We start from the raw sequence: 230,686 nt of genomic DNA, 5'->3' as shown, positions 1-230,686 counted from the left end.
ATTGGCCGCAAACAGCAGCAGTCCCAGATTGGCACCGACCGAGTAGTTTTCGCCTTCATTATGAAGAACGAGCGCCTTATATTCTTTGGAAACAATACCGATCGCCTCACGCATCAGGGCGAGGATATCCGGATCCATGGCGTTCATCTTGCTGGTGTATTCGAGACAGACCACCCCATCTCCGATATCCCAGAGCGCCGCCGAGCCATTCTTCGCCAAGGGTTCGCTGCGCCGCTTGATATCCGACAGAAGCAGCACACCCTCAGGACGGACTACATCCTGATAGATACCGCTGGTATCCAGATACTGCAACTGGCCATCTTGTACCCGGTAGAAGCTCTGTTCAGCAGCGAGTTGAATCAACGGAGGCAGAGATAATCCTTCACTCTCCAACAACTGCCCGAATAGAGAACCACCCAGTCGATCGATCAGTTCAAACGGACCATATTTCCAGGCATATCCCAGCTTCATCGCCTCATCGACTGCCAGGATATTCTCTGCAATCTCGGGAATCAGACTGGCGGCATAACCGAGCACCTGGGCCAGCACCCGGCGGGCGTACTGCCCGCCCTTGTCAGGATGATTCACCAGGGCCTTCAGCCCCCCTTGCCGCGATGCTTGAAGTGAGTCCAGTTGTGCCTTGCGTGAGGGATTGTACTCACCAGACACCAGATCAATACTCTCCTTGACCTTGCCGCCTGCTGTCCGGTTGATCCGGTAGAAACCGCCCTTGCCTTTGCGCCCGGTATAGCCGTCAGCAATCATCCTGCTCACCAGCTCAGGTATAGTGCTCTTCGCCAGGAACGGATCATCTTTCGACAGGGTGCGCTGCATACTCTCCATCAGGTGCGGCATCAGATCGATACCGACCAGATCGGAGAGTCCGAACACGCCGGTCTTGGGAATGCCCAACGGGCGCCCCATCACCGCATCCGCCTCTTCCACACTGAGCCCCAGGGCCATGGCCTCCAGGATCGCCACTTGAATCCAGAAAATGCCGATACGGTTGGCGATAAACCCCGGGGTATCGTTGCAATCAACGACACCTTTACCAAGCGAGCGGTCACAGAAATCACGAATACCCATTACCGCATCCGCCCGGGTTTTTTCTCCCGCGGTAATCTCCAGCAGCCGCATATAGCGGGGGGGATTGAAAAAGTGGGTGATCATGAAATCGCCAACAAAGGCATCTGTCTGCTCCGCCACCAGGTCCCGCAACGGGATAGTCGAGGTATTGGAAGAGACGACAGATCCGGGCTTGCGTACCGAATCAATTTTGCGATAGAGATCCTGCTTGATATCCAGCCGCTCAATCACCGCCTCAATAATCCAGTCACACTCTGCCAGCAGTTCCATATGGTCTTCAATATTGCCGGTGGTGACTAGGCGGGCATTGCGCTTATGCATAAAGGGTGCGGGCTGGACCTTGAGCATTTTCTGTACCGCGCCTTCGGCTATTGCGTTACGGTTATCAACACCCTTGGGAACGATATCCAGCAATACTACGGGAATCCCGGCGTTGCTTATGTGGGCGGCAATACCCGCCCCCATCACGCCTGCACCAATGACGGCGACTTTCTTAATTTCCATCAGACCGCCTCCAGAATGGTCGCAATACCCTGACCGCCGCCGATACATTGGGTGGCCAACGCAAACTGTTTGTCCTCGCGCTTGAGCAGCGCAGCCGCCTTGCCGGTTATGCGCGCTCCCGTGGCGCCAAGTGGGTGCCCCAGGGCGATAGCGCCACCATCCAGATTGGTTTTTGCGAGATCCACCTCCAGGTCACGCACACAGGCCAGCGATTGAGAAGCAAACGCTTCATTGAGCTCGATAATGTCTATATCCGCCATGCTCAAGCCGGCACGCTTCAGCGCCTTGCGACTGGAGATGACCGGCCCGATGCCCATGATTTCCGGCGCACATCCGGAGATGGCAAAGCTGCGAATCCTGGCCAGGATATCCAGACCGTGGCTACGGGCGTACTCTTCGCTGCAGACCAGCACGGCCGACGCGCCGTCGGTCAAGGGTGAAGAGGTACCAGCAGTCACGCTGCCGCTCTCATCAAAGGCAAGTTTGAGACCCGCCAGACTCTCGGCCGTGGTTTCAGGCCGGATACAACCATCCTGCTCCACCCCGCTGACCGGTACAATTTCAGCACTCAGTTTTCCGGCGGCCTGGGCAGCCGCGGCTTTCTGATGGCTGGCAACGGCAAACGCCTCCTGTTCGGCGCGCGAAATATCATACTGCCGCGCCAGGTTCTCGGCCGTCTCTCCCATACTCACATAGGCCCCCGGCATGGCGGCGGCCAGTTGCGGATTGGGCATGGGGTTGAAACCGGCCATCGGCACCCGGGTCATGGACTCGACCCCGGCGCAGATATAGACCTCACCGGCACCCAGGGCGATCGCCCCGGCCGCCTGGTGAATGGCCTGCATGGAGGAACCACAGAAACGGTTGACCGTCACACCGCCAATCGATACAGGCAGACCGCTGAGAAACACTACCAGACGGGCCATGTTGAAACCCTGCTCCCCTTCCGGGAAGGCACATCCAAGAACCAGATCCTCGATATCGTCTACAGCGACCCCGGCCCGCTCGACAAGCCCACGCACAGCGGCCGCCGCCAGATCATCAGGGCGCACTTTAACCAGCGCGCCTTTATTGGATTGGGTAAACGGGGTGCGGGCATAGCCTGCGATCACGATATTCTTCATTACGTTCTCCGTCATTGTAGGTGCCAGTTATTACTTTAGATTGTTGCGCGCATGATGCGCTGAAATTTCACTATAGCGGCTACTCGGTGAAGCCGGTGGCGGCAGCTTTCTTCTTAATATTGGACAATGCCTGCTGCTCGATATCCCGCAGTTCAACAAGGGTCGCCACCAGATCTTCCTGCTGTTGTTCAAGGTCCTCGATACGACGACTAATCTTGGTTAGCAGCAGTTGCTGCTGCTCAATCTGTTCCGGGTCAACGTTATACAGGTTCAGATATTCCCGGATATCCGTCAGCGAGAAACCAAGGCGCTTGGCGCGCAGAATCAGCTTCAGTCGGGCGTGATCACGATAAGTGTAGACCCTGGTGGAGCCCACACGTTGCGGGCTGATCAGCCCTTTTGTCTCGTAAAACCGGATGGTCCTTGGTGTCACATCGAACGCTTCGGCCAATTCAGTAACTGTCAGCAACTTTTCCATTCTCTACTCCTCGGCAACACAATATAGAGAAGGTTTACGTATACGTCAATCTACTCACTATAAGGATAGTATAATAACTAATGCGTAATATGATACATCGGTGCTGCCCTTCCCCTGAGGCATGGTGTATCCTAGCGGCATTTTTTATAGGGGAATAACGCTTCCCAATGCTTTAACTGCAGGAGAATAAGCGCGTGGAAATGGCCTGTCTCGACCTCGAAGGGGTACTGATACCTGAAATCTGGATCAACTTTGCTGAACGAACCGGGATCGATGAACTCAAGGCAACCACGCGTGACATTCCCGATTACGATGTCCTGATGAGGCAGCGCCTGCGGATTCTCAAACAGCACAACCTTGGGCTGGCGGATATCCAGGCGGTGATCGATGGCATGTCACCACTGGAAGGGGCACGGGAATTTCTTGACTGGTTGCGGGAGCATTTCCAGGTAGTGATACTTTCCGACACCTTCTATGAGTTTGCCGCACCCATGATGCGGCAGCTTGGACACCCCACCCTGCTATGCCACAAACTTGCTGTCGATAAAAACGGCATGGTTGAGGATTACCATATCCGGCAAAAAGACCCGAAACGTCAAGCAGTTAAGGCATTCCACAACTTGAACTTCCGGGTTATTGCTGCTGGCGACTCCTACAATGACACAACCATGCTCGCAGAAGCCGACAAGGGAATTCTGTTCCGTCCTCCACAGAACGTCATTGACGAATTCCCCCAGTTCCCGGTAGTGACCGATTACGCCGCTTTCCGCGACGCCTTTAAGCAGGCCAGCAATCGCGCCCTTTAACCGCAAGGAAAAAATATCGCCGGGGAACATTCTCGTCTCGGCAATATGCCATCGACCGATGACCGAAAAAACTGTAGATAAAGGTCTGCAGAGATAGCTGAAGCTAAAGAATATGCATTTTCAGCCGTTACTGATTATAAGGATACCAACCGGCGCAAAAGATGTTGCAAGCGCCCAGTGATCCAATAGTCAAACAGGCTCATCCTTCGGCCATCCACAGACGGCCTGGTACACACTATTGCGGCAATCTGCTCAATTACAGCCAGATCAGCGCAGCCGGTCCGCTGCTCCGGTTTTCATGGAGACCTGCGAAGAACGGGGGAGCCATTTGGCCGGCATGGAACAGGCCAGGGTTCCGGCATTTTGTGACTACTGTTTTGCAGGGCGATGCCCAACCGATTCTGTAGCGATTATTCCGTGAAAATTAGTCAGGAATTTCGGAATAAATACACAACTATCTTTTTGTTTTTGAATAACCTAGTATGTTTTTACTTCATACTAACCATGAGTGAGAGGCATCCGCTTTGATCGCGGATTGAGGGCGGAATATAGCTCACTTTACCAACCGGATGCCTGAGGATTGGGTTATGCCAACCGTACTGATTCTTGATGACCAGACTATCAGTCTGATGATCCTTGAAGAGTTGATACACTCTATCGATGACAGCATCCATGTCGAGTGTTTCACTGATCCGGTAAAGGCGCTGGAGTGGGCGAAACACAACAACCATGATCTGGTCATCACAGATTATAAAATGCCCAATATGGATGGGGTCGAGTTTACCCACTGGTTTCGCAAGATCCCCTCCTGTACCGATATACCTCTGGTTATCATTACCTGTATCGACGATAAATCGATTCGCTACCAGGCCCTTGAGGCCGGTGCTACGGATTTCCTCTCCAAGCCTATCGATCATTACGAGTGTCGCGCTCGATGCCGCAATCTGCTGCAACTGAGAAAACAGCAGGTCATTATTAAAGATCGGGCGCGCTGGCTGGAGCAGGAGATTTCAAGAAAAACCGAAGAGCTGCAACTGCGTGAAAAGGAGACACTGCTGCGCCTGGCGAAAGCCGGGGAATTTCGTGATGAAGAGACGGGTGACCATGTCATACGCATGTCTGACTATGCCTGCCTGATTGCCCGGTCACTCAACCTGGATGACAACCTGTGCGAAGTCATCCGCCTGGCTGCCCCCATGCACGATATTGGTAAAATCGGCATACCGGATCATATTTTGCTTAAACCCGGAAAGCTGACCAGTCAGGAGTGGAGCATCATGCAGAGGCATACCCGTATTGGGTATGACATTCTACGTGACAGCACCTCCTGTTACATACAAGCCGGGGCAGTCATCGCCTACGGTCATCATGAGCGATTCGATGGCAAAGGCTACCCTCAGGGACTGGCCGGCGACAACATCCCTATTGAAGCACGCGTGGTCGCGGTCGCGGACGTGTTTGATGCTCTGCGGTCCGAACGGCCCTATAAAAGCGCCTGGTCACTGGATCGAACCCTCGGTTATCTGGAAGCACAAAGGGGTAGTCACTTCGACCCGGATTGCGTGGATGTATTTATGGAAAATCTGGACAAAATACTTGCTATTCACGATAGCTCTCCAGGCGGTCGCGAAAGTCTCAGCAAATAAACCGGTGCTATGGATAGCCAAAAAATCACATGTCGGCGAACTGCCATGAAAAATGAAGGCACAGAGCGTTACAGCATTATCGCGGGAGTCCTATGCCTTGACCTGTTCATGGTATTGGGAAAACTCCCACCAGGGATGCTGGTGCCTGCTATCGTGGTCAGCATTGTCATTATATACCGCGTAATAACTGTACAGATAAATGGCGGCAATCCAACGCATGTTTCCGAGCAGAAAAAGAGCACGGATAGCGAGGACAACGTCAAAAAATATAAAACAGCCTCCCCCGCAGAGATTCTTCAAGATAGACAGGAAACGTCCATACCTGACAAATTGGGTAACATTCGCCTACTACTGCTATCCGGAAGTAACAAGGCAAAACGGGAAATATCCGATCATCTCAATGGATGGGGCGTAAATTTTGTTGAAGCTGGTAGCAGCGCCCGGGCATTTGCCATGCTCATCGAATCAGCGGATACAGGCAAACCTTTTCAGACGGTACTTGTCGACCAGAGCAGCCTGGACATGGAAGAGTGCCAGTTCGCTACTGCCCTTCGGGCAGAGCCCTCATTACAGTCACTGTACCTGATTTATTATGGCGGCAGTACCCTACCACCGCGGACCGAGCAGTTATACATGGCGGGATACTCCGGAATGCTATCCGCGCCACTGGACAAGACCCTGCTCTTCAAGGCGCTTCATAACGCCCGTGAGACCGCCATACATCACCACAATGTGGTTCAGCTGCTTGATCATTATGAAACCGAAAAAAGACAGCAGCCGCTTGATATCCTAATTGCCGGCGGTAGCCATAATGAATGCAGAAAAATCCACAGAATTCTCGGCAACGCCGGGCATCAGGCATTTATTGTCAGCGACTCGACGGAGATCCTGGAGGCACTCGATAATCATCATTTCGATCTCGCTATTCTGGATGCTGACATGCCCGAGATATCTGGCATAGAAGCGATAAAGCTTTACCGCTTTGCACATCTTAATCAACCGTGGATACCTTTCATTCTGCTGCTTGATTCACCCAACTCCCAGACCATCCAGGCGTGTGAAGCTGCGGACATTGAGCACCTGATTGTTAAGCCGATTTCAACCCAGCGACTGTTGGAAACAGTCACCCAGGCAACCGACCTGACAAGCCAGGGCCATAATGATGAGATTTTTGACTATCCAACTATCTCCGGTTCAACCCATTATCATGACAACAGCCTGACTCTTGACACCCACCAGCTTAATGAACTGAAGCGACTTGGAAAAGAGAAAGACTTCCTGTTGCAACTGGTCAACCAGTTTGACAAGGAGACCGTTGCATTGATTAAGGGCCTTCAACTGGCAGCCACCAACCATAACATAAAATCAATTCAGGATTATGGCCATAAGCTGAAAGACACAGCAGGCAACCTGGGTGCGCTCAACCTTTATCGCATGGCAGTCCGACTTACCAAAATCAAGGATATGGAATTTGGCTTCGAACTGGATACTTTGGTAAACGAGATAGAAAATTGTCGCATTGCAACCATAGAAGCCTTGCACGACCACCTCTTTCACGGTAATAATTCAGCCTACAGAAAGGAATAAATTTCTTAGGGCTGAATCATGAATCCACTTAGTCGAAAGCTTCAAAAATCCGGCATACACCCATACGGCTCAAATGAACTGCGGCTCTACGAAGAGAGATTGACCCGATACTTCACGCAGGAATATCGACGCGAAGCGGACAAAAAACACACGCTTGCGGCATTTGGCATCACTACCGACCAGGGACCGACCTGGGAAGAAACCGACGAACTCATGTCGGTACACTACGACCAGCCCCTGGAGTTTTTCCAGTCCTTTCTCGATCATGACTACATGGCCTATTCCATGGCCTACTATGGCGAGACGTCCCACCAGGTCCTGCGAAGCAGCGCCACCCTGGAACAGGCACAGGAGGAGAAGTTCCGACTGATTTGCGAGCGGGCCCAGATCTGCGGGAATGAAAGGATACTCAACATCGGTTGTGGATTTGGCTCCTTCGAAGCCTATCTGTTCAAACACTTTCCGAATGTTGAGGTGGTGACCATTACCGCCAGCAAGACACAGGCGGACTATATACGCAGCAAGCAGCAGGATGGCGACCATCTTTTTAGCAAGGCAAATCTTACACTGATTGAAAACGACATCAGCAATATCCCGCCGGAAGAGCTGGGCCTTGCAGCCTACGACCTGGTGATCTCGATCGCGGTATTTGAGCAGGTGAACAATCTGGATGCCATTTTTAACCTCATGGCATCCCTGTTAAAACCGGGCGGCCGGGTGTTTCTGCACCTGATTGTCTCACAGCCGGTTTTTCCACAATATTTCAATGCCAGGGAAACCCCGGTGGGGGCCTACTTTCCCGGCGGACGAGTCTGGCCACATCAGGAAATGTTAAATCAGCATCGGCATCTCACGCCGGAACTCGGCGTATACATCAATGGCATGAACTACTGGCGCACCATCGACGAATGGCACCGTCGATTCTGGGAACAGATTGAACAGCTACATGAGTCACTTCTTTCAGAAGAGGATATCCGCTACTGGAACAACTACTTCAGCGTCTGCAAGGTTGTACTCTTTGCACCCCAGTCGGGAGAGTTCTTCGGTAATGGCCACTACCTGTATCGCAAGCAGTGAAAAGGTGAATACGTAGCGCCCCCTCCAGACCAAACAGCACGACACAGGTGCGGGGTGCCCTGTGCTGCTTACCTGCAAACCCAGCTTATACCGCTTGAAGCACTTGAACCGCGTTGAGCCCGCCAAACGCAAAAGAGTTTGAGATCGCCACGTGGATATCTTTCTCTCTTGCGGTATTCGGCACATAATCCAGATCGCAACCCTCACCTGGCCGGGTAAAATTGATAGTCGGGGGAATAACCCCTTCACAGAGTGCCAGTACGGTCGCGACAAACTCCAGACCACCCGAAGCGCCCAGCGCATGTCCGTGCATCGACTTGGTGGATGAAACCATCAGGGATTTTACATCCGAACCGAACACCCGATGCAGCGCCTCGGTTTCAGTACGATCATTAGCCATGGTACCGGTGCCATGCGCATTCACATAATCCACATCCTGACTGTTCAGTCCTGCATCCTTGAGTGCAGCCTGAATGGCACGTGCCGCCCCCTCGGCAGACGGGTCAGTAATATGGCCTGCATCCGCCGACATACCCGAGCCTGCGAGCCGCACAAGAATAGATGCGCCACGACCTTTTGCATGTCGCTCCGACTCAAGCACCACCATACCAGCCCCTTCTCCCAACACCAGACCACTACGGTCCGCCGAGAATGGCCGACAGTTGTCGCTGGAGACTACCCGCAACGCTTCCCAAGCCTTTAATAATCCATAGGTGAATGGTGCATCCGTGCCACCGGCTATGGCAACATCCACAACGCCGGCACGGATCAGCAGCGCAGCCTGGGCAATGGCATGATTGGCCGATGAACAGGCGCTGGAGACCGTAAATACCGGCCCGGCAATGGACAACTGCATGCTTACCTGGCTTGCCGCCGCGCTGGGCATCCCCTTGGGGATAGTAAATGGATGGGCGCGGGTTTTCTGTTGTCTGTAGAGATGATCATATGTGGCCTCATCCGTCTCTTTACCGCCACAACCGGTACCTATAACCGCGGCCGCACCGCCCAGGGAGGCCGCTGCCAAGCCGGCCTGATCAATAGCCTCCCGGCATGCCACGAGAGCAAACTGACTGTAGCGGTCGAGGAGAGGAACATCCTTGCTGAAAAAGTGGACAGTCGGATCAAATGCCCGAACCTGAGCCCCCAGGTTGATTTTCAGCCCTGCGTTATCAAATCCTGTTAATGGCAAAATGCCGCTCCGCCCCTCTTTTACAGAGGACCAGAACTGGTCTGTATTGAGACCCAGCGCTGACACCGATCCGAGACCGGTGATCACTACCCGATCATTCATGCCCCGGCTTTCTTATTCAATAGAGAATGAACGCCTGCAACAATATCCTGAACACTTCTGAGGCTCTCCAGCTCATCATTGGGCACTTCAATATCGCAAATCTCTTCCACCTCATAGACAATGGTGATCGCATCCAGTGAGGTAACGCCAAGATCCTGCAAAGACGTCTCCAATGCGATCGAGTCTACATCAATCATTTTTTGATTTGCGATCGCTGTTTTAACTATTGTTTCAATGTCCATGGCCATGAGATATGCTTCCGTTTAGATTTTTGAAATAGGCTGGATTTGCTGTCGGTGACACTTCAAGCCACTGTATCATCACCCAATTATGAATAGCAATCCCACATCCATCCATGGTGCGATAGAGACCGGATTTCGTAATCTCGCCCATAGATTGAACAGCCGGCCGGACAGTGAGCACGAGCAGGCCGCGGTACGGATTATTATCCAGGTCGTTCTGCTGGTCTATATCCTGGCCTCTGGCCCTTCCACTTCCGAGGCAGTACAAGACTGGTATTTTACACTCACTTTCATTTCACTTTTTATCATTCTCTCCTCCTCCCTGTTCATATCGATACTGGCCTGGCCGGACAAATCTCCGGTTCGCAGAATAATCGGAATTGTCGCGGATGTATCCGCCTTCAGCTTCGGACTTGCGATCACCGGTGAACTGGGCGCTCCCTGGTATGCCGTGTATCTCTGGGTTACGTTTGGTAATGGCTTTCGTTATGGTGAAAAATACCTCTATCTTTCCGGGGCACTGTCGGTTATCGGCTTCAGCATGGTTATCGCCTTCACGCCCTACTGGCGGGAAAATCTGCCCTTGGGGATTGGGTTACTTGTCTCATTGATTGTCCTGCCAGGCTATGCGGCAAAGTTGACCAAACGTATTCATCAGGAGCGTCGACGCGCAGAAGCCGCCAATCATGCCAAAAGTGAATTTCTTGCACGCATGAGCCATGAGATCAGAACACCGCTGAATGGAATTATCGGCACCGGCGAGCTGCTCAAGACATGTGACCTGAATCAGATGGAGCGGGAATATGTCGATACCATATATACCTCCGGACACACCTTGCTGCGCCTGATAGAAGACATTCTTGATATCTCCAAAATAGAAGCCGGAAAACTGGAAATTGAAAACACGGCATTCGATCTCTATGCCTTGATCAACAGTACAATTAAAATGCTCTCACCGCAGGTCAACACAAGAAAAGTACAACTGTACTCCCATATTGATCCGGCAATTCCGTTTCGTGTTACCGGAGATCCGCTTCATCTCCGCCAAGTATTGATTAACCTGATTGGAAATGCCATTAAATTTACCGATACCGGACATATCGAACTTCGCTGCACCAGGATACGGGAAGAAGGTACTGGAAAAGTTGTCCGTTTTGAGGTTATCGATACCGGGATCGGAATACCCGAGGAGATGCAGGAAAAAATCTTCGAGAAGTTCACACAAGCGGATGGCAGTACCACTCGTCGCTTTGGCGGGACAGGGTTGGGAACCACCATCGCCAAGCAACTGGTCGAGCTGATGGGCGGTAATATCGGCCTGAAAAGCGATCCTGGCAGAGGCAGCCTGTTCTGGTTCGAGCTCGAATTCCAGGCACAGAAAAAAATCGTAACAGACGATGAAATGCGGTCAATGCAGGCCTGCCGGGTGTTGCGCATTACAACCCTGGATGAGTCCATCGAAACCAGTGCCACACACAGTCTGCGCGGCTGGGGCGTACCGGTTGACCACAGCCCTGACATCAACGATGCAGTCGGCAAACTAAAAATCGCCGCCAAGGAGTCCCGCCCCTATCATTTATTGCTGTTTGAAGAGGCATCTTACGATCAGCATACGATCGATTGTATCGACCATATTTTGCACGGCCGGGAATATCACGGAACATCTATCCTGTTACTGCATAATGGCGACAGGCAGCAGCTGAACCTGATGCCATACGCAATCAAAAAACGCGTACAGATCCTGCAAAATCCTCTGGATAAAGTCCATCTGTTCAACATACTGCACGCAGCACAGGTAGCGGATTTCGAGGGCAATGACATTCACACTGTCGATTCCAGCGCTCCGGTCCATGCGCCGTCACAAACTGCCCTGGAAATACTGGTTGCAGAGGACAATGCCATCAACCGACTGGTACTGGGCCGCATGCTCCAGCAGGCGGGCCACCAATATCAACAGGTGGAAGACGGTCAGGAATTACTGGATGCGCTGGAAACCCGCCGTTATGACCTGGTAATCGTCGATATGCAGATGCCTCACCTGGGTGGACTTGATGCATTTAAGATGTTCCGTTTTGCCCATCCTGACAATACAACGCCATTTATTATACTCACTGCAAATGCCACTATCGAAAGTCGTAAACAGTGTGAGGAGGCGGGAATAAAATGGTTTCTTACCAAGCCTGTTTCAGCTCAACGTCTGTATCAGGTAATTCAGCTATCCGTGACGGACAGTCAGTCGCAACTACCCGTACAACCCGCGAATGAATTACCTAAAGCAGCGGATGCTGAATCCATACTGGACCTTGAAACCATTGAGGAACTCTATCTGCTTGCCCCGGACCAGGGCTTTCTGGAACGCCTGCTTAACAAGTTGAAACTGGACGGTGAGCAACTTATTAACACCATGTCAGAGGCAGCTGCCTCCAATAACCCAAAACAATTCAGTACATCCGCACACGCGCTCAAGGGCTCAGCAGCCAATCTTGGTCTCATCAGACTACAGGCACAGGCGCTCTGTGCAGAACAGCTTCCGGAAGATGAGCTACCCGGACAGGGACTGGTGCAGGTAGATTGCCTGCGGACGGCATTCCACCAGGGGGTCAGCGAATTCACACGACTGCTTGAGAATCCACCACCCCATCTCGGTCCACAACGTTAAACGGCCACGCCTGACAAACCTCTCCACAACACCCAATAAAAAGGCTGTGTCCCGGTTACAGGCTACCCCAGCAGGGAACACAATTGCAGGAGCGGCTTGATCCGCAAATTTTACGGCCGAAACCGCTCCTGCAGGATGATCCACTAGGAGTCTGTCGGGCTTGACCGATCGTAGCGAGGGAAAGCCGATTTGAGACATATTTTTTAATCTTTCGAGGCGAATAGTGGGCCTATTCAACGAGGAAGATCGGAAAATATGGCCAAATCCGGCTTTTCCGCAGTAGATCAGTGTTAAGTCCGACAGGCTCCTAGCCAGGTCAACATCCCCATATTACTGGGACGGGGTCATCGAAAACAATGCAGGCCACCTGCCAGGCTCATCCAAAATTCGCCTGTCTGAATTCGCGGGCTGACCTGCGCGGCGGTGTCCAGCGTTTGTTCTGAGCATTCACCAGATACTCCATTAAACGCAGATTTTTCTCCGACAGCTGCATGGCAGTCTCCACCCAGATATTGACCACATCCATCAACTCGTTGTAGGAGAGGGGGTTAAACTGCTCCACCACCCGTTCCAATCCCTCGAAACCGGTGCTGCGTACCTGCTGATGGCGAATGAATTCATGCACTGCCTCAACCCCCTTGCCATCACTCACTACCTTATCCACGACGCCTAATTCAAACAGCTCGTCGGCCGTATAGACCTTGCCACTGGCAATGATGCGCTTGGCGATAGCCGGAGCAATACGCCGCGCCAGGAAGCTGAACGCCCCCATTCCTGGAAACATGCCGAATACGGTTTCAGGAAAACCGAATTTTGCACTTTTTTCAGCAATCAGCACATTCGCTGCGAGTGCCGCCTCAAAACCGCCACCGAGCGTCTCCCCCTGAACCAGGGCAATGGTAGTAAACGGCAATCCATATCCACTAAACGAAGCGTAGAGAATATCAATACAATCCTTGGCATAGGCGGCAAGCCTGGCCCGGTCATTCTCCCGGATCAGCTGAATAAACAGCTCCAGATCGCCACCCAGACAGAATACTCCCGGAAGGCTCGAACTCAGTATCTGATATCGCAGTCTATTGGGATCATCGGACTCATAGCCTTTCCTGGCAATGGATGAGACCAGCGCCTGGACCTGTTGCAGGTCCCTGATGAGTCCGGTGCTGATACAGGGGCGGTCAGGAAAGTTTAACCTGGCCCAAACGGCATGGTAGGCCGGATCAAATTCCACTTCCACATGTGTCAATCCCCGGGGATTTGCCACTTTGATTTTTTGCTGTTTCATTTCTCCCTCTCCTCAATGTACAAAAGTTAAACAGGGGATTCTCACAGCACAACTTCACCCTCCTCCGGCATTGCTCTGACTGGCATATTGACCATCTGATAAGGTCGGCCTTACAAACAGAATCCCAATGCAAATCTACAATTCCTATGCCCAAGCATAGAGTTAATCCACTATGTCCCCGCAACAGGTGCCGTATTATTGAAAACCCGCTCAGCGACTGCTCCTACTTCAATCACATAACATATCTACTCCAATTCAGTTGTTACAGTAAATGGGCGGTGGATCACCAAACCCTTGTCACTCACATCATCAGGCCACAAACATGTGGTAAAGGCTATCCAACGGTTCAGTCCAACCAACATGCAATCATCATTGCGCTCTGTCCAGCCAAACAATCCTCAGTTATTCACTGGGTATTCAAGCCCAATCACAAAGATGGCGGCAGCAACCTGTGTCACAGAATTGTCATTGCCCCCCTGGAGATAGTTTTCAAGGGTCGTAAAGTTGGCCTGATTAACCACCGGACTCAGCCACGACCGGATACGGGCCACCGCCAAGGCGCCCCCGGCAGATTGGCTGCACTGATGAGGCATGTGCAATAACCAATCATTCGCTGCCATGCTGTATTCCATATGCGGCTGTGTGATGGGCAATCAGGAATATTGAATAGTAATCCGGGACTATGAACGGATATCAGGCCTTTTTTCCCGGCCTTACCCGTGCAGTGGGAGCGGCCGAATAGGGATCATCGGGCCAGTAGTGTTTTGGATAGCGCCCTTTCAGCTCTTTTTTTACTTCCGCGTAAGTCCGCTCCCAGAAGCCTGCCAGGTCCTGGGTCACCTGGATCGGGCGCTGCGCCGGCGACAACAGATGCAGCATGACATTGACCGCCCCCTGACATACCGTCGGTGTCTGCCGCAGGCCAAACAACTCCTGCAGCTTCACCGCCAGCACTGGCGGTTCCCCGACCTGATAGGTCAATTGGCGGCGACTCCCACTGGGCATGACCAGGCTGGCGGGGGCCAGTCTTTCCAGCTGCTGTTGTTGCTCCCAGGAGAGCCGACTGTTGAGAATGGTATCCAGTTCCAGCTGCTTGAGATGTTCTCTGCGACTGATACCGTTCAACCAGGGGGCCAGCCACTCCTCCAGCGTATCCAGCAGCGCCGCGTCCGACAAGTCTGGCCAGGTTGTCTCTTCAAGCCATAATTGCGTTGACATCACCCGTTGGCGCCACTGCCGCAGTTGGTCGCTCCAGGGTAACGCCGCCAACCCCATCTGTCTTATACCGGCAAGCATCGCCTGGCTACTCTCCTCCGGATCGACCTGGACCAGTGGACGTGTGGACAGCAGCAAATTCCCGAGCCGCTCCTCTTCCCGGGCCACCACTGTCTGGCTGGCAGCCTCCCACTCCACCCGGTGGGTGGTCTTGATGTGCCGCACCTGGAGGCTACGAATCTGATCAAGGGTTATCGGTGCCGCCAGATAGGCCCGGCCCTCCCGTCGCCCGGCATCCAGGGAAGCCACGACCAGATACTCATAGCGCGACAGCGGATCTCCCTCCGGCACCAGCAGGGCACGTCCGGAAGCCAACAGGTAGCGGCTGTCCGATCCGGGACGGCGTTGTACAATGCGGTCTGGAAAGGCAAGTGATAATAACCCCCCGACGCTCAGATGCTTTTTATTACAACCCTTTTCCGGACCGAGCAGCCGACGCCACTGTTTTACCGCCCGCTCAACCTGATGGCAGATGGACCGATCCAGGAGCCCTTCAGCATCGCCGTTCCGCCGTCCCTGGCGCCAGGCGGCCAGCCGCTGAAGACGCTCTTCGATATCAATAGAGTGACTAATCCCCTGACGGCGCTTCAGGATATCCCGCTCGCTCAGCAAACCGGCGAGATCCAGCGCCACCTCCTCCTGCCCGTCGGCATTCAACAACAGATGCGCGAGCCTCGGGTGCAGGGCGAGCCCAGCCATGCGCCGGCCGACCGCGGTAATCCGGCCTTGCGCGTCCAGGGCATCCAGGCGTTGCAACAGTTCGCGCGCCTGGGCACAGGCTCCGGCCGGAGGCTGGTCCAGCCAGCGTAATTCTTCCGGCGCTGTCACCCCCCAGAGCGCCAGTTCCAGGATCAGTGGAGCCAGATCCGCATCCAGCAGTTCCGGCACCTGATGCGGTACCAGGCGGGCCTGTTCGGCAACGGTCCACAATCGGTAACAGACACCCGGACCAAGCCGCCCCGCCCGTCCGGCGCGCTGATCGGCGGAGGCGGCCGAGACACGTACCGTCTGGAGACGGGATAACCCGCTGTTCGGGTCAAACCGGGGACGCCTTGACCAACCAGCGTCCACCACCGCCCCGATGCCCTCTATGGTCAGACTGGTCTCGGCAATGGAGGTCGCCAGCACTATCCGCCGGCCATTCGCCTGAGGCGTCAGGGCGGCATCCTGATCAGCCCGACTCAGATCGCCATAAAGTGGAAACAGGGCAACCCCGGCCGGCAACTGTTGCCTGAGGCTGGCCTCGGCCCGCCGGATCTCTGCGGTGCCGGGCAGGAAGACCAGGATATCTCCCGTTGTTTCTGCGCTCGCGCGCAGAACCCCCCGGACCACCGAGTGGTTGATATCGGCCGCCGCCGGACGCTCCAGATAGCGAAGCTCCACCGGATGGCTGCGCCCTTCACCGACAATCACCGGCGCCCCGTCAAGCAAATCAGCCACTGCACCGGTGTCCAGGGTGGCGGACATGACCAGCAGCCGCAGATCATCCCGCAGGTTTTCCATCACATCCAGACAGAGCGCCAGCGCCAGATCGGCGTGCAGACTGCGTTCATGAAACTCATCGAAGATGATCAGCCCGATCTCCTGAAGTTCCGGGTCCTGCTGCAGCCGCCGGGTCAGAATCCCCTCGGTGACCACCTCGATACGGGTATCGACGGAGATTTCCCTCTCAAAACGGACTTGGTATCCCACCTGTTGGCCCACCGGTTCACCGAGTAGTTGTGCCATGCGACGTGCCGCGGCGCGGGTAGCCAGCCGCCGAGGTTCCAGCATGAGAATTTTTTTGCCGGCAAGCCAGGGCTGTCTGATCAACTCCAGTGGAATCAGGGTGGTCTTGCCAGAGCCCGGCGGCGCGGCAACAACCGCACGACGGGATTCGGCGAGGGTCTCACAGAGTTCAGGCAGCAGTTGGGTAACCGGGAGTTGCGACATCGGATGAGTGGTCTGGGTCTGATCAGGACAATGCCGGCATTTCAGCACAGCTGACGATCTACTATCATAGCCCCAATCCGTAGACGAACAACAGTACACTCACCGTGACAAAGAACAAGACACCGGTTACAGCCGCTATCCGGCTGTTACGCCAACATCAGGTCAACTTTTCAGATCACCCCTATCGCTATGAGGCGGGCGGCGGTACCAGGATCTCTGCCCGGGAACTGGGAGTTGACGAGCATCAGGTGATCAAGACTTTGATCATGGAAGATGAAAACAGAAATCCACTGATTGTATTGATGCATGGGGATTGCGAGGTTTCCACCAAGGCCCTGGCGCGCTTGATCGGAGTGAAATCGATCACCCCTTGCACACCAGCCGTGGCTGATCGCCATTCCGGCTATCAAGTGGGCGGTACTTCCCCTTTCGGTACCCGGAAGCCCATGCCGGTCTACTGCGAGGAGGGCATCCTTGGGTTGGATCGCATCTACATCAACGGGGGCAAAAGAGGCTATCTGATCTCCATGTCACCGGATGATTTGCAGCGGGTACTCAATCCCACCCCGGTCTCTGCCATACAGTAGACGTGGTGACATGCTACCGGTTAGCGGGGATTGTTGGATTTACGACTGGTCAACACCACCAGTCCCAGGGCACCAAAGAAAGCGGCGACAATGGCATTGCCCTGGCTCAGACCAAACCCCAACGCCGTATAACCGGCAATGCCACCACCGATAGCACTGAAGGCAAGACTGCGCATAAAGCGGCACACCGCGCAGGACGGATTGCTACTGGGCATAATCTACGCCACCAGATCCGCGCGTGCCCGGTCACAGGCCAGGGAGAGATCAAACGCCTCTCCAGTCGGAAAATCCTGCGCCACAATCCAGATCTGGCTGAGCCGTTCATCCAGTTCTGGCAAGGCTCGCAGGGTATTCCGGGTCCGTTCCTGATCAAAGAAGGCGAAGGGCTCATCCAGGAAAATAAACTGTCGCCCCCCCTCGGTCCGCTGATTCAGCGCCTGGGCCAACGCCAGCCGCAGCGCCAGCATGATCTGACGCTGGGTACCGCTGGAGATCTCCTCCAGATCCATGAAGTCCCGTTTCTGGCTGGAGAATACCCGCACCGTGAGATCATCCTCGATCTGCAGATGCTGGTAGTTATTATCGGTGAAAATCGGCAATGTCCTGCTGACCGACTCCCCCAGATCACGATTGAAGCGCTGCGAGAGCGTCCTGGTGGCGCCGGTTAACAGTTCCAGGGCATACTCCCGGAGTTCGATACGTCTTTCATGGCCGGCACGTTGCTGCAGCAAATCCTGGCGGACGGATTCAATCTGTTCACCCTTTGTCAGGCGTCCCTGCTCTTTCTGCATCGCCATGCCAAGCCGGATACCCTGCTGCTGCAGTATCTCCCGCTGCTCCCGCATCGCATCAACTATCCGCTCCACCGCAGGCTCCAGCTCGCTGATGGAGATGGTCTCAGCCTGGATACGGGCCGGCAGGGTCTCATCGGCTGATGTTTCATCGCCCGCCGATAACTTGTCAGCCAAGCCATTCAGTGGGCTCAGCAAGGCGCTCTCCAGCGCCACCGACAGCCCTTCAGCCTCTTCACTGAGGCGATTAACTTTCATCTGTCGGGTGGCTACCCGTATCCACAGCAGTATAAACAGCAGGGCGAACAGCCCGGCCGCATAGAGCAGCCAGGGCAAGTGCTGCACGGAATCCCACTGAGGTATAGCCGCTTTCAGGGCAGATTCGATACCACCGCTGTAGGGGTGATCGGGCAGACGGGCCAGCATCCCCCAGCTGACGGCGCTCAGCAGGGCACCGATCAGGCAGATGAAACGAAAAAAACGTGCCCGCCCCCTCGCCCTGCGGGCGGAAAAGCGCTTCGGCAACATCGTCCGATAGCCGCTGAAGGCGGTTTCCAGGGTCTGGCCTTTCTCCTCTAGCAGGACCTGATTGGCCTGCAGGGCATGCTGCTCCGACTCCAGCTCACCAAACGCGGCAGGATCGAGATCCAACTCCCTCAGCGCCTCATCCTGCTGTTCTATCCGGGTCTGCAGACGGGCGATCTCGTCACGCTCCTGTTCGATCTCCTGCTCATGTTCATAGGCCACGTACTCCAGGGTGGAGAGGCCGGCCATACTCTTGACCGCCTGGCTGTGTGGTTGGGGTGCGATAATCTCCCGTTGGGCCAGATAGTAGGACTCGATAAATTCATCGTAGCCATAACCCAGTAGATCATAGACCGCCTCGTCAACCTCCGCATGGCCACGAGCGAGGGGACTCTCCTGCGTCTCCACCAGTGAGAGCCGGACTCCGTGATTGCCATCCCGATCCAGCATGCGGTTGATCTGGTAATGGGTCTGGTCATTCACCAGAAAGCGGATCGTGATGCTGCATGACGGTTCACCCCAACGGATCAGTTTCTGCAGATCATCCTGCCCCAGGGAGAAGGTTCGACCGAACAGCGCGAAACAGATCACCTCACCAATCGAACTCTTGCCGGATTCGTTGGCGCCTGCAATAGCAATCACGCCCTGTGCGGGCAGGTCACGCAACTCCAGACGTGCGTATTTGAGGAAATTCTCCGCGATGATATCGGTTAGAATCATGCGTAACCCTCCTCTTCCAGCTGACGGATTTTCCGCAAGGTCAGCTGCATCGCTTCATGATAAGTTGCCTCATCAAAGGGCTCATCACTATTTCGCCGGCGTTCAAATTCGGCATTGCAATAGGCGCTGAACGCCTCGGAGGGTCGCTGTACCCGGATGGGTCCGGTTTGGCTGATTTGTTCTTCTCCCGACATACTGGCTCTCCGACTTCGGCCTGATATTGTTATAATTTGTCGCCGCCTGAAACCATTCTGGATGTGACGTCACCTGGCAGCGAACGGACTTGGCATTCCAGTATAGGGAGTAGCAGTTAAAAATGCGAGATAGTGGGTTCGTACGAAGAAAAGCGACACCCACGCGAACCATCCGCCCGTTCGCGACTAACCGAGCGGGCGAAACCAGGCCGTCTGGTCCTCCACATCCACCTCCCGAACGGCAATGCGAATGCAGGAATCGAGTACAAGCTCCCGGCGCACCCTGAGTTTTGTCTCCATGGCGAATTCGGGAATCAGCAATGTCGCCTTGTTATTGTCTACTTCCACTACAACCGCCTCACCTTGCCAGGCCGGATTCCGCTTCAGATGGATCAGCTTCCAGTGGGTATTGGAGAGTCGCTCGGCACGACGAATCGCCCCGTTCAGCGGTTCTACCGCGGTAATACGCTCGCTGATCTGCTGCAATGACAACGGCTCCCGACCATCCAGATGGGCACGCAGCTGCTGATGAACCACCAGATCAAGATAGCGTCGAAGCGGGCTGGTGGTTCGGGTATAGCAGGCCAGCCCCAAACCTGAATGCGCCCCCTCCTGTGTTCTGGAGAGGGATGGTTTCATCTTGCGGCGATAGGCGTACATAGCCGCCAGCCCAATGGGGGTTTCCGCTTTATCGGGAGCCGGCTGAATGGCAAAAGGAACGGCAATATTCTGCTCAAGTGCGTAATTTGCGATGGCCTCACCGGCCATGACCATCGCCTCCGTCACCATATCGCGACTCTCCATGCGCACCAGCGGCCGGATACGCACCTCCCCGTCATGCACCCGGACACTGGCCTCCGGCAGGTCGATGGTGGCTGCACCGTTAGCCAGACGGCGTGCCCTGAACCGGTTCGTGATGGCCTTCATGACAGCAAACGGTGCATCATCCATCCGCTGATTTATTTCACCATAGGTGTGGCGGGTCACCCTGACCAGACTCTTGCAGATCACCACATCGGTAATCTGCGCCGCCTCATCCAATCGCATGCCGATGGACAGCGCCGGTGAAACGGGCTGCAGACCGAGGGCCAGTCGGTGCGTAATCTGCGGAGGCAGCATATGCACGATCTTTTCCGGCAGGTAGAGGTTGGCCGCGCGGCTACGCGCCTCCCGGTCAATAGCGGAATCTGCGGTGACCAGCGCAGCCACATCCGCCACGTGCACCCACAGGCGGTCGCCCTCCAGGGAGAGGGCATCGTCCGGGTCCTCGCTGCCCTCATCATCAATGGCGAACGCGGGCAGAGCGGTCAGATCCTCCCGCGTCTCTTGTGGCAATTCCGGCAGGTCCAGCAACGGGTCCTCGCAGGGCAACTGCTGGCGTCGCGGAAACGGGTTGTGGTCATCAGGCCAATAACCCACGCCCACCAGCATGCGATGGGCATTGACTGGCGTCTCCTGATGGCCCAACAGCTGCAGGATGCGACTGTTTTCGCTCAGACCCAGGGCCAGCTTCTCCACTTCCACCAACCGCTCCCGGTCTTGCGGTTCAATCGCCCGTCGCTCCAGCCGTGCCATAAAATCCGCCCACGCCTGTTCCGCAGCCGCCTTGGCCTCCTGGGCCTGTTGGTCCGCCGCCACCTGTGCCTGGCTTCTTACCCGGATCTGTTCCGGCGTCCCTTCGAAGTAGAGACCCTCCGCCACCAGTTCCCAGGTCGCCCAGGCGCTAGCCGGGGTGAAGTCACCATAGATCAGGGAAGAGAGCTCCTCCAGGTTGGTTTCCTCACCGCTCAGCAACTCCCAGGCTTCGGTCAGTTCGCCGTTCAATTCGACCAGATCCTCCAACCGGTTTAGCGGACCGGGATGGAGAATCACGATATCCTTGGGGCGGACTCGTTTGCCTTTACCATCACCCAGGTCAATGTCGATCTTGTCACTGACCTGGATGACCCGGGCCGGGCGGACCTTGTAGAGTGCCAGACTGCCTGATGCTGCTCTGAAAACTGACATGCGCTTCCTATCTGTATCTGTCGGCTGCTGAGTATAAACCCAGAAACTCCAATTGACCGCTACAGAGTGCAGACAATGATAAATCCATAGATCCAGAGTGGCGACCCGATGCAGTCGGTATGTTACTCTTTGATGCAGAAGATTCTGCTCAGCAGGATATAAACTAACCAGTTGACTCGTCCTCCGAATCGGTTTGCACGGCTGATTCGGTAGGCATATATTCACCCGAATGAAATACAGCTGCCCGATGGGTAAAACCGCCATAAGGGCATCCGAGGATCCAGCATCATGAATAGCCAGTGGAAACGCTTTCTTGAATCCCAATCAGCGCTAATATCAGCGGAAAATGAGGTTAGTTTCGTCTGCGATGACCCATTTCCCGCCTGCGCCCTGTTCGACTTGTCCCATCTGGGGCTGATCAGGGTATCGGGTGAAGATGCCCAAAGTTTTTTGCAGGGGCAGTTCACCAACGACACCCGCGAAGTGACCGAGCGCCACAGCCAGCTGAGCGCCTACTGTTCACCGAAGGGACGGATGCTGGCCAATTTCAGAATATTCCTGCACCAGGGCGACTACTTCCTGCAGATGCCGCGGGACACCTATGAAACCATCCTGAAACGCCTGCCGATGTTTGTATTGATGTCAAAAGTCAAAGTGACAGACGCCAGTGATGAGATTGTCTCCATCGGTGTTGCCGGCGAATGCGCCGAGTCCCTGTTGCAACAGCAGCTTAGCTCGATCCCCGGCAAGCCGGGCGAGGTGGTTCAGCACGGGGAGGTCACACTGATACGGATTCCCGGCGAACCTGCCCGTTTTCAGATCAGCGGCACGGCAGATGCGGTGTCTGCACTCTGGAGCCAACTATCCAAAGAGGCACAACCGGGCAACCGGGATTTCTGGTCACTGCTGGATATCCGTGCCGGTATACCCACCATCTATCGGGAGACCGCGGACGCCTTCGTACCTCAGATGACCAATATGCAGCAGATTGATGGCGTCAGCTTCACCAAGGGATGCTACACCGGACAGGAGGTGGTGGCCCGCATGAAATATCTGGGCAAGCTGAAGCGGCGCATGTACCTCGCTTCGGTGGAGACAGAAGCCAGACCGATGCCGGGCGATGAACTCTTTGCGCCCGGTAGCGACTCCGGACAGGGTGCAGGCAGGGTAGTGGATGCAAGGCCTTCGCCTGGAGGTGGTTTCGAGCTGTTGGCGGTGGCGGAGATTAAAAGTTTTGAAGAGAACAATCTACACCTGCAGGGTGATAACGGACCGAAACTGACGCCTGGTTCCCTGCCCTATGGATTTGATGAGACTTGATTGTGCCGGGAGCGGCTCAAGAATCAGCGGCGTAGTCCGATAAAGAGATAATAACAACGCCGGGTGCACCCCTCGGGCCTGACCGGATCTTGAACTATCCGGCGGGCCATATTCCGCATCCGCCTATTGGGACCGAATAACCGATATGATTGGCAAAGCTGCATTTTTTGAATCACTCCAGACAGCCATCAAAGAGAACAAAATCACCCTGCCGACGCTTCCGGAAGTCGCCCTGAAGGTACGGGATGCAGTCGAGCAGGAGAACGTCACAGCACATCAGATTGCCGACATGGTTGCTACCGACGCCGCGCTCTCCGCGCGACTGCTACAGGTGGCCAACAGCCCTCTCTATCGTGGTCGGGTACCGATCGAGAGCATTCAGATGGCCGTTACCCGGCTGGGCTACAAGCTGGTTCGCAGCCTGGTGGTCAGTCTGGCCATGAAACAGATCTTTCAGGCAACCAACGATACCCTGGATGTGCGGTTGCGCAGCATGTGGGAACAGAGCGTGGAGATTGCCGCCATCAGTCGCGTACTGTCGCAAAACCTGCGTCACCTGGACAAGGAGCAGGCGATGCTGGCCGGTCTGATCCACAACATTGGCTCCCTGCCTATACTCACCTGGGCGGAGTCCTATCCGGAACTGATGGAAGACGAAGCGGAACTGGATAAACTGGTGGCGGAACTAACCCCGGCGATCGGCACCCAGATACTGGAATTCTGGGGGTTTCCCGAGAGCCTGGTCAAGGTGGCGGCCGAGGCGCAAAACCTGAGCTATGACAGCGGCCCCCAGGCCGATTATGTAGACGTGGTCATTGTCGCCCGGCTCCAGGCCCTGCCCGCCGACAAAGTTGGCGACATGGCCAGCTGGATCAACGTACCGGCCTTCCTGAAGGTAGGTCTCGATCCGGAAGTGGAGATGATCGAAATCGAGGGTGTAGCCGAGGATATCGAATCGGTTCAGGCGTTTTTTCTCTAACCATTCGCCTCTTCCTTGCTCCTCGAATGTTCGTAGGGTCACCCTCGTTCACCCTCGTTCCCACGCTCCGCGTGGGAACGCATACGGTTGGTAGAATCCCAGCGCGATTTATGGACGCCACCCCACATTTCCACGCAGAGCGTGGGCACGAAGGGCAATTTGAATTTTAAACTTTGCGCTCTTGGCGTACTTTGCGGTTAATAAATAATCTCTAATCTCCAGACCCTTATTACTCCGCACGCATATGCGGGAACAACAATACATCCCGGATTGAGGGTGAGTCGGTAAACAGCATCACCAACCGGTCAATGCCGATGCCCTCACCGGCAGTAGGCGGCAGGCCGTGCTCCAGGGCACGCACGTAATCGGCGTCGAAATGCATCGCCTCATCATCCCCCGCCTCTTTCTCCTCCACCTGCATACGGAAGCGCTCGGCCTGATCCTCGGCATCATTGAGCTCGGAGAAACCGTTGGCAATTTCGCGCCCGCCGACGAAAAACTCGAAGCGATCGGTAACGAAGGGATCATTGTCGTTGCGGCGTGCCAGGGGTGACACCTCGGTCGGATAGGCGGTAATGAAGGTGGGGTTCATCAAGCGATGCTCCACCGTCTTCTCAAAGATCTCGATCTGCACCTTGCCGAGGCCATAGCCGGCCTTCAACGGGATGCCGAGGGACTCCGCCAGCGCTCGCGCCTGCTCCAGGTCATCCAGCTGCTCGGCGCGGATCTCGGGATTGAACTGGAGTATCGACTCCTTGACCGACAAGCGGACAAACGGCTGGCCGAAGTCATAGGACTCGCCCTGATATTGAATCACCGTGTCGCCCAGGGTCGCTTGGGCCAGGCCACGCAACATATCCTCGGTCAGGTCCATCAGGTCATTGTAATCGGCATAGGCCTGATAGAACTCCAGCATGGTGAATTCAGGATTATGGCGGGTGGATAGCCCCTCGTTACGGAAGTTGCGGTTGATCTCGTAAACCCGCTCAAAGCCCCCCACCACCAGCCTTTTCAGATACAGCTCCGGGGCGATACGCAGAAACAGCTGCATATCCAGGGCATTGTGATGCGTCATAAACGGCCTGGCAGTGGCACCGCCGGGTATGGCCTGCATCATGGGGGTCTCCACCTCCATGAAATCCTTCTGATTCAGATAGTCACGGATATACTGGATCATGCGGGTGCGCATGCGGAAGGTATCCCGCGAGGATTCGCTCATGATCAGATCCAGGTAGCGCTGGCGATAGCGCTGCTCCTGATCGGTCAGGCCGTGGAACTTCTCCGGCAGCGGACGCAGCGACTTGGTCAACAGGGTCAACTCGTCGCAGCGTACCGAGAGTTCGCCGGTCTTGGTCTTGAACAGCTGCCCCTCGGCGCCGATGATGTCACCCACGTCCCACTCTTTCTTGTAGGTGTCGTTATAGAAGCCTTCCGGCAGCGAATCGCGTTGAATAAACAGTTGGATTTTGCCGGACATATCCTGCAGATGGGAGAAGCTGGCCTTGCCCATTACCCGGCGACTCATCATGCGTCCGGCCACCCGCACCCGCACAGCCAGTTTTTCAAGCTGTTCCGCGCTCTTCTCGCCATATTCGGCATGCAGTTCACCGGCCACCACGTTACGACGGAAGTCGTTGGGAAAGGCGATGCCCCGCTCGCGAATCTGCGCCAGCTTTTCACGGCGCTGGGCAATCAGCTTGTTTTCGTCCTGGATCTGTTCACTCATGTTAAAAACTCGTTGGTTGTTGCGTCAGAGAAGGCTACAGGGAGTATCAGACCAAACGCGTGAAAAAATAATCGGTCAGAGGCCGCTTTTCAGGCTCGCCTCAAGGAAGAGATCCAGACCGCCATCCAGTACCGCCTGGGTATTGCCGGTTTCAACCCCGGTACGCAGATCCTTGATACGGGACTGGTCCAGTACGTAGGAGCGGATCTGGCTGCCCCAACCGATATCGGACTTGCTCTCTTCCAGCACCTGCTGATCGGCATTGCGCTTCTGGATCTCCAGCTCATACAGCTTGGCCTTGAGCTGTTTCATCGCCTGGTCCTTGTTCTTGTGCTGGGAGCGGTCGTTCTGACACTGCACCACGGTGCCGGTGGGGTTGTGGGTGATGCGCACGGCCGACTCGGTCCGGTTCACATGCTGTCCACCCGCCCCGCTGGCACGATAGACATCGATACGCAGGTCGGCAGGATTGATATCGATCTCGATAGAGTCGTCGATCTCCGGGGCCACGAATACAGCGGCAAAAGAGGTGTGGCGTCGGTTGCCGGAATCGAAGGGTGATTTCCGCACCAGCCGGTGTACGCCGATCTCGGTGCGCAACCAACCAAACGCGAACTCACCCTCGAAGTGGATCGTAGCCGACTTGATACCGGCCACCTCACCGGGCGATACCTCCATCAGGTCGGTCTTGAATCCCCTGTGTTCGCCCCAGCGCAGATACATGCGTAGCAGCATCTCCGCCCAGTCCTGTGCCTCGGTGCCACCGGAGCCGGCCTGGATATCCAGGAAGGCGTTGGAGGCATCCATCTCACCCGAGAACATACGCCGGAATTCCAGCTCAGCGACCTGTTGCTCATACGTCTGAAGGTCGGCCACGACCGAGTCCACGGTCTCGGCATCACCCTCCTCCACGGCCATATCCAGCAGGTCAGCGGCATCGTTCAAGCCATTGAACAGTTGATCCAGGGTGACCACGATCGTCTCCAGCGTGGCGCGTTCCTTGCCCAGCGACTGGGCATACTCGGGATCGCCCCAGATGCCGGGATCTTCCAGCTCGCGCAGGACCTCGGTCAGGCGCTCCTGCTTGCTGTCATAGTCAAAGATACCCCCTAAGGGACTCGGAGCGCCCTCGTAATTCACTGATTTTATTAGTGATGGGATTGAGATCCTGCATGGTCTACCTCGAACGAAACGGAGGGCGAATATTACACCAGAAAGGGGATCAACGGAAACCGTCGGCACTGCTCAATGCGCAATCATTCCACTTGCCCCAAGAGCGCGATTCTCGTAGTGTAAACTGCATTCCGATGAACCCTTTCTGGATAGCTTATGGATCTGGATCTCAATAAATTTCGCACGCTGATTCCGATTAATGCCCTCTATGAGGACAATCTGCTCTACCTGGCGGAACACGCCAGCGTCGAACGTTATCTGGTCGGCGAGCAAGTCTTCAATATTGGAGACAATGATCCGGATAACATCTTCCTGATGTCCGGGGAGGTCTGTCTCACCTCGGCCGAGGGTGAGGAGATTCTGGTTTCAGCCGGCTCCGACCGGGGACTGCATGCGTTGGCCAGCCGCAAACCACGACACTATCGTGGCGTGGTGGTATCACCGGCGGCAACCATCGTTCGTTTCGACTCGACACTGCTGGAACGGCTGCTGGCCTGGGGACACTTCTCCCCGGAGTTTACCGTTAACGACAAAACCGAGTCTGAAGAGGGTCCCAACGCCGAAGAGAGCGAATGGATGATGTCGATGATGCAGACAACCGCATTCACTCGCCTTCCCGCGGCAAATATCCAGAATCTGTTTTCCCACATGGAAGAGATCGAGGCCAAGGCGGGAGATCTGATCGTCAAGACCGGCGAACCCGGCGATTACTACTACGTGATCAAGCAGGGACGTTGTCGGGTCACCCTGCCTTCGGACACGGGCGAGGTGGTGTTGGCCGACCTCGGCCCGTGCAGCAGCTTCGGCGAGGAAGCGTTGATCACCGACTCGGTGCGCAATGCCGATGTATCGATGCTGACCAATGGAAAACTGATGCGCCTGGCCAAGGCGGATTTCCTGCAGCTGTTGGAAGCCCCCCTGCTGCAGTGGATCAACTACCCGACCCTTATCAAGATGGCCGCCGACGGAGCCGTCCGTATTGATGTGAGATTCCGCCGCGAGTTCGAGCACAACGGGCTCAGGGGTAGTATCAACATCCCCCAGAACCAGTTGCGGGCAGCGATTCCCGACCTGGACAAGGGCAAGAAATATATTGTCTATTGTGACTCGGGGCAGCGCAGCGCCACTTGTGCATTTCTGCTGAGTCAGCAGGGATTCGATGTCTATGTACTGGAAGGCGGGCTCTCCGCTATCCGCGCTTGATGTCCATAGGGCGGGCCGTGCCCGTCGTCGCTCCAATACGGCAACTCACGGCGCGCCCTATATCAAGAGTTGAAAAAGGCTAATAGACTTCCCGTTGATAAATAAGCCCGCTGGGACGACTAAACACACCGAAGGTGGCCTTGGCCGATGGGTTGTCCATCGCTGACCCGCTCCATATATATTTCAGCCAGGACGGAACCACTACCTCAACACCGGCACTGCCGGTATTGCCCTGCCCTGGCGGCTGTAGATTCAGATTGAATTCACCCGCCACCGGTGGCTGTACGAACAACAGTGAAGAGTCGCTGAGGTCATCCGCCGCGTATGCCCCTGCCACGGCAGCCGGCGCGTAGATCGCGGTATTGCGGCTGCCCCCGGCGATGACCACCTGGCCGACCGGGCTTTTTAATCCCGCAGTCAATCCCGCAGTGCAAAGATCAGCGCCATTGGCCACGAATCCATTGGCACTACCCGCGTAGTATTCCACCTGCAACGGCACGTGGAGTGGCAGCAGTTCAGATCCCTGGGCATTCTGCATCGCCATGCGGCCATAACGGACCTCCACGCCCGTCGGCGTGAAACTTTGCGGCATTCCAGCTGCCGTGACACCGTCATCATCCGTGATACTTTGCACCGACAGCACCAGGTCGCTGGTAAAGGGTGCCACCCGGTCGTTGGCGGTTCGGTCATAGGTAAAGGTGTCGCCCGAGAGCCCAAAATCCAGCGTACCGTTCCCGTTGTCGATCAGGCCGGGCATACCGATGCTCCAGTTCAAACCTACCTTGGTCACGCCATCCGCACCCAACTGAGTCCCATCACTGGTGATATTGGGCATGTTGATACCGCTCAGCGGGAGTTTATTGTAGGCGCCCGTGTAGTTCTGCGTGGTTACTCCACTGCTGTTTCTGGCGGTGATGATGGCCGCAGGCAGTTGCGGCGCAGCGTAGCCTATTGGGGTTCCCGCATAGCTGAAACCGCTCCCGGTACAGCTGTTGAGCAGTGCCCCGTGATCGGTGATCGCGAAGGAGAAATCGGCCGGTATGAAGCGCCCGATATAGGGGGAACAGAGCGGCACGCCCTCACCCAGGAAGGGGTTCAGGCTATTCTGCTGGAGTTGGATAATGCCCACCTCGCTGTAGCTGACACCGCCCTTATCAACACCGGTGGCGGCGACGGTAAAAGCGGCATCACCGCCTCCGTGCACCAGACTGCCGGGATTGCCACCAACGGGTTGCTGCAGATCGGCACCGGGCTGACCAATGTTCCAGGCCGGCACCCGGGCGTAGAGGCCGGGGTCCGTGAGAGTTGAACTGGCGCAGCTGTCCCACAAACCGTCATTGTCATTGTCCCGACCCGACGCCCAGCGCAGGCTCTTATAGCCCAGGGTAAACGCCTCGCCCGCACTCTTGAAGGGATTCCCGTCGGCATCCTGTGCCCGGGTATTGCCCGTCGCATCGGCGTACACCGCCAGGGGTCTGACCACGAAGCCGTTACTGGTATCGCTAACCGCAATCGTTGCGCCGGTCGGCACACCGTCCGGGTCGACTGCCGGTATCGCCATCTCCACCCGCAACTGGTAGCGACCCGCGTCCTGTGAGGTGAAGCTGAAGGGGGCAGTGCCGTTCCCATCGAAGGCGAGCTGGAGCATCTGACCGCTGCCAGCAGCGGTCAGGGTCGCGCTGCTCGCCGCGACAACCGAAAGGCTGTCGTCATTCAGTCCCTCAGCGGCAACCGGCAGCAGATAGCTGAACATGGCGTCAAGGGTCTGGTTGCCAACACCCGGAACACAGGCACCCGTCGCGTTATCGGTTCTTACCACCCGGACCCGCTGAGTCGTGGCGCCGTAACCGGTTTGCGAGGGCTTGCCGGCGATCTGGGTCGGCACCGCACTTTCGGGCGAGCCATCACCATCATCTCCATCCAGCAGAATGCCGGTTTCGGCAAATATCATTTCACAGGCATTCCCGCCACTACTGTTGATGCATTCCACGCTACTGGCCGTCACCGGTGAACTGGCTGTCGCGTCCAGCACGACACTTCCTGCCGTGGTGTGGCTCAGACTGACGCTTGAAGTACCACCGGTAAAGGTGACCGGGTCCGGGTTCCAGCCGCCGGCGGGAGAACTGAAATCGAGTGTTACCTGACCCATGTACAAATTGCTGCAGGTCGCATCGGCACAGGCGCTGACCGTGACGGCCTCCCCCATGCAGGTGAGCCCCTGCCCATCATGTTCGAGGCGGATATGATCAAGCCCGGTTGCGACACAAGGATGGATCTCATCCCTGACCGCCTGTATCTGACTCGGGCTGAGCGCCTCCGTGTAGACCCGTACTTCGTCCAGGCTGCCCTTGAATCGCCAGCGCGGAACCGCCTCCCCCCCGGCCGCATTGTTTTCCCCGCCGATACTGGCAGCCCCGGGGTCGCTGCCCCAGGTACCGGTGTAGACCGAACTGGTACCACCGGTATTGAGCATCACGGCAACCCCGTCGACATAGATCGTACGAGTCTTGGCCGTGACATCATGTACCGCCGCCACATGGTGCCAGGTACCTGCGGAAATCACCGGGTTCTGGGTATCAACGATTATGGGATTCACGCTGCGGGAGAAAAAGCGCAATTTTCCGTTGCCACCATCGCCCAGACTGAGGGCGAAGCCACCGTTGTTGGTCTGATCATCGGCAAAGATCCGCTGGTCGTTACCCAGATCGTCAGCCTTGATCCAGGCGGTAATGGTAAAGCTGTCGGTCAGATTGGGCAGCCCCGGCAGAGCCACATAGTCATCGCTGCCATCAAAGGTTCCATAATAATGGGTGCCAGTGCCACCAGGAATAACGGGGTCGGTGGCAGAAGTAGTCACACCATTAACCGCCATTCCACCATAACCATTGCCGGTCTCATCACTGACTTCATTGGCGGTATCATCCAATGAAGGCTCATCAAAAAGATAGCGCGCCAATGGATCAGGCACAGCTGGGGAAACCGTAACTGAATCCTTTAAATCATACTGCGCACTGCTTTGACTGCCACAATGATTATTGGCATATGCGACAAAGGACGCAGTATAGGTAGAGTCAGTAACCGGGGCAGTGATGCTCAAATCGATTGAATGGGTTCCCGCGCCATCAAAATTGGCGTGATCTACGCAAGTATAAAGGCCATCCCCAATTCTCCACTTAGTCGAGTACCAACGCCCGTGGGCACCATTGGTATTACCATCAATAAGTACTGACAGAGTTGCTGATATCGACTGATTAGGCTCTACTGTAGTGTTGCTCTGGCACCCCAGTACAACGCTCGTGATGGTCTGGTCAGCATATACAGCCATTGGAATAAAGAGCAGACTTAATTGCAGGTAATTCAAGAGTAGTCTGGCTTTTACCACTGAAAACATGAGCAGAGGGGTGCTTTTCTGACCATTATTATTCATTCGTATACTTCCTTTGGGAAACTGGCTTCAGAGATGATGTCGTGCGTACTGATCAATACATCGACTCTTAGTGCATACACATATACCTCAGAAATCAGTCCCCGCTCACCGTGGCACGCAGTCGTCGTGCAACGTAATCGGGCGTACCGAATACACCGCGACTGGCATTCACCTGAACATCGTAGAGCGTGTAACTGGATGCCCCTTCGGTCACCGGATAGGCAGTGCAGCCGGACAGCGTAATAATAAATCCATCGGTGCTGAAACTGCTGGGTACGCTGGGGCAGCTGTTATTGGTATTGATCTGATACACCGCCCATTCCAGCCCACTGGATGCCGCATACCAGGCGCGTACGGATTGCAATGACAGGGTGGTGGTGGTCTGCTGGGACATATTCAACCGCACCATGTAACTCCCCAGTGCCGCCAGCACCACCAGCATGAACAGGGTGCTGATCAGGGAGAATCCGTGCTGCCCTGGTGTTACCTTTACCACCCCGCCGACAGCTCCGTTCATGGCATATTCACCAGATGCGCCTGCTGCAGCAGGGTAATGGATTCACTCTGCTCCTGCACTGTGAGCTCCAGGGTCACCAGCCCATTGCGGGATGGGGTGCCCGGGGTATAAGTGAAATTGCAGGCGCTGACCTGATCCACCAGTAAGGCATGTTCTGCCGGATTGCTCTGAGCCAACAGTTCCGCATGACTGTCTACGGCATTCTGGGCAGCCTGCAGGTTGTAGCCCTGATAGCGTCGAATAGTCCCGCCGCCGGGATCACAGAGATAGGTGATAGGTGTATCGACAATATAGAACCGCTGGTCCGGTGAACTGGCCGGAAAGGCCGTCTGTAGACTGGAAAATCCGTTATTGAAAAAGTTCAGTGTGATTGGTGGACCGGCATTGACCGCACTGATGGTAGCCGCGTTATCCCGGTTGTAGGCGTTACTTCCCGACAGTCCGGTGTTGTAGATCACCAGACAGGAGGCGTTCATGCTAGCGCAGTCATTGACATTGCTCCCCGCCTGGACCAGTGCGCTGTCGGCGAGCAGCCCCATTACCTCAAATTGCATATCAGCATCCGCCGGGTTGAAACTGAGGCGCAGAGAATCCGCCTCGGGCGCGGCACGGTAAAGCCCCCCTGTCACTACGTGCAGAAACTCCAGGCAGGCACCGGAACAACCGATACGCACACTGTTGGGCAGGGCGTCCCGCAGCTCCCGGGTCATCCGCACCAGCGCCGTGTCCGCCCGATCCACCAGCCGTGCGCGGCTGGCCTGTGACTGATACATCTCCACCGGTCGCTGGATCAACTGGGAAGCGGCCACGGCAATAACACCGCTGATCACGATCACCACCACCAGTTCGATCAGGGTAAAGCCGCATTGGCCGCTGCCCCCGGCGTGTGAGTTGGGCCAGACAAGCCCCCTACTGCAGGCCGGGACACCAACCCGGCCCGACTCCGACACCTTGAATCTTGAAACAACCGCCTGTAGGAGCGGCGCCACGCCGCGATTCGGCCCGAGGGCGAGCCTCCTACCGGTCGCGCGGCAGACCGAAAGGGGGCCGCTCCGGGTCAATAGCTGATTTCCTGACTCTATAGTCATGTCAGTTCAGCCTGTAGGCCACGACAGGCACATTGATACCAGCCTGTCCATCGTGGGTCACGGTGATGGCAATGCGCAGCGCCGGACTGCCAGCCCCAGGTCCCAGCGTGGTCCCCGTTACGGACACCGCGATGTTGTAGCCCTCCAGACCGGACACCGTGGCACCATTCTGATCCAGGGCACCGGCACTGTTGTTAAGGCCGTGATAATCCCACACATCATCATAGGTGGCACGGATCTCACCGCCTTCAGGCCCGTTCGTCTCGACCCCGTCCGGGTCGGACAGCGGCTGGGTCAGTATCTCCTCCATGTAGGACTGGGCGATGGCGGTCGCCTGTTCACGAAGCATGGGATCGGCGCTGGAGAGAATGGTCTGGGTCATCACCATCAGAATACCTGTCGCCGCCACCGACAGAATCACAATAGAGACCACCAACTCGATCAGGGTGACACCGCGCTGTCTGGAGCGGGACATGCAAACCCGCACCGGAACCTGGTGTTCGCTGGGCGCTGATGCTTCCTGATCTGTTTTACGGCGGACACGGCCCGCCCAATGGGGGTGGATTTTCCACAGCTGGATGTCTGTTGGGCTCACCATAATCAGTGGACATACCCGGTCTGTGGTTCGACAGTGATGTTCCGGCTGCCAATGGTGATTGGGGTAGCGGTTGTCAGCAGAGTATTGGTCGCGCTGTTGCGTGGTCGCCCGAGCGTATCGAAATAGAGTGCAGTGGCACTCAGGGTGACCCCGCTCGGAGCTGTACCGCTATAGCCGGCACTGTCACTACCGGGCAGGCGGACCGCGGTAGTAAAGGCGCCGCTGTTGCAACTGGCACGCTGATTCAGCTGGTAGCCGGTGGAACTGATGGACACCTGGGTGTCGCAACCGGTGGCAATCGCCAGCTTCTGGCCGAAACGTAGCGCCTCCCCCAGTTCATCGCTGAAACCCCATTCCAGGAAGGTGAGTTGATTGAAGAAACGCGGCATACCCACCGCCATCAGCACCCCTACCAGCAGCAATACTACCACCAGTTCCACCAGGGTAAAGCCGGCCTGACCGGGTCGACCCCTTTCCAATAAGCAAAACGGGCACCTGGAAGGTGCCCGTTTCATTGTTGTGGTAGTGGGTAACATCGTAATCAGCAGATAGATAGGGGCAGGGCCAAGCCTGACTCCATCCCCCTATTGTTTAAGGTGTAGAATCGACAGTCACTGCCCCGCTACTTGCATCATATACAATGTTCATGGTGTTAATTGCCTGATATGTATAGGTACAAACTTGACCTGCACGCGAAGCGACATAGTCTGGATTGGTACCTGTAAGCGAAGGGGGGTTCTGCATAACGCCGGTCCAGACAGCTCTACAATCAGCTGCTCCTCCGATATTGGCGCCATCATCCGTACCGACAGGCCAACCGGCAGTGTTGGTATCGACAGTATCATCACCAAAACCAACCAGATCAGTTTCCGCACCTGTATGCCCATTGGCCACCCACTGGGCATGAGCCAAGGAAATTGCCGAACCCAATCCGCCACCGGCCCCCTTCACTGCGGCCACATGGGCGTCCTGCTGTACATTCATAAACCGGGGCAGCGCCGTCGCCGCCAGCACACTGAGAATCAGGATCACCACGACCAACTCAATGAGAGTAAAACCTGCCTGTTGTTTCATCTTCCGCTCCCGTTGTTGCACATATTTTTGTTACCAATCTTGTTGCGGGGACATGCCAGCAAACGTCTGATTGCAAACGCAGGCTTGATGGGCACGCCGTGCTTTGCCATCCTGCATATCCTGGGTCGGCACGGCGGTCAAATTAATAAAATGGAAACCGCTAAGTGCGCAAAGGTCGCGAAGTGAATATCTTTATAACTTTGCGTGCTTCGCGCACTTTGCGGTTAGACTCCTTCCAGAATTTGACCCCGACCCTCTGGCGCGCCTCATTTAATCCCACTACCCAAGTATTTCGCCCAAGCCATCGGAAACTTTAATATTTTTAATGGAATTTAATCCGGTTTCTTAACTGGAGGTTGCCGACGCCAGGGCAACGGGCAGTTCCAGGTGATTTTCAGATGGCGGAATATGGGGGCCTGCCCATCCGGTTCACAGCGGCAGACGCCGATAATCTCGGCGATCTCCCCGTCGACCTCCAGCAGTGGCACCCGTTCCCGCATCCAGGGGAGCACCCCGGCCTCCTGCAGCAGATGTTTGATTTTTTTATTGATTCCCCGCCCCAATGGCCGGCAGGTTTCACCGCCCTGACGGAAGCGAATCCGGTAACGTCCAGGCTCAGGCGAAACTCCCGCCACACCCTGGTTATCCTGAAATCGGAGCGTACCCAAGCCGGCCGGAAGCGACAGCTCGGACTCGCCGCGCCAGACCAGGGAATGGCAAGGATCGAACGACGGCAGCGGTGACATCAGGTAGAGACGGTCCCGGTACCGTCGTATTTCCGCGCCGCGCCAGCTTACCAGCGGATTGCCGTCCAGCCGCGACCCTAACACCTCGGTAATGATCCGTTCCAGGATTGCTGATCCGGGCAACGCGTACCCACTTCGCCCGATCCAGAGCCTCAGCAGTGCTGCCAATTGGCCCGCCGGAAGGGCGTTCAATAACGATACGCAAAGTGTGCCATCCGCAGGATCATGGATCTGTTCCAGTTCCCGGGAAAGCAGGGCTTCTATCAGCCGGTCCGCCTCGGCACAGTGGCCGGCACTGCGCGACAGGGTTCGGGACATGGCCGGCCAGCGTGCTTTCAGCAGCGGGACCACCTGATGTCTCAGGTAATTCCGGTCGAATTCAATGTCCTGGTTACTGGCATCCTCGATCCAGTGCAACCCGACATCGGTCGCATACCGGGTCAGTTCATTGCGCGTGCTATCCAGCAAGGGTCTGGCATGTATCCCCTTATCGAAGCGGGTCAGCTCCGGCATCGCCGCCAGACCGCTCAAACCGGCACCGCGCAACAGCTGCAGCAACAGGGTCTCTGCCTGATCATCCTGGTGATGCGCCGTCAGCAGCATCTCCCCCGGCCGGATCTCCCGGGCCAACACACCGTAGCGCGCCTCACGTGCCACAGCCTCCAGGCTCTCGCCCTTGATCGGCTTCAGTTGCAGGGAAAAGGTTTCCAGCGGGATATTCAGTTTCCGGCAGACCGACTGGCAGTGCCCAGCCCAGGTGGTCGACTGGGACTGCAGGCCATGGTCTACGTGGATCGCTCTGAGTGGGGCCGGCAGGCGCTCCCCCAAAACCACCATCGCATAAAGCAGGACATGTGAATCCATCCCGCCACTGAAGCCGATCAGATAGCCGGTTGGCAGAGAAAATTTTGACAGGGTATTCAGCAGATGATCGGGGCTGAATGACATGGCTGGATTGAACTCCGGAGGGGCATAGGAACGGTTTCAGCCGCGATGCACCAAAGTTTTATCGCAACTGAAGCTGATCCCAGGATGCATTGCAGTCATTTAACCCCGATGCGCACAAAATCAGAATAATCAGCTCTGGAAAGCGCCATATCCCATCAGTCGCTGATACCGCTCCTCCAGCAGTTGCTCCATGGGTTTCGCGTCGAGCAGTTGCAATGATTCCAGCAGCGCGCTTTTCAGGTATTTAGCCGCACCCTCCGGATCACGATGGGCACCACCCGATGGTTCCGGAATGATGGCATCAATCAGGTCCAGTTCCTTGAGCCGGTCTGAGGTGATCGCCATCGCCTCGGCTGCCAGCGGCGCCTTGTCGGCGCTCTTCCACAGGATCGAGGCACAACCTTCAGGTGAAATAACCGAATAGGTGCTGTATTCCAGCATCATCACCCGATCCCCCACGCCGATGGCCAGTGCGCCACCAGAGCCCCCTTCTCCCATGACGGTACAGATGATGGGCGTTTTCAGGCCGGCCATCACCAGCAGGTTTTTCGCGATTGCCTCGCTCTGGCCCCGCTCCTCCGCTCCTATGCCGGGATAGGCCCCTGGCGTATCGATAAAGGTCAGGACAGGCAGTTTAAAGCGCTCTGCCGTCTCCATCAGGCGCAATGCCTTGCGATACCCTTCGGGACGCGGCATGCCGAAGTTGCGGAACAGTTTTTCCTTGGTATCCCGCCCCTTCTGCTGACCGATCAGCATGACCGGACGACCATCGATGCGGGCGACACCGCCGACAATGGCATGGTCGTCAGCGAATGCACGATCGCCATGCATCTCATGGAAATCGTCAAAAATATACTCGATATAGTTGAGCATATAGGGGCGCAGCGGATGTCTGGCCACCTGGGCGACCTGCCACGGCTTCAGGTTCTGATAGAGCGATTCTGTAAGTGACCGGCTCTTGGTTTCCAGACGGGTAATCTCGTCCTGGATATTGATCTCGTTATCATTGCCGACCAGGCGCAACTCTTCGATCTTCGCCTCGAGTTCGGCAATCGGTTGTTCAAATTCAAGAAAGTTCATGTCCATGGGCGAAATATACCGGATTAGGTTGGGATAGAACAGATCATCGGGCCATCCAGGTGATCAGCAATAACGACAGTCGTTGGGGATGGGGGTCAGGCTCAACTTACAGGTTGGGATGAGCTTGGGAACCCCAACAAGTTTTCATCTTTGTGCTCCCTAATGTTGGGGTTCGGTCCTCAGTCCAACCCACGAACTGTTTTCTGTATCAGGCAGGCGTGACTGCTTCGGCCCGCTCCATGACTCGACCACGAGAGTAGATTACCTCGACCGACTCCATATTCAGCAGACGGGAGAGTTGCCGTAACAGCTCATCGGCCGGATGCACCCGCCAGCTCTCATCGCAGCGCAGCGCAGCAGCGGCGGTATCCCCCTGATAGCAAATTTGAAGATCACACCCCCCCCCCTGATACGGTGTCAGCACGCTACTCAGCTCTTCGGCAAAATCTTTAGCTGTCAATTGCCTCTGCGACAGCAGACGATGATTCCAGGTGAGTCGCAGGGCCGTGGCATTCAACTCCCGCGCCTGCTGGAACTCCATTACCTGATCAACCCGGATACTCAGCCCCCCCCGGTACTCGTCATAGTTCAGATTGCCCGCCACCAAAAGAATCCGGTCACTCACCAGCAGATCCTTGAACGCCTCGTACGCGTCGGAAAACAGCGTAATCTCGATCCTGCCGCTACGGTCATCCAGCACCACCGTACCCGTGCGGCCGCGCTGGGTCTGGCGATGACTTACAGAGAGCGCCAGCCCCGCCACCATGACCCGCTGCTTGGAACGCTTCTGGTACCCACCGCCATCCCCACCTACACCCCCATCCAGGGAAAGATTGCCGATCCGGGTCACACCCAATCCGCTCATCTCCGGCACATAGCGATCAATCGGATGACCGGTCAGATAGAGACCCAGGGTTTCCTTCTCACCCTGCAAGCGGATTTCATCCTCCCACTCCTCGCTATCATCCGGGATCATCTGCCCATCAATCGCCGCCTGCGGTTGAGGGGCGGCGATACCAAACAGATCCTCCTGCCCCGCTGCCAGGCTGGCATGATGCTGCTCGGCCATCTTCAATGCCAGGGGGAGTTGAGCCATCAGGCTGGCGCGATTGGCCCCCAGCTCATCCAGCGCCCCGGCCCTGAGCAGGGATTCGAGCACCCTTCGGTTAACCTTGCGCTGGTCGATGCGGCGACAGAATTCAAAGATATCCTTGAACCGGCCACCCGACTTCCGTGCCTCGATGATACTCTCGATGGCCGACTCACCCACCCCCTTGATGGCGCCCAGCCCATAGATCACCTCACTCCCGTCACCCACCGTGAACATATATTCGGAATGATTGACGTGGGGTGGATTGACCACCAGATTCATGCTGCGGCACTCATCGATCAACGTCACCACCTTATCGGTGGTATCCATATCCGCCGACAGCACCGCCGCCATGAATGCCGAGGGGTAGTGCGCCTTCAACCACATGGTCTGGTAGGAGACCAGGGCATAGGCGGCGGAGTGGGATTTGTTGAAGCCGTAACCGGCGAACTTCTCCATCAGGTCGAAAATATAGGTGGCCACTTCCTCATCCACACCGCGCGCCACGGCGCCTGCACGGAAGATCTCTCCCTGTTTTTTCATCTCCTCGGGCTTTTTCTTGCCCATGGCTCGCCGCAGCAGGTCGGCGCCCCCGAGGGAGTAGCCGGCCAGCACCTGGGCGATCTGCATCACCTGCTCCTGATACAGGATCACGCCATAGGTGGAGCGAAGGATCGGTTCCAGATCCGGGTGCGGGTAGACCACCTCCTGCCGTCCATGCTTACGGGCGATAAAGTCATCCACCATGCCCGACTGCAGCGGGCCGGGGCGGAACAGGGCCACCAGCGCGGTGATGTCATCGAAACAGTCCGGCTGCAGCTTCTTGATCAGCTCCTTCATGCCGCGGGATTCGAGCTGGAACACCGCCGTGGTCTCGCACTTTTTCAACAGGGCAAAGGCTTCGGTGTCATCCATCGGGATCAGGGTAATATCCACCGGTTCCTGACCCTGTTCCTGGCGCTTGCGGTTGACCGTCTTCAAGGCCCAGTCGACGATGGTGAGGGTCCGCAGACCCAGAAAGTCGAACTTCACCAGCCCCACCTGCTCCACATCATCCTTGTCGAACTGGGTAACCAGGTTGGCGCCTCCCGGTTCACAATAGAGCGGCGTGAAATCGGTCAGCAGGCCCGGCGCGATCACCACGCCGCCGGCATGCTTGCCGGCATTGCGCGCCACACCCTCGAGCTTTTTCGCCATTTCGATCAGCTGGGTCACCTCCTCCTCATCACGGAAGGCGGCCGCCAGATCCTCGCTCTCCTCCAGCGCCTTGTTCAGGGTCATACCGATCTCAAACGGGATCATCTTGGCAATGCGGTCTGTAAAGCCGTAGGGGTGACCCAGTACGCGCCCCACATCCCTGACTACCGCCTTGGCCGCCATCGAGCCATAGGTGATGATCTGGGAGACCGAGTCGCGGCCGTATTTACGCGCTACATAGTCGATCACCCGATCCCGGTTATCCATGCAGAAGTCGACATCGAAATCGGGCATGGAGACGCGCTCGGGATTGAGGAAGCGCTCGAACAGCAGTTCGTGCTCGATCGGATCGAGGTCGGTGATCTTCAGCGCGTAGGCGACAATGGAGCCGGCACCCGATCCACGTCCCGGTCCGACCGGAATGCCGTTATCCTTGGCCCACTGGATAAAATCAGCCACGATCAGGAAGTAGCCGGGGAAACCCATCTGGTTGATCACATCCAGTTCAACCTGCAGGCGATCATCGTAGACCTTGCGTTTCTCGGCGTACGCAGGATCGGTCCGGTCCAGGATAATCTCCAGCCGCTGCTCCAGTCCGCGCATCGACTCCCGGGAGAAAAACTCCTCAATGGTCATGCCTTCGGGAATGGGAAAATCGGGCAGGAAATTTTGTCCCAGAGTCAGCTCGATATTACAGCGTCGCGCGATCTCCACGCTGTTTTCCAGCGCTTCCGGAATATCCGCGAACAGCGCCACCATCTCCTCCGGCGTGCGCAGATACTGTTCCCGGCTGTAGTGTTTGGGTCTACGGGCGTCATCCAGGGTACGACCCTCATGAATACAGACCCGCACCTCATGGGCCTCAAAATCATCCGGGGTAAGAAAACGCACATCGTTGGTGGCCACCACCGGCACGTCCAGACGGGTGGCCAGGTCGATACTGGCATGGAGGCAACGCTCTTCACCTTCGCGCCCGGTGCGGTGCAGTTCCAGGTAGAAGCGATCACCAAACAGATCGAGCCAATGTCGCAGACGCTGTTCCGCCTGGGCCGGGTTCCCCGCCAGCAACGCCCGGCCAATATCTCCGGCACGGCCGCCGGAAAGGGCGATCAGCCCTTCGCAGCTCTCGCGCGAGAACCAGTCGCCTTCAAGCATCGCCTTGCCCAGGTGCTGACCTTCCCGGTAGCTTCTGGACACCAGGCAGGTGAGATTTCGATAGCCCCGGGAATTCTGCACCAGCAGCAGCAGTCGAAAGGGGTTGTTGGGATCTTCCGGATCCCGTACCCAGACATCCACACCGCTGACCGGCTTCACCCCGGCGGCAATGGATGCCTTGTAGAACTTTACCAGGGAGAACAGGTTTGACTGGTCCGTTACCGCCACTGCCGGCATGCCGAGTTCGGCTACCCGGGCAACCAGCGGCTTGATCCGCACCAACCCATCAACCAGGGAGTATTCGGAATGGACACGCAGATGGATGAAGGCTGGATGCATAGTGGCGATATTGTAACCCAGTCGTTAACGGATTTTCAGATTGAAATCATACCCGGCCCGACATTTCCTGTCCGTGGAATAGCACAGATCTCACACATAAAATGAGAAACCGCCAAGGGCGCAAAGTGTATACCTTTATGGCTTTGCGTACTTCGCACACTTTGCGGTTGTATTTCTTTCACCGGCACCCGACGACGCGCCAATGGAGCATCCTTAACTACCCGACAGGAGCCTTTTCACCGGACCGAAGGAGCGACGGTGGATCGGGCTGACGCCAAGCTCCTGCAGCGCCACCACATGGAGCTTGGTCGGATAGCCCTTGTGCTTCGCCAGGCCATAACCCGGATACTGCTGATCCAGCAACACCATCTCCCGGTCCCGTGACACCTTGGCTAGGATTGATGCGGCGCTGATTGCCGGTTCACTGCCGTCACCACCAACGACGGCCTCGGCGCTGCACGGGAGATCCGGACAGCGATTGCCATCGATCAGCGCATGGCCTGGCCGGGTAGTGAGTGCCTCAACCGCCCTTTTCATCGCCAGCAGACTGGCATGGAGTATGTTGAGCCGATCGATCTCTTCCACTTCCGCCCGCCCCAGCGCCCAGCAGAGGGCCTTATCCCTGATCTCGTGCGCAAGCTGCTCCCGACGCTTCTCGCTCAGTTTTTTCGAGTCGGCGAGTCCTGTAATGGGCCTATCCGGATGCAATATCACCGCAGCCGCCACCACGGGTCCGGCCAGGGGGCCCCTGCCGACCTCATCCACCCCGGCAATCCAGATCAGATCAGACATTATTCCGCACTCCTGTTTCGTCCTATCAGAGAAAGCACCGCCTCCGCCGCCTTGCGACTCGAGTCCTGCTGCAGAGTCTCGTGCAACTCCCCGTAACGCTGCTGGATATACCTTAGCCGCTCTGGAGACTCCAGCAATTCACTCAGGGCGTCCGCCAGCGCCTCGGGCGTGGCAGCATCCTGAATGAATTCCGGGGCCAGTGCCTCATTCGCAAGCAGGTTGGCCATCGCGACATAGGGTATCTTGACCAGATTGAAGCGATTGACGATCCAGTAAGTGAGTGGATTAAGCCGGTAGGCCACCACCATGGCGCGCCGCAGCAACATCGCCTCGAGGGTGGCGGTACCCGAGGCGGTGAGCACCACATCGGCTGCAATCATCACGGTTCTTGCCTGCCCGTCCACCAGGGTGACCGGCAGATCCGGCGCCTCACGATTGAGCACAGACTCGAATGCCGCTCGAGTGCGCTCATTGATCAGCGGCACCAGAAAATGGGCATCGGGATAACGCTCCGTGAGTTGCAGGGCCGCCCGGATAAAGGTTGCCGACAGCGACTCGATCTCCCCCACCCGGCTACCCGGGAGCATGGCAACCACATGGGGCCGGTCGGTCACGCCCAGCACCGCCCGGGCGGCTGGTCGATCGTTCTGCAGCGGGATTTCATCGGCCAGAGGATGTCCGACATACTGGACCGGCACCTTGTGTTGTTGAAGAAATTCCGCTTCAAAAGGAAAAATGCTCAGCATCAGGTCAACCGCTGCCCGGATTTTCTTGACCCGGCCGGGGCGCCAGGCCCAGACCGTCGGACTGACATAGTGAACCGTGGGAATTCCCGACTTTTTCAAGGCCGTTTCCAGGCCAAGATTAAAATCCGGCGCATCGATACCGATGAACACATCCGGTTGGGCCTGCAGGAAATGGCTGAGCAACTTTTTGCGTATCGACAGCAACTCAGGGAGATGTTTCAGCACCTCGATCAACCCCATGACCGACAGCCGATCCATGGAGAACAGGCTTCGGCAGCCCTCTCTTATCATTAGTGGACCGCCCACGCCCTCGAAGCGGGCGTCCGGATAGCGCTTTTTGATCTCCCGAATCACCCCGGCGCCCAACAGGTCGCCAGACGGTTCATTGGCAACAATTCCAACTTTCAGCATAGCCGGTTACTTAATCAAAGTTCGTAGGTTGGGGTGAGCTTGCGAACCCAAAGGGGATTTCATGTGTGTGCGCCATGATGTTGGGGTTCGTTCCTCACCCCTACCTACGGGTTGGTGCTTTGCAAATGGGGATGAAACCCTCTCATCACCCCACGTCTACCGCTGGCTGAGGAGTTCGAATTCAACCCCGCCGTTAATTCTCAAGACTGTCCGGCTCACCGGGCGATGCCGCGCTCACTCTGCTCCAGAAAGTCGATATAGAGCCTGATTTCCGGACAGTCCTGCTCGAGCAGACGCAGGCTTTCCAGAGCCGCTTCAATAGTGTGCTGCTGCTTGTAGATGATTTTGTAACCACGTTTGATTTGTTGAATCGTCTGGCTGGCAAAATTCCGCCGGCGTAAACCTTCCGAGTTAATACCGCAGGTCCTGGCCGGATGCCCGCTTACTGTGACATAGGGAGGGATATCTTTGTTAATGACCGACCCCATGGCGCAGAAGCTGTGTGCACCGATATGGGAAAACTGATGCGCCATGGTAAAACCGCCCAGAATCGCCCAGTCGCCAATGACTACATGCCCGCCGAGTGATGCGGCATTGGCCATGATAATGTGATCACCCAACTGGCAGTCATGCGCCACGTGGGTATAAGCCATCAACAGATTGTCATTACCGATACGGGTTGCCACCGCATCCTGCGCGGTACCCCGATTGATGGTGGTAAATTCACGGATCACATTGCGGTCGCCAATCTCCAGCCGAGTCTCCTCACCTGCATATTTCTTGTCCTGAGGGTCCTCACCAACCGAGGCAAACTGGTAGATTTGATTATCCTCACCAATAGTGGTTGGCCCCTTAATCACGGCGTGAGGCCCAATGCGCGTGCCCTTGCCGATACGGACACCGGCACCTATTACGCTAAAAGGTCCTACTGAAACCCCTTCACCCAGCTCGGCTGAGGGGTCAATGGCGGCTTTTGGATCAATCAAGGAGCAAAATCCCGGGCAGTACACATGATTTCCGCAGTAGCGGCGACCTGACCATCCACCTTGGCGGTACATGAGAATATACCAATACCGCGCTTGATTGAATTCTGGTTCACCTCGATCATCAACTGATCACCGGGTTCCACGGGACGCCTGAAACGCGCCTTGTCGATTCCCACGAACAGGTAGACCGTGGTATCGGTTACCGTTTCCGGGTTTGATTCCATCGCCAGCAGACCGGTTGCCTGTGCCATCGCCTCAACGATCAGGACACCGGGCATTACCGGCCGGATGGGAAAATGACCGTTGAAAAAGGGCTCGTTATAGGTAACATTTTTCAACGCCAGCAGCCTGGTGTCCTTCTCAAAATCAAGCACCCGATCTATCAGGAGAAACGGGTAGCGGTGCGGCAACAGGGTCAGCACCTTATTAATATCCATCGTACTCAAATGACTCCCCCTGCCGCTGCAGTAACACTGCCAGCGATCAAGACAAAACAGTTATCGAATCAACTTCATGACGACCGGCCTAAGCCTGATCATCACTATTGTTTTCAGACTTATCGGCCAAGACCTGCTTTTCCAGCGCGCTTAACCGCTGCATAACATTTTCCAGGCGCCTGATTCGGGCAATGGTTTTTCGCCATTCACCATTCGGAACCGCAGGCAGGTTCCCGCTGTAATATCCCGGCTCCTTAAATGAACGGGTAACCAGCGTCTGGCCGGAGAAATGCACATTATCCCCAATCTCCAGATGGCCTGAGAGACCGACCCCCCCGCCCAAGGTACAGTATCTACCAATCGAGGTGGAACCGGCCACGCCGGCACATCCAGCAATTGCCGTGTGTTCGCCAATGCGAACGTTATGGGCAATCTGGATCTGGTTATCCAATCTGACGCCATCGGCGATCACGGTATCCCGCAAGGAACCCCGATCAATCGTGGTATTGGCGCCAATCTCTACATCATCGCCAATCCTGGCAATACCGATCTGCGGCACTTTGACCCATGCACCTTGGTCATTGGCATTGCCAAATCCATCACTGCCGATGACCGCCCCGGGGTGTATCAGCACCCTTTTGCCGATTACCGTGCCGGAGCAGATGGTTACATTGGCAACCAGACGGCTGTTTTCACCAATGAAGCTATCGTCATCGACCACGCAACCCGGACCAATCCTGACACCCGACCGAATCTGCACATTTTCCCCAATGACGGCGCAGGGTCCCACCCAGGCGTCAGGATCAACATTCGCACTAGCGGAGATAACGGCCGATATGTGAACACCCCCCGCCAAATCCGACACGGGATAAAGCAGAGAGGCGACCCGGGCGTAGGTGAGATAGGGATTATCGGAGATCAGTCCGGCAGTCCGGGAGTATGCCGCATCTTCCCGGGACAGAATTACCGCGGATGCTTCTGTTTTCGATAAGTAGTGGCGATATTTGCTGTTAGCCAGAAAACAGATCGCACCTTTGGTTGCATCCTGTATGGTATCGGCATGGGTAATGCGTACCTCGCCGTCACCCAGTAACTCGGCCCCTGCATGTGCAGCCAGATCTGCCAGGCGAAACACCACTCCGTTCACCGGCCTACCCTAATTGGACGTTTTGTGGAGCTCTTCAAGGCGTTGTAAAACTTTAGTTGTAAGATCAACCCGTTTATTGAAATAGGCCACCCCGTCAGTCAGGATTACGTCAACCTTTTCCTCTTCGCCAATCTGACTGACCACTTCGCCAACCTTGCGCAACAGGCGATTGACCGCTTCATTCCGGCGCAGATTGGCATCTTCACGAAATTCCGCCCGGGATGTGGTCAGTTGACGCCGGCGTGAACGGATGTCGTTCTCAAGCCTTTTGGCCTCTTCCGCACTCATCACCGCAGCATCGCGGGCCAGCTTGTCCTCGAGCTGTTTCAGCTGTTTCGCCTTGGCAATCAGGTCCTGATCCCGCGCCTGAAACTCTTTTTTCAGCGAATTGCTGATTGCCTCGGCCTGCGGTGATTTCTCCATCACCTTATTCAGGTCAACTACGCCGACCTTAAAATCGGCTGCGTTCGCGACCGAAATCAGACTGAACAGTAAAATCGCAAGAATGCTTAAGGCTGACTTCTTCAATTTTATCTCCTGATGCTTAAAATGCGGTGCCGAAGGTGAACTGGAATATCTCAGTCTCATCACCCGGTTTTTCATTGAGTGGAACACCCAGGCTCACGCCCAGCGCACCCATGGGAGAGAGCCAGAAGGCCGAGGCCCCGGCAGAGTACCTCAGCTCACCCAGATCTATATCGTTCCCGCCATTGGTGGAAAATACATTACCCGCATCAAAAAACAGCCCCAGCCGGATAGTTTTCTCCATCAGCTTGAAGGGTGCCGGGAAGAACAGTTCGGCATTTCCGACAATCTTGACGTTGCCGCCAAGCGCGTCATTTTTGCTATCAACTGGTCCCAAGCTGTAATCCTTGTAGCCCCTGACCGTCTTGATGCCGCCGGCAAAGAAGTTCTCCCACAGGGGCAACTGTGAGGTGTCGCCATAGACGCCACCATAGGCGAGATCCCCGTTGAGTGCCAAGGTAAAGGCGCTGTTCAAAGGGAAATAGCGTTTATGTCGATAGGCAATTTTATAGTACTCCAGATCACTGCCCGGAATGGTGGCTGACGCGCTCAGGCTCTGCATCCCCCCTTTGGTGGGCATCAGGGAGGAGTCACGGGAATCCCGACTCCAGCTGGTACCGAGCTTGAAATCGAGGAAGGTATCGCCGTTCTCGGTCTCGAACGCAACTACTTCAGTCGATGCGTCATCCGCAGGCTTGTAGGTGGTGTGTATCAGATCCATGGTGAAATTCACCCGGTCTGTCTCGGTAATTGGTACACCGAACACCACGCCGGCCACGCCTGTATCGGTCAGGTATCTGGCCGTATCCACCTCGTCAAAGTCGGTTTTCTGATAACTCAGGTTAAACCCGCGGCTGATGCCATCCACGGTATAGTAGGGATTGACATAACCGATCCGGTAGTGGGTACTGGAATCACTGTTATCAAATGCCAGGGAGACCTGCTTGCCCGTTCCCAGAAAGTTCCTTTGGTTAAGGCTGGTGCTGAAAATAAAACCGTCGGACTGGGAGAAACCGATGCCCGCCATCAGATTGCCCATCGGCTTTTCCACCACTGTGAGATTCACATCCACCTGATCGGTGGAACCCGGTACGGCGGGAGTCTCTACGTTAACCTCGTCGAAAAATCCCAACCGCTGCAGACGTTCACGTGAACGGGTCACCTGCTCTGCCGAGTACCAGGCGGACTCAAGCTGGCGCATTTCACGACGCAAGACTTCATCACGGGTATCGCTGTTGCCCTTCATGTTGATACGGCGGACATAGACCCGCTTTCCGGGATCAACAAAGTAGGTGACAGCCACCTGTTTCTTCTCTTCGTCAATATCCGGGATGCTGTTTACATTGGCGAATGCATAGCCGTTATTACCCAGCAGGGTATTGATGCGCTCCGCGCTGCCAATCACCTGTTTTCTGGAGAACACTTCGCCCCGAACCAGATGAATCATGGGAAAAAAGGCTTCCTTGGGCAATACCAGATCGCCGGTCAGGAGGATATCGTTAATGGTGTATACATCACCCTCTTCGATATTGACCGTGACATAGATATCCTTTTTGTCCGGGGTAATGGAGACCTGTGTCGAGGTGATCTTGAAATTGATATAGCCGCGGTCCAGGTAGAACGAGCGCAGCTTCTCCAGATCGCCCGAGAGCTTCTGCCGGGAGTACTGGTCATCCTTGGTAAAGGAGGAAAGGAAGCCTGTCGTGTTCAGGGAGAACTCATCCAGCAGATCCTCTTCATCAAAGGCACTGTTGCCGATGATGTTGATTTTCTTGATTCTGGCCGTTCCACCTTCCGAAATATCAATATTGATCGCCACCCGGTTACGTTCAAGCGGCGTCACGGTAGATGAAAGCTTGACGGCATATTTACCAAGATTGAAATACTGCCGCTGCAATTCCTGCTCAATCTTATCCAATACCGAACGATTGAACACCCGGCCTTCCGCGAGACCAATGTCCTTCAGCGCCAGCAGCAGCGGTTCAGTCTCAAGTGATTTGTTTCCTTCAATCTCGATTTTGGCGATCGCGGGGCGTTCGGTCACAAAGACGATCAGCACATCCCCTTGCCGCTCCAGCTTTACATCCTTGAAAAACCCGGTCTTATAGAGCACACGGATGATCTCTCCCGTCTCATCGGACTCGATCTGCTGACCAATCTTTACCGGTAAATAGTTGAAGACCGTTCCCGGTGAGATACGCTGGAGTCCATCAACCCGAATATCCTTCACCACAAAGGTTTCACCAAGAAGCAATTGAGGAAGCAGCAGGATGACAAGGAGCAGCAAAAATCGAGACTGAGTAACCAGATTCATATTGTCTTTATAAGATTTTGTTATTTTAAGTCTGTCCATGACAACAGAGCCTCTCATCATACCGGAATCTGGATTAACCATTTCTGATCCTGTTAACTCCAGGGTAGATGGCGGCCGCGAAATATGATCTCTTTAAGACAAACCAAAAAGATGATCGTAAGGCACTGATAATAATAACCTTTACAAATTACACGCATCCAACTGGAGGACCCGCGAACAGGAAAAGTGCCCTAGTATAAATAATCTTTCCACCACGCCCAAGGGGCAGACCAAATTAATTACGAATTGAACAGGCGCGTGATATCCACATAGAACGCCAGGGTCATCAGGCCCAGCAGAATCGCCAACCCGATTCGCTGTCCGAAGGCCTGTGCGGCCTCGGAAACCGGACTCCCCTTGATCGCCTCTACCAGGAAGTAGAACAGGTGCCCGCCATCCAGTATCGGAACCGGCAGTAGATTAAGCACGCCCAGACTGATACTGACCAGAGCCAAAAACTTGAGGAACTGGGTAAGCCCGAAACTCGCCGTCCGACCTGCGGTCTGGGCTATCGAAATAGGCCCGCTGAGGTTTCTGACAGAGATCTCTCCAGTCAACATCCTGCCGAGCATTTTCAGCATAAACAGTGACATATCTCCGGTCTTGACTGCGGCCATGGCCACCGCATCCAGAGGGCCATACCGCACCTCCACCCGGTAGTCATCGAACAGCCCCTCAGGCACATGGGGTCCCGCACCTATCCGCCCGACAGTCTGGTCACCACGTGTCATCTGGCCGACAATGAGCTTGATTCGATGCTCCGCACCTGCGCGGGAAATCTCCATTTCAACCAGTGATGCCGGGTGTTTCTGGATGTAGTCGACCAGTTCGGACCAGGAGTTCACCTCCTGATTGTCGACCGAAATAACCCGATCACCGACTTCAATGCCGGCGGATTCGGCCGCCTCCCCCGCCACAACCTGGCCGATAACCGGCTCAATCACCGGTCGTTTTGGCGACAGGCCAATACGCTCCAGTAACCGGCCGTCCTCAGCCAATCCCAGCAGACGACCACCCGGCAATATGCGCAACTGCTCAAGACCGGCAACATCCCGCACCTTGACGACCACATCATCGCCCGAGGTGGCATCCGTCAGCAGCGTGTAAACGGCGGCTTCCCAGGTGGGGGTCAAGGTATCACCCACGGAAAGAATCTCATCATCGGCGCTGAATCCCGCCTCGGCGGCGATGGTCGCCTCGGTCACCTGACCGATCCAGGGGCGAGAACCGGTATCCCCATACACACCGATAAACCAGAAGGCCAGCAGGGCAAAGGCAAAATTGAACAGTGGCCCGGCCGCAACAATCGCCGAACGAACCGCAACTGATTGTCTGTTGAAGGCCTGGTTCAGATAACGCGGGGGGACATCCCCCTCACGCTCATCGAGCATTTTCACGTAGCCGCCCAAGGGTATCGCCGCCACCACATACTCGGTCCCCAGATCGGCCTCGGAGAGTCGAACACCTTCCGACGCGTCAGGTGATGACGCCCGCCCACGGAATGTCAGCAACGGTTTTCCGAATCCGATGGAAAACCGTAACACCTTGACACCCAGTTTTCTGGCGACCCAGAAGTGCCCGAACTCGTGAACCGCGATCAGGATTCCGAGGGCAACAACGAACGATGCAACTGTGAATAGAAATGAAGACATGGCGATTAGCTCAGACCCTGTTACGGATCAATTGTTCCGCCCGCCGGCGGGCCGACTCATCAATCGCAAGCAGGGTATCCAGATCGGCACCATGCTCTCCCGGCAGGGTATCGAGTACCGAACCAATCACCCCGGGGATATCGGTAAATCGCAGTTTTCCGGAAAGAAAAGCATCCACAGCCATCTCATTGGCCGCATTCAGGATAGCCGGGCTGGTGCCGCCCGCCTCGATCGCTTCATAGGCAAGCCGGAGACAGGCAAACCGCTCCAGACTGGGCGGCTCAAAATCGAGTCGAGCCACATCAAACAGATCCAGAGGGGCCACCCCGGATTCGATGCGCTCCGGCCACGCCAGAGCATGGGCGATCGGGGTACGCATATCGGGATTGCCCAGTTGCGCGAGCACCGAGCCATCCGTATAGGCAACCATGGAGTGAATAACGCTTTGCGGATGCAACACCACCTTGATCCGGTCCGGCGTCGTATGGAACAGCCAGCAGGCCTCAATCACCTCCAGACCCTTGTTCATCATGGTGGCGGAATCCACCGATATCTTGCGCCCCATATCCCAGTTGGGGTGGGCACAGGCCTGATCCGGTGTCACGTCCTGAAGCTGATCCAGCGAGAGTGTGCGAAAAGGCCCTCCGGATGCCGTCAACAGGATGCGGGAAACACCCACCTGGTCCAACCCGTGCGAGAAATCGGCCGGCATGCACTGAAATACCGCATTATGCTCGCTGTCGATCGGCAGGATTTCCGCCCCGCCCTGCTCAACGGCCTGCATGAACAGCTCACCAGCCACTACCAGCGCCTCTTTATTGGCCAGCAACACCCGCTTGCCCGCCCTGGCCGCCGCCAGTGTCGGCAACAGACCGGCAGCACCGACAATGGCCGCCATGACATAGTGGGCATCGGAAATAGAGGCGACATGTTCCAGTCCCTCCACGCCGGCCAGCACATTGATCGACGATCCCGCCTCCTTGAGCCGTTGCTCCAGGCTGAGCGCCGCATCTCGATGCGCCATGACTGCATAATCCGGCCGAAACTGCAGGCACTGCCGGTAGAGCCCATCCACATCCCGGTTGGCAGTCAGGGCAACGATACGATACCGGTCCGGGTGTCGCGCAACCACATCCAGCGTGCTGATACCGATAGAGCCGGTCGAGCCCAATACTGTCAAGCCGATCACCTGCCACCCCCAAGTAACAACAGTCCCAGGGTAAACACCGGCGCCACCGCTGTCAGACTGTCAATTCTATCCAGTATACCCCCATGACCGGGCAGTAGATTACCGCTGTCCTTAATACCGGCCTGTCGTTTCAGCAGACTTTCGAACAGATCGCCAACCACCGACACCAGGCAAACCAGCAGGCAGAGCGTTACAACCTGGGATACGGTACCCGTTTCCGGGCGCAACCAGATCAACAGCCCGCTCCACAACGCTACTGCAGCCAGGGCACCGTAGACACCCTCGCGGGTCTTTTTCGGGCTGATATGGGGGGACAGCTTGATCTTTCCCCACTGTCTGCCGGCAAAGTAGGCGCCGGTATCGGCCACCCAGGAGAGCGACAGGGCGAATAGCACCAGAGCAGGTCCCTGGGGACCATAGTTATGCAGATAGACCAGTGCCGCCCAGGTGGGCAACAGCACAAAATAACCGATCAGCAGCTTGACTGGTCGGCCTGGCTCAAGCGGTTTCTCCGGCCGATAACGGATAATTATCAAGCTGATCGCAAACCAGCCGAAGGCGGCGCCCGCAAACAATCCCAAACTCACCCACTGGTTAGGCAAGACAACGTAGAGTACTGCCATGGCCAGCGCCATGGTCAGCAGATAGAAAATTCGCTCAGGGAATTTCGTAAACTCAGCCAGCCGCGTCCATTCATCCGCCCCCAGGAGAATCACTGCGGCCAACAAAAGGGCGAAGCCCGTGGTCGGCAGGTAGAGCACCCCTCCAATCACCAGCGGCAAAAGAACCAGTGCGGTTAAAATCCGATGCAGTAGCATAATCAGTCTGTCGGATCAGGGGATGTGTGGGTTGGCACCTGCTCCCCGGTCATACCGAAACGCCGTTGGCGGCCGGCATAATAGTGAAGTGCGCTATCGAAAGCTCCAGCATCAAAATCCGGCCAGTAGTCATCGGTAAAATAGAGTTCGGTATAAGCGGATTGCCAAAGCATGAAATTGCTGATGCGCTGTTCACCCCCGGTCCTGATAAACAGATCCGGATCGGGCAAATCGGAAAAGGAGAGCGCGGAGGCTATGGCAGACTCGGTGATCTGATCCGCCGACAATTCACCAGACTCCACTCTTTTGGCCAGATGCCTGACCGCCTGAACGATATCCCAGCGACCACCATAATTGGCGGCAATTTGCAGCACCAGGCCATCGTTGCCGGCCGTATCAGCTTCGGCAGAAGCGATACGCTGCTGAAGTTTCCCGGAAAATGCACTGCGATCGCCGATGACCCGCAGCTGGACATTGTTGCGATTTAAACGCTTTACTTCACGCTGTAAGGCCACCATAAAAAGATCCATCAGCAGGGTGACCTCTTTTTGTGGCCGTTTCCAGTTTTCGCTGCTGAAGGCGAATAGTGTAAGCACCTCGATACCGTGCTTTACCGACTGCTCCACGCTGGTACGGACCGATTTGACACCCGCCTGATGTCCGGCATGGCGCGGCAGCTTTCGCTGCGCTGCCCACCGGCCGTTGCCATCCATTACTATGGCGACATGCCGTGGCAACCGGGTCACTCCATCAACCTCCATTAAACCCAGAATCCTCTGTCCGCTGCTGCATTGTGTAGATTGTCTGTTATCTAACTTTAAGGGGTCAGAGCCAGATTTGCACAACCTCCCCGGATTCCATTCCGGGAACTGATCGCAAATTCGACTTTGACCCCGGGTACCTCGTCGGCATAGTGCGCCCTGGATATAGAGCGGGCCATACCCGTCAGCAATCCGATGTATCAGGTCAGATCGACATCAGATCCTTCTCTTTGACCGCAAGATGCTCATCAATCTCTTTGATGTGCTGGTCGGTCAGTTTCTGAATTATCTCCTGGCCGCGCCGCTCGTCATCCTCAGAGATCAGCTTCTCTTTTACCAGGTTTTTCAGTTCACTGTTGGCATCACGCCGAATATTCCGCACCGCAACCCGGGCCTGTTCGGCTTCTCCACGCACAACCCGGATCAGATCTTTTCTGCGCTCTTCGGTCAGCGGCGGCAGCGGCACCCGGATAACCGTTCCGGCGGAATTCGGATTCAGACCGAGATCGGAATTCATGATCGCCTTCTCGATGGTTTGCACCATATTCTTTTCCCACGGGGTGATAGCCAGGGTACGGGCATCATCCACCGTGACATTGGCTACCTGGCTGAGCGGTACATCGGAACCATAGTATGAGACCGTGAGGTGGTCCAGCAGACTGGGGTGTGCCCGGCCCGTCCGCACCTTTGCCAGTTCATGATCCAGTGCATCTACACTTTTTCCCATGCGCGTAGTCGCGTCTTTTTTTATGTCATCGATCATTTCCACTCTCCACAAGGGAACCGATTTCTTCGCCTTTCACCAGACGCAGCAAGGCACCCGGGGTATTGATATTCATTATCCGCAATGGCATACCGTTATCGCGACACAATACGATTGCCGTCGCATCCATCACCTTCAGGTCATCAGCCAGCGCCTTATCATAGCTGATGCGGGGGTAAAATTCGGCCTTGGGATCTTTCATCGGGTCGGCCGAATATACCCCGTCGACCTTGGTTGCCTTGATCATCAGGTCGGCATCGATTTCGATTGCCCGCAGACTGGCAGCCGAATCGGTGGTAAAGTACGGATTGCCCGTACCGGCGGCAAACAGCACGACTACGCCATCTTCCAGGTATTCCACTGCCTTCCTGCGTACGTACGTCTCACACACCTGCTCCATGCTGATGGCGGACATGGTACGGGCAGCAACACCCAGCTTCAACAGTGAATTCTGCATGGCCAGGGCGTTCATCACCGTCGCCAGCATACCCATATGATCACCGGAAACCCGGTCCATACCGGCTTTGGCGAGCCCTTCACCACGAAAAATGTTCCCGCCGCCAATCACCAGGCCAACCTGAATGCCGGAGTCAACAAGTCCTTTGATATCTTCAGCCACCCTGGCAATCACTTCAGGGTCAATACCGAAAGCTCCCGCACCCATTAACGCTTCACCACTCAATTTGAGCAGGATGCGCCGGCAGATCAACTCAGACATACGGATTCTCTAAAATATTCTGTTCAAGGAAAGGTAAAGATAAAAACAGTCCCGGGAGACCGGGACTGTTTTCACTTCACTTATTCACCGCGGACCTGCGCCATTACCTCGTCGGCGAAGTTTTCCTGCTTCTTTTCGATTCCCTCGCCTACCTCAAACCGCTTGAAGCCGTTGACGGTGGCACCGACACCGGCGAGCAGTTTTTCCACAGTGGTATCCGGGTCCTTGATAAAAGCCTGACCCAACAGGGTGATCTCGGACAAGTACTTGCGCACCCGACCGTCAACGATCTTGTCCACGATATTTTCCGGCTTGCCGCTTTCCAGCGCCTGTACCTTGAAGATTTCGCGCTCTTTTTCCACCAGTTCAGCGGGCACCTGCTCCTCGGAGACGCAGGTTGGATTGCTCGCGGCCACGTGCATGGCAATGTCCTTCGCCAAATCATCGTCCCCGCCTTCGATATCCACCACCACGCCGATGCGCGAGCCGTGGCTGTAGCTGGCCAGGCGGCCATTGGCGGACTCGAAGCGCTCAAACCGGCGAACATTCATATTCTCGCCAATCTTTACGATGAGTGCTTCACGAGCGGTATTTACCGTGGTCTCTTCCCCATCGTGCAGCGGGGCATTCAGCAGCTCTTCAACGGTGGCCACTTCCGATGCCAGGGCACGCTGTGCCACGGCGTTGGCAAAAGAGGTGAAATTCTCATCCTTGGCAACAAAATCGGTTTCACAGTTGACTTCAACCATGACACCCTTTTTGTTGTTATCGGTCATCTGGATGACTATCAGGCCGTCAGCAGCGGTGCGCCCTGCCTTTTTGGCAGCCTTTGCCTGTCCTGATTTACGCATGTTTTCGATGGCCGCATCGATATCGCCATTGGTCTCGACCAATGCCTTCTTGCATTCCATCATGCCGGAACCGGTCCGTTCACGCAGTTCCTTTACCAGAGAGGCTGTAATCGCCATGATTCGTAATTCCTCGCTTATTTAAAGCTAGTAAGTAGATAGCGGCTTGAAACCCGAACAGTCGTGCAATGCTAAATCGGATGATGTGATATGCGCATCGCCGTGTCCGGATAGGCACCTCAGCGGTTTTGTTAAGCTAACGGAGTAGTCGCTATCAGTTAAAGTGGGCGGGCGCCTGATGAGCAGGGCCCGCCTGGTTTTCCGACAAAGCCGGCAGGCAGTTGTTATTCTGCTGCCTTGGCCTTCTCTTCAGGGACTTCGACGAACTCGTCAACGCTGCCCTCTTTGCCACCCAGATGGGCCGCACTGGCACGTCCTTCCAGAACTGCCGCCGCGGCGCCCTGCACATAGAGCTGAATCGCACGGATGGCGTCATCGTTGCCCGGGATCACGTAGTCAATGTTGTCGGGGTTGTTGTTGGTATCCACCACACCAACCACGGGAATACCCAACTTGCGGGCTTCAGCGACGGCAATATCCTCGTGTCCGGTATCGATCACGAACAGCACGTCCGGCAGGCTGTTCATCTCCTTGATGCCGCCCAGGCTGCGATCAAGCTTTTCCATTTCGCGACGCAGGCCAAGGGCCTCTTTCTTGTTGAAACGCTCAATGGTGCCGTCTTCAAACATCGCTTCAAGATCCTTCAAGCGCTTGATGCGCTGTTTGATGGTCTTGAAGTTGGTCAGCATGCCGCCCAGCCAGCGGTGGTTCACATAGGGCATGCCACAGCGTGTCGCCTCTTCCTTGATGGTTTCGCTGGCAGCGCGCTTGGTACCGACAAATAGAATCTTGCCGCCATTTGCAGCCAGCGAACCCATGAAATTCATGGCTTCTTTGTACAGTGGAAGGGTCTTGTCAAGATTCATAATATGAATCTTGTTGCGATGACCGAAGATGTAGGCCCCCATTTTGGGGTTCCAATAGCGGGTCTGATGACCGAAGTGCACGCCAGCCTCAAGCATCTGACGCATCGAGATGTTGCTCATGTATTGCTCCGAATTGTACGGGTTAGTCCTCCACGTACCCCAACTGGCGACCCGGTTTCCCGGGCACCCCGACAGCTGTGCCGGTACGTGTGTGAAGTAGTTCGGCGGATGCTATCCTGCCGTCCCTGGCCCTCCACAAGTTGCGGTTGACGGACCAAGGGCGCGTTTTATACCACAGAAGCCGCAGTGCGACAATCGGCATCGGCCGGAAAACAGCGCCTGACACACTCCGACATCACAGTCACGGAAATAAATTCAACCCCATGGCAAGCAGAGATGAATGTGGCAAAATTAACCTTTACAATAGGTATTTATAGCATTAAGCCTGAAAATTGAACCGATAGTCAGGTAACAGCGCCTTTCAGAAACCACAGGATACGCAACGAGTATGAGTGTAATCGTCAAAACCCCCGAAGAGATCGAAAAGATGCGGGTATCCGGCCGGCTGGCGGCCGAGGTGCTGGAGATGATTGCTCCTTATGTGCAACCCGGTATCACCACGGATGAACTGGATCAGCGGTGCCATGACTATATCATCAACGTACAGAACGCCATTCCCGCCCCGCTCAACTATCGCGGCTTTCCCAAGTCCATCTGCACCTCGGTAAATCATCAGGTCTGCCATGGAATACCAGGGAACAAAAAGCTTAAGAACGGTGATATTATCAATATTGATATCACCACCATCAAGGATGGCTTTCATGGCGATACCAGCAAGATGTTCCTGGTCGGTGACGCCTCAATTCTTGCCAGGAGACTGACCAAGGTGACCTACGAGGCACTCTGGCTCGGCATCAACCAGGTAAAACCGGGCGCCCACCTGGGAGATATCGGCCACATCATCCAGCAATATGCCGAATCCCATAACTACTCGGTGGTGCATGAATATTGCGGGCATGGGATCGGTCGCGGTTTTCATGAGGACCCCCAGGTGCTCCATTATGGATCACCAGGAACCGGTATCAAGCTGCTTCCCGGGATGTGCTTTACCATCGAACCCATGATCAATGCCGGCAAACGCCAGGTCAAGATGCTGCCGGATGGCTGGACAGTGGTCACCAAGGATCGCAGTCTGTCCGCCCAATGGGAACACACCATTCTGGTAACCGAAACGGGTTATGAGGTACTCACCCTGCGAGACGAGGAGCGGGAACAGCCTGCCCAGTCCATTGCCTGACTCCGGTTCCCGCCAATGACCTCCGAAATAAGTTTTGACCCTGGCCAGTTTGCCAGTCAGCTTGAAGGGGCAACCAACCCGCTTCCGATATTCCGTAACGCCATCAAACAGGTCTATCAGGTACTCAAGACCCGCTTTGAACAGGGTGACCCGATTACCGCATTGGTGCCGATGCGTGCCCAGATGATCGACAACCTGCTGCTCCAGGCCTGGAAGTTGAAAATGCCTGCCAATGCGGAAGCAGCCATGATTGCGGTCGGTGGTTATGGCCGCATGGAACTCCACCCCGGTTCCGACATCGACCTGATGATTCTACTGGATGAACAGAACCCGGATCGCTATTCCGAAACCCTGGCCGAACTGCTGACCTTCTTCTGGGATATCGGACTCGAGGTGGGCCACAGTGTCCGCACGGTTGCCGAGTGCGTCAGCGAGGCAAAACAGGACATTACCATCGCCACCAATATCATGGAGGCCCGACTGCTGGCCGGGCAGGAGGCCTTGTTCCAGCAGATGCAGGCTTCCACCGGTCCGGACAGTATCTGGCCGAGCGAGCGGTTTTTTACCGCCAAGTGGGAGGAGCAGAAACAGCGCTATCTCCGGTATGAGGAGACCATCAGCAACCTGGAGCCCAATATCAAGGAGAGTCCGGGTGGCCTGCGCGATATCCAGATGATTGGTTGGGTGGTTAAGCGCCACTATGGCGCCAAGACCATGCACGATCTGGTGGTGCACGGTTTCCTGACCGAAGAGGAGTACCTGGACCTGATGGACTGCCAGGACTATCTCTGGCGCATCCGCTTCGCGCTCCACCTCCTGACCGGGCGCCGGGAGGATCGCATTCTGTTTGACTATCAACGCACCCTGGCCTCCCAGTTCGGCTACGAAGACGATAAACAGGAGCTGGGAGTCGAGAAATTCATGCAGCAGTATTATCGTACCGCGTTGCGTCTGCGGCGGATGAACGAACTGCTGTTGCAGCTGTTCCAGGAGGTGATTCTGCTGAAATGCCACCTCGATGAGCCGAAGCCGATCAACCGTCGGTTCCAGTCCAGAAGCGGTTTTCTGGAGGTGGTGCACAAGGACATATTTACCCAGTATCCGCTGGCGCTTCTGGAACTGTTTCTGGTCATGGAACAGCATCCGGAACTGAACGGCGTCAGGGCGAGCACCATCCGGCTGATTCGCAAGCACCGGCACTTGATCGACGACGATTTCCGCGCCGACATCCGCGCGCGCAGCCTGTTCATGGAGATCCTCCGTCAACCCGTCGGCATCACCCACGAACTGCGGCGCATGAACCGCTATGGCATTCTGGCCCGCTACATTCCCGCCTTCCTGAATATCGTCGGCAGAATGCAGTACGACCTGTTCCATGTATTCACCGTGGACAAGCACACCCTGTTTGTCGTGCGTAATCTGCGGCGTCTGACGGTGCCGCAGTACCGTGGCGAATTCCCGCTCTGCAGCGATATCATGGAGAAACTGCCGAAACCCGAACTGATCTACATCGCCGCTATCTTCCACGATATCGCCAAGGGCCGCGGCGGCGACCACTCCGAACTGGGTGCCAAGGATGCCTGGGACTTCTGCAAACTGCACGGCCTGAGCGACTATGACAGTCGCCTGGTCTCCTGGCTGGTGGAAAAGCATCTGCTGATGTCCATCACCGCTCAACGCAAGGACACCAGTGATCCGGACGTGATCCGCGATTTTGCCCAGATGGTGAAAAACCCCGTGCATCTGGACTATCTCTACCTGCTCACCATGGCGGATATCCGCGCAACCGACCCAAAAAAGTGGAACAGCTGGAAAAACTCCCTGCTCCGGGAACTCTACATCGCCACCAAACAGGCGCTGCTGCGCGGCCTGCAGAACCCCCAGGAGCGGGATGAGATTGTGCAGAACAAGCAGGCCGGCGCCCTGCATCTGCTGAAATCGGAAGGGTTGGACCCGGACAGCGCGATTGCACACTGGACGACTCTCAGTCTCGATTACTTTCTCTACCATACCTGGGAGGAGATCGCCTGGCAGACCCGGATGATCCTCGCCAGCACACCGGAGCAGCTGCCGTTAGTGCTGTTACGTAAATCCAGCACCCGCGGCGGTAGCGAGATTTTCCTCTATGCAGCGGACCGGGATGACCTGTTCGCCATCATCACCAGCCTGCTCGATCAGCTGGGCCTGAACATTGTCAGCGCCCGTATCGAAACCACCCATACCAACCTTACGCTGAACAGTTTCCTGGTACTGGAACAGGACGGCAGCCCGGTCGAAGAGGCCGGCAGAAGAGACGAGATCTGCGACCTGCTGAGAGACACCCTGATCGATCCGGAATCTGCCAATCTCGTCGTATCCCGCCGTATCCCCAGGCGGCTGAAACACTTCTCCACCCCAACCCGCATCGACTTTGTGCAGGACTACGGCAATCAGCGCACCATCATGAAACTGCTGACCGATGATCGCCCCGGCCTGCTCTCTCAGGTCGGCTATGCCTTCGCAAAATGCAAAATAAAACTGATCAACGCCAAGATCGCCACCATCGGCGCCGAGGCGGAAGACACCTTTTTCATCACTGATAGAAATGACAAACCGCTCGCCAGCCGCGAGCAGTTCGAGGCGCTGGAGAAAGAGATACAGGAGCGCCTGCGCTGACAGCGCCGTGAATTCACCCGGCGTGTTGCCCGGTCAGCTACAGGAGTTGCAGGTATAATTCAGTTTAGGATTCTGTCCTGCCATACAGGTCTTCAAAGCGGACGATATCATCCTCACCCAGGTAACTGCCGGTCTGGACCTCCACCATCTCCAGCGGTATGACCCCCCGATTCTCCAGGCTGTGGGTGGTGCCGATCGGGATATAGGTGGACTGATTTTCGGTCAGCAGCAGCACCTCTTCACCCCGGGTGACACTGGCGGTGCCCTTGACCACGATCCAGTGCTCGGCCCGGTGGTGGTGCATCTGCAAAGACAGCTTGGCGCCCGGATTGACCACGATCCGTTTCGCCTGGTGCCGTTCCCCCAGATCGATGGAGTCGTAGTAGCCCCAGGGGCGATACACCTTGCGATGCAGTTCGCTCTCACTACGCCCGGCAACCCGCAACAGATCGACAATCTGCTTCACTTCCTGCACCCGGGACTTGGGCGATACCATCACCGCATCATCCGTCTCCACCACCACCATGTCGTCCAGGCCAACCACGGCCACCAGTTTGTTCTCGGACTGGATATAGGAGTTGTGGGTATCGACACTCAGCACGTCCCCCTTCAGTGAATTGCCCTGACCATCCTTGGTCGTCACTTCCCATAGCGCCGACCACGACCCCACATCATTCCACCCGGCATCCAGAGGCACCACGACTGCCCGGTCGGTCTTCTCCATCACGGCGTAATCTATGGAATCCGCCGGACAGGCGGTAAAGGCATCCTTGTCCAGTCGGACAAAATCAGGCGACCGCCTGCTGCTCGCATAGGCATGCTTGCAGGCGGCAAGCATCTCCGGGTGATGCCGTTCCAGTGCTTGCAGATATTGTGAGGCCTTGAACACGAACATGCCGCTGTTCCAGTAATAGTCGGAAGAACTGACATAGCCTCGAGCCGTTGCCAGATCCGGCTTTTCGACAAAGGAGTCAACGGTATAGATATCATCCCAAGCGCCCGCTTCTCCCCGCCGGATATATCCATAACCGGTCTCGGGTCCGGTCGGCACCACACCAAAGGTTACCAGCCTGTCTGCCGTCGCCGCCTCAGCCGCCCTGGCGATCGCCGCATGGAAAGCCGGCATGTCCACGATGACATGATCCGCGGCGAGCACCAGCAACAGTTCATCCGGTGATTCCGCCGCCAGGGCGGCCAGTGCCACCGCAGGCGCGGTATTGCGCCCTACCGGTTCCAGCAAGATGGCCTGGGCCGTGACACCCATCTCGCGCAACTGCTCAGCCACCATAAAGCGATGATCCTCATTACATACCACGATGGGTGCGGCGATCCCCTGCAGACCATCCAGGCGGATAAGGGTCTCCTGGAGCATGGTATTGTCCGTTACCAACGGCAGGAATTGCTTGGGATATTGACTGCGCGACAGAGGCCACAGCCGCGTGCCTGAACCACCCGAAAGAATCACCGGTATCATTTCAACTCCCCTGGATCACTGTTTCCATAAGTCTATAGCATTTTGCGCCGCGTTGACGACCAGGTGATGAGGCCACGACGCGCAAGCGGTACCTCCATGCGGACAAACAGTGAAATGTCACATGAAAACAACCGGGCAAAACGGTATGATGGCACGCCAGCAGAATCGACCCAGGACGTATTGGCGTGAGATCCGGAACAGATGCGGTAGATGGACAAGACAGCCAGCGGAGTGTCATAACGAAGCATCAATATAGCTCTGGCAGCCTGCTCTCCACTACTCCTTTATAATTCACCCGCCAATAACCGCCGATTGACATGGATAGCCTGCAGATTTTCCTACTCGCCATAGTTCAGGGACTGACCGAGTTCTTGCCGATTTCCAGTTCCGCCCATCTTATCCTTACGCCAATGCTTTTCGGCTATCAGGATCAGGGGCTGGCCTTTGATGTGGCGGTTCACCTGGGATCACTGCTGGCGGTTACCACCTTCTTCAGGCATGAACTGCTGGATATGGCTGGTGATTTTTTTCGCTCACTGATCCGGGGGGCACCCCAGACGCAAAACTCGCAAATGGTATGGCTGCTGATCCTGGCAACCCTGCCCATCATGATTGCCGGCGAGCTGTTTATCTCCCTGGTTGAACACGATCTGCGATCGATCTGGGTGATCGCCGCAACCACCATCCTGTTCGGCCTGCTGCTGTTCTGGTATGACAGGAAAGGCACCCAGTTGCGGGATGAATATTCAACCGACTGGCGTGACGCCCTGACTATCGGGCTGTTTCAGGTGCTGGCTCTGATACCCGGCACATCCCGATCGGGCATCACCATGACCGCCGGCATGATGTTGGGACTGACCAGAGAGGCCGCATCACGCTTCTCCTTTCTGCTCTCGATACCGACCATCCTGATGTCCGGCAGCTTGGTGACACTGGAACTGATTACTGCCCGGACAGCGGTCGACTGGTCGGCGATGCTTTTCGGCGCCCTGCTCTCCTTTGTCTCCGCCTACCTCTGCATTCACCTGTTTCTGCAGCTGATCGGGCGGATCGGTATGCTGCCGTTCGTCATTTACCGGCTGCTGCTGGGTGGCCTGTTGATCTGGATTGCGCTTTGAACATTAGCGATTGGCTGTAGATTGAATGCGGCCTTTGGCCCCTACAAATACACGCGGATCATATTGGGATCGGGATTAAGATGACTGATGGGCACGCCCCTCGCCTGGGCGTCACAAGTAGCTGTAGGTCGCGTTAGCCGAAGGCGTAACCCGACAAAGCCCGGATGCGGTGGATGCGCATCGCTGCACTCAGCACGCCCTGCATCCCCTGTTTACCGGAATAGCTGAATAGTCGCACACTATTTTCGTTTATTCGCGTTCACTCGCGGCTAAAGTTCGACGTTGGGGTTCGTTCCTCACCCCAACCTACCGACGCCAACCCCGATACGATTATGAACCTGTTACGGCCTAAAACTGTCCGGTTCAAACCGCAGGGTGGCAAACAGATCCTCCAGGGTCTCCTCCCGCCTGATCAGTTCGACCGTGCCGTCACAGCACAGCAGCAGCTCCTTCGGTCGCGCCTTGCCGTTGTAGTTAAAGCCCATGGCGTGGCCGTGGGCGCCCGTGTCGTGGATGCAGATGAGGTCACCGTCACTGATCTTCGGCAGGCTGCGCTGGATGGCGAACTTGTCATTGTTTTCACACAGGGAACCGGCCACATCCACCACCTCATCCCCGCCCGATCTGCCGGGCACGGTAATATGGTGGTAGGCCCCGTACATGCCGGGACGCATCAACGCCGACATGCAGGCGTCGACCCCGATATATGTGCGGTAGATCTCCTTGCGGTTGATCGCCTGTGTCACCAGCACTCCATGGGGACCGGTGATATAGCGGCCACTCTCCACATACATGCGCGGCGCATAGCCATGCCGTTGCTTGAAACCGTCAAACAGCGCGGTGATCTCGCGTGCCATCGCGGCGATATCCAGGGGCTGATCCTCGGGGCGGTAGGGAATACCCAGACCACCACCGATATTGACAAATTCAAACTGAATGCCCAGTTCACCGGAAATCCACTCCACGCTCTCCAGCAGCATCCGGGCGGTCTCCACCATATAGCTGTAGTTGAGCTCATTGGAGGCCAGCATGGTGTGCAGGCCAAAACGCTTTGCGCCGCGCGCCTGGGCCTTGCGGTAGGCATCCAGCAGTTGATCGTGGGACACCCCGTACTTGGCCTCCACCGGGGTGCCGATAATGCTGTTGCCGGTACGCCGCTCACCCGGGTTATAACGGAAGCAGATCAGTTCCGGCATCTCCGGCACCTTGTCCACCAGACTGATATCGTCCAGATTCAACACGCAGCCGCCTTCCGCTGCCGCCGCCTTGAAGTCGGTCTGGCTGGTGTTATTGGAGGTGAACATAATATCCTCACCCCGGGCGCCGGCAGCACGGCTCAGTTGCAGTTCCGCGGTCGAACTGCAGTCAAAACCGAAGCCGAGGGAGCGCATGATTTCCAGAATGCGGGGATTGGGCAGCGCCTTGACCGCATAGTACTCCCTGAATCCCTCAATACCGGCAAACAGCCGATTCAGCGTCTCACCCGTCTCGCGGATGCCCTGTTCGTCATAGAGATGGAACGGGGTGCCGAAGTGCCGTGCGATTTCTTCGATGTGGGGGTAGAGGCGCTGTTCAAAATCACTGGAAATGGGCATGGTCTGTTTCCGATCACTCGCTGCTGTCAATAACACGCCGACACCAGGTCGGGTGAATAACCCCGCCCATCGTGAAATGGTACGGGGCTATATATACTGGGTTAAGTTAAATATGGTCCGGTAAATCAGAGGATTTTGCTGATCCGCTCCATCGCCTCGGTGACATTCTCATAGCTGTTGAATGCACTGATACGTATATAGCCTTCCCCGCACTTGCCGAAACCCGCGCCGGGGGTGCAGACCACCGCCGCCTCATTCAGCAGGCGATCGAAAAACTCCCAGGAGTCACATTTGCTGTCAATCCAGATATAGGGGGAGTTGACGCCACCAATGCACTCATAGCCCAACGCCTCCATCTTTTCACGGATATATTTCGCATTGTTCAGATAGTAGGCGATCAGCTCCTTGATCTGCGCCTGGCCCTCCGCAGAATAGACCGCCTCGGCGGCACGCTGCACCGGGTAGGAGACACTGTTGAACTTGGTGGTATGGCGACGATTCCACAGCGAATGCACCGAAACCGCCTGACCCGCTTCGGTATAGGCCATACACTCCTTTGGGACGACCGTATAGGCGCAGCGGGTCCCGGTAAAGCCGGCGGTCTTGGAGAAACTGCGGAACTCAACTGCCACTTCCCGGGCACCCTCCACCTCGTAAATCGAACGAGGCAGATCCGCATCCTGCACAAACGCCTCGTAGGCGGCATCAAACAGGATCAGCGACTTATTGGCCTTGGCATAATCCACCCACTGTTTCAACTGCTCCCTGGTTGCGGTCGAACCGGCCGGATTATTGGGGAAACAGAGATAGATCAGGTCTACCGGTCGATCCGGCAGATCAGGAATGAATCCATTGTCCCGGTTACCATCCAAATAGACCAGATTTTCGTAACGACCCAGTTCAGCATCCCAGCTACCACTGCGCCCGGCCATGACATTGGTATCCACGTACACCGGGTAGACCGGGTCCGGGATGGCTACTGTGATATCGGTGGAGAAAATCTCCTGGAAATTGCCGCTGTCGCATTTGGCCCCGTCACTGACGAACACCTCATCCGCATCAACCTGTGCACCGCGTGCCTGGAAATCATTTTTGGCAATCGCTTCACGCAAGAAGTCATAACCCTGCTCCGGACCGTAGCCATGGAACGTGGCATCATTGGCCATCTCATCAACGGCCAGGTGGAACGCCTTGACACAGGCGTCAGGCAGCGCCCGGGTCACATCACCAATACCCAGTTTAATCAGCTTCTTGTCCTGATTGGATTGCTGAAATGCGTTGACGCGCTTGGCAATATTCGAAAAGAGATATGAAGCCTGTAGCTTCTGGTAGTTTTCATTAATCTTGATCATCTGGACACCTTGGGTCACCGCGCTTAACGCCTGGGGGGAATACAATTCACCAGCGGAATACTGGTCCGTACCATAGAGGCTTTCCAGCCCCTACTGTCCGGCTCAATCAGCATCCGCCAGTTGCAAACCGCGTAGTATAGGATATCCGCTTCATCCAGGCCATATCAGACGCGCCTCCGGGTGGGGGGGAGACGCCATTGTACTGACGATGGATCAGAAACGGGACACGCCAGGAGAACGTATGGCTGCGGACTGACGCTCAGTCAGACCCAACCTGCGGTTGCACCAAATCATGATAGGCGTGCCAACTGGCATGACCGATCAGTGGCATAAAGATAACCAGGCCGATAAACAGGGTGACCAGCCCGAGTCCCACAAACATGACAATCAGCGCCGCCCACAGCAGCAACGGTCTGGGATTGGTTGAAACACAGCGGATACTGGTGATCACTGCACTCATCACATCCGCATTCCTGTCCATGATCATGGGCACCGAAATCACGCTGATGCAGAAAACAGCGAAGGCAATAATACTGCCTGAGAGTATACCCGCAGCCATGAAGGCGGGGCTGTCTCCGGAGAAAAACAGCACATCAAGCGCGGATGCAAAATCGGGAGTTATCCCAAAAAAGAAAATGGCGAACACCATGTTGGCCAGCATCATCCAGACCAGGAACGCCAGCATCAGGATCAGCCCCATGGCCAGAAGACTGAAAGGCGCTCTCCGCCAGGACATCAGGCTACCCAGGAATGTCGGCTGGTCGCCCAGGGCGAGTGAGCGACTGACATCGTACAATCCGAAGGCAAGCAGTGGCGATATCAAAAAAAACCCGGCTGCCAATACAGGAATAAAAAAGATCATGCCGATTGAGATTAACAGCGTCACCAGCAGATAACTCGACGACAAGAAAACCGCGCCGTATGAAAGACTGATCCATGGTGCCGCCTTGAGATCACGCCATCCTGCCGCGATCCACTGCCATGGATGATCGAGAGTTATAACATTAACTTGCGGTAGACTGACCGGCAGATCCACATCGAGGGCCGTATTCTGATTGAGCGTCATTTCAACATCCTGCTGATTCTGAAACCGCATCGGTTAATGCGCCATGACCCACTTATAATCAGCCCAACATCAATCTTCAAGCCCAGAAACTGAATGGTAATCGTAGATACAGCGAATCAGTCCTGCGGCACCCGGACCCAACCGTGCCAACATCCCAATCCAAAACGATTCCCCAGCGATATTTCCATGCCATCCGTTCCAGGGTAGACATTGCGTTTCGGGAAGAATGGGCCATACTGACTTTAAGTATTTACGCTCTGTGGTTGAAAAACCGGCGGGTTCCCCTGAATCTCATGGGGTTGCCAGCAACTGATACAGACCGGATACTGAGGGCGTATCAATAATAAACCCAGGCATCAACAATAACCCGTGATTCCACCTGGTTAGATGCGTCTGCAACTATTTCAGAACTGAACCTGAACCCGGGGTTGCTTCCTGATTCAGAAAACCTTGGCTATTTCAAACCAACAATTACACGGATTCATAACGCATAAATTAATAACAGGATATGCAGCTTAATATCTGACCCGCAGTCATTCACACGTGATAAAGAGGGGAAGAGTAGTTATGTGCAGGAGATTCACCACTGTTAGCAGACTCCTTCTGCTAACCGCCGGGTTGGCGGGATTCCAATCGACCCAGGCAGAGTACGGCATTAACTTCCCTCCCCCGGCCGCGGATGTCGCACAGGAGATCTACGACATCCACATGCTGACCATGCGGATTGCGACCTTCCTGCTGCTTGTTGTTTTCTCCTTCATCATCTACTCACTCTACTTCCATAGAAAAAGCCGTGGCTATCAGGCCGACCAGAACTTTCACAACACCTGGTTCGGCAACTGGTCCTGGGTCATCGTGCCGGCCCTGGTGCTGGGAGTCGACCTGACCATCGCCAGTAATGCCGACACGGTACTGAAAAAAGTCTGGGATGTGCCGAAGGATGAAAAGCTCATGGACGTCAAGGTGACCGGGCACCAGTGGTGGTGGGAGTTCGACTATCTCGATCACGGCATCAAGGTGGAGAGCCGTTACATACCCGAGGAGAAGGCCGGCGACCTCTATCTCAGGGAGGTGGATAACCGGCTGGTCCTTCCGACCGACACCAAGATCCGCTTTCTGCATACCTCGGCCGATGTACTGCACGCCTTCTGGGTACCGGAACTGGCTTTCAAAAAGGACGCCATTCCCGGCTATGTCACCGAAACCTGGTCTGAAATAAACCGTGAAGGGGTGTTTCGCGGCCAGTGTGCCGAGCTGTGCGGCACCTGGCACTCACGCATGCCCCTGGTGGTGGAATCGGTTTCACCGGAAAAATTCCAGGAATGGGTGAACGAGCAACAGGCAATCAAGGTGGCGACGGCGGCCGAGGCGGCCTCGACAAAAACCTGGAGCAAGAACGAACTGATGACCAAAGGCAAGGCGCTCTATGAGACCAAATGCGCCGCCTGCCACCAGGTGACCGGTCTGGGTCTGCCACCCGCCTTTCCGCCCCTGAACGGTTCACCCATCGTCAACGGTCCGGTCGAAGGCCATCTCAACATGGTAATCAATGGCAAACCGGGTACCGCCATGCAGGCCTGGGGGTCGCTTAATGATCTTGAAATCGCCGCCATTGTCACTTACGAACGTAACACCTGGGACAACAAGGCCGGGGATACGGTACAGCCGACAGACGTCGCCCTGGCCCGCTGAAGGAGTTGAGGAACATGAGCTATACCAACGCCCTGCATGATGAAGCGCACCATCACGACAACCCGACCGGATGGCGACGCTGGCTGTTCAGCACCAATCATAAGGATATCGGCACCCTCTACCTGTTGTTCGCCCTGACCATGCTGTTCATGGGCGGCGCCAGTGCCATGCTGATCCGAGCCGAACTGTTTCAACCGGGCATCCAGTTGCTGGACCCCGACCTGTATAACAATCTGGTGACCAACCACGCCCTGCTGATGATCTTTGGTGCCGTGATGCCGGCGGCTGCCGGCCTGGCCAACTGGATGATTCCGCTGATGATCGGCGCACCGGACATGGCGTTGCCGCGCATGAACAATCTCAGCTTCTGGATTCTGCCCGCGGCCGGCACCATGCTGATACTCTCGTTCGTCGTCCCCTTCTTCCCCGGTGGCGGCAGCCAGATCAATACCGGCTGGACCCTCTATCCGCCCCTCTCGGTGCAGGTGGGTATGTCCATGGACTTCCTGATCTTCGCCATTCACCTGCTGGGCATCTCATCGGTACTGGCCTCCATCAATATTATTGTCACCCTGCTGAACATGCGCGCTCCCGGCATGACCCTGATGCAGATGCCGATCTTTTGCTGGACCTGGCTGGTGACCGCGTTCCTGCTGATCCTGGTGGTGCCGGTACTCGCCGGTGGCGTCACCATGTTGCTGTTCGATCGCCATTTCGGCACCAGTTTTTTTGATGCCGCCGGTGGTGGTGACCCGGTGCTGTTCCAGCACCTGTTCTGGTTCTTCGGTCATCCCGAAGTCTATGTACTGCTGCTGCCCTCCATCGGAGTGCTCTCCCACATCATACCCACCTTCGCGCGCAAACCGCTGTTCGGCTACAAATCCATGGTCGGTGCCATGATCGCCGTCGGCACCATCGGCATGGTGGTCTGGGCGCATCACCAGTACACCATTGGCATGTCACTGGGCGCAGTCAGTTATTTCATGATCGGCACCATCATCATCTCCATACCGGTCGGCCTGATGATTTTCAATTTCATCGCCACCATGTGGCGTGGCGCCATGACTTTTGAGACACCCATGCTGTTTGCGGTAGCCATTATCCTGATGTTCACGTTCGGCGGACTCAGCGGGGTGATGCTGGCGGTGGTGCCGGCAGACATGCAATACCACGACAGCATGTTCGTGGTGGCCCACTTCCACTATGTACTGATGCCGGGTGCGGTGTTCGGCCTGTTTGCCGGCGTGTTCTACTGGCTGCCGAAATGGACCGGTCACATGTATGACGAACGGTTGGGCAAGATATTTTTCTGGATCAACGTGACCGGCTTCAATCTCACCTTCTTCCCGCAACATTTTCTCGGCCTGGCCGGCATGCCACGCCGGATCATCGACTACAACGTCATGTTCACCGAGTTCAATGCCATCTCCAGTGTCGGGGCGATGATTTTCGGCTTCAGCCATCTGCTGCTGCTTTACATCATTATCAAAACCATACGCGGCGGCGAACCGGCCACCAACCGGGTCTGGGAGGGCGCCAAGGGCCTGGAGTGGGAAGTCGCCTCCCCACCACCCTTCCATACCTGGGAAACGCCACCGCTGATCCGGCAGGAGCAGACTTCATGAACCCACGTAACGATCAACTGAGACACAAAAACAGACGCTTGGCATGGATTCTGGGCGGCTTCGCCCTGCTGGTTCTGATCACCTCATTCCCCTTCTGGCAGAACATCTTCAAGGTGTTGGGAGAGGCGGTAAGATGAACTCTGAAGTACGGGTCCGAAACAAGCGCCGCACCATCTGGCTGCTGTCACTGCTGGTGCTGGGCATGTTCGGATTCGGCTTTGCCCTGGTGCCACTCTATGACGTGCTTTGCCAGATAACCGGCATCCAGTCCGTCAGCCTACGCAGTGCGGGAGAGATCGCCAACCCGGCTTCCGAACAGGAAGATTCACGACTGATCACCATCAAGTTCGACACCTCGGTTCATCCCAATCTGCCTTGGGATTTCAGTCCGGTCGAGCGCAATCTGCAGGTCCATCCTGGCAAGTTGTATCAGGTTGATTTTGCCGCCCGCAATCGCAGTAGCGAAACGGTCACCGGGCAGGCTATACCCAGCGTGGCACCCTGGCAGGCAACCGCCTTTCTGAACAAGCTGGAGTGCTTCTGCTTCAATCAGCAGACCCTGGCAGGTCGACAGTCTGTTGATATGCCGTTGCGTTTCATGATCTCTCCCGAGCTTCCGCAGGAGATCCGCTCATTAACGCTCTCCTACAGCCTGATGAAACTGGAAAACGCACCGCCTGAACCAAACAAACGAGAGAAGGGTTAGCCTCATACACCAACATCAGGATTGAGACCTATGTCATCGTCAGAGCAACGCACCGCTTACTTCATCCCTGAGCCCAGCCCCTGGCCAATCGTCGGCATGGTCTCGCTGCTGACCACGCTGATTGGTGCCGTCCTGGCGATGAACGGTGTCGTGGTCGGAAAGTTTATCGTCATGGGTGGACTGCTGCTTTTCGCCTACTTGTTGTTTGGTTGGTTCCGCGACGTGATATCCGAGAACCTCGCCGACCGCTACAACCAGCAGGTGGATCGTTCATTCCGCATGGGTATGTTCTGGTTCATTGCCTCGGAGGTGTTCTTTTTCCTCGCCTTCTTTGGCGCCCTGTTCTATATCCGCAACATTGCGCTCCCCTGGTTGGGCGGCGACGGCTATCTTGGTGCTACCCGCGAGATCCTCTACAGCCAGTTCGACCCGGCCTGGCCCAGTCATGGTCCGGGCGCACTGGGTGGTGATTTCAAAGCAATGGGCGCCTGGGGGATACCAGCAATCAACACCCTTCTGCTGCTCTCCAGTGGCGCTACCATTACCTGGGCGCACTGGGGTCTAAAACAGGATAATCAGAAAACCCTGGTACGGGGACTGATGGCCACCATCGGACTGGGCCTGCTGTTTGTGGGTTTTCAGGCATACGAATATATTCATGCCTACGGCGAGCTGAATCTGACCCTGCAGTCGGGAGTCTACGGCTCAACCTTCTACATGTTGACCGGCTTCCACGGTTTTCATGTCACCATGGGCGCCATCATGCTTATGGCGATCCTGGGCAGAAGTATGAAGGGCCATTTCAGCACCCATAATCACTTCGCCTTCGAGGCCGTAGCCTGGTACTGGCATTTTGTGGACGTGGTCTGGCTCGGTCTGTTTATTTTCGTTTACTGGTTTTAATCGCCCGGTATCAGATTCCGTGCGGCTGTAACAGACCGGTCAGATAACCCAGGATCAACAGTGAAAAGAGCACGAAAGAGAGCACAATACGAACGGTCAGCGCCTTGACCACCCGGGTCTTGTCGTTTTTTCCATCATCCTTGGCAAGGTAGTACATACCCTGAAAGAGTGAGACCAATATAAAAATGAGAACCAGAATGACCGGCAGTTTGATAAAAATATCCACGACGTCCTCCCTTCTCCCATGGGAATTAACCGGAGGCGAGAAACAACAGCGCATGCCCATGCACATACTATAGACCGCCATGCAGATCTCGACATTGCAGTTTCAACCGCGTCCGATTCCAACACTGTTTCTGCTGTTGATCCTGCTACCGCTGTTTCTCTCGCTCGGTTTCTGGCAACTGGATCGCGCCCAGCAGAAACGCACCACTGCCAACACCATGGAAACACGGCGCAAGCTCCCACCCCTGATCGTGTCGGAACAACCGCTAACGGCAGAAGAGATTGAGTTTCGCACGCTCTCGGTCAGCGGCCAATTTGTCCCGGCCGGGCAGTTGTTGATCACCAATCGCAAGCATCTCGGCAAGCCGGGTTATCATGTCATCACACCGCTGCGCCTCCAGGGCAGCAACCGGCATCTGCTGGTGAACCGGGGCTGGGTAGCCGCCGTGAACAACCACCCGCCCGCCATCGAGACACCTACCGGACCCATCACCCTGAGCGGCGAAACCAACATCCCTTCACCCCCGGCGATTGAGCTTGAGTTTGATCTGCATAACTCCATCCTCTGGCCCTTCCTGACCCTGGAAAACTACCGGGCATGGTCCGGACTCGATATCTTTCCCTTTGTTATCCTGCAGTCACCTGACTCCCCGCACGGCTTTGTGCGCGCCTGGGCCAGCGCCAGACCTGGCGAGGGGATGCATCTTGGCTACGCGATACAGTGGTTTGCCTTCGGATTGCTATCGCTGGCACTCTGGTTGAGACTTTCGCTGACGCGACTATCCTCTCTGGTAACAGCAAAGGAGAACCGCTGATGCAATCCATCACCAACGGCCGGTCCTACATACCACTTCTGGTGCTGATACTGTTGTTTGGCCTGCCACCTACAGCCGGCTGGCTCTACATCATGAATCCGCAATGGCTGCCGGACAAACATAAAAACAATGGGACTCTGGTATCCCCCCCCAGACCATTGCAGTCACTGCACCTGAAGGATGGCAATAACCGGAATTTTGACTGGAGTACCCTCTCCGGTCGCTGGCTTCTGATCTCCCGCAATCGCGGTGTCTGTGCTGACGACTGCCGGCAACAGTTACAGGCACTGCGACAGATAAGGCGAGCAGTCGGCGCGGAGCGGATACGGGTTGAGCAGCTGCTGATTCAGGAAGCGCCCGTGGCCGAACTCTTTACCGACACATCGGACACACACGCCGAAGACCTGAACATCCTTTACCTGGACCCGGATCAACTAACAGAGTTCGAGAGACTCTTTTCAGTTTCCGGCATCGATCCGGGCAGGGCTACTTACCTGGCGGATCCCAATGGCATGCTGATGATGGGTTACACCGCGAGCAGCCCGAAGAAAGACATCCTTAAAGATCTCGAGACGCTGCTCAAGGCGTCTCGCAACTGGACAACAGGAGTAAACAATGGCCACGACGGGTGAACTATCAATCCTGAACCAGGGCACCATCACCTGGCGCCGTTATTATGAGATGACCAAGCCCAAGGTGGTTCTGTTGATCGCCTTTACCGCCCTGGTGGGGATGCTCCTGTCAACCCCCGGTGCGGTGCCGCTGAAACTGCTGCTGTTCGGGCTGGCCGGAATTTCGCTGGCAGCCGCCTGCGGCGCGGTGATCAATCACATCCTCGACCAGCGTATCGATGCACTGATGGAGCGAACCAGTCGACGCCCCATCCCCAGTGGCCGGATGGATACGCGCCACGCAGTCGGTTTCGCGTTGCTGCTGGGGATAATTTCCATGCTGATGCTGGCCACCCAGGTAAATCTGCTGACCGCGGGACTTACCTTTCTGGCCCTGATCGGCTACGCCTTCATCTACACACTCTACCTGAAGCGGACCACCCCGCAAAATATCGTCTGGGGTGGCCTGGCCGGTGCCGCGCCGCCCCTGCTTGGCTGGTGCGCCATTACCAACAGCGTGCCGCTGGAGGCGTTTCTGCTACTGCTGATTGTATTTATCTGGACACCGCCCCACTTCTGGCCGCTCGCCATCCACCGCCGACAGGAGTATGCCCGCGCCAGTATTCCGATGCTGCCGGTGACCCACGGCGTCGACTTCACCAAACAACAGATACTGCTTTACAGCCTGATGCTGCTGGCCGTTTCACTGATGCCGTTCGTGATCCACATGAGTGGCTATCTCTATCTGGCGGGCGCCTTTGCACTGGGGGTGGGATTCGTTTATCACGCCTTTGTACTCTGGCGCAGCGATGACAATCAGCATGCCATGAAGACGTTCGGCTACTCCATTGTCTATCTGAGCCTGCTGTTCGTGCTGCTACTGGTAGATCATTATCTGCTCCTGCTGCTGCCGGGACTGGGCGCCTGATCATCCAGTGTCTGCACATCGGGACCTTCCCAGAAGGCGCGCAACATGATCCAGACAAACAGAATGCCACCAATAACTGCCAGCAATCCGCCGATACCCACAACGCCCATGGCCAGCTTGGCCTGGATACTCTCCAGCCCTTGCGCGGCACCCGCGGTTTTTCGCTGAACACCCAGAAACCCGGAGAATGCCAGACCACCGATATGCAGCATCTGCCCCACTCCATAGACAATCGGTTGAGCCGTGGCCAGCCGGCCTTCCACCCTGGCATAACCCAGGGCCGGCAGCAGCAGGTAGGCAAACCCCATCAGGGCCAGAGTCACACCCACAATGGAGCCGTGATAATGGGCCGGTATCACTGTATTCACGCCGCGAATCAGCATGGCCAGCAAACCGCCGGAGGCAAACAGCAGCAACGAGAACCAGAGCGCCAGACGCAACGGACTTTGCGCCGGAGCCGCCGCCTGGCGGTTTTTGAACAGCGCATACAGCACCAGCAGACCAACCGGGATGGCGGGAATGCCGCCGCCATACTGCATCAGGCGGGTGTGGGCGATGCGCATGCCGGCCGATACCGGCGCGTGATTCAGATAGATGACAAAGGTCCAGAGTATCGGCAACAGCCCCAGCAACAGCAGACCATTCAGCAGGCGCGGCGACAACGGGATACGCACGCCGCCAGCCGCCAGCAACAGCAGCCAGGCCAGCAGCAGCATCTGGGTATAGGCAAACTGCAGCACATGCCCCGCGCCCCAGAACAGATACTCGTAGTAGGCAACACCATCCAGCTCGGCAGGCAGATGCAACCAGGTGTAGAGCAGCACCCCTATCGCCATGGCACAGGCCACCGCGACGGTCAGGGCGACAACATTCACCAGACCGGTCTGATCAGCAGACAGGTCGGCCGGTCGAATCCGCAACAGCAGCAGTGCCAGGCGCAGAGCCACACCGATGCCCACCAGACCCAGGCTGATAAAGAACAGCGGCCGCTGCAGAACCGGGACATAGTTATTCATCAGCGGCATACCCTCACCAATGAAGGCAGAAAGCGCGATACCCAGGGTACCTGTCAGGGTCAGTCCCAACGCGAGACGCCTCAACCCGACTGGTCCCTGCGGCACACCGGCCAGGGACCAGATCACACCGGCCATGGCGAGGGACCAGATCAACACCGACTGATCCACATGCACCACCAGTGCGGTGCGAAAAAAATCGATCCAGGGGAAAAAGCGTTCCATACCGGGAGAACGGGAGAGCACCAGCAGAATGGCGAACAGCCCGGCAATGGCCAGTGCCAACACCCCCAGTTGCAGCCAGCGCCGCGCTTCATACTGCTGTGTCGGACTCAATGGTTCAAGCACTTGTATCCCACCTCTTTGATCTATATAAACAACTCATCAATAACCTTATCAGACCCCGGACAACAAGCATTGCGATGCAGAATATCTCACTGACACATGCCCGGTTTGCCCTGACCGTCACCCTGCTGGCACTGCTGGTTATCGTACTGGGGGCCTATGTCCGGCTCTCCGACGCGGGGCTCGGCTGCCCTGACTGGCCAGGCTGTTACGGCAATCTCATCGCCCCTACCAGTGAAGTGCAAATCGCCTCTGCCAACAGCGCCTACCCTGCACATCCGGTTGAGGTAGAGAAGGCCTGGAAAGAGATGGTACATCGCTATCTGGCCGGAGTGTTGGGATTGGCGACTTTGTTTCTGGCAGTGTTATCAATCCGTAATCGAAACCTGACCGGGCAACCCCATCTACTGATCTGGCTCCTGGTACTGGTCGTTGCCCTGCAGGCCGTGCTGGGCATGTGGACTGTCACTCTACTGGTTAAGCCGGCCATCGTCACCTCTCATCTGCTGGGTGGTTTTATCGTCGCGGCCCTGCTCTGGACTCTGACCCTGCGCCTGTACAGCCCAACACTCAATCGTTATGTTGTCAGCCGCGCCGGCCGGCTGCTGTGGTTTTCCAGGATCGGCCTGGTTGTCCTGCTGCTACAGATCCTCCTGGGTGGCTGGACCAGCACCAACTATGCCACCATCGGCTGTACCGAGTTCCCCACCTGCCACTCCGGCAGCTGGTGGCCGAACATGGATTTCAGCCAGGCGTTCACCCTCTGGCATGGGACCGGGATCAACTACGAATACGGGATTCTCAGCGCGGAGGCACGCACCGCCATTCACATGACTCACCGTATTGGTGCGTTGATAACGGCAGCTTACCTGTTGTTCCTCAGCATTTACCTCTGCCGCACCGGCAGGTCGGTTATCACCCGGCAACTCGCCTGGGCCGTGGGTATATTGCTGATATTGCAACTGGGGCTGGGTATTACCAATGCAGTGAGTCATCTACCACTACCGGTAGCGGCCGCGCATAATGGAATTGCCGTGCTGCTGCTGCTGACGCTACTGACACTGAACTGGCAATTGAAACGCGCCTACCGGATGGAATGAGGCAGAGTCCATGATGCAACAATCAACAGACCACAAACCCAGACGACGCTGGTTGATTCCAGTCGCCGTATTCATGATTGTTTTCGGCGTCAGTTTCAACCTAATACTCAGGCAGGCCAACGAGCCATTGGAAAGTACTCAATCCACCCCTCTGATCAGCGGTACGCTGATCCCTGATCCTCGCCCATTGACCCCCTTCCGCCTGACAGACCACAACGGTGGCGAGTTTTCCCAGGAATCGATCAAGGGCAGCTGGCATCTCCTTTCGTTTGGCTATACCCATTGTCCCGATATCTGTCCAACCACGCTGGCCATGTTGGCACGACTGGCTGACCGGATGCGACAGGAATCGCTCAACGCAGAAATTAAAACCGCCTTTATTACCATCGATCCGGAACGGGACACACAAACCGTACTCGCCAGCTATGTGCCCTATTTCGACAGCGCATTTCTCGGTGTTACCGGAGACAGGCAGGCGCTGGATAAACTCACCGGACAACTGGGTGTACTGTACGCCCGCGTGGATACTGAACAGAGCGGCATGGGCTATCTCATGGACCACTCCACCAGCGTTATCCTGACCAATCCAGCAGGTGAATTCCAGGCCTTGTTTGGTGCGCCACACGAAGTTGAGGCCATGGCTCAGGACCTGATTCGCCTCATCACCCGGTGATGTCACGCCTCCTGTCCGCCAGTAATCCTGATAAACACCCAACCAGACTGTTGTTTATTATTCAGCTATTCTCAACTATAGAGAATCATGAAAGCAATAGACTCAGGAGGAGTGAATCGTGCCTTATTCGCTCACTTTTCAGGAAAGGGATGGCTATCTTCGAGTAGAGGGGAGAGGAGACAGAACCACAGGTGATCCGGTCAAAAACGGCAGGGCTATTGTGGACAGAGTGGCCATGAAATGCAGGGAGGCCGGATACACCCGGATCATGCTGGTCTCCCACCTCACGGGAGCCTATCCACCTTTTGCAAACTTCCAGGTGGTAACTGCCCTGGAGCAGCTGGGGATTCCGAAGGAGTGGAAAATGGCCTACGTTAACCTGGACCCCAAGAGTCACAAGGCCGTGCTGTTCAGCGAAACCATGGCAGTCAAAAAAGGCTTTCAAGCCCGGGTATTTGACAATGAGCAGGAGGCTTGCAACTGGTTGAATAGCTGACAAGGATTAAGCTGTCACCTCTGCAATGGGTAGCCCGGACAGAGTCCCATTCAGTACGGTACAAAAAATGATACATTGATGGCCCCGAACTGTACGTTATCGTCCTGTCCCTTGAACTCCCGGCTGCGCCAGACATTGCTGATGGCAAAGCGGATATTCTGGATATGATAGGCGAAACCAAACTGCACATCGGCCACCAAAGGTTTTTTGTTCACACTGTGGCTTTCCCTGAATGTGTTGCCATCAAGGAAGATGTTTCGGGCCACGGCACGCCCCTCGACCCCGGCAAAAAAGTACCAGTTGGCCTTGTCAGACGGCCGGATGTAGGGAACCCCGGGGAAACCGGGTCGAATATTCGGCGGCGCGATATCGTTGCGCAGTCCCTTGCCCAGACGCAGCATCATGCCACCACCGGCATAGGTATAGACATTACCCAGGGTGCCCACCAGATGGGGTGAGGTTTCAAACTCCAGGCCGCCACCCACTGGGTGGAAATATTGCCAGCGGCGGGTGTAGGTCAGCAGAATCCCGAGTTCATCCTGGAGCTGATTGTCCCAACCGTTGGGTTTATCAACGCCGATCAGGTCATGAAATCCCCGCTGAATATCTTCTGCCTGGGAACTGGGTCCGACGATGCCCACGGTGATGCCCAGTATGTTACCCACCTGCAGATTGGGTTCATCCACATAGCGAGACATCAGGTTGGCACTACCGTACAGCCAGCCGGCGTATGGCCGGTCGTCGGTGATCAATGTACTGCGCTCGGTATCCTGCGGGGTGAAGATCTTCTGACCGACGGAATACTGCACGGCACTGACATCACCAGTGTGGAAGAAAGGCAGTCCCTGACCCAGCCGGGTCAACCAGCCCGGAGGACGCTTCAGGGAGAGATAGGAGATCTCGGTGCCATGACTGTAAAACCGGTCATCACCACTGCCCCAGAGATCATTCTCGAACTGGATACTCCAGAAACCGCCATCTTTCAGTTTTTCAAGAGGCGTGGCGGCTTCTGCGCCAGATGACACCAAACCGATAAATACCAGGGTCATCAGATAAATCAGTCGGAATACAATCCCGCTCCCGGATAGTCCAACAGGCATCTTTGGCACGTTTCTCACTGATTCCCCCTCTCCTTTCAATACCTATGAAACAGTAGCCCAGGCTGGTCGGTTTATCCATTCAAGCTGTTATTGCTTTGGCTCGGACAGTCACCGGTAGACCGCCATAAAATATATCAAAAGCCGCAGTGTAGCCTGGAAATCTGCAGATTTTGATTAGTCGGGATTAATTCCGGTCATCTATTATGCTCAGGAATCAACAGACAGTATGATGGCATGGAGATAATCAGGGGCGGCAACACTTCCGTTTACCACGCGGATAGGCGCAATTCACCGGCGATGAACGTCCCCGTCCATTTTGTAAAGAGGTGATGCGACAATGATTAAGCTCATGCACTACCATCGGGTCGGCCGAATTCACCCGGTGAAGCACCGGAGCCTGCTCCGGACCTTCATACTACTGCTATTCATTTTTACAGCCACCCCGGCAACGGCCATCGAGGTGGATGAACTGATCCGGCACATTGACCGGCTATGGCGTGGCGAGACCTCCCAGGCAACCATGTCCATGGCGGTCAGGACCGAGCGCTACGAGCGCACCATGACCATGGAGGCCTGGTCACGGGGGAAGGATTACTCGCTGGTGATCATCCGTGAACCGGTCAAGGACCGCGGCATCGCCACCCTGAAAGTGGAGGACAACATCTGGAACTACCTGCCGAAGATCAACCGGGTCACCAAGGTCCCCTCCAGCATGATGTCCGGCTCCTGGATGGGCAGCCACTTCACCAACGATGACCTGGTCAAGGAGAGCACCTTTGAAGACGATTACGATGCCAGCATCAGTTTCGAGGGCGAACGCGACGGGCAACAGATCTATGAGTTGACCTTCATACCCAAACCGGATGCCGCCGTGGTCTGGGGCAAGGTGATGATGATGATCGAGCAGACCTCCCTGGCCCCCTACAAGGCGCTCTACTATGACGAAGAGGGTCTGTTGATTCGCACCATGAGCATGGATCAGACACAATTGATCGATGGCCGCACCATTCCCATGCGTATGCGTCTGCAACCGGAAGACAAGCCGGAAGAATCGACGGTGATCGTCTACCAGGAGATTACCTTCGGTGTACCGCTGGAAACGTCCTTCTTCTCCCTGCAGACCCTCAAGCGACGCCGCTAGACGGCCACCATGAAGCATTCAGACCAACTGCACGCTGACGCCAGCCGCCTGCCCATGCTGCTGTTCATCGCCTGGCGCAATATCTGGCGCAGTCCGGTGCGCAGCATCCTGACCATTGGCGCACTGGCCGGCGGGCTGGTGATGGTGATCCTCTACGCCGCGATGATGGAGGGGATGATCCGCCAGATGGTACACCAGGCCACGGCGATCTCGATCGGCCATCTGCAGATACATCGCCAGGCCTATGTGGACGATCAGGACCTGTATGCCACCCTGCCCTGGTCCTACCTGGACACAATCGCCGGGGTGTTCCCCGAAATCAGCCTGGCGCCCCGCCTTTACGCCTCCGGCCTGGCCAGTACGGCGGAGACCTCCACCGGGGTGCTGATCAAGGCGGTCGATCCGGCGCGTGAACCGCAGGTCACCCGGATGCTGCAACAGGTACGCCAGGGTAAGATGGACCTGGGGCCCGCCGACGACAGCCAGGATGGCCTTCCCCGCAACAACCTGGTGATCGGTGCCCAGCTGGCGAAAAACATGAAGCTGCAACCGGGCAGCGAACTGGTGCTGGTCACCCAGGCCGCCGACGGCAGCATCGGCAACGCCCTGTACCGGGTGGCGGCGATACTCAAGCCACTGGAGCCGAACTTCGACCGCATGGGTGTACTGATGTCGATCGCGGCCTACCAGCAGTTGATGTATCTCACAGATGGTTTCCATGAACTGGTGATCCGGCTTGATGACGCCACTGATCTCGGGGTGATGCAGGCGGAACTGGATGCTGAACTGAAAAAGCTGGTCAGCGAGCAGCCGCTGGATGAGCTGGGCGGCACCCCCGTGGTGCGCAACTGGCGCCAGCTGACGCCGATGGTGGCCGACATGCTGGAGATCAGCAAGACCATCACCTTCTTTGTCGGATTCATTGTCATCGCCCTGGCCTCAATGGGCATGCTCAATACCATGCTGATGGCGGTGCATGAGCGGACCCACGAGTTCGGCATCCTGCTGGCGATCGGCATGAAACGGCGCTGGCTGCTGCTGATGGTGCTGCTGGAGTCGTTTTTCCTGGGTCTGGTTTCGGCGCTGACCGGCGTACTGCTGGGTATCGGCGTGATCGGGCTGTTCGGTGAACGCGGTATCGACTTCAGTGGCATGCTGCCCGACGGCTACGACTGGGGCGGCATCGTGTTTGAACCCTACATGAAACTCCACCTGGAACCGCTGGACCTGCTGCTGGCCTGTCTGCTGATGCTGGTGATCACCCTGCTCGCCTCGCTGCTCCCGGCCTGGCGCACGGTACGTCTCAGACCGGCCGAGGTGATGCGATGAACCGGCGACACAGCCATCTGCCGCTCGGCATGCTGGTGATGCTGTCGTGGCGCAATATCTGGCGTCACCGAAGGCGCACCCTGATCACCCTCAGCTCCATCGCCATCGGCTTCGCCCTGGCCGTACTGATGATCGGCCTCAATGACGGCGCCCACAACTCGATGATCCGCAATGCCATCAAGCTGGGTGAGGGTCATCTGACGGTGCAGCCGCGCGGTTATATCGAGGCCCCGGCGAACCACAAATACCTGACCGATGGGACGACACTGCAGGAGAAGATCGGCAGTCTCGATGTCGCGGGACGGATAGAGCCGCGGATCTCGCTGCAGATCCTGGCCAGCACCGCCAGCAACTCGGTGGGCGCCGGCCTGGAAGGCCTCAGCCCGCAAGGTGATCAGCGCGCCGACCTGCTGCGGCCGCAACTGGTGGACGGCACCTGGATCGAGCCGGGCGACCAGCGCGGCATCCTCATCGGCGACGGCATGGCGGGTAAGCTCAAGGCCAAGATCGGCAGCAAGGTGGTGCTGATGGCCGGCAAACAGGGGGGTGACTCCCAGGCGCAACTGGGCCGGGTGCGGGGCATTTTTGACTCCAGGGTGGATGAGCTGGATGATTACCTGATACTCAGTGATATTCAGCTTGCCCGACGCTTCCTGGAAGGTGAAGGGGCCGATCCGGCCCTCCAGCCGATCACCCGTTTCGCCCTGTTCCTGGACGACCCGGACAGCCTGCCGGAGTGGAAGGCAGAGTTGAAAGCGGCGGTTGAAAACGACCAGGTAGTGGTACTGGACTGGCGCGAGATGATGCCGCAACTGGTGCAGTTCATCATGGTCGACGATGCCGGCAACTACATCTTTCTGGTGCTGATACTGATCATGGTGGTGTTCGGTATTCTCAATACTGTGCTGATGAGCGTGCTGGAGCGCACCCGCGAGTTCGGCCTGCTGCGGGCGCTCGGCATCAGCCGCTATCACCTGCTGTGGCTGGTGTTCTGCGAGTCCCTGCTGCTCAGCCTGCTGGCTGTGGGCATTGGCTGGATAGTGGCCGGCGCGGTGCATCTCTGGTTTGCCAGCCACGGCATCGACATGGCCGCCCTGATGGGTGGCAGTACCGAAATGATGGGCACCTTCATGGACCCGGTGATCTATACCGAACTCTCCGGTGAGCGCGTGTTTCAACTCACCCTGCTGATTTTTGCCGCCACCCTGGGCAGCGGTATCTATCCGGCCATCAAGGCGTCCCGGGTGACACCGGTGGAGGCACTGCGCACATGACAACCATTGACAACGACAGCGCCGGGAAAACAGCTATGGCACTACTGACTCTGCAAGGCGTAGACAAGATCTATCGTCAGGGCGAACTGGAAGTGCGGGCACTGCAGGAGATCGACCTGACCGTGCAGGAAGGCGAGTTTGCCGCACTGGTCGGTCCCTCCGGTTCCGGCAAAACCACCCTGCTGAATATCATCGGCGGACTGGACGCGCCCAGTCATGGCAGCATCCAGCTCAATGGCACCTCAATCACCACCCTGAAGGAGGCCGAGCTGTCGGACTTTCGCCTGTTTCAGCTCGGCTTTGTGTTCCAGGCCTACAACCTGGTGCCGGTATTGAGCGCCCTGGAGAACGTCGAGCTGGTGATGGTCTTGCAGGGCCGTGATGTGCGGGAGCGCCGCGAGCGCGCCGAACACTACCTGGAGCTGGTGGGGCTGGAAAAAGTGATGCAGCGCCGTCCGGCGGCACTCAGCGGCGGCCAGCAGCAGCGGGTGGCCGTGGCCCGTGCCCTGGCCGCAGGGCCCCGCCTGGTACTGGCCGATGAACCGACCGCCAATCTCGATTCGGAAAATGCCACCGCACTGCTCGATATCATGCACCGCCTCTCCCACGAGGAGAAAACCACTTTCATCTTTTCCACCCACGACCGGCGGGTGATGGAGCGGGCCGAGCGCATCATCACCCTGCGTGATGGGAAAATTGTCAGCGACAAGCATATCGGGCAGGAGTCCCATGAGCAGATGGCCTAGCACTTGCCTGCTGACGGCGCTGTTGCTGCCGCTCAGCGCCACGCACGCGGTGGAGCTGACCGGGCGCCTCTCCCTGCTCGGCAGCGCCGCGCGGGCGGAACGGGGCGATGCCGGTTATAACCCGCTGGACAACGACACCCTGACCACTGACCAGCAGAGCCTGCGCCTGATGCTGGAGGGCGCCAGCGGCAACCGCGAGTGGTCGCTGCATCTGAAAACCGCCCGCCAGCACGCCAGCGGCGTGGCGCTCGGCGGACGACACTCCAGCGATCTGTTCCGTTATCGCGAACTCGCCGGCGACTGGCATCATGAAACCGACGGCGATCACACCACGCGGATCGGCTACACCCTGGACCGCGCCGCCTACAAGCTGCGCTTCGACGATCTGACCCTGGGAATCGGGCGTCAACCGGTGGACTGGGGCAGCGGCCGATTCTGGCAGCCGCTGAATGTGTTCGGCGCCTTCGCCCCCACCGACCTGGATACCGACTTCAAGCCGGGCATCGATGCGGCGGTGCTGGAGTGGTATCCCTCCCCCTTCTCCTCACTGACGGCGGTGCATGCCTTCTCCCCCAACGGCAGTGACGGGATCAAGGACAGCAGTGCACTCTATCTGCGCAGCCAGATCGGCGAGCGCTCCGAGTTCGCGCTGCTGGCCGGCCATATCATCGGCAACGAGATTGTCGGCGCATCCTTCGAGAGTGACTGGGCCGGGCTGGGCTGGCGCGTCGAGGCGGCACACTACCACCTGGAGCAGAGCGGTGAAACGGCCGTTTTCTGGATTGCCGGTGTCGACTACCAGTTCGAGGAAGGCACCTTCCTCGGGATCGAATGGTATGACCACGGGTTGGGAGCCACCAATCAGGCCACACTCTCGGCACTGCCCTCCGAACGGCTGGTGGCCTACGGACTGCAGCCGCAACTCGGGCGACGCATGCTCGGCATTACCCTGGAGCGGGATATCACGCCGCTGTTGCGAGGCAGTTACCTGCTGCTGTTCAGTCCACTCGGCGAGAGCGATGCGCAACTGGGCAACTCCACCCTGCACCAGATCAATCTCACCTACTCGGTGAGCAACGAGTCGGACCTGTTATTGTCACTGCAGTATGCCAGCGGCAGGGGGCTGGATCAGCAGGCCGATCCCCGATCCGAGTTCGGCCACTTGCCCACCAGCCTGACGCTGCGTTTCCGCACCTATTTCTGAATTTGTTTCATTCCGCCACACCCGGAGATGATTTAATCTGTAGGAGGCCCGCCCCGGGCAAAATTCGCGGCGAGGGCGCCGCTCCTACTGGACGGGGCGAAAGTTAACAGGACAGAAACACCGCTAAAAACCGCTGCGAATCTGGTATCCTTCTGACCCACGTATGGAATCACTACTCCCCTATTTCAGCGCCTTTATTGTCGGTCTGCTCGGCGGCGTCCACTGCATCGGCATGTGCGGCGGCATTGTCAGCGCCCTCACCCTCGGGCTGCCAGAGACGAGTCGCGGATCGGTCACAGCACAGCTCCCGTTCCAGCTCGCCTATAACCTGGGACGCCTGATCAGTTATGTCATTGCCGGCGCCATCATGGGTGGCCTGGGTGTGTTACTGGCCGGCATGCTACCCATGCAGATGGCACAACAGGCACTGCTGATGCTGGCCGGGCTGTTCATGATCCTGCTGGGGTTCTATCTGGCCGGTTGGTGGATGGTGCTGAACCGGGTTGAACGGCTCGGCGGCGTGTTATGGCGCCGGCTTGAACCGATGGGTCGCCAGTTGATGCCGGTACGTTCACCGACCCGGGCTTTTGCCATCGGCATGCTCTGGGGCTGGGTACCGTGCGGACTGGTCTATACCATGCTGATCAACGCGGTCTCATCGGGTGGCGCATTGCAGGGAGCGGGACTGATGTTCGCCTTTGCCCTCGGCACCCTGCCCAATCTTTTGGCAATCGGCTTGCTGGCTGGCGCCGCCGCGCGACTGGCCCGTTCGCAAACGGCCCGCCGAGTGGCCGGCATCACGGTCATGCTGTTCGGGATCTACACCCTGTGGAGTGCGATTCGATTGGGGTGAGGGACGAACCCACATCATGGTTGGATGGAAATACGCTGGGGTTCGCAAGCTCACCCCAACCTACGGCTACTCCTCGATCACTCGAATATCGGGATTGGGATAGCGCTCGATCATCTTATTTGGCAGCTTGTGCTGGGTTGCCTGGTGCAGGGCATCCGATTCCATCAGGATCAACACCAGCACGGTGACCATCACCGGCAGTACACCAGCCCCACCTATCATGGCCATCACCGCCACCTCTTTCATGCCGAAATAGGTAAATCCCACCCAGCCGAGGAAGGCGATAAAACCAAATACCGACAAGGTCAGGATAAAGACGCGGCTGCGCCCCGCACAGAGTTGCCAATGACACATCACGAACCAGGAATCGATGGCTTTTGAACGCCTGGCCCGCCACAGGGTATAGCCCAGCAGGAGAATGGAAACGACAGGCACCAGGGCAAGCGGCTGCCAGTAGGAACGCACCAGCCCCAGAGAGGCGATGAACCAGAGGATGTGATTGCCCACGAGATTGGTGAGAAAAATCTCATGGGGCACCTTGGCCTTTTTACTCTCCTGATCACTGACCTCAAACTTCATAAACACTCCTGTTTTCAAGCATCACAAAATAGCACTTGTAGGAACAGAATGCATTAGCACCAAGTCGTCTCACCCGTGTGATTAGCCATGTAGTTTGAGTGGAAATAGGCTGGCAGATTTACCGATTCCAATATGACCCGCGCATAATTTAAAGCACATCCTCTGATATGGGTGATCGTTAGTCTGGCGTAAAGAAAAAGCCCCCTTTGCATTAAACCCAGCTTCAAACAGCATTTGCAATGAACATTCATTCTATGCTAATTAACAGGCAGTGCAGTATCCACTTTTTCTACGGCCACGGGATATATTGGATGGAATTCAGCACGAATAAGGCACACGGTGGTCTGGTCACATCAACCGTTCGTGGATGCGGAACAAACGCAACACCCGTCACCGATTGCATTGTCCAATCCTGGAAACGCTGTCTGGATGAGTATGACCTTGATCCGGAACGACGCCCGGAACCCGTGCTTGTCGACCGCTCCGACCTCAAGGAACGACAGGAAAAATCCCGCCGACTGGTGGAGATTGCCCGTTCAGAGATGACCAATCTCTATCAGCAGGTCGCCGGGTCAGGACATTCGATCCTGCTGACCGACCACGACGGTGTTGTCCTTAATTATGTGGGTGACCCCATGTTCACCAACACCGCGGTCAAGACTGCCCTGCAAACGGGCGCGGTCTGGAGTGAAAAGACCCAGGGCACTAATGGTATGGGAACCTGCCTGGTGGAAAAGCGCCCGCTGATTATCCACCAGGACGAACACTTTTTTACCAAGAACACGCGCCTCACCTGCTCTGCCGCACCCATCTTTGATCCCACCGGCGAACTGGTGGCGGTACTGGACGCCTCGGGTGAATCAAGGCAGGCGCAACAGCACACCATGGTGCTGGTCAACATGTCCGCGCAACTGATTGAGAACCGGATATTTCTCTGCAAAATGCGCGATAACTATATCCTGCGTTTTCACAGCCGTCCGGAGTTCATCAGCACCCTCGGTGAAGGGGTCATCGCCTTCGACGAAACAGGTCGCATTCAGGCGGCCAATCGCAGTGCCCTGTTCCAACTCGACATGAAAGACATTATCGGCCGCCCCTTTGAAGAACTGTTTAACCTGCGCACCAACAACGCACTCGGCAATGCGCACAATCAGGCCATGGTGCCGCTGCCACTGCGGGATGCCAGCCAGGGTAGACGCTTCTACGCGAGTTTCCAGCCACCGAACCCTGATATAAGCGCTAAACGTCAGCCAGCCCGATCAGCGCGGGCCTTTGTGCCGGAAGCAGTTCGTGAGGCACCGACACTGGAAGGGCTGGAGTTTGGCGACAATCGCATGCGGCACAATATCGAACGGGCGAAAAAACTGCTCGAACTCGACATCCCCTTCATTCTGCTTGGAGAGACAGGCACCGGCAAGGATGTCTTCGCCAACGCGGTACATAAAACCAGCAGCCGGGCAAGCAAGCCGTTTGTGGCGGTCAACTGTGCCTCGCTGCCAGAGACACTGATCGAGAGCGAACTGTTTGGTTACCGGCCCGGTGCATTTACCGGGGCGAGCAAAGAGGGTTCCCGAGGCAAGATCGCACAAGCCCACGGTGGCACGCTGTTTCTTGATGAGATCGGCGACATGCCGTTACATCTGCAGGCGCGTCTGCTGCGGGTGCTGGAGGAGCGGGAAGTCATACCGCTGGGTAGCGAAACCCCTATCAAGGTGGATATACGTCTGATCAGCGCAACCCACCAGAATCTTCAGCTGCAGATTGAGGACGGCAGTTTCCGCGAGGATCTTTTCTACCGGCTGAACGGTATCAGCCTGCAGATGCCACCCCTGCGTGACCGGGAAGATCGACGCGCCCTGATTCAACATATCATGAAGCTGGAATCAGCGGGTCAGGATACCGTCATCATTGCGGAAGAGGCGCTGGATGCACTGGAGCACTATGAATGGCCGGGCAATATGCGACAGCTGCGCAATATCATGCGCACACTCATCGGCCTTTGTGACAACAACAGCATCGGACTGGACGACCTGCCAGAAGAGATATTCTGCGACTGTGGAGACGATGCCGGTGAACCAAGACAGCGCGCGCGGCCCAGTAACCCACTGGATATCGCCGAGCGTGATGCCATCATCCGGGAACTGGAGGCGGCCCACTGGAATGTCACGCGGGTTGCCACGAAATTGAACATCAGCCGTAACACTCTGTACCGGAAAATGAAGCGCTACGATATAAAACCGCCCCGCTAGCCGACAACTCCCCGGTTGGCCCGAGCCTTGCAGTCTGCAGGCAACGAGTCAACACGCAGGATACCGGGACATGAGCCATTTTGCAGTGCGCGTACACCCAGGCGAACTCCATTTCAACGCCGCGCACTTCATCACCTTCAATGGGAGCTGCGAAAACATCCACGGCCACAACTTCCATCTGCAACTGGAGGCGCGCGGGGAGAACACCCGGGATGCCTTCGTCATCGATTTTGTTCTGCTGAACAAGCTGGCTGCCAGGATCTGCGCGGAATTGCATGACGGCGTGTTGATACCAACCGAAAGCGACGAGATTACGCTGACTGAACGGGAAGACGACATGCTGGAAATCCGCAGCTATGACAAGCGCTTTATCCTGAGCCGCGCAAGCTGCATTCTGCTGCCGATAACCAATACCACGGCAGAGATGCTTGCTTACCATATCAGCAACCGCCTCATCGACGCCCTGCATGCGCACCAGGGGCTTGGCAATCTGCAGACACTGGAAGTCGCCGTCGAAGAGGCCGATCAACAGTGGGGCATCTATCAGCGGGAGATCATCCATGCCTGATACCGGCCGCACGGCCTGGGCCATTACCGGCTCGGGACATTATCTTAAAGAGTGTCTGCAGCTGGCGGAGCGACTCCCGGCGGTCGATCTGTTTCTCAGTAAAGCGGCCGCCGAAGTACTCCAGGTCTACGGACTTCCGGTCAAGCAACTGAAACAGCGCTTCCGCATTTTTCACGACAACACAGCCAGTGCATCGCCGGTGGGGCTTTTCTATGAAGGGGTATACAAGCAACTGATTGTGGCACCAGCCACTTCCAACAGCGTGGCCAAGATGGTTTACGGCATATCCGACTCACTGGTTACCAATGTCTATGCCCAGGCCGGCAAATGCCGTATACCCAGCATCGTATTTGCCTGTGATGCGGCGCCGGAAATGGAGACAGAGGCACCCGGCGGAACCGTCATGGTCTATCCACGCCGCATCGACCTGGAAAACACTCACCGGCTGATGGATTTCGAATATACCCGGGTGGTAACCGGTCTACAGTCACTCGAGGATGCCCTCGACCTACCCGCGCCATGTCAGAACATCTCCTCTTTCTGACCGGGTCACTGGCCGAGGCCAGCCTGAGGCGGGTGCTGCACGCGATGGCACCAACCCCCGTAACCTGGGAAGTACGGCCACTCAAAATCAAGGTAGCGGCGCTGTTGACCGGTGAGATGATCAAACGCCAGTTGGCAGATACCGGAAGCGCCAGCCGGGTGGTGATCCCTGGTCGCTGTCGCGGCGACCTGGAAGGACTGAGTGAACACTATGGCACCCCATTTCAGCGTGGACCGGATGAATTGCGCGATCTGCCGGAATGGTTGGGACAGGCAGGCCAACCGGCCGATTTGAGTCAGCACGATGTATTGATTTTTGCCGAGATCGTGGATGCCCCCAACCTGACTCCGGCCTCCATACTCCATCAGGCTGAACTGTTTCGCCAGGATGGTGCCGATATCATTGATCTGGGCTGTCTTCCTGACCAGCCGTTTCCGCATCTGGCGGAGAGTGTGCGACTGCTCAAGTCGGAAGGATTCAGGGTAAGCGTAGACTCCCACCGGGACGAGGAACTGCTGGCCGGTGGCCAGGCAGGTGCCGACTATCTGCTCAGCTTGACCGAACAGACGCTGTGGATTGCCGATGAAGTGGCTGCCACACCCATTCTGATCCCCTATACCGCGGGCGATCTGGAGAGCCTGCAGCGCGCATGGGAGACGCTCGATTCGAAAGGAAGAAGCTGCTTCATTGACCCTATACTCGACCCCATCCACTTTGGATTCACCGAATCCGTTGTGCGCTATCACGAGGCACGAAGACGTCTCCCCGACGCGCCCATGATGATGGGTGTAGGCAATCTGACCGAGCTTACCGAAGCGGACACCAGCGGCATCAATGCCCTGCTGTTTGGCATCATATCCGAGTTGCATATCGGGGCCGTGCTGACCACCGCAGTAAGCCCCCATTGCAGATCGGCGATACGCGAGGCCGACCTCTCACGGCGCATCATGTATCGGTCCAGGGCAGACCGCACCTTGCCGAAACGCCTGCATGGCGGGCTCAGTAACCGACATGAACGTAATCCGTTTCCCTATGATTCGGCGGAAATCAGCAGTGCGGCCAGGCGGGTTAAAGACCGCAACTTTCGCATACAGGTCAACCATCAAGGCATACACATCTACAATCGGGATGCACTGCACCAGGCCGTTGATCCGTTTGACCTGTTTCCCCACCTGGGAGTGGAAGAGGATGGCAGTCACGCCTTTTACCTCGGCGTTGAGCTGGCGCGTGCCCAGATTGCCCTGCAACTGGGTAAACGCTATACCCAGGACCAGATGCTCGACTGGGGCGTGGCGACCCCGCCAACGGAAGAGAATCTGTTGGAATATGCCAAACCCGGCAGTACCAAGCAGGGTCGAAAACCGTTGACAAAAAAAGGCACCAAGTGAGATTGGCCCAGCTTTTGCTCCCGTCTGCCTATTATGAACAGACACGACAGGCTGGACACTTTGGCGTTTGTTAGCTGCCCCTTCTGTGCCATGGTTTGTGACGATCTGTCACTGCCAGTACACAACGAAGCCCTGACCGCGCAGCAGATACCTTGCGAGAAGGCCCGCACGGGATTTACCAGTGCATTCCAGGCGACCCGGGAAACACCCCTCATCCATGGGAAAGAGGCCACCTGGAAGCAGGCGTTGCAGCAGGCGGGCAAAATGTTGCGAGAAGCCAGACTACCCCTGTTTCACGGATTGATTGGCGATCTGCTGGACAGCAAGGCTGCAGTCAAAATGGCGGATCACTTTGGCGGTGCCATCGACCATCTGCATGGCGATGCAATTGCCCGCAATCTGCAGATCTACCAGCAAGGCGGCTGGCAGGTCAGCAGCATGGGTGAGGTACGCAATCGTGCCGACCTGGTTGTATTGATTGGCCATGACCCGCAAGAGACCTACCCGCGACTGCACGAGAAGCTGCTCGACAGCACGGAGCGGCTGCATGCCGACTCACCACCGATTATCCATCCACTCAACCATGACTGCCTCGATTTACTATCAATCACACGTGCACGTCTTGCCGGCAAGCCGGTACAAGCCGATACCGCCGGGAGCGATGAACTGCTGACGCAGATCACGGGTGCGAATTACCCGGTGTTTATCATTGGCCGCCTGCCGGGGAAGAACGCTGAGCTGATCATCCGCACCTGTGTGGGGCTGGTGCGTGATATCAATGAAACCCGACGTAGCGCATTGCTGATGCTGGGCGCGGGGGAAGGCGATATGACCGCACAACTGAGTGCCGCCTGGCATAACGGTTTTGGTATTCGCACCTGTCATGCAAAGGGTTATCCGGAACAGGATCTGCAGAGGTATGCCGGTAACCGGCTAATGCAATCCGGTGAAACCGATCTGCTGGTCTGGATCAGTAGTCTCAGTTGTGCACCCCCACCCGATGTAGCCCAAAATACCATTGTTATTGGACATCCAGCGATGTCATTCACACAGTCAGAACCCACCATTTTTTTGCCGGTCGGTGTTCCTGGTATACACCGTTCGGGTTATCTGCATCGTGCCGATGGACTGAGACTGGTTCCTCTCAAGAGACTGATAGACAACCCGCTGCCCGGCAGTGCCACACTTTGTGAGCAGCTGATTTCACAGGAACCACGCACATGCTGACACGACTTAAAGGCGCTCGAATACACGACCCGGTCAATCAGCTCAACGGGACATGTGGTGACATTTGGATCAGGGATGCACGTATCTGCGAGGCACCAGACAACGTGGCGGAGGCGGATAGGACCATTGACCTGGAAGGCAAGATCCTGATGGCCGGTGCAATTGACATTCACAGTCACATCGCCGGCGGCAATGTCAACAACGCCCGTTTATTACTACCCGAACAGCACCTGGCCGAGCGCGCCCGCCTTCCACAATTCCCCTTCTCCGGTGCGAAATGGTCGGCTTGTGACACCGGCTACCGCTATGCGGAGATGGGCTTTACCACGGTCGTCGAGCCCGCCGTCCTGCCGATCAATGCCCACCAGGCGCATGCTGAACTGGCCGACATACCGATCATTGATACCGCCGGTCTGGCCATTGTCGGCAATGATGATTTCCTGCTGCGTATGCTGCGGGATGGCGCGGAACAGGCCCGTATCAATGACTATATTGCCTGGACCCTGCACGCCACCCGGTGCCTGGGGGTCAAGGTGATCAACGCGGGGGGTGCCACCGCTTTCAAGTTCAACCAGCGACAACTGAACCTGGATGACGAGGTGCCGATGTACGGCATGACATCGCGCGCTATCCTGAGCGCGGTGCAGCGCGCGGTTGTGCAACTGGGCATCCCGCATCCGGTGCATGTTCACTGCAATAACCTGGGTATTCCCGGCAATGTGAACACCGCGCTTGATACCATCAAGGCGGCCGATGGCCTGCCCATGCACCTGGCTCATGTGCAGTTCTATGGTTACGGGGACAACGGGGATTCCGGCTTTTCCTCCGGGGCCAGCGCACTGGCCGATGCCATCATGGCGAATCCCAATATCACGGTGGATATCGGACAAGTGCTGTTTGGTCAGACCGTCACCATTTCCGGTGATGTAATGCGCCAGTTTGATGCACGACATATTGCCAATCCGAAAAAATGGGTGGTTTGGGAAGGCGAAGATGGCGGTGGCGGCATCGTGCCGTTCCGCTATCGTCCGAAAAACTATGTCAATGCCCTGCAGTGGGCGATCGGCCTGGAGCTTTTTCTGCTGATTGATGATCCCTGGCGGGTCTTCTTCACCACCGATCATCCCAATGGCGCGCCCTTTACCGCTTACCCGGAACTGTTCAGATTACTCATGGAACGAGACTACAGAAACCAGTGGCTGGACCGAATCAATGCGAATTCGGCGGATATCTCCCTGTTGCGCCATCTGGATCGTGAATATGATCTGAATGAGATCGCCATCATGACCCGGGCCGCACCGGCAAAACTATTGGGCCTCGGTGACCGGGGTCATCTCTCCGTTGGGGCCATTGCAGACATTGCCGTTTACCAGCCACAGGCCGATAAGGCCGCCATGTTTGGCAAGGCAGAACTGGTGTTCAAGAACGGTATAGCAGTGGTTGAAAAGGGCCAGGTGACACGCTCCATCCAGGGCAAGACCCATGCCGTTGCACCCGGCTTTGACAGGGCGATTGAATCATCCATCAGCGACTATTTTGATCGCTATCACTTGATGAAAATGGATCACTACAAACTGGATCCACAGCATCTGCTTGAGACACTGGGCAGTGAACTGGTACTGCATTGAGGCGTCTATGAGTGAACGTATTCATGAAGTTATCCTGATCACCCGTAATCCTGATGGATCACCGCATATGGCGCCCATGGGCATTCGGCAGCGGTGCAACAGCTGGTTGATTGCACCCTTTCGTCCCTCGCGGACACTGGATAACCTGCTGCGGGATGGCGCCGCCAGTATCAACACCACCGACGATGTGCGGATCTATGCCGGTTGCCTGACCCAGCACTATGACTGGCCCCTGCTAGCGTGTGAAAAGATCGAGGGACTGCGCCTGCGTGACGCCCTTAGTCATGAAGAGATCCGCGTTCAGCAGGTCAAAGAGGATACCCAGCGGCCCGAGCTCTCATGCGAGCGCATTCACCAGGTCAATCATCGTCCATTCAGCGGTTATAACCGTGCACAGGCGGCCGTGCTGGAGCTGGCCATACTGGTCAGCCGGCTTCATCTGCTTACGCCAGAAAAACTGGCAAGCGAGATCGCTTATCTGCAAATCGCCATCGACAAGACCGCGGGAATTGAAGAACAGGAGGCCTGGGACTGGTTGATGCGAAAGGTCCACGACTATCGCAAGAGGCAATGTGCATGACCGGTCTGCTGGCCAGCATCTGCTCGGTTGAAGAGGCGGCTATTGCCCTGCACACCGGCGCCGACATTATTGATTGCAAAGATCCGTCCCGGGGCGCCCTGGGCGCACTCGACCTCGACCGGATCGCAGCCATCGTTGACTATGTCAATGGCGAGCGGCCTGTCAGTGCGACCCTGGGCGATCTTCCTCCCGATCCAAAGCGCATCCAGGCCGCGGTCAGGAACACCGCAGACTGTGGCGTTGACTACATCAAACTCGGCCTGTTCGATGAACCAACAGCAGCCTCCTGCATCAGGGCACTGGAGGAGGAGTGCCGACACAATCAGTTGATCGCTGTCTGCTTTGCCGACCGCTTTGATCCCACACCCCTGCTTCCGCTACTCTCCACACAAGGCTTTCATGGGGTCATGATCGATACCGCGGAAAAACAAAATGGACGCCTGACCGATCTCTGGACCCTGGACCGTCTGGGCCGCTTTGTCGATCAGGCACAACTGCTCGGGCTGGTCTGCGGACTGGCTGGTCGCCTGACGCTTGACGACATCCCTTCCCTGCTGCCGTTGAATGCCGACTATCTGGGATTTCGCAGTGCACTCTGCGTCGCCGGTCGAACCAGCCGAGTAGACCATGAGGCCATGCTGCGGGCCAGGGATGCCCTGCCGTTACGCCATGACGCCGCGACCCCCCTTATGCCCCACCGGGCCACTCGTTAGTGACCATCTGTCCCGAGATCTATCGCCAGCGCGCCATTATCGAAGGACTCTATGGTGTCGAGGAGATCACCGAACAGACGGTCAGGCAGGTACTCCAGATCATGACAGAGACACTGGGCATGACGCCGATAGCCGAGCTGCTGATCTTCTCCCCTGACCAAGTCAGTGAGTTGCATCATGGCATCGGCGGCTTTCAGGCCTGGGCTGAGTCAGGCTGCTCATTCTACACCTGGCGGGAGCAGAAACTGTTCACCCTGGACCTCTACTCCTGCAAACCATTTTCGGTAACAAAATGCATTCAACAGCTCAAAGACATATTACGCGTGGAGATCATTGAGTGGCGTGACCTATCGTCCAGGTAAAAAAATGGACCGCGGAGTAAACTGAGCGGTCCCAAGCGGAGGTAAAACTTTAAGTAGAATGGTTGTCGGATTAGGCTGCGCCAATCCGACCTGCATTCGAGGCGAACAATCCGCGCAGTAGGTCGGGTTAGCCGAAGGCGGAACCCGACAAAGCCGGCCAGTCACTGCTCCCATCACGATGCGCCAGCCTGACCTTGCCGCCCCACTGCCGCTGAAACTCATCGAACGCCGCATCCAGCAGATCCGAACCCGCTGTTGTCAACGGGGCCGACTTGACCAGCAATACACCTTCCGCCCCGACTTTTGCAGCAAGCCAGAGTGCCAGGCTATCAGCAGTCACCCGCCAACTAGGCTCCACGTCAGGGTCTGCCGCGGCAGGCAGCCAGACGGCACTGTGACCATCTGCCACTATCTGTTTCAACTGTTGCGGATCAGCTGCCGTTTGCAGTCGTTCTTCGATGCCTGACATCAACAGACCGTACTGATCCATTGCGCAGAGCGCCATGCTGTGGGCTGTGGCATCATCAAATTGCCAGCGCTGTTGCGCCACACGTACCTGATCGGCGAACGGCCCACCTCCTGGCACGAGGATGGCCGGGTGTTCACCCGCCGCGATCACCCGCAGCCAAGCCTCGAGTTGTGGACTGTCATACAGACTGCCGCCGATCTTAACTACCCACATTGGACCATTGGCTCTCTTTGAGTAAACGCAACAGGGCAGATGCCTTGTCAAAGGTCTCCTGGTATTCGGCATTGACTTCGGAATCATGCACGATACCGCCGCCCGCCCAGCAGCATATCTCCCCCTGGTTGTAGACCAGGGTGCGTATCACGATATTGCTATCCATCCGGCCATCAAAACCGATATAGGCTATCGAGCCGCAATAGGGCCCGCGGCAATCCGGCTCCAGTTCCGCAATGATCTCCATGGCGCGAATCTTGGGTGCGCCTGTAATAGAACCACCGGGGAAACAGGCACGCAGCAATCCAATCGCATCCTGATCTTCCCTCAGCTCTCCGGTTACCGTGCTGACCAGGTGATGTACGGTGGCATAACTCTCAACAGAAAATATTTCCGGCACCTTTACTGTTCCGGCATTACAAACCCGGCCCAGGTCATTGCGCAGCAGATCCACTATCATCAGATTTTCGGCGCGATCCTTGGAGCTTGATGCCAACTCTCTGGCCATGGCGGAGTCGCCTTCCGGCGTATCACCCCGGGGTCGTGTTCCTTTAATCGGCTTGGTTTCCACCTGTTTGCCCTTAAGCTTTAAAAAACGTTCGGGTGATGAGCCGAGTATCTCTGCATGAGGTGTTTTGAGATAGGCGGAAAATGGAGCGGGATTCATTCGCCGCAACTCCTGGTAGGCACTCCAGCCATCACCTTCCGCCGGCGCTGAAAAGCGTTGCGCAAAATTCACCTGATAACAGTCGCCATCCAGAATGTACTGCTTAATACGCTGAAACGCCGCCACATAAGTGGCGCGATCCATATTGCTTCGGATCGGACCCGTAATATGGAACGGACGTTTTATCCGCGGCCTTGACGGGGTGCAGAAAAGCTTTATCAGCGACCACCAGCGCTCACGGGTACGCTGGTCCCTCCCCTCAGCAACCAGCCAGCTGCGGCATAGTTTATGATCCACCACGACAGCCCAGTCATAAAGGCCGATTACCATTTCGGGAACTTGATCCCGATTGTCCGGCTGTTCCGGCAGCCGTTCAATGCGCCATGCCAGATCATAGGAGAACCAGCCGATTGCGCCACCGCCAAAGGGTAAATCCGCAGCACTCTCTGTATGCGCACCCAACACTTCTTGCAAGAGTGCAAAAGGATCATCCGGACTCAGGCGTATGCTAGCTTCACCGCGTATCTCGGTAATATTGGCCCGCGTGGTCAGGGTCAGATAAGGGTCGGCCGCCAGGATGTCGTAGCGACCGGCGCTGGTGCGGGGATATCCGCTATCCAGAAACACCGCCCAGGATTTCTCGGCAATACGCGCAAACAGCGCGGCGCTATCGGGCTGGTAGGGTATTCGCACTCTCAGGCACATACGGCACTCCGGCATTGCTGCAGACGCAGTAGTGCGACTGCCGGGGCGCAATCCGCGGCCTTTGCACCGTATTCCCCCTGCGTGAGCAGTTGTCCAATATCGATATAGGGGCACCCAAGCCGATCCGCCACACGCTGGACCAGAAACCGTCCAACTCCGGCTCCGATCAGGGTCGCGGAATCAGCCAATCCGAGACTCAACTGCCGCTGACACGTCAATGAGAGCGCATCCAGTTGACGATCCGCAAAAAAAGCCGCCAATCGATACCAGTCAGCATCGGAGCCATCGCCCAGGTCCGCTCCGATCATGCGCGACAATCGTCGCATGCTGGCCGTTATTGAGTGGCCCTTGCCATCAGCAGCCGGATAGAGGTCGGCATGTTCCGGCAGATCACCCAGGATGCGGTAGATATCCGCTGTAGTGGCGAAATGTTCATTGGCGAGGGTCAACCAATCACCTTTAAACGGAACCCGATCGGTAATCGCCATCAGCGGCGTACGCACGATGCCCGCATAGATCATCTCACCATGCAAAAGACGTTCACGATCAGTGAAACCCCTGTTTTGTAGCTGGTGCTTATCGAATGGCAGCAGGTCACTGGTGGTACTCCCGACATCGATCATCACACCAGAGGCAATCACCGAAGCTGCAAAGCTGGTTGTCGCCAGCCAATTGGCTGAGGCAATCTGCTCATAAAAATTAGAGGCCACAGCGGCGGGAACAAATCCCTCCTGGCCTGCGAAAAAAAAGAGCTGCTGTGGCGGCAATCTGACGCTCAGCCAGTCAACCAGTTCACAGACACCCGACCGGCGGTCGTCAAACAGGTCAACCAGCTCCGCCGTCATGGTGACACGGTGCTCGCACATTTGTAGCGGCAACTCCTGCGCCAGCTCCCGTATCGTCAGATCCAGCGATTCCAATCCTTGCCACAAGGGTGTCGCCCGGATCTCCACGCGCCGCAAAGTACCGCGCCGATCCTGCCAGGCCACCTTAAGGTGGGCACCACCGACATCCCAGCCAATCACTCCCCGCTCAGGCGACACGGCCCAGCTCCAGGTCGATATGTACACACTCACCGGTGATCAATCCCGTCGGCAGTGCGCCTGGGCACTCGGCGAGTTGCATGATCATCGCCGCCAGATTCCTGCCGGTCGATTGACTCAATCCGACATATGCGGTGGTTAACCGGGGGTTAATCTCCAGGACAACCGGGCCCTGCTCGGTAAGAATCAGATCCACGCCAACATAGCCCCACAGCCCTGGAATCGCCGCGCAGATCCCCTTCGCCAATTCAAGCAGTTCCACCTGGTGGCTCTTGAGTCCGTTGACAACACACCCCAGCAGGTAAAAGCCGTCGTTCATCTGCACCACCCGCTGAATATTTGTGCCGACCAGACAGACACAACTGTGACCCACCATAATCGACATGCTGATCGACTGGCCCGCCATGTAGGGCTGTACCACCCACTCAATAATCGGGTCACGACTTTTTACATACTCAATCAGTGCTGCTTCATCCGCAATGATGTGAATATCCTGACAACCCACGCCCTGATCAGGTTTCACCACCAGTGGCTGATTATTAAAGCGGGGATGGGCCCCAAACCGCCAGGTGGGTATCACCGGAACTCCCTGCATGGCCAGACAGTCCACGGTCGCCTTTTTGCTGGATGCTATAGACACCGCCTCGGCACTGCTATTGAGCAACAGTTTTCCAGACGCTTCAACGGCACGACACAGTGACTCCAGGACGCCGTTGGTTTCCGGAGCAATGGGCAACACCGCATCGACTTCATTGACACAGGTAAGCCAGGCGCTCCACCAGTCATCCTCTACCCAGTGGATGTTGGTTGGCAGGGAGAGCGAATCCAGGCGCACGTCACGACTGATCAGCACATCAATTGATTCCAGTTCCGTCAGGTCACGGACAATGGCGTTAAGCATCATATCGCCTTCCGCCTTCAGACTTGGTATCATCTCCTCGTTCACACAACCACCACCGGTTATGTATTCAAATACAAAGATCCGCATACAAACTCCTTGAATATCATCCCTGTCATTGATCTTCTGCAAGGCCAGGCGGTTCACGCCATTCGAGGGCGTCGCGCCGGGTATCGACCAGTTGACTCACCGTTATGCCGCCAGGGTGAAGTCATGCCGCTGATAGCAAGACTTTACGATGACTTAGGCATGCAGCAGCTTTACCTGGCAGACCTGGATGCCATCCAGGGAATGGGCAATAATCTCCTGACCCTGCAAACAATCGCTCACACCTTTCCCCAACTGATTCTCTGGGTAGACGCGGGCTTTTCCTCTCCTGCAGCAATCCAGGCATTGCAATCTCAACTCGCATTCCGACCGGTCATCGGCTCTGAAAGTTGGCAATTCAACCGTTGGTTCCCAGTCGACCAGACGATTCTCTCTATCGATTCGGTCGACGATAATCTGCGCGATCCTTCAGGTATCACGCGCGATAGTGCACGCCGTCCGGACACCCTAATTCTGATGAACCTCTCCCGCGTGGGATCATTGCAGGGTCCCGACATGGAACGACTCACCTGCTGGCAGTCGGTCGCGCCTGACGCGACCCTGTACATGGCCGGTGGAGTGCGCAACCGTTCTGATATCGAAAAACTGCAATCAGCCGGCGCCGCCGGAGTATTATTGGCAAGCGCGCTGCACAATGGCGCGTTGACCGCGGCGGATATCCGGCATTTCAGCTGACCGAGCATGCCGTCATCCTGGGTTTGCCCGGTTGCTGAATCAGGCGTCGTCTAAGTTCTGTATAATCGCTTTTGGCACGAAATGGATATAACAATGATTCGGAACCCTGTACCTGCTGTTCAGCCAGTGATCTTCCCTGATAGTCACACCATGAATTAGTCGTCTCATACAGACGTATGCCACTCAATCCGGGGAGATATTCAATCAACTGTTCCCAGATATAGACGCATAGCATTTCGGTGCTGGACCGCCAGGCCAACTCCTCCGCTGCATAGTTCAGATGATGATGATCAAAACGTTCGATGATCAGCCGGTTTACCACACGTTTCAGATAGCCATAATCCACCACGCATCCGGTTACCGGATCGATACGCCCGGTCACTTCCACCTGCAGGACATAACGCCCTCCATGCAGGTTGGAGCATTTGGCCGGATGGTCAGTAATAAAATGGGCGGAATCAAAAACCAGCTCCTTGGTCACACTTGCCTGTGGTGTAATGGCCTGAAAACGTTCCCAGGCCGTCGGCATGGTCATCAAGCGATCCTTCATCAACTCAAGCAGTTTGTCACCATCAGCCAGTGTCAGCGTGCGTAACAGTGAACCACCTGTTGCATCTGATTCACCGGATGCATCCAGCACCTGACAATGGATGTGAAAATTACAGGCCAAATGTTCACGAACGGCCTCGGCATAAATCGGTCGGCTGAAGAGCATAAACAGGTAACCCGCATGCCACTCCGCACGGTGGGCCATGTACACTGCCAGAGCGCCCAAAAAGGCAGGTGGTGGTTCAGGCATTGCCCAGTCATGAACCAGATTTCGCAACGGTGCCCGGAGAAGATTTTTCGCCACTACACGATGTGTATCCGAGCGGTATTCATAAATCTGATGAAACTGAAAACCGTAATCAACCAGATGATTCAGAGTCCACAACAGCAGGTCCAGGCGGCGTACTTCACCAGCCACATCGACGAAACCATCATTTTCCTGTAGCAATCCCGCCCAGCGCAGCCCCAACAGGGCCTGTCGCGCCGCCTCTGTCGGTCTGGCAACAGGGCGGGCATAATTTTCAATATGATCAGGCTGGTTAATCTGATCACTATGCAGAATCAAATCCAGTGGCAGCTGGTGACGTATTGCATACTCCTGGATTGTCAGGTTGCTGCATTCGAGCAAATGCCCGTTATCCAATTGAGATACTGTTTCGCCACATTCCAAACAGTGCATAACCTGCTCCTGACGAGGAGAAAAAGTGTGGGGCCCAATGGACCCCACAACGATCACTTAGGCGTGTGCAGCAAACGGATGCTCGTTGGTCGACTTACCCGCAATCACCTCTGCAGGAGTAGGCGTACCAGCAACAGCCCGCTTGATTGACTGCTTGGTTGCCTCGTAGTTGTAGTCCTGGATCTTGGCGTCATCCGCCGCCTCCCAGTGAATAAACACCCCCACGCAGATAAACACATCATCCGCCTCATCGGCAGGAATGGTGCCATCCTCAAGGCAATCGGCGACAGCCATGGCCACGCCACGCTGTGCCGGCCCAAACATCTGAACGGCCTGCGCCGCACCCTTGATGGTCACCTTATTGAACATCATCGTGTGCGGCTTACAGGGCAGGTTCGGTGCCACAACAGCCAGCAGTGATGTAAAGCCATCTTTATTGTTGACCAGACCATTACAGAAAGCCGTCTCTGCTGCAGAGCCGCGTGGCCCCATGATCAGATCGATGTGTGCCACTTCATTGCCGTCGCCGACCAGTGATTCACCTACCATAGTCTTGTTAATAACTGCCATATCGGATCTCCTCAGATTGTTGGCTTATAGTATTAGCGGTGTTTTGGCCTGAATCGGCCTCATCATCCGCGGATAATTCCGGGCAACCCCGGCGCTGTTTATCGTTTGCCTTTGCAAACGATGGATGAATACGCCAGCAACACAGAAGTCTGCCGTCGTACCAGGATTTATACCTTGCTGTTTGAGTTGCCGGTCCATTTCGAGCAACAACAGATGTCGTGCCGAGTCAGCAGCAGCAGTGAGATATTTTTGATGCACGTCAGCAGCCCACCGGGAAACCGCGATCGCTCGTGCCGTTCCCTGCTTTCGTTGAATGTGGCTGTCCTGATAACTCTCCAGCAGATAAAGAAACAGATCAGTGACAGCAGTCTCTTCATCGGCATGGCGTTGGAAAGCGTCGATCAGATAAGGCAGAATTACGCTGGATAGCTCATGGAAACCGTTGGCATATTGCCGGGCGATCAAATCCCTGTCAGCCGCCAGAGCCATCACTTCCACCAGGGGACTGGTAGCGGGACCGGCCACATCATGGGATTCTGTCCGACCGAGCCCACCCGGATTAGCCAACCGTATTGCCGCGAACACTCTATTCGTCTCTTCTGCACGAACAGCGGACAACACCTTGAGAAGCGCTGTCTCCAATCTCTCTTCAGGATAATCAATAGCCGCCTGAATAATCGGTGCGCAGAGTAGAATGATGCCCAGATTGGTATTACACCGAACCGCATCCTGAGTGGCCTTTACCGCACCATAAATGCGATTTCCGAGTACCTGGCCGGGTTCCGTAATCATCTCCGCACTGGCCAGAGCACTCTGTACAAACAGCTCGGCATCCATTCCATGACCGGCCGAATGAATCGATACATTTCCTGGCTTCAGTGCAGCCACATCCAATACACAGGCCTCCAGGTACCACTTTGCAAGAAGTTCTGTTGTCATCGGGTTCATTGAAGCGCCTCGCATGCCTGCGAATGGCGACACTTCATCAACAGGTCGTCTGCCAGCACGGAGGCGATGTTTACCGAGGTAACACGCTGCAAGCCACGCCAGGCGGGAACACTGTTAATTTCAATCACCCACCAGTTGCCCAGTGCATCACGCATCAAATCCACCCCGGCATAGTCCATATCAACGCAGGCAACAGCCTGTTCCGCCAGGTGTTTCAGTTCCCCTTCCGGTACCGCGGCATGGCAGATACCGCCTTGCGCTACATTTGCCAACCAACCTGAAGTACTCCTGCGCATGGCAGCCACCGCCACACCTGAAATGACAAACACCCGCCAGTCGCAGGCCAGATCATCCGACTGTTCAATAAATCGTTGCAGATACCAGACGTGGTGTATCGCATCGGCATCAGGAAGATCGGCACGGTTTTTAACCAGTACGATCCCCTTGCCCTGTGATCCGAACAGGGGTTTGCAAATCAATTGATGTCCACACGCCGTTTCCCGTTCGGTTATCGCTTCAGCCATCGGCCGTTCGGCACAGACCCAGGTGGCCGGTGTCGGAATACCCTTTTGAGACAACCGCGCCGTCGTCAGACCCTTGTCAACCGACCGCTCAATGGCGCGACCATCGTTATAGACCCGTACACCCAGCGCTTGCAGGATATGCAGTACATTCAGATGGAACACCACCTGTTGCAATGTACCGCCGGGAATACCCCGCACAAAAACCGCATCCGGCAGACCCGACTCAAAACCGGGAAGCACTACCTGGATCTGCTGATCCATCTCGATACGCGCATGTGTCAGCGAGCTAAACAGACAGGTTACTCCCCGCGCCATAAAGGCTTCATGCAGCCGCTTGCCATGCCAGCCCGGATCATCCGTCACGACCGCAACCTGTAGCGTCATAGCGAGACCCCGAAAGAGACCAGCAACTGCTCATGATCAATCACGCCATGGGTAAAACTGCGTCCTGAATCAAGGTTGCTTACGGTGATACGTGCCGGGCTGAACAGCAGCGGATCGATCTTGAAGAAGTCGTACTCATAGGATTTGAATATCTCCGCAAAGGGTCGTCCGTAGTCACTTGAAGTGCTACTGGGCAGCGCATCCGCAAGGGCCTGTGCCGCACTGTCCTCACCGGTAACAAACAGATGTATCTGTCCGGCAAACAGAATGGCATCATTGGTTCGGCCCATCGCCTGCAGGAAATCCGGCGCAGGCGGTGGTAGCGGCGCGGTCGCCAGTCCATCCACGATGTGCCTCAGTTCAAAACCCAGTTCATGCGCCTTGTGCAGCGCGACCTCCAGCACCCGCGCAACCACCTGGGTAGTACCGGCCAAACTGCGGGTCGGCGTCAGTATCAGACGCAGTTGCTCCGGTAATACACCGCAATCCAGCGCAATACGTTCGGTCAGTTCAAGGGGGGGCGGTTGATCAACTTCCAGCACCAGCGTGGCACAATCCGCGCTATCTTCAATGCCCAGGTGATCGTAGAGTTTTTCCTTACGCGCAAGGATGCGGCCCGGACCGGAGCCCAGGGCGTGAAATGCCGACTTGCCCTCACCATGCGACAGACTCCAGCCTGCATATTGACTCCCCAGACAGGCCAGCACCGGCTGGTTGCTGTGCACGGTAATATTGGAGGTCCAGCCCGACACCGTACCCGCCGCCTGCAGTGATACGTGTCCCTGCCCACCCATGCAGATCTCGGCAATCCGTCTACCCGCTTCCAGACCGCCATGACATTTAATACCGGCATCGATAACCGTAACGCCATTCTCCAGCTGTTGCGGCAACAGTCTGAGCGACGCTGAATCCAGCAACAGGGAATCAACCAGACTACGGGTATGCCGATTCATCGAAGCGGGGTTATTTTGCAATGCCATATCAGGCCGCCTCCTGATTCGACAAGGCGACGAGGGAGCGGATCTGTTCAAGCCTCTCCTGCAGAAGTCCAGCCACCTCGATGCTGGAGTTACCCGTCGCATGCAAGCCACAGACCGGTGCCCCCTTCAGGCAACAGGTGCCGGCTGGCGGACGATCACTACACCAATCCGGCCAGGGTACCCGGCCGATTACCTGATCCTGTTCCGCATAGTAGACCCGGTATCCCTGAGCCTGGCCTTCCAGGGACGGTTCACTGAGCATGCCGTTACAGGCAGCGATATGCGCCGCCACGCCACCTTCCGGAAGCGCCTGCTCATAGAGTTCAAGCGTGGCCGGAGGGCGGGCATTCAGCTCCAATAGGAGCACCTGATCACCCTCGAACACGCAATCGATACCATTCGCACCGCATAACTGCAGGGATGCCGTCAATTTCCGCGCCATGTCAATCATCTGCCGCCTGTGCTCATCACCCGGATTGAACTTGGAGTACACGCCAGAAAAACGAAAATCACCCAGACCGGGATTCACTGCATGCAACTTATTAATCCCCAGCACCTCTATTTCACTACCATTGGCAAGAAAAGTGAGCGAACAGACAGGGCCCGGAATCAGACGCTGAAAATAATGTACCCGGTTATCGGCGGCATCCGTCTGGGCATACCGGACACCCAGGCCACCATAACTGCCGGCGACTTTTCTTAACCAGCCACACGGCTTGCGCGGCCGCCTGAATGACACCCGCGGGTAACTGATCGCCAGGTCATCCAGCAGGGGAAAAAAGCTGGCAGGCTGAGACAACAGCATCAGCGTCCGCGGACTGTTACCCAGACAGCGGCCCAGTGATTCCAGCTGCTGCAACCGCTCTGGTTCGGCCTCGAACCCCGCACCATATATCCAGGCGGTGTTCGCCACCATGTCCTGACCGAGACAGACATCTACAAGCCCCTCGACATCCTGCCGTACTGTTTTGACAGCGGTGTGACAGGCGGCCTGCGTATCCTCATCCGAAAACAGGTCCACGCCGGTCACCGCATAACCGCCACGCGAGGCGGACTGCGCAAGATAGCGCACACTGTTACCCACAATGAGGAGATACTCTGCCCGGTTCATCTCACACCTTGCTCCGGGCCACAACCAGTGCCTGTGAGAAGTCCAGATAGACCGGCTTATCGGTATCAATCATCTGCTGCAACAAGGCGCGCTGGGTCTGATACTTCACATTACCCACCGCCAGCGCACCGATGCCCAGAGCACCTGCCGGCGTTGATGCCAATTCAACACCATTATCCATAACGCCAAGGCCGGCTATACCTTCAGGCGGCACCGCATTGACATCACAGAACACCTGTACCGATAGTGCAGACGCCAGGTGCCGATCATTCAATATCTGAACACCCGCCTTGGCGGCACCGAACACCAGATCTGCCTCTGACAGGAGCGCACATATCTCTGCATCACCGCTCCCTACTGCACCCGTAATCACGGTCTCGTAACGTTCACCGCAGAAGGCCGCCGCCACATCAGCCTTTTCCTTGCTCTCATGGCTGACGATGATTGCATGTGCACCGGCCTGTGCTGCAAGCATCGCACAGGTCAGACCCACGGGTCCGGTGCCGCCAAACACAACCACGTTCTTGGCCTGGAGCGAATCGCCGGTTCGCCGCCGATAGGCTTTTTCACCACAGGCCACCATCGCCGCAGCCGTGGTAAATGCACCGCTGGGATCGGCAAACACAGAGACCTCAAACGGCGGCACCATCGCCTTCCGGGCAGCATTCAGCATATCCATCGCACGGTGGATATCACGACCACCGATAAAGATACCGGTGCGCTTTACCCTTTTAGGTCCGCGGGAAAAAATTACATCCTGGGTGAAGTCCGCCACCTGCCCTACCCCCAACCCGGTGTACGGAATACAATGATTCCACCCCGCATCAATCGCCATATTGACATCAAATGGACTCAAGTTAGGCACTTCAGTAAACATGTGCAGAATGGTCTGGTAATTCATACGTTAGCGGGCTTCCTTCGTGACCGGACGGGTCGATTCAATCACCACATGGCTCCCCTCATTACAGGCTGCGGCTATTTCAAAACAGAGCGGGGAGAACTCGCCAACACGCTGGCGTGCCTGCTCCTTGAGCTGTATGGCAGAAGCCTGGTCGGGCAGCAAAATAAAGCCCGTGGGACCCCAGGAACTTTGTCCGACCCCGGCATAGCCCTGCAACTCCGCCCAATTCAAAAGATCAGCCACAGCCGGGCTGGTATAACGCCCCCCTTGTGCGGGAGCAAAATGATCTCCGACGCTGCGCTGCAGTTCGGCAACTCCTGCAGCAACCGGACCCAGCCGCTGTTCTCTGATTCCGGGCAATATCTGCATCAGCGTCAAATGACAGAGATGAGCCGCCTGATCGGCAGGAAAGGGGGGTAGACGCCTGAACGCCTCTACCTCCTGCTGGCCATGCAGACCCTGGCCACCTCTATCCATCACCAACAGCACACGCCACGCTTCCGGAAATGGCATCTGCACGGTGAGCGGCGGCGGACCATCCTGCTCACTGACTCCGCTATCAACCATGAAACCACCATGATCAAAGCCACCAATGCCAATGCCCGAGCGCCGACCTCGCTGCATCTGGATCGCCACCTGAGACGTGTTTGTGGACAAACCAAACAGCAGGTGGATAGCGTGCCCGACAGCCAGAGCCATCTGGGTGCCTGAACCCAACCCGGCATGGTCGGGAATCGCTTCATCAATACCGATCTCCACCCCTTCCCTGATGCCCAGGAGGCCAAGCATTTTCCTGGCATAGCCGACAGCCCGTTCTGCTGAGGGGCCGGAGGCACTGACCGTGGGGGCAATCTGCATATGCAGGGATGTCCTGAAGGCATCGATGCTAAGTCCGAGACTGCCAAAACGCCTGCCCAGGGCTCCACTGATATCGAGAAAACCAAGATGTAGTCGTGCTGCCGTACTGACAAAGACACGCTGATGCTGTTGACGATATGACCACTGATCTCTCATACGAGCTGCAATTGCAAACCCCGTGCCTGTTTTCTCAAGCGTATAAAAACGGCCGGATTTGTAGGGTCTTACGCTGACGGGTGCGTCTGTCATGAGTCACTGTGTCACGACCCTACGGCGCACCCATGACAATCAGACACCCCATGGCGCTTTGCAGCAGGCCACAGTGGCGCCCAACGCTACCCCCGCCCATCCCGGCATAGCTTTTGCCTTGGTGAGTCCAATCAATTAGTAAAATGGTTAACTTGATGCAGATTAATGGGGTCACAATCGAAGATACGTTTGCGGAAGCATTTGGTATGCGGGCCACCCGAATCATCATTACCGCGCTCAATCTGCACTGGGCCCGGCAGGCTGGAGAAACCATGACCGGCTTCGCCACCTCGGTAATCGGCTGCGGCGTTGAGGCAGGTATCGAATCCGACCTGACCGCCGACCAGACACCCGATGGTCGACCCGGGGTCAGCATTCTGCTCTTTGGTATGTCAACCAAAGACCTTGCCAAGGCATTGGAACGGCGAACCGGGCAATGCATACTCACCTGCCCGACAACCGCGGTCTACGCCGGAATGGATGGCAGTGAGCGACTACCGCTTGGAAAGACCCTGCGCTACTTCGGAGATGGGTATCAGATCAGCAAGTTGCTTGATGGCAAACGCTACTGGCGAATTCCGGTAATGGATGGAGAATTCATCGCAGAGCAGGACACCGGACGCTGCGCTGCCGTGGGAGGCGGGAATTTCCTGGTATTGGCTGATACCCTGCCTGAAGCCTTGACGGCCTGCGAAGATGCGGTAATAGCAATGCGGCAACTACCGAATGTCATCTTGCCCTTTCCCGGCGGGATTGTGCGCTCGGGATCAAAAGTCGGCTCCAAGTACAAGGCACTGGTCGCATCCACCAATCAGGCCTACTGCCCTACCCTGCGCGGACTTGTTGAGACGCAACTGGATGACAAGACCGGGGCAGTGCTGGAAATCGTTGTGAATGGGCTTACGCCGGACGATATCATACTGGCGATGCGCGCCGGCATTGAAACCGTCTGCAGTCATGGCCGCGAGCGGGGAATAAGACGCATCTCTGCGGGCAACTATGGCGGCAAACTGGGGCAGTTTCACTTCAAATTACATGAGGTAATGGCATGAGCCTGATACTGCGCCAGATCAATGAACAGAAGGGGCGTATAGATCTCCGGGGAATCACGCCGCAGCGACTTGCCACTCTTGAGCTACCTGCCATCGAGCAGTTGCGGATCACAGCCGATCACCAAATGGTTCCATTATCGTCGCTCTTCAGTGTGGAGGGTGACCCGATGGATGAACTGATCATTATACTCGGCAATAATCGGGTGGATTACATCGGCGCCCGAATGGCCTCGGGGACGATAACCCTCTCCGGTGATGCCGGGAACCATGCGGGGTCCGGGATGATGGGAGGCAGACTGCTCGTTAATGGCAATGGCGGTGATTTCACTGGCAGTGCCATGCAGGGTGGAGAAATCATTGTGCAGGGCAATGTCGGCAACGCTACCGGTGCCCCTAGCGCGGGCGGTTTGTGCGGACAGAATGGCGGTGTCATACATGTACAGGGCCACGCCGGTGATCGTGCGGGTGAGTGTCAGAGGCGTGGCCTGCTGATCATCGAGGGTGATGCGGGCGATCTCGCCGGGTATCGCATGATTGCCGGCACTATTTATGTAGGCGGGCGTACTGGTGAACATACCGGCCTTGGCATGCGCCGCGGAACTATTCTACTCAATCACCGGCCCGATCAACTCCCCGTTACCCTGAACCACAACGGTTCTTTATCCCTCATCATGCTCACCCTGGTTATACGGCAGCTTCGTCACTACCTTGCGGGCAAAACACCTGAAGTTTCTTTTGCACGTCATGTTGACCGTTATGTCGGTGATCTTGCCTGTCAGGGTCTGGGTGAAATTATCATTCTTACCTAGGCACCATTATGGGATCTAACCTTCTGATTGGCTGCCTTATTCTTTTTCCCCTCCTGGCGAGGCTGTTCTGGTTACAAAATCATAATACCCTGGTCAGACAGAAGCTGGTTGCTGCACGCAAGCGCTGCAGTGAAATGCATGAACAGCTGAGTGAACAGGCAGAACTGTTCAGAACCATGTTCGATTCAGCGCCTGAGTGCGTCAAACTGCAGAACGCGGACGGCACCATCGTGCGCATTAATGCCACCGGACTATCGCTTCTGGAAACCGATACTCCGGCAACCATTGTTGGTCAATCGGTTTATAGCGTTATTGCGCCAGAATATCATCAAGCCTATCAGAAACTGACTGACAGTGTATTTTTGGGTAACAGCGAGTGCATGGAGTTTGAACTGATTACTTTTGAAGGACGCCGTCGCTGGCTTGAAACACATGCAGTACCTTTACGCAATGACCAGGGTGATATCAAAGCGCTTCTCGCGATCACACGGGATATTGAAGAACGTAAGCAGATGAGTTACCAGATGGAGGAACAGCGCAATCGTCTCCAAACCATTATTGAATCCGAACCCGAGTGCGTCAAACTGCAGGACCGGTACGGTACAATCCTGGAGATGAACCCCGCTGGGCTTGTCCTGCTGAATGCCACTCACTCCACTGAAGTGATTGGTCGGTCGGTCTATGAGTTCCTGAACAGTGAGTATCACGAAGCCTATCAGGTACTCACCCAGGAGGTCTTTGCTGGAAATCCCGGATGCATGGAATTTGAAGTGACGGGAATCAGCGGCGCGCACCGCTGGCTCGAAACTCATGCCGCGCCACTTTGGGATAATACGGGTAAAGTCACCGCACTGCTGGCCATTACCCGGGATATTGACGATCGAAAACAGTCCGAAGATAAGATGCGCCGCCAGCATGAAGAACTGGCCCATGTCTGCCGTCTGAGCACCATTGGTGAACTGGCAACCGGGCTGGCGCATGAACTAAACCAGCCGCTCTGTGCTATATCCAGTTATGCTGAATCAGCCGTTCTCCTGAATGCACGTCCTTATGGCAAGGATCCGACTAAAGTCGATCAGATCCTGCAAAAGATCGTCTGTCAGACTGAGCGCGCCAACGGCATTCTGCAACGTTTGCGTGACTTTGTACGCAAGAAGACACCGAAGCCGCAGGCTAATCAGGCATTGTCACTGATAGAAAACATGCTTGAATTCATTGACCCGGAAAGACGTCGGCAAGGATTAATCATCAATGTGACACATGATGATCCACTGCCCGACATCTGGGTCGATCGCGTACAGATAGAACAGGTCATACTCAACCTGATCACCAATGCCATCCAGGCCACTGTTCTGAACCCCGATAATCCCAGAAAGTTATCTATCGACATCATGGCGGGCGATTCTGATGTCACTATCATGATCCGTGACTATGCGGGCGGTGTTCCCGACAAAATACGTCCCAATCTGTTTACCCCATTTATTACGACTAAAGAGCAAGGCCTGGGTATCGGATTGGCCCTGAGTCACAGCATTGCCGAGGCGCACGGGGGCAGACTCCGGTATCAACCGGCAGATCCCGGCAGTCTGTTCTCACTCACCCTGCCCTGCAGGGTATAGGACGTATAATGATTCAACGGGTATTTATCATTGATGACGACCCTGCGGTACGGGATGCCCTGGTGACATTGGTGGAGTCGGTCGGCCTGACTGCCGAACGCTTTGCAACGGCTGATGATTTTCTCTCCAGCTACAGCAACGAGATCCCAGGCTGTCTCATCACAGACATCTGTCTGCCGGGTATGGATGGAATTCAGCTACAGCAGGTGTTGCTGGAGAGAAAAATCAACCTGCCCCTGATCGCCATGTCGGCCCATGGTGATATTGCAATGGCGGTAAAAATGGTGCGCCGTAATGCGATCGACTTTATCGAGAAGCCTTTTCGCAATCATGTCATGCTGCAACGAATTCACGAGGCACTTGAAATAGATCGACAACAGCGTCTACTGCACGCCGAAGACGATAAGTTAAGATCAAGACTCAGTCTTTTGACACCTCGTGAAAGACAAACACTGACTCACTTGCTGGATGGGAAGAGCAACAAAATCATTGCCCGAGAACTTGCACTCAGCCCACGCACCGTGGAATCCCATCGCGCCAGCATTCTGAAAAAGATGGACGTCGATTCTGTCACTGCCCTTGCGAAACAGATCAATAATATCCAACAAATTCTTACGTGTAAGTAGTATTACGGATACCTATCGTAGTCTTGCGAATAGGCACGATATCCATCGCAACATATCTTCACAGACAGCATCACAGAAACCGTGCTGCACCATTATTAGAACCATCTGGAGGAGATATCATGTCCCAGGCAAGCGTAAGAACCGCACTGCTAAACACAATCGAAGGCATCAAAAACAATCCCGCCATGTCGGGCGTAGTTTTTCGCGCAGATACCGCATGGGAGGAGGATGTAAGATGCAGCGCAAAGATCCGCGATTTTGCACCCTTCACCATCGATGAGCCACTGGAGCTGGGCGGGCAGGACAGCGCCGCCAATCCTGTTGAGCTGGTGCTGGTCGCCCTGGGCACCTGCCAGGAGATCATGTACTCCGCTTATGCCTCGGTCATGGAGATTCCGTTGGAAGCAGTATCTGTTAAGGTCCGTGGCTACCTGGACCTGAAAGGAATGTTTGGTCTGGATGAATCGATAACCCCCGGTTTTAGTCGCATCACATTTGATACTGAAATCACCAGCTCGGCAGACAGTGAAAACATCAGCAAACTGATTCATGTAGTAGAAAATCACTGCCCTGTTCTCGACATTCTTGTCCAGGCTCAATCCGTGACTGGAAAAGTAAAAGTCAATGGCCAGGCACACACCGCACCAAATTCAAACGCCGCTTGATGCTGCTGGAGACTCTTGATGACACGATTCAGCAGCAAACTCAAATATGCAGGCCTGGTTACCGGTCTGTCCATGACATGCACTCAACTGAATGCGGCCAATTATGGCACTGACCTTAATCTCACCATGATGCCGGCGGCGGGGGGTATGGGGGGCGTTGGCATTGCCCGCCCCCAGGATACCGGCTCGGCGGTTTTTGGCAATCCCGCTTCGCTTACTCAGTTCAACGGCACCCACTTCATGTTTGGCGCCACATTCTACGCGCAGGACGTGGATGCCCTGCATGATGGCACCATTACAGGTACGGCCTGGTCTGGAGAGTCGGATGCGGGGCCTTACTTGATTCCAAGCATAGCCATTGCCCAGTCACTGAATGACCGGGTGACCCTGGGTCTGGGACTGGGCGTGGTTGCCGGAATCGGTTCCGACTTCCGCAAGGTGCCCGGCAGCCTGAGTCCCTTGGCGGAGATCATGGTGTTCGGCGCCAACGCCGGTGCCGCCTACCAGGTCAACGACAACCTGTCTCTGGGCGCTGTGGCGACCCTGGGTATGGGATTTGGCCAAGCGGGCCTGAACAGCAATACCTCATCCACCAGCAACTTCGGTCTGCGTGCTACGCTGGGTGCGAACTACAGCATGGATGACAACACGCTGGGGCTCTATTACCGGTCACCGCTGTCAATTGAATACGACAACATGGTTCAGTATTCCACCACCGGTTTCCACAGTCCCACCTTCGAGCAGCCCCAGGAAGTCGGATTCGGCTTTGCGAACGAGAGCCTCGCCGGTGGAAAACTGCTCATCGCCGCAGATGTAGTCTGGAAAGATTGGGAGAGCGCCGACAGCTATCGCGATTTGTATGACAACCAGACCGTCTTTGCCCTGGGTGCCCAGTATACGACCGGCCCCTATAAACTGCGGGTCGGCTTTTCCCACGCGGACAGTCCGATCAAGAAAAATGTCGGTTCAAACGTGGGCAGCATCACCTCGCTACTGGTGGGTGGCGCCACGGTTCCGCTTAACCCGGCACTGACCCGTTATGTGCAGGCCACCAACGGCGAAGTGGTGTGGGAGGACCAGGTCACCCTCGGTGTTGGCTGGAACATGAGCAAAATGCTGACCCTGGATGCCCATGCCAGCGTGGCCCTGGACCGGGCCAAGACCATTGGCGAAACCCGGGTCGACGCCGGGGCATGGCAGGTTGGCGGCGCATTGACCTGGCACTTTGATTGATCGATTTTTTACCTTCAGCCGTCGCTTTCGAGCGACGGCATTTTTCATTGTTTGGAGTTAGCTATGCAGTTACCTGATGATCGTCGTTACAGCTCGGAGCATGTCTGGGCACTTTTGGACAAGGATGAACTGGTGATAGGCATCACCGATTATGCACAGTCCGCCCTGGGAAGCGTGGTTAGCCTGAATCTTCCCGTAAAGGGTCAATGCATTATTGCCGGCGACAGCTGTGGCACTGTTGAGTCGATGAAAACCGCATCCGATCTGATTGCCCCGCTCAATGCAACTGTTGTTGAATTAAATGGCAGCGCTGATATTGATCCCGAGATGATCAATGACGATCCCTATGAAGCGGGTTGGCTGGTGCGTGTGACAGACTTTGATCCGGACGCCTACGAATGCCTGCTGGATGCGGCTTCCTATGAAGATTTGATCTCGGAATAAGCAACCCCGACAAGCGCTACTTGCCGGGATACGAAACACAGCGTTATCACAACGAGCCAGTCAAGTACTGGCTCTATTTTTTTCTCATGTAATCGGTGATTGTTTTAAGCATACCGGGTGTATCCCATACCCGCTCCCCCACAGCCTCGGCAATTATGCGGCCCTGGGGGTCAATTATAAATGTGGATGGTAATCCCCGTATGCCCCAGCCAGTCAGTGCCAGTTCCTGATCAACCAGGATAGGAAATTCGAGATTTAACTGGTTGGCATACTGCTGCGCGGTTTCGATGCTCGGACCCGCATGAATGGCAAGCAACTCAAATCCCGGATTACTCAATTTTTCGTAGGCGCGTTGTAACGAGGGCATTTCAGCACGACAGGGCGCACACCAGACAGCCCAAAAGTTGACCAGCAGGTACTTTCCTCGGAAATCCTCGAAGCTGTGTTGTTTCCCATCGATGCCGGCCAGAGAAAAATCAGTAATATCTTGAGGTGGGTCTACACGCTCGATACCCTCTGATGCGCCTACGCTGCTATAACAGATCCAGAGAATCAAACCCAGACAAAGTAGTTTACTCATGACTAGCCTTCTGATTGGCCCAGTTGGGATCCGCCTCGGTAATATCGCCTATCGGGGCAGCGAATGCGTCAGCGATAATAGTATCCACGTTATCACCGGTCAGGCTTTCCAGAAAGGCCACCAGGTCTTCCCGCTCGCCTTCGGACAGGCCCAGTGGTTTAATCCTTACATCCAGCAGTTCATTCTCAATACCGCCCTCGTTATAAAAATCAACCACCTCGCGCAAAGTGCTTAAAGAGCCGTTATGCATGTAGGGTGCCGTTAATGCAATATTCCGCAATGATGGGGTGTGATACTTCCACCGGTCATGGGGATTCTGGGTCACTTCATAGAGACCCACGTCTGCGGGTGGCGGATGGCCGACTGCGTCAATAATCTCCCTGTCGACTTCCAGATAAACACCGGGTGCCACCAGTATCTTCTCTTTCTCGGGTTTAATACCCATCGATTCACGGTATCCCACACCCGTGTTATGCATGGCATCATCCGTGAAAAGTGCGGCCTCCGTGCCAATTTGATGACAGCTTACACAACCGGCCTTACCGGTGAAAAGCGCATACCCCCGTTTTGCCGATTCACTCAGAATGTTGGTTTCGCCACCATAGTGCCAGCGGTCGAAGGGTGAATTACCCGACACAAGAAGACGCTCATAGCTTGCGATGGCCATCCCCAATGTTTCCATACTGACGCCTCGGCCATTAAACGCAGCCTCAAACATGCCGGCGTAATCAGGAATTTTGCGTATTTTCCCAATCACCGCACCGACCGAGGGATTGGCCATCTCATTCACGGCCAGTAATGGCCCCCACACCTGCTGTTCCAACGACTCTTCGCGGCCGTCGTGAAACAACCGGGACAGGTAACCGGTATTATAAATGGTGGGGGAATTTCTACGCCCACTCCGTCCTTCCAGACCAACCGCAATCGCCAGTTCATGATTGGTAAATCCTTGTTCAGGTATGTGGCACATAGCGCAAGAGAATGTGTCATTCAGCGATAACCGGCGATCGAAGAACAGCTTTCTTCCGAGTTCCACCTTGGCATGGGTAACCGGATTATCCTCGGGCTGAGGAATGGCAGGCAAACCCAGTGGGGGTCGTACCAGGTAGTGAGACAGGTCGGCTTTTTCTCCGGTACGTTCCGCAACCGACTGACTCTGCGTCACGTATCCAGATGTTTCATATCCTCCCTTATAATCACCTGGCCTGGAAAGTTCGGATACTTTTATTAACTCGTTTGGGCTATACCGTTCGTACTTAGGCACGCTATCCTGCAGTATCGTCTTGGCATCATTGATAATGAGTTCAGGATAGAGAAAAGAGACACTGTAGATATTGCGGATGCGCTTCTCTGGATCGATCAGAAACACCCGGAGAATATGTGAAAATGTCGATAACTCCCTACCCTGCTCATCCACATCCCTGATAACCGGCTGGTTGTAGCTATCAAGTATCGGTTCCAACTCCTTCCATGACGCAGTGGTCAGAAAACGCCAGTTTCCGGCATCTGCGTACCCCCCACCGTAAAGGGACAATACTTCAGGCGTGTCATATACCGGATCAAAGCTCAAACTCAGCATCTGCAAGCGATCACGTAAAACAGGATCATTTTTTATTTTACGCTGGATGTCATACATGACTGCCGTTGCCAACGGACAGCCATTGACATCGCTACAGGTACTGTAGATAAAGCTCAGCAGAATAATTTTCCCGTGGCCAAAGAAATCGTGCAATCTTCCCTCTTTGCCATCCGCATCGATCACCCTGCCATCCGCTGCCACTCCAAACGGTGGTAGCTTGTAGCTGCCCACTTTCGGCGGTGGGTACTCGGCCTTTGTATAGAATGGCGCAACTACTGCAGGCTGCTCTCGTGCAGGCGCAGCAAGCGGACTGTGAGTCATTAGTGCGCTCAGTAGAATGACGGCTATGGCATATATCCCATGCTGCTTGATTACGCTCATACAGAATACTCCGCACATCCAGAGATTAAAAAATGCCCTCCGGGGTAAGAGGGCAGGAATCCCCTGCCGGTGGAACCCGGCAGGGGTGTCGGGAAAAACCTGCTATTTTGCAGCGACGGCAGACTGACCCTTTTCTGTACTTCTGTTATTGGCATATAGCGAGTAGGCACCGAAACGCATCTGATGCGCGCGCCCCAATTTCTCTTTTACAAAGTCTATGGAGAACTGCTCGGTCAACTGTTTGCCGTCCCAGTGATAGGCCTTGAAATACTGCTCATTGTCCTGCCCCTTTTTATCCCAGTTAGCCAGCAAGGAACTGGTATAGTAAGCGCGTTTTCCATCCCAACTCTCCGACACCATATTGACCTGTGCCGCTATCTTCTTTTCATAGGTCTGCTTGGGATTGTGCGGATCACTCAGATCAAAAAAGCGACTGGTACCATCCATAAAGGTGTTAACCCACAGACCGGAGTCATCAGCCAGCAAGGAGATATCAACCGGAAGAGGCACCTTGGAAGGATCACCCACATCGGCAATTTCCTTGGCCTGCCATTCGCCCGTTTCATCCTCATAGATCATCCAGATTTTGGAAGTCAGCGCAGTCGTTGTCAGACACCAGTTATTCTCGGACTCCCATGCACAGCGGACTTCCAACGGCGCTCCAGGGACATCGAGTACCTTTTTGGGCTTGCGCGTGTGCAGATCCCATACCACTACCGTATTACCAAAACGCTTCATGGCCTCTTTGTCCTGCAGCATCTTGCCAAAGTCCATCATATAGTTTGACCAGCCGGTAAATGACGAAGTCACCATCACATTGCGACGTGGCAATGCACGAATATCATAGCCATAACCATCGGCAAAATTACCACCCTTCTTGGCGCCCTGCAGGTTTTGATCTGTTGGAATCCAGTGCGTTGCCACGTATTCACCTTCATTGGTGTATTCAACCAATGCTGTACGCCCCCCGTGATCCTGATTGTTCGACAGCCCGGTGATCATCATACGGCCCGGCAAGGCATAGGTTGTGTGGGGGCCAACAACTCCCCCACTCTTCGCGACAAAGTCTGTAACCACCTTGTGAAGCTGAGGTTTGGCCGGATCTGTATGAACATCAAATATAAACAGCTTATTGGTATCCAGACCTCCGGCCCAGAGATAGCGACGGTCATCGGTAAATCCCGAGTGATGGGCCTCGTTGCGCCCCCCGACAGAGAGGCTATTGATGACCTTACCGTAATTCATGGATTTCGGATTCACGTCAACCGTGACCAGTTTGTCCTGACCATCCCCCAGTCCATCGACACCCAGAGTCCAGACATAGACAAAATCCTCCTGGCCGACAATCTTCGCCATGTAGGGTGACTGGCAGGTTTCATCAGCGACTGTCCTGGCAGGCATCGCAGTAAACAGTGTCGTTGCTGCCAACGAGGCAGCCATAAGAATACGACTGAATGTCCCTTTGTGTTGCTTTTGCATAAGGTGGTTTCCTCCAACTCTTCACTCTATTTGGTTGTTTGCTGGGTTAAAGCCCCAAGCAGTTGGGGAATACTTCGCCAGCCTGATCATCACCGCGATCTCCAGCGGTGTGCGGACATACCGCAAGATAGATGCCAAACTGACAAATATCAGTTTTTACAAGCGTTCAATGCGCATGCAGAGTTGTCCGGTGCGCCGTCGCTGTTACACATACACACGCTGTTGCACAGTGTCTGCAACACTTATCGGGTTTCTGATCAGGCAGGACAGGCCTGCATAAGTTGGCACTAAAGCTGCATTGTAGGGGGATAATCTGGAGAACTTCATGCGCAGATCAATTAAGTACTCATTCATAGCACTACTACTAATCACCGGCGGCACGGCATTCGGATTGGGTGGTGATTTCAGCCTGACCGCACACAACGGCAAGCCTTATTCGCTGGCCGATTCGCGCGGCAATATTGTCATACTTTCATTTGGATACAGCTTCTGTCCCGACATCTGCCCGACAGCACTGGCAACCATCAGCAGTGCCCTGGACAGCATCGGCGACGCTGCGCAACAAGTCGATCCACTCTTTATATCTGTAGACCCGGACAGGGATACCCCTGTGTTTCTAAGTAAGTACACGCAATATTTTCATCCGCGGCTGATTGGTCTGACGGGTGATGCAGAAGACATTGCGGAAATTGCCGGGCGCTATCACGCTCGGTTCCAGTTCGTAGGCAAGGGTGAAACGCCCAATTACACCATTGATCATACCGCGAGCCTTTACGTGATAGACCGAGAGGGAAAACTGATGACGGTTCTACCCCACGGACTCCCCCCCCAAGCCTTGGCCGAGAGTCTGATGAATGCCATCAATCAACCATCCGAATAAAGCCAGGGTCAAGGCAGGTCCTATTATTGGGTTATTGAGATCTACTCATAGCTGGCAGAAATAAAAAATGAGGATATGTTGTTGAAAGTAAAAACAACAGGCAGGAAACCCCGCAGAAGAGGTCGGCAGGCCGCACCTGCAGACCTGACGGCAGTAAAGCAGTACCTGGATGATGGAAACACCAGTCGTGATCGGCTGATTGAATACTTGCATCGTATTCAGGATGACCGGGGCTACCTGGATAGCGGCATATTGACCGCACTGGCGGAGATACTTCGGCTTTCGACCGGTGAAGTGTATGAAGTGGCCAGTTTTTATCATCACTTTAATATCATCAAGGATGATGCCCCCCAGCCACCGGCACTGACGATTCGGGTATGTGACTCCATCAGCTGTAACCTGGCAGGTGCCGAAACCCTCATTACTGAATTACAGGCTGGTCTGGGTGAGGCTGTTCGCCTGCAACGGGTTCCCTGTATCGGACGATGTGAGAACGCGCCTGTAGCTGTCGTGGGTACCAATCCGATCCCGTTTGCCACCCCCGATCGCGTCTACAAGACAGTTGATCAGGGTATCCATGACGAACCCATACCCAAGGCAGCACTCACCTATTCATCTTATCTTGAATCGGGCGGCTATCAGCGACTCAAAGACCTGGTCAATGAAGGTGATGAAGCAACCTGCGAATCAATCATTGAGACACTGGAGAACGCAAACCTGCGTGGCCTTGGCGGCGCGGGTTTTCCTGCCGGAAGGAAATGGCGCATTGTGCGGGGCTTTGCTGCCCCGCGTCTGATGGCTGTCAATATAGATGAAGGAGAACCGGGCACATTCAAGGACAGGTATTACCTGGAGCGCGATCCGCATCATTTTCTGGAAGGAATGCTGATTGCCGCCACTGTAGTGGGTATTGAAAAGATTTACATCTATCTGCGCGACGAGTACGCCGGTATTCGTACACTACTGCAACGTGAATTGCGAGCACTCAATCTTGATCCACCATGTCACCTTCCAGAAATCGAACTACGGCGGGGAGCCGGGGCCTACATCTGCGGTGAAGAGTCCGCCATGATCGAATCCATAGAGGGCAAGCGGGGTATTCCCCGGTTGCGCCCGCCGTATATTGCCGAGAAAGGCTTGTTCGGATTACCCACACTGGAACACAACATGGAGACCCTCTACTGGGTCCGTGAGTTGCTGGAGAAAGGGGCTGACTGGTTCAGTGCACATGGTCGTAATGGCCGACAGGGGTTGCGCAGTTTTTCCGTCAGTGGTCGAGTAAAAAGACCCGGTATGTATCTTGCGCCTGCCGGGATCACCCTGCAGCAACTCATTGATGAATATTGTGAAGGCATGCAGGACGGACACCAACTAAAAGCCTATTTCCCGGGCGGTGCCTCGGGCGGCATACTGCCGGCTTCCCTGAGCAATGTCCCGCTCGACTTCGATACGTTAAATGAATATGGATGCTTCATCGGATCGGCGGCGATTATTGTCCTGTCCGACCAGGACAGCGTGCGTGAACAGGCATTGAATGCTATGCAGTTCTTCGCCCACGAATCCTGTGGTCAATGCACGCCCTGTCGTGTGGGCACAAGCAAAGCGGCCATCCTGATGGGTGAACAGGAATGGGACCAGCCCCTGTTACAGGAGCTCTGCCAGGTGATGTCGGACGCCTCCATCTGCGGCCTTGGCCAGGCCGCTCCAAATCCACTCCGCTGTGCACTGAAGTATTTTCCAGAGGAGTTTGCATAAATGGCCTCGAATCTGAAAGGCGATGGAACCACAATCTCGTTCACACTGGATGGTGTGACCGTCACTGCTCAGCCCAATGAAACCATTCTGCAGGTCGCCCAACGGCATGACGTGGAGATACCGCATCTCTGTTTTACCGACACCCTGCGTGCCGACGGGAATTGCCGGGCCTGCGTGGTAGAGATTTCCGGTGAGCGGACGCTGGCGCCATCCTGCTGTCGTTATCCCAGTGAAGGCATGTCGGTGGAAAGCAACTCCCTTCGTGCGACAACGGCACAAAAGATGGTTCTGGAGCTGCTGCAATCGGATATTCCGAAAACACCCTCACTCACCCCCAACAGCGAACTGGACCACTGGTGCAAAAAACTGCATGTCACCGAGCGCCGGTTTCCGCCACGCCGACAACCCGAACAGGATCTATCTCATCCCGCCATAAGCGTAAGCCTGGATGCCTGTATTCAATGTGGCCGTTGTCTGCGCGCCTGCCGGGAGGAACAGGCCAATGATGTGATCGGTTTTTCCGGCCGGGGAAGCCAGGCACAGATCATATTTGACATGGACGATCCGATGGGTCAATCAAGCTGTGTCGGCTGCGGAGAGTGTGTACAGGCCTGCCCCACCGGTGCACTGATGCCGGCCGGCGATGCGGGCAAGCAGGCTATTGACCGGCAGGTCCACTCGGTCTGTCCCTATTGTGGCGTAGGCTGTCAGCTCACTTATCATATAAAAGACAACCGTATACAGTTTGTCGAGGGACGCGATGGACCGGCCAACCGCGGCCGCCTCTGTGTCAAGGGGCGTTATGGATTTGACTATGTGAATCACCGCCAGCGCCTGACCAAACCACTGATCCGCAAAACCGATGCCCCAAAGCATGTTGAAATGGATATGGATTATGAGCATCCATTACGCGACTTTCGCGAGGCGAGCTGGGAAGAGGCATTGCAGTACGCCGCCGACGGGTTGAAGGAGATTCTGGATAGTCAGGGTCCCGCAGGCCTGGCCGGGTTCGGATCGGCCAAGGGCTCTAACGAAGAGGCCTACCTGTTTCAAAAACTGATCCGCACCGGCTTACATACGAACAACATCGATCACTGTACACGCCTGTGCCACGCCTCTTCCGTTGCGGCGCTGCTACAGATGGTCGGCTCAGGTGCCGTGACCAATCCCGTCTCGGACGTGGATTTATGTGAAGTGATTGTGCTGATCGGCTCCAATCCCACCTCCAACCATCCCGTTGCCGCCACCTTTTTCAAGAATGCCGCCAGAGCGGGAAAAACCCTCATCGTGATGGACCCGCGAAAAACCGATATTGCTCGTTATGCCGATCATGTCTTGCAGTTCAATCCCGACACCGATGTGGCGATGTTAAATGCCATCATGCACGCAGTCATTCAACTGGATCTGGTAGACAAGACATTTATTGAGCAACGCACAGAGGGCTACGAAACATTAAAGCGGCATCTGGAAGAGTTTGCACCGGAAAGAATGGCGCCGATCTGCGGCATACCCGCCGATACGCTCTATGAGATAGCCCGAATCTATGCCAGCTCAAAAGGCTCAATGATATTTTGGGGCATGGGTGTGTCGCAGCATGTGCATGGCACTGATAATGCGCGCTGTTTGATTAACCTGGCATTGATTACCGGACAGATTGGCCGGCCCGGTTGCGGCCTGCACCCGCTGCGAGGTCAGAACAATGTGCAGGGTGCCTCAGATGTTGGCTTGATACCTATGGTTTACCCCGATTATCAACGTGTCGACGATATCGGGGTACGGGAGAAATTTGAGGCGCTTTGGAAAACTGCGCTTGATCCTGATCCGGGGCTAACCGTAGTTGAGATTATGCATGCCATACATGACGGAAAAATAAACGGCATGTACATCATGGGAGAGAATCCCGCCATGTCCGACCCCAATCTGAATCATGCGAGAAAGGCATTGGCTTCCCTGAAGCATCTGGTGGTTCAGGACATCTTCATGACCGAGACCGCACACTATGCGGATGTCATTCTTCCCGCCTCGGCCTTTCCGGAAAAAACCGGTACCTTTACCAATACAGACAGACGCGTACAGATGGGCCGACAAGCCATCACCCCCCCGGGAGAGGCGCGACAGGATCTGGATATAATCCTGTCGATGGCCAGTCGGTTGAACCTGGACTGGAACTACGCGGGTCCGCGTGATGTATTCAATGAGATGCGCCAGGCCATGCCCAGTATTGCCGGTATAACCTGGGAACGTGTCGAGGCCGAGAGCGCGGTCACTTATCCCTGTAGCCAGGAGGGTGACCCGGGGGAGCCAGTCATCTTCCAGGAACAGTTCCCACGCACAGGCGGGAAGGCCGCGTTGGTTCCAGCCACCTTCAGCCAGGCCGATGAACTACCTGACAAGGAGTATCCGAACATTCTGATCACCGGCAGACAACTGGAGCACTGGCATACCGGGGCGATGACCCGCAGGGCAAGCGTACTTAACAACCTGGAACCGCAAGCAGTCGCCATGCTGCATCCCGATCACCTGAAACAGATAGGCTTGCATGCTGGACAATCCATCCGTTTGCGATCAAGACGCGGAGAAGTGATCACGCAGGCACGGAGCGACCGCGGACTCAAACCGGGACAGATATTTCTGCCTTTCTGTTATTACGAAGCAGCAGCAAACCTGTTAACCAATGAGGCGCTGGACCCGGATGGCAAAATACCCGAATTCAAATTTTGTGCTGTTCAAGTTGAACCGGCATGAACCGGGCACCCTGTTGCGTGACGCCGATGAGCGACCCATGAGCCATGCGCCTGGCTCATGGCTGGTAATCCGCTCTCAACACTGGAGAATCTGAATGAACAACCTTGCCCTCGCCCTGGAAGATGTACAAAACAGAGCCGACAAACGACAGATACCCATCAACAAAGTGGGTGTCAAAGGCATTCGTCACCCCGCCCTGGTGAAAGACAGAAGCGGTGGTGAACAGCGCACAATTGCTGACTTCAGCCTCTATGTCAGCCTGCCCCAGCATTTCAAGGGTACGCACATGTCACGCTTTATTGAAATTATCAACGAACATGAAAAAGAGATCACCGTGCGCTCCTTTCACGAAATGCTGTTTGAAATCAACGACCGGCTGGAGGCGGAGACCAGCCATGTAGAGATGCATTTCCCCTACTTTATCGAAAAGTCGGCACCGGTTTCCGGGGTAAAAAGTCTTATGGACTATGACATCAGTTTTATTGGCGAATTGAATAAGAATGAACTCGCTGTAAGTATCAGGGTTGCGGTTCCAGCCACCAGCCTCTGCCCCTGCTCGAAGGGCATTTCGGAATATGGCGCCCACAACCAGCGATCCATGATCACGGTGACTGCGCGTATTGGCGGATTCATCTGGATTGAGGAGCTGATTGAGTTGATCGAGGGAGAAGCTTCCTGCGATCTGTTTTCCGTCCTCAAACGACCCGATGAAAAATATGTCACGGAGAAGGCGTATGACAATCCCAAATTTGTTGAAGATATCGTGCGGGATATTGCAAACCGACTGAACGCCGAGAAACGTATTTCAGCATATAGCGTGGAGTCAGAAAATTTCGAGTCGATACACAATCACTCAGCCTATGCGCTGATAACCAAGGATAAAACCATTTAGATTTCAACAGTGTTAGCGTGCTGCCTTATCAAGGATCAGGAAACTCTAACAGAGTGTAACAGATCATTAAACATCAAAAGCGATCGGAGGTGCCTGGTGTTATCAAACTATCCAGAAGATAGCGTACTCAGAAGACATGCCCTGACAGCAGAAAAAATGAGCCAGTATGAAGCGCTGAAAAGAGCGCCTACAGACTCAACCCTGTTACGACATTACCAACAACTGCATGCGCTGCGGGCGGATATGGACAACGGCACTTCGATAGGCTATTCGGCCAATACCCTAACAGCGGTAACTGCGCCACAATCAGATTACAATGAACCACCACGAAGCGGATTTTTGAGTTTGCTTCGGCGTCTCTTTGGAATCTGATTGAACCTTGGCACTGGCCGTTCACTTTTTTAAAAGAGGTCGGATATGGAGGAATACGTTGTACTGGTAGATGCCCATGACCGGCAAATAGGCGTGGGCGAAAAAATGGCCTCACACCGTGAGGGCCTGAGACACCGGGCATTCTCGGTTATATTACTAAACGGCTCTAACATTCTACTGCAGCGGAGAAGTCGCAAAAAATATCACTCCGCCGGTTTATGGGCGAATGCAGCCTGTGGGCATCCACGACCTGATGAAAGTCTGCCGGCTGCCGCCCATCGAAGATTGGCTGAGGAGATGGGTATCCGCTGCGACCTGACATGGCGGGCTGTGACCCACTATGAAGCCAATGTCGGCGGAGAGATGATTGAGAACGAGATAGTTCATCTCTTTTTTGGCAACTATACCGGCCCGGTAAACCCGGACCCTGACGAAGCGGACGACTGGGGCTGGTATAGACTGGAATCGATTCGCCAGCAGATCAGATCCGCAAACTGTTACAGCTACTGGTTAAGAGAGTATTTCAGGCAACGGCTGATCTGATCCTGCCCCCTATTATCATTCCCATTTAATAAAACGAGAAAACGATGAAGCAGAAGATTTTTAAGGAAAAGTACTCACTGTATGAGATCAGTTATGCTAAAGACGAAATCCGACACAACAGTGTTGATGAAATCATTGCCGATCTGAAGCAGATGATTCAGGATCATCCGGTCATCGCTTATATTGACATCTTTGATCAGTATCAACACACAAAGAAACTGAACGGGGAAATCAACCCGCACATATGTGCGGCCAAGAATATCGTCTTCTGCTTTGGTATGGAACTGCCAACTCCAGAGGTATTGGCAGTGCGGCCACGCAGTATAGGTGTGTGTGAGATGAGTGACAGTTATGTCATTAACTTCATGGAAGCGCCGAATGCCCAGGCGAACCAAACAATGATTGAAATGATCAAATCACTGAAAACCTGAGGATTCACCAGCAATCAGGTCCCTGCTGTTTCAAGAGGGACTTTACTCCCCAGCCTGGACCAATCATCAGGTCCAGACGGACAAGCCTCATCCTGTAGCACATGCCAGCTATCCTGTTCCAGTGATCGGGACGAGTTCCACACCACCAGAATACTGCTTGATGCCATCGCCAGTGCCGCAAATAGCGGATTCAACATGCCCGACAAAGCCAGAGGAATTGCTATGGCATTATACAATAGTGCCCAGCCTATGTTCTGGTGCACCCGGCGACGTACACTGCCCAACAGGTCGAGTGCAATGGTAATGCGATCCAGCCTGTCACCCGGAATAATCAGATCAGCGGCATCGGCTGCCAATGATGTGGGCACACCGAAAGCGATACCCAGGTTCGCTGCCGCCAACGCCGGCCCATCATTACTCCCGTCGCCAATCATGACAACGCCCCCCTCCTCACGCAGCTGCCTGACAATGACTGCCTTGGTTTCAGGGGGTACGCCCGCATGATGCATATCCACGGCGGACTCATACCCATCCGTCCGCTCCGCACCGGTTAGCATGACAACCCGATACTGTTGCCGCAATTCAGCAACAAATTTTTTCCAACCGGGACGAGGCTGGTCACCCGTCACGATAGCGCCTATCGCCATACCTGCCCAGCCAACATAGGACACCACGCCACCTGCGGGTGCACCCTTGACCTGGGCTTGAAGCTGATCCGGAATGGTCCAATTCAACAATCTGAAAAGTGTCTGGCTACCGACCACCACCCGTTTCCCATCAACCAAAGCCTCGGCCCCCTTACCGGGATGAATAACCGGGTTGATTGCCTCATACCTGGCATCCAGTCGCGCGATGGCATTGGCAACCGGGTGTTGTGAAAAGCGTTCAACGGCGGCGGAATACCATTCAACCTCAGGTGGACCGTAAACCGCTGTAACCTGCATTTTTCCCGTCGACAGGGTGCCTGTCTTATCAAGTGCAATGGATTTTATGTGCGCGGATTTTTCGTACGCCGCCGAGCGACCGATGATGATGCCGTGCTTGAGAGCCGTGCTGACGGCAGCAGCGGTAGTCAGCGGTACAGCCAATCCAAATGTGCAGGGGCAGGAGACAATCAGCGTGGCCAACCCGGCCAGCAGGGCTGTACCGGTCGAAGCACCATTCAGCAACAAGCCTGACGTAATTCCGGCCGCCAGGACCAGAACCAGGGGCACGAACACCCGGGCGAATCGGTCGGCCATTCCAAGCAGACCATCCGACGTACTCTGGGCACGCCAGAGAATACGGGTCAATGCCTCCATCTGACTCTCAACTGACTCACCTACCGTCACAGTCAGTTCACCCTCAACCAGGGTTGTCCCACCCAAAACCTCTGCGCCTGCGCCTCGCGTCACCGGATGGGGCTCGCCTGTCATGAGCGACTCATCCAGCGCGCCAACGCCCTGGAATATGGTTCCGTTAACGGGTATGAACTCCCCCTGTGTTACAACAAAGCGGTCACCCGGGTGAAGCGCATCCATACTCTTTTCAACAAAACCCTCATCCTGAATCACCCTTATCTTCGGATTCCAGGCGGAAATTATCCGGGAAAGTTCCGCTGTAGCATCGAGCTTGGCATTTTTTTCAAAGAATCTTCCGGCCGTTACCACAGTCACAATAACTGCGGCGACATCGAAATAGAGATCATGGGATCCGATCCACATCTGATGGATGCTGTACCCGTAGGCGGCCAGTACAGCAATGGCAAGCAGGTTATCCATATTCAAGGCGCCGGCCCTGACCCCGATCCATGCTCCACGCAGTATGGGAAAACCGACGTAGAAGATCAGAACCGTGGTTAGGAGAAACATCACACGTGGCGCCGCATAGAATGCCAGCCAACGCATTGATTCAAGGTCTTCCGCGGGCACCAACCCAAGATTGCTCGGGTAAAAAAATGCCAGATACAGCATCATGACGATAGCAGACAGACTCACCCCCGTGAGCAGCCTGAGAAGTGACAAATCATTGTCTCGCTGCTCGAGAACCTCGGATCTGAAACCCGCCCTGTAACCGGCCTGACTCAACACCCGGGGTAGATCAGACTCATCAATGATATCCGGATCAAAAGTCACCTTGGCGGTGGATGTTGCATAGCAGGCGGTTACATCGAGCACGCCCTTGGCCCGCTCTCCCAGTTTTTTGAGCATGAATTCGCAAGAAGCACAGTGCATCCCTTCGATTCGAAGAAAGGCCTCTTTACCTTCAGGAGGTAAAGCAGGCCCAGCCTCTTCAATCCGTTTATACGAATCCAACACCGCCTCACCGAAGTGTTCGTAGACCGTGCTGCACCCATAGCAACAGAAGACATGGCCATCCTGCTGAACGGGGGGATTGGGTGTTGGCAAACCACACAGTTTGCAATCCATTCGTAATCCTTATCTTCTCACTGTCGAACGCTTAATCCCGGCTTACGACAAAATCAGCACATCGAGTACCGTCCCTATCAATAATAACGAGAGCTGTATCAGTGAAGCAAAGAAGCTCGCCATGGCATTTTTCCTTCCCGCATCCTGAATCATTTTCAGGTTTCGATAGAGAAAATACCCCCCACCACTCACAGCCCCCAGAAGATACAGCCATCCCATACCGTAAAAATAGGGCATTATGGAAATGCCGACCAGGATCAGCGTATTCCCCAGTACGACCTTGGCTGCATACTCGTTGCCCGCTATGGCAGGCAGCATGGGCACGCCGGCGGCGGCATAATCCTTGTTTTGAGCAATCGCCAGGCTCCAGAAATGGGAAGGTGTCCAGAAAAACAGGACCAGTGCCAGCTGTATGGGAACCGGTGTCAGTACCGGATCAACGGCAGCGGCTCCAGCCAGCACGGCAAAACTGCCCGAGGCTCCGCCAATCACAATATTCATCCAGGTACGCCGCTTTAACCAGACGGTGTAGACCACCGCATAAAAAAAGGCGCCGAGAAAAATGTAGAGTGCCGCCATGCCGTTCAGAACAACAGCAGCAATCGCCACGCTCACGAACAGCAACCCATTGATCACCATCAACCAGAATGGCCCCTTGGTTAACACACCAGTCACAAAAGGTCGATTTCTGGTGCGCGCCATCAGTGCATCGAGATCGGTCTCGTAGTACTGATTGAACGCACCGGCACTGGCGGCCGCGACAAGCACGGTGAGCGCCAGAACAATCATTTCAGTCAAAGTGACCGAACGCCCGGGCGTGGCCGCCATCGCCACGAGCGCTGTCAGCATCATGATAAAGCCTATTCTCAGCTTAAATAGATTAACCAGCTGTTTAATCATGCCATCCCACCTCAATCTTCACATCCGACTCTGTTGGCCGGTTGTCGAATATATAGCGTTAAATGTCGAAGCGGGCAGGCTCCGGGAGGTATCTACCTGCCCGCTCGACAAGCGCGGCACACTATTGTGTCGCACCCCTACACCTGGGTAACACGATTAACCTCATGAAATGGATCTCGACCTCATGAAGTTCTGCATGTAGGTGACAAATCCGGCTATCAGGAAAAGACCAAATATCAGGATAGCAATGCCTACCATCATCCAACCATCAGGACCAGCATCCCAATCGGCAAAGCGTCTTGGCATACCCATGGCACCACCTGCCGCAAAAGAGTACAGCAGGCCAACCGCACCAATAAAATAGAGCGTTACAAAACGACTGCCGAGTTTTTTATCCAGCTTTTTGCCGGTGATTACCGGATAGTGGTGATATAGAACACCCATCCACATCAGACACATGGCGATCAGAACCGACATCGCATGACCACCCACCCAGAGGGTACCGTGTACCTGATACGAAACAGCGATATTTCCCGCCACCATGGCATTGACACCATCCAGGATATAGACAACAAAGCCGGCCAGGATAGCCATCAAGCCAGGTTCCGGTTTTATGCCATGTTTCCAGATAGTCGCCAGAATAGTAAAGGTCGAAAGCGCGGCACCAACACCGGTTGCCCAACTCATGAAATTACCGTGATAGGCTAGCGCGGAAGGAAGCCCCGGGTTAGTGGTATAGAAGTGATGGAAGAAGGAGGTAACCGAGGTCACCAACAGTATCCAAAGAGCCAGATTGGCAAGCTTGTCACTGTACAGTTTGCGGGTTCCATCCGCCAGGTAGAGCGGCAATGTGGCGTAAACGGCACTGATCACCATGATGGCCATGGCTTCCATCAGATTGTGTGCAAAAATATAGAACACATACTGAAAAACCACGGGCTCGGAGGCCCAGGCTATCGCCTCCAGCGGAACGATACCATAAAGCGCCAGCAACAAGGCACCTGCAACAATCATCAACGGTGTCCCCGTTACAAGCAGGATCATGACCGACATCACCATGCCGAGCATGCCGGGGTCCTTAAGGGTGCGCGCCGACAGCAACAACTCTTCACGCTGCTTGCCAAAGAAGGACATGCGGATGATCTGTAATGGATAGAGGAAGATAATAGAAGTCAGAACCAGTGCGATACCGGTAAACCCGAGCACCACCATGTTCATGCTCCACGCGCCCATCTGCGCACCCACCAGGGGTAGCGGATACATAACGGTGTAGGTGATTTTCAATCCGCCCAACACCGCCAGGGTTAATAGCACGGCACCGCCATTCATACAGAGGTAAATCAACGTGGTCAGTTTTCCTGACGCCGACTTACCCATACAGCCACCCGACCGGTGCAGACTGATGCCCATCATGAACTGAAACAGGAACGGGAAAGCCAATGCCGCACCATGCAGCGTGATTGCTGAATAGAAGAGATTGGCATCCAATTCCGCCATCTGAATAACCGGCATCAGCGCACCCAGCAGAATCGCCACGATCAACCAGACAAACGATGTCATAATCATCATGGCCGGCCAGGTATTGATATCGGACAGCCCCGTGCTCTCATCGACATCAAACATTTTCCCCAGGATTGGGGTACGTCTTATTGTTGCAGTTAGCATATTAAAATCCTCTTGTACTGTACCTGAACTTAACCGTCGCTTTTTACGACCGTCAGTTCATCTTGCATTCCGTGATGGGCGATTCCGCAATACTCCAGACAGCGCACCTTATATTTACCCGGTTCGGTAAATGTGTAGACGAGTGATGAAGGCTTCTCCAATCCGGGAATCAGCATCATGTTGAAGAGTATTTTTCCATTCGGGTGATAGACGGTAAAACCGTGCATCGTATCGACGCTTTTTACAGAGAAGCGAACGGGCTTTCCAACTTCAAACTGTCGATTGGAAATTTCGTAGCTCCAGGAACGTGCGGTCACATCTACATCCTGAATAACCGCGGCTGTTTTTTCTGTCGCTGCGGTTCTGGACATCGGCATGTAACTGATGCTGTACAGATTCACGATCACAAAAAGCGCGATCGCGCTGACGATCCATACCGTTTCCAGGCGCGTCATTTTCCTCGGATTCGTATTACCCGGTTTTGGGTTAACAAAACACTTCCGATAGACGATATAGGGAAATACAAGCAGGAAAGGAATTTGAAACAGGAGCATTAAGGTAAATGCACCCCAGCCCGTTTGATATAGGAAATCAAGCATATTCTGATACCTCTACAATGATTGGTGGACAACTGAATCTCCCACAGGCCGCTATGCCACCGGAGCTAATGGCTGCTGCTATTGGAGAACAGTACAAATCAAACAAGCCGTCGGTCATCCGGGTTCAGTTGCGAACATCAAAGCTAATGGCATGAAACATACCCTCCTCATGGCGAATGTTATAAATGACTACTGCGTTTCACGGTCTTGCAAACCTGTTGATTCTTGCGCGATCAACTTAAATTATGAATGCCCTTTTTTCAGGTCATCCCTGATAGGCTTTTGCGCAAAACGTCTGGTTACAACGTGAGCAAACCCATCTTAATCGGCAGATAACGCAATTTATATGCCGTCTTTTATGGAACGCCTGGTGCCATTTCCGGCTCACCGACCGAGGCACACACCAAACTGCACTCAAACATCCTGATATATATGGTATTTTTTTTTTGGGGTAATTTGGAAGAAGAAAAATTAAATGTGACTATGTACCGGGTAAGTTGAACAGGAACCTTGACAAATCACCCATCCCATCCCAAATCTGGCACAGGATGTCACTCTGTCTGTAGGTATTCACCAGACCGTTCCCGAGTAGAAAAAATCCGGGAGGGTTACAATCCTGTATCAAGTTATATTCTTATATTCTGCTTTGCCGCCAAGCGATGCACGAAGGCACTGAACAGGCACTGGCAAAGTTCCCCGCCTGGGAGCGCGACGCCGGCAATGGATCAGGGCGCCATCCGGTGGCAAGTCCCGAAATGCTGCTGGTGGACGAGCCGTCCATCGGGCTAGAACCGCGCTATATCGACAGGGTGTTTGAGATCCTCGACGATCTGCAACATCAGGATGGCAAAACTATCGTGCTGGTGGAGCAGAACGCCACCAAGGGTCTTGAGTTTGCCGACATCGGTTATGTGTTGGTCTCCGACAGGTCGCCATGGCCAGTCACGGCGAGGAATTGCTGGAAAATCCCGAGGTGGAGCGGCTGTTTTTGGGGGGATAGGAGCTCATCAAGTATCAATTGGGAAAGCAGAGCGGCATCATCTTGACTGATCGATCTGTTTCGACTTGTGGCGTGAGTAGAAATAGATCACCAGATTCTTTGATCCGAACATGACCGTGACAAAGGCAAGGCCAATCAGAAAACCAATCCAAGGGTGATCTTTCAGCAGATTGATAAACCAAAGCGTGTTGCCCATGACCGTTGCACCATATTCTCCAGATCCATTGTCGGTTAGAATAGCAGTCCGACGTGATTGACCAACATGACAATTCACAACGCCCCACAGATTCTCAGATTAGTACTCAGTCAACAGAACCCATCCGCAGGCAGGTGAAACTGGTGGAACGCAAAATCTTTCTCGGCATACTGACCGCCACCCTGATCGCCCTGGCCGCCGCAATCCTGTTACCGGGCGGGCGCACGGTTGAAGAGAATCCCAGGCTTCCCTGGGATCTGCGGCTGGACAGCCAGGGAAATCTCTCGGTATTCGGCATAGTGCTGGGGAAAAGCAACCTGGGTGAGGCCCGCCAAAGTTTTCAGTCACAGGGTAAGGCCAGCCTCTTTCTGACCCCGGAAAACCGCTATATGGTGGAGGTCTATTTCCAACGCATCTATATCAGCGGTCTGAAGGCCGATGTTGTGCTCAATCTTGAGCTTACCGAGAAGCAGGCGAAAGAGATGTTTGAACGCGGTGAGCGGATCAGCAAGTTGGGCGATGACACCCGCAAGGTGGAGCTTTCCAGTAGCGATATGGAAAGACTGGCGCAGGAAAAGATCGCGTTCATCACCTATATCCCTGCCGCTGATCTGGATGAGGCGTTGATTGCCAGCCGTTTTGGTGACCCCGAACAGAAAATCAAAGAAACGGAATCACCGACCACGCACTGGCTCTATCCAGCTAAGGGACTGGATATCGCCGTCAACCCGGAAGGTAAAGAGGTGTTCCAGTATATCAATCCGGCCAACTTCGACCAGGTACTGAAACCGCTACAAAACTAACCGGGATTCAGTCAGGGAGGTGATGGGCATGCAAGCCTTGCCTACATGGATGTAGGCAAGGAGCGTGAGCAGGAAGCGGTAAGCTTTGCCCATCCTGCCGCCGGTAGGTCGGGTTAGCCAAAGGCGTAACCCGGCATCATTGCCCGACCGCCGCATCAACACTCCTTTTCAACAGATAACTCTTCCTTGATATAGCGCCTGACAAAGCTGTAACCATTCATTGTCGTCACCAGCAGCCAAAACAGGATAATGAACGCCAAGGTCAAGGCAGCGGCCCGCATCTGCGGAAGAAACAGCGCCACCGCCGCTGTCACCAGCATAACCAGCAGTGTGATAACAGCCGCCCGCTGCAACATGCTCTTCAACACCGATTCGGCGGCGCCACGGGTGCCGACCCCTGCCTCTATCAGCGAACGCCTCAGCGAGTCATAGCTGCTCTGCTGTTTCTGCCGTACCCGTCCAAATGGATCATTCATGCTCACTGATGCGACCTGCCCGCTGATTTATAAGATGTAACCCGATTATCCATCACTTAGCCTCTTGTCGATTACCGTGCAGGAGCGGCTATAAAAAGCGCTATTCGCGCATGCGCAGACTGGAGGGTCACCGGGGAATTAATTGCAGCAAATGCCGCTAACCGGCTTTATCCGGGTTATCCTCGGCAGCGTCCTTTGTACCCTCATCGGGTGGTGTGGACCTGGTCTCCGTCAGATCATCGTCCATCAGAATGCGACTGGCTTCGCCCTCGAGGTCCTCGAACTGACCGCTTTTAGCGGCCCAGAAAAACACCACCACTCCCACCAGGCCAAGAATCAGCATGCCGGGAATCAAACCGTAGATCACGTCCATCCGGCTACTCCAATTTCCACATAGTCGCTCATTATTGCCCGCCTTTGAACAGAGTGCGAATGCGCGCTGCGTTACCGATCACCAGCAGTGAACTGATTGGCATTGAGATTGCTGCAACCAGTGGCGTCACAAACGCCGACATTGCCAGCGGCACCATGATCAAATTATACGCTATCGAGATACCGATATTCTGGCGGATGGTACGCAAGGTTCGCCGGGAGAGCGCCGAAGCCAGTCGTACCTTATCCAGTTCACTGCTCATCAGCACGATATCGGCGCTGGCAATCGAAACATCGGTCCCCGAACCCAGCGCAATCCCCACATCCGCCCGCACCAGCGCCGGAGCATCATTCACCCCGTCGCCCACCATCGCCACCCGGTGCTCATTCTTTTGCAGACTGTCAATCACCTGATCCTTTTGCTCCGGGAGCACCTCGGCAATCACCGGCATGCCGCCCAGGCGGGCGGCAATCGCCTCGGCGGTCCGCTGGCGGTCACCGCTGAGCATGGTCAGCTGCATACCCGCAGCCTTGAGATCCGCCACCAGGCCGGCCGCATCCCTTCTCAGCGGATCTTCCACACCCATCAGGGCATACTCAATACCGTTCACCGCGCAGTACAGTGAACCGGTACCGGTCTGATCCAGGTGCGCGGCCAGCGCCTGGAAAGCCGGCTCGGCCGCGACACCGTTGGTCCGCATCCATGCGGCATTGCCAATCACCACAACCACACCTTCCACAATGGCCGAGACACCCTGGCCGGGTCGATTAACAAACTCTTTTACCTGCAACTGCTGCCGCTTCCAGCCGGCTGACTCGGCACAGGCTGTCAGGGCCGCAGCCACCGGATGCTCGGAAAACTGCTCAACCGCCAGCAGTTTTCCCAGCAGTTCCCGGATCTCGTCGTTGACCGGGTCACCGGGACTCCATTGCGAACTTCCGGTCTGGATCACGGTAACCCGCATCGCCCCTTCGGTCAGGGTGCCCGTTTTATCAAACACAAAATGATCAATGGATGAAAATCGTTCCAGTACATCACCGTTTCTGATCAGGATACCGTGGCGTGCACCCAGGCCGGTGGCCACGGCAATGGACATGGGTGTGGCCAGGCCAAAGGCACAGGGGCAGGTAATGATCAGCACGGCCGTCGCCGCCATCAAAGCGGTCTCGAAGTCGCTATTCAGCCACCAGAAGAAAGTGGCCGTTGCCAGACCGATGGTAATGGCAACAAACCAGGGCACGATCCGGTCCGCCACGCACTGGATTGGCGCCTTGCTCGCCTGCGCCTCCTCTACCAGGCGGATGATTCTTCCAAGCGCGCTGTCTTTCAGCAGCCCGGTCACTTCAACCTGCAACGCACCATGTCCATTGATCGTGCCGGCCGAGACGGTCATCTGCGGCGATTTCCGCACCGGGACAGACTCGCCGGTCAACATCGCCTCATCAACCGCGCTTTGGCCCTCCAGTACCACACCGTCCGTCGGAATTCGCTCTCCGGGCCTGATCAGCACCCGGTCTCCCTGCTTGATCGAACGAATCGGTACCACCTTCTCTCCAGTATCCGACAACAGCGTGGCCACTCGCGGCTGCAGGTCCAGCAGACGCTGGGTGGAAGCCACCGCCTGACGTTTGGATATAGCCTCCAGATAGCGTCCAACCAGGATAACAAAAATGAAATTGACCACCGTGTCGTAGTAAACCTCGCCGGTGACCGATCCACTCAGCATCACATAGATCGAGTAGAGGTAGGTGATACCGGCGCCGATCCCAATCGGCACATCCATACCCAGGTGGAGATGCCGGATACCCGACCATGCCCCTTTAAAAAACGGGTAACCCGAATAGAGCAGGGTCGGCGTCGCCAGGGCGAAACCGACCCACTGAAACAGCGTTCGAAATTCACCCTTATCAGCCCCGCTATAGAGCGCGATGGAGATCCAGAGCAGATTCATCATGGTGAATCCGGCAAACCCCATACGATAAAGCAGGTGCCGGTTCTCTCGCTTCAGACGATCCTCTGCCGCATCGGGATCGTAGGGCACTGCGGCGTAACCGATCCGCCCCAGCCGGCGGATAATATCGGATAGTTTCAAGCGACTGTTGTCCCAGACCACATGCAGCCGCCGTCCGGAGAGATTGACCCGCGCCTGCTTGACGCCCGCGAGGCCCAATAGTGAGTGTTCGATCAGCCAGACACAGGCGGCACAGTGGATGCCCTCCACCAGCAGATGGATCTCCCGGGTCTCTCCGAGGGTATCAACAAACTCCTCCTGCACTTCATCCAGGTCATACAGTGCAAGTTCCCTGGGGAGCTCAGGTGGTGGTGCCAGAGCCGTACCGTCGTACATGCGCCGATAAAAGCCGTCAAGACCGGCGGCATAGATCGCTTCACAGACCGATTTGCAGCCGATACAGCAGAAGCTGCAAGATTCGCCTTTAATCGCCGACACCACTTCATTGTCTGGCGACACCGGCAGTGTGCAGTGAAAACACTGTTTCTGACTTTCTGAAACCACCCGAGACCACTCTCCTCCCGCTACGTTACCATCCCATCTACCGAACCAAAAAGCATCGGATAGAGGACAGCAATTTTTCAACTAAAAATGAATAAGCCGGACATTGCGGTCCGGCAGGGAGAATAGGATAACACTGGACGGTGGTCCTGCTGGACGACTGGTGTGACCAGACCATCCAGCGGTAACTGACTTAATTGACGCCCGCGCTGACCCTGTGTGACAGATTATATTCATCATCCCCATGCTTTGCGCTGATAAGGATATCCCACACGCCCAGACTGGGGAAGCTGATATCGGCTTCATAAATACCGGAATCGGTGGCCTCCATGGGTACGGAGAAGTCCAGTTTGGCATTGGCGGGACGGTAAGCGTAAAAAGTGACCGAATCGGGCGACACCGGATAACCATCCTTACCGACAATGCGCACCCCGTAACGGGCCGGCATGGCGACATCCACGCGTTCAGGAGCAATCACCTTCATCTGCCAACCAGGATTTTTAGCCTGACGTTTAAGCATGTTCTTTTCATAGTCCTGACCACGCTCATAATAGTCATCCACGACCAATCCCGGACTGTGGCTGACGGCCAGATAGATCATCACTATGTTGGCGGCAATAAACACCACCAGCAAACCGATCCATCCCTGTACCCAGGGGTTTCGCCAGGGAGATTGTTTATCGGTCATCTCAGTCACGTGAACCTCTTGCTGCAGCGCCCGGTAAATAGACTATCGGGAGGCTGTCTGTTAATTGCTTTCTTCGAAAATTATCGTCTCGACCCTACTTCGGACCGATGAACACACTCTCACGCTTACTACTCAACCGTTTACCGCTGCTATCAGTCGTCTCCGCGTAAAATACCAGTGGCTGTGATTCAACTTTCAGCTTGTCACGCGGGATGCGCACAAACAGGGTGCGGGGTGTCACCATCCCTTTACGTGCCGTCACGGGATCCTCCGCACCTACCAGCACCAGACCCTCGATATCCGGTGCACTAATCGTCACCTGTAAATCTTCAGTCAGTTTATTGAGCACCTTGATGGTGTATTTGTTCTGGATAGAGCCATCACTTTGCAATACATAGAGCGGTTGCCTGGAATGTATTACCTTGATTTCAATGGCATCCAACGTCGCCATGCCGTAACCGATACCGATTACTGACAACAGCAGCACCAAGCTGTAGACCCAGACTCGCGGACGCTTGAGTAGCGGCCGTTCTTCTTTGCCGTTAAGCACATCCAGCGACTCATAGCGGATAAGACCTTTGGGTCGGTCCAGCTTCTCCATCACCGCATCACAGGCATCAATACAGAGGGCGCAGGTAATACAACCCTCCTGCTGACCATGCCGGATGTCCACTCCAGTGGGACAGACCGCCACGCACTGGTTACAGTCGACACAGTCGCCGGTCGTCCGTTGTGCCTCGCTGGACCCTTTCTTCACCCGCCCACGTGGCTCTCCACGATGAAAGTCATAGGTAGGAACAGCCGTTGTGTTATCCACCATCACACCCTGAATACGGGCGTAGGGACAGAGCCAGAAGCAGGTCTGTTCCCGCAGATATCCAGCAAGTCCATAGGTGCCACCAATGAAAAGGAGAATGGTAACAACCGCCGTAATGCCGAGATTGAAGGAAACCAGGTCAGCCCAGAGCTGATAGGCATCCATAAACCAGGCAACAAACGAAATTCCGGTCAGGGCGGAGATGACGATCCATATCAGATGCTTGGTCGCCTTGACCCGCACCTTGGTGAAAGTAAGCGGGCCCTGATCCAGTTTCTTGCGTTTTTGCGGTGAGCCCTCCAGTTTCTCTTCAAACCAGGTGAAGATATCGGTCCAGACCGTCTGGAAACAGAAAAATCCGCACCACACCCGCCCGGCCAGGGCCGTCACCACCGCCAGCAGGATGGCAAAGAAAAGCAGCAGCAGGGAGAGCATCCAGAAATCCTGCGGCAGGATAGTGACGCCTAGCAGATGGAACTGGCGGTTTGGAATATCGAACAGGATTGCCTGGCGGTCATCCCAACGCAGATACGGCACCAGAAAGAACGGCAGCCAGACCAGGCTGGCCAGCCACTTCCAGATGCGCCATTTCCCCGGAATGCGCTTGGCGTGAATCTTCTCTTCACCTGTATTGATCTTCCAGTGACCCGCCTCCGCATACAATTCATCGACTACCGCATCGTGCTTTGATTGTGGATTGACGCTCAACGAAATCACTCCTCTAATAACAGCTGTAGACTGGCACTCATGGGGGATAAATATGCCGTTATGAATCTCAACGTACCGGGCACCAGTTTACTGAAAGGGCGGGCTGAAAAAAATGCGATTTGTCAATAACTAACCTGCATTATATCACCATTAAAAAAGGGGGTTCACCCCCCTTTTTCATACGCCTATGTCAACGAGGGTTTTAGTCCTTGTGGGCCTTTGCATCCTTACTGATTAGCCCCTTCACCTTGAAGCCAAGATAACCAACAATTACTACGCAAATTGCGATTGCCACAAAGGACGCTACAGCGACAGCATCTACATTCATCGTATACCTCCCCAGATACAGACAACCTGAATGTTTTTGCCGCATGGAGATTGAATCTCCATGCAGCAAGGATTAAAACACGTGCTTACTGGCCACCACCGAATTTATACACATATACGGCCAGCTTTTTGATCTCATCTTTTGACAGACGATCTCCAAACTTGGGCATAACCGCCTCCCGGGTCAGGGGGTCGGACGTGTCGTTGACACCGTGCTTGATGGTCTGTTTGACACTGGCCAGTTGATCCGCCTCATTGAAGCGCCAAATCGCGTCAGTCAGGTTAGCTGATCCCAGTGCCTGCATACCTTTGCCATCAGGGCCATGGCAGGCAAAACACGCCTTCTCCATGAACAGGGGTTCCGCCGCCGGGTTTCCAGACATCACTGCAGCAGCCAGTTTATCCAACTCCTCATCGGTCAGCAGATTTGCCTGGGCCGGCATGATACCCATGCGGCCATTGGTAATGGATTGCTCAATGGTTTCCACCGCACCGCCGTATATCCAGTTGTCATCAGCGAGTACCGGATAACCGGGACCACCCTGACCATTGGATCCATGACAGGCTGCACAGTTGTCACCAAACAGCACCTTGGCCGAGGCGACGGTGTAACTGGATAGACCCTCATCCGCCAGAATCTCCTTGGCCGTCATCCCCTGCAGTTTGGTCTCGAACTCCGCGCGAACCATCTGAACCTCATCAAGGCCTTCCTTGTATTCGCCCATCTGGGTCCAGCCCATGATGCCCTTGGTGTAACCGCTGAGCCCGGGAATCATGGGATAGAGAATCGCATAACCGATCACCCAGAGAATGGATGCCCAGAAGGCGATCATCCACCAGCGGGGCGCCGGATTATCGAGTTCCCGCAGATTATCGTCCCAAATATGTCCGGTATTGTTTTCACCCGGAAATGGATTGTTATCCGCCATTTTTATCTCCGTCATTTATCTGTTCATCGTCCATCGGGATATGCTTCTGTTTTTCGAAGTGCTCCCGTTTTTTTGGACGCAAGACATAAACATACAGACCAAGCATTAACAGAAAGATGACCACGGTGAGGATGGTGCCCACCCAATCGTTGGTGGTCATCGCCTGTAAATCGGTCGAAAAATAGTCTTTTAAACTATTCACGATAGACCTTGCTTTCGTCCAGCTTGACCATGGTGCCCAGCACCTGCAGGAACGCGACTACCGCATCCTCTTCGTTCTTGCCCTTCAACAGCTCCGGGGCCGCGTCGATATCGGCTTCTGTGTAAGGAACACCGAGTCGCTGCATACCGCGCATATGGGACTGCATGGTTTCACCATCCAGTTCGGCATGCTGCAGCCAGGGATAATTGGGCATGACCGACTCGGGTACTACTGAACGGGGTGCGCGCAGATGTTTACGGTGCCAGTCGTCGGAGTACTTGCCACCCAGTCTGGCAATATCCGGGCCGGTACGCTTTGACCCCCACTGGAAGGGGTGGTCGTACATCGACTCGGAAGCCAGCGAGTAGTGGCCATAGCGCTCTTTCTCATCACGGAACGGGCGGACCATCTGGGAGTGACAGAGATAGCAGCCTTCACGGATATAGACATCACGACCTGCCAGCTCAAGCGCTGTATAGGGACGCATGCCATCTCCCGGCTGGTGATCGGACAGCGCCTGTTGAGCCTTACGCTGCCAGACAATCTCGGGATGCTTGTTGTGCTCCATGGTGCTGTCCAGATAAAACAGCGGCACGATCTCAACAATACCCCCCACACTGAGCACCAATCCGGTAACGATCACCAATGCCCAGATATTTTTTTCAAGTTTTTCTTGCATAGCCATTTTTCAATACTCCCCTTAGGCAGACGCTGCAACGGTTGCGGAGCGCGCCTGTTGCACTGTGCCCCGGGCATTGGCCTGTAGTACGGTCATAATGACGTTGAACACCATAATTGCCGCACCTGTCAGGAAGACCATGCCGCCAATGGCGCGCATCGCATAGTAGGGATGCATTGACTCAACAGACTCAGCGAAGGTGTAAGCCAGGGTGCCGTACTCATCGTAGGCACGCCACATCAGACCCTGCATGATGCCCGATACCCACATGGCGACGATATAGATCACCGTACCAATGGTTGCAGTCCAGAAGTGGGCATTGATCAGCTTGGTTGACCACATCTGCACATGGAATACATTGACCATCAGATGGTAAATGGCACCAATACCCACCATTGCCACCCAGCCCAATGCACCGGAGTGTACGTGACCAACCGTCCAGTCGGTGTAGTGAGAGAGTGCGTTAACCGTCTTGATCGACATCACCGGCCCTTCAAAGGTGGACATGGCGTAGAAGGCCAGGGACATGATCAGGAAGCGGAGCACATAGTCGGTACGCAGTTTGTCCCAGGCACCCGAGAGGGTCATCATGCCGTTCACCGCGCCGCCCCAGGAGGGGATGATCATGGCCAGGGAGATGGCCGCGCCCAGTGAACCGGTCCAGTCAGGCAGCGCGGTATACTGCAGGTGATGCGCACCCAGCCAGACATAACCGAACATCAGCGCCCAGAAGTGGATGACCGACAGGCGATAGGAGTAAACGGGACGCCCTGCCTGCTTTGGAACGAAGTAATACATAATGCCGAGGAAACCGGCGGTCAGATAGAAGCCGACCGCGTTATGTCCCCACCACCACTGGATCATGGCGTCCTGCACACCCGAGAATATGGAGTAGGACTTGAACATGCCGACCGGAATGGCCAGGCTGTTAACCACATGCAGGTAAGTGATCATGATCATCATGCCGAGGAAGAACCAGTTCGACACATAGATGTGCGAGCTCTTGCGATTCGCGATGGTCATGATGAAGTTAATGGTGTAGGAGAGCCACACCACCGCAATGGCGATATCAATCGGCCACTCCAGCTCGGCATACTCCTTACTCTGGGTGATGCCCAGCGGCAGGGTGATCACGGCGGAAAGAATAATCAGGTTCCAGCCGATGAAGGTGAACCAGGCCAGCTTGTTGCTCCATAGACGGACACCGCAGGTGCGTTGTACCGAATAGAAGGCCGTGGCCATGAGGATGCAGCCGCCAAAGGCAAAAATCACTGCGTTGGTATGCAACGGACGCAAACGTCCGAAGGTGATGTACGGCAGATCAAAATTCAGCACCGGCCAAGCCAACTCCGAGGCGATATATACCCCGACGAGAGCGCCTACCAACAAGTAGACTGCAGCCATGACGGTGAACCAGCGTACAACACCCAGGTCGTACTTCTGTTCAGCTACGGCGTCCATGAACCCCCCTTATTTACAAAGTTAAAAAAGAATTACCAGATTCTGATATTCAAACCAGACAATTCATCTGGTTATTTGCAAAAATTGGGGCTATGAGACACCCACCTGTGATATTTGTCAAGCTCCAATCTGCGCTTTATCAGTATTTTGCAAGCTCTAAGTTACTGTTTAAAAACACATTTATAGACCATATACGGGAAATGACCTATATCAATCAAACAGCATATTATTTCAGCATGATATTAAATCCTGGTTATGTACATAAAAACGGCGTTCCTGGCCGAAAAGGCAATAAATGCCTCAGGTTCAGTTGTCCGGGAGCGAACTCGACTTGATACGCCAGCACCTCCACACCGGCCTCCACCTCCTCCACCAGGGCTTCGGCATAGGCCGGGTCGATATCCCAGGCCGGTTCAACCCGCTGAATACCGCTATGGGCCACATTAAAAAACAGCACCCCCCTGCCCCCTCCCTTCACCACAGCCGTCAATTCCCGGAGATGTTTCCGTCCCCGGTCGGTAACGGCATCCGGAAAAGTGCCGAGACCGTCGCCAATTCGCAACGTCACATTCTTCACCTCGACAAAACAGTCCGGCAAGCCAGGCTCGGTCAGCAGCAGATCGATGCGACTCCCCTCATTACCGTAGGGGCGTTCGCTCTGAATCGTGGAGTAGCCATTGAGTGCTTCAATGCGCTCCGCAATGATGGCCTCCCGGACCAGATCATTGGCCCGGGCGGTGTTGATACAAGCCAGATAGCGACCCTCGACCTCTACCAGTTCCCAGCGGTATCTCAACTTGCGTTTCGGGGAGTTGACATCCTGTAACCAGACCCGGCTGCCTGGCTCGGCGCAATTTTTCATCGAGCCGGTATTGGGACAGTGTGCGATCACCTCGGAACCGTCAGTAAGCCGCACATCGGCCAGAAAGCGCTTGTAGCGCCTGATCAGTCGACCCTCCAGCAGGTCGGGAAGCTTCATTGCCCACTCTCGCTGGAATTTGCCCGGTAATTTGATGGTGGAAACATCATCAGCTCTCCGTTTCGGATCTGCAGCGATTTATTCATCGCCTGGAGGGGGCTCGACGTGACCATAGGGAAAGGAAGCCTTGCGAGCATCTCCACCAAGAGGCGCAGTACCACAGCTCTGCCCTATTGTTTAATGATATTAATTTGGCTTGGAGCATCGCCCCGTAGGAGCGGCTTTTGCCGCCCCTACAGAAGCGACGTTCCTCGCTTCTGGCTATTGGCATAGCCCACATCGGTTACAGCGTCTCGGCATGCTCAGCCAGATACTCCGCCACGCCTTCGGTGGAACCCTTCATACCGGCTTCACCCTGCTTCCAGCCTGCCGGACACACCTCACCATGCTCTTCAGTGAACTGCAGGGCATCCACCATCCGCAGCATTTCATCAATGTTGCGGCCCAGCGGCAGATTATTGACCACCTGGTGCTGCACCACACCCTCCCTGTCAATCAGGAACGAACCACGCAGGGCAATACCTGGCCCAGTATTCAGATCGTAAGCGTTGGTGATCTCCTTGGAGATATCTGCCACCAGTGGATACTGGACATTGCCGATCCCGCCGTTGTTGACCGGGGTATTCTTCCACGCCAGATGGGAGAAGTGGGAATCGATGGAGACACCGATCACCTCAACATTACGTTTCTTGAACTCCTCCAGCCGATGGTTGAAGGCAATCAGCTCGGACGGGCAGACAAAGGTGAAGTCCAGCGGGTAGAAGAACAACACCACGTACTTGCCCTGGTAACTGGACAGGGTGAGGTCCGCAAAGGAGTTGTCCGGCATCACGGCCTGGGCGGTAAAGTCAGGGGCTTGTTTTGCGACGAGTACACTCATTGTAGCTTTCTCCAGATATTGGTTGGTTTTTTTAAATCGCGGATAAATTGACGAGCAGCACGCTCGGCGTACCGCACATAATTAACGGGTGATCAGGCGATAGTCACTTCAACCGGGTTACTCTCCCACAGGCCATGCTTGGTGCAGTAGGCCATGGCGCTCAGTTTCAGTTTGCCGCCTGAAGGTACTACATTGAAAGTGACCTCGGCATTGCCTTTGGCCCCTTCACCACCCAGGGTACCGGGCGGAAAGCTGGCTTCGGCCAACAGTGTCTGGCCGTTGTAGAGCTGCACCGAGCGGATATAGTGGTCGTGATCATCCGGGTGGGCGTATTCGTTGCCCATGCGAACGGTCACCTTGAACAGTTCACCCTTGACGGCACTATCGGCACAGTGAATGAAGGGCGAGTGACGATCAATATAGTCCTTCTTCGCCTCCTTCTCTACCTGATCAATGTCGATATAACGATTAACTACTGGCATGGATTTTTTCCTCTTGAGTCCACTTTTTTAGCTTCTATGGGCAGATGAAATATCTCTTTCACCATCAATTATGTTGTTATTTTGACAATCCACTTGCCTTCTGTCAATAAAAAAAACAAAATAACAACACAAATGTTTTCATATTGTCTTTATGGACAATGAGGTCTATTCCATGATCACCAATCTGGTCGGAAATCGTATCCGGGAGATGCGCGCCAGGCGCAAAATCACCCAGCAGCAGTTGGCAGACAGCGCCAGTATTCCCCGCGCCACCCTGGCGACCATCGAGAAGGATGAATCGAACCCGAGCCTGGCCGCCGTCTACAAGATCGCCGTGGCACTCAACTGCACCATCGATGACCTGCTGGAGAAGCAGCATAACCGGGTGGAGGTGATCCGCCGTGAAAACATGGGGCGGAGCGAGTCGGGCGACGGCAACTATCGGGCAACCACCGTCTCTCCCCTGGGCAACCCGGCCTACAGCCAGCAGACATTTACCCTGGCACCCGCATCCACCTATGTCGGCAAACCTCACCCGCCGGGAAGCGAGGAGTATCTCTATATTCTTGATGGTGAACTCACCCTGGAAGTGGCCGGAGAGCAGATACCACTGACAGAGGGCGACAGCGCCCATTTTCGGGGCAACATCAATCACAGCTACCACAACACCGGTAACATGGCCGCCAGGGGCATGGTGACGATTATCGAAGTCCCGGAACTGAATGAGCACTGACTGAAGAACAATTAAGTTTTAACCGCTGGTCAGCCGTTTTCCGATAAACTCTGCCAAGGATATCTATTTCACATCTCACATACTGCTGGTGCAACGCCCAAATGCGACAAAGAACCGGGGTTTTCATACTGATTTTACTGGTTATTTTTACCGTACCGGGTTGGTTTATCTACCAACGACTGGCGGAGACCGGGCAAGCATCGGACCGGCAGGCAAAAAACACCCAACCGATTCCGGTTGAGGTGGTGACCGTTGAACAGGGCGATATTGAGCGCCAACGCACGTTTTCCGGCACCCTCCAGGCACAGGCCGAGATAGTGGTGGCCCCCAAGGTCAGCGGCCGCATCGAACAGCTGGATGCGGATCTGGCCGACATCGTCTCCCGTGACCAGGTGGTGGCCAGGCTGGACAACGATGAATATGTGCAGGATGTCCGGCAGGTGGAGGCGGAGCTGGCCGTGGCCCGGGCCAATCTGGTCGAGGCGCAGAGCCTTCTGAAGATTGCCGAGCGGGAGCTGGAGCGGGTTGAAAAATTGCGTCAGCGCGGCGTCAGTTCCGAATCCCAACGGGATGCCGCCAAGGCCGATCAACTGGCAAAACAGGCCCATGTCGAGGTGACACGGGCACAGGTTACCCGTGCCGAGTCGGCACTGGAGAGCGCTCGTATCCGGCTCGGTTACACCACCGTCACCGCCAGTTGGCGGGGCGACAGTGAACAGCGGGTGGTAGCGGAGCGTTATGTCGATGAAGGCGAAACCGTCAGCGCCAATACACCGCTGCTGCGCATCGTGGAACTCAACCCGATCACCGTGGTGTTCTTTGTCACGGAACGGGATTACGCCCTGCTGCAACAGGGACAGAATGCCAGCCTGACCACCGACGCCTATCCCGGAGAATCCTTTGGCGGCACCGTGGTTCGCATCGCCCCGGTATTTCGTGAAAGCACCCGCCAGGCGCAGGTGGAATTGCGGGTAAAAAATCCCCTGCTGAGACTCAAACCGGGCATGTTTGTGCGCGTCACGGTGACCCTGGAACAGGCGCACGACGCCACCATCGTACCCGAACAGGCGCTGATTACCCGGGATGGCAGGAGCGGTGTATTTGTCGTCTCCGCTGACGGCAAAACAGTCAACTGGCGGCCGGTGACGCTGGGTATACAGCAAGGCAGCCGGGTGCAGGTCATGGGAGAACCGCTCACCGGGCGGGTGGTGGTTCTGGGTCAGCAACTGCTGGACGATGGCTCAGCCATCCGTGTCGCAGAGAAACAGGCGGGAATCCGTCCATGAACCTGGCCCGCACAAGCGTACGCCGCCCGGTCTTCACCAGCATGCTGGCGCTGATCGTGGTGGTGCTGGGTGCGGTTGCCCTGAGCCGTCTGCAGATCGATCTGCTGCCCAGCATCGAGCTACCCACCCTCACCGTCCGTACCGAGTACGAAGGGGCCGATCCGATTGTCATGGAGCGGCTGGTCACCCAGATTGTCGAGGAGATCGTCGCCACCGTGCCGGGTGTGGAGGAGATGACTTCCACCTCTTACGAGGGCAACAGCCGGGTACGGGTCAGTTTCGGCTGGGGCAGTGATATCGATACCGCTGCTATTGACGTACAGGCCACCCTGGAGGACGAGGTCAGTGAACTGCCGGACGATATTGTCGGTCCCCGGGTGAGTAAATTCGACGTGGACAGCTATCCGGTGGTAATCCTCGGTATCTCCAGCAAGCTGGACCCGGTGGAGCTGACCCAGATTATCGAACAGCAGATCCGCTACCGTTTCGCCCGGGTTCCCGGCGTGGCCCAAGTGGACCCCTGGGGGGGCTTCAATCGTGAAGTACGGGTAGAGCTGGACCCGGTCAAACTGAATGCACTGGGACTGCCCCTGAATGACATACTGTCAGCCATCCGGGACGCCAATCTGGATCTTCCGGCCGGCAAGCTCGAACAGGGCCGCTATCAGATCACCCTGCGCGCCCCGGCCGAGTTCAGCGACCTGGAACAGATTCGCAATACCGTCGTGGGTCAGCGCGAAGGCGCGGTAATCACCCTGGGACAGATCGCCAAGATCCGCGACACTTATGAAAAACTGACCCGCATTATCCGGGTCAACGGCGAGCAAGGGGTGCGCATCGCCATCCGCAAGCAGTCCGGCGCCAACACCGTGGAGGTGGCACGCCGGGTGCTGGACGAGGTGGCGGAGGTCAACCAGGCCTTTCCCCAAATCCGCATCACGCCGGTGATCAATCAGGGCAATTTTATTGAGCGCGCCATCGCCAACGTGGCCCGCTCGGTACTGTACGGCGGTTCACTGGCGGTGCTGGTGCTGCTGTTTTTCCTGCGCAACCTGCGCAGCACCCTGGTCATTTCACTGGCAATCCCGATCTCCATGCTGGCCACGTTCGGCCTGCTCTACTTCGGTGGCTTCACTCTCAACCTGATGACCCTGGGTGGCCTGGCGCTGGGAGTGGGCATGATGGTGGACAGCTCCGTCGTAGTGCTGGAGAACATCTTCAGACGCCAGCAGGAGACCGGGGAGTCCCCCGCCACCGCCGCAGTCAAGGGGACCGGCGAGGTCGCCTCGGCAGTCATCGCCGGCACAGTCACCACCCTGGTTATATTCCTGCCGTTGATCTTCCTACGGGGTGTCTCCGGGGTACTGTTCAAGGAACTCGCCTACGTCATCATGTTCTCCCTGTTCTGTTCCCTGCTGGTCTCCCTCAGCCTGGTGCCGATGCTCGGCTCCCGCCTGCTCAAACAGCAACCCGTGGCCACCGGCAGCAGTTGGCGGGCACGTCTGGCAGCCCGCGCCGGGGCCGGCTTCGAGACAATGGAGAACGGCTATCACACCCTGCTCACGACGGTACTTCACCAGCGCTCTATCACCATCCTCTCCGCCCTGATCATTTTCACTGCCAGCCTGTTCCTGGCGCCATTGATCGGCACCGAGTTCATGCCCCCCAGCGATGAAGGCGAGGTCAGAATCAGCGGCGAGATGGAGGTCGGTACCCGCCTGGACCTGATTGACCAGCAGACCCGCCTGATGGAAGAGATCGTCTATAGCGCGGTGCCGGAAAGCGTCTCTTCGGTGGTCAGCGTGGTGACTTCCGGCTCCCGCGGCAGTTCCAAGGCCACCGGTGAGATCAGTCTCTCACTGCTACCGGTCACCCAGCGCAACCGTTCCAATCAGGAGATCGCCAACGACCTGCGCAGCAAGCTGGATAATCGGATTCCCGGCATGAAGATTCGTGTACGCGCCCCTCAGGGACAATTCCTGCTGGAGCGCCTGCTGGCGAGCGTGGAAGGGGTGACCATCGAGGTGCGCGGGTACGACATTGACACACTGGTACTGCTGGCACAGCAGGTCTCAACCGCCATAGCCGACGTAACCGGTGTTACCGACATTGAACTGAGTCGCGAGGCGGGTATCCCGCAACAGGAGATCCATGTCAAACGCGACAAGATCAGCGATCTGGGACTCAGTGTGCGTGACGTGACCGAGGTGATCGAAACCGCCGTCGCCGGCTCCAAGGCGGGAGAGTTCCGGGTCGAGGGCAACGCCTATCGTATCCTGGTGCAACTGGAAGATGCGGAGAAACGTTCCCTGGATGAGATCCTTGACCTGACCCTGCGTACCCCTGGCGGCGAGATGGTGGTGCTGCGAAATCTGGTGGATAGTGCTCCGGGAGAGGGTCCGGCCACCATTGAGCGCAAGGATCAGCAGCGCCTGATTACCGTCACCGCCAACGTGGCCGACCGGGACCTCGGTTCGGTAGCAGCGGATATTCAGACCCGGCTCAACCAGATCCCGCGCCCCATGGGCTATGACCTGCTGATATCGGGCAATTTCGAAGAGCAGCAGAAGGCCTTCGGTGAACTGCTGGTCTCGCTGCTGCTGGCGCTGCTGCTGGTCTACATGGTGCTGGCATCCCAGTATGAATCACTGGGTGATCCGCTGGTGGTGATGCTGTCGGTGCCGCTGGCGGCCATCGGTGTTCTGGTAACCCTGTTTCTGACCGAAACCACCCTGAATCTGCAGTCAGCCATCGGCTGTATCATGCTCGGCGGCATCGCGGTCAACAACGCCATCCTGCTGGTGGATCAGGCCGGACAGCTACGCCGCTCCGGGCTCGATACCGACACCGCCCTGGCAGAGGCGGGACGCCGCCGGCTGCGCCCGGTACTGATGACCACCCTGACCACCATCCTGGCACTGCTGCCCCTGGCATTCGGCATCGGCGAAGGAGCCGACGCCCAGGCACCGCTGGCCCGGGCGGTGATCGGTGGGCTCAGCGTCTCCACCCTGATCACCCTGGTATTGATCCCCGCCGTCTACTCGATTTTCCACCACCAATCAGCCGTACAAAAAACAGAAGGCACTGCAGGACAAAACTCGTAACCCGCTCATCCTACTGGTTAAGCGGATGATCGTCCGGCAGCAGCTTGGAGATCCAGATAGCGAGCTTGTGCCGCATACCCGGATCGCCCAACTGATCCTTGGCGAGCGGTTGTATCTGCTTGTCGTGTACCAGCAAACGGTAAAGATACTCCACCTTCAGCTGTTGTGAATCGGTCTTCTCGAACTCCGCGGCACCCCGTTTCTCGGCATAGATCATCCCCACCCGGATCGCCTCCTTGATGAGTTCTTTTTCGTTCTTCAGCTTTTTCATAATCAAGACCTTTTCTCTTCACGCGGTATACAGATGGCGCATCCATAGCACAGCATTGTAGAACGCATCAGCCAAAGGCGTAACCCGACGATCGCCTTCCGCTATACCAGCGTGAATGCACGCCAGGCCGCCAGCAGCCCAAACAGCAGGAAAATCACACCACCGACCCGGTGCAACCAGTGCAGCGGCAGGCGCTGCAGCAGGGTCCGACCGGCCCAGACGCCCAGAGCGGAGACCAGCACCAGCGCCCCGGTGGCGCCAATCCAGACCGGCAGCGGGGCCATACTGCCGGCGAGGCCCGCCACCGCAATCTGGGTCTTGTCACCAAATTCGGCCACCAGAATCAACACCAGCGTCGTGAGGAAAATGCCATGCCCCGGTTTTTCTTGCACGGCAACCGCATCATCCTCTTCCCTGGTCAACAGGGCATGGATGCCAAAGCCGCCAAACAGTACGGCCACCACACCGGCCATTACCCGCTCCGGCATCCAGGCGGCCACACCGGCGCCGAACAGCACAGCCAACAGATTGAGTATCACAAAGGCCACGGCAGCCCCCAGGATGACCGGCCAGTGACGGTGTCGCGCCGCCAGGGTCATGCAGACCAGCTGACTCTTGTCACCGAGTTCAGCCAGGGCAATCAGGGAGAACGTGGAGAGTGAAACAGTGAATGATTCGGGAGACATCATAAAATACAGGATGACAGATAAGATTTCTTGGGGAAAATTGCTCGGATCTGCGGGCATTCTATAGCGTTTTGTTCAAGTGAGCTTCTATTACCTCCATCTTGTCCAAGTCACAGCAGACCATCCCACCTTACCCGTTATCCCATGAGAGATGTACTAAACTCTGTGATAACAACCACAATCTTGAATACAGCTATCGGGCATCTGAACAATAAGTGCACACACAAACTTGGCAAACATAGCGTAACGCCTGACAACAGCGATAGAGCCCGAAAGAGTTAACAAAGCGATCTGTTGCGAAAACAGAAATTTCGCGGGATGCCACAGATCTTCATTTGGCACGGCTTGGGTGCTTGCAGCACAGGAGGTCCAGTTTGAATCAGACCACGACATTCAGTGTGGAGTACCATCGGTTCCTGCGACCCGATGGCGAACCGGAGGGCGATCTTCCCCCGCTGGCCGACGACGCAGAGACGCTTCACGCCCTGTACAAAAACATGGTCTTTACCCGACTCTATGACGAGCGTGCCATCGCCCTGCAGCGCACCGGCCAGATCGGCACCTTCGCCTCATCCCTGGGACAGGAGGCGATAGGCGCCGGTGTCGGACACGCCATGCAGCCCGAGGATATTATCATCCCCAGTTTCCGTGAGAATGGTGCCCTGCTGTTTCGCCGCTTCCGGGTCCGGGATCTGCTGCTCTACTGGGGTGGTGATGAACGCGGCATGGCCAATCCCGATCTGGGAGACGACTTCCCCATCTGCGTACCCATCTCCACCCACACCACCCAGGCCGCCGGCGTGGCGTTCGCCATAAAATATCGCCAGCAGCCCCGGGTGGTGGTCTGCCTGCTGGGTGACGGCGGCACCTCCAAGGGGGATTTCTACGAGGCGATCAACCTGGCCGGGGCATGGAACCTGCCGCTGGTTTTTGTCATCAACAACAATCAATGGGCCATCTCGGTACCACGCAGCCTGCAAACAAAATCAGAGACCCTGGCCCAGAAGGCAATTGCCGCCGGTATTCCCGGCATCCAGATCGACGGCAACGACCCGATTGCGGTGCGCCACCATGTGGCCGAGGCGATCGAGAAGGCCCGCGGCGGCGGCGGTCCGACCGTTATCGAAGCGATCAGCTACCGCCTCTGTCATCACACCACCGCCGACGACGCTACCCGCTACCGCAGCGATGAGGAACTGGAGGCGCATCGCAAGCTGGACCCGGTACCGCGCCTGAAACGGTTCATGGAGGCACGCCAACTCTGGTCGGATGAACAGGAGAGCGTGCTGATTCGGGACTGCAAGGCGGAGATTGAGCAGGAGGTGCAGCACTACCTCGACAGCGCGCCACCGAAACCGGAGAGCATGTTTGATTGGCTCTATGCTGAACTGCCGCAGGAGTTGCACCAGCAGCGCCAATCACTGCTGGTCAGGGAGTCGAGCAATGACTGATATCACCCTGGTTGAAGCGGTCAATCTGGCCCTGATGCATGAAATGGAGCATGACCCGGAAATGGTGGTTCTGGGCCAGGATATCGGGGTCAACGGCGGCGTTTTCCGCGCCACCGTCGGTCTGCTGGAAAAATTCGGTAACGAGCGGGTACTGGACACGCCACTGGCGGAGAACATGATCGCCGGCACGGCGGTCGGCATGGCCGTTCAGGGGTTGCACCCGGTGGCGGAGATCCAGTTCATGGGCTTCATCTACCCGGCCATTGACCAGATGGTGAGCCACGCCTCACGCATGCGCAACCGCACCCGCGGACGCCTCAGCTGCCCGATGGTGCTGCGCGCACCTTACGGCGGCGGGATTCACGCCCCGGAGCACCACTCCGAGAGCACCGAGGCGATGTTTGCCCATATCCCCGGTATCCGGGTGGTGATTCCCTCCTCCCCCACCCGCGCCTACGGCCTGCTGCTGGCGGCGATTCGCGATCCCGACCCGGTGGTGTTCCTGGAACCGAAGCGGGTCTACCGCCTGATGAAACAGGCAGTGGAGGATAACGGCGAGGCGCTGCCGCTGGACACCTGTTTCGTCCTGCGACCGGGCAGTGACATCACCCTGGTCAGTTGGGGCGCCATGCTGCATGAGACCCAGCAGGCCGCCGAACAGCTTGCCGGTGAGGGTATCGATGCCGAGGTGATCGACCTGGCCACCATCAAACCGATCGACATGCAGACCATTCTCGAATCGGTCGGGCGAACCGGCCGCTGTGTCATCGTGCAGGAGGCCGCCCGTACCTGCAGTGTCAGTGCCGAGATCGCCGCCCGACTGGCCGAGGAGGGATTGATGTCCCTGTTCGCCCCTATTCGCCGGGTCACCGGTTTCGACACCGTGATGCCGATGTTCCGCCTGGAGGGGCACTACATGCCCGGCACAGAGCGCATCGTACAGGCCGTCAGACAGACCATGGAGTTCGCATGAAAAATCATCAGGAGAGTCAATTTTCACGGCCAAAGGCCGCCCGTCAGGGTGCGGCACACGACTGCATGGATGCAGGAGGTACGACCCCATGGATGGGGGAGGTAGACCGCGTCGGGAACAGGCGGTCGAGAGCAACGCAGGGAGCGGTTGCCGAGGGAGGTGCCGCATGAAACTATTCAATCTACCCGATCTGGGCGAAGGACTTCAGGAGGCGGAAATCGTCTCCTGGCAGGTCAAACCGGGTGATACCGTGGAACAGGGACAGCTACTGCTCTCGGTGGAGACCGCCAAGGCGATCGTCGAGATCCCCTCACCCGAAACGGGCATCATCGCCAAATGCTACGGGGAGGATGGCGACATCGTGCAGGTAGGCGACCCACTGGTGGAATACCGGGTCGAAGGCGAGGCCCCGGCGGCAGAACCGGTCAAGCCGGTCAGGGAGGATAGCGGCACCGTGGTCGGTGAAGTCAAGACCGGCGGCGAGGTGATCAGGGAGCGCGCCAGCGAAATTACCAGCCGCGGCGGCAGCGGCATCAAGGCCACCCCGGCCGTGCGGGCCCTGGCCAAACAACTGGATGTGGATCTCTCCATCGTCACCCCCACCGGCCCCAAGGATACGGTCACCGCCACCGACGTGCAGCGGGTGGCCAGAATCCTCGCCGAGGTCGGTCCCATGGAACTGTTGCGCGGGGTCAGGCGCTCCATGGCACGCAGCATGGCACAGGCCCACGCCGAAGTGGTCCCGGTGACTCTGTTTGACGTGGTGGACATCCAGCACTGGAAGGGGGGCGAAGACGTCACGGTGCGACTGATCCTGGCGATCCTGGCGGCCTGCGAGGCGGAGCCCTCGCTCAACGCCTGGTATGACGCCCACGCCATCGGGCGGCGCCTGTTGAAAAAGGTGCATCTGGGCATCGCCACCGATACCTCGGACGGTCTGTTTGTCCCGGTGATACCGGATGTCGGACAGTATTCCACCAGCCAACTGAGAGAAGAGCTAAACCGAATCAAACAGGCGGTCAAGGATCGCACTATTGCCCCGGACAAGTTGCGCGGCAACACCTTCACACTCTCCAACTTCGGCACCATCGCCGGCCGGCATGCCAATCCCGTTGTGGTGCCGCCCACCGTCGCTATTCTCGGCGCGGGACACAGCTACGATGCCGTTGTACCGGCAAACGGAGAACCCGCGGTACACCGACTGCTGCCGCTCTCGCTCACCTTCGACCACCGGGCGGTGACCGGTGGCGAGGCGGGACGTTTCCTGGGCGTGTTGATGAAATCGCTTGGTGAATAATTGAAAGCCTGCAAGGGAACGGCGTGACCGGAATCGGTCACGCCATGTCGTTTCCGGCCTTAGCCTTATGCCCGAAAAGTTCATCATCCAGGTCGGCACGGTTATGCAGCCACCTGGGATGATGCTTCTCGAAATCGGCGAGGATAAGCTCATACGGTACGTCACTGAAGACACCGCGTTGACCCTCGTACTCCATGTGACGATTCCCCGACTGGTCGAACTCCTGGAGCAGGGAGTCATTTCGCCCGTCAAACTCCAGCACATGCACACCGAAGCGCTGGCATAACTCCTTGTTGAAGGCCGGCGTGGCCTTGACCCACTGACCATCCAGATAGAGATCGGTATAGCTGTGCCAGGTGTAGACGTTGCCACCGATCAGTTCATCGAGTCGCTTGGACGAGAGGTGGTTGCGCACGTCGGCATATCCGACCCGTGCGGGAATGCCGATGACACGCGCACAGGCGGCCAGCAGTGCGGCCTTGGGAATACAGAAGCCGCGCCCCGTGGCCAGGCAGTCACTGGCACGAAAGTAGCGCGGGTCGGGCCCCACCCGGTAGGGATCGTAGGTGATCTCGTCGCGCACCGCCAGGTAGAGACGGACAGCGGCATCAACGGGGGCCTCGCCACTCACCCGATGGCGGTTTGTGAAATCGACGACATGTGTATTGCCAGAGTCAATTAAATCCCCGGCCTGAAGATAGTCCTCGGGTTTTTGACTGGGTTGGGACATTGGATTGGACATGCAGCGTCTCCTTTTCGAGACATCAGAGTAACCGAATACACGGCACGATTGCCAGGGTTTCGACAACATGACAGCGGGGTAATCGGTCAATGCAGAACGCTATAGAAAACAGCGGCAGCACACGATTCCCATCACTCTTATCTTCCGATGCAAGAACCATGATCTCCACGCCTGTAGTTGGAATCACTTCATCCGTTTTTAAGCGGTAGCGATTGGCCTGCAAGATTAGATAGAATCACCCAAACAGAGCTACAGGATTCAACTCGTTCATGATTACTGCGTTAAGACTATTCGGCGTAATTCTCTTGATTCTTGTAGGGTATCATTACATTAATGAACCATTAGGATTTAGTATCGCAAGCAGTATTGCCACAGCAATCTTTGCTATCTGTCTAACCGCCCTGTATCAACCATACCAGCCGGATACTGGAAATTGGATCGGCTGGGGACTGATAGGTTTTGGTTGTTTTTTTATTGCCGGTTTCAAAACATTCAGCTGGCTATTAGCCATCCCTTCATTAATGATTATTTTGGGGTATCGACTCGCCACACTGCCATTTGACTTTGGCTCATCTCGCGGGGGTGATGGTGGATCTTCATGTGGTTTCGATTCCTGTGACGGCGATGGTGGCTGCGGGGATTAGCGATGCTGTTGCGGTCCATGATTTTTTTCTTGTGTGGGTGATCCGCTTTTTTGCTCAACTGCCACTCGCGCAACAGCTCACACCGCATGTCGATGAATACAGCTTGTAATGGCCTCACCTTATCTGCTCACACAAGCGCCACCAGATGAGCCATACTGGCCAGGATAGCCAACCGTACCCTGAATGGAATTTTCAACCACCATGTCCAACACCCATCGCACCTTCTGGAGAGGCTTCCTGGATTGCAGTCCATTTATCCTGGTTGTCGCCCCCTTCGGTCTGCTGTTTGGCGTGGCGGCTGCAGAGACCGGACTTGATCTGATCCAGACGATGTCGATGACCATCCTGGTGATCGCCGGAGCCGCACAATTTACCGCGCTGGCACTGATTGATGATCACACACCAACCTTCATCGTCATTCTGGTTTCTCTGGTGGTAAACCTGCGCATGGCGATGTACTCCGCCGCGCTGGTACCCCACCTCGGCAAAGCGCCGCTCAAAACCCGCATGCTGGCATCCTATTTCATGGTCGACCAGACGTTTGCGGTTTCGATCAGGCAGTACGAACACACCCCCCAGTGGCCGATAAAAGAGAAGCTGGCTTACTATTTTGGTGCTGCAACCAGCATCTGCCCATTCTGGTACGGATTCTCCCTGCTGGGCGCACTGATCGGCAAGGCGATCCCGGAGTCCTATGCACTCGACTTTGCTATCCCGATCTGCTTTATCTCACTGGTCGCACCGATGTTGCGCAGTCTTCCCCACCTGGCCGCCGCACTGGTATCGATCACCATGGCTTTGCTACTGGCCTGGATGCCTTACAACCTGTGGTTACTGGTGGCTGCTGTGGCGGCGATGATGGCCGGCGCGCGCACCGAGCTGTGGTTGAAGGAGCGCCAGACATGAGCCCGGACAGTGGTACTATCTGGATCGTCATCATCGGCCTCGGCATAGGCACCTATCTTATCCGCTTCTCCTTTCTCGGTCTGATCGGCGGGCGCCCGCTGCCGGAATGGCTGCTGCATCATCTACGTTATGTCGCGGTCGGTGTCCTCCCCGCATTGATCACCCCACTGGTGATCTGGCCACATGCCACCGGTGGTCAGCCCGAACCCTCCCGCCTGCTTGCGGCATTGGCAGTGCTGGTCGTCGGCGTCTGGTCGAACAACGTGATCGGTGCCATCGCCGCAGGTATGGCAACGTTGTACGGCGTACAGTTTATTATCGGGTCAATGTAGAAGCGTAAGATGGATGGAGCCAGTAGGGTGTCCCTCCAAAAAACGGTTACGACGAGTTGCGGTGTTTTCGTCTCCATTCATCCCAATTGCTTTTCTTATAACTATCACGTCAAAACCTGACACCGTTGTTTTCGTCGCCGGTATCTGTCTATGCTTCATGCGAGTCCAGCTCTGTCGGCTCAACGCACCCTGACCAAAACCCGAATGCATCGTGAATAACGATACCTAACGGCTCGGCAAAGGAGGTCATCTCGGGGATTCGTTCGATGAGTCGCTCCCGAATCAGTTCAACAAAGAGCATCGTGGTGGCCGCCCGAATCTCGCCGTCAGTGTCCTCGTTGAAGCCCAGTTCGTTTAGCCGTGGGATCCATTCCTGCATCTCAGTGCCCATCTCCTCACTCACCTTGACTACCTCCAGATCATCCTCAAGCACCCCTATCCCCGTGCCGAGATCGAGCAAAAAATCGAGTAAGTGCTGATGGGACTCGTGAGCGAGGGATATCTCTTCCTCCTCGGTGAGGTCGGCGTTCTGATCTATCGAGTGAAGTACAGAGATGCCGGAGTACTCTTGCCAGTCGTTGAATACGTGGTCTGAGAAATAGATTGGGCGTCCTCGGAGCCAACGCGCTCCGTAGGTGCGCAATCGCTCGGCGACCCTGGCCCCAAACACCAGCTGGCCATTGAATTCTCGAAGAATACCGGCACGTAGTGCCAGGCGCAGGTTCTTTTTTGTCCACGGCCGCCTCTGGTGTCGCGGGTGGGTCCAAGATCGCTCGAAGATCTCTATGAGTCGCCGGAGACTGCGCCGATACGAGCCCCGTACAGAAAAATCAACTAGATGGAGATGGCGCAGCGCGCGGGGTACATCACACTCCTTTTTAAGCAGGGGGATAAGCTTGGACCGACCTTCCCGCTCACCGTGGGCAAGAGCCTGATTAATCTCGTACTGCACCCATTTCGAGTCAACAGAGTCGGGAGTGAGCACAACGATCACGAAGTCGTTATCGGAAATGGCATTATCGAGTTGTTGTTTCCAGCGCACAGCCGGTTGGAGCGCAGCCTCGTCTAACCATACTGTCGCACCATGTCGCTTCAGATCCTCGGAAAGACGGCGAGCGAAGGCCTTGTCTTGGGAGCTGTGAGACAGGAACACACGAGCATTGGGTATCACCAGCAACCTCCTCAGACAGTCCGGCGCCTGTCTTCACTCCATCGATTCAGAAAGGGAGCGTCTGACCCTGATATAAACCCTTCCGGGAACCGCCCACCACTTCACTTATCGCAAGGTGGACAGGCTCTCTTCGGCAACTTCACGAACATCTGCGTTCTCGTCATGGAGCAGCTTCCGGACGAACTCCCGGGCGTTGCTGCTATGAGTCAGCGCCAGATAGTGGCAGGCATCACCACGCACCCTGGGGTCGGCGTGTTGCGTCAGCTTGCCCAGTTGCGGTATGTATTCCTGCAACAGTGATCGGCCTTCATACTCCTCCATAATCACGCCGATCCCGAGGCGCACATTGAGTTTTTCGTCTGCAAAGTCCAGCAGTTCGATTACCCGCGCCATTACGCCAGCGTCCTTGGCAATCATGGTCAATACCCGTTCCACTTCGCCTTCGGCCAACATGGTCTCGATATAGTCCCGAACCCCCTCGTGTGTCGCAGACGTTTGTGCCCACTGCCGAAACTCCGCCAGACTGCGTTGCCCGGTGAGTTCAAACGGACCGATACGCACCCAGGGCACCGAGTGCACACCCAGTTGCCGTGCGACCTCGGGGCGCTGCTCCAAATTAATCACTTCAAGCTTCCCCAGCACACCCTGTTTCACCAGTTCGGCAAGGCTGTTCAACACCGACGGACAATGCGCGCAATGTGTGCTCAGCAACATCAATGCGTCAGGTGCCTGGCTTTCGCTAATTTCATTGCTCATACGATTCATAAATATTTAGAAGGAATTGCCACGATATTCATAGGGAGAAATCTTGCCGTCTATCTTAACTTGCTTTCGCTAACAGCGGCATCATATTAAAAACGGTCTTGTACTGAGGACCAAAAAAACATTGCCGCCACACCCGATTATAGATTGATGAATCGGATAGAAACTCCCCTGAAATAAACAGACTTACCGTAGGGATGATTCTGAAGAGCCACGTGATAGCTCTCGGGCCTTGCTGCGCAGTCCGTCCAGAATAGTCGCTATGCTGTTCCACCTGCCGATCCTGAGAGCACCCATCCGCACAAAACATGCTAACTTAATTGTAGTGCATGCAATCAACCTGACAGGTGATAAAGGGACTCGGCGCGACTCCATTGATTTTACGGGCGCGGTGAACCGGTAAAACCGGAGACAACCGTTCGTTCGCCGAAGCATGGCATTTTGATACACTAAAAACTCGCAGTTAGTATTAAAAGCTCGTATGAAACTTTGCGCCAACCAGTCTCAACCATTTGTGTGATAAATAGAAAAATATCTCCAAACACTCAGAGCCAACAGAATTGGCGGCAGCTAGCGGGGCAGATGAAAAGACAGAAGGTATTTCACTACTGGATACCGATGCTGGGGAGGTAAGAATCGAGCAACGATGCTGTTGCCAAGCAAGTAGTATACTTTGATAGTCAAGGAGCCAACATGACCGATCACATGCCAGATGACTTGTCCGCTACCGGCCGCGACTTGCGCGCCTACACCGACGAGTTGAGACCCAAGCATCCAGTGATCAGAAACGTTGCCGGCGAATGGGTGTTACTCAGGCATGCCGACGTCGTCGCCGCGGCCCTGGATCACGAGCGGTTCTCCAGCAGAGTCTCTCGCTACCTGCAGGTTCCCAACGGATTTGACGGTGAGGAACACACCCGCTATAGAGAAGTTATCGAGCGGCACCTTGGCCATGACGCCCTGGAACCGTTTATACCCGTCTTCGAAAGTGTTGCAGCCCAACTGATGGCAGAATTGCCCAGGGGCTCGGTGCTGGACGCCGTAAGCGACATCGGCGCCGTGTTCGCTGTACGTGCCCAGTGTGAATGGCTGGGTTGGCCTGCCGAGTTGGAACCACGACTGCTGGAGTGGATGGCGGAGAACCACGCAGCGACACGCTCCGGGGACCATGCCTGGATGGTGAACGTTGCCGAACAATTCGACAAGATCATTCTCTCGGTCATACTGCCCCGCCGTGCAACGGAAGGCAACGCTCCCGATGACGTGACCACCCGGCTTTGCCACGAGGTGGTGGATGGGCGGTTGCTGACGGAGACGGAACTAGTGTCGATCCTGCGCAACTGGACCGGAGGCGACCTGGGATCTATCGCGCTATGTGTCGGCGTACTCGTGGCCCATGTCGCTCAGCAACCAGAACTTGCAGAGCGGTTACGTACTGCCTCGGACAACGAAGTGGAAGCGGTCATCGATGAGGTTTTGCGCCTCGACGACCCGTTTGTGTCTAATCGGCGCATCACCACGTGCCCGGTGCAGATCGGGGGTCAGGATATCCCGAGCGGTGCCCGGGTTAAGCTGAACTGGACCTCGGCCAACCGCGATGAGGCGGTCTTCGACAACAACCGGTTTGATCCCGAGAGGAACGCGGCAGCAAACCTTGTCTACGGGATTGGGAAACACGTTTGTCCGGGGCGGCTGCTGGCCACCTGGGAACTACGCATTGCTTTGCAGGCACTGCTGGCATCGGTGCAGACCATCAAGCTGGCGCCCGACCAACAACCAGAGAGGGAAGTGGCGCCCGTGGGTGGGTACCATCGGGTGCCGGTGATATTCCTCTAGTGCGTGGTCAGGTATTACGGTGAAAGTCTGATTACAAAACTCAACCATTCAGCAGTTTTGTCGGTTGGGGTTAATTTGGGGTCAGATGAAAAACTATCCGGCACCAGCCTTGCCTTTCGGGCCACGTTTCAAATTAACGACACGCCGACCAGACAACCTCTCGATCTCTTCCTTAAAACGCACACTTCCAAGCGCCATCCCCTGATCAGCGCTCCGCTGAATATCCGTCAAAACCTCCTCATCAAGTTCATAACGAAAGAGTGCCCGATATGCCTCCGATCTCTCGGCCGGCGTCTGACCCAGTGACAGGTAGAGCGGGTGTGGAGTCCAGCAGGCTGCCGAACGACCAAGGCCATTTGATCCATAGCTTGACCAGCGATAATCACCCGGAAACATCACCATACCGGCTCTCACAGGGTTCAACTCAATATATCGCTGGCAGAGAAGCAAATAGTCCTCAGCATCGACCACACAGGATTTGAAGCGCCCCTCCCATAGTGTGCCACTGCGTCTGTAAGTGTAGTTGAAGTAACGTACATAACGTCGGCCAAGTGACTGCATCAATGACGAGACCCCGTCAACAGTCGCCGGAGTAACCAGCAGGTGAACATGGTTTGTCATGAATACCCATGCATGTATCGCCACATCAAATTGCCTGGCGTACTCCTTCAGCCAGTGCGCATATGCGGCAAAGTCCTCGTCCGAGCCGAAACAAGCCTGGCGGTTGTTGCCGCGCTGAATGACGTGTTGCGGAATGCCTGGGAGGCGTATCCTGGGTAAACGAGCCATAGATCATCCTTGATCGTGAGTGAAGTATAGAGCGGCAGTATATCTGAACCTACATGTACGAGATCAAGTTTCTCATCTGACCCCAAATGTTTTAGCTTTCCAACCAGACCGGCCTGCTGTTTAACAGATAACTATAGCAAATAAGTGACTCCAACTTACTTCAGTAATTTACGCATTTACACATTAAACTCTACGTTATCCACCTGCTCACTCCTGTCGGCATCCATTAAACAAAATCAACTCGACAAAGGTAACAATAGTGATTCCGTGGGTTAGTCAATTCCCGACACCCCATTTATTATCGAGATGAATTCAACGGATCGGTGCAACACCGTTTAAAGTTTTTCAGAGGAAGTTTTTCTGATAAGTCAGGTAGGTTCGGGGTCAGCGTTTTTTTGAGCGAGCCTTTTCGACATTTCATGACGTACGTACCTGAAACCAAGCTCTTCATAGAACTGTAGCGCTGCCTGATTTCGGGACCATACATTAAATTCCAGTATTCCCAATTTCCGATCCAGCGCCCAATTTTCGATTGCCCGTATTAAAGTTCGCCCAAATCCTTCTCTCCGACAACTTTCCTTTATGCATATTTCATAGATAAACGCGACGGGCAATTCGATAGCCGGGCCACCTTCGTGCATGCGTTCCGCGATCCACGCACAACCGATTACCGTACCCGCATCCTCAAGGAGAAGAATTTCCTGTTTTTCATCTTTGAGTATCTGCAGGTATTGATCATTGCCCAGATATATCTCGACTCGCCTGATCAGCTCCGGTTCAATTTCAGAATGCAACGCATTGAGCTCTCGCAGTAAGCCCTCGATGCTCGAGTAATCTTCAGCGGTAGCTATTCGTACATGCATGGATTTTAGTCCTGAGCAATGGTGATCTAATTAATGATTAATATAATTAATCACTCTGATCCCTTTTATCTTGACCCCGTTGATCTCATTTTATGGCTTGTTTTCATGCACTTTCATTATTGTTGTGTTGCATAAATCATCACCGCGATACCCGCCGATGTGAGAACAAGCGAAATGATATTTTTTGTTTTCTTTGTTTTGATTACTGTGTATGCCATGCCCATATTAATGCTGGATAGCGGGCCATAGCGTTCATTGTCTTTTTTATAAGAAGCGGGATCAAGCCTAACAAACATGAGGCCGATTCCCGCAACAATAAGAATTAATCCGTAAAATGCAAAGATCAAACTGTCAGCACTCATATATTATCTTCTTGTATCCTAACAGTTGATTACCCAGCAAATTCGCAAAACCAATTGCAATACTGGACTTATTGTTCTATGCATTATCCTGCCTTTCTTGATCAATTTGACTCTTCCGGGATACTGCATCAGGGCAATATTCAACATCCACCAATCGGATATTTTAAATTCTCAACAAGTTACCAAACAAAGCATGACAGATGAAATAATTTCTTCACGGCACTGGACGAGTGTTGTTTAAGGGATAGGTGATATTGTTTTCTGTCAACGAAGGCTGAAATGGGGTGATAAGGAAAATCAATGGAATCAGAGTCATTGGTCCGGGGGTATTCAGGACGTAATGCGGGTTTAGCCCTCCGGTGACGTTGTCGAAGGCACAGCGAACCGCTGGTGAAGTGCCCTTATTCGTAAAACCAATGACCCCTTTATCCGCGAATCCCCTGTCACCGACCAGGCTCAGACAAACTGAAACTGCCCGACTCCTCCACGTTGATATAGGGCAGTATGCCACCTGCATCAATCCGTGCCTTGAAGCTGAAACCCAGCGTATCGCGCTGGCGGGCAAACAGATCGCTCAGCAGGCGGATGCTGCCAAACAGATTGGGACTGGCCTCGATCACGAAGTCCGCCATACCGTAACTTGGCACCTCAGGCAGATCGGCCGTGGCGCCGCTCAACACCCGGTTGCCCTCCACCTCCAGCGAGTAGCTCATGCCCCTCAGGGACAACGTCTCTCGGTTCGGATTGATCACCTGTATGCCGATATTAAAACGGGGCGCTTGCCCGGCGGCGGATTCCGGCGCCAGGGCAAACGAGGTGATATTCACCTGGGGCTTTTCATAACCGGGCATCATGCCGGCACAACCGGAAAGCAACAGGGAGACCAACAGCAACAGCCCTAAAGGTAAAGTAATACGCATAATTTTTTCCAATAACAGTCCAAGTTAAGAGGGGCAAAGCCCTTTAAGGCCCCACACCTATTCTGGATCAACGCATACCTGGCATAATGGCCATCATCTTTTGATCGATATTCGTCTTCACCACTGCTCATCTTTCATGTCCAACTCTCCGCTAGTGAGCGCCGCTTGTAGCGTCTCCATTGGATAGCTCTACCTCTCTCCTACGGGATCGCCTGACAGAAATCAGGCAAATTCTCTCGTTTCCGTACGTGACGACTACAGAACAGTGCTTTCACCTATACAACCTATGACAAGAAACCGGCGTTCATTGCCGGTATTGGTCTGGATTTCCAAAAGATCAGGGCCTTTCCAGAGCGCCAGAGCAGTCTGGAGGTTAATTCCATGTTATTCCAGGTTGGTCTTGCGCTTGTCGTCGTAGAACTCGAAGCCACTCATGAGTATAAGCTATTCATTTTTTGTTCATTTCACAAGATGAACAGGGGGGGGCCGTAAATTGCTCGGCTTGATCAAGCCAACCCAGTAGGACATTGAAGAAATAGGAAATTTTACATCCCGCCAAACGGTTATTCCCCACGTTCTCAGCCGCTTACCAAACAACAGACGACAGGTGAGATATTTTCTCTTTGGCGTTGCCCGGTCATTCAGCCGACCGGCATCCGCACCGCCGCCAGCGGCAGCAGGAAGGTGAAGGTGGTACCGCCACCCGGTATGGACTCGACTTGAATCTCACCTTTCTGCAGGCTCATGATGCGCTTGGCGATGGCCAGTCCGAGGCCGGCGTGTTCGCCGGAGGTACGCTTTTTGGCAGATTGGTAGAAGGGGTCGAAGATGTGGGGCAGGTCTTCGGGGTTGATGCCGCAACCGGTATCCTTGACGGCGATGGCGACGCCATGTTCTTCAGCCCGGAGGTCGAGCCGTATGCTGCCCCCCTTGCCGGTGTGGGTGAAGGCGTTTTCGATCAGGTTTTCCAACACCCGCTCGGTCAGGCCGATATCGGCATAGACAAACGGCAACGCCGGGGGCGGGTTCATGCCGAGTTGAATCTGTTGCTGTTCGGCGCGTAGTTGATATTTCTGCACGACGTCCTGTACCAGCTCAGCCGGTTGAAATGGTTCGCAATGGGGTTGGGTCTCGCGGGCATCCAGGCTGGCCAGTTCAAACAGTTCGGCCACCTGTTTCGAGAGTCGTTGTGCCTGGCGAAGCGCAATGGCGGTATATTCCTGTCGCTCGGCTTCGGCCATCTCGCCCCCTTTCAGCTCGAGCGATTCCATGTAGCCCAGCATGGAGGCGAGCGGGGTTCTCAGATCATGTGAAACCTGCGCCACCAGTTTGCGTCGCAGGCTGTCCTGCTCCTTCAGTTGTTCCAACTGTTGCTGAATATGTTCCGCCATCTGGTCAAAGGTGAGACCGAGCTGGTCCACTTCATCGCTCGGTCGTGCCTGTGCCAGCAGATAGGGTTGATGCGAGATAAAATTGCTCTGATGAAAGCTCGCCATCAGATTGGAGAGCCGGTGCAGCCGGCGGGTCAGCAGCCGGAGTACGATCAACCCAACCAGCAGGCCCAGGCCGAGGCTGACCACCACCGCCCAACCGCTAAGGCGCAGGAAATAGCTCTCCCTGATCATCTTGTCGACCGAGTCGAACTCCTCGCCTCGCAGCACCACGTAGAGATAGCCTTCCGGATGATCGGTCGTGGGGACCGGGGTGACGGAGAATGCCTTCTGGCCATCATGACTGCGTGGATCGTCACCCAGTAGCGGATACTCTTCGGCCCCCTCCAGGAAGGCCAGCAACGGCCCCAGCGAAACATGATTGCGTTTCACCTTACCCGGGTCGGCCGAGTAGGAGAGTATCTTCCCGTCAAGGTCCAGCAGATAGATCTCGATGCTGGGATTGATCACCATGTATTGATGGAAGGTCTCTTTTAATGCCTCCTGGTTGAGTCTACCCTCCGCCACCAGATTGCGATCCGCCACCAGGTTTCTGGCCAGCCCCTTGTTGAAGGATTGATTGACTTCCTGAAGGTAATACTTAGTGGCGGTAGTACTGATGACGGCATACAGCAGTCCGATGGTGACAAACAACACCACCAGTCCGACTGCCAGTTTTGCATAGAGTGTCCTCAGCATGTTTCGGCAAACTTGTAGCCGACACCCCATACCGTCAGGATGTATTTCGGATTGGCCGGGTCGGCCTCGATCTTGGTGCGCAATCGGTTGATATGGGTGTTGACGGTATGCTCGTAACCTTCGTGGTTATAGCCCCAGACCGAATCCAGCAGCTGTATGCGTGAGTAGACGGAGCCGGGGTTGCTGGCAAAGTGCAGCAGCAGATCGAACTCACGGGCGGTCAGCTCCACCGGTTCCCCCCGCACCTGTACCTGGTGGCGCGTTACATCAATAACGATATCGCCACGGTCGATGATCGCCTGCGCCGGTTTGGTCTCTTTCGATGCGGTGAGTGCTTCCGTTCTTCGAAACAACGCCTTGATACGGGCCTGCAGTTCCAGCACGCTGAATGGTTTGGTGAGGTAATCATCCGCCCCCATCTCCAGACCCAGAACACGGTCCAGTTCGGAAGACTTTGCAGTGAGCATCAGGATCGGCACATAGCCTTCGGATTTGCGGATTTCACGGCAGACAGCAAGGCCATCCATGCCGGGCAGCATCAGATCCAGCACCACCAGATCATAATGATCTTTTTTAAATGCAGCGATCCCTTCATTGCCATTGCCGATAATGTGACCCTGGCAGTCAATATCATTCAGATGGAGCTGCACCAGGCGCGCGATATCCGGGTCATCTTCGATAATCAGCACTTGATGGGTCATGGGTAATGCTCACTCTGCCGCTTGCGCTGGAAACATGATACATGGCCTGCCGCCGGGTGACTAATGGTTGAACGTTGTCGCCCCCGCGCCTATTTGTTGGGTTACGCCCTTTGGGCTAGCCCAACCTACCCGGTTGTTCCTGGCAGGGATGGATGTTGACTCGGGTTCAAGCAGCAACGTGCAGGGGCGGCTTGAAATGCGCAATTTTCGATCATACCGCCCCTGCTCTGTTCCGCATGCAATGTCCGATTGTTGGGTTACGCCCTTCGGGCTAACCCAACCTACCGGGCTCCACATACAATGTCCGATTGGAGTCTGGACTATTTTTTCATCTTGTCATCCATCATCGGTTTCTCTTCCATCTTGTCCATCTTGTCATCCATCATCGGCTTATTGTCCATTTTATCCATCTTGTCATCCATCATCGGCTTTTTATCCATCTTGTCCATTGTGTCGGCCATCATGGGCTGTGCGACGCCCATGACCGGATGACCAGCGCCATCCTTGACCATGCCGCCGGCAGTGACAGCACTTACGACAGATATCAGCATAGCCATAGAACAGATTTTCAGTACTGTGGTTTTCTTCAACATAACGTTCTCCCTGAGAGGTATTGTTCGCCCTTCGGCACAATCACCAGCAATGACGGGCAACATTGGTCCCTGCGGCTGGCTTGAGGTTATTTAACAGCGGAGAGATCCAGCCGACATCACGGAAAGCTAACGATTTGATAACAGTTGAACCGATGGATCGGCAGTGGCCGCGACCGGCGGGTAGTGCGCCGGTCTGGCGGCCCTGGGACAGGCCGCCTGCGGAGCGGTACGGATTGCTGGTGGACGAACGGCCTGCAGGAGCTGCTTGAGCTGCGATCCCCCTTCGCGACTGAAGCCGCTCTACGGGGATAATTTCAACGGAGTTCGAGCCGACCAAAAACCCGGGGAGATCGGATGACCGTTCGTCACACGTCCGACTTCAGCAGCGACCCCACACCCGCCACAACCACCGACATCATGGCGAAGTCCACCGAAGTCCGCGCCTTCAGATCGGCAATCATTTTCAGATGCCGGTCATAGGCGAAGCGGTATTCATCCGCCCACTGCTCGATCATTTTCCTGGCGCTTTTCTGTTTCTTTACGGTAACCAGTATCTGCGCCGTGAGATCCCGCTGATGCTTGTTCAGGGTGTCGATCAGGCGGGTCTTGGCCATACTGTGCCAATGGGTCTGCACGGCAAGCCTGGAGATCTGATCCCGCACCCAGTGAAACTCCAGAGTGGACCCGAGATTGTAATAGAGCGACGCGACGACTTGAATCTCCCGCTTGCGCTGCTTCGCCACCTCCACCAGATCCATGGCCGACGAAAGCATTACAATACGGCTCACCTGCTGCGCCACTTCCCGGGGAACCCCGGCATTCAGGTAATATTTGATCTGACGATTGAGTGCCAGCCGGTCCTTGGAGGCCAGTGGTTTCGGCATCTGTTCCAGCAACTCCTGAACGCCATCCTGGAAGTAATCCACCAGGTCCCGTACCACAATTCTGTTCTGCCGCGCACGCAGTATCCAGAGTACGCTCTGCTCAATCAAGCGGGCGATCATGCGCATCATCTCCATCTGCACCGAGGTCGCTACCTGATTATCCAGCGCTTCGATATCACGCCATAATTCATCCGTGGAGAAAATCTTGCTGGCAGCCAGATAGGAACGGGTCACACCGGCAATATTGGTGCCGACCTCTTCACGCACCCGAAAGCCGAAACCGGGGCCAATGTGTTCCACAATGCTGTTGGTCAGATGGGTGGAGATGATCTCCCGCTTCAACTGATGCGCTCGCATCTCTTTACTGAAACGCTCACCCAGCACCGCAGGGAAATACTCGATCAACTCGGTTTCGAGAAATTCATCATCCGGAATATCCGAGTGGATCAGGGCCTCGAAGTAAGTCATCTTGCTGTAGGCGAGCAGTACCGCCACTTCCGGCTTGGTCAGGCCGCGCTTGGCGGCCTGCCGTTCAGCGATCACTTTCTTACTGGGCAGGTGTTCCAGCTCACGATTGAGTCGTCCCTCGCTCTCCAGAAAATCGATGAAGCGGGCGTGCTCATTGAGGCGTTCCGGCGCTTCGGATACGACCATGCTGATCGCTTGGGTCTGGGCGTAGTTGTCCGCCAGTACCAGCTCGGCCACCTCGTCGGTCATCTCCGCCAGCAGCTTATTGCGCTGTTTCTCGGTCATGTCGCCATTGGCGACGATCTGGCCCAGCAGGATCTTGATATTGACCTCATGGTCGGAGCAGTCGACGCCGGCCGAGTTGTCGATGGCATCTGTATAGATCAGGCCGCCCTTGATGGAAAACTCAACCCGTCCCAGTTGGGTAACGCCCAGGTTGCCACCCTCGCCCACCACCTTGCAACGCAGCTCATTGCCATCCACCCGCAGGGCATCGTTGGCCTTGTCACCCACATCCTCATGGCTCTCCAGTTCGGATTTGATATAGGTCCCGATACCACCATTCCAGATCAGGTCAACCGGCGACTTGAGTAGCAGGTTGATCAATTCTGTGGGGGTCATCTTGTCGACCTTGGCGCCGGTCATCGCCTTCACTTCATCGGTCAGAGCGATGGACTTGGCACTGCGCGGGAAGATACCACCTCCTTTTGATATCAGCTTTTTGTCGTAATCTGTCCAACTGGAGCGCGGTAATTTGAATAATCGCTCCCGCTCCTTGAAAGTGACTTCCGGATCGGGATCCGGGTCCAGGAAGATGTGCATGTGATTGAATGCCGCCACCAGCTTGATATGCTGGGAAAGCAACATGCCGTTGCCGAACACATCCCCGGACATGTCGCCAATGCCCAGCACCCGGAAGTCCGTAGTCTGGATATTTACCCCCAGTTCACGAAAATTGCGCTTGACCGACTCCCAGGCGCCACGGGCGGTGATACCCATCTTTTTATGGTCATAGCCGACCGAACCACCGGAAGCAAAGGCATCGCCCAGCCAGTAGCCATAGGCATCGGCCACACCGTTGGCGATGTCCGAGAAGGTGGCGGTGCCCTTGTCCGCCGCCACCACCAGGTAGGGATCATCCTCGTCATAGCGCACTACATCAACGGGCGGCACGACGGCTCCACTCTTCAGGTTGTCGGTGATATCCAGCATCCCCTTAAGCAGGGTGCGATAACAGAACACCACCTCCTCCATCATCTGTTCACGCGCCAGGCCATCCAGTGGGCGCTTGACTATAAATCCACCCTTGGAGCCAACCGGCACGATCACCGTATTCTTCACCATCTGCGCCTTCATCAGACCCAGCACTTCGGTACGGAAGTCCTCCATCCGGTCAGACCAGCGCAGCCCGCCACGGGCCACCTTGCCACCGCGCAGATGCACCCCTTCCATACGAGAGGAGAAGACGAAGATCTCGAACATCGGCATCGGCAGGGGCATGCCGCTTACCTGGCGCGGATCAACCTTGAATGAAATATAGGACTTGGTCTCGCCATCAGCATCCCGCTGGAAAAAATTACTGCGCAGGGTGGATTGGATAATGTTTACATAACTGCGCAAAATCCGGTCCTGATCCAGGCTGGCCACTGCCTCAAGCAGCGACTCGATCTTCTGCAGGATAGAGTCAATCTGCGTCGCCTTGGCCTTGCTTTTCGGATTAAACTTTAAGTTGAACAGGTCCACCAGCAGCCGGGTGATCTCTGCATTGCGGGTCAGGCTCTCAATAATGTAGGAGCGGCTGAAGGGGAATTTTATCTGCTTGAAATAGCGCGCATAGGCACGCAACAGCACCACCTCTTTCCATTGCAGCCCGGCATCCAGAACCAGTTGATTGAAGCCGTCATTGTCGACTTCGCCCTCCCATACCTTGAGAAACGCCTCCTGGAACAGCCGACTGCTCTCCTCGGTCAATCGCTCCTGGCCGCCGGAATAACTCATGGAGAAGTCATGAATCCAGACATGCCCGGAGGGGTGGCGGATGCGGTACGGCCGTTCACCGAATACCGTCAGCCCCATGTTCTCCAGGATCGGTATCACATCCGAGAGCGGCACCGGATTGGTCGCGGAGTAAAGCCGGCAATGTACATACTCGGAGGATTCGAGTATCGGCCGGTAGAAATTAAGATCCAGCTCACCAGTCTCGCGCGCCCGTTCAATCCTGGCCACATCTGTCGCTGCAGTACGTGGATAAAAATCCTCGCGAAATCCGCTTGGAAAGGCGTTTGCATAGGCTTTGTAATACTCCGAACCCCTCGCCTCGCCATATTGTTCATTCAGTGCCGTATGCAGTTCATCCCGCCAGGTGGTGGTTGCATTGATCACCAGTGGCTCCAGCTCTTCCAGACTGTATTCCATTTCACTGTCTGGTGACGTGTGAATAATCAGGTGAATACGCGCCAGGGTCGATTCGGTGAACAGGGTACTGAACTCCACCTCGATTCCGTTCATGGCCCTCACCAATACCTTCTGGATACGCAATCTCAACTCCCTCGAATAGCGCTCCCTGGGCAGATAAATCAGACAGGAATAGAATCGCTTGAACAGATCCCTGGAAACAAACAGGCGTGTGCGCTGCCGCTCCTGCAAACCAAGAATGCCCATGGCCAAGCGTTCCAATTCATCCACCGGCGTCTGGAACAGTGCATCACGGGGAAAGGTGGTGAGAATATTTTCCAGGGCCTTACCTGAATGGCTGGAAGCGGAGAGACCGGAGCGGCTGATTACCTCGCGGGTCTTCTGTCGCAACAATGGAATATCCTTTGGCGGACTGTTGTAGGCTACCGAGGTAAAGAGACCCAGCAGGCAATAGAGGCCATCCACTTCACCGTGACTGTTGAAACGCTTGATGCCGATAAAATCCATGTAGGCGGGCCGATGCACTGTGGACCTGGCATTGGACTTGGTCACCACCAGGAATTCCTGTGCGGCGATATAAGCCTTACCGCCCCCAACCGGTATCACCGCCCCCGCCTGTTGATCATTCAGACAGGACTCCTGAAAGAGGCCGAGCTGGGAGGACTTATCCAGTTGCAGTCTCGGTGTACCCGCCTTGTCGACAAGGTCAAACTCGCAATAGGCGAGAAAGGTAAAGTGGTCGTCTTCAATCCATTTGAGGAACTCACAGGATTCCGCTTGCCGGGCCGCATCTACGGGCAGTTTCTCTTTAGACAGAATCTCCCGTATCACTGTGGCCCGCTGTTTCATCGGTTCCCAGTCGGTATTGGCGTAAGTCACATCACGGATCACATCGCGAATCATTTTTTCCAGTGCATGAAGCACATCGGCGGAGAGCTGTTTTTCCACCTGGAAATGGATCAACGACTCCACTTCACCACCCTCGTCGCCCAGTGACCTGATCTCCTGCAAATGTCCGAGTTGATCACGAACAGTGCGGATCAGGGGATGTATCGTAAGATGGATGGTCAAGCCAGCCCGATTGAGGCCCATGGATAGTGAGTCCACCAGGAAAACCCGATCGGTGGTGACAATCTCGATGATGGTATGGGGAGACTGCCATCCATGCTCTTCAAAACTGGGGTTATAGACCCGCACCGAAGGCGTGGCTCCCGTCCGCACCCTTAGCAGTTGCCAGTGAGCAATAACCGCACCCACCAGATCGGCAATTGCCGTTGATTCCAGGTCTGATACCGGTATATGCCGATAATAAAAGCCCAGCATCTGTTCGATCTGGGCGCGGTCCTTTTTGTTGAATCTGGAATCAGGATAGCCAGCGAGGTTATCCATCATTTGCTGCAGCAGGGTATTCCCCTTGTGTCTCGTCATTTCCTATTTCCAATGCGGTTGGCGGATTGCATGCATCGAGGCCGACAATAACCCGACGCTGTTTTTATTATCACAGCTTAGTTTAAACTTAGCGCAGGGCAGGCACTTTATCCAGATATATCAATAGAAAGGAACAGCTATCTTTATCAATCTCTACTGATTGTTGGCCCAACAGTTACAACCACACTCACCCAGGCTCATTGCCCCGCCCCGACCCGGTCCCGAAACAGCACCGGCACCAGCCGTCCATGCACGGCACGCCATGAAATCAGCGCCAGATAGGTCATGCCGGCCACGGCCAATACCAGGAGAATCCACTCGCCGGCGTCGAGCAATTCATACTTTCTGAAACGATAGGTGGTGACCAACTTCAGCTCGCTCGACTTGACCAATGCGACACCGATATGGAGTAGCACATAACCTTCCAGGGGTAACACGACCCAGCCGAACAGGGGAATCAGCCATACCGTGGCCAGGCTGAACAGCAGAATCAGCAGGGGGACAAAGATATCCAGACCGGTAATATCATTCATGGCAAACAGCGGCAGGCAGGCGGCCACCACCAGCGCGGTCGCCAGCAGCGCTTCGGGCAGTGGTGAACGTGATGCAGCCGCGCTCGCCGTGGTATTTTGCGAGGCGAGCCGGCTTTCCACGCGCCGCTTCACCGCCTCATAGTTCTCTTCGCTGCAGTAGAGCTGCAGCAGATCACGCCACTGGTTCCTGATAACGATGGTGCGTTGCTTCGGATGGTAGCGGGCCTCACAGACGCCGCTCCAGGCAAGGTCGACCCGCTCATTGCTCACTGCCAGGAGTCCGGCGCCGGCCGTGCGGGGACTGGCGCCCAGGGCACCGGCCACCACCGCCATGCGCGCCAGGGTACGAGCACGGCTGTCCAGACTCTCATAGACTATGCCCTTGTCGGTGAGGGTGAAGCGGGCATGGAAGCGGTTGCCAAACAACAGCAACATGATCAGCAGCCCCAGCAGGGTCAGACCGGTAATCGCCAGGGCAAATCCGACTGCCAGCATCGGTAACGCTTCCGGTTCACCAGTGCCGATGAAAATCGCCGCCATGATAAGCATGGCAATCAGATAGGTGGCTCCCATTGCCTTGAACCAGGCCTTTAGCACCAGTGGGTTGGTTACCAAGGGAAAGTGTATCTCCCATGAGAGGTCGGGATTATTGTTGGACAAGGTACACCTCACTCATTCTGCTACGATTGCTGTTAGCGCTGCGGGATTGGTTATCCATGCCCCGTTCAACCTTCACTGCCTTGACCCACTCCAGGAGGCACTCTTATTCACCGGGGCATCACAATAACTCCACTGGCCCTTGAAGCTGTTGCCACTAAATGTCCAATGGATACGTCCCCAGTAATAGCGCCCATCCTTCTTGGTTTTACATTTGTGGGAGGAGTTGTTCTCTATCCAGTACCCATCCAGCACGCCGGATTTGATCGTACCGATGAGGGTTCCGCCATCAACCGGATAGGTGCCCTTCACCTGATCCCCGTTTTGCGTGAAGGTGATGGTCCCCTCCGTGGACTTCCAGATTCCATTGATACCATTGGCAGCTTCTGCTATTCCACCAGCGCTCCCGGGAAGCTCATGATCCTTAGTCCCACTCCAGGGTTTCGACTTGTCCGTAGGGTCGGCATCACAGTAGCTCCAGATTCCGCTCATTTTGCCGTCTTTGATCTCCAAGCGGAGACGACCCCAGTGATAGCGACCATCCAATGCAGTCTTGCAGCGCACTGAAGCACTGTTTTCGCTCCAGTAGCCGTCAAATACACCTGATTGATAGGTTCCCTTGATCTTGCCGCCATCGGCATTGTAACTGCCTTCCACCTGGTCACCACGTTGCAGCAGTGTCATAACCCCTTCCGTGGTTTTCCAGACACCGGACATCAGGGCCGCCCTTTCAGACGCAGTCAACTCGGCTAGCGGTGGATCTTTCTGTTGCTGTTCGCGCAGCATCTTTTCGGCGAAGGCTATGCGGCTGTTTGCCTCTTTAGCGTGGGAAGGTGACAACTCTCGTTGTTGAGACTGCCGGGCATTCTCCAGCATCTTCTGCCAATCCTTCTTTTTAAAACTCCAGGAATTGATTTTATCCACTTGCTCCATAAACTTGTTATACGCCTGCAGCGCCTTATTGAACTCATCACTGACACGTCGCGAAAGCGGGTTGACTATCTGCCCGGGCATTTCGGCGTGCAGTTTCTCCATCTGCAACAGCGCCTTGTGGGCGGACCAGACCTTATCCGCAGCAATCAGCCGGTCAAACTCAGCCGCCTTGGCTTCCACCGCTGGCCAGGACTTGGCAAAACGTTTCGCCTTTGCCAGTTTTTCCTGCGCATCTTTGTCTGCGGGGTTCAGACGCACAGAGACCTCCAGATCCTGCATGCCCTTATCGAAGTCCCTTTCATAGGTAGCCGCCCAGCCACTGAGTTTCGCCTTATGGGCAATCTGCTTCGCTGCCGGCGCCGCGAGCTTGGGTGCAAACTTTTCGGCTTCCCGCACGGCGCGTTCCGCCGCCGGCATATTGCCGGATGCGGCCTGCTGATTCGCCTCATCCAGCCCTTTTTTGGCCTTGTCCTCGGGACCATCGCCCCTTGGTCCATCGGCAGGTTTGTCTGTATCAGGCTTTTTATCAGGCAAAGGCTTGTCGGCAGGCTTATTCCCTCTTGGATCTTTCGCCTTGTCTTTTCCTGTGGGCGCAGGGGTCAGCTTGATCACCGTGAGTGAAACCTCCGCCTCACCCAGTTTCCGACCATCCTTGTCCAATGCGATCACCGTTGCGTTGATGTCACCCGGTTCACTGCGGGATACGGTAGGAGACTGGGATGCCGGATTGCTCAGACTGGTACCCTCATTGACCGCCCACTGCCAGCGTATGACATCCGGTTTTGTGCCACCCTGTAGTTCCGCCTTCAGGGTGATGCGATCAAACACCGCACGCGACCCGTGCGGTATCGGTTTCAATCCGCCTTTTGCCGGGTCCCAGGTCATCGGTTGATTGGGCAATTGCACAACCCAGGCTTTGACACTGTAGGCCACACCGGTATAGCTCGATTCGATTTCACCAATCTCGTCACCATGCACCGGCACGCGTGCCAGGGCTTTCAGCTTGATGGGTTGGGTATCCTTGATCGTGAAGCTGATTCGATTGCCGTTGGGGCCAATTTCCAGACGGTTGGATGAGGCCGGGTCAAACCAGCGATAGTCGATCAGCCGTTCAGGCACGGACGGTTTGGCATGCAGTGTCGCCAACACCTGCTGACCGACATAGGCCTGACCATTCTGCGGTTCAAAGGTGACGGTAAACGCCGGCGGAATAACTTGCACGGTCTCCTGATCACACTCGCCGACGGTTTGGTAACTCCCCTCGATCGCCTGCAACAGTTCACACCAGATCTTTACCTCACCCATGCGGTCATAGGTAACGGTGGTCTGTCCATTAAAACTGTCCGGCGGGTCAAAGGTGAGCCCGGGCTCTGACTGCCAGATCACCTTATATTCGGCCATCGGCGGGGGCAGCGCTTCTTCCTCTTCATCGGGTGGCGATACGTAGCTATCGCTCAGGATCTCTTTCGGTGCCGCACTGCTTGCCGCCATGGTGGCATGTACCGAGGTATCCACACAGAAAGGGTTATCCGGCTTGGCACAATGATCGATCTCCGGCGCTTGCACGCCTTGATCAAAGGCGTTCAGGGCCGCTGTACTGCCATAGAACACATTGCCCTTGAGTCCTTTGATCTTGATCGCGGAAGGCGCTACCCGAACCGTCGTCACGCCCTCTCCGCTGTTACCTTCGGCATCCGTCACCGTGACAGAGACGCTCCAGTCACCGGCCCATGAAGGGGTCAGCGATGCTGTGGTACCGGAGCCAGTGGCACCTGACCAGGCGTATTGGTAGGGTGGCTTTCCACCCGTAACTCCGGCAGAGAGGGTGACCGGTTTACCGACGGAGACCACCGCACTCGGCCCGGCCAGTTTCACCTTCAAAAACTCTTGTGGCTCCTTTTTCTCTTTTTCAATATCCACCGATGCACACTGACTGGTGTAGTCGACACGCGGAACTGTCGTTTGCGGATAAGGGAAAGGCAAACCATGTTTTTCAGCCAGTTGATCGACCTTTTCAAACCAGGTTTTGGATGCCGGAAAACCGGTACTGGCCATTATATGTAACTCTTGCGGCAGCTCGGTTTTCGCAATACGGATACGCTTCTGCTCATCCGAGTGTGCAAGCCGTAGACTTTTTGGCAGGCAACTCTCCTCGTAGTCATATGACTTTTTCTTGCACGCATCGGCTACCGCTGGATTGGACTCTCCACCATTATTGAAACAACGTGCAAAATAGGCTTCACGCTGTTTTTCAACCGCATCACGGAGATCGTGGTAGACCTTGTTGTCCACCTTCTCCAGTTCCCGGATATAGGGCTCCCAGGCCAGCAACCACTGCTTGGTCACATCTCGCAACTGCGCCAGATCACTACGGATAGATTGCATCCGCTTGTCCCACTCGGCCGTTCGATTGTTGCGCATATCCTTATCTTTTCGCGTCGCCTCCTCGGCATCGACCAGACGTTTCCAGTCACGCCCCTGCGGAGTGAAATCCGCTGTTGAATCCGGCGCTGTATCAGCGCGATCCTTCTCTGCCTTTTTCTCTTCCTCCTGTCTCTTTTTGGCATCGTCCTCTGGCTCCGCCTCACCTGAGAGTGGCGCTATTTTCACATAGCTTTCCGCCAGCACTTTGGCAATCTGTGGATTGTAGTGACTGGTCAGCTCGACAATCAGTTCACCTGCCCCATCAACCACGACGTTGACCTTCTCACCATAGGGAGTATCAATTTTCAATGGCCCACTGGTTTTCCAGCGCCAGAAATATTCCGCGGGCGGTGTCGCGCTGTTCAACCTGGCCGTGGCGATGGTGGTTTCGCCCAGCTTGGGGGTATAGGGCTTGAGTGCGACATCAATCTTGAGTGACTTGAGCAGACAGCCTTCCAGAGCGGCCCCCGCCTTTCCGGTCAGATAACCGGCCATCTCAAACTCGCTCATCGCCTTCTGCAGACGTATGCCCACATTGCTTGCCGTGCTTTTGTAGAGATCACGCTCATTGGAGGCGAGTGCATAGGGCATGGCCGCCATGAATGAAATCACCGCATCCGCCAGTTGCTTGGACTCGGCCTGCGCCTTGGTCAGTGCGCTGTCGGAAAGGCTGTCGCGCACATCAAGATAGCGACTGCGCGCCGTTTCATAGGCGTCATTCCAGGCGGATTCACTACTGGCAAGTTCCTTGTAGTACTCCTCGAGATTTTCCAGGAATGAGATCTTGTGCCGTATGGCGGCCAGAATGGCGTAGGCGTCCTGGTGGCAACTGTTTTTCGGGTCATAGCCGCCCCTGGCGCGGAAACCGAGGTCCTTGATCAGCCCGGTGACTTTCTCGACCACACTCTTGTGACCGTTGTCGATCATCGCCGCCAGCTTGCTGATCCGTGGCTTATCAAACTCGGGATAGCCGGTCAGAAACCAGTTCGCGGATTGATAGCCACCCTTGACAACCGCCAGCCTCGCCTTGATCTGTCGGACCAACCTGGCGATCTGTTGATACTCTTGCAGATAGTGTTTGTAGATTCGATAACGCGAGAGCGGCAGCGTCTCATGCTCCATGACATTCTTGATGATCTTTGTATAGGCATCGGCACTGCGTTTTGCATGAGAGACCAGAGAGTGGACATTGAGCTCGTCCTGTAACTTGATCAATGCCTGTGTGGCCTTTTCCACCTCTGCTTCATAATCCTGGGCGACGCGGCGTTCCTCCTCTGCCCAGGTTTTCAATTGTGCCAGGGTCTGATTGAGTGCCTGTGTGCGTATCTGGTAATACTCCCGGAACAGGAACAGCGCCGCCTTGCCGCCTTCACGATCAATCCGCAGCTTGGCATCAAACTCATCTTCCCAGATCTTGTCATTGAAAGTCGGAAACAGCACCTTCAGTGATTCGCGCAACTCTTTTATCTTGGGATACTGGGGAAAGACATACTTTTCCGCATAGTCCCGAATGGAGCCATTCAGGGTAGGTACTGACAACAACCCATCCGCCCGTTCCGATTGATAGGGTACATTGCCTTTTGTCGTGAGCAGCTCCTCATAGCTGATCTCATGGTGTCCCTGTGCCCGGTCAAACAGACCGGCCAGCACCATCGGCTGATCACCGCCCCCTTCCCAGTTACCCGACTCAATCCAGGCCTGAATCAGATCCTGTGCCTGGCTGGCATCGTAGACACCGCCGGCAATCGGTGCCGAGGCCGCTATCAGACTGGCCACCACGGCGGGAATCTGTCCACCCGGCACTACCCCCATCACACCGATGGTGACAAACAGTCCGGACTCCAGCGCCTTGGCCTTGTTGCCGGTAAACCCGGCCTCTATACCACTGAGGATGCCGTCGGCAAAATCACCCACGATAGGCAGTGCGGTGACCCAGGCATTGGCCAGCGCCAGGTTTTCATCGGCCGGCTTCATCGGCGGTGAACTGTTCAGAATGGAGTAGGTTTTATACAGGCCATTGGCCACCGAGAAGACCACATCCATGGCACCCAGATCACCCGCTTCGCCAAACTCGGCAGGCGTCAGGTCGAAGATATATTTACGTGCCTGCCGCTGCCACTGATTCAGTGTCAGCGCCTGTTTTGACAAATTCCTGCCCAGCCGCTCGGCCATGTCCGCCGCCTGATCCGGCAGCAGCTTGATACGCAGCCGGGTCTCCATCGGCAAGTTGAGTTCGGCTTCCAGCCAGCCGAGTTTCTTCAGTTCATCCGCCGGAAGCTGTGACAACTCACTGATGGTTTTGCGCACATCATCATCGGCCACACTGATCAGCGCACTGCTGCGACTGCGTTTCCAGTCGTCAATCAGCTGATCGATCGAGCCGGGCCTGGTGTCCAGCTCAAGCATGTTGACTGAACCGAGAAACAGCACTTCACTGCGTGCCTTCTGTAACTTCCTGGCCGCCTCCGCGGGCAACTCCTGTCCCTTCAACATCCGTGAGCGCAGCTCATGATAATCGGCGGGTGATATCTCGCCACTGCTGACCAGGGCACGAATCAGCCGCATGCCCACGGAGTCGACGGAGTTATCCGCGAAGATCTCCAACTGCTGGCGGATATAACGGATGGCCAGTTGGCCTGCATCACTGCCGCTGAACTCCTTCTCCAGTACACCCAGTATCTCGGCCGGTCCTTTTCCCGGCACCTGGCTCATGGCGGAGAGACCGCTGGCCAGGTCATTCAGGTCAAACTGGACCAGTTGCTTGCGAAACAGGGCTTCCAGCTCATCGGCCGATCCGGCGGCCTGGGCAAGCTTCACACTATCCAGTTCTTTAACCAGACTATCCACATCAATAATCAGCTGATTCTCGACCCATTGGTGCATGGCGCGCTGCACGCCATTTTCCACATCCAGTTCCGAGAGACCGTTCAAGGCGAGAATGGTGGAGGCCTGGTTTGGCTTTTCCGCAATGGCCCTGGCAACCAGCAACGCCTTGTTTTCAGCGTCGCCGATATGGATCAACAGGGCGGTGCTGTCCACATCCTCCCAGATGCGTTTCACATATTTGGCGGTACCCGATAGTCCGCCCTCCTCACCATGCTTGAAAAACATCGCGTAATCCGTGGCCACCTTGGCAAACTTGGCCCGTCTGCTGGTAGGCATCAGGGCAATCACCTGCTCCTGCAGCAACTCTGAAATCGCTTCAGGGCCACCGGGCTTGAGCACCCAGTTACCCGACTCGGAGACGATGCGCCGCACTTTTTCCGGGTCACCCAGGTAATCAATATTGAAAAAACGCTGACCGGCGGCGCCGCGATACATATCCTTGGCTGAGGCGGCCACCTGTGCCTCCAGGTTCTGTTGCAGGGTCTTGTTCAGGGCCTGTTTGAACTGGTCGATGGCGTTGGCATCACCCGCCTTCAGTGCAGTTCTCGCACTGGAAACCGCGTCATTGAGATCCTTGTAGGCGAAATTGGGCAGATCCGAGGTGACAATTTCCATCGCATCACTGGTCAGGCTGGCGGGAATCTTCAGTCCGTTGTTCCGTGCAGCCTTGAACAGCGGATCCCCCTCGGCCGCCGCCAACATGGCTGCCGTCTTGTCACGGATCGCACGCTCTATCCTGGCCCGCGCCTCCCGGGTATTCCCCCCCACATAGAGCACGTCTATATCGCGGGCCGGTTTGCATGAACCACTGGCCAGAAAGACATCGGCCGGCTCCCCCAGGGCTTCAGCCGCCTGCCGGGCTGACTCACCCACCAGCCGGATACGGAGATTCTGCACATCATCCTGTATCTGTTGAGGCAGTTCAGCCATGTGCTTGCCATACCAGTCAAGATCCCGGGTCAGCAGCAGCATCGCCCCTTCCATCAACGGCTGTTCAGGATGGCTTTTGACCGAGTCGAGGATAAATTGGCCCAAGTCATCGGCCTTGACCGGCAGGGCAAACAGGAACAGCAGTGGCAACAGCACGGCTGCCGCCAGACGACACTGAAACCGATGGAACATTTCGATACTCCCAAAACTAATTCTTCTTATTTGGCTTCCCTGCTAATCCTCTGAAGGATCATCGGGAGGCGTACTGCGTTGATCTCAGTGACCTGACGATTTCAATGCAACTACCAAGGGATTATCATAATATTCACGGGTTTTAAAACAAACCCTAATGTAGGTTAATCATGAAATTGCCGCCTCAACCTTGCAGTAAGACTCGCTGTCAAAACAGGGCCAATCATTCGTCCACCCGATGAGACGCAAAGATGAAACAGCAGTTACCCCGAATACTCCTCACCCTGCTTGGCCTGATTCTGATGGCCTGGGGTGTCATAACGCCCCTGGTCGGTTTATTGGGAGAGACAACCGATGCCCGGGTCATACACGTTCGAAGGCAGCTGGGCGAAAGAAATGAAGCCATCCCTAATCGCTATACCCACGTCATTAGCTACCGCTTCACCTTACCCAATCGGCAGTCTGTTGAGGGATTTTCCTACGTGCTGGGCACATCGTTTTCCATTCCGACCCTTCATGCACCCGGTCTGGTGAAGGTGCGCTATCTCCCGCTGTTCCCTCACCTCAACACCCTTGAAAGACAGGCCACACCAAACCTGGAACATCTGATCGTGGCGGGCGTCGGTTATTTGCTGGCGTTTGGTCTCTGGCGGAAAAAGAGCAGCGGGAAAGGCCGAAAACGAAAAGCGCGCGTCACAAAGAAAGCTGTGGAGAAAAAAGAGTCCTAGGCGTACTCATCCACACCCAGCATGCGACTCACCTTTTCCCGCTCTTCGGCATCTTCCAGGGTGCGGTAGGCACGCAGCGCCTGGCGGGTTTTGGCATTGATGCCGTCATCGGCAAGGTTCTGCTGATAGATCAGGCCGGCGCGAACCTCCAGACCGGCACGCTGTTCTCCGGCAGGGATGGCCGCCTTTGCGGGGGTGGATTGATCGAAACGGCGCGAGGGATCATCACCCTGACTGGCCGGTTGCACCGGTACCAGGGAACGGGCGACGGATGGGTCGAAAAAAGCGCTGCCGAGGGAATTAATCACGCGGATATCAATCTTCGGGACGGATTATCGGCCTGACAGCCAGCCCATCCCGCGATTACCCATCAGATACATGTGGGACACTATCTGTCCTCCTTCCGAATTGATACTCATCCACGGACCACTATAGCTCAAAACTCCCGCCGGCCGCTAAAGGCGTGAGAAAGTGTGCCGCCGTCCACATATTCCAGATCGCCACCCAGCGGGACGCCGTGCGCGATCCGGGTGACCCGGATTCCTCTCGCCCGTGCCATCTCACCAATATAGTGGGCGGTGGCCTCGCCTTCGACGGTCGGATTGGTCGCCAGGATCAACTCCTGGATATTACCCTCGGCCAGACGCCGGTCAAACAGATCCAGGCCAATCTCCCGGGGACCGATGCCATCCAGTGGCGACAGATGCCCCCCGAGCACGAAATAGCGCCCGCGAAAATCAGTGGCCTGTTCAATCGCAACCACCTCGGCCGGGGTCTCCACCACGCAGATCTGGGCATCATCCCGGCGGGGATTGGTGCAGAGGTTGCAGATATCGGTTTCGCTGAGGGTACGACAACGGCTGCAGTGGCCGATGCGCTCCATCGACTCACCCAACACCCGGGAGAGTAACCGCCCGCCCTCCCGGTCGCGCTCCAGCAGGTAAAACGCCATACGCTGGGCCGATTTTGGCCCCACCCCGGGCAAACAGCGCAGGGCTTCCATCAACTGCTCCAGCAGTGGACGATCAGACATGGTGACAGCAGACCCTAAAACGGCAGTTTGAAGCCGGGCGGCAGGCCCATGCCGGAGGTGACATCACTCATGCTGTTCTGGGTCTTTTCCGCTACTTTGTGTACCGCGTCGTTCATCGCCGCCGCCACCAGATCTTCCAGCATCTCCTTGTCGTCACCGACCAGAGAGTCGTCAATCTCGACCCGGCGTACCTCATGCTTGCCGTTGAGCGTGACTTTGACCAGGCCGCCGCCGGACTCACCGGTCACCTCTTCTTTGGCCAGTTGCTCCTGGGCCTTCTGCAGATCGGCCTGCATCTTCTGGGCCTGTTTCATAATGTTGCCTAAACCGCCTTTCATTCAGGTATTCCTCGATAGTATTTAAAAGTCTTACTGCTGTCCCGTTGAACTCCCTCTCCCTCAGGGAGAGGATTGGGGTGAGGGGATTATGATGAGGTAACTGTTTGTTAATTCATGCCCTCATCCTGTCCTTCTCCCGGGGGAGAAGGAACCCACATATTGGCGTTTTCATCTCTTTGTGCTTCGCTGTTGTTTGCAATACCACTAATAATCAATGAGTTACAAATATGCGGCGCGAGACTTCATGAAGCAGCTGTTTAAAAGTCTCATTCATCCACCGGGCGCACCGAGCCCGGGATCACGGCCGCCCCGAACCGGGCTTCCAGGGCCAGCACCATGGGATCTTCCAGTATCGCCACCTCGGCCGCCTGTTGCCGGTCGGCAACGACCTGGGCCTGGATCTTGGCCGGTGTCGCCGCCTGCACCGTTTCAGGTGCTATCTTCAGCTTAAGCTCGCGACCGAGGTAGGCTTGCAGCGCCGCGTGCAGGCGCTGTTCCGTGCTGCCCACCAACATGTGCTGGTGGGCCTGATCCAGTTTCAGACTCAGGGTCACGCCGTCCCAGTAATCATAGACACAATTATTGGCCAACTGTTTGGCAATACCACCCAGGGAGAGCTGATCGACCACCTGATGCCAGTGGCGGAACTCGACCGGCTTTCCGCTATTATCCGGCGCGGCTGACACCGGGACCTGGAGGGGCGTTTTATCCGGGGCAGATTGCGGCGCAACCGGAGCCGCAAAAGCTTTGTGGTCGGTGTTCATCGCGGGTTTTGCAGCCGGGGTTACAGCGACTGGCGCAGCCGTTTCAGAGCGTTTTTTTTTATCCGGCCCCTGGCTACCGTCACTCCCGGCCGCCGGTCTCTCCCCGCTGCCCTGCGGCCGAAATGCCAGCATGCGCAGCAACACCATCTCAAACCCGGCACGGGGGTCCGGTGCCAGCGGCAGATCCCGCTGGCCGATCAGTCCAATCTGGTAGAAAAGCTGCACATCACCAGGTGATAACTTGTCAGCCAGTGCAGCTACCTGCTCCTGGTCACCGGTGCTGTTGTCCACAGCCTCCGGCACCGCCTGCACCAGGGCAATCCGGTGCAGCAGCGAGAGCAGATCCTGCAACACCCCGGCAAAGTCCGGCGCCATCTCGGCCAGTTCACTCACCAGCCCGATCACCCGGTTGGCATCCAGGTCGGCCAGCGCATCCAGCAGATCATGCACCCGGTCCTGGGCGATGCTGCCCAGCATCGCCTGCACATCGGCTTCCAGCACCTTTCCGGCACCAAAGGCGATGGCCTGATCCAGCAGGCTCAGGGCATCCCGCATACTGCCATCCGCCCCCTTGGCCAGCAGCAACAGGGCTCGCTCCTCATACTGCAGCCCCTCGCGCTTGAGCAGCTCCAGCAGGTACGCCTGAATCTGATCCAGCGGCAACCGCTTCAGATTGAACTGCAGACAGCGCGACAGCACCGTAACCGGCACCTTCTGGGGATCGGTGGTGGCAAGCAGGAATTTCACATGGGGAGGCGGCTCCTCCAGGGTCTTCAACAGGGCGTTGAAGCTGCTGTCGGAGAACATGTGCACCTCGTCAATCAGATAGACCTTGTAGCGGCCTCTGACCGGGGCATAGGGAACGTTCTCCAGTAGCTCGCGCGTTTGATCCACCTTGGTGCGGGAGGCGGCATCCACTTCCAGCAGATCGACAAAACGTCCCTCGTCGATCTCCCGACAGATACTGCACTGCCCGCAGGGGGTGGAACCGACGCCATGTTCACAATTGAGGGACTTGGCAAAGATTCGCGCCAGCGTGGTCTTGCCGACCCCCCGGGTGCCGGTAAACAGGTAGGCGTGGTGCAACCGGTTGTTGTCCAGGGCATTGCCGAGCGCACGTACGACATGCGCCTGCCCCACCAGTTCACTGAATATCCGCGGACGCCACTTGCGGGCTAGCACCTGATATGACATGGATTCCTTGCGATCTCTACACTGTCGGGTTAACTAAGTGCAGGAAGTGTACCTCAATGACCGGCGGTATTCACACCCGGATTGGAGCTATGGCGGTTGAGGGGACGGATACGAAGGGAAAGCCGTAGGGACTATACTGTCCGGTAAATGGAGGCGGCCCGCACCAGCCACACCCCGGCACACGAGTCCACTGCTGCGGCTGCTCCCTTCCAGGCCTGACCGGGTTAACAGTTTTTCGTTGCGAGGGGACCGATACGAGCCGCCATTACCTGAGTGATGCCGCCACCGACAGGGTGGGGAATCGAGCTGGGGATTATCCGGGTCTGCAGAACAGGGGTCAACCTCGACGTGGTTTTTCTTTTCATACAGACGGGCATGCGCATTGAACAGCCACCCCATCAAAACTGAATCGGTCATCACCTGCCCCGCGTGCGGCCATCGGAAAACGGAGCGGATGCCGACCGACGCCTGTCAGTGGTTCTATACATGCGAGGGATGTCTACGGTTGTTACGGCCACTGCCGGGGGATTGCTGCATCTTCTGTTCTTACGGTTCGGTGGTCTGTCCGTTTAAACAGGACGAACACCATCAGCCCCCGCCGCGCTGAAAATACTGGTCGAAGCGCCGCATGAACTGGCTTCGGGCTGCCTCATCCAGTCCGACAAACTCAAACTCGACCGGCGTCACCGGCAGACTGAGGGAAGCGATACGCCGCTCCCCGGTCTCCCCGAGGGCGATGGTGATGGAACCATTCGGATGAGTGATGCTGAACACGCGCCCCTCAACCCGATAGGTCAGGGGGGCAACAGCGGAGGGCAGTGAACGGATGAAATCGTTCAGGGTCAGCCCCATGTCACGGCACAAGCGGGCGGGAATGGCTTTATTCATTCACCTCCCTCACCCGGAAAAAAAGTAACATCTAACCACCGGCCACCGCCGGCCAGACCGCCAGTTGATCGCCCTCCATGAGAGGATTATCCCGCTGACTGGGCGGGATAAAGACCCCATTGACCAGTACCAGATGGACTTCCGCCCGGGGTACGCCCTGCAGCTCAAGCAGTTGAGCCGGGCTCATCCCCTCAGCAACATCCAGGGCAATCTGATGATCTTCCGCACCGGCCGGCAGGTACTGCCCCAGGGAGGCGTATAGTTTGAAATTAACCTTCATAAGCTGGTTTATGCGGCTGAAGCCGCTCCTACAAATTCTATGCTGTTCAACACCGATCACATAAATCCTGAAACTGACGGGCACGCAAGCTTTGCCCATCCTGCATCCATATTTAGCTGAACAGTGGCAATCGGACCACCCCGTCGATTGCAGCCATACGCAGCCGAAGCCAAACTCGACTGAAACCGCGCCCGCCGGTTAGCCCTGGGTCAACTGGGTGGCACCCAGGTAGGCCTCCATGATACGCGTGGGATCCTCCATCAGGTGTTGCTTCCATTTGCCCAGCCTGGTCCGGCTCTGGATCAGACCACGCAGCACCCCGACGTGTTCCGTCCTGCCCAGGGTGATCGCGCCGATCAGCCGGTCCCCGTTGAACTGCAGCTTGATATAGCGATACTCATCGCTGTCCAGCCGATGCACCTCATCACCGCCGGGGACCCCCATCCACTGCCCGTAAGAGACCGAGACCAACCCCAGGGTATCCAGCACGTTCATCGCCATGCTGCCAGGATAAGGAGTCACCTCTCCACACATATTGAGCGCGGCAATCCGACCGGTCTCTGCCGCCACCGGCTGAATCGCGTGGACCGCATGCTGGCCATCGCTGCCCCAGTCGATCCCCTCGCAGGTGTCACCGGCGGCATAGATACCGGGCACCGAGGACTCCATGTACTCGTTCACCACTACGCCCTGCGCCAGCTCAATACCACTGTCCCGCAGATAATCGACCGCCGGCTTGACCCCGGCTGCCACCACCACCAGGTCGGCCTCCAGGGTCCCCACCGGGTCACAGCTCAGGGTGATACGGGCAGCTCCCGACGCGTTCGCCTTTACTCCCGTCACCCGGGTCGAGGTGTGCACCGTGACACCTTTATCGATACACCACTGCTTGATCAGATTACCCGACTCCTGGTCCATCATACGGGGCACCATGCGGTCGCCCATCTCCACCACGGTGAGATCAACACCCCGTTCGGCCAACGCCTCCATGATGATACAGCCGATAAAGCCGGCCCCCATCAGCACCACATGGGAGCCTGGCTGGGCATATTTCACGATGTTGCGGGCATCTTCCAGAGTCCAGCAGTGGTGAACCCCCGGCTGATCCAATCCATCTATGGGTGGTTTTACCGGATCGGAGCCGGTGGCCAGCAACAACCGGTCAAAGCCGAGAGCTCCGCCTCCAGCCAGTTGCAGCTGCCTGGCGGCACTGTCCACCCGGGTCACCCGCTGCTTTAGCTGACGGACACCCAGGCTATCCAGATGTTTGGGATCGTGGCGCAGGTAGGTGCCCTGCTCCGGAATCTTGTCAGCCAGATAGTAGGGGATGGCCATCCGGGAGTAGGCGGGTTCCGGCTCGTCACCAATCAGTATCACCTCGCCCGACGGGTCCTGTTTTCGTATCGTCTCGGCGGCAGTCACGCCTGCCGGACCTGCTCCGATCACTACGTATTGCATGGAACATTTCTCCTTGCATTGATGAAAAGAGGAGAGCAGCAACCGCTGCTCTCCCCTTACTCCACCCCCGCCAATTATGAGAGACCGAGACTCCGCAGGGTATCCGGTGTCGGCACCCCTTCCTTGCTCCAGCCGCGCAGTTCGTAGTATTCAGGCAGCATCTTGTCCAGGCCATTCACCTTGCCGGCGGCCGGACCGGATGATGCCGGTTCAGTCAGCAATCGTTTCGGCAGCGTGTCATCCTTGGCGGTGAAGCCGGCAGCCATATTGAACTGCCTCTCCATGTTCCAGATGCGCTCCCCGGTCTGGGCCAGGCGCTCCAGGGTCCATTCGCCCTCACAGGCGGCATCGATCTGGGGATAGAAATCCTCCAGGGTCCATGCAAAGGTGGTAAAGACGCAGAGCCCGCTGGAATCGACCGCCGCGGTGGCATCCTGGAACGCTTTGACCAGCCCGGCCTTGCCCTCGGTAACCAGCGGATCGGTCTTCTCCGGAATACCCAGGATCTCGGAGGCCACGGTGTAGCTGCGCAGGTGGCAGGCCCCCCGGTTACTGGTGGCGTAGGTGAGGCCCATGCCCTGGATACCGCGCGGGTCATAGGCCGGAAACTCCTGGCCCTTGACGCTCATGGAGAGCTCCGGATGGCCGTACTTTTCGCACAGACGCTTGGATCCGAGGCCAAGAATCATGCCGAACCCCTCACCCTTACCCACCTGCTCAGCCATGGTGGTCAGCGCCTCGGCTGAACCAAAGTTGAGTTTGACACCTCCCGTATCCTCATCGGTAATGACCCCCATCTCGTACAACTCCATGGCGGCGGCCAGGGTGGCGCCGAAGGTGATCGGGTCATATCCCTGTTCGTTGCAGATGAAGTTGGCAAAGGTCAGTGCCTCCAGGTCATCCACCCCACAATCGGCACCCAGCGACCAGGCGTTCTCATACTCCAGGCCGCCGGAGGCGCCCCAGTATTCGGGACGGTTCTTTACCGTGTAGTGCTCCTTGTCGATGCGCGCCACCCGGCCGCAGGCGATAGTGCAGCCGAAGCAGGCCTGGTTGGTCACCAGGTTGGCCTTGCCGTCACTGGCGCGCGGCTCGTGCATCGCCTCGCCGGAGATTTTTGAAGCACCGTCGAACTGAACTACCGAGGCGTTCTTGGTGGGCAACGCGCCCACCTCGTTGATCACATTCATCAACACCTGGGTGCCGTAAGTCGGCAGTCCCTGTCCGGTGACCGGATTTTCCGCCAGGATCTTTTTCTTTTCCATCACGGTCTGCATGAAACGCATGGGGTCCTTTACCGATACCCCCTTGGTACCGCGCACCGCCACCGCTTTCAGGTTTTTTGAACCCATGACGGTGCCGACGCCGGAGCGCCCGGCTGCCCGATGCAGATCGTTGACGATACAGGCGTACATCACTCCCTCTTCACCGGCCTTGCCGATGGCGGAGATCTTCAGCTGCGGGTCCTGATGTTTGGCGTGCAGGATCTTGTCCGTATCCCACACGCTCTTGCCCCAGATCTCATCGGCCGGGATCAGCTCGGCATGATCGTCATTAATGTAGAGATAAACCGGTTTCGGCGCCTTGCCCTCGAAGATAATCATGTCCCAACCGGCAAACTTGAGCTCTGCGCCGAAATAGCCGCCCGAGTTGGAACAGGCAATGGCGCCGGTCAGCGCCCCCTTGGTGATTACCGAGTAACGCGCACTGGTCGACGATGCCGTGCCGGTGAGCGGACCGGTGGCGAAAATCAGTTTGTTGTCCGGCGACAGGGGATCAACCTTCGGGTCGACCTCTTCCACCAGATATTTTGAACCCAGCCCCCGCTGCCCGAGATAATCCGCTGCCCATTGCATATTGAGGGGTTCAGCGGTACAGCTGCCTTCAGTCAAATTTACACGCAGGATTTTTTTCTGCCAGCTCATGATCTGCTCCCTTCTCTATGCTTGTGCCGCGGTTTGGGTATCGGTCCGGGAAGCCCAGGTACGCATTTTGTCGTAGCCGGTGCCTTCCGCATCAATATAGGTGATGGCCTGGGTCGGACAGGCCTTGGCACAGGCGGGATCACCGCCGCACAGATCACATTTCATAACCTTGCCAGTGGTGGTGTTGTAGTTAATGGTGCCGAAAGGACAGGCGATGGTGCAGACCTTGCAGCCGACACAAAGTCCGTCATTGACCATCTTGGCGCCAGTGGCCGCATCAAGGGTGATCGCTTCCGTGGGGCAGGCGCTCTTGCACCAGGCCTCATCACACTGGGTGCAGGTGTAGGGTACGAAGCGCCCTTCGGTATGGAAGGTAAACACCTTGATACGGGATTTGGCGGGATTGAAATTGCCTTCATGCTCGAAGGAGCAGGCCATTTCACATTGTAGACAGCCCGTGCATTTGTCCGGCGAGATATAGAGTGACCTCTGCATCATTGTCTCCTCTGAATGGTTATGTATTTTTTGCGATCTGGTGAGCCTGTCTGGCGTTGGTCACGGGGCGCTGAACCACGGATATCCGTGAGTTGGCAAGAGGCACAGTCGATATCCTGTGTTACCTCTGCTGATTTCATCCTGTGCGCCCTCCACACGTGACAAACAGCCAGTTTTAAATCTGTTGTTCTGTTTATTGTGATTTAAGTGAAGCGCCTCCTTGTTCACCCGTTCCATTTCGATCCTGCTTTTTATTATTAAAAGAATATAGAAGAAGAAAACCTGAATGGCGAGCCGTATTTGTGTACTAAGCTATTTATTTCGTTATGTTTTTTTGCGCATAACGCATGCATCCGACATTCACAAGCAATCACCCGGCGGTCGCTTTTTTCCTCCAATACAAAACCCTGGTATCGACACTGTATTTGACACACATTGTTGGCCATATGCGCTATGTGCTATAAAGCATAACGTTGAGCCGTTCATTTATTTCAACTGCAACTGAATGACCCGAGATCGGCGCTTGCCCATGCCCCGAAAAGCACTGAAAAGATTGCCCGGGAACAATCTTCAACCGGGAGCGATGAGGGCCGGTAACGACCGGATAAACCGCCCACAATAAAACCTGCGACCCGAGCGCCGTATTTTTACCCCAATCAAAAGGACCAGTACCCATGTATAAAAAAATCCGCCTGCTATTCTCCCTCTGCCTGCTCTGGTCACTGGCAATCGCCGTCCAGGCTGCGCCGCTCCGCATGGCCACCACCACCAGCACGCAGAATTCCGGCCTGCTGGACATTCTGCTACCCGCTTTTCAGAAACAGACCGGTGTCGAGGTCCATGTAATCGCCGTGGGGACCGGTAAGGCGCTGAAAATGGGTCGCGACGGTGATGTGGATGTGGTGATGGTTCACGCGGTAGCCGCGGAAGAGAAGTTTGTTGCCGAGGGTTTCGGCACCGATCGTGTCCAGTTCATGTACAATGATTTCGTTATCGTCGGCCCAAACAATGACCCCGCCGCTATCAAAGGCGTCAAATCCGTCACCGAAGCCATGACCAAAATCCAGGGCAGCCAGTCCAAATTCATCTCCCGCGGAGATGACTCGGGTACCCACAAGAAAGAGCAGGCACTCTGGCAAGCGGCCAATATCCAGCCAGACGGAAACTGGTATATCGAAGCCGGCCAGGGCATGGGCAAGGTACTGCAGATGGCCAGCGAACTGGATGGTTATACCCTCATCGACCGGGGCACCTGGCTCGCCTACAAGGGCAAGGTGGACATGTCGTTGCTGAATGAGGGCGACAACCAACTGAGCAATCCCTATGGTGTGATCGCGGTCAATCCGGCAAAACATCCCGACACCAACTATGCGGATGCAAAAAAACTGATCGACTGGGTCAGTTCGCAGGATGGGCAGGAGCTGATCCGGGACTATCGCCTGCATGGAGAGCCACTTTTTATCCCACTGCTGTTGAAATAGGCATTAATGGAATCACTGAGCGCTGCAAGTTACCAGGCCCTCTATCTGCTGTTCACCGGGGATAGTTCGCTCTGGACCATTATCGGCATCTCTTTCAGCGTCTCGGTGCGTGCCCTGCTGTATGCCGCTCCATTCGGCATACTGACCGCTTTTGTCCTGGCCTACTTCCGGTTTCCCGGCCGGCGACTGCTGGTGTCCATATTCAATACCGCCCTCTCCATCCCCGCCGTAGTGGTCGGACTGACACTCTACATCCTGCTCTCCAAAGCGGGGCCGCTGGGTGCATGGCGGCTGCTGTTCACCCAGGACGCCATGATCCTGGGCCAGATGTGCCTCTGCTTTCCCCTGCTGGTGGCCATGGCCCACTCCGCCCTGCAGGCGTCGGACCGGCGGGCCTGGGAGACGGCCCTGACTCTGGGCGCCAGTCCCTTGCGGGCACTCCTGACCATCCTGCATGAGACGCGCTTCGGTCTGATCGGCGCTCTGGTGGCCAGCTTTGGACGCATCATTGCGGAAGTCGGCAGTTCCATGATGCTGGGTGGCAACATCCTTAATTACACGCGCAATATCCCCACCGCCATCGCGCTGGAGACCAGCAAGGGGAGCTTTGCCGAAGGCATTGCGCTCGGCATGGTGCTACTGTTCATGGCGCTGTTTCTGAATATCCTGCTTGGCCAGGTACAGGGAAAAGGTGAAGTGATCCAATGACCCTTGATAACAACCGTCCCTGGCTGAAGCTGCAGAAACTCACTTTTAATCGGGGTGAACGCATCATTCTGAACAATCTTTCACTCGATTTCCGGGCCGGCGAACTGACTCTGCTCACCGGCCAGAACGGTTCGGGAAAGACCACCCTGCTGCGTATTCTGGCCGGGCTGCTAAAACCCCGACAGGTGGGATTTGAGATTGCCGGCAATCAGCGGAACTGGCGCCAGAGCTACCGTTATCTGCGTGAGCAGATCTGTTATCTGCACCAGCACCCCTATCTGTTTGACTGCTCAGTCTATGACAATATCGCCTATGGCCTGAAACGGAAAAAACTGGGCCGGCAGGCGATCGGGGCCAAGGTTGCCGAGGCGCTGGAGCTTATCTCCCTGGAACACCTGGCAAAACGCAACTGCCACGAACTCTCCGGGGGGGAGAAACAGCGGGTGGCCATCGCACGCGCCTGGGCGCTCTCCCCGCGGCTGATGCTACTGGACGAGCCGGTCTCCAACCTGGACAAGCGCTCGCGGGGAATCTGCTACGATCTGATCAATCAGCTACAGCAACAACAGATCGGAGTAGTCTATACCAGCCATGAACCACAGACAGGAAAACTCAATTTAAGTCGACATATCCATCTGTATGACGGCGAGTTGAGTACCAAGCCACTGCAAACCACCTACCCGCCGACCGTCATTGACCTGGTGAAAGAGCGCGCCGGCAAGTAGTTTTCCCGGGAGTGATTCGCGGATGATCCGCGCGTAAGAGAGATTTCAGGACGGAGACGAATGCAGATAGGTTCTTACCGGTTCGACCGGAGCGAATTTGCCGGGTCACTGGGAGATCTGGGAACGCTCATACCCCTGTCCATTGGACTGGTAACGATCAATGGCCTGAGTTTCAGCTCTGTATTCCTGTGGGTCGGTCTGTTTTATCTGCTCTCCGGCGTCTATTATAAACTGCCCATACCAGTCCAACCCCTCAAGCTGGTCTCGGCTATCGCCATCGCTTTCCCAGAGAGGATTTCATTGCCGGTAATTTCGGCTACCGGCCTGCTTTTTGGCGGTGCGCTGATCCTTCTGGCCTTTACCGGCCTGATTGACTGGCTGGCAAGACTTTTCACCAAGCCAATTGTTCGCGGTATCCAGCTTGGCCTGGGTTTCATCCTCATGATCAAGGGAATCGACTTCATCAGCAGTCCGGAGCTTCTAATGCAGGGTGCTGGCAACACCGCATCCCTGGGAGGCATTCCGGTCAATCCGCTACTCGGCCTGGCGGCGTTGATCCTGGTCCTGTGCCTGATTGCCAGCCGGCGTTTTCCGGCGGCCCTGGTTGTGGTGGCTGCAGGGATAGTCATCGGCATTCCATTTGGCTCCCTCAGGGGGTTGGAGTGGAGCTTCGGCCCCTCGACCATGGGCCTTGTTACCCCGAATGTGGACGACCTTTTCACCGCCCTCTTCCTGCTGGTTCTTCCACAACTGCCGCTCACCATCGGCAACGCCATCATCGGCACCACGGATACCGCAAGGAACCTGTTTGGAACCGGCGAGCAGACACAGAGGGTATCGAACCGCAACTTTTCGCTCGGTATGGGATTGGCAAACATATGCGCGGGACTCATGGCCGCCATGCCCCTCTGTCACGGTGCCGGCGGCCTGGCAGCCCATTACCGCTTTGGCGCCAGAACCGGTGGCTCAAACATCATGATCGGCCTGCTCTTTGTTCTGATCGCCCTCGGTTTTGGTGGTATCGGCATCGCTCTGCTGTCTGCCATCCCATACGCGGTTCTGGGTGTGCTGCTGCTCTTTGCCGGCCTGGAACTGGCACTGCTGATCAGGGATATCACGGAGCGGCAAGAACTCTTTATTGCCTTTCTGATCGCCGGCATCAGCCTGGCCACAACAAATATGAGCATCGCCTTTGTCTGCGGGATCATTGTCTCCCGGCTCCTGCAGTGGAGGGGAATTAAAATTTAGTGCCCAATGAGGGATGACGCCGTTTTTTCAGGGATTCCTGATTTAATCGGAATGGATTGGTTTTCACCCTTATAATCCGGTAATTTACCGTTCCGACCACGCCTTTTTTCACTCACAAGACCATGGACAGAGACCATGACCGATAGCAACAAACCCAGCGACTGCTGCATGGACGCGACTGACAGTTCAATCAGTGCCGGCGATGCCTTGAAAATGATAATGGCCAGGGTCCGGCCGGTTGACGGCATCGAGGCGGCGCCATTGCGCAATGCCCTGGGACGCGTACTGGCCCGCCCCATCGCCTCACCGATCAATGTGCCGGCCTATCGAAACTCCGCCATGGATGGCTACGCCCTGTTCGGCAAGGATATACCCACCGAAGGCACACATCGGCTGAAGGTGGTCGGTAGCGCCTTTGCCGGTCAACCCTATCAGGGAGAACTTAACCGGGGCGAGTGCATCCGCATCATGACCGGCGCCAAGGTGCCGGAAGCGGCCGATACCGTGATCATGCAGGAGTGGGTGGAACGGGACGGTGACACGGCGATTATCGATCCCCGCACCAAGCCTGGCGCCAATGTGCGGCAGGCCGGCGAGGATATCCAGGCCGATGCCATAGTCCTGCGGGAGGGTGACGAGATCGGCCCGGCTCAGCTGGGACTGCTGGCCTCGCTGGGCATCCCCGAAGTTGCAGTACGCCGCCGCGTACGCGTGGCCTTCTTCTCCAGCGGGGATGAGATCCGCAGTATCGGCCAGCCACTGGAAGAGGGACAGATCTACGACAGCAACCGCTACACCCTGTTCGGCATGCTCACCGAACTGGGCGCCGACGCTATAGACATGGGTGTGATACCCGACCGGGCGGACGCCATACAGGAAGCCATGACCCAGGCCGCCGGAGAGGCCGACCTGGTACTCACATCCGGCGGCATCTCGGTGGGCGAGGCGGATTTTATCGCCGAAGCGATCCAGCAACTGGGCGAAGTGCACTTCTCCAAGGTGGCGATCAAGCCGGGGCGGCCGCTCACCTTCGCCCATATCGGCAACGCCTGCTTCTTCGGCCTGCCGGGCAATCCGGTGGCGGTGATGATCACCTTCCTGCAGTTCGCCCGGCCGGCGATCCAGCGTTTGCAGGGCAAGTGCGAACGGCTCTCCCCCACACTCCGGGTGAAGGCGGGATCACCGCTGCGCAAACTGCCGGGGCGCACCGAATTCCAGCGCGGCATCCTGTCCCTGGATGACGCGGGCGAACTGGTGGTGAAGAGTTCCGGGCGCCAGGGCTCGGGCGTGCTCAGTTCCATGAGCAGTGGAAATTGCCTCATCCGGCTATCCGACGAGACCGGCAATGTGCAGGCGGGAGACCTGGTGGAGGTCCAGCCGTTCGATCTGCTGCGGCATTGATCGGGTCTGCGGGAAGCGGGCTGTAAAGCCGCGAAGGGACCGGTTTGGCTATGAGCCGGTTTCCATCGGCCCGGGGCGGGCCTCCTACAGGTGATTTTTGGGTAAGCGGCGCCCTCGCCGCAAAGAGGAATGTGGGGGCACCCCCCGTGGTTGCCCAACCATGCACCCATATCACAATCGGGCAGGCACAGGGGCCTGCCCCTACGAAATGGGATCAAATCCAAGCCGGTACCGCCACACACCCTCAATCCAGTTTCTTCTCCCAGAACAGCGCCCGCCCCGTCACCGGGTCCAGTTCATAGCCGGCAAAGCCGGCGCTTAGATATGCCGCCTGGGCCGGCCGGTTGCCCTCCAGTACTTCCAGGGTCAGTTTGCAGCACCCGCGCGCCCGGGCATGGGCTTCCACCTGTTGCAACAGTTGCCGGGCAATACCCTGTCCCCGGTAGCCATCCATTACCACCACATCATGGATATTGAGCAAGGGCCGGCAGTTGAAGGTCGAGAATCCTTCAAAGCAGTTCACCAACCCCACCGGACGCTCACCGGCAAAGGCAAGAAAGCTTACCGCATCCTGGCGCTTGTGCAGTTCGGCCGCCAGGTTCCGGCGGGTGGACTCCGCCAGCGGCTGCCCGCCACCCATCGGATCACGGGCATAGGCATCCAGCAGTTCAACCAGCGCGCTGGCGTGCCGGGTTTGTGACAGATCGGCCTGAATAATTTCAATCATTGCTACCACTTTATCTCCTGACAGTCGGACGCGGGCAGAAGGCTATAGACTGCTATCCATTCCGAGACCCTGGCTTCTCCAGGATACCCTCACCCATGCACCCTCTCCGACCCTACAAGAACAAGCTGGAGCCTATTGTCAATTCATGAAAAACCGCTCCAGGGCCTTCGCGGTTATCGGCTTGCTGAAATAGTAGCCCTGGGCAAAGTCGCACTTCTCGGCCTGCAGTATGGCAAGCTGCTCCGCATTCTCAACCCCCTCCGCGATCACCTTAAGACCCAGGCTGCGGGCCATGGAGATGGTCGCCACCACCAGTTCCCGGTCGTCCGGGTCGGAGGTGATGTCACGGACAAAGCTACGATCAATCTTCAACGTGTCAAAGTGGTAGTGACGCAGGTAGCTGAGCGATGAATAGCCGGTGCCGAAATCATCCATGGACAGGGAGATACCGAGATCCCGCAGACCATTGAGTATCTCGACTGAGTTGATCTTCTCGCTCAGCAGCACATTCTCGGTCACTTCAATCTCAAGAAACTTACCCGGCAGCTGGTACTCCTTGAGGACCGTTTCTACCATGCTCAGGAAATTTCCGTCCTTGAACTGTACCGGCGACACGTTCACCGCCACCCTGAAGGTCTGGTGTTGCTGATCATGCCAATGGCGTGCCTGCTGCACGGCTTGCCGCATCACATATTCACCGATCTGTACAATACGCCCGGTACGCTCGGCAATCTCGATAAATTCGGTCGGTGCAACCTGACCCAGCCTCGGATTGTTCCAGCGCAGTAGTGCCTCGGCACCGACAATACGCTGACTATGGATATTCATGACCGGCTGGTAGTGGATATAGAACTCATTATTTTCCAATGCCGTGTACAACTGCTCTTCAAGTTCCACCCGTCGCGACACATCCTGGTTCATCGCATCGGTATAGAAATTGAACGCATTGCGGCCAATCGATTTGGAGTAATACATGGCCGTATCCGCATTGCGCAGCAGTATCTTGGCTGTATCGCCATCATCGGGGTATATCGATATCCCGACACTGACGGTCAACAGGATCTCCCGCTCACCAAGACGGAATACCGTCCTGAATGCCGCCAGGATCTTTTCGGCAACCCGCATGGCATCACTCTTGTCATGCAGATGAGCGAGCAGCACAATAAACTCGTCCCCGCCCAGTCGACCCACGGTATCCTCTTCCCGTACTGCCCATTTGACCCGACGTGCCGCTTCGTCTATCACCTGGTCGCCCACCTCATGACCGAGGGTGTCGTTCACTTTCTTAAAGTCATCCAGGTCGAGGAACAGCACTGCCGCCTGATGATGTTCCCGATGGGCGGTACGAATAATCTGAGAAAGCCGGTCCAGGGCGAGAAACCGGTTGGGCAGCCCGGTCAGGCTGTCAAAATGTGCCTGATGCAGGATCTTCTCCTCCTGCACCTTGCGCAGGGTGATGTCCTCCTTTACCGCCAGATAATGACGAATCCGGCCCTGGCTGTCGAAAATGGGCGAGATATGGGCATATTCCCAGAACAGCGAGCCATCCTTGCGTTTGTTCTGGAACTCACCCTGCCAGGGTTTTCCACTGGTAATGGTCGACCAAAGTTCCTTATAGACTTCAGCCGGTGTATTGCCCGAGCCCAATAGCCGGGTATGCTGGCCACACATCTCCTCAGAGCTATAGCCGGAAGAGCGCTCAAAGCCCCGGTTGGTGTATTCGATTACACCGTCCAGGCCGGTAATCACCACAGAGACCGGACTCTGCTCCATCGCCTGGGAGAGGGTGCGAATAGTCTCCTCGGTGCGCTTGTTCTCGGTAATATCGGGATAGGTGAAGATACCGGCGATGTGGCTTCCATCGTCACCATAGATCGGGGAGGCATTTGCCAGCACATAGGTCTCCACCCCATCCGTCCGCCGGATTATCATCTCCTTGCTGCGCGTAACCCGTTGCTCCACCATCGCCTTCACCAGCGGGGTATCCCGCACATCGATGGGTGTACCGTCGGGGTGCAGCATCTCCCAGGTACGCACAATCGGATTCAGCAGCTCCCCATCGATAAAGCGAATCTTTTGCTGCTGTGCCTCAGTCGCACCGGTAATCCGCTGTGCTTCCTGATTGGCCAGGGTTAGGAACCAGTCTTGCGCCGAACCTTCACACAGGGTTATGGCAAAGGGCGCCTGATCGATCACCGCATGCAACAGGGTATTGGTCCGCTGCAGTCTGAGTTCAGCATCCCGGCGGTCGGTGATATCCCGCAGTGCAGTGACGCGAACCATCCGATCCTGATAAGGCATGGAGCGGCCGCGGATCTCCGCCGGGAAAGTGGAGCCATCCTTGCGCAGAGCCAGCACCTCGTAAGGCTCGATACAACCGTCCAGTATTTTCTGTCTCACCATCTCCCGTGACTCCCGGGCCACCCACTCCAGAATAGACCGTCCAAGCGCCTCCGCCAGGCTATAGCCGAAGAGCTTTTCCGCAGCCGGATTCTGTCCCAGACAGACTCCCTCTTCAGAGATGAAGATCGCCTCGAATGCGGCCTCAGACAGCGCCCGAAGATGTGCTTCGCTTTGCATGAGCGCCTGTTTGGAGGCGAGTTGCTCGGTAATGTCATGGGCGATTCCGAACACCAGACCGTCCGCCAAGGGCACCACGCTCAGTTGAGCGGTCCTTGCTGTACCGTCCGGGCGGAGGTAGATCACCTCACCCATGTCACATGTAGCCTCTATCTCTTGCACCTGATTGCGGCGCTCACTGGCACCCGCAGGGCAGACGTCGGACGTGGTCAGGGTAATCAATTCGTCGACAGAACGGCCGGTCAGCTTTTCAGCGGCCTTATTGGCATCGAGATAGTGACCGGTCTGCGGATTCAGCAGAAAAATAGCGTCATTGGACCGGGTAAACAGCGAATGGAACCTGGCATCGCTGTCGGCCTGTGCCTGCTGGGCGTTGATGCGGGCACTGATATCGTTGAAGGTCACCACCGCTCCAACCACCTTGTCATGAAGACGCATGGGATAGGCACGATATTCCACCGGCATGCATTCACCGTCGGCGGTACAGAATACCTCGTGCTCCCTGTAGACCTTTTTTTCACTGTGGACTGCTGCCAGTATCGGAGAACTGTCTCTTTCGTAGGGTGTGCCATCAGAGTGACAGTGATGAATGATATCGAACAGGTGTTTTCCCAACAGATCCCGGTCACTCGGATATCCAAGTGTCTCAACACAGGCTATGTTGCAAAAAGTACAACATCCTTGCAGATCAATTCCAAAAATGCCGGCACCGGTAGAGGCCAGTAGCAGTTCGATTTGCTCATGCGAGGCGATAAGCTCATGAGTGCGCTCCCCCACTTCATTTTCCAACTGGCGTTTGGCTGCTATCAGAGCAGTCTCAGCCTGTCGCCAGCGCTTACCGACAGAGTTGACAAAGGCCAGACCAAAGCCGGCGAGATTAAGCAAAATCAGGGCTGTAGTGGCAGTAATAGCGTTGGAGCGGGCTTGGACACTGCTTAACAGGGAACTACGATCACGCAGCGCGACCATACGCCACCCCGATGCCAGCGGTACCGTAAAAGCGTGACGCACGCCTCCCCCACCCGGGTCTTTAATCACCCGGTAACTGGTCTCCACAATATCATCGGGCGCAGACACTGCCAGCAGTTCGCCCATTTCCGGCCGCTTCCGGAATGCTTCCCGCTGGTTGGGGATGAGCCACTGCTGATTGCTATGCCCCACCAGTCCGCCTTTGCGATCAAGCAGAAAAAGTTCGTCAAATGCCACAGCATCAATACGTTGGATCAACCTGGCGACATGATCCAGGTAAAATACCCCTCCCAGATGTGCAGTGATCTCATCACGGGAATTCTTTATCGGCGTGTTGATCACCACGATCAGCCGACCATCGGCCCCAACGAAGCTGTCAGAGACCACTGTACTGCCGGTGCGCAGGGTCTCCCTGAAATAGGCCCGGTCACTCATGTTGTATTTTCTGACCCCGCGCTGAGCATCGAACGGCTGGGCCAGATAGTGATCCCCATTGGCCGTCAGCAGGAAGAGAAGGGAAAGATCGGCATTCTCTTTCCTCAACCGTTCCAGGATCTGACGCTTCTCCTGTTCAAACGATTCGGCCACACCACCGATAGCTTGTTCAATGTTGTCAGGATTCAGGGGCTGCCGGAACTGGGGCAATCCGGCTACCAGGCGCAGTGTTGCGGCGGCTTTTTCTATTTTCTGGTCAATCCGCCCGGCCAGCGCCTTGGCCAACGGGAGATTCTGTTCGCGCCAGTTCTGAACTGCTTCCCTTTCCAGCGCGATATGCAGATAGATGGAAACGACCAGCACGGCGAAAACGGCTATTACGCCACTGATCAGTATGATCCATTTCAGGCTGGTCAACTCAGACCGTGGCAGGACCGTCTCTTTCTCAAATTGCATGGATTAAGGCAGGGTAAACAGGAGTCATAAATATGCGCTAACCAACCAAGTTTCTATTCAGGCCTTCCGTGGCGACGACTTTTGTTCGGATAATGGTAGAGGGTGGCATAAATCCACCTCATTTAGCCAGATATTATCTTGTCGCTGATTTTACTTATCATAATCGGAGCGTCGGACAGAGCGTACCATGAACTGTATAAAATCTCTCCAAAAAACAAGGAATCTCTTTCAGCTGCTCACCACATGTCAACAGGTACGAATACTCTGTGCCGGGTCCAGCATCGAGAGGGACTCATAATATTTTGGATAGCGACGCTTTCCAGACCATATCTCGGCTGGCAATTGCATGAAGAGCGGTATTAATTGCCAGAGTCGCCATCGCCTCACACAGATGGCCTGCAATGGAAAAGTACTGAATAATCCATGGTTTTTTTGCTTTCCACGCATGGTAGGATTCCGCGCTTCCCTGATCATGACCGGAGTACTGAATGGCAATTATTCGCTGGATTCTTGGACGTCTTATTCTGCTTATTGACGCCCTCACTACCCCCCGCGGCATCACACGCCCAACGGAAGATCAGGCGGCGCTGGACAGGCAGACAGCAAATCTCTCTCTCTACCAGTTCAAGGCCTGCCCGTTCTGTGTCAAGGTACGCCGTTTTCTCAAGCGGCACACACTGCGCATCGAAACCCGTGATGCCAAGGGCGATGCACGACATCGGGAGGCGTTGCTGACGGGTGGTGGAGAGATCAAGGTTCCCTGCCTGAGGATCGAGGATGAGCGGGGTGGCAGTCGGTGGTTGTATGAATCATCCGAGATCATGCGTTATCTGGAAGAGAGATATCTGCAGCCAGACCCCTGAGGACGAAACTCGCTTCAGGGACGCGGCAAATCCCGGGAGGCACCGCCCCGGCACCCGAGTATGTCTATCCGGAGGTTATTCCCTTTCCGCCAATTCGATCAGCCGATGAATGATCTCATCGCTGTCCCATTCACGCAGCCCCATGGCACGATAGATAATCCGACTTCTCTTATCCAGTACAAAGGTCGCCGGTATACCGGAAAATGACCACTGTTGAGACGCTTTTCCATCCTGATCCAGCAAGATGGGAAAAGTCACCCCGCTCTCCTGGAGAAAGCGCCGAACCATCTCTGGATCATCCTGCATCGCTACCGCAAGCACCACCACACCGGCAGGCTTGAGCCTTTGCCAGGCCTTTTCCAATGCCGGCATCTCCCTGCGGCAGGGAGCACACCAGGTCGACCAGAAGTTGATCACAACCACCTGACCCTGATAGTCGCTCAACTGATGCATGGTCCCATCAAGCCCGGGCAGAGCCAGTCCGGGTGCGGGAACGACGGGAGTCGCCTGTTCCAGCTGAAATAAGCGCATGGAATCGCCGGCTGGGTGACCGGCCTGAAGCAGCGTGCCATAAAACGCCAGCAAACTAGTCAGGACAAACCCGGTCAACCATTGCCAACGGATGGATATATCAGTCGTCGCAGTCGTGCCATCACTTTTTCCAACCGATTGATTCATCGCAGTTCCTGTGGCCACTGTCGTTGCTGTTCAAGTCGAGCCTTCCGCTGCTTTTCCCGCGCCATCTCCAGACTCCATTCAAGCTGGTATTCCCCCTCCTGTTTCACCCAGAACTCATCCGCAGCAATCGCCGACAGTTTGTCACTAAACTTGCCCTCGACCCTGACGTGTTGCAACACAAACTTCAATTTGGTTCGCCAGTCCATATTCGTGATATAGAAGTAATTTCCATCCGCGGTCTGCACCACAAAGTCACGCTCCATCAACACGTGGGGATCATCCTTGTCGGTCGGGCACATCTCGCCTTTTGATGCGCAGCCCAGACCATTCATGCGCCCCTCGATACGATCAGCCCATCCGACACCAGGGATGAGAAGCAGCAGCAGTATCCAGCGGAATCGATTTGTGGTTTTCATAGTCAATCATCTGGGTTTTCGGCCAAGCGCCTGGCACAGGATTACAACATTTTCCGGTGTCACTTAATAAGGACCAGAATATCATGGTAATTATTTCATCAACTACTAATTATCGTACCGTGCGGCCTATCCAGCCCGACATGCAACATTCGCTATTTTCCGCCATAATGAACGGCAGTTTCCGACCTGCCAAGTGAGTCGCTGCATGACACCACCCCATATCCAGACCGCCATACCCCAGAGACGCTACCAACTCGGTTCCTTTCTGGTCAATATTCTGAGCGATGTCAAAACCGATGATCCCGTTGAATACCGCTATATCATGGCGCTGATTGATGAAGGCGAACAGGAACCCTGCCTTTACGTAACCGCCGAAGTCAATCCGCCGGCACAACGCCAGCAGGGACGTTATCGTATCCGGGTAGTGCTGGATGAACAGGAGAAAGAGATGGGTTCCGCCGACGAGTGGGGCGATATTGAAAACTTTTCCATCTTCAGCATGGGTATCGCCGCTAAACTGTATCAGCTGAGCGACGAAGAGCCGAAACGACTGGCATAACCCGCCGTCCGGCTTTCAGCCACCGGGACGCCGATATTGCGGCAGTTTGAGCCCGAATACAATGGCCGCCGCACGCAGACCAAAGCCAACAATAAATGCGCCAATGGTTGAGAGGGTCTCACCCGCATGCACCATCTGCAGTAGCAGATAAGTGGTGGCACCGGCAACCGCTGTGGTGACATAGAGCTCACGGGAAGAGAGTATCAGGGATTCGGAACAGAGCACATCGCGAATAATGCCACCAAAAGTGGCGCTCATCACCCCCATACAGACGGCTATCAACGGCGATGCCCCCTGAGCAAGCGCGATGGCGGTACCGGTGATACAGAAAGTGGATAGTCCGATAGCATCCATCCAGATCAGTGCCCGGTAACGGGAAGTTAGGTAAGGGGCCAGAAAATAGGTGGCCACCGCAGCGACCAGACAGATCATCACCATTTCGGGCCGCTGCACCCAGTATACCGGGGTTGCCCCCAGCAACAGGTCGCGCAGTGTACCGCCGCCCAGCCCGGTAACACTGCCTATCAACAGGAAACCAAGGATATCCATCTCCTTTCTGGCAGCTTCCAGTGAACCGGATACGGCAAAAACTGCAATACCGAACAGGCCAATCCAGTTGATGATACTGCCCAAGTCCACCCCGGTCATGGATTTCGCGTCCGCCTGTTCATAATTCCACCGGGTTACCCATCGGATTTAGTGAATGGAACCATAGGCCGCACCGCCTCGGGACGGTGGGCCCATCTATTTCATCCACTCAAGATGGCGGCAGATGAGCGACAGATCAGATCCGCTCGAAGGCGGCCGCAATCCCCTGCCCGCCGCCGATACACATGGTCACCAGGGCATAACGGCCACCGCTGCGATGCAGTTCATGTATCGCCTTGGTGGTCACGATACTGCCGGTGGCGCCAATCGGATGACCCAGCGAAATACCACTGCCATTGGGATTGGTCCGGTCCATGGGCAAACCAAGATCACGACAGACCGCAATTGCCTGGGCGGCAAACGCCTCGTTCACCTCCAGCACGTCGAAGTCCGCCACTTTGAGACCGGTCCTATCCAGCAGACGCTTCACCGCGGGTACGGGCCCGATGCCCATATAGGCCGGTTCACAGCCGGCGTGGGAGTAGCCGACCAACCTGGCCAGCGGCTTAAGACCTTTAGACTCGGCATATTCGGCAGTCGCCACGACCACGGCCGACGCTGCATCGTTCAGGCCGGAGGCATTGCCGGCGGTGACGCTACCCTCTTTCTTGAATACCGGGCGCAGTTTCGCCATTCCCGCCAGATTGGCGTCGGCACGAAAATGCTCATCCCGCTCAAACAGGGTGGTGCCCTTACGACTCTTCAGCTCGACCGGGACGATCTGATCCTTGAAATAGCCCTTCTCCCATGCCTGGGCGGCGCGACGATGGGACTCAACTGCCAGCGCATCCTGTTCTTCGCGGCTGATGCCCCACTTCTCGGCGATATTTTCTGCCGTCACACCCATGTGGATCCCTTCAAACGGGTCGGTCAGCGCACCGACCATCATATCCACGATCTGTGCATCACTCATGCGCGCGCCCCAGCGCAAGCTGGGTGCAAGATAGCCGGCACGGCTCATATTCTCCGCCCCGCCGGCCACGGCAACGTCACAATGACCAGTCTCAATCTGCTGAACCGCTGAGACAATCGCCTGCAGACCACTGCCACACAACCGATTCAGGGTGAATGCGGGGGTCTCCACCGGCAACCCGCCGGTCACCGAGGCATAGCGCGAGATATACATATCCCGTGGTTCGGTATGAATCACATGTCCCAATACCGTATGCCCGACATCAGCCGGCGCTACACCGGAACGCTCGACGGCAGCGCGTATCACAGTGGCCGCCAGATCCACCACCGGAACATCCTTTAGTCCGCCGCCATAACTACCCACAGCGGTTCGAACCGCACTCAATACAACAATCTCTTTCATCGTGCTCATATCCGCTTTCCTTACGTTATTCAGGGAGAAATAAATCGCTATCATGCTTCCGGTAGCAACGGGCGAACCCTGGACATCATGCCATCCCCAACTACTCTAGAGGAGCCAAAGCGGCTAATGCAAGCTGGTTTAACAGGGGCTTATATTTGACACCGGGCGAATAACATAAATGGCTGCAGGACTGCAAATCAAGCGCCAGAATGGGGGGGTGTGTGCGAACAAATTATCAAAGCGACCCGGCCCGGCGAGCGCTGTCGAAAACAGATGCACTATCAGCGTCCACTGAGGAAAGATAAAAAGGGGTTGATGGAACCACGGATATAACGGCAGTTCCATCAACCCTGTCAGTATTGACCCGGCACAACCGGCCCGTATTATTTTTTTCGCGACCGGCCAGGGGCAATTCCCTTGGGATTGCTGCAACAGGGTGGCTCCGGCGCATGGGCGTTCTCCCGGGCATTGCGATCCAGATACTGAAACCACCCCGCCTTCCTGACCGACCACCAGCTATCCGCGGCCGGAAACCCGATCGACTCCAACCGTTCCAGGATTTGCCGGAAGTCAATCCTGGTCTGGTCGTAGGTGACCCGAATCCGCCTGCGTCCCGGAACAATCTGTACCAGACGGATTCCTTCCAGCGCGGACAGGGATTGCTCCAGCAAAAGACCATCCGCCTCGTGGGAGAGTCCGGGAACAGCGATCCAGTGCCGGGTATCCCAGACGCCACGCATCTTGATGAATTGATCCCTGCTCATGGCGTCTATCCCCGGTTAGCTCTGGCTGCAGCATCACGCTGCACCCAGTTCTGATAGATCTCCCGGGGCCACTTGGACTGGAACCAGGCGATGACGGCGACAATCTCGTCATCCGTCAACTTGCCCGTCCAGGCCGGCATATCGCCCTGCCCCCCGGGCGAGCCGTTCTTGATGGTGTGGAACAGGATATTCAGCGGATGATGCCAGGCATGTCCGCTGCCGTTCAGCGGTGGTGCCGGATACTTGCCGTCAGGACCGGCTTTACGCCAGTTGTCCGCCCCCTCGGCCCGTTTACCATGGCAGGAGGCACAATTCTCCTGGAATACCCGGGCGCCGGCACTGACCTGTTCAAATCCGTACCAGGGTTTTACGATCACCGCAGCCGGTTGTGCTGCCTTATTGGCAGGAGTGGCAGGGTTGGCGGACTGCTCATCGGAACAGGCGACAAGCAACAGGGACAGCAATCCCGTAATAATTAGTTGGAATTTCAAAATACGCTCTCCAGAGCATGGCCCGTGGGCCGTATAAATCGATACCTTGGCGTTTAGCGCCTGCGGTTAAGCCAGAGAATAGATCAGGAGCGTAGGGAAGGTGGTCGCAGCAGCGTGGCTGGAATGGGGCCGGGTGTCCATATACTGCTGGCGTTCTGAAACAGTTGTCCAGCGCAAACCTGCAGGCCATACTCAACGGCAACACCCGGTTGTGTCCCGAAAGAGCCGTCACAGTGATCGCCGCAGCAATCCTCATCGGCTGGGGAGTTGTGGGTCATATCGACGCAATGGACACCGGCTGCGGACTGCACGCAATCGGCTTTCATGGTGTGCTGCTGGGACATCGGAACAGGCTTGCTCACCTCAGCCACAAGGGCATGGCTGAAACTGAACGGCAGCAGGCTGACAAACAGGGTCAGCATGATTACGAACCGTTTTTTCAGCAGGTAGCTCATGGTGCGGAACAATCCTCTATTCGATATCGACTGTCAAGGTGGTGCGGTAACAGCCCCGGCCAGTAATACGACCTCGGCCATCCGTCCAAGTTTACAATTTGCCCGAAACAGGCGGAAACCATACAAAACAATTCCACCATCTGATCTGTCGCAATATTAATTACATCGGTACTTGCTAAACTATTAATCAGAATAAAAACGGGGAGTCCTATGGATCAGACATTACAACGCCTGCTGAACGCCGAACAAAGGGCGGAAGCTATCGTGCATGAGGCGGATCAAGAGCGTGACCGGATTATCCAGGGCGCATTGCAGGAGGCGCATGCCGAAGAGGAGCGATTCGAGACACGGATTCCGGAGCTGCACGATGCCTTCATCGAGAAAGCGGAACAGCGGGCCCAACAGACCAACAGTGAACTGAAGAAACGCTATGACGAGCATCACGTCCAGCTGCGCAACCTGGCGGAAGAACGTGAAGCCGAGGCGCTGGAAGCCGCGTATCAACTGTTGACCGATCCTGAAGCGGATCGGTAAAGGGATTCCGGCAACACGAATGATCAGCATGTCCAGCCAGAGTTATCTCAAAGCCCGCGCCTCCGTGATGTCGGGGCAGCTGATTGACGAGGATGCGTTTGAGTCACTGCTGCATGCTCCCTTGCCGCAGCTGGAGGGACAGTTCGGACTGGAAGGCATCAGCGACCGTGGCTTGAGTCCTGCGGAACTGAACCGCACCATTGAGCGGGGCCTGATCAACCAGCTGATGAATGAACTGTCGATACTGTTGCGGCCACTCAACGGTGCGGCAAGAGAGAGCCTGATCTACTGGTCACGTAAATTCGAACTGTACAACCTGAAAGCACTGATCCGCGGCAAGCTGAACAACCTTCCCTATGACCTGATCCGGGAGAGCCTGCATATTTTACCTTCCCGGATCAGCCTGCCCCATGAAGCCCTGTTACGCACTGAAAATGTCCCCGAGCTGCTGCGCCAGCTTGAACGTACCCCCTATGAGGCCATTGCCCGTCAGGCACGCCAGGTCTATGAAGAGAAAAATGAGTCCTTTTCTCTCGATGCGACGATCGATCTTCGTTACCATGCCGGCCTGCTCAAGCATGCGCAAAGCTGCGACCGGGAAGACCAGGTACCGCTGCTGAAACTGATCGGATCACTAATCGACCGGCAGAATCTGCCGTGGCTGTTGCGCTATCGCCTCAACTACCAGCTATCACCCACCGAAACCTACTACCTGATGATCCCTTCGGGTCGTCATATTCACGCCGAACTGCTGAAGCAGTTGGTCAATATGCAGGGGATGCCGCAGATCCTGGAGGCACTGCCGGCACCGCTGGATAGCCGGCTGGCTGGTTCCGGCACGATTATGGCGGTTGAGCTGGCGATGACTGAAGACCTGAATCATCAGGCCAGAAGATGTCTGCAGTTCAGCCCGTCGGCCGTGACCCGCTCGCTGGCTTACATGATGCTGCGGGAGATGGACCTGCGACGGGTGTTCGCCATCATCCAGGGCCGGGTACTGACGCTGGATGAACAGCTGATCCGACAGGCCGCCGACCTTGATCGGGAGGTAACTGGTGTTTAGACCCCTGCCGATGAAACAGGTACTGATTCAACTGCTGGCCGATGACCTGCCGCGGGCCGCGCTCACCCTGGCCGAACTGGGCGTCTTCAGCCCCTGCAGCAAGGAGGGATTCAACGAGCATTTCCCGAATATTCCCGGCGCGCACTATCGTGAACTCTATCACCAGGCCTGTTCACGGCTGCAGAAAATCGAGTCCCACATCACGCTCAGGCCGGCCCTGTCAATCTCACCGACCCGCGTCATCAGCGAGCAGGAGCTGAACACCACCAATGAGTGGCTGGGTGAGGTGTGGGAGCGCTGCTCTTCATTCGAGGAACATTTCCGGCGACTCACGGACGAAGAGCACATGCTCAATCAGCTCGAGCAGACGCTGGATAACTTTGCTTCGCTGAATATCGACCTCTCGCTTTTGCACGGTGAGCGGCTGTTTCTCGATCTCCATGTCGGTATGCTACCCAGCGTAAATGTCCCAAAGCTGCGTGAAGCCATCGGCCTGGCGGACTACCTGCTGTTCAGCTATCTGGAGAACAGCAACAACACCCATGTCATTATCATGGGTTCCAAGGGGGCTCGGGAACAGGAGTTGAGGTCGGTACTGGATACCGCCGGATTTCATGCCCTGGAGATACCCCCGGAGCTGGATGACAAGCCGGATAGAATAAGAACGGATCTGCAACAGCGCAGAAACGCCGTCGCCCTGGAGCGGGCAGAGCGCCAGCAGGCAATGCAGGCCTGCGGGGAAGAACTGCGCGCACAACTGGAACAGTCGCGGGATCTGCTGATCCTGGCCGAATCCTTTGTGGCAATGGAGGATGCCGCGCGCAATGTGGGCCATCTGGCGATCATCTCCGGCTGGGTACCCGAACGTGAATTGAAACGGGTCGAATCCGCCCTGCACACCACGCTGGACAGTCCCTTCCAGATCACCGCAAGCACACCGTCCCGGGCAGAGCACCGGGAGGTACCCACCTATCTGCCGGTCAACTGGCTCACCAGCGCCTTCTCCTCGCTGGTCAAACAGTACGGCGTACCGCGCTATGGCGAGATCAATCCCACCCTGATCTTCGCACTCTCATTCATTGCCATGTTCGGCATGATGTTCGGTGATGTGGGACATGGCGCAGTCATCGTATTAGCCGCCTGGCTGGGCAGAAAGCGGCTGAAAAGTTTCACCCCGTTTGTCATCTGTGCCGGTCTCTCGGCCACGCTGTTCGGTTTGCTATACGGCAGTCTGTTCGGCTATGAGCATCTGTTTCACGCAGTCTGGATAGCGCCGCTGTCCGATCCGCTCTATATGCTCAGTATGGCCCTGTTCTGGGGCATCGGCTTCATGGTGGTGATCAGCCTGCTGTATATACACAACCGTCTGGTTTCCGGCGAAATCAGCCACGCGTTGTTTGACACCAATGGCGTGGTCAGCATCACCCTCTACCTCAGTGTGCTGAGTGGTGCCTACAATTTTTACCAGTCCGGTAGTTTTGGCTGGCTGCCTGCAGCGCTGAGTATTTTCACCCTGCTGACCCTTCTGGCATTTAAATTGATCGAGATTCACGCCCCCCCGGGAGAGCGGATGCTGGTAGCCACCATCGAGACCTTCGAGACCCTCACTGGCTATGTCTCCAACACCCTGTCGTTCCTGCGTGTCGCAGCCTTCAGCCTGAACCACGTGGCACTGGCCATTGCAGTATTCACGCTGGCCGAGATGATGGAGGGCACCGGGCACGTGCTGATGGTGATCGGCGGTAATCTGTTCATCCTCATTCTGGAGGGTGCCATCGTCACCATCCAGGCACTGCGACTGGAATATTACGAGGGATTCTCCCGCTTCTTTTCCGGAGACGGCGAAGAGTTCAAGCCGCTGAAGCTCTCACTGCAGGGGGCAAAATGAGCAGATTTTCACAGAAATCCGCAGGATGGGCGAAGCGAAGCATGTCCATCAACTCCGTTGAAAAAACCCAGGGCGGGCCCTGTCCGCCACAACAAAAACACGACCGTATCTAATATCAAGCACAAGGAGTAAGCACATGTATTGGCTGATCACACTGATGACCCTGGGCATCCTGGGCCTCATCATCACCGGGATACTCATCGAACTGCACCCCAGCAGGGGGATCGGCGGCCGCCGCTGGTTCAAACCGGCCATCGGCAGCAATCTGCTGCTGTTTGCCGGGGCCCACGCACTGCTGGTCTTCTTCGGCATCCAGGAAGCCGCTGCCGCACCGGCCGTTGCCGAGGCCGGCGAGATCTCCCTCGGCATGGGGCTCGGCCTAATCGGCGTCGGCATACCCACCGCATTCAGCACGGTAGCCGCCGGCATTGCCGTGGGTCCTATCGGTGCCGCCTCACTGGCGGTACTGGCGGAGAAGCCGGAAATCTTCGGTCGCACCCTGATCTATCTCGGCCTGGCCGAAGGCATCGCCATTTATGGCCTGGTGATGAGTATTCTGCTGCTGGACAAACTGTAAACCGGGATTTCTATGAATAGTGTGGATGATCAAGGTACGCCAACCCGCATGATGTTCATGGGTGAGGCATCACTGACTGACGGTTTCAAGTTGATCGGTTTCGAGACCTGGGCCGATCCCACGCCCGAGATACTGGACCAACAGTTGGAGCAATTGCTTAAACAGCGTGAAAAGGCGTTCATCATCCTGGGGCATACCCTGGCCAATAGCAATTCCCCAATGTTGAAACGGGTTCGCTCAGAGGGAGGGCACATCATTGTCACCCAGATCCCCGCCCTGGCCGACCCGGATAACTTCCAGTGTGAGATAGACGACAGACTGCAGTTGCTGCTTGGCGGCGGACTGCAGATCTCTCAGGAGTAGTCATGGAACAGGTACATGAACTTGAATCGGCCATACTGGAGCGAGCAAACCGGCTCGCGGTCGAATACCGCGAACGGGCCGGACGCAGTCGCGACAATATCCTGCAGGAGGCGCACAAACGGCTGCATCTGCGGGAAGAGCGCGAGGTGCTGCTGGCCAAATCCAATGCGGAGCGCACCTTTCGAAGACAGGTACAGGCCCATGAGCTGAAACTGCAAAAAGAGATGGATCACCTGCGCTGGAATCTGGTGATGACGGTAAAGAACCAGTTGCGCGAGCGGATTCGCGCCCTGGTCGAAGACGAAAAAAGCTATCTGCCACTATTGCGTTCTCTCATGATCAGCGCGGCACGGGATTTCGAGCGGCAAAAGCTGGTGGCCAGCTTCAACTCACGTGACCTAAGCCGGGTGCAACCGATATGGGATGAATTCGCCAGGACTGGAACGGCGGATAAACAGATCAGCCTCAACACCACGCCCATCACCTGTGCGGGTGGCGTGATCATCAGCAGCGAGGATGGGCTGATCCGCTTCGACAACAGCTTTGAGGGCCGCGAAGAGCGGCTGGCCGACCGGCTGCATCAGCTGATTCTGGAACGCCTCTTTCCCGCCGGCACTCTTCAAGACAACCTGAGCAGTATGCGATGAACAGAACAGACAAACAGGGCACGATCCGTGAAATCAACGGCCCGATCCTCACCATCCATCTCCCGGGTATTCGGAACGGTGAGCAGGTCAAGATCGGCGAACTGGGACTGTTCGGCGAGGTCATCGCCCTGAAAGGTGAGACCGCACTGGTGCAATCCTATGAATCCACCGAAGGGGTGCGACCGGGTGAACGGGTGAACGGCCTCGGCAGGCCGCTGTCGGTCGAACTGGGCCCCGGGCTGCTGGGCAGCATTTTCGATGGTGTGCAGCGGCCACTGGACAAGGTGTTTCTGGAATCGGGCGACCATATCGGCCGGGGTATCAATCTGCCCGCCCTGGACCGGGAGCGAAACTGGCACTTCACCCCGGAGCCGGATATTGAAATCGGCAGCACCCTCTCAGCGGGACAGCTTCTCGGCCGGGTTCAGGAGAGCGCCATTATCCAGCATCGCATCCTGGTACCTCCCAATCTGTCCGGAGAGCTGCTGGAATTGGCACCCGAAGGGGAGTACCGGCTGGATGATCCGATCGGCCGCCTGAAACTGCCCGACGGCAAAAACCACAAGCTGATGCTCTACCAGCACTGGCCGGTACGCACCCCCCGCCCCTATCTGCGCAGGGATCATGGCCTCTCGCCGTTGATCACCGGCCAGCGCATACTCGACACCTTCTTTCCGCTGTTGAAGGGAGGCAAAAGCGCCGTCCCCGGACCCTTCGGCGCCGGCAAAACCGTGGTGCAGCAGCAGATCGCCCGCTGGTCCAATGCCGATATCGTCATCTATGTCGGCTGTGGTGAACGGGGTAACGAACTGGTGGATGTGCTGGAGACCTTCCCGCAACTGCAGGACCCCTACTCCGGGCACAAACTGATGGAACGCACCCTGCTGGTGGCCAACACCTCCAACATGCCGGTAGTGGCGCGGGAGGCCTCGATCTATGTCGGCATCACCATGGCGGAATACTATCGCGACCAGGGTTACGATGTGGTGATGCTGGCCGACTCCACCAGCCGCTGGGCCGAGGCCCTGCGTGAGGTATCCGGCCGCCTCGGCCAGATGCCGGTGGAGGATGGCTATCCAGCCTATCTCGCCTCCCGGCTTGCCGCCTTCTACGAGCGGGCCGGACGGGTCGAGACCCGGAGTTGCGGCAAGGGCTCGGTCACCCTGATCGGTGCGGTATCACCCCCCGGTGGCGACTTCTCGGAACCGGTCACAGCCCACACCAAGGAGATCATCCAGACATTCTGGGCGCTCTCCAAAGAGCTGGCGGATGCCCGCCACTACCCGGCCATCGACTGGGTCGGCAGCTTCTCCGAGCATGTCGCCACGGCCGCCGAATGGTGGCACAAGGAGATCAGCCCCGACTGGCAGCACCGGCGCAAGCAGGCGCTGGGACTGCTGGCGCGGGATGCGGAACTCTCCCGCATTGTCAATCTGGTGGGGCCGGAGGCACTCTCCTCCGCCCAGCGCTGGGAGCTGGAGGGAGCAAGCCTGATCAAGGAAGGAGTACTGCAGCAGAGCGCCCTGGACCCGGTGGATACGTTCTCGTCACCCGAGAAACAGTTCCTGCTACTGGATATGGTGCTGATGATCTATGACCGGGGGGCGGAATTGATTGAACTGGGTATCTCGGTACAGGAGTTGACCGACCTGCCGCTGATGGCCAAGGCGCGACGCGCCAAGCAGACCTTCAGCAGCGAACAGAGCGACAAGATTCGCGCACTCATGGAGGAGTTCAAACAGGCCTTCGCCAAGATCCGGCTGGAGTACGCCAAGTTCAAGGAGCACGCACAATGAGCGCCAGAGAGTATCGCACCGCCTCATCCGCCCAGGGCAGTCTGCTGGTGGTACAACAGGCCCCCAATGTCGCATTTGGTGACCAGGTACTGATCCGGGATCATCTCAACAACCTGCGCAATGGCCAGGTGATTCGCACCAGTGAAGACGAGGCACTGATCCAGGTCTACGAAGGCACCGGCGATCTGGACCTGGAGAACACCTGGGTGCGTTTTCTCGATCAGCCACTGGAGATCAATCTGTCACCGGAGATCCTCGGCCGTATCTTCAACGGTATCGGCAAGCCCAAGGACAACCGGCCACCGATCCTCTCCAACGTGCGACGCAACGTGAACGGCTCCGCCATCAACCCGGCGGCCCGCACCTACCCCCGTGAATTCATCCAGACCGGCATCTCCTCCATCGATGGACTCAACTCACTGGTACGCGGACAGAAACTGCCGATCTTCTCCGCCTCCGGCCTGCCGCATAACCGACTCGCCGCACAGATTGTCCGACAGGCCAAACTGGTGGATCAGGAGAGCAGCTTTTCGGTGGTATTTGCCGCCATGGGGGTCTCCTATGCGGACGCCCGTTTCTTCCAGGAGGAGTTTGCCGACTCGGGGGTGCTGGGCAATGTGGTGATGTACATCAATCTGGCCGATGACCCACCGGTGGAGCGCCTGGCACTACCGCGGGTAGCGCTGACCGCGGCCGAATATCTCGCCTTTGACCTGGACCGGCATGTGCTGGTGGTACTCACCGACATGACCAACTATGCCGAGGCGTTACGTGAAGTGGCCACGGCCAAGGGAGATGTGCCCTCGCGCAAGGGCTATCCCGGTTATCTCTACTCGGACCTGGCGGAGATCTATGAGCGCTCCGGGCGGATCAAGGATCGCCACGGTTCCGTCACGCTGGTGCCGGTGGTCACCATGCCTTCCGACGACATCACCCACCCGATACCCGATCTGACCGGGTATATCACCGAGGGGCAGATCGTGTTGAGCCGGGAACTGCACAACCAGGGGGTCTATCCACCGGTCTTTATCTCCCCCTCCCTGTCACGCCTGATGAAGGACGGCATCGGCAAGGATGATACCCGGGAAGACCATCCACGGGTGGCCAACCAACTCTATGCCATGTATGCCAAGGCTCTGGAGACACGCAATCTGGCAGCCATCATCGGTGCCGAAGAGCTGTCGGAGCGGGACCGCCGCTACCTGAAGTTTGCCGAGGCATTCGACAGCCAATTCATCGGTCAGGGAGAGGATGAGGACCGGTCAATTATCGAGACCCTCAATCTCGCCTGGGAACTGCTCAGTATGTTCCCCAAGGACATGTTAACCCGGGTCAGCGAGACCGATCTGGCCAAGTACCACCGGTCCGACAAGTAGCCAAGGGAGTCATCCGAACAATATGAGCCGCCACCAGCTGATCAAGGTTCCACCGACCAAGAACACCCTGCTTGAACTGAGAAAGCAGACCCGCTTCCTGGAGGATGGTCACGCCCTGCTGGAACGGAAACGGGAGCTGCTGACACGACTGGTGTATGAGCGGGTCGGTGAGTACCAACAGCTGCGATCAAAGACCCATGCCGCCATCAAATCCGCTTACCACTGGCTGGGCATGGCTCACCTGCGCATGGGCAGCCGCGCCCTGCAGCAAGCGGGACTGGGTATTGCCCCCACACTACAAATCAACATCATTCCCAAACGCAGCATGGGTGTCGAATACCCCGCCATCTCCACGGAACGATTACCCATGGAGCCGGTTGGGCTGCTGGGTACCGATACCAGTTTTGACGAGACACGCAAGGAGCTGACCAACACCGCCCTGCTGCTGACCCGTTTGGGTGAATCCGAGATGGCCCTGAGCCGCCTCATGGCCGAGCAGCGCAAGGCACAGAAACGAGTCAATGCGCTGAAGTACAACATCATCCCGCGCTATCGGGACACCATCCGTTACATCGAGTCGGTCCTGGAGGAGGAGGAGCGCAACGTGCTGTTCCAGATCAAGCTGTTGCGTGGAAAGGAGGATGAAAAAAGCAGTGACAGCGGCCAGGAGGGTGGTCAACCCTACCGGTAGATGCGGTGCCCTCGCCGCGAAATTGCCCCCACCGACGGGCGCGGGTCGAAGCTAAAGCAACTCTTGCAAGAGCATCGCTACAACGCTGCTTGTTGGTTGACTCCCTTGGTCGATCAGAAGGTCGAGAACTTGTACTTTTCCCGCTTCAGGTTTTTCGCCGAGAATTCCCGCTCCATGAACCAGGCTGCCGACTCGTCCACCATATCCGGATTACCGCACAGATACGCCATATCCCGCTGTGGATCGACATCCAGTTGCTCAAACAGGCAGTTCACCCGCCCGTCGTGCTCATGGTCCTGGGGTGTCTCGGGCATCCGACGACTGTAGCAGGCGTGAAAGCTGAAGCCCGGATAATCCTTGGCCAGCGTGGCGAATTCAGTCCCGTAAATCAGCTCTTGCGGGTTTCTGACGCCCATCACCAGTTCCACCCGCAAATCCGGATTCTGCGACATGCGCCGTTCCAGCTCGGGCAGCATCGCCCGATAGGGCGCCACGCCGGTGCCGGTGCCAATCAGGAGATATCGGACCGGGTCCACGCGCGGTAGCACCAGGGCACCAAACGGGCCGCTCATTTTCGCCCGGTCACCCGGATTGGCATTAAAAAAGTAGTTCGAGGCAGCTCCGTTGGACACGGCCGTAATGGCAAAGCGGAATTCCCGGTTGTTTTTCAGATCGGCTACCCGCCCGGCAGCACTGTAGCTGCGACTCTTCTCCTCTCCCTGGTGCTTGAAATCGATGGAAAAAAACTGTCCCGGAAGATAACTGATCGCCGCCTCATCCTCACGCACATAGGTCAGCTCAAGCGTATTGGGTGCAAGTTCCCGCTTCTCTTTAAGAATCACCGGATGTCTGGGACTGACCATTTCAACACTCCTCCTGTCGACACATCACGCTGCTTAACAGGACAGTATCGACAGCCTGCTAAAAAAATATTTCAAATACATATTTTATATATCACGCACCTGACGGAATATCAATATATTAAATGCATCTTATATACAAATTCCAAATATGCGTCTAACTACATTTACAGATTACACTATTCGAGTACTGATCTATATCTGTGCACTTGTACGCTGCACCGAGCAGCACTCTACCAGGGAAGGGTGTTTCTCAGATCAGGAGTGTGATTGGCGGATCTGATTGGCAACGAACGGCAACTCACACAACTGTCAACGGATTAGTGCTTCGCTTAATCCACGCCAATCGGCCGGAACTACCAATATCTGATGCTGGTCACACAAATACGCTTATGCTCGGCACGGTTAAAAATCCCCCCATCCCCAGTACCGGCGACCTGTGGTATAAACTCTTCTGACTTTGGGTCAGGGATGACGGTTCGCCAAATCCCGTACGCATAGCCAGGTGGAAACATGTTCAGTTTTTTCAAGAGAAAGCGGAAGCCGTTAGAACCCGCCAAGGAAGTAACCGCACCGGATACCACCATCTCTTACGATGCCGATCTGATTGCCGACCTGAAGGAAGACCACAAGACGCTATTGATGCACTACATGCAGGTGGAGAAAAGCGCCCGGGCCCAACACTTCAGTGAAGTACGCACAGAACTCAATCACTTCAAGACCCTGTTCCACCAGCACATCCTGCTAGAAAACGTAAAACTCTATGTCTACCTGACGCATTGTCTGGAAAGCAACAGTGAACAGTACAAGGTCGTGAAGAAAATGCGCACCGACATGCGCCACATCGGTAAGGCGGTGAATCAATTTATTGATCACTACGATGTCTGGCCCTGGGATGAAGGGATGGAGACACAGTTCCTCGGTGAACTGGAACAGATCGGCGGCGCCCTGGCTGCCCGCATCAAGACCGAGGAAGAAGATTTATATCCGCTCTACGATATTCCCCGCGAAACCACCTGACGGTGTTCGGCTGACCCCATCGGGACCAGCCGGCCAACCCATATTCCCGTATCGCTTCAACTGCGGGTGAACTCAATCTGGCCCTCGGGCAACAGATAGAGAACCAGCGCCTGGCCATGGGACACGGTGGGCCGGTGCTGGGAGTCCGGTCCATAGACACACCAGCCGCGTGGCCTGCCATCGAACAGTGCACCTTCCGTCACTGGCAATACCATACAGATTTCTCCCAGCGGGTGGCGATGATGAGGGCCGGCAATATCGATCAGATCGACCACATCGACACTCAGGCGTCCGGTGTCATCCGAGGCCTCGATTACTCTGCCGAAGCGTCTTCCCTCACCGCCCTGGGCGCACATCCAGCCGGCGGCAATCGCCTCGTGACAGGCCTTGTCGACAGCATCAAACAGCTCGCTTCCAGCGGGAAACCTCTCCTCCAGTGCGGTCTCAAGGTTCTTGTCGACCGGCATTCCGGAAACCAGGTCGGTGATCGGTTTTAACAACTGCTGAAACTGTTCTACGTTCATCTGTCAATCCTGTGCTGGTGGTCAATGGGCTCGAGAATAGCCGGTTTGGATTGAATATTAAAGTCAGCCGGTGATCACGAAGGTAATGTTTCATCCTATCTTCCAATCAAAACAGTTGGGCAGTTCGTTCAGATTAAATTTACGGCGGATTGCATCAGCCCCCCCCCTCCGGTGGCTGTACCAGATTTTTCAGCAATAGGGTTCATACTATAGTGTAGACAGGTAGCGGCTTACCCAGTCAGTGAGTTAACAGCCAGGAGCAGAAGGGTGACAGAATCAGACTATCGCATCGAAAAAGACAGCATGGGCGAGCTGAAAGTGCCTGCCGCTGCCCTGTATGGCGCCCAGACCCAGCGGGCCGTAGACAATTTCCCTGTCAGTGGTATCCGCCTGCCGCGGCGTTTTATCCAGGCTGGATTGCTAATCAAGCGGGCGGCTGCGGAGACCAACCGGGAACTGGGACTGCTCGCGCCAACTGTTGCCGAAGCCATCAACAAGGCCACCAACCGATTGCTTGAGGCCATACCCATGGATCAGTTTCCGGTTGATGTGTTCCAGACCGGGTCGGGAACCAGCAGTAATATGAACCTGAATGAAGTCATCGCCACGCTTGCCGGTCAGCAGGGCGGCACGGTGGTCCACCCGAACGATCATGTCAACATGTGCCAGAGCAGTAACGATGTCATTCCCGGCATGATCCACCTGAGTGCAGCCCTCGCCCTGGAGCAGCAACTGGTGCCCGCCCTGCGGCAATTGTCTGACACCATAAAGCAGCGCGCCCATGTACTGGAATCCGTCTGCAAGACCGGACGTACCCACCTGATGGATGCCATGCCAATCACCATGGGCCAGGAGCTTACCGCTTGGGCCAGTCAGATCGATCACGACATCGACCGTGTACAGGAGTGTCGGCGGCGGATTCAACAACTGCCACTGGGGGGAACAGCGGTGGGCACCGGGATCAACGCCCACCCTGAGTTTTCCCGACGCATCATCCAGAGGCTGGGCGGTGACACCGGCCTGTCTCTCACCCCCAAGCCATCGCTCATGGAGGGGCTGAGCAGTCAGGACAGCGCGGTCGAGCTCTCGGGACAACTGCGGGTCACGGCCATCAGCCTGCACAAGATCGCCAATGACCTGCGCTGGATGAACAGCGGCCCGATTGCCGGACTGGGCGAAATTGAACTGACCGCCCTGCAACCGGGATCCAGTATCATGCCGGGAAAGATCAATCCGGTTATTCCCGAGGCGGTTATGATGGTCTCGGCACAGGTGGTTGGCAATGACGCCACGATTGCCATGGCGGGTCAGTCAGGCAGCTTTCAGCTCAATACCATGCTGCCCCTGATTGCCTACAACCTGCTGCAGAGCATTGAACTGCTCGCCAACGCATCCAGCCTGCTGGCGGAAAAAGCGATTGAGGGATTCAAGGTCCACGAGGAGAAATTGCAGCAACGTCTCGCTATGAACCCAATTCTGGTTACCGCCCTCAATCCGATAGTCGGTTATCTGAAGGCGGCTGAGATCTGCAAGCAGGCCTACCGGGAAGGACGTACGGTAGTGGATGTCGCCGAGGAGCAGACCAGCCTCAGCCGTGCGGAACTGAAGCGGCTGCTGGACCCTGCTCTGCTCACCCGGGGCGGCATTCACGAAGGTGATAAGACCAAAAGATGACAAAATCATGAAACAGAATGGACGCCGACGGGGTCTTAAGAGTTAACACAGGACTATCCGCATGCCTGCCATGTCGGGGAGATCAGAATGAAATATGCAAAATGGAACGTCGGACAACTGGTTCAACATAGGCTGTTTGGTTACCGCGGAGTAATCTATGACGTGGACGCTGAATTCCTGCTGACCGATGAATGGTATGAGCGGATGGCAAAAAGCCGCCCCCCGAAAGATGAACCCTGGTACCGGGTGCTGGTGGATGGTTCTGATGTTGAAACCTATGTCGCCCAGTGCAACCTGGAACCGGATGAGCTACATGAACCGATCGAACATCCCGACATTGCCAGGGTATTCAGAAGCTTTAACGGTGACCGCTACGTAGCCGGTCAACCGAACTAACCAGGCCTCATACGTCAGCGCCGGAAACGAATCACTTCGTTTCCGGCGCTGACCCAGGCTACCCGACAGGCTCCTAGACCTTAAAGCGTCCCACCAATCCCTGCAGTTCCGCCGCCAGGCGGGTCTGATCACTATTGGCGGCCGATGTCTGTTTGGCGCCAACCGCCGTCTGTTCAGTCATCTCGTTAATCTGCACGATATTCCGGTTGATCTCTTCTGTCACCGCGCTCTGTTCCTCAGCGGCACTGGCAATCTGGGTACTCATATCATTGACCCGCTCGATCGAACTGCTGATATTGGTGAGTGCATCGCCTGTTTTGGAAGCCTGTTCCACGGCCGAGCGGGCCAGCTTCTGACTGCTGTTCACCGCCGCCACTGCCTGAGCTGAACCGGACTGTAACTTCTCAATCATCTGGTTGATCTCTTCCGTTGAGACCTGGGTCTTGCTCGCCAGATTGCGCACCTCATCTGCCACAACCGCAAATCCTCTGCCCTGCTCTCCAGCGCGGGCCGCTTCGATGGCGGCATTCAATGCCAACAGATTGGTCTGCTCGGCGATCCCCTTGATGACATCCAGGATACTGCCGATCTCCACACTGTGCTGCTCCAGCTGCTGAATAACCGAACCGGCACCCTCCACGGTTTCCGAGAGTTGCTGGATCTGGGCAATGGTATCCTGCATCGCCCGCTGCCCTTCCGACGCCTGGCTGTTTACCTCATTGGCCGCCTGGGAAGTCCTGCCGGTGCTGGAGGCCACCTCCTGCACCGTGGCACTCATCTCATTCATTGCCGTGGCCACCTGGGTGGTCTCACTCAACTGGGTCTGCAGCGCCTGGTTGGTCTGTTCGGTAACCACCGAGGTCTGTTCTGCCATGGTGGCGAGTTGGGCGGTGGCCTGGGCAATTTGCATCACCACATCCTTGAACGCCGAGCCCATGTCATTGAAATCAGTGGCCACCCGCTGCAGTTCATCCCGTGTATTCAGAGTCAAACGGGTATTCAGATCACCCTGGGCCATCTGGCGGGTTGCCTCTCCGATTTGATTAATACTCCCAACAACCGAGTAGTAGAGGCCGGCAAACAGATAGATCACCAGTGCCAATACCGCAGTCACAATTGCCAGTGTTACATTCTTGACTGTGGTTTCAGCTGCAATACGTTCAACAAACAGCCTGTCCAACTCAGTGGCAATCGCATCATAGAGCTGGTAAGAACCGGAAATTGCCACGGTCGCCGTATCAAATACGGTTTTTTCATCGACAGTGATTCGATCCGAATCCTGCAGCACCTTATCCAGGAGCGACTGCATCTCGGCAATGGCCCGACTGTTTGAAGCGACCGCCACACTCAGTTTCTCGCCAATGGTCTTGTTGGCGTTAATCGCGGCATCCAGTCCCGCGTCGGAGCGCTTCGCATAGGCCGTGATACTGTTTGCCAGCACGGAGAGCCTGACAAATGATTGCTGGGTATGCATTCCCTGCGCCGCCACACCGGAACCCACCGCCCTGGCCTGACCCATATTCTCTGTCAGATTAATCAGATTGTTTACCACCGCGTCACCGAGGTAATAGGTGTCCAGTTTCGGGTCCAGGGTAATATCCGAGGCATCCGCGATGCGACTCATCAATCCGATCATGTCGGCCAGCAGTTCAGTATGTGCCTTGATTGCAACGGCCGCATCCTGATTCATGGAAGAGGCCTTGATGCTCTCCCACTTCTGTATCAGCAGGCTGAGTTTACCCTGGGTACCCAGCGCAGCCCCCAGCTCCTTATCCATCGCCAGCAAGGCGGCCATCTTTTGGTCCACCTCGACACGCTTGCTCATGATACGGTCGCGGAAATTATCCGCACCAGCCAGAAAGGCGCTGGTCATGCCGCGATGCTGTTGTATCTGCTCAATCGGTTGACGAACAGCCTTGATATAAGCCAGCCCCTGTCGCTCATGCTCGACAATCTCAACTCCCTCGTTAATCTGGGAAATCAGATTGATAGAGAGCACCACAAGGGGCACCAGGACAACCAGAAATATCAGCCCGAACTTGAGCGGATAGCGTAGCCGCTCCATCAGATACATGGCTGGAAGTAGAATACCTTTCATCTCGCAATCTCCATTTTGGTTTCGTCACAGTTCTTTTTATTCATGTACAAATGCCTGTCTGCTGGATCAGCCACCGATCAACGGGCCGATATCCTCAATGTGCCAGATCTGTCTCTTCAGGAGATACGCAGGCCCGGGAGATACCCACCGCCACACGCGATCCCGTAAAAACAGGAACGACAATCGCTGAGATAGCCATGCGCTATCACAAGGCAGGGGAAGGGCCTGAAAATGGTGTGAACTTATTGCTTTCCAATTGATGGCCGGATTCATACTCCGTTCAGCAACCGGTCAGTATCACAAGGGGAAGGGTGATACTGATAACAGAAACATGGGTACCATGATATCTGGCGATGCATCTGTCACTGGCAATCATATCGGCAAGCCCTGGAAAAGCTTTATCAAATTTATTTCAGGAGACAGGACCATTTGTATTGGTGCGACACAGTGGAGACACCAAGGCGATCAGCGGGATTGTTGTCCGAGGTAGGTGTTAAATTCCGAGACAGATTGTGGCCGGCTGAAATGGAATCCCTGAAAATATTCACACCCCTTCTGAACCAGGAATTCGAGATCGTCACTGGTTTCAACGCCCTCGGCAATCACATACAGGTGAAGTTGGCGGGCCATGGTCATTAATGCTTCCACAATTGCTGCATTTTTATGGTCAAGACTGATACCCGAGACAAAAGAGCGGTCAATCTTGAGGATACCCAGGGGAAGCTGGGTGAGATAGGAGAGCGATGAATAGCCGGTACCAAAATCATCCATGGCAACACGAATTCCAATCTCTTTCAGTGCCTGCATGGTCACTATGGCATCTGCTTTAGCATCGATTAATGTGCTCTCGGTGATCTCAAGTACCAGACGTTGGGCATCAACGCCGGTTTGCTCAATCACCCGCTGAACCAGCGGAACAAAGTCGCCCTGCAGAAACTGTTTTGGACTGATGTTAATACAGAGATGGCGCAACGATCCGGCAATCCCGCTGTCCGACCAGCGTTTCAGGTTCTGGCACGCTTCGCGTAAAATCCACTCACCAATGGGTAGTATCAGGCCGGTCGTTTCGGCCACATCAATACAGAGGTCAATGCGATTAAAGGTCCCCTTCTGTCCCGGACAGCGCAACAGCACCTCGGCACCGACCATGCGCCCCGCGGCGTCCACCTGGGGCTGGTAGTGGAGCTGCAGTTTTCGCTCATCCAGAGCCCAGCGCAGGTCTTGCTCGACCGCCAACCGTTCATTGGCCAGCATCTGCATGACCGGCAGGAAGAAACGAATACAATTTCGCCCCTCCGCTTTCGCCCGGTACATTGCCGTATCGGCCTGTTGCAGCACCTGGGTGGTGGTTTCGTTGTTGTCCGGAAACAGGGCCACGCCGATACTTGGCGTGACATTCAGTGAATAACCGCCGACGTTGTATGTTAGGGAGAGTGAATCACGTATCTTTTCCGCTACCAGTTGAGCCTGTCGCGCCACATCTCTGGGATGACAACCCTCTTCCGAGAGCAGCACTACAAACTCATCACCACCCAGGCGTGCGACCACATCCTCCTGGCGCAGGGTGGTAACCAGACGCCTGGAGACCTGCCGCAAGACCTCGTCACCAATATTGTGTCCCAGGGAGTCATTGATGTTCTTGAAATGGTCCAGGTCGATAAACATCACCGCACCGATATGGCCATGACGTCGGGCCCTGGCAAGAGCCCGGTCAATATGAAAAATTATCTGGTTGCGGTTGGGCAGTGTGGTCAGGCCATCATACTGTGCCTCGTATTCCAGGGCAGTCTCCGCCCGTCGTTTAGAGATCCCCATGCTCAGCACATCGGCAACACGTTTCAGGAAGGCCTTGTCACTCTCTTTCTCCTGATGCCCCGGTGGCAGATAGAGCGTCAGCACGCCGAGAATCTTATTACTCAACAGCAGCGGAACTGAATAGTGCCCATGCGGCTCCATGCCGGGGTATCTGACATCGTGCCGGTTATCGTCGCTATCGGCGATATAGAGCAGCTCTCTCTGGGCCGCCGCTCGACCGCAGACACAGTAACCAATAGATATCTGTTTGCAGGACTCTGCCACGGCATCCGCCAGCCGATAGTTGGCTACCAGCCGAAGGGTCTCTTGCTGCTGCTGTTGTTCAGCCAGAAAGATCGCCCCTTTAGGTAGCAGATTCAGCCAGGGTATCGATGTGAGGAGTGATTCAAGTGACTGTTGCAGAAATCTGTCGACATCCATCCGATCCAGGGAGAGGCGTAACAGCATCCCCAGGCACTGCTCTTCCGCGACCTTTCGGGTAATCCGTTCCTGCTGCACCTGACGGCTGGTGACATCCCGGGCATTCAGAATATAGCCAATCAACCGCCGCTGATTGTCATAGATACCGGATATGACACTCTCAATCAGCCGGCACTCACCCTGGACAATACGCTTCAGGGAATAGTAGTACTCTTCGGCATTCCCGACCGTATCCACCATCTCCTTGAGCCGTTTGGCATCGGTCAGTCCCAAGGCGGGAATTTCGTTGAACCGTTTCCCTTCCAGTTCGGACGCTTTGAAGTCAAACAGGTTTTGTGCGGATGGGTTGTAGTAGTTGATGGCGAAATCGAGATCCGTGGCAATAATCGCCATTATCCCTGATGCGTTGAGAATACTCTCCAGGTAGAGAGCTCTCGGACTTGCCTCCGACACTTCTTGCAGTTCTCCCGATCTACAAAGCATCAGATTATTCTTCATGCATGTGAGCTCATCATGACTCACCGCCACCTCTCCGGCTTGTTTGTTTATTTTTGGAATGCATGAAATGGTGCAAATCTACTACTTCAGCCTTGGCAGGTGACTCATTTTTTACTTCGATTGCATCTACTGCAGAGGGCAGTTCACCGAGCCAGTTTTCAAGCATCATACTGCTCAGTTTCATGCAAGCACCCAGTGGATGCCGGTTCTTTTGTCTGATCATGTCGATCTGGAACTGTAATCCCAGCAGTCGATCCTTGTTGTGGTCCGGAGTCCGCTGAATTGCTGCCTCCAGCCATTTGGCGCGACGCTTCTCAAAGGCCTCCGGGTCACCTTTTGCCAGGGTCACCCACTCATCAAAATCAAACCCCTCAAAGCTGGTATACATGTTTTACACCCCACCCAAATGCATAACGTACGCCACCCATGACCCACTTTGTTGCTCGACAGCAAAGAGGACCGCAGGAAACCTTAACAATAGAAAGGCAATCAACGGCCTGACTATCGAATCTTAAAATGCGTATATTTTTTTGAAGGCGGGGGAAGGGCCTGACTTTCAAATCCTGCTGAGTCCGGCAATGCTTGAATAGCCGCTCAGCATTCTTAAATAGCTAATTTATTGATCTATGAAACAGTGTCTAGCAAACTTTATAACACCATACGGCACAAATAAAAAGTGCCTGGTTATATTACAGTTTTATTACAGCAAAAAGATGCCTTAGGTCGAGCGCTTTCGATGGAAGTTAGTGACTATTTGTAAAAATTGATATAAGGCAATGTTTTTTCAAACCATTGACTGTTAACTTGAAGATACACTAGGGTGCGCAGCTTGCTGCCACATCAACTGGATTCCTGAATCATAAAACTCCATAAAAGATCACGGCCAAATGATCATCTATGAATATCCAGAAACGAGCGTGCCGGATTAACGCCGATCCATCTCTTGCAGGAAATCTGCAAGACGATAGTGACTTTAAAGTAGTACTTGAGAGAGTATCTGATGACGAAGAAACTGCTTCTGGTTGATGATGATGCACTGGTGCTCGCGACATTCGGCCGGGGGTTGCGCGATGCCGGCTACACCGTGCTGGTAGCGGCAACCGGAGAAGAGGCCGTGGAAATGGTCGTCAAGGACTATCCGGACCTGGTCATCCTGGACATCCGCATGCCGGGGCTCTCGGGTATCGATGTATCAAAGCACCTTAATGAACTGGGCGTGCCTGTCGTGCATCTGTCCGCTTACGACGATCAGGAGACGCTTCACGACGCACTGGAACAGGGCGCCCTGGGTTATCTGGTGAAGCCCATCGATGTTGCCAAGGCGATACCGACTATCGAGACGGCCCTTAAGCGGGCCAATGATCTGCAGAGACTGCAGGCTACCGAGGGGCGACTGAACCGGGCGCTGGACACGGCAAATGTGGTGAACTTTGCCGTCGGCATCATCTCCGAGCGGCACCGGATTGACCGGCAAAAGGCATTCGATCTGATTCGTGATCAGGCTCGATCTGAACGCCGCAAGGTGAAGGAGATAGCCCGTGAGATACTGGACGCCACTGATTACATTAACCGGTTCGGCACAGAAAAATCCTGAGCGAGCCGTTTCCGTTCCAGACTGACCACCGGGGTCTGCAGAATCAATCGGGCAATAACCCGGCCCTCCTTAAATGTCAGGGAAAGCTCCGCTCCCTGATGTGGCAACAGATCCCTTGCCAGCGTCAGGCCGGTACCCAGTCCCAGCCCCTCTTGTAGATTAAAATTCACCGGCAGCGCTACCGCACTGGGGTTACTCACCAGCAGAATCACATTTTCATCATCCGTGAGGAGCTTGGCTGTTATCGCAGACGAGGACGCACCTGTCAGGCCACTGTGCTTCACCGCATTCTGCAACAACTCATTGATAATCAGCGCCAGCGGCACTGCGTCATTTGGCCTGATGACTACATCTGTCGTCGGGCAATCGATCTCCAGTTGAATCCCGGCAGATGTTGGGTGACCGACTGCCTTGCAAATCATTTTCAGCAGGTCCGCCAATTCGACCATCCCTTGACTTAGCCGACTTTGCAGGCCATGCACCAGTGCTATCGACTCCACCTGGCTAATGGCCGACTCCATTGCTTCGACCAGTTCCGGTTTATCCTGAATATGGTTGCGCAGCAGATTGATAATACCCTGCAGATGATTTTTGATCCGATGATGAACCTCTTTCACCAGGGTATCGCGCTGCGCCTGTACCTCCTGAAGCCGCATCTGCTCTTTCAGTCTGCGCTCCGTAATGTCCCGGACAAATGAAAAGATAAACTGATCCTCACCGATTTTTGCGAGGGTGGCGCTGATATCCAGATCGATCACACGCCCATCATGGCATCGATGACTCGATTCAAAATGGTCGTATCCGTATTCCATTATTTTTTTGATACGTGCCGCTACTTCCGGAGCATATCCGGGTACTTTCAGATCACTTAGTCTCTTTCCTACAAGGACATTTCGGTCATAACCCAGCATCCTGCAGTAAGCATCATTCACTTCACGTATCGAACCATCCAGATTCAGAATCACCAACCCGTCATGACTGTTTTCCAGGATCAGTCGGTTACGCAGGGTTTGCACCTTCAATGCCCGTTCTGCCGCTATGCGATCCGAGATGTCGCGGTCAATACCACGATAGCCACCAAAACGCCCATAGGAATCATAAAAAGGCACACCACTGGTCTCCAGGATAACCTCCCTGCCTGAAACATGGGTGTTGGCATTGACCAGGCGACTGATCGGCTGCTGATTTTTAACGTGAGAAAAGAATTCCATTTGCACACGGCTGCGCTCGGAGGGCGGCATCAGATCAAACGGACTTTTCCCGATCAGCGAATCAGGCGAATAGCCCAGCATGCTTTCCACCTGCGGGCTGACATAGGTATACAGGCCCTGCTGGTCGACTTCCCAGATCCAGTCGCTGGTGCTCTCCACCAACCCACGAAAGCGCGCTTCACTCTCACGCAGCGCATACTCCGTTTCCCGTCGATGGGTAATGTCCTGTCCGGTTGCCAACAGACCAATCACCTTGCCTTGCTGATCCTTCAGGGTCTTGTAGTACCACTCAATCTCACGGAATTCACCACTCTTGGTAAAGATGGGACCAACCTTCCCCCGCAACAGAATATTTTCAATCCCCTCCTGGTAAAGTTCACTGAACTTTATGGCTTTGCTCAGCGGCAGAAAGCATTTAAACCAGTCTTGTCCCTTGACCTCTTCCAGTGAATAGCCGCTGATCTCCTCCAGATAGGGATTGAACAGGACAATACGTCCACTGGTATCCAGCACCAGGACGATCGATTGCGCGGTCTCAATCACCACTTCGGCAAAATCGCGCTGTTCTCGCAGGGACGCCTCCGCCCTCTTGCGCCGCGTAACATCCTTCACAACTCCGAGCATGCGCAGCGGCAAACCGGCCGCATCACGCGATACATCGCCACGCTCCAAAACCCAGCGGACGGTACCGTCGGGCCAGACTACGCGGTGTTCAACCTCATAGGGTTCACTCCGTTCAATACAGGCATTGACTGCATCGATGACCGTTTGCCGGTCATCCGGATGAACCGCCGACAGAAAATTTTCATAAGAGGTCTCCAGGGCGCCGGGAGGATAACCAAACAGCGGCCCGATACGTTCACTCCAGTAGAGTTCACCGGTCTGTATATTCCAGTCCCAGGTACCGATATCGGAAAACTGCTGACTGCGCATAAACCGATCCAGGCAGGACTCCATATCTCGTTGCTTATCAACATGGGCCTCAAGCCGTCGAAGGTTCTCCAACGCACCGGCGGCACTGGCCACCAACGCCTGCAATAAGGCTATCGCCTGCGCACTAAACCCGGTGTCGCTCTGCTTGTTGTAGAGCTCGAGACATCCCAGCAGTCTTCCCTCCCGGCCACCCATGATGGGTACAGCGACCAGGCTCCTCACTCCCGGCACCTGCTGTTTTTGCCAGGCGGCACGCGGATCATCTTGACAGCCGGGGCAAATGAAGAGCTCTGTTTGCTCCAGCAGCCACCCGGCAATCCCCTCTCCATGGCTAAAGCACCTGTCGACCGTCTGCCAGTTGTTGTCGTTTAAAATCGCCTTGAAGCATATTTCGCCGTCCTGATGCAAGCCGGCCGCACCGGCATCTGCCACTGACAGTTCGACCGCGAACTGCACCAGCAGACGCAGAACCTCATCAGATTCGATGCCCGCATGAAGTTGCTGAGTGGCCTGCGTGAGTATGCGCAGCCGATCCGGCAGATCATCCGTTGTGACTCTACTATTCACCTGATCCCCTGCATACGACTGATCCTGTCTGAATGTTGTTGGCGCTTTGTGATAAATCCGTTGCAAGGTAAAGAAGATGCATACACTTTTCAACCAGCTTGAGGCTGATTCGCTTCTGTAAAAACAGTATGACAGGCCTCTTGAGATCCCATGGTTGACTGAATAGATCGTAGGTCGGGTTAGACCGTCAGGGCGTAACCCGACATCGGGGTATGCCCAGCATAGATGACCTGCGAACGCATCCCGGACCTAACACAGTCTGGCCGCCAATCGACCCCTGCCTGTCGGATTACGCTGCGCTAATCCGACCTACCGACTGTTGATATCCCATGGTTG

The 230,686-nt window shown here is 55.9% G+C and carries 202 protein-coding genes, 1 other RNA gene and 1 pseudogene (1 of these 204 cut by a window edge); 87 read left to right on the top strand and 117 right to left on the bottom strand.

Annotated elements, in window-relative coordinates; genetic code table 11:
• From A3GO_RS0108695 to A3GO_RS0108685, 3 genes are all read right to left on the bottom strand, one after another.
• On the bottom strand, window positions 1-1,590 hold the 5' portion of the coding sequence (locus tag A3GO_RS0108695; protein WP_029133066.1) for a 3-hydroxyacyl-CoA dehydrogenase/enoyl-CoA hydratase family protein. Its footprint begins 735 nt before the window's first position; only the first 1,590 of its 2,325 coding nucleotides appear in the window; the start codon lies at window positions 1,588-1,590; its stop codon lies off the left edge, out of view.
• Window positions 1,590-2,714, bottom strand: a complete 1,125-nt coding sequence (locus tag A3GO_RS0108690) for a thiolase family protein (RefSeq protein ID WP_029133065.1) — start codon at window positions 2,712-2,714, stop codon at window positions 1,590-1,592. Before A3GO_RS0108690 ends, A3GO_RS0108695 begins: the two co-directional genes overlap by 1 nt.
• 79 nt (window positions 2,715-2,793) lie before the next feature.
• Window positions 2,794-3,192 carry a MerR family transcriptional regulator gene (locus A3GO_RS0108685; RefSeq protein WP_029133064.1) on the bottom strand — a complete coding sequence of 133 codons (399 nt, stop codon included), beginning with the start codon at window positions 3,190-3,192 and terminating at the stop codon, window positions 2,794-2,796.
• A 200-nt stretch (window positions 3,193-3,392) separates the two neighbouring features.
• Here A3GO_RS0108685 and thrH point away from each other — a divergent pair, with 200 nt between their 5' ends.
• The 4 genes from thrH to A3GO_RS0108665 all read left to right on the top strand — a co-directional run bounded on the left by thrH (window position 3,393) and on the right by A3GO_RS0108665 (window position 8,308).
• On the top strand, window positions 3,393-3,998 hold the full coding sequence (thrH, locus tag A3GO_RS0108680; RefSeq protein WP_335340023.1) for a bifunctional phosphoserine phosphatase/homoserine phosphotransferase ThrH: 606 nt from the start codon (window positions 3,393-3,395) through the stop codon (window positions 3,996-3,998).
• A gap of 587 nt (window positions 3,999-4,585) precedes the next feature.
• Window positions 4,586-5,644 carry an HD domain-containing phosphohydrolase gene (locus A3GO_RS23230; protein ID WP_084609948.1) on the top strand — a complete coding sequence of 353 codons (1,059 nt, stop codon included), beginning with the start codon at window positions 4,586-4,588 and terminating at the stop codon, window positions 5,642-5,644.
• Between the two features lie 45 nt (window positions 5,645-5,689).
• Entirely contained in the window at window positions 5,690-7,231 is a 1,542-nt protein-coding gene (locus A3GO_RS0108670; RefSeq protein ID WP_029133062.1) for a response regulator, read from the top strand.
• 18 nt (window positions 7,232-7,249) lie between these two features.
• Window positions 7,250-8,308: an SAM-dependent methyltransferase gene (locus A3GO_RS0108665; protein ID WP_245621695.1), complete on the top strand. Its 1,059-nt coding sequence runs from the start codon at window positions 7,250-7,252 to the stop codon at window positions 8,306-8,308.
• Between the two features lie 85 nt (window positions 8,309-8,393).
• On the opposite strand, the gene A3GO_RS0108660 is transcribed toward A3GO_RS0108665, so the two are convergent.
• Window positions 8,394-9,599: a beta-ketoacyl-[acyl-carrier-protein] synthase family protein gene (locus A3GO_RS0108660; RefSeq protein ID WP_029133060.1), complete on the bottom strand. Its 1,206-nt coding sequence runs from the start codon at window positions 9,597-9,599 to the stop codon at window positions 8,394-8,396.
• A complete protein-coding gene (locus A3GO_RS0108655; protein ID WP_245621694.1) occupies window positions 9,596-9,847 on the bottom strand; it encodes an acyl carrier protein in 252 nt (83 codons plus the stop codon). Before A3GO_RS0108655 ends, A3GO_RS0108660 begins: the two co-directional genes overlap by 4 nt.
• A gap of 82 nt (window positions 9,848-9,929) precedes the next feature.
• Here A3GO_RS0108655 and A3GO_RS23225 point away from each other — a divergent pair, with 82 nt between their 5' ends.
• Window positions 9,930-12,500: an ATP-binding protein gene (locus A3GO_RS23225; protein WP_084609944.1), complete on the top strand. Its 2,571-nt coding sequence runs from the start codon at window positions 9,930-9,932 to the stop codon at window positions 12,498-12,500.
• 376 nt (window positions 12,501-12,876) lie between these two features.
• Here the strand turns inward: A3GO_RS23225 and A3GO_RS23220 are convergent, their stop codons facing one another.
• Window positions 12,877-13,785, bottom strand: coding sequence for a crotonase/enoyl-CoA hydratase family protein (locus A3GO_RS23220; protein WP_051302013.1), 909 nt, complete (start codon window positions 13,783-13,785; stop codon window positions 12,877-12,879).
• A 693-nt stretch (window positions 13,786-14,478) separates the two neighbouring features.
• Window positions 14,479-16,992, bottom strand: a complete 2,514-nt coding sequence (gene hrpB / locus A3GO_RS0108635; protein ID WP_029133057.1) for an ATP-dependent helicase HrpB — start codon at window positions 16,990-16,992, stop codon at window positions 14,479-14,481.
• A gap of 104 nt (window positions 16,993-17,096) precedes the next feature.
• Between hrpB and ybaK the strand changes: the two genes are divergently transcribed.
• On the top strand, window positions 17,097-17,579 hold the full coding sequence (ybaK, locus tag A3GO_RS0108630) for a Cys-tRNA(Pro) deacylase (protein ID WP_029133056.1): 483 nt from the start codon (window positions 17,097-17,099) through the stop codon (window positions 17,577-17,579).
• A 20-nt stretch (window positions 17,580-17,599) separates the two neighbouring features.
• On the opposite strand, the gene A3GO_RS23215 is transcribed toward ybaK, so the two are convergent.
• The 4 genes from A3GO_RS23215 to A3GO_RS0108610 form a co-directional block, all read right to left on the bottom strand.
• Window positions 17,600-17,755 (bottom strand): hypothetical protein, encoded by a 156-nt coding sequence (locus A3GO_RS23215; RefSeq protein ID WP_211245087.1) that lies wholly within the window; start codon window positions 17,753-17,755, stop codon window positions 17,600-17,602.
• A 42-nt stretch (window positions 17,756-17,797) separates the two neighbouring features.
• Window positions 17,798-19,615, bottom strand: a complete 1,818-nt coding sequence (locus A3GO_RS0108620) for an AAA family ATPase (RefSeq protein ID WP_029133055.1) — start codon at window positions 19,613-19,615, stop codon at window positions 17,798-17,800.
• Complete coding sequence (locus A3GO_RS23210) at window positions 19,612-19,809, bottom strand: hypothetical protein (RefSeq protein ID WP_051302010.1); 198 nt, start codon at window positions 19,807-19,809, stop codon at window positions 19,612-19,614. Before A3GO_RS23210 ends, A3GO_RS0108620 begins: the two co-directional genes overlap by 4 nt.
• 186 nt (window positions 19,810-19,995) lie before the next feature.
• Window positions 19,996-21,816, bottom strand: coding sequence for an RNB domain-containing ribonuclease (locus A3GO_RS0108610; RefSeq protein WP_029133054.1), 1,821 nt, complete (start codon window positions 21,814-21,816; stop codon window positions 19,996-19,998).
• Window positions 21,817-22,104: 288 nt separating this feature from the next.
• On the opposite strand from A3GO_RS0108610, the gene ygfZ reads away from it, so the two are divergent.
• Together ygfZ and A3GO_RS0108600 are read left to right on the top strand one after the other, a co-directional pair.
• Entirely contained in the window at window positions 22,105-23,136 is a 1,032-nt protein-coding gene (gene ygfZ / locus A3GO_RS0108605) for a CAF17-like 4Fe-4S cluster assembly/insertion protein YgfZ (RefSeq protein WP_029133053.1), read from the top strand.
• A gap of 145 nt (window positions 23,137-23,281) precedes the next feature.
• Window positions 23,282-24,115 (top strand): HDOD domain-containing protein, encoded by an 834-nt coding sequence (locus A3GO_RS0108600; protein WP_029133052.1) that lies wholly within the window; start codon window positions 23,282-23,284, stop codon window positions 24,113-24,115.
• Window positions 24,116-24,344: 229 nt separating this feature from the next.
• On the opposite strand, the gene lysS is transcribed toward A3GO_RS0108600, so the two are convergent.
• Window positions 24,345-25,841, bottom strand: a complete 1,497-nt coding sequence (gene lysS, locus A3GO_RS0108595) for a lysine--tRNA ligase (protein ID WP_029133051.1) — start codon at window positions 25,839-25,841, stop codon at window positions 24,345-24,347.
• A gap of 75 nt (window positions 25,842-25,916) precedes the next feature.
• Window positions 25,917-27,015, bottom strand: a protein-coding gene (gene prfB / locus A3GO_RS23205) for a peptide chain release factor 2 (protein WP_157606765.1) whose coding sequence is annotated in 2 segments (ribosomal slippage) — window positions 25,917-26,939 and window positions 26,941-27,015 — 1,098 coding nt in all. Because the reading frame shifts where the segments join, the coding sequence is not laid out codon by codon here.
• 155 nt (window positions 27,016-27,170) lie between these two features.
• On the opposite strand from prfB, the gene A3GO_RS0108585 reads away from it, so the two are divergent.
• Complete coding sequence (locus A3GO_RS0108585) at window positions 27,171-28,217, top strand: cyclic nucleotide-binding domain-containing protein (RefSeq protein WP_029133050.1); 1,047 nt, start codon at window positions 27,171-27,173, stop codon at window positions 28,215-28,217.
• Window positions 28,218-28,296: 79 nt separating this feature from the next.
• On the opposite strand, the gene A3GO_RS23200 is transcribed toward A3GO_RS0108585, so the two are convergent.
• From A3GO_RS23200 to rpsB, 24 genes are all read right to left on the bottom strand, one after another.
• Window positions 28,297-31,185, bottom strand: a complete 2,889-nt coding sequence (locus A3GO_RS23200; protein ID WP_169720389.1) for a LamG domain-containing protein — start codon at window positions 31,183-31,185, stop codon at window positions 28,297-28,299.
• A 553-nt stretch (window positions 31,186-31,738) separates the two neighbouring features.
• Complete coding sequence (locus A3GO_RS0108575) at window positions 31,739-32,161, bottom strand: hypothetical protein (protein WP_051302007.1); 423 nt, start codon at window positions 32,159-32,161, stop codon at window positions 31,739-31,741.
• Window positions 32,158-33,150, bottom strand: a complete 993-nt coding sequence (locus tag A3GO_RS23195; RefSeq protein ID WP_169720388.1) for a prepilin-type N-terminal cleavage/methylation domain-containing protein — start codon at window positions 33,148-33,150, stop codon at window positions 32,158-32,160. Before A3GO_RS23195 ends, A3GO_RS0108575 begins: the two co-directional genes overlap by 4 nt.
• Window positions 33,151-33,250: 100 nt before the next feature.
• Entirely contained in the window at window positions 33,251-33,724 is a 474-nt protein-coding gene (locus A3GO_RS0108565; RefSeq protein WP_029133048.1) for a type IV pilus modification PilV family protein, read from the bottom strand.
• A gap of 125 nt (window positions 33,725-33,849) precedes the next feature.
• Window positions 33,850-34,326, bottom strand: coding sequence for a prepilin-type N-terminal cleavage/methylation domain-containing protein (locus tag A3GO_RS23190; protein ID WP_051302002.1), 477 nt, complete (start codon window positions 34,324-34,326; stop codon window positions 33,850-33,852).
• 112 nt (window positions 34,327-34,438) lie between these two features.
• Entirely contained in the window at window positions 34,439-34,921 is a 483-nt protein-coding gene (locus A3GO_RS26695) for a type II secretion system protein (RefSeq protein ID WP_029133047.1), read from the bottom strand.
• 332 nt (window positions 34,922-35,253) lie between these two features.
• Window positions 35,254-36,615, bottom strand: coding sequence for a tRNA lysidine(34) synthetase TilS (gene tilS / locus A3GO_RS23185; protein WP_051301999.1), 1,362 nt, complete (start codon window positions 36,613-36,615; stop codon window positions 35,254-35,256).
• 129 nt (window positions 36,616-36,744) lie between these two features.
• Window positions 36,745-37,701, bottom strand: a complete 957-nt coding sequence (gene accA / locus A3GO_RS0108545; RefSeq protein ID WP_029133046.1) for an acetyl-CoA carboxylase carboxyl transferase subunit alpha — start codon at window positions 37,699-37,701, stop codon at window positions 36,745-36,747.
• 202 nt (window positions 37,702-37,903) lie between these two features.
• A complete protein-coding gene (gene dnaE / locus A3GO_RS23180) occupies window positions 37,904-41,476 on the bottom strand; it encodes a DNA polymerase III subunit alpha (protein WP_051301995.1) in 3,573 nt (1,190 codons plus the stop codon).
• Window positions 41,477-41,689: 213 nt separating this feature from the next.
• The gene (rnhB, locus tag A3GO_RS0108535; protein ID WP_029133045.1) at window positions 41,690-42,268 is read right to left on the bottom strand and encodes a ribonuclease HII; all 579 of its coding nucleotides are present in this window, start codon (window positions 42,266-42,268) and stop codon (window positions 41,690-41,692) included.
• A complete protein-coding gene (gene lpxB, locus A3GO_RS0108530; RefSeq protein ID WP_029133044.1) occupies window positions 42,268-43,425 on the bottom strand; it encodes a lipid-A-disaccharide synthase in 1,158 nt (385 codons plus the stop codon). Before lpxB ends, rnhB begins: the two co-directional genes overlap by 1 nt.
• 215 nt (window positions 43,426-43,640) lie before the next feature.
• Window positions 43,641-44,411, bottom strand: coding sequence for an acyl-ACP--UDP-N-acetylglucosamine O-acyltransferase (gene lpxA, locus A3GO_RS0108525; RefSeq protein WP_029133043.1), 771 nt, complete (start codon window positions 44,409-44,411; stop codon window positions 43,641-43,643).
• Complete coding sequence (gene fabZ / locus A3GO_RS0108520; RefSeq protein WP_084609934.1) at window positions 44,408-44,848, bottom strand: 3-hydroxyacyl-ACP dehydratase FabZ; 441 nt, start codon at window positions 44,846-44,848, stop codon at window positions 44,408-44,410. The genes lpxA and fabZ overlap by 4 nt, the downstream gene beginning before the upstream one ends.
• Before the next feature lie 88 nt (window positions 44,849-44,936).
• Window positions 44,937-45,995, bottom strand: coding sequence for a UDP-3-O-(3-hydroxymyristoyl)glucosamine N-acyltransferase (gene lpxD, locus A3GO_RS0108515; RefSeq protein ID WP_335340022.1), 1,059 nt, complete (start codon window positions 45,993-45,995; stop codon window positions 44,937-44,939).
• A 9-nt stretch (window positions 45,996-46,004) separates the two neighbouring features.
• Window positions 46,005-46,523, bottom strand: coding sequence for an OmpH/Skp family outer membrane protein (locus A3GO_RS0108510; protein ID WP_051301992.1), 519 nt, complete (start codon window positions 46,521-46,523; stop codon window positions 46,005-46,007).
• 16 nt (window positions 46,524-46,539) lie between these two features.
• The gene (gene bamA, locus A3GO_RS0108505) at window positions 46,540-48,834 is read right to left on the bottom strand and encodes an outer membrane protein assembly factor BamA (protein ID WP_029133039.1); all 2,295 of its coding nucleotides are present in this window, start codon (window positions 48,832-48,834) and stop codon (window positions 46,540-46,542) included.
• Window positions 48,835-49,112: 278 nt separating this feature from the next.
• The gene (gene rseP / locus A3GO_RS23175; RefSeq protein WP_037374952.1) at window positions 49,113-50,525 is read right to left on the bottom strand and encodes an RIP metalloprotease RseP; all 1,413 of its coding nucleotides are present in this window, start codon (window positions 50,523-50,525) and stop codon (window positions 49,113-49,115) included.
• A gap of 10 nt (window positions 50,526-50,535) precedes the next feature.
• On the bottom strand, window positions 50,536-51,714 hold the full coding sequence (ispC, locus tag A3GO_RS0108495) for a 1-deoxy-D-xylulose-5-phosphate reductoisomerase (protein WP_029133038.1): 1,179 nt from the start codon (window positions 51,712-51,714) through the stop codon (window positions 50,536-50,538).
• Window positions 51,711-52,532 (bottom strand): phosphatidate cytidylyltransferase, encoded by an 822-nt coding sequence (locus A3GO_RS0108490; protein ID WP_029133037.1) that lies wholly within the window; start codon window positions 52,530-52,532, stop codon window positions 51,711-51,713. The genes ispC and A3GO_RS0108490 overlap by 4 nt, the downstream gene beginning before the upstream one ends.
• 2 nt (window positions 52,533-52,534) lie before the next feature.
• Window positions 52,535-53,293: an isoprenyl transferase gene (locus A3GO_RS0108485; protein WP_051301989.1), complete on the bottom strand. Its 759-nt coding sequence runs from the start codon at window positions 53,291-53,293 to the stop codon at window positions 52,535-52,537.
• Window positions 53,294-53,498: 205 nt separating this feature from the next.
• Window positions 53,499-54,056: a ribosome recycling factor gene (gene frr / locus A3GO_RS0108480; protein ID WP_029133035.1), complete on the bottom strand. Its 558-nt coding sequence runs from the start codon at window positions 54,054-54,056 to the stop codon at window positions 53,499-53,501.
• Window positions 54,046-54,774: a UMP kinase gene (pyrH, locus tag A3GO_RS0108475; protein ID WP_029133034.1), complete on the bottom strand. Its 729-nt coding sequence runs from the start codon at window positions 54,772-54,774 to the stop codon at window positions 54,046-54,048. The genes frr and pyrH overlap by 11 nt, the downstream gene beginning before the upstream one ends.
• An 80-nt stretch (window positions 54,775-54,854) precedes the next feature.
• Window positions 54,855-55,742: a translation elongation factor Ts gene (tsf, locus tag A3GO_RS0108470; protein WP_029133033.1), complete on the bottom strand. Its 888-nt coding sequence runs from the start codon at window positions 55,740-55,742 to the stop codon at window positions 54,855-54,857.
• 224 nt (window positions 55,743-55,966) lie between these two features.
• Window positions 55,967-56,713 carry a 30S ribosomal protein S2 gene (gene rpsB, locus A3GO_RS0108465; protein ID WP_211245088.1) on the bottom strand — a complete coding sequence of 249 codons (747 nt, stop codon included), beginning with the start codon at window positions 56,711-56,713 and terminating at the stop codon, window positions 55,967-55,969.
• A gap of 400 nt (window positions 56,714-57,113) precedes the next feature.
• Here rpsB and map point away from each other — a divergent pair.
• Window positions 57,114-57,905, top strand: a pseudogene (gene map, locus A3GO_RS0108460) (type I methionyl aminopeptidase); the annotation flags it as partial.
• Window positions 57,906-57,920: 15 nt separating this feature from the next.
• Window positions 57,921-60,560 carry a [protein-PII] uridylyltransferase gene (glnD, locus tag A3GO_RS0108455; protein WP_051301987.1) on the top strand — a complete coding sequence of 880 codons (2,640 nt, stop codon included), beginning with the start codon at window positions 57,921-57,923 and terminating at the stop codon, window positions 60,558-60,560.
• Window positions 60,561-60,624: 64 nt separating this feature from the next.
• Here the strand turns inward: glnD and A3GO_RS0108450 are convergent, their stop codons facing one another.
• The gene (locus A3GO_RS0108450) at window positions 60,625-62,034 is read right to left on the bottom strand and encodes a mannose-1-phosphate guanylyltransferase/mannose-6-phosphate isomerase (protein WP_029133029.1); all 1,410 of its coding nucleotides are present in this window, start codon (window positions 62,032-62,034) and stop codon (window positions 60,625-60,627) included.
• A gap of 317 nt (window positions 62,035-62,351) precedes the next feature.
• Between A3GO_RS0108450 and A3GO_RS0108445 the strand changes: the two genes are divergently transcribed.
• Window positions 62,352-63,152, top strand: a complete 801-nt coding sequence (locus A3GO_RS0108445; protein WP_029133028.1) for an undecaprenyl-diphosphate phosphatase — start codon at window positions 62,352-62,354, stop codon at window positions 63,150-63,152.
• A 341-nt stretch (window positions 63,153-63,493) separates the two neighbouring features.
• Here the strand turns inward: A3GO_RS0108445 and lysA are convergent, their stop codons facing one another.
• From lysA to A3GO_RS0108430, 3 genes are all read right to left on the bottom strand, one after another.
• Window positions 63,494-64,747, bottom strand: a complete 1,254-nt coding sequence (gene lysA, locus A3GO_RS0108440; protein ID WP_029133027.1) for a diaminopimelate decarboxylase — start codon at window positions 64,745-64,747, stop codon at window positions 63,494-63,496.
• Window positions 64,748-64,872: 125 nt separating this feature from the next.
• A complete protein-coding gene (locus tag A3GO_RS0108435; protein WP_029133026.1) occupies window positions 64,873-66,099 on the bottom strand; it encodes an LL-diaminopimelate aminotransferase in 1,227 nt (408 codons plus the stop codon).
• 259 nt (window positions 66,100-66,358) lie between these two features.
• Window positions 66,359-67,165 carry a DUF2189 domain-containing protein gene (locus tag A3GO_RS0108430; RefSeq protein WP_029133025.1) on the bottom strand — a complete coding sequence of 269 codons (807 nt, stop codon included), beginning with the start codon at window positions 67,163-67,165 and terminating at the stop codon, window positions 66,359-66,361.
• 567 nt (window positions 67,166-67,732) lie between these two features.
• Here A3GO_RS0108430 and coxB point away from each other — a divergent pair.
• From coxB to A3GO_RS0108405, 5 genes are read left to right on the top strand one after another with little or no spacing between them, the layout of a single operon-like run.
• A complete protein-coding gene (coxB, locus tag A3GO_RS0108425) occupies window positions 67,733-68,857 on the top strand; it encodes a cytochrome c oxidase subunit II (protein WP_029133024.1) in 1,125 nt (374 codons plus the stop codon).
• A 14-nt stretch (window positions 68,858-68,871) separates the two neighbouring features.
• Complete coding sequence (gene ctaD / locus A3GO_RS0108420) at window positions 68,872-70,482, top strand: cytochrome c oxidase subunit I (protein ID WP_029133023.1); 1,611 nt, start codon at window positions 68,872-68,874, stop codon at window positions 70,480-70,482.
• Complete coding sequence (locus A3GO_RS26090) at window positions 70,479-70,619, top strand: hypothetical protein (protein ID WP_157606764.1); 141 nt, start codon at window positions 70,479-70,481, stop codon at window positions 70,617-70,619. Before ctaD ends, A3GO_RS26090 begins: the two co-directional genes overlap by 4 nt.
• Window positions 70,616-71,188 carry a cytochrome c oxidase assembly protein gene (locus A3GO_RS23170; protein ID WP_051301983.1) on the top strand — a complete coding sequence of 191 codons (573 nt, stop codon included), beginning with the start codon at window positions 70,616-70,618 and terminating at the stop codon, window positions 71,186-71,188. Before A3GO_RS26090 ends, A3GO_RS23170 begins: the two co-directional genes overlap by 4 nt.
• Before the next feature lie 30 nt (window positions 71,189-71,218).
• On the top strand, window positions 71,219-72,091 hold the full coding sequence (locus tag A3GO_RS0108405) for a cytochrome c oxidase subunit 3 (protein ID WP_029133022.1): 873 nt from the start codon (window positions 71,219-71,221) through the stop codon (window positions 72,089-72,091).
• A 10-nt stretch (window positions 72,092-72,101) separates the two neighbouring features.
• Here A3GO_RS0108405 and A3GO_RS0108400 read toward each other — a convergent pair whose 3' ends face one another.
• Window positions 72,102-72,317, bottom strand: a complete 216-nt coding sequence (locus A3GO_RS0108400; RefSeq protein ID WP_245621693.1) for a twin transmembrane helix small protein — start codon at window positions 72,315-72,317, stop codon at window positions 72,102-72,104.
• Window positions 72,318-72,396: 79 nt separating this feature from the next.
• Between A3GO_RS0108400 and A3GO_RS0108395 the strand changes: the two genes are divergently transcribed.
• From A3GO_RS0108395 to cyoE (A3GO_RS0108385), 3 genes are read left to right on the top strand one after another with little or no spacing between them, the layout of a single operon-like run.
• Window positions 72,397-73,131, top strand: coding sequence for an SURF1 family protein (locus A3GO_RS0108395; protein WP_029133020.1), 735 nt, complete (start codon window positions 72,397-72,399; stop codon window positions 73,129-73,131).
• Window positions 73,131-73,763, top strand: coding sequence for an SCO family protein (locus tag A3GO_RS0108390; protein WP_029133019.1), 633 nt, complete (start codon window positions 73,131-73,133; stop codon window positions 73,761-73,763). Before A3GO_RS0108395 ends, A3GO_RS0108390 begins: the two co-directional genes overlap by 1 nt.
• Window positions 73,747-74,670 (top strand): heme o synthase, encoded by a 924-nt coding sequence (gene cyoE / locus A3GO_RS0108385; protein ID WP_029133018.1) that lies wholly within the window; start codon window positions 73,747-73,749, stop codon window positions 74,668-74,670. Before A3GO_RS0108390 ends, cyoE (A3GO_RS0108385) begins: the two co-directional genes overlap by 17 nt.
• Here the strand turns inward: cyoE (A3GO_RS0108385) and A3GO_RS23165 are convergent.
• Entirely contained in the window at window positions 74,634-76,031 is a 1,398-nt protein-coding gene (locus tag A3GO_RS23165) for a cbb3-type cytochrome c oxidase subunit I (protein WP_245621692.1), read from the bottom strand. The two genes, cyoE (A3GO_RS0108385) and A3GO_RS23165, sit on opposite strands and share 37 nt — an antisense overlap.
• Window positions 76,032-76,105: 74 nt before the next feature.
• Between A3GO_RS23165 and A3GO_RS0108375 the strand changes: the two genes are divergently transcribed.
• From A3GO_RS0108375 to A3GO_RS0108365, 3 genes are all read left to right on the top strand, one after another.
• Window positions 76,106-77,128, top strand: a complete 1,023-nt coding sequence (locus tag A3GO_RS0108375) for a COX15/CtaA family protein (protein WP_029133017.1) — start codon at window positions 76,106-76,108, stop codon at window positions 77,126-77,128.
• 10 nt (window positions 77,129-77,138) lie between these two features.
• Complete coding sequence (locus A3GO_RS0108370) at window positions 77,139-77,801, top strand: SCO family protein (protein ID WP_084609929.1); 663 nt, start codon at window positions 77,139-77,141, stop codon at window positions 77,799-77,801.
• 118 nt (window positions 77,802-77,919) lie between these two features.
• Entirely contained in the window at window positions 77,920-78,297 is a 378-nt protein-coding gene (locus A3GO_RS0108365; protein ID WP_029133015.1) for a hypothetical protein, read from the top strand.
• Window positions 78,298-78,347: 50 nt separating this feature from the next.
• Here A3GO_RS0108365 and A3GO_RS0108360 read toward each other — a convergent pair whose 3' ends face one another.
• A complete protein-coding gene (locus tag A3GO_RS0108360) occupies window positions 78,348-79,346 on the bottom strand; it encodes a lipid A deacylase LpxR family protein (RefSeq protein WP_029133014.1) in 999 nt (332 codons plus the stop codon).
• A 388-nt stretch (window positions 79,347-79,734) separates the two neighbouring features.
• Here A3GO_RS0108360 and A3GO_RS0108355 point away from each other — a divergent pair, with 388 nt between their 5' ends.
• From A3GO_RS0108355 to A3GO_RS0108330, 6 genes are all read left to right on the top strand, one after another.
• Complete coding sequence (locus A3GO_RS0108355) at window positions 79,735-80,538, top strand: outer membrane lipoprotein-sorting protein (RefSeq protein ID WP_245621691.1); 804 nt, start codon at window positions 79,735-79,737, stop codon at window positions 80,536-80,538.
• Window positions 80,539-80,547: 9 nt separating this feature from the next.
• Complete coding sequence (locus A3GO_RS0108350) at window positions 80,548-81,867, top strand: ABC transporter permease (protein ID WP_029133012.1); 1,320 nt, start codon at window positions 80,548-80,550, stop codon at window positions 81,865-81,867.
• Window positions 81,864-83,141, top strand: a complete 1,278-nt coding sequence (locus A3GO_RS0108345) for an ABC transporter permease (RefSeq protein WP_029133011.1) — start codon at window positions 81,864-81,866, stop codon at window positions 83,139-83,141. The genes A3GO_RS0108350 and A3GO_RS0108345 overlap by 4 nt, the downstream gene beginning before the upstream one ends.
• A gap of 35 nt (window positions 83,142-83,176) precedes the next feature.
• A complete protein-coding gene (locus A3GO_RS0108340; RefSeq protein ID WP_029133010.1) occupies window positions 83,177-83,887 on the top strand; it encodes an ABC transporter ATP-binding protein in 711 nt (236 codons plus the stop codon).
• A complete protein-coding gene (locus A3GO_RS0108335; protein ID WP_029133009.1) occupies window positions 83,871-85,091 on the top strand; it encodes a hypothetical protein in 1,221 nt (406 codons plus the stop codon). The genes A3GO_RS0108340 and A3GO_RS0108335 overlap by 17 nt, the downstream gene beginning before the upstream one ends.
• 163 nt (window positions 85,092-85,254) lie before the next feature.
• The gene (locus tag A3GO_RS0108330) at window positions 85,255-85,944 is read left to right on the top strand and encodes a sulfite exporter TauE/SafE family protein (RefSeq protein ID WP_029133008.1); all 690 of its coding nucleotides are present in this window, start codon (window positions 85,255-85,257) and stop codon (window positions 85,942-85,944) included.
• Window positions 85,945-86,010: 66 nt separating this feature from the next.
• Here A3GO_RS0108330 and A3GO_RS0108325 read toward each other — a convergent pair whose 3' ends face one another.
• Window positions 86,011-86,523 carry a hypothetical protein gene (locus A3GO_RS0108325; protein WP_037374951.1) on the bottom strand — a complete coding sequence of 171 codons (513 nt, stop codon included), beginning with the start codon at window positions 86,521-86,523 and terminating at the stop codon, window positions 86,011-86,013.
• A gap of 311 nt (window positions 86,524-86,834) precedes the next feature.
• On the opposite strand from A3GO_RS0108325, the gene A3GO_RS23160 reads away from it, so the two are divergent.
• From A3GO_RS23160 to A3GO_RS0108280, 9 genes are all read left to right on the top strand, one after another.
• The gene (locus A3GO_RS23160) at window positions 86,835-88,772 is read left to right on the top strand and encodes a sigma-54-dependent Fis family transcriptional regulator (RefSeq protein ID WP_037374950.1); all 1,938 of its coding nucleotides are present in this window, start codon (window positions 86,835-86,837) and stop codon (window positions 88,770-88,772) included.
• Between the two features lie 70 nt (window positions 88,773-88,842).
• Complete coding sequence (locus A3GO_RS0108315) at window positions 88,843-89,340, top strand: 6-pyruvoyl trahydropterin synthase family protein (protein ID WP_029133006.1); 498 nt, start codon at window positions 88,843-88,845, stop codon at window positions 89,338-89,340.
• Window positions 89,333-89,884, top strand: a complete 552-nt coding sequence (locus A3GO_RS0108310) for a flavoprotein (RefSeq protein WP_029133005.1) — start codon at window positions 89,333-89,335, stop codon at window positions 89,882-89,884. Before A3GO_RS0108315 ends, A3GO_RS0108310 begins: the two co-directional genes overlap by 8 nt.
• Window positions 89,860-91,272 (top strand): DUF6513 domain-containing protein, encoded by a 1,413-nt coding sequence (locus A3GO_RS0108305; protein WP_029133004.1) that lies wholly within the window; start codon window positions 89,860-89,862, stop codon window positions 91,270-91,272. Before A3GO_RS0108310 ends, A3GO_RS0108305 begins: the two co-directional genes overlap by 25 nt.
• A gap of 33 nt (window positions 91,273-91,305) precedes the next feature.
• On the top strand, window positions 91,306-92,499 hold the full coding sequence (locus A3GO_RS0108300; RefSeq protein WP_157606762.1) for a molybdopterin-binding domain-containing protein: 1,194 nt from the start codon (window positions 91,306-91,308) through the stop codon (window positions 92,497-92,499).
• Complete coding sequence (locus tag A3GO_RS0108295) at window positions 92,493-94,127, top strand: formylmethanofuran dehydrogenase subunit A (RefSeq protein ID WP_029133002.1); 1,635 nt, start codon at window positions 92,493-92,495, stop codon at window positions 94,125-94,127. Before A3GO_RS0108300 ends, A3GO_RS0108295 begins: the two co-directional genes overlap by 7 nt.
• A 7-nt stretch (window positions 94,128-94,134) precedes the next feature.
• Window positions 94,135-94,707 (top strand): DUF447 domain-containing protein, encoded by a 573-nt coding sequence (locus A3GO_RS0108290; protein WP_029133001.1) that lies wholly within the window; start codon window positions 94,135-94,137, stop codon window positions 94,705-94,707.
• Window positions 94,704-95,420 (top strand): (5-formylfuran-3-yl)methyl phosphate synthase, encoded by a 717-nt coding sequence (locus tag A3GO_RS0108285; protein ID WP_029133000.1) that lies wholly within the window; start codon window positions 94,704-94,706, stop codon window positions 95,418-95,420. Before A3GO_RS0108290 ends, A3GO_RS0108285 begins: the two co-directional genes overlap by 4 nt.
• On the top strand, window positions 95,420-95,782 hold the full coding sequence (locus A3GO_RS0108280; RefSeq protein WP_029132999.1) for an S-adenosylmethionine decarboxylase: 363 nt from the start codon (window positions 95,420-95,422) through the stop codon (window positions 95,780-95,782). The genes A3GO_RS0108285 and A3GO_RS0108280 overlap by 1 nt, the downstream gene beginning before the upstream one ends.
• 127 nt (window positions 95,783-95,909) lie before the next feature.
• Here A3GO_RS0108280 and A3GO_RS23155 read toward each other — a convergent pair whose 3' ends face one another.
• The 4 genes from A3GO_RS23155 to A3GO_RS0108260 are packed head-to-tail and all read right to left on the bottom strand — an operon-like array spanning window position 95,910 to window position 99,867.
• On the bottom strand, window positions 95,910-96,464 hold the full coding sequence (locus A3GO_RS23155; RefSeq protein WP_051301978.1) for an amino acid kinase family protein: 555 nt from the start codon (window positions 96,462-96,464) through the stop codon (window positions 95,910-95,912).
• Complete coding sequence (gene pabB / locus A3GO_RS0108270; protein WP_029132998.1) at window positions 96,451-97,836, bottom strand: aminodeoxychorismate synthase component I; 1,386 nt, start codon at window positions 97,834-97,836, stop codon at window positions 96,451-96,453. Before pabB ends, A3GO_RS23155 begins: the two co-directional genes overlap by 14 nt.
• Entirely contained in the window at window positions 97,827-98,912 is a 1,086-nt protein-coding gene (locus A3GO_RS0108265) for a hydantoinase/oxoprolinase family protein (protein WP_084609928.1), read from the bottom strand. The genes pabB and A3GO_RS0108265 overlap by 10 nt, the downstream gene beginning before the upstream one ends.
• On the bottom strand, window positions 98,869-99,867 hold the full coding sequence (locus A3GO_RS0108260; protein WP_029132996.1) for an ATP-grasp domain-containing protein: 999 nt from the start codon (window positions 99,865-99,867) through the stop codon (window positions 98,869-98,871). The genes A3GO_RS0108265 and A3GO_RS0108260 overlap by 44 nt, the downstream gene beginning before the upstream one ends.
• Before the next feature lie 9 nt (window positions 99,868-99,876).
• Between A3GO_RS0108260 and A3GO_RS0108255 the strand changes: the two genes are divergently transcribed.
• Window positions 99,877-100,560 (top strand): HisA/HisF-related TIM barrel protein, encoded by a 684-nt coding sequence (locus A3GO_RS0108255; RefSeq protein WP_029132995.1) that lies wholly within the window; start codon window positions 99,877-99,879, stop codon window positions 100,558-100,560.
• On the opposite strand, the gene A3GO_RS23150 is transcribed toward A3GO_RS0108255, so the two are convergent.
• From A3GO_RS23150 to A3GO_RS0108215, 8 genes are read right to left on the bottom strand one after another with little or no spacing between them, the layout of a single operon-like run.
• Window positions 100,553-101,788 carry a 6-pyruvoyl trahydropterin synthase family protein gene (locus A3GO_RS23150; RefSeq protein ID WP_084609924.1) on the bottom strand — a complete coding sequence of 412 codons (1,236 nt, stop codon included), beginning with the start codon at window positions 101,786-101,788 and terminating at the stop codon, window positions 100,553-100,555. The two genes, A3GO_RS0108255 and A3GO_RS23150, sit on opposite strands and share 8 nt — an antisense overlap.
• Window positions 101,789-101,845: 57 nt before the next feature.
• Window positions 101,846-102,358: a formaldehyde-activating enzyme gene (gene fae, locus A3GO_RS0108245; protein ID WP_029132994.1), complete on the bottom strand. Its 513-nt coding sequence runs from the start codon at window positions 102,356-102,358 to the stop codon at window positions 101,846-101,848.
• A gap of 24 nt (window positions 102,359-102,382) precedes the next feature.
• Complete coding sequence (locus A3GO_RS23145; protein ID WP_169720387.1) at window positions 102,383-103,297, bottom strand: triphosphoribosyl-dephospho-CoA synthase; 915 nt, start codon at window positions 103,295-103,297, stop codon at window positions 102,383-102,385.
• A 5-nt stretch (window positions 103,298-103,302) separates the two neighbouring features.
• Window positions 103,303-104,214: an ATP-grasp domain-containing protein gene (locus A3GO_RS0108235; protein WP_029132993.1), complete on the bottom strand. Its 912-nt coding sequence runs from the start codon at window positions 104,212-104,214 to the stop codon at window positions 103,303-103,305.
• Window positions 104,211-105,194: a methenyltetrahydromethanopterin cyclohydrolase gene (gene mch / locus A3GO_RS0108230; protein ID WP_029132992.1), complete on the bottom strand. Its 984-nt coding sequence runs from the start codon at window positions 105,192-105,194 to the stop codon at window positions 104,211-104,213. Before mch ends, A3GO_RS0108235 begins: the two co-directional genes overlap by 4 nt.
• A 1-nt stretch (window position 105,195) precedes the next feature.
• Entirely contained in the window at window positions 105,196-106,305 is a 1,110-nt protein-coding gene (locus A3GO_RS0108225; protein WP_029132991.1) for an ATP-grasp domain-containing protein, read from the bottom strand.
• A gap of 1 nt (window position 106,306) precedes the next feature.
• Window positions 106,307-107,206, bottom strand: coding sequence for an NAD(P)-dependent methylenetetrahydromethanopterin dehydrogenase (locus A3GO_RS0108220; RefSeq protein WP_029132990.1), 900 nt, complete (start codon window positions 107,204-107,206; stop codon window positions 106,307-106,309).
• 3 nt (window positions 107,207-107,209) lie between these two features.
• Window positions 107,210-108,220, bottom strand: a complete 1,011-nt coding sequence (locus tag A3GO_RS0108215; protein ID WP_029132989.1) for a beta-ribofuranosylaminobenzene 5'-phosphate synthase family protein — start codon at window positions 108,218-108,220, stop codon at window positions 107,210-107,212.
• 248 nt (window positions 108,221-108,468) lie between these two features.
• Here A3GO_RS0108215 and fhcD point away from each other — a divergent pair, with 248 nt between their 5' ends.
• The 7 genes from fhcD (at window position 108,469) to gcvH (ending at window position 114,761) form a co-directional block, all read left to right on the top strand.
• Window positions 108,469-109,365, top strand: coding sequence for a formylmethanofuran--tetrahydromethanopterin N-formyltransferase (gene fhcD, locus A3GO_RS0108210; RefSeq protein ID WP_029132988.1), 897 nt, complete (start codon window positions 108,469-108,471; stop codon window positions 109,363-109,365).
• Entirely contained in the window at window positions 109,362-110,174 is an 813-nt protein-coding gene (locus A3GO_RS25300; protein ID WP_051301975.1) for a formylmethanofuran dehydrogenase subunit C, read from the top strand. The genes fhcD and A3GO_RS25300 overlap by 4 nt, the downstream gene beginning before the upstream one ends.
• 8 nt (window positions 110,175-110,182) lie before the next feature.
• A complete protein-coding gene (locus tag A3GO_RS23135) occupies window positions 110,183-111,793 on the top strand; it encodes a PAS domain-containing sensor histidine kinase (protein WP_051301974.1) in 1,611 nt (536 codons plus the stop codon).
• 8 nt (window positions 111,794-111,801) lie between these two features.
• Window positions 111,802-112,419: a response regulator transcription factor gene (locus tag A3GO_RS0108195; RefSeq protein ID WP_037374949.1), complete on the top strand. Its 618-nt coding sequence runs from the start codon at window positions 111,802-111,804 to the stop codon at window positions 112,417-112,419.
• Window positions 112,420-112,538: 119 nt separating this feature from the next.
• On the top strand, window positions 112,539-113,084 hold the full coding sequence (locus tag A3GO_RS0108190; RefSeq protein ID WP_029132986.1) for an OsmC family protein: 546 nt from the start codon (window positions 112,539-112,541) through the stop codon (window positions 113,082-113,084).
• A gap of 18 nt (window positions 113,085-113,102) precedes the next feature.
• On the top strand, window positions 113,103-114,317 hold the full coding sequence (locus tag A3GO_RS0108185) for an OmpP1/FadL family transporter (protein WP_029132985.1): 1,215 nt from the start codon (window positions 113,103-113,105) through the stop codon (window positions 114,315-114,317).
• Between the two features lie 63 nt (window positions 114,318-114,380).
• Window positions 114,381-114,761: a glycine cleavage system protein GcvH gene (gcvH, locus tag A3GO_RS0108180; protein ID WP_029132984.1), complete on the top strand. Its 381-nt coding sequence runs from the start codon at window positions 114,381-114,383 to the stop codon at window positions 114,759-114,761.
• A 73-nt stretch (window positions 114,762-114,834) separates the two neighbouring features.
• Here gcvH and A3GO_RS23130 read toward each other — a convergent pair whose 3' ends face one another.
• From A3GO_RS23130 to mtoX, 3 genes are all read right to left on the bottom strand, one after another.
• Window positions 114,835-115,341: a TlpA disulfide reductase family protein gene (locus tag A3GO_RS23130; RefSeq protein ID WP_051301973.1), complete on the bottom strand. Its 507-nt coding sequence runs from the start codon at window positions 115,339-115,341 to the stop codon at window positions 114,835-114,837.
• Window positions 115,334-117,301, bottom strand: a complete 1,968-nt coding sequence (locus A3GO_RS23125) for a cytochrome c peroxidase (protein WP_051301972.1) — start codon at window positions 117,299-117,301, stop codon at window positions 115,334-115,336. The genes A3GO_RS23130 and A3GO_RS23125 overlap by 8 nt, the downstream gene beginning before the upstream one ends.
• Before the next feature lie 102 nt (window positions 117,302-117,403).
• Window positions 117,404-118,780 carry a methanethiol oxidase gene (gene mtoX / locus A3GO_RS23120; protein WP_084609920.1) on the bottom strand — a complete coding sequence of 459 codons (1,377 nt, stop codon included), beginning with the start codon at window positions 118,778-118,780 and terminating at the stop codon, window positions 117,404-117,406.
• Window positions 118,781-119,105: 325 nt separating this feature from the next.
• Here mtoX and A3GO_RS23115 point away from each other — a divergent pair, with 325 nt between their 5' ends.
• From A3GO_RS23115 to A3GO_RS0108135, 7 genes are all read left to right on the top strand, one after another.
• Window positions 119,106-119,660 carry an SCO family protein gene (locus A3GO_RS23115; RefSeq protein WP_051301971.1) on the top strand — a complete coding sequence of 185 codons (555 nt, stop codon included), beginning with the start codon at window positions 119,106-119,108 and terminating at the stop codon, window positions 119,658-119,660.
• An 81-nt stretch (window positions 119,661-119,741) separates the two neighbouring features.
• Window positions 119,742-121,415, top strand: coding sequence for an NAD(P)H-dependent oxidoreductase subunit E (locus A3GO_RS0108155; protein ID WP_335340021.1), 1,674 nt, complete (start codon window positions 119,742-119,744; stop codon window positions 121,413-121,415).
• The gene (fdhF, locus tag A3GO_RS23110; RefSeq protein ID WP_037374948.1) at window positions 121,416-124,160 is read left to right on the top strand and encodes a formate dehydrogenase subunit alpha; all 2,745 of its coding nucleotides are present in this window, start codon (window positions 121,416-121,418) and stop codon (window positions 124,158-124,160) included. It abuts the gene before it with no gap.
• Between the two features lie 94 nt (window positions 124,161-124,254).
• The gene (gene folE2 / locus A3GO_RS0108145; protein ID WP_029132981.1) at window positions 124,255-125,052 is read left to right on the top strand and encodes a GTP cyclohydrolase FolE2; all 798 of its coding nucleotides are present in this window, start codon (window positions 124,255-124,257) and stop codon (window positions 125,050-125,052) included.
• Between the two features lie 96 nt (window positions 125,053-125,148).
• The gene (locus A3GO_RS26085; protein ID WP_157606758.1) at window positions 125,149-125,424 is read left to right on the top strand and encodes a hypothetical protein; all 276 of its coding nucleotides are present in this window, start codon (window positions 125,149-125,151) and stop codon (window positions 125,422-125,424) included.
• A 45-nt stretch (window positions 125,425-125,469) separates the two neighbouring features.
• Complete coding sequence (idi, locus tag A3GO_RS0108140; RefSeq protein WP_029132980.1) at window positions 125,470-125,967, top strand: isopentenyl-diphosphate Delta-isomerase; 498 nt, start codon at window positions 125,470-125,472, stop codon at window positions 125,965-125,967.
• A gap of 44 nt (window positions 125,968-126,011) precedes the next feature.
• Window positions 126,012-126,398: a DUF6858 family protein gene (locus A3GO_RS0108135; RefSeq protein WP_029132979.1), complete on the top strand. Its 387-nt coding sequence runs from the start codon at window positions 126,012-126,014 to the stop codon at window positions 126,396-126,398.
• A gap of 14 nt (window positions 126,399-126,412) precedes the next feature.
• Here the strand turns inward: A3GO_RS0108135 and A3GO_RS23105 are convergent, their stop codons facing one another.
• The 4 genes from A3GO_RS23105 to A3GO_RS23100 form a co-directional block, all read right to left on the bottom strand.
• Window positions 126,413-128,806 (bottom strand): heavy metal translocating P-type ATPase, encoded by a 2,394-nt coding sequence (locus A3GO_RS23105; RefSeq protein ID WP_084609918.1) that lies wholly within the window; start codon window positions 128,804-128,806, stop codon window positions 126,413-126,415.
• 42 nt (window positions 128,807-128,848) lie between these two features.
• Complete coding sequence (gene cyoE, locus A3GO_RS0108125) at window positions 128,849-129,706, bottom strand: heme o synthase (RefSeq protein ID WP_037374947.1); 858 nt, start codon at window positions 129,704-129,706, stop codon at window positions 128,849-128,851.
• A gap of 162 nt (window positions 129,707-129,868) precedes the next feature.
• Window positions 129,869-131,371, bottom strand: coding sequence for a cbb3-type cytochrome c oxidase subunit I (locus A3GO_RS0108120; RefSeq protein ID WP_084609916.1), 1,503 nt, complete (start codon window positions 131,369-131,371; stop codon window positions 129,869-129,871).
• 29 nt (window positions 131,372-131,400) lie between these two features.
• Entirely contained in the window at window positions 131,401-131,970 is a 570-nt protein-coding gene (locus A3GO_RS23100; RefSeq protein ID WP_157606757.1) for a cupredoxin domain-containing protein, read from the bottom strand.
• A 659-nt stretch (window positions 131,971-132,629) separates the two neighbouring features.
• Here A3GO_RS23100 and A3GO_RS26755 point away from each other — a divergent pair.
• Window positions 132,630-133,016 (top strand): P-loop NTPase family protein, encoded by a 387-nt coding sequence (locus tag A3GO_RS26755; protein ID WP_029132976.1) that lies wholly within the window; start codon window positions 132,630-132,632, stop codon window positions 133,014-133,016.
• Here the strand turns inward: A3GO_RS26755 and A3GO_RS26080 are convergent.
• Complete coding sequence (locus A3GO_RS26080) at window positions 133,008-133,166, bottom strand: hypothetical protein (protein ID WP_157606756.1); 159 nt, start codon at window positions 133,164-133,166, stop codon at window positions 133,008-133,010. The genes A3GO_RS26755 and A3GO_RS26080 overlap by 9 nt on opposite strands.
• Window positions 133,167-133,309: 143 nt before the next feature.
• On the opposite strand from A3GO_RS26080, the gene A3GO_RS0108100 reads away from it, so the two are divergent.
• The gene (locus A3GO_RS0108100) at window positions 133,310-133,969 is read left to right on the top strand and encodes a hypothetical protein (protein ID WP_029132975.1); all 660 of its coding nucleotides are present in this window, start codon (window positions 133,310-133,312) and stop codon (window positions 133,967-133,969) included.
• A 155-nt stretch (window positions 133,970-134,124) separates the two neighbouring features.
• Here the strand turns inward: A3GO_RS0108100 and A3GO_RS0108095 are convergent, their stop codons facing one another.
• The 12 genes from A3GO_RS0108095 to A3GO_RS0108035 all read right to left on the bottom strand — a co-directional run bounded on the left by A3GO_RS0108095 (window position 134,125) and on the right by A3GO_RS0108035 (window position 145,482).
• On the bottom strand, window positions 134,125-134,445 hold the full coding sequence (locus A3GO_RS0108095; protein ID WP_029132974.1) for a hypothetical protein: 321 nt from the start codon (window positions 134,443-134,445) through the stop codon (window positions 134,125-134,127).
• 157 nt (window positions 134,446-134,602) lie between these two features.
• Window positions 134,603-134,818, bottom strand: a complete 216-nt coding sequence (ccoS, locus tag A3GO_RS0108090; RefSeq protein WP_029132973.1) for a cbb3-type cytochrome oxidase assembly protein CcoS — start codon at window positions 134,816-134,818, stop codon at window positions 134,603-134,605.
• Between the two features lie 31 nt (window positions 134,819-134,849).
• Window positions 134,850-137,333 (bottom strand): heavy metal translocating P-type ATPase, encoded by a 2,484-nt coding sequence (locus tag A3GO_RS23095; RefSeq protein WP_037374946.1) that lies wholly within the window; start codon window positions 137,331-137,333, stop codon window positions 134,850-134,852.
• Window positions 137,334-137,523: 190 nt separating this feature from the next.
• Window positions 137,524-138,018 (bottom strand): FixH family protein, encoded by a 495-nt coding sequence (locus A3GO_RS0108080; protein WP_037374945.1) that lies wholly within the window; start codon window positions 138,016-138,018, stop codon window positions 137,524-137,526.
• 94 nt (window positions 138,019-138,112) lie between these two features.
• A complete protein-coding gene (gene ccoG, locus A3GO_RS0108075) occupies window positions 138,113-139,543 on the bottom strand; it encodes a cytochrome c oxidase accessory protein CcoG (RefSeq protein WP_029132971.1) in 1,431 nt (476 codons plus the stop codon).
• 413 nt (window positions 139,544-139,956) lie between these two features.
• The gene (ccoP, locus tag A3GO_RS0108065; protein WP_335340020.1) at window positions 139,957-140,814 is read right to left on the bottom strand and encodes a cytochrome-c oxidase, cbb3-type subunit III; all 858 of its coding nucleotides are present in this window, start codon (window positions 140,812-140,814) and stop codon (window positions 139,957-139,959) included.
• Window positions 140,789-141,001, bottom strand: coding sequence for a cbb3-type cytochrome c oxidase subunit 3 (locus A3GO_RS0108060; protein ID WP_029132969.1), 213 nt, complete (start codon window positions 140,999-141,001; stop codon window positions 140,789-140,791). Before A3GO_RS0108060 ends, ccoP begins: the two co-directional genes overlap by 26 nt.
• Window positions 140,994-141,686, bottom strand: coding sequence for a cytochrome-c oxidase, cbb3-type subunit II (gene ccoO / locus A3GO_RS0108055; RefSeq protein WP_029132968.1), 693 nt, complete (start codon window positions 141,684-141,686; stop codon window positions 140,994-140,996). The genes A3GO_RS0108060 and ccoO overlap by 8 nt, the downstream gene beginning before the upstream one ends.
• Window positions 141,687-141,701: 15 nt before the next feature.
• Window positions 141,702-143,141 (bottom strand): cytochrome-c oxidase, cbb3-type subunit I, encoded by a 1,440-nt coding sequence (gene ccoN, locus A3GO_RS0108050; RefSeq protein WP_029132967.1) that lies wholly within the window; start codon window positions 143,139-143,141, stop codon window positions 141,702-141,704.
• A 253-nt stretch (window positions 143,142-143,394) separates the two neighbouring features.
• Window positions 143,395-144,120: a DNA/RNA nuclease SfsA gene (sfsA, locus tag A3GO_RS23090; RefSeq protein WP_037374944.1), complete on the bottom strand. Its 726-nt coding sequence runs from the start codon at window positions 144,118-144,120 to the stop codon at window positions 143,395-143,397.
• Window positions 144,121-144,403: 283 nt separating this feature from the next.
• The gene (locus tag A3GO_RS0108040) at window positions 144,404-145,000 is read right to left on the bottom strand and encodes a peroxiredoxin (RefSeq protein WP_029132966.1); all 597 of its coding nucleotides are present in this window, start codon (window positions 144,998-145,000) and stop codon (window positions 144,404-144,406) included.
• Window positions 145,001-145,092: 92 nt separating this feature from the next.
• Complete coding sequence (locus A3GO_RS0108035; protein ID WP_029132965.1) at window positions 145,093-145,482, bottom strand: class II SORL domain-containing protein; 390 nt, start codon at window positions 145,480-145,482, stop codon at window positions 145,093-145,095.
• A gap of 172 nt (window positions 145,483-145,654) precedes the next feature.
• On the opposite strand from A3GO_RS0108035, the gene A3GO_RS25295 reads away from it, so the two are divergent.
• The 3 genes from A3GO_RS25295 to A3GO_RS0108020 all read left to right on the top strand — a co-directional run bounded on the left by A3GO_RS25295 (window position 145,655) and on the right by A3GO_RS0108020 (window position 150,605).
• Window positions 145,655-146,215 (top strand): XRE family transcriptional regulator, encoded by a 561-nt coding sequence (locus A3GO_RS25295; protein WP_169720386.1) that lies wholly within the window; start codon window positions 145,655-145,657, stop codon window positions 146,213-146,215.
• Window positions 146,216-146,316: 101 nt separating this feature from the next.
• Entirely contained in the window at window positions 146,317-147,501 is a 1,185-nt protein-coding gene (locus A3GO_RS0108025; RefSeq protein WP_029132964.1) for an efflux RND transporter periplasmic adaptor subunit, read from the top strand.
• Entirely contained in the window at window positions 147,498-150,605 is a 3,108-nt protein-coding gene (locus tag A3GO_RS0108020; protein ID WP_029132963.1) for an efflux RND transporter permease subunit, read from the top strand. The genes A3GO_RS0108025 and A3GO_RS0108020 overlap by 4 nt, the downstream gene beginning before the upstream one ends.
• 10 nt (window positions 150,606-150,615) lie before the next feature.
• Here the strand turns inward: A3GO_RS0108020 and A3GO_RS0108015 are convergent, their stop codons facing one another.
• Entirely contained in the window at window positions 150,616-150,876 is a 261-nt protein-coding gene (locus A3GO_RS0108015; RefSeq protein WP_029132962.1) for a DUF5062 family protein, read from the bottom strand.
• Between the two features lie 101 nt (window positions 150,877-150,977).
• Window positions 150,978-151,562 carry a TMEM165/GDT1 family protein gene (locus A3GO_RS0108010; protein ID WP_335340019.1) on the bottom strand — a complete coding sequence of 195 codons (585 nt, stop codon included), beginning with the start codon at window positions 151,560-151,562 and terminating at the stop codon, window positions 150,978-150,980.
• Between the two features lie 374 nt (window positions 151,563-151,936).
• Between A3GO_RS0108010 and pdhA the strand changes: the two genes are divergently transcribed.
• From pdhA to A3GO_RS0107990, 3 genes are all read left to right on the top strand, one after another.
• Complete coding sequence (pdhA, locus tag A3GO_RS0108005) at window positions 151,937-153,013, top strand: pyruvate dehydrogenase (acetyl-transferring) E1 component subunit alpha (protein WP_029132960.1); 1,077 nt, start codon at window positions 151,937-151,939, stop codon at window positions 153,011-153,013.
• Window positions 153,006-153,986: an alpha-ketoacid dehydrogenase subunit beta gene (locus A3GO_RS0108000; protein WP_029132959.1), complete on the top strand. Its 981-nt coding sequence runs from the start codon at window positions 153,006-153,008 to the stop codon at window positions 153,984-153,986. The genes pdhA and A3GO_RS0108000 overlap by 8 nt, the downstream gene beginning before the upstream one ends.
• 166 nt (window positions 153,987-154,152) lie before the next feature.
• Window positions 154,153-155,283, top strand: coding sequence for a dihydrolipoamide acetyltransferase family protein (locus A3GO_RS0107990; protein ID WP_029132958.1), 1,131 nt, complete (start codon window positions 154,153-154,155; stop codon window positions 155,281-155,283).
• A 37-nt stretch (window positions 155,284-155,320) separates the two neighbouring features.
• Here the strand turns inward: A3GO_RS0107990 and A3GO_RS23080 are convergent, their stop codons facing one another.
• Window positions 155,321-156,025, bottom strand: a complete 705-nt coding sequence (locus tag A3GO_RS23080) for a transglutaminase-like domain-containing protein (RefSeq protein WP_169720385.1) — start codon at window positions 156,023-156,025, stop codon at window positions 155,321-155,323.
• A gap of 269 nt (window positions 156,026-156,294) precedes the next feature.
• Here A3GO_RS23080 and A3GO_RS26075 point away from each other — a divergent pair, with 269 nt between their 5' ends.
• The 3 genes from A3GO_RS26075 (at window position 156,295) to A3GO_RS0107970 (ending at window position 157,907) form a co-directional block, all read left to right on the top strand.
• Complete coding sequence (locus tag A3GO_RS26075; protein WP_157606754.1) at window positions 156,295-156,669, top strand: hypothetical protein; 375 nt, start codon at window positions 156,295-156,297, stop codon at window positions 156,667-156,669.
• A gap of 183 nt (window positions 156,670-156,852) precedes the next feature.
• The gene (locus tag A3GO_RS0107975; protein ID WP_245621690.1) at window positions 156,853-157,575 is read left to right on the top strand and encodes an AzlC family ABC transporter permease; all 723 of its coding nucleotides are present in this window, start codon (window positions 156,853-156,855) and stop codon (window positions 157,573-157,575) included.
• Window positions 157,572-157,907 (top strand): AzlD domain-containing protein, encoded by a 336-nt coding sequence (locus tag A3GO_RS0107970; protein ID WP_029132956.1) that lies wholly within the window; start codon window positions 157,572-157,574, stop codon window positions 157,905-157,907. The genes A3GO_RS0107975 and A3GO_RS0107970 overlap by 4 nt, the downstream gene beginning before the upstream one ends.
• A 148-nt stretch (window positions 157,908-158,055) precedes the next feature.
• On the opposite strand, the gene A3GO_RS25290 is transcribed toward A3GO_RS0107970, so the two are convergent.
• Entirely contained in the window at window positions 158,056-159,078 is a 1,023-nt protein-coding gene (locus A3GO_RS25290; RefSeq protein ID WP_029132955.1) for a toll/interleukin-1 receptor domain-containing protein, read from the bottom strand.
• A 105-nt stretch (window positions 159,079-159,183) separates the two neighbouring features.
• On the bottom strand, window positions 159,184-159,834 hold the full coding sequence (locus tag A3GO_RS0107960) for a thioredoxin family protein (RefSeq protein ID WP_037374960.1): 651 nt from the start codon (window positions 159,832-159,834) through the stop codon (window positions 159,184-159,186).
• Window positions 159,835-160,545: 711 nt separating this feature from the next.
• On the opposite strand from A3GO_RS0107960, the gene A3GO_RS0107955 reads away from it, so the two are divergent.
• Window positions 160,546-161,676, top strand: a complete 1,131-nt coding sequence (locus tag A3GO_RS0107955; RefSeq protein ID WP_029132953.1) for a cytochrome P450 — start codon at window positions 160,546-160,548, stop codon at window positions 161,674-161,676.
• Between the two features lie 93 nt (window positions 161,677-161,769).
• On the opposite strand, the gene A3GO_RS0107950 is transcribed toward A3GO_RS0107955, so the two are convergent.
• The 10 genes from A3GO_RS0107950 to A3GO_RS0107900 form a co-directional block, all read right to left on the bottom strand.
• Window positions 161,770-162,465: a transposase gene (locus A3GO_RS0107950; RefSeq protein WP_029132952.1), complete on the bottom strand. Its 696-nt coding sequence runs from the start codon at window positions 162,463-162,465 to the stop codon at window positions 161,770-161,772.
• A gap of 368 nt (window positions 162,466-162,833) precedes the next feature.
• Complete coding sequence (locus A3GO_RS23070; RefSeq protein ID WP_037374943.1) at window positions 162,834-163,328, bottom strand: GNAT family N-acetyltransferase; 495 nt, start codon at window positions 163,326-163,328, stop codon at window positions 162,834-162,836.
• A gap of 116 nt (window positions 163,329-163,444) precedes the next feature.
• Complete coding sequence (locus tag A3GO_RS0107940) at window positions 163,445-163,690, bottom strand: hypothetical protein (RefSeq protein ID WP_029132951.1); 246 nt, start codon at window positions 163,688-163,690, stop codon at window positions 163,445-163,447.
• A gap of 443 nt (window positions 163,691-164,133) precedes the next feature.
• Complete coding sequence (locus A3GO_RS0107935; protein WP_029132950.1) at window positions 164,134-164,610, bottom strand: LEA/WHy family protein; 477 nt, start codon at window positions 164,608-164,610, stop codon at window positions 164,134-164,136.
• 641 nt (window positions 164,611-165,251) lie between these two features.
• The gene (locus A3GO_RS0107925) at window positions 165,252-166,739 is read right to left on the bottom strand and encodes a sensor histidine kinase (RefSeq protein ID WP_029132949.1); all 1,488 of its coding nucleotides are present in this window, start codon (window positions 166,737-166,739) and stop codon (window positions 165,252-165,254) included.
• Complete coding sequence (locus A3GO_RS0107920) at window positions 166,733-167,440, bottom strand: response regulator transcription factor (protein ID WP_029132948.1); 708 nt, start codon at window positions 167,438-167,440, stop codon at window positions 166,733-166,735. The genes A3GO_RS0107925 and A3GO_RS0107920 overlap by 7 nt, the downstream gene beginning before the upstream one ends.
• Before the next feature lie 320 nt (window positions 167,441-167,760).
• Window positions 167,761-168,033 (bottom strand): hypothetical protein, encoded by a 273-nt coding sequence (locus tag A3GO_RS0107915; protein ID WP_029132947.1) that lies wholly within the window; start codon window positions 168,031-168,033, stop codon window positions 167,761-167,763.
• Window positions 168,034-168,398: 365 nt separating this feature from the next.
• Window positions 168,399-173,228, bottom strand: a complete 4,830-nt coding sequence (locus A3GO_RS0107910; protein ID WP_029132946.1) for an NAD-glutamate dehydrogenase — start codon at window positions 173,226-173,228, stop codon at window positions 168,399-168,401.
• Between the two features lie 197 nt (window positions 173,229-173,425).
• Window positions 173,426-174,421, bottom strand: coding sequence for a hypothetical protein (locus A3GO_RS0107905; RefSeq protein ID WP_029132945.1), 996 nt, complete (start codon window positions 174,419-174,421; stop codon window positions 173,426-173,428).
• A gap of 72 nt (window positions 174,422-174,493) precedes the next feature.
• Window positions 174,494-181,783, bottom strand: coding sequence for a PKD domain-containing protein (locus tag A3GO_RS0107900; RefSeq protein WP_029132944.1), 7,290 nt, complete (start codon window positions 181,781-181,783; stop codon window positions 174,494-174,496).
• A 251-nt stretch (window positions 181,784-182,034) separates the two neighbouring features.
• Here A3GO_RS0107900 and A3GO_RS0107895 point away from each other — a divergent pair, with 251 nt between their 5' ends.
• Window positions 182,035-182,511, top strand: coding sequence for a hypothetical protein (locus A3GO_RS0107895; RefSeq protein WP_029132943.1), 477 nt, complete (start codon window positions 182,035-182,037; stop codon window positions 182,509-182,511).
• Here A3GO_RS0107895 and A3GO_RS0107890 read toward each other — a convergent pair.
• The 5 genes from A3GO_RS0107890 to ffs form a co-directional block, all read right to left on the bottom strand.
• Entirely contained in the window at window positions 182,508-182,819 is a 312-nt protein-coding gene (locus A3GO_RS0107890) for a hypothetical protein (RefSeq protein ID WP_051301965.1), read from the bottom strand. The genes A3GO_RS0107895 and A3GO_RS0107890 overlap by 4 nt on opposite strands.
• 128 nt (window positions 182,820-182,947) lie before the next feature.
• Complete coding sequence (gene recR / locus A3GO_RS0107885) at window positions 182,948-183,544, bottom strand: recombination mediator RecR (RefSeq protein ID WP_029132941.1); 597 nt, start codon at window positions 183,542-183,544, stop codon at window positions 182,948-182,950.
• Between the two features lie 14 nt (window positions 183,545-183,558).
• Window positions 183,559-183,882 carry a YbaB/EbfC family nucleoid-associated protein gene (locus tag A3GO_RS0107880; RefSeq protein ID WP_029132940.1) on the bottom strand — a complete coding sequence of 108 codons (324 nt, stop codon included), beginning with the start codon at window positions 183,880-183,882 and terminating at the stop codon, window positions 183,559-183,561.
• 266 nt (window positions 183,883-184,148) lie between these two features.
• On the bottom strand, window positions 184,149-185,840 hold the full coding sequence (dnaX, locus tag A3GO_RS0107875) for a DNA polymerase III subunit gamma/tau (RefSeq protein WP_029132939.1): 1,692 nt from the start codon (window positions 185,838-185,840) through the stop codon (window positions 184,149-184,151).
• A 158-nt stretch (window positions 185,841-185,998) separates the two neighbouring features.
• An RNA gene (gene ffs, locus A3GO_RS25710) (signal recognition particle sRNA small type) lies at window positions 185,999-186,095 on the bottom strand.
• A 142-nt stretch (window positions 186,096-186,237) separates the two neighbouring features.
• On the opposite strand from ffs, the gene A3GO_RS26540 reads away from it, so the two are divergent.
• On the top strand, window positions 186,238-186,447 hold the full coding sequence (locus tag A3GO_RS26540) for a GDCCVxC domain-containing (seleno)protein (protein WP_157606767.1): 210 nt from the start codon (window positions 186,238-186,240) through the stop codon (window positions 186,445-186,447).
• Here A3GO_RS26540 and A3GO_RS0107870 read toward each other — a convergent pair.
• The 5 genes from A3GO_RS0107870 to A3GO_RS0107850 all read right to left on the bottom strand — a co-directional run bounded on the left by A3GO_RS0107870 (window position 186,429) and on the right by A3GO_RS0107850 (window position 190,886).
• Window positions 186,429-186,728: a hypothetical protein gene (locus A3GO_RS0107870; RefSeq protein WP_051301964.1), complete on the bottom strand. Its 300-nt coding sequence runs from the start codon at window positions 186,726-186,728 to the stop codon at window positions 186,429-186,431. The two genes, A3GO_RS26540 and A3GO_RS0107870, sit on opposite strands and share 19 nt — an antisense overlap.
• A gap of 31 nt (window positions 186,729-186,759) precedes the next feature.
• Entirely contained in the window at window positions 186,760-187,008 is a 249-nt protein-coding gene (gene thiS, locus A3GO_RS0107865) for a sulfur carrier protein ThiS (RefSeq protein WP_029132937.1), read from the bottom strand.
• Window positions 187,009-187,206: 198 nt separating this feature from the next.
• Window positions 187,207-188,466 (bottom strand): NAD(P)/FAD-dependent oxidoreductase, encoded by a 1,260-nt coding sequence (locus A3GO_RS0107860; protein WP_029132936.1) that lies wholly within the window; start codon window positions 188,464-188,466, stop codon window positions 187,207-187,209.
• A 74-nt stretch (window positions 188,467-188,540) separates the two neighbouring features.
• A complete protein-coding gene (locus tag A3GO_RS0107855; protein WP_029132935.1) occupies window positions 188,541-190,391 on the bottom strand; it encodes an aldehyde ferredoxin oxidoreductase family protein in 1,851 nt (616 codons plus the stop codon).
• Between the two features lie 15 nt (window positions 190,392-190,406).
• Window positions 190,407-190,886 (bottom strand): 4Fe-4S dicluster domain-containing protein, encoded by a 480-nt coding sequence (locus tag A3GO_RS0107850; RefSeq protein ID WP_029132934.1) that lies wholly within the window; start codon window positions 190,884-190,886, stop codon window positions 190,407-190,409.
• 674 nt (window positions 190,887-191,560) lie between these two features.
• Between A3GO_RS0107850 and A3GO_RS0107845 the strand changes: the two genes are divergently transcribed.
• The 5 genes from A3GO_RS0107845 (at window position 191,561) to moeA (ending at window position 196,449) form a co-directional block, all read left to right on the top strand.
• Window positions 191,561-192,367 (top strand): ABC transporter substrate-binding protein, encoded by an 807-nt coding sequence (locus A3GO_RS0107845; protein WP_029132933.1) that lies wholly within the window; start codon window positions 191,561-191,563, stop codon window positions 192,365-192,367.
• A gap of 6 nt (window positions 192,368-192,373) precedes the next feature.
• Window positions 192,374-193,075 carry an ABC transporter permease gene (locus A3GO_RS0107840; protein ID WP_029132932.1) on the top strand — a complete coding sequence of 234 codons (702 nt, stop codon included), beginning with the start codon at window positions 192,374-192,376 and terminating at the stop codon, window positions 193,073-193,075.
• Window positions 193,072-193,800 (top strand): energy-coupling factor ABC transporter ATP-binding protein, encoded by a 729-nt coding sequence (locus tag A3GO_RS0107835; protein ID WP_051301963.1) that lies wholly within the window; start codon window positions 193,072-193,074, stop codon window positions 193,798-193,800. Before A3GO_RS0107840 ends, A3GO_RS0107835 begins: the two co-directional genes overlap by 4 nt.
• Before the next feature lie 60 nt (window positions 193,801-193,860).
• Window positions 193,861-195,048 (top strand): putative sulfate/molybdate transporter, encoded by a 1,188-nt coding sequence (locus A3GO_RS0107830; RefSeq protein ID WP_029132930.1) that lies wholly within the window; start codon window positions 193,861-193,863, stop codon window positions 195,046-195,048.
• Between the two features lie 135 nt (window positions 195,049-195,183).
• Window positions 195,184-196,449, top strand: coding sequence for a molybdopterin molybdotransferase MoeA (moeA, locus tag A3GO_RS0107825; protein ID WP_029132929.1), 1,266 nt, complete (start codon window positions 195,184-195,186; stop codon window positions 196,447-196,449).
• 244 nt (window positions 196,450-196,693) lie between these two features.
• Here the strand turns inward: moeA and A3GO_RS0107820 are convergent, their stop codons facing one another.
• Together A3GO_RS0107820 and A3GO_RS25285 are read right to left on the bottom strand one after the other, a co-directional pair.
• Window positions 196,694-197,176, bottom strand: a complete 483-nt coding sequence (locus A3GO_RS0107820) for a GNAT family N-acetyltransferase (protein ID WP_029132928.1) — start codon at window positions 197,174-197,176, stop codon at window positions 196,694-196,696.
• A gap of 138 nt (window positions 197,177-197,314) precedes the next feature.
• The gene (locus A3GO_RS25285) at window positions 197,315-201,616 is read right to left on the bottom strand and encodes a PAS domain S-box protein (RefSeq protein WP_051301962.1); all 4,302 of its coding nucleotides are present in this window, start codon (window positions 201,614-201,616) and stop codon (window positions 197,315-197,317) included.
• 488 nt (window positions 201,617-202,104) lie between these two features.
• Between A3GO_RS25285 and A3GO_RS0107810 the strand changes: the two genes are divergently transcribed.
• Window positions 202,105-202,479: a glutaredoxin family protein gene (locus A3GO_RS0107810; RefSeq protein WP_029132927.1), complete on the top strand. Its 375-nt coding sequence runs from the start codon at window positions 202,105-202,107 to the stop codon at window positions 202,477-202,479.
• 75 nt (window positions 202,480-202,554) lie between these two features.
• Here the strand turns inward: A3GO_RS0107810 and A3GO_RS0107805 are convergent, their stop codons facing one another.
• Both A3GO_RS0107805 and A3GO_RS0107800 read right to left on the bottom strand, forming a co-directional pair.
• On the bottom strand, window positions 202,555-203,010 hold the full coding sequence (locus A3GO_RS0107805) for a TlpA family protein disulfide reductase (RefSeq protein ID WP_169720384.1): 456 nt from the start codon (window positions 203,008-203,010) through the stop codon (window positions 202,555-202,557).
• Window positions 203,011-203,153: 143 nt separating this feature from the next.
• The gene (locus tag A3GO_RS0107800; RefSeq protein WP_029132925.1) at window positions 203,154-203,573 is read right to left on the bottom strand and encodes a hypothetical protein; all 420 of its coding nucleotides are present in this window, start codon (window positions 203,571-203,573) and stop codon (window positions 203,154-203,156) included.
• Between the two features lie 205 nt (window positions 203,574-203,778).
• Between A3GO_RS0107800 and A3GO_RS0107795 the strand changes: the two genes are divergently transcribed.
• Window positions 203,779-204,132 carry a hypothetical protein gene (locus A3GO_RS0107795; protein WP_037374939.1) on the top strand — a complete coding sequence of 118 codons (354 nt, stop codon included), beginning with the start codon at window positions 203,779-203,781 and terminating at the stop codon, window positions 204,130-204,132.
• A 15-nt stretch (window positions 204,133-204,147) separates the two neighbouring features.
• On the opposite strand, the gene A3GO_RS0107790 is transcribed toward A3GO_RS0107795, so the two are convergent.
• The 5 genes from A3GO_RS0107790 to A3GO_RS0107770 all read right to left on the bottom strand — a co-directional run bounded on the left by A3GO_RS0107790 (window position 204,148) and on the right by A3GO_RS0107770 (window position 207,805).
• The gene (locus A3GO_RS0107790; RefSeq protein ID WP_029132923.1) at window positions 204,148-204,780 is read right to left on the bottom strand and encodes a trimeric intracellular cation channel family protein; all 633 of its coding nucleotides are present in this window, start codon (window positions 204,778-204,780) and stop codon (window positions 204,148-204,150) included.
• A 136-nt stretch (window positions 204,781-204,916) separates the two neighbouring features.
• Window positions 204,917-206,104 (bottom strand): acetyl-CoA C-acyltransferase family protein, encoded by a 1,188-nt coding sequence (locus tag A3GO_RS0107785; protein ID WP_029132922.1) that lies wholly within the window; start codon window positions 206,102-206,104, stop codon window positions 204,917-204,919.
• A gap of 374 nt (window positions 206,105-206,478) precedes the next feature.
• Window positions 206,479-206,859: a heavy metal-associated domain-containing protein gene (locus A3GO_RS23060; RefSeq protein WP_037374937.1), complete on the bottom strand. Its 381-nt coding sequence runs from the start codon at window positions 206,857-206,859 to the stop codon at window positions 206,479-206,481.
• A 5-nt stretch (window positions 206,860-206,864) separates the two neighbouring features.
• A complete protein-coding gene (locus tag A3GO_RS0107775; protein WP_029132921.1) occupies window positions 206,865-207,350 on the bottom strand; it encodes a c-type cytochrome in 486 nt (161 codons plus the stop codon).
• A gap of 83 nt (window positions 207,351-207,433) precedes the next feature.
• The gene (locus tag A3GO_RS0107770; protein WP_029132920.1) at window positions 207,434-207,805 is read right to left on the bottom strand and encodes a hypothetical protein; all 372 of its coding nucleotides are present in this window, start codon (window positions 207,803-207,805) and stop codon (window positions 207,434-207,436) included.
• Between the two features lie 210 nt (window positions 207,806-208,015).
• Here A3GO_RS0107770 and A3GO_RS0107765 point away from each other — a divergent pair, with 210 nt between their 5' ends.
• The 9 genes from A3GO_RS0107765 to A3GO_RS0107720 all read left to right on the top strand — a co-directional run bounded on the left by A3GO_RS0107765 (window position 208,016) and on the right by A3GO_RS0107720 (window position 216,740).
• Window positions 208,016-208,339, top strand: a complete 324-nt coding sequence (locus A3GO_RS0107765; RefSeq protein WP_029132919.1) for an ATPase — start codon at window positions 208,016-208,018, stop codon at window positions 208,337-208,339.
• A gap of 28 nt (window positions 208,340-208,367) precedes the next feature.
• Window positions 208,368-209,402: a V-type ATPase subunit gene (locus tag A3GO_RS0107760; protein WP_051302020.1), complete on the top strand. Its 1,035-nt coding sequence runs from the start codon at window positions 208,368-208,370 to the stop codon at window positions 209,400-209,402.
• Window positions 209,395-211,290, top strand: a complete 1,896-nt coding sequence (locus A3GO_RS0107755) for a V-type ATP synthase subunit I (protein WP_051301960.1) — start codon at window positions 209,395-209,397, stop codon at window positions 211,288-211,290. Before A3GO_RS0107760 ends, A3GO_RS0107755 begins: the two co-directional genes overlap by 8 nt.
• A 136-nt stretch (window positions 211,291-211,426) precedes the next feature.
• Window positions 211,427-211,867 (top strand): ATP synthase subunit C, encoded by a 441-nt coding sequence (locus A3GO_RS0107750; protein ID WP_029132916.1) that lies wholly within the window; start codon window positions 211,427-211,429, stop codon window positions 211,865-211,867.
• 12 nt (window positions 211,868-211,879) lie between these two features.
• Window positions 211,880-212,230 (top strand): V-type ATP synthase subunit F, encoded by a 351-nt coding sequence (locus A3GO_RS23055; RefSeq protein WP_037374932.1) that lies wholly within the window; start codon window positions 211,880-211,882, stop codon window positions 212,228-212,230.
• Window positions 212,231-212,232: 2 nt separating this feature from the next.
• Entirely contained in the window at window positions 212,233-212,877 is a 645-nt protein-coding gene (locus A3GO_RS0107735) for a V-type ATP synthase subunit E (protein WP_029132915.1), read from the top strand.
• Window positions 212,874-214,673, top strand: coding sequence for a V-type ATP synthase subunit A (locus A3GO_RS0107730; RefSeq protein ID WP_029132914.1), 1,800 nt, complete (start codon window positions 212,874-212,876; stop codon window positions 214,671-214,673). The genes A3GO_RS0107735 and A3GO_RS0107730 overlap by 4 nt, the downstream gene beginning before the upstream one ends.
• Complete coding sequence (locus A3GO_RS0107725) at window positions 214,670-216,049, top strand: V-type ATP synthase subunit B (protein ID WP_029132913.1); 1,380 nt, start codon at window positions 214,670-214,672, stop codon at window positions 216,047-216,049. Before A3GO_RS0107730 ends, A3GO_RS0107725 begins: the two co-directional genes overlap by 4 nt.
• Before the next feature lie 22 nt (window positions 216,050-216,071).
• On the top strand, window positions 216,072-216,740 hold the full coding sequence (locus tag A3GO_RS0107720) for a V-type ATP synthase subunit D (RefSeq protein WP_029132912.1): 669 nt from the start codon (window positions 216,072-216,074) through the stop codon (window positions 216,738-216,740).
• 113 nt (window positions 216,741-216,853) lie between these two features.
• Here A3GO_RS0107720 and A3GO_RS0107715 read toward each other — a convergent pair whose 3' ends face one another.
• Window positions 216,854-217,603: a ferredoxin--NADP reductase gene (locus A3GO_RS0107715; RefSeq protein ID WP_051301959.1), complete on the bottom strand. Its 750-nt coding sequence runs from the start codon at window positions 217,601-217,603 to the stop codon at window positions 216,854-216,856.
• 510 nt (window positions 217,604-218,113) lie between these two features.
• On the opposite strand from A3GO_RS0107715, the gene A3GO_RS23050 reads away from it, so the two are divergent.
• Window positions 218,114-218,620, top strand: coding sequence for a hemerythrin domain-containing protein (locus A3GO_RS23050; RefSeq protein ID WP_051301958.1), 507 nt, complete (start codon window positions 218,114-218,116; stop codon window positions 218,618-218,620).
• 56 nt (window positions 218,621-218,676) lie between these two features.
• Here A3GO_RS23050 and A3GO_RS0107705 read toward each other — a convergent pair whose 3' ends face one another.
• Window positions 218,677-219,144, bottom strand: coding sequence for a 4-hydroxylaminobenzoate lyase (locus A3GO_RS0107705; protein ID WP_029132910.1), 468 nt, complete (start codon window positions 219,142-219,144; stop codon window positions 218,677-218,679).
• Between the two features lie 267 nt (window positions 219,145-219,411).
• Between A3GO_RS0107705 and A3GO_RS0107700 the strand changes: the two genes are divergently transcribed.
• Together A3GO_RS0107700 and hspQ are read left to right on the top strand one after the other, a co-directional pair.
• Window positions 219,412-220,818: a class II fumarate hydratase gene (locus tag A3GO_RS0107700; protein ID WP_029132909.1), complete on the top strand. Its 1,407-nt coding sequence runs from the start codon at window positions 219,412-219,414 to the stop codon at window positions 220,816-220,818.
• Between the two features lie 87 nt (window positions 220,819-220,905).
• A complete protein-coding gene (gene hspQ, locus A3GO_RS0107695) occupies window positions 220,906-221,214 on the top strand; it encodes a heat shock protein HspQ (RefSeq protein WP_029132908.1) in 309 nt (102 codons plus the stop codon).
• 73 nt (window positions 221,215-221,287) lie between these two features.
• Here the strand turns inward: hspQ and A3GO_RS0107690 are convergent, their stop codons facing one another.
• The 3 genes from A3GO_RS0107690 to A3GO_RS25275 form a co-directional block, all read right to left on the bottom strand.
• Complete coding sequence (locus A3GO_RS0107690) at window positions 221,288-223,312, bottom strand: methyl-accepting chemotaxis protein (protein ID WP_029132907.1); 2,025 nt, start codon at window positions 223,310-223,312, stop codon at window positions 221,288-221,290.
• 465 nt (window positions 223,313-223,777) lie between these two features.
• Window positions 223,778-226,045, bottom strand: a complete 2,268-nt coding sequence (locus A3GO_RS25280; RefSeq protein WP_084609910.1) for a sensor domain-containing protein — start codon at window positions 226,043-226,045, stop codon at window positions 223,778-223,780.
• 13 nt (window positions 226,046-226,058) lie between these two features.
• On the bottom strand, window positions 226,059-226,433 hold the full coding sequence (locus A3GO_RS25275) for a DUF3135 domain-containing protein (protein WP_051301955.1): 375 nt from the start codon (window positions 226,431-226,433) through the stop codon (window positions 226,059-226,061).
• A gap of 612 nt (window positions 226,434-227,045) precedes the next feature.
• Between A3GO_RS25275 and A3GO_RS0107675 the strand changes: the two genes are divergently transcribed.
• Complete coding sequence (locus A3GO_RS0107675) at window positions 227,046-227,639, top strand: ANTAR domain-containing response regulator (protein ID WP_037374955.1); 594 nt, start codon at window positions 227,046-227,048, stop codon at window positions 227,637-227,639.
• Here A3GO_RS0107675 and A3GO_RS0107670 read toward each other — a convergent pair.
• Window positions 227,606-230,350, bottom strand: a complete 2,745-nt coding sequence (locus A3GO_RS0107670; RefSeq protein ID WP_029132905.1) for a PAS domain S-box protein — start codon at window positions 230,348-230,350, stop codon at window positions 227,606-227,608. The genes A3GO_RS0107675 and A3GO_RS0107670 overlap by 34 nt on opposite strands.
• Window positions 230,351-230,686 lie beyond the last annotated feature (336 nt).

Origin of the sequence: Sedimenticola selenatireducens DSM 17993, from assembly GCF_000428045.1 — a bacterium.
GTDB lineage: Bacteria > Pseudomonadota > Gammaproteobacteria > Chromatiales > Chromatiaceae > Sedimenticola > Sedimenticola selenatireducens.
The sequence above is the reverse complement of the archived record's forward strand: the minus strand, read 5'-3'. Positions and strand labels throughout refer to the sequence as shown.

What these genes read in the sequence shown, in the direction of transcription:
- A3GO_RS0107720 (WP_029132912.1), top strand. Translation starts at nt 216,072, where the DNA reads ATGAGCCGCCACCAGCTGATCAAGGTTCCACCGACCAAGAACACCCTG.
- A3GO_RS26075 (WP_157606754.1), top strand. Translation starts at nt 156,295, where the DNA reads ATGATTACTGCGTTAAGACTATTCGGCGTAATTCTCTTGATTCTTGTA.
- fdhF (WP_037374948.1), top strand. Translation starts at nt 121,416, where the DNA reads ATGGCCTCGAATCTGAAAGGCGATGGAACCACAATCTCGTTCACACTG.
- A3GO_RS0107950 (WP_029132952.1), bottom strand. Translation starts at nt 162,465, where the DNA reads ATGGCTCGTTTACCCAGGATACGCCTCCCAGGCATTCCGCAACACGTC.
- ccoO (WP_029132968.1), bottom strand. Translation starts at nt 141,686, where the DNA reads ATGGCTATGCAAGAAAAACTTGAAAAAAATATCTGGGCATTGGTGATC.
- A3GO_RS0107795 (WP_037374939.1), top strand. Translation starts at nt 203,779, where the DNA reads ATGACACCACCCCATATCCAGACCGCCATACCCCAGAGACGCTACCAA.
- A3GO_RS0108195 (WP_037374949.1), top strand. Translation starts at nt 111,802, where the DNA reads ATGATTCAACGGGTATTTATCATTGATGACGACCCTGCGGTACGGGAT.
- A3GO_RS0107790 (WP_029132923.1), bottom strand. Translation starts at nt 204,780, where the DNA reads ATGACCGGGGTGGACTTGGGCAGTATCATCAACTGGATTGGCCTGTTC.
- A3GO_RS0108565 (WP_029133048.1), bottom strand. Translation starts at nt 33,724, where the DNA reads ATGTCCCGCTCCAGACAGCGCGGTGTCACCCTGATCGAGTTGGTGGTC.
- A3GO_RS23105 (WP_084609918.1), bottom strand. Translation starts at nt 128,806, where the DNA reads ATGGATTGCAAACTGTGTGGTTTGCCAACACCCAATCCCCCCGTTCAG.
- A3GO_RS0108375 (WP_029133017.1), top strand. Translation starts at nt 76,106, where the DNA reads ATGCAGAATATCTCACTGACACATGCCCGGTTTGCCCTGACCGTCACC.
- lysA (WP_029133027.1), bottom strand. Translation starts at nt 64,747, where the DNA reads ATGCCCATTTCCAGTGATTTTGAACAGCGCCTCTACCCCCACATCGAA.
- tsf (WP_029133033.1), bottom strand. Translation starts at nt 55,742, where the DNA reads ATGGCGATTACAGCCTCTCTGGTAAAGGAACTGCGTGAACGGACCGGT.
- A3GO_RS0107940 (WP_029132951.1), bottom strand. Translation starts at nt 163,690, where the DNA reads ATGAGTGCTGACAGTTTGATCTTTGCATTTTACGGATTAATTCTTATT.
- A3GO_RS0108300 (WP_157606762.1), top strand. Translation starts at nt 91,306, where the DNA reads ATGAACAGACACGACAGGCTGGACACTTTGGCGTTTGTTAGCTGCCCC.
- A3GO_RS0108080 (WP_037374945.1), bottom strand. Translation starts at nt 138,018, where the DNA reads ATGACCGATAAACAATCTCCCTGGCGAAACCCCTGGGTACAGGGATGG.
- A3GO_RS0107830 (WP_029132930.1), top strand. Translation starts at nt 193,861, where the DNA reads ATGCAGATAGGTTCTTACCGGTTCGACCGGAGCGAATTTGCCGGGTCA.
- cyoE (WP_029133018.1), top strand. Translation starts at nt 73,747, where the DNA reads ATGGCCACGACGGGTGAACTATCAATCCTGAACCAGGGCACCATCACC.
- A3GO_RS0107880 (WP_029132940.1), bottom strand. Translation starts at nt 183,882, where the DNA reads ATGAAAGGCGGTTTAGGCAACATTATGAAACAGGCCCAGAAGATGCAG.
- A3GO_RS23050 (WP_051301958.1), top strand. Translation starts at nt 218,114, where the DNA reads ATGTTCAGTTTTTTCAAGAGAAAGCGGAAGCCGTTAGAACCCGCCAAG.
- glnD (WP_051301987.1), top strand. Translation starts at nt 57,921, where the DNA reads ATGACCTCCGAAATAAGTTTTGACCCTGGCCAGTTTGCCAGTCAGCTT.
- rseP (WP_037374952.1), bottom strand. Translation starts at nt 50,525, where the DNA reads ATGTCTTCATTTCTATTCACAGTTGCATCGTTCGTTGTTGCCCTCGGA.
- A3GO_RS0108000 (WP_029132959.1), top strand. Translation starts at nt 153,006, where the DNA reads ATGACTGATATCACCCTGGTTGAAGCGGTCAATCTGGCCCTGATGCAT.
- A3GO_RS0107805 (WP_169720384.1), bottom strand. Translation starts at nt 203,010, where the DNA reads ATGCGCTTATTTCAGCTGGAACAGGCGACTCCCGTCGTTCCCGCACCC.
- A3GO_RS0107960 (WP_037374960.1), bottom strand. Translation starts at nt 159,834, where the DNA reads ATGAGCAATGAAATTAGCGAAAGCCAGGCACCTGACGCATTGATGTTG.
- A3GO_RS23100 (WP_157606757.1), bottom strand. Translation starts at nt 131,970, where the DNA reads ATGCTTGATTTCCTATATCAAACGGGCTGGGGTGCATTTACCTTAATG.
- dnaE (WP_051301995.1), bottom strand. Translation starts at nt 41,476, where the DNA reads ATGCATCCAGCCTTCATCCATCTGCGTGTCCATTCCGAATACTCCCTG.
- A3GO_RS0107895 (WP_029132943.1), top strand. Translation starts at nt 182,035, where the DNA reads ATGAAACAGCAGTTACCCCGAATACTCCTCACCCTGCTTGGCCTGATT.
- A3GO_RS0108620 (WP_029133055.1), bottom strand. Translation starts at nt 19,615, where the DNA reads ATGATTCTAACCGATATCATCGCGGAGAATTTCCTCAAATACGCACGT.
- rnhB (WP_029133045.1), bottom strand. Translation starts at nt 42,268, where the DNA reads ATGTCTGATCTGATCTGGATTGCCGGGGTGGATGAGGTCGGCAGGGGC.
- A3GO_RS0107910 (WP_029132946.1), bottom strand. Translation starts at nt 173,228, where the DNA reads ATGACGAGACACAAGGGGAATACCCTGCTGCAGCAAATGATGGATAAC.
- A3GO_RS0107690 (WP_029132907.1), bottom strand. Translation starts at nt 223,312, where the DNA reads ATGAAAGGTATTCTACTTCCAGCCATGTATCTGATGGAGCGGCTACGC.
- A3GO_RS0107900 (WP_029132944.1), bottom strand. Translation starts at nt 181,783, where the DNA reads ATGTTCCATCGGTTTCAGTGTCGTCTGGCGGCAGCCGTGCTGTTGCCA.
- A3GO_RS0108185 (WP_029132985.1), top strand. Translation starts at nt 113,103, where the DNA reads ATGACACGATTCAGCAGCAAACTCAAATATGCAGGCCTGGTTACCGGT.
- A3GO_RS0107765 (WP_029132919.1), top strand. Translation starts at nt 208,016, where the DNA reads ATGGATCAGACATTACAACGCCTGCTGAACGCCGAACAAAGGGCGGAA.
- A3GO_RS0108610 (WP_029133054.1), bottom strand. Translation starts at nt 21,816, where the DNA reads ATGTCAGTTTTCAGAGCAGCATCAGGCAGTCTGGCACTCTACAAGGTC.
- cyoE (WP_037374947.1), bottom strand. Translation starts at nt 129,706, where the DNA reads ATGATTAAACAGCTGGTTAATCTATTTAAGCTGAGAATAGGCTTTATC.
- A3GO_RS0108665 (WP_245621695.1), top strand. Translation starts at nt 7,250, where the DNA reads ATGAATCCACTTAGTCGAAAGCTTCAAAAATCCGGCATACACCCATAC.
- A3GO_RS0108310 (WP_029133005.1), top strand. Translation starts at nt 89,333, where the DNA reads ATGCCTGATACCGGCCGCACGGCCTGGGCCATTACCGGCTCGGGACAT.
- A3GO_RS0107810 (WP_029132927.1), top strand. Translation starts at nt 202,105, where the DNA reads ATGGCAATTATTCGCTGGATTCTTGGACGTCTTATTCTGCTTATTGAC.
- A3GO_RS0108350 (WP_029133012.1), top strand. Translation starts at nt 80,548, where the DNA reads ATGAAGCATTCAGACCAACTGCACGCTGACGCCAGCCGCCTGCCCATG.
- A3GO_RS23170 (WP_051301983.1), top strand. Translation starts at nt 70,616, where the DNA reads ATGAACTCTGAAGTACGGGTCCGAAACAAGCGCCGCACCATCTGGCTG.
- A3GO_RS23160 (WP_037374950.1), top strand. Translation starts at nt 86,835, where the DNA reads ATGGAATTCAGCACGAATAAGGCACACGGTGGTCTGGTCACATCAACC.
- A3GO_RS0108660 (WP_029133060.1), bottom strand. Translation starts at nt 9,599, where the DNA reads ATGAATGATCGGGTAGTGATCACCGGTCTCGGATCGGTGTCAGCGCTG.
- ygfZ (WP_029133053.1), top strand. Translation starts at nt 22,105, where the DNA reads ATGAATAGCCAGTGGAAACGCTTTCTTGAATCCCAATCAGCGCTAATA.
- rpsB (WP_211245088.1), bottom strand. Translation starts at nt 56,713, where the DNA reads ATGCGTCAGATGCTTGAGGCTGGCGTGCACTTCGGTCATCAGACCCGC.
- A3GO_RS23225 (WP_084609944.1), top strand. Translation starts at nt 9,930, where the DNA reads ATGAATAGCAATCCCACATCCATCCATGGTGCGATAGAGACCGGATTT.
- lysS (WP_029133051.1), bottom strand. Translation starts at nt 25,841, where the DNA reads ATGAGTGAACAGATCCAGGACGAAAACAAGCTGATTGCCCAGCGCCGT.
- ctaD (WP_029133023.1), top strand. Translation starts at nt 68,872, where the DNA reads ATGAGCTATACCAACGCCCTGCATGATGAAGCGCACCATCACGACAAC.
- A3GO_RS0108340 (WP_029133010.1), top strand. Translation starts at nt 83,177, where the DNA reads ATGGCACTACTGACTCTGCAAGGCGTAGACAAGATCTATCGTCAGGGC.
- A3GO_RS0108325 (WP_037374951.1), bottom strand. Translation starts at nt 86,523, where the DNA reads ATGAAGTTTGAGGTCAGTGATCAGGAGAGTAAAAAGGCCAAGGTGCCC.
- fhcD (WP_029132988.1), top strand. Translation starts at nt 108,469, where the DNA reads ATGCAGATTAATGGGGTCACAATCGAAGATACGTTTGCGGAAGCATTT.
- A3GO_RS0107730 (WP_029132914.1), top strand. Translation starts at nt 212,874, where the DNA reads ATGAACAGAACAGACAAACAGGGCACGATCCGTGAAATCAACGGCCCG.
- A3GO_RS0107800 (WP_029132925.1), bottom strand. Translation starts at nt 203,573, where the DNA reads ATGAAAACCACAAATCGATTCCGCTGGATACTGCTGCTGCTTCTCATC.
- A3GO_RS0108450 (WP_029133029.1), bottom strand. Translation starts at nt 62,034, where the DNA reads ATGATACCGGTGATTCTTTCGGGTGGTTCAGGCACGCGGCTGTGGCCT.
- A3GO_RS0108430 (WP_029133025.1), bottom strand. Translation starts at nt 67,165, where the DNA reads ATGACGCTCAATCAGAATACGGCCCTCGATGTGGATCTGCCGGTCAGT.
- hspQ (WP_029132908.1), top strand. Translation starts at nt 220,906, where the DNA reads ATGAAATATGCAAAATGGAACGTCGGACAACTGGTTCAACATAGGCTG.
- A3GO_RS0108295 (WP_029133002.1), top strand. Translation starts at nt 92,493, where the DNA reads ATGCTGACACGACTTAAAGGCGCTCGAATACACGACCCGGTCAATCAG.
- A3GO_RS0108585 (WP_029133050.1), top strand. Translation starts at nt 27,171, where the DNA reads ATGGATCTGGATCTCAATAAATTTCGCACGCTGATTCCGATTAATGCC.
- A3GO_RS25275 (WP_051301955.1), bottom strand. Translation starts at nt 226,433, where the DNA reads ATGTATACCAGCTTTGAGGGGTTTGATTTTGATGAGTGGGTGACCCTG.
- A3GO_RS23080 (WP_169720385.1), bottom strand. Translation starts at nt 156,025, where the DNA reads ATGTCCAATCCAATGTCCCAACCCAGTCAAAAACCCGAGGACTATCTT.
- A3GO_RS0108370 (WP_084609929.1), top strand. Translation starts at nt 77,139, where the DNA reads ATGATGCAACAATCAACAGACCACAAACCCAGACGACGCTGGTTGATT.
- A3GO_RS0108490 (WP_029133037.1), bottom strand. Translation starts at nt 52,532, where the DNA reads ATGCTACTGCATCGGATTTTAACCGCACTGGTTCTTTTGCCGCTGGTG.
- A3GO_RS0108285 (WP_029133000.1), top strand. Translation starts at nt 94,704, where the DNA reads ATGACCGGTCTGCTGGCCAGCATCTGCTCGGTTGAAGAGGCGGCTATT.
- A3GO_RS0108015 (WP_029132962.1), bottom strand. Translation starts at nt 150,876, where the DNA reads ATGAAAAAGCTGAAGAACGAAAAAGAACTCATCAAGGAGGCGATCCGG.
- A3GO_RS0107785 (WP_029132922.1), bottom strand. Translation starts at nt 206,104, where the DNA reads ATGAGCACGATGAAAGAGATTGTTGTATTGAGTGCGGTTCGAACCGCT.
- A3GO_RS0107935 (WP_029132950.1), bottom strand. Translation starts at nt 164,610, where the DNA reads ATGCGTATTACTTTACCTTTAGGGCTGTTGCTGTTGGTCTCCCTGTTG.
- A3GO_RS0107915 (WP_029132947.1), bottom strand. Translation starts at nt 168,033, where the DNA reads ATGTTGAAGAAAACCACAGTACTGAAAATCTGTTCTATGGCTATGCTG.
- A3GO_RS0108020 (WP_029132963.1), top strand. Translation starts at nt 147,498, where the DNA reads ATGAACCTGGCCCGCACAAGCGTACGCCGCCCGGTCTTCACCAGCATG.
- A3GO_RS0108435 (WP_029133026.1), bottom strand. Translation starts at nt 66,099, where the DNA reads ATGATCAAGATTAATGAAAACTACCAGAAGCTACAGGCTTCATATCTC.
- A3GO_RS0108220 (WP_029132990.1), bottom strand. Translation starts at nt 107,206, where the DNA reads ATGAATTACCAGACCATTCTGCACATGTTTACTGAAGTGCCTAACTTG.
- tilS (WP_051301999.1), bottom strand. Translation starts at nt 36,615, where the DNA reads ATGTCATTCAGCCCCGATCATCTGCTGAATACCCTGTCAAAATTTTCT.
- pyrH (WP_029133034.1), bottom strand. Translation starts at nt 54,774, where the DNA reads ATGTCTGAGTTGATCTGCCGGCGCATCCTGCTCAAATTGAGTGGTGAA.
- A3GO_RS0108235 (WP_029132993.1), bottom strand. Translation starts at nt 104,214, where the DNA reads ATGACGCTACAGGTTGCGGTCGTGACGGATGATCCGGGCTGGCATGGC.
- A3GO_RS0107835 (WP_051301963.1), top strand. Translation starts at nt 193,072, where the DNA reads ATGACCCTTGATAACAACCGTCCCTGGCTGAAGCTGCAGAAACTCACT.
- A3GO_RS0108330 (WP_029133008.1), top strand. Translation starts at nt 85,255, where the DNA reads ATGGAATCACTACTCCCCTATTTCAGCGCCTTTATTGTCGGTCTGCTC.
- dnaX (WP_029132939.1), bottom strand. Translation starts at nt 185,840, where the DNA reads ATGTCATATCAGGTGCTAGCCCGCAAGTGGCGTCCGCGGATATTCAGT.
- A3GO_RS0107770 (WP_029132920.1), bottom strand. Translation starts at nt 207,805, where the DNA reads ATGAGCTACCTGCTGAAAAAACGGTTCGTAATCATGCTGACCCTGTTT.
- bamA (WP_029133039.1), bottom strand. Translation starts at nt 48,834, where the DNA reads ATGAATCTGGTTACTCAGTCTCGATTTTTGCTGCTCCTTGTCATCCTG.
- mtoX (WP_084609920.1), bottom strand. Translation starts at nt 118,780, where the DNA reads ATGCAAAAGCAACACAAAGGGACATTCAGTCGTATTCTTATGGCTGCC.
- A3GO_RS0108670 (WP_029133062.1), top strand. Translation starts at nt 5,690, where the DNA reads ATGAAAAATGAAGGCACAGAGCGTTACAGCATTATCGCGGGAGTCCTA.
- thrH (WP_335340023.1), top strand. Translation starts at nt 3,393, where the DNA reads ATGGCCTGTCTCGACCTCGAAGGGGTACTGATACCTGAAATCTGGATC.
- A3GO_RS0108290 (WP_029133001.1), top strand. Translation starts at nt 94,135, where the DNA reads ATGAGTGAACGTATTCATGAAGTTATCCTGATCACCCGTAATCCTGAT.
- A3GO_RS23220 (WP_051302013.1), bottom strand. Translation starts at nt 13,785, where the DNA reads ATGAAACAGCAAAAAATCAAAGTGGCAAATCCCCGGGGATTGACACAT.
- A3GO_RS0108575 (WP_051302007.1), bottom strand. Translation starts at nt 32,161, where the DNA reads ATGAACGGAGCTGTCGGCGGGGTGGTAAAGGTAACACCAGGGCAGCAC.
- A3GO_RS0108345 (WP_029133011.1), top strand. Translation starts at nt 81,864, where the DNA reads ATGAACCGGCGACACAGCCATCTGCCGCTCGGCATGCTGGTGATGCTG.
- A3GO_RS0108040 (WP_029132966.1), bottom strand. Translation starts at nt 145,000, where the DNA reads ATGAGTGTACTCGTCGCAAAACAAGCCCCTGACTTTACCGCCCAGGCC.
- A3GO_RS0108025 (WP_029132964.1), top strand. Translation starts at nt 146,317, where the DNA reads ATGCGACAAAGAACCGGGGTTTTCATACTGATTTTACTGGTTATTTTT.
- A3GO_RS0108120 (WP_084609916.1), bottom strand. Translation starts at nt 131,371, where the DNA reads ATGCTAACTGCAACAATAAGACGTACCCCAATCCTGGGGAAAATGTTT.
- A3GO_RS0107735 (WP_029132915.1), top strand. Translation starts at nt 212,233, where the DNA reads ATGGAACAGGTACATGAACTTGAATCGGCCATACTGGAGCGAGCAAAC.
- A3GO_RS25295 (WP_169720386.1), top strand. Translation starts at nt 145,655, where the DNA reads ATGATCACCAATCTGGTCGGAAATCGTATCCGGGAGATGCGCGCCAGG.
- A3GO_RS0107715 (WP_051301959.1), bottom strand. Translation starts at nt 217,603, where the DNA reads ATGGTCAGTCCCAGACATCCGGTGATTCTTAAAGAGAAGCGGGAACTT.
- A3GO_RS23130 (WP_051301973.1), bottom strand. Translation starts at nt 115,341, where the DNA reads ATGAGTAAACTACTTTGTCTGGGTTTGATTCTCTGGATCTGTTATAGC.
- A3GO_RS0108485 (WP_051301989.1), bottom strand. Translation starts at nt 53,293, where the DNA reads ATGGAGGTTGATGGAGTGACCCGGTTGCCACGGCATGTCGCCATAGTA.
- A3GO_RS0108685 (WP_029133064.1), bottom strand. Translation starts at nt 3,192, where the DNA reads ATGGAAAAGTTGCTGACAGTTACTGAATTGGCCGAAGCGTTCGATGTG.
- A3GO_RS26695 (WP_029133047.1), bottom strand. Translation starts at nt 34,921, where the DNA reads ATGAAACAACAGGCAGGTTTTACTCTCATTGAGTTGGTCGTGGTGATC.
- A3GO_RS25300 (WP_051301975.1), top strand. Translation starts at nt 109,362, where the DNA reads ATGAGCCTGATACTGCGCCAGATCAATGAACAGAAGGGGCGTATAGAT.
- A3GO_RS0108260 (WP_029132996.1), bottom strand. Translation starts at nt 99,867, where the DNA reads ATGCGGATCTTTGTATTTGAATACATAACCGGTGGTGGTTGTGTGAAC.
- fae (WP_029132994.1), bottom strand. Translation starts at nt 102,358, where the DNA reads ATGGCAGTTATTAACAAGACTATGGTAGGTGAATCACTGGTCGGCGAC.
- A3GO_RS0107750 (WP_029132916.1), top strand. Translation starts at nt 211,427, where the DNA reads ATGTATTGGCTGATCACACTGATGACCCTGGGCATCCTGGGCCTCATC.
- A3GO_RS23150 (WP_084609924.1), bottom strand. Translation starts at nt 101,788, where the DNA reads ATGCACTGTTTGGAATGTGGCGAAACAGTATCTCAATTGGATAACGGG.
- A3GO_RS0108600 (WP_029133052.1), top strand. Translation starts at nt 23,282, where the DNA reads ATGATTGGCAAAGCTGCATTTTTTGAATCACTCCAGACAGCCATCAAA.
- A3GO_RS0108390 (WP_029133019.1), top strand. Translation starts at nt 73,131, where the DNA reads ATGCAATCCATCACCAACGGCCGGTCCTACATACCACTTCTGGTGCTG.
- A3GO_RS0107850 (WP_029132934.1), bottom strand. Translation starts at nt 190,886, where the DNA reads ATGCAGAGGTCACTCTATATCTCGCCGGACAAATGCACGGGCTGTCTA.
- A3GO_RS0107855 (WP_029132935.1), bottom strand. Translation starts at nt 190,391, where the DNA reads ATGAGCTGGCAGAAAAAAATCCTGCGTGTAAATTTGACTGAAGGCAGC.
- recR (WP_029132941.1), bottom strand. Translation starts at nt 183,544, where the DNA reads ATGTCTGATCGTCCACTGCTGGAGCAGTTGATGGAAGCCCTGCGCTGT.
- A3GO_RS23145 (WP_169720387.1), bottom strand. Translation starts at nt 103,297, where the DNA reads ATGACAACAGAACTTCTTGCAAAGTGGTACCTGGAGGCCTGTGTATTG.
- A3GO_RS0108095 (WP_029132974.1), bottom strand. Translation starts at nt 134,445, where the DNA reads ATGAATGATCCATTTGGACGGGTACGGCAGAAACAGCAGAGCAGCTAT.
- ccoS (WP_029132973.1), bottom strand. Translation starts at nt 134,818, where the DNA reads ATGGACGTGATCTACGGTTTGATTCCCGGCATGCTGATTCTTGGCCTG.
- accA (WP_029133046.1), bottom strand. Translation starts at nt 37,701, where the DNA reads ATGGACATGAACTTTCTTGAATTTGAACAACCGATTGCCGAACTCGAG.
- A3GO_RS0107820 (WP_029132928.1), bottom strand. Translation starts at nt 197,176, where the DNA reads ATGATTGAAATTATTCAGGCCGATCTGTCACAAACCCGGCACGCCAGC.
- A3GO_RS0107705 (WP_029132910.1), bottom strand. Translation starts at nt 219,144, where the DNA reads ATGAACGTAGAACAGTTTCAGCAGTTGTTAAAACCGATCACCGACCTG.
- A3GO_RS0108135 (WP_029132979.1), top strand. Translation starts at nt 126,012, where the DNA reads ATGAAGCAGAAGATTTTTAAGGAAAAGTACTCACTGTATGAGATCAGT.
- A3GO_RS0108655 (WP_245621694.1), bottom strand. Translation starts at nt 9,847, where the DNA reads ATGGCCATGGACATTGAAACAATAGTTAAAACAGCGATCGCAAATCAA.
- sfsA (WP_037374944.1), bottom strand. Translation starts at nt 144,120, where the DNA reads ATGAAGCTTCCCGACCTGCTGGAGGGTCGACTGATCAGGCGCTACAAG.
- idi (WP_029132980.1), top strand. Translation starts at nt 125,470, where the DNA reads ATGGAGGAATACGTTGTACTGGTAGATGCCCATGACCGGCAAATAGGC.
- A3GO_RS23125 (WP_051301972.1), bottom strand. Translation starts at nt 117,301, where the DNA reads ATGAGCGTAATCAAGCAGCATGGGATATATGCCATAGCCGTCATTCTA.
- A3GO_RS23135 (WP_051301974.1), top strand. Translation starts at nt 110,183, where the DNA reads ATGGGATCTAACCTTCTGATTGGCTGCCTTATTCTTTTTCCCCTCCTG.
- A3GO_RS0108395 (WP_029133020.1), top strand. Translation starts at nt 72,397, where the DNA reads ATGCAGATCTCGACATTGCAGTTTCAACCGCGTCCGATTCCAACACTG.
- frr (WP_029133035.1), bottom strand. Translation starts at nt 54,056, where the DNA reads ATGATCGATGACATAAAAAAAGACGCGACTACGCGCATGGGAAAAAGT.
- A3GO_RS0107840 (WP_029132932.1), top strand. Translation starts at nt 192,374, where the DNA reads ATGGAATCACTGAGCGCTGCAAGTTACCAGGCCCTCTATCTGCTGTTC.
- A3GO_RS26755 (WP_029132976.1), top strand. Translation starts at nt 132,630, where the DNA reads ATGCACGAAGGCACTGAACAGGCACTGGCAAAGTTCCCCGCCTGGGAG.
- A3GO_RS23230 (WP_084609948.1), top strand. Translation starts at nt 4,586, where the DNA reads ATGCCAACCGTACTGATTCTTGATGACCAGACTATCAGTCTGATGATC.
- A3GO_RS0107990 (WP_029132958.1), top strand. Translation starts at nt 154,153, where the DNA reads ATGAAACTATTCAATCTACCCGATCTGGGCGAAGGACTTCAGGAGGCG.
- A3GO_RS0107955 (WP_029132953.1), top strand. Translation starts at nt 160,546, where the DNA reads ATGCCAGATGACTTGTCCGCTACCGGCCGCGACTTGCGCGCCTACACC.
- A3GO_RS26090 (WP_157606764.1), top strand. Translation starts at nt 70,479, where the DNA reads ATGAACCCACGTAACGATCAACTGAGACACAAAAACAGACGCTTGGCA.
- mch (WP_029132992.1), bottom strand. Translation starts at nt 105,194, where the DNA reads ATGGCATTGCAAAATAACCCCGCTTCGATGAATCGGCATACCCGTAGT.
- A3GO_RS0107760 (WP_051302020.1), top strand. Translation starts at nt 208,368, where the DNA reads ATGTCCAGCCAGAGTTATCTCAAAGCCCGCGCCTCCGTGATGTCGGGG.
- A3GO_RS0107870 (WP_051301964.1), bottom strand. Translation starts at nt 186,728, where the DNA reads ATGAATAAAGCCATTCCCGCCCGCTTGTGCCGTGACATGGGGCTGACC.
- A3GO_RS0108190 (WP_029132986.1), top strand. Translation starts at nt 112,539, where the DNA reads ATGTCCCAGGCAAGCGTAAGAACCGCACTGCTAAACACAATCGAAGGC.
- A3GO_RS0107970 (WP_029132956.1), top strand. Translation starts at nt 157,572, where the DNA reads ATGAGCCCGGACAGTGGTACTATCTGGATCGTCATCATCGGCCTCGGC.
- ccoN (WP_029132967.1), bottom strand. Translation starts at nt 143,141, where the DNA reads ATGGACGCCGTAGCTGAACAGAAGTACGACCTGGGTGTTGTACGCTGG.
- A3GO_RS0107860 (WP_029132936.1), bottom strand. Translation starts at nt 188,466, where the DNA reads ATGCAATACGTAGTGATCGGAGCAGGTCCGGCAGGCGTGACTGCCGCC.
- A3GO_RS23070 (WP_037374943.1), bottom strand. Translation starts at nt 163,328, where the DNA reads ATGCATGTACGAATAGCTACCGCTGAAGATTACTCGAGCATCGAGGGC.
- A3GO_RS0107925 (WP_029132949.1), bottom strand. Translation starts at nt 166,739, where the DNA reads ATGCTGAGGACACTCTATGCAAAACTGGCAGTCGGACTGGTGGTGTTG.
- A3GO_RS0108445 (WP_029133028.1), top strand. Translation starts at nt 62,352, where the DNA reads ATGGATAGCCTGCAGATTTTCCTACTCGCCATAGTTCAGGGACTGACC.
- coxB (WP_029133024.1), top strand. Translation starts at nt 67,733, where the DNA reads ATGTGCAGGAGATTCACCACTGTTAGCAGACTCCTTCTGCTAACCGCC.
- A3GO_RS0107675 (WP_037374955.1), top strand. Translation starts at nt 227,046, where the DNA reads ATGACGAAGAAACTGCTTCTGGTTGATGATGATGCACTGGTGCTCGCG.
- A3GO_RS25285 (WP_051301962.1), bottom strand. Translation starts at nt 201,616, where the DNA reads ATGCAATTTGAGAAAGAGACGGTCCTGCCACGGTCTGAGTTGACCAGC.
- A3GO_RS0108035 (WP_029132965.1), bottom strand. Translation starts at nt 145,482, where the DNA reads ATGCCAGTAGTTAATCGTTATATCGACATTGATCAGGTAGAGAAGGAG.
- A3GO_RS0108010 (WP_335340019.1), bottom strand. Translation starts at nt 151,562, where the DNA reads ATGTCTCCCGAATCATTCACTGTTTCACTCTCCACGTTCTCCCTGATT.
- fabZ (WP_084609934.1), bottom strand. Translation starts at nt 44,848, where the DNA reads ATGGATATTAATAAGGTGCTGACCCTGTTGCCGCACCGCTACCCGTTT.
- A3GO_RS0108305 (WP_029133004.1), top strand. Translation starts at nt 89,860, where the DNA reads ATGTCAGAACATCTCCTCTTTCTGACCGGGTCACTGGCCGAGGCCAGC.
- A3GO_RS0108335 (WP_029133009.1), top strand. Translation starts at nt 83,871, where the DNA reads ATGAGCAGATGGCCTAGCACTTGCCTGCTGACGGCGCTGTTGCTGCCG.
- A3GO_RS0107920 (WP_029132948.1), bottom strand. Translation starts at nt 167,440, where the DNA reads ATGACCCATCAAGTGCTGATTATCGAAGATGACCCGGATATCGCGCGC.
- moeA (WP_029132929.1), top strand. Translation starts at nt 195,184, where the DNA reads ATGACCGATAGCAACAAACCCAGCGACTGCTGCATGGACGCGACTGAC.
- A3GO_RS25280 (WP_084609910.1), bottom strand. Translation starts at nt 226,045, where the DNA reads ATGAAGAATAATCTGATGCTTTGTAGATCGGGAGAACTGCAAGAAGTG.
- A3GO_RS0107725 (WP_029132913.1), top strand. Translation starts at nt 214,670, where the DNA reads ATGAGCGCCAGAGAGTATCGCACCGCCTCATCCGCCCAGGGCAGTCTG.
- A3GO_RS23060 (WP_037374937.1), bottom strand. Translation starts at nt 206,859, where the DNA reads ATGAGCAGGGATCAATTCATCAAGATGCGTGGCGTCTGGGATACCCGG.
- A3GO_RS0108315 (WP_029133006.1), top strand. Translation starts at nt 88,843, where the DNA reads ATGAGCCATTTTGCAGTGCGCGTACACCCAGGCGAACTCCATTTCAAC.
- A3GO_RS0107845 (WP_029132933.1), top strand. Translation starts at nt 191,561, where the DNA reads ATGTATAAAAAAATCCGCCTGCTATTCTCCCTCTGCCTGCTCTGGTCA.
- A3GO_RS23115 (WP_051301971.1), top strand. Translation starts at nt 119,106, where the DNA reads ATGCGCAGATCAATTAAGTACTCATTCATAGCACTACTACTAATCACC.
- A3GO_RS0108355 (WP_245621691.1), top strand. Translation starts at nt 79,735, where the DNA reads ATGATTAAGCTCATGCACTACCATCGGGTCGGCCGAATTCACCCGGTG.
- A3GO_RS26080 (WP_157606756.1), bottom strand. Translation starts at nt 133,166, where the DNA reads ATGGGCAACACGCTTTGGTTTATCAATCTGCTGAAAGATCACCCTTGG.
- A3GO_RS23155 (WP_051301978.1), bottom strand. Translation starts at nt 96,464, where the DNA reads ATGTGGGTAGTTAAGATCGGCGGCAGTCTGTATGACAGTCCACAACTC.
- A3GO_RS0108225 (WP_029132991.1), bottom strand. Translation starts at nt 106,305, where the DNA reads ATGAACCGGGCAGAGTATCTCCTCATTGTGGGTAACAGTGTGCGCTAT.
- gcvH (WP_029132984.1), top strand. Translation starts at nt 114,381, where the DNA reads ATGCAGTTACCTGATGATCGTCGTTACAGCTCGGAGCATGTCTGGGCA.
- A3GO_RS0108405 (WP_029133022.1), top strand. Translation starts at nt 71,219, where the DNA reads ATGTCATCGTCAGAGCAACGCACCGCTTACTTCATCCCTGAGCCCAGC.
- A3GO_RS23210 (WP_051302010.1), bottom strand. Translation starts at nt 19,809, where the DNA reads ATGTCGGGAGAAGAACAAATCAGCCAAACCGGACCCATCCGGGTACAG.
- pabB (WP_029132998.1), bottom strand. Translation starts at nt 97,836, where the DNA reads ATGTGCCTGAGAGTGCGAATACCCTACCAGCCCGATAGCGCCGCGCTG.
- A3GO_RS0107975 (WP_245621690.1), top strand. Translation starts at nt 156,853, where the DNA reads ATGGAATTTTCAACCACCATGTCCAACACCCATCGCACCTTCTGGAGA.
- A3GO_RS23055 (WP_037374932.1), top strand. Translation starts at nt 211,880, where the DNA reads ATGAATAGTGTGGATGATCAAGGTACGCCAACCCGCATGATGTTCATG.
- A3GO_RS23215 (WP_211245087.1), bottom strand. Translation starts at nt 17,755, where the DNA reads ATGCGCAGTCTTGCCTTCAGTGCTATCGGTGGTGGCATTGCCGGTTAT.
- ccoP (WP_335340020.1), bottom strand. Translation starts at nt 140,814, where the DNA reads ATGACGGAGATAAAAATGGCGGATAACAATCCATTTCCGGGTGAAAAC.
- A3GO_RS0108690 (WP_029133065.1), bottom strand. Translation starts at nt 2,714, where the DNA reads ATGAAGAATATCGTGATCGCAGGCTATGCCCGCACCCCGTTTACCCAA.
- A3GO_RS0108215 (WP_029132989.1), bottom strand. Translation starts at nt 108,220, where the DNA reads ATGAGAGATCAGTGGTCATATCGTCAACAGCATCAGCGTGTCTTTGTC.
- folE2 (WP_029132981.1), top strand. Translation starts at nt 124,255, where the DNA reads ATGAACAACCTTGCCCTCGCCCTGGAAGATGTACAAAACAGAGCCGAC.
- hrpB (WP_029133057.1), bottom strand. Translation starts at nt 16,992, where the DNA reads ATGTCGCAACTCCCGGTTACCCAACTGCTGCCTGAACTCTGTGAGACC.
- lpxB (WP_029133044.1), bottom strand. Translation starts at nt 43,425, where the DNA reads ATGCTGAAAGTTGGAATTGTTGCCAATGAACCGTCTGGCGACCTGTTG.
- thiS (WP_029132937.1), bottom strand. Translation starts at nt 187,008, where the DNA reads ATGAAGGTTAATTTCAAACTATACGCCTCCCTGGGGCAGTACCTGCCG.
- A3GO_RS0108360 (WP_029133014.1), bottom strand. Translation starts at nt 79,346, where the DNA reads ATGACCCTGGTATTTATCGGTTTGGTGTCATCTGGCGCAGAAGCCGCC.